General features: G+C 40.0%; 225 protein-coding genes and 8 tRNA genes (1 of these 233 cut by a window edge). 82 read left to right on the top strand and 151 right to left on the bottom strand.

Features of this window, described 5'->3' with window-relative positions:
- Together AAEU30_RS06265 and AAEU30_RS06260 are read right to left on the bottom strand one after the other, a co-directional pair.
- A protein-coding gene (locus tag AAEU30_RS06265; protein WP_421959775.1) for a Lon protease family protein crosses the window boundary here: on the bottom strand, positions 1-225 show its 5' portion. The gene continues 2,196 nt to the left of window position 1, outside the view; the window shows 225 of its 2,421 coding nt (coding positions 1-225); it begins with the start codon at positions 223-225; its stop codon lies beyond the left edge, outside the window.
- 72 nt (positions 226-297) lie between these two features.
- Positions 298-756, bottom strand: a complete 459-nt coding sequence (locus AAEU30_RS06260) for a zinc ribbon-containing protein (protein WP_421959774.1) — start codon at positions 754-756, stop codon at positions 298-300.
- Between the two features lie 185 nt (positions 757-941).
- Between AAEU30_RS06260 and leuS the strand changes: the two genes are divergently transcribed.
- From leuS to lipA, 13 genes are all read left to right on the top strand, one after another.
- Positions 942-3,530, top strand: coding sequence for a leucine--tRNA ligase (leuS, locus tag AAEU30_RS06255; RefSeq protein WP_421959773.1), 2,589 nt, complete (start codon positions 942-944; stop codon positions 3,528-3,530).
- Position 3,531: 1 nt separating this feature from the next.
- On the top strand, positions 3,532-4,026 hold the full coding sequence (locus AAEU30_RS06250; RefSeq protein ID WP_421959772.1) for an LPS-assembly lipoprotein LptE: 495 nt from the start codon (positions 3,532-3,534) through the stop codon (positions 4,024-4,026).
- Positions 4,026-5,066, top strand: a complete 1,041-nt coding sequence (holA, locus tag AAEU30_RS06245; RefSeq protein WP_421959771.1) for a DNA polymerase III subunit delta — start codon at positions 4,026-4,028, stop codon at positions 5,064-5,066. The genes AAEU30_RS06250 and holA overlap by 1 nt, the downstream gene beginning before the upstream one ends.
- A 13-nt stretch (positions 5,067-5,079) precedes the next feature.
- Positions 5,080-5,715 carry a nicotinate-nucleotide adenylyltransferase gene (nadD, locus tag AAEU30_RS06240; protein WP_421959770.1) on the top strand — a complete coding sequence of 212 codons (636 nt, stop codon included), beginning with the start codon at positions 5,080-5,082 and terminating at the stop codon, positions 5,713-5,715.
- Positions 5,716-5,769: 54 nt separating this feature from the next.
- Positions 5,770-6,087: a ribosome silencing factor gene (gene rsfS / locus AAEU30_RS06235; RefSeq protein WP_087530738.1), complete on the top strand. Its 318-nt coding sequence runs from the start codon at positions 5,770-5,772 to the stop codon at positions 6,085-6,087.
- 36 nt (positions 6,088-6,123) lie between these two features.
- Complete coding sequence (gene rlmH, locus AAEU30_RS06230; RefSeq protein ID WP_087530739.1) at positions 6,124-6,594, top strand: 23S rRNA (pseudouridine(1915)-N(3))-methyltransferase RlmH; 471 nt, start codon at positions 6,124-6,126, stop codon at positions 6,592-6,594.
- A gap of 6 nt (positions 6,595-6,600) precedes the next feature.
- Positions 6,601-8,481: a penicillin-binding protein 2 gene (gene mrdA, locus AAEU30_RS06225; protein ID WP_421959769.1), complete on the top strand. Its 1,881-nt coding sequence runs from the start codon at positions 6,601-6,603 to the stop codon at positions 8,479-8,481.
- Positions 8,478-9,584 carry a rod shape-determining protein RodA gene (rodA, locus tag AAEU30_RS06220; RefSeq protein ID WP_421959880.1) on the top strand — a complete coding sequence of 369 codons (1,107 nt, stop codon included), beginning with the start codon at positions 8,478-8,480 and terminating at the stop codon, positions 9,582-9,584. The genes mrdA and rodA overlap by 4 nt, the downstream gene beginning before the upstream one ends.
- Positions 9,584-10,363 carry a septal ring lytic transglycosylase RlpA family protein gene (locus tag AAEU30_RS06215; RefSeq protein ID WP_421959768.1) on the top strand — a complete coding sequence of 260 codons (780 nt, stop codon included), beginning with the start codon at positions 9,584-9,586 and terminating at the stop codon, positions 10,361-10,363. Before rodA ends, AAEU30_RS06215 begins: the two co-directional genes overlap by 1 nt.
- 52 nt (positions 10,364-10,415) lie before the next feature.
- On the top strand, positions 10,416-11,576 hold the full coding sequence (locus tag AAEU30_RS06210) for a serine hydrolase (RefSeq protein WP_421959879.1): 1,161 nt from the start codon (positions 10,416-10,418) through the stop codon (positions 11,574-11,576).
- Between the two features lie 407 nt (positions 11,577-11,983).
- On the top strand, positions 11,984-12,262 hold the full coding sequence (gene ybeD, locus AAEU30_RS06205) for a DUF493 family protein YbeD (RefSeq protein WP_087530743.1): 279 nt from the start codon (positions 11,984-11,986) through the stop codon (positions 12,260-12,262).
- A gap of 19 nt (positions 12,263-12,281) precedes the next feature.
- Positions 12,282-12,935, top strand: coding sequence for a lipoyl(octanoyl) transferase LipB (gene lipB, locus AAEU30_RS06200; protein ID WP_087530744.1), 654 nt, complete (start codon positions 12,282-12,284; stop codon positions 12,933-12,935).
- Complete coding sequence (gene lipA, locus AAEU30_RS06195) at positions 12,932-13,897, top strand: lipoyl synthase (protein ID WP_256826986.1); 966 nt, start codon at positions 12,932-12,934, stop codon at positions 13,895-13,897. Before lipB ends, lipA begins: the two co-directional genes overlap by 4 nt.
- Before the next feature lie 114 nt (positions 13,898-14,011).
- On the opposite strand, the gene AAEU30_RS06190 is transcribed toward lipA, so the two are convergent.
- Both AAEU30_RS06190 and AAEU30_RS06185 read right to left on the bottom strand, forming a co-directional pair.
- On the bottom strand, positions 14,012-14,731 hold the full coding sequence (locus tag AAEU30_RS06190) for a hypothetical protein (protein ID WP_421959767.1): 720 nt from the start codon (positions 14,729-14,731) through the stop codon (positions 14,012-14,014).
- Positions 14,732-14,801: 70 nt separating this feature from the next.
- Positions 14,802-16,082, bottom strand: a complete 1,281-nt coding sequence (locus tag AAEU30_RS06185; RefSeq protein ID WP_421959766.1) for a VCBS domain-containing protein — start codon at positions 16,080-16,082, stop codon at positions 14,802-14,804.
- A gap of 211 nt (positions 16,083-16,293) precedes the next feature.
- Between AAEU30_RS06185 and AAEU30_RS06180 the strand changes: the two genes are divergently transcribed.
- Positions 16,294-16,533, top strand: a complete 240-nt coding sequence (locus AAEU30_RS06180; RefSeq protein ID WP_087530749.1) for an RNA recognition motif domain-containing protein — start codon at positions 16,294-16,296, stop codon at positions 16,531-16,533.
- Between the two features lie 179 nt (positions 16,534-16,712).
- On the opposite strand, the gene AAEU30_RS06175 is transcribed toward AAEU30_RS06180, so the two are convergent.
- From AAEU30_RS06175 to AAEU30_RS06160, 4 genes are all read right to left on the bottom strand, one after another.
- On the bottom strand, positions 16,713-17,657 hold the full coding sequence (locus tag AAEU30_RS06175; protein WP_421959765.1) for a PDC sensor domain-containing protein: 945 nt from the start codon (positions 17,655-17,657) through the stop codon (positions 16,713-16,715).
- 154 nt (positions 17,658-17,811) lie between these two features.
- Positions 17,812-18,402, bottom strand: a complete 591-nt coding sequence (locus tag AAEU30_RS06170) for a hypothetical protein (protein WP_421959764.1) — start codon at positions 18,400-18,402, stop codon at positions 17,812-17,814.
- Between the two features lie 108 nt (positions 18,403-18,510).
- A complete protein-coding gene (locus AAEU30_RS06165) occupies positions 18,511-18,819 on the bottom strand; it encodes a DUF6172 family protein (protein ID WP_421959763.1) in 309 nt (102 codons plus the stop codon).
- A gap of 146 nt (positions 18,820-18,965) precedes the next feature.
- The gene (locus AAEU30_RS06160) at positions 18,966-19,487 is read right to left on the bottom strand and encodes a VC2046/SO_2500 family protein (protein ID WP_421959762.1); all 522 of its coding nucleotides are present in this window, start codon (positions 19,485-19,487) and stop codon (positions 18,966-18,968) included.
- A gap of 112 nt (positions 19,488-19,599) precedes the next feature.
- Here AAEU30_RS06160 and AAEU30_RS06155 point away from each other — a divergent pair.
- Positions 19,600-19,684, top strand: a tRNA-Tyr gene (locus tag AAEU30_RS06155).
- Between the two features lie 49 nt (positions 19,685-19,733).
- Positions 19,734-19,818 (top strand) — tRNA-Tyr (locus tag AAEU30_RS06150).
- Between the two features lie 567 nt (positions 19,819-20,385).
- Here AAEU30_RS06150 and rplS read toward each other — a convergent pair.
- From rplS to ffh, 5 genes are all read right to left on the bottom strand, one after another.
- Entirely contained in the window at positions 20,386-20,745 is a 360-nt protein-coding gene (gene rplS, locus AAEU30_RS06145; RefSeq protein ID WP_099297365.1) for a 50S ribosomal protein L19, read from the bottom strand.
- Between the two features lie 33 nt (positions 20,746-20,778).
- Complete coding sequence (gene trmD, locus AAEU30_RS06140; protein WP_087530755.1) at positions 20,779-21,546, bottom strand: tRNA (guanosine(37)-N1)-methyltransferase TrmD; 768 nt, start codon at positions 21,544-21,546, stop codon at positions 20,779-20,781.
- The gene (gene rimM, locus AAEU30_RS06135) at positions 21,546-22,082 is read right to left on the bottom strand and encodes a ribosome maturation factor RimM (protein ID WP_421959761.1); all 537 of its coding nucleotides are present in this window, start codon (positions 22,080-22,082) and stop codon (positions 21,546-21,548) included. Before rimM ends, trmD begins: the two co-directional genes overlap by 1 nt.
- Positions 22,083-22,099: 17 nt before the next feature.
- Positions 22,100-22,348, bottom strand: a complete 249-nt coding sequence (gene rpsP / locus AAEU30_RS06130) for a 30S ribosomal protein S16 (protein ID WP_058561214.1) — start codon at positions 22,346-22,348, stop codon at positions 22,100-22,102.
- A gap of 259 nt (positions 22,349-22,607) precedes the next feature.
- The gene (gene ffh / locus AAEU30_RS06125) at positions 22,608-23,984 is read right to left on the bottom strand and encodes a signal recognition particle protein (RefSeq protein WP_421959760.1); all 1,377 of its coding nucleotides are present in this window, start codon (positions 23,982-23,984) and stop codon (positions 22,608-22,610) included.
- A 256-nt stretch (positions 23,985-24,240) separates the two neighbouring features.
- On the opposite strand from ffh, the gene AAEU30_RS06120 reads away from it, so the two are divergent.
- From AAEU30_RS06120 to AAEU30_RS06110, 3 genes are all read left to right on the top strand, one after another.
- On the top strand, positions 24,241-25,047 hold the full coding sequence (locus AAEU30_RS06120; RefSeq protein ID WP_421959759.1) for a cytochrome C assembly family protein: 807 nt from the start codon (positions 24,241-24,243) through the stop codon (positions 25,045-25,047).
- Between the two features lie 61 nt (positions 25,048-25,108).
- Positions 25,109-26,377: an HlyC/CorC family transporter gene (locus AAEU30_RS06115; RefSeq protein WP_421959758.1), complete on the top strand. Its 1,269-nt coding sequence runs from the start codon at positions 25,109-25,111 to the stop codon at positions 26,375-26,377.
- Positions 26,378-26,522: 145 nt separating this feature from the next.
- On the top strand, positions 26,523-27,359 hold the full coding sequence (locus AAEU30_RS06110; RefSeq protein WP_421959757.1) for a mechanosensitive ion channel family protein: 837 nt from the start codon (positions 26,523-26,525) through the stop codon (positions 27,357-27,359).
- Positions 27,360-27,424: 65 nt separating this feature from the next.
- Here the strand turns inward: AAEU30_RS06110 and AAEU30_RS06105 are convergent, their stop codons facing one another.
- Together AAEU30_RS06105 and gshA are read right to left on the bottom strand one after the other, a co-directional pair.
- Positions 27,425-28,033: a transglycosylase SLT domain-containing protein gene (locus AAEU30_RS06105; protein WP_421959756.1), complete on the bottom strand. Its 609-nt coding sequence runs from the start codon at positions 28,031-28,033 to the stop codon at positions 27,425-27,427.
- 125 nt (positions 28,034-28,158) lie between these two features.
- Entirely contained in the window at positions 28,159-29,736 is a 1,578-nt protein-coding gene (gene gshA / locus AAEU30_RS06100; RefSeq protein WP_421959755.1) for a glutamate--cysteine ligase, read from the bottom strand.
- Positions 29,737-30,197: 461 nt separating this feature from the next.
- On the opposite strand from gshA, the gene AAEU30_RS06095 reads away from it, so the two are divergent.
- Positions 30,198-31,745: a methyl-accepting chemotaxis protein gene (locus tag AAEU30_RS06095; RefSeq protein WP_421959754.1), complete on the top strand. Its 1,548-nt coding sequence runs from the start codon at positions 30,198-30,200 to the stop codon at positions 31,743-31,745.
- Positions 31,746-31,814: 69 nt separating this feature from the next.
- Here the strand turns inward: AAEU30_RS06095 and tyrA are convergent, their stop codons facing one another.
- From tyrA to AAEU30_RS06080, 3 genes are all read right to left on the bottom strand, one after another.
- Positions 31,815-32,948, bottom strand: a complete 1,134-nt coding sequence (gene tyrA / locus AAEU30_RS06090) for a bifunctional chorismate mutase/prephenate dehydrogenase (RefSeq protein WP_421959753.1) — start codon at positions 32,946-32,948, stop codon at positions 31,815-31,817.
- 217 nt (positions 32,949-33,165) lie between these two features.
- The gene (locus AAEU30_RS06085) at positions 33,166-34,035 is read right to left on the bottom strand and encodes an MYG1 family protein (protein ID WP_421959752.1); all 870 of its coding nucleotides are present in this window, start codon (positions 34,033-34,035) and stop codon (positions 33,166-33,168) included.
- A 99-nt stretch (positions 34,036-34,134) separates the two neighbouring features.
- The gene (locus tag AAEU30_RS06080; protein ID WP_421959878.1) at positions 34,135-34,833 is read right to left on the bottom strand and encodes a M48 family metallopeptidase; all 699 of its coding nucleotides are present in this window, start codon (positions 34,831-34,833) and stop codon (positions 34,135-34,137) included.
- 352 nt (positions 34,834-35,185) lie between these two features.
- Between AAEU30_RS06080 and AAEU30_RS06075 the strand changes: the two genes are divergently transcribed.
- Together AAEU30_RS06075 and AAEU30_RS06070 are read left to right on the top strand one after the other, a co-directional pair.
- Positions 35,186-38,530 (top strand): MHYT domain-containing protein, encoded by a 3,345-nt coding sequence (locus AAEU30_RS06075; protein WP_421959751.1) that lies wholly within the window; start codon positions 35,186-35,188, stop codon positions 38,528-38,530.
- On the top strand, positions 38,530-39,519 hold the full coding sequence (locus AAEU30_RS06070; RefSeq protein WP_421959750.1) for a response regulator: 990 nt from the start codon (positions 38,530-38,532) through the stop codon (positions 39,517-39,519). Before AAEU30_RS06075 ends, AAEU30_RS06070 begins: the two co-directional genes overlap by 1 nt.
- Here the strand turns inward: AAEU30_RS06070 and AAEU30_RS06065 are convergent.
- Together AAEU30_RS06065 and AAEU30_RS06060 are read right to left on the bottom strand one after the other, a co-directional pair.
- Positions 39,502-39,912 carry a VOC family protein gene (locus AAEU30_RS06065; protein WP_421959749.1) on the bottom strand — a complete coding sequence of 137 codons (411 nt, stop codon included), beginning with the start codon at positions 39,910-39,912 and terminating at the stop codon, positions 39,502-39,504. The genes AAEU30_RS06070 and AAEU30_RS06065 overlap by 18 nt on opposite strands.
- Before the next feature lies 1 nt (position 39,913).
- On the bottom strand, positions 39,914-40,573 hold the full coding sequence (locus tag AAEU30_RS06060) for an HD domain-containing protein (protein WP_421959748.1): 660 nt from the start codon (positions 40,571-40,573) through the stop codon (positions 39,914-39,916).
- A 137-nt stretch (positions 40,574-40,710) separates the two neighbouring features.
- On the opposite strand from AAEU30_RS06060, the gene AAEU30_RS06055 reads away from it, so the two are divergent.
- Positions 40,711-41,901, top strand: a complete 1,191-nt coding sequence (locus tag AAEU30_RS06055) for a class I SAM-dependent methyltransferase (protein WP_421959747.1) — start codon at positions 40,711-40,713, stop codon at positions 41,899-41,901.
- On the opposite strand, the gene AAEU30_RS06050 is transcribed toward AAEU30_RS06055, so the two are convergent.
- Genes AAEU30_RS06050 through hrpA form a run of 3 tightly spaced genes read right to left on the bottom strand, consistent with a single transcriptional unit; the run spans position 41,902 to position 46,545 of the window.
- The gene (locus AAEU30_RS06050) at positions 41,902-42,198 is read right to left on the bottom strand and encodes a PilZ domain-containing protein (protein WP_421959746.1); all 297 of its coding nucleotides are present in this window, start codon (positions 42,196-42,198) and stop codon (positions 41,902-41,904) included.
- A 48-nt stretch (positions 42,199-42,246) separates the two neighbouring features.
- Entirely contained in the window at positions 42,247-42,624 is a 378-nt protein-coding gene (locus AAEU30_RS06045; RefSeq protein ID WP_421959745.1) for a response regulator, read from the bottom strand.
- A gap of 33 nt (positions 42,625-42,657) precedes the next feature.
- The gene (gene hrpA, locus AAEU30_RS06040; RefSeq protein WP_421959744.1) at positions 42,658-46,545 is read right to left on the bottom strand and encodes an ATP-dependent RNA helicase HrpA; all 3,888 of its coding nucleotides are present in this window, start codon (positions 46,543-46,545) and stop codon (positions 42,658-42,660) included.
- A gap of 148 nt (positions 46,546-46,693) precedes the next feature.
- On the opposite strand from hrpA, the gene AAEU30_RS06035 reads away from it, so the two are divergent.
- Positions 46,694-47,599, top strand: coding sequence for a DMT family transporter (locus AAEU30_RS06035; RefSeq protein ID WP_421959743.1), 906 nt, complete (start codon positions 46,694-46,696; stop codon positions 47,597-47,599).
- A 52-nt stretch (positions 47,600-47,651) separates the two neighbouring features.
- Here the strand turns inward: AAEU30_RS06035 and AAEU30_RS06030 are convergent, their stop codons facing one another.
- From AAEU30_RS06030 to pspA, 8 genes are all read right to left on the bottom strand, one after another.
- The gene (locus tag AAEU30_RS06030) at positions 47,652-47,996 is read right to left on the bottom strand and encodes a 4a-hydroxytetrahydrobiopterin dehydratase (RefSeq protein ID WP_087530773.1); all 345 of its coding nucleotides are present in this window, start codon (positions 47,994-47,996) and stop codon (positions 47,652-47,654) included.
- Between the two features lie 9 nt (positions 47,997-48,005).
- Entirely contained in the window at positions 48,006-48,803 is a 798-nt protein-coding gene (phhA, locus tag AAEU30_RS06025) for a phenylalanine 4-monooxygenase (RefSeq protein ID WP_421959742.1), read from the bottom strand.
- 213 nt (positions 48,804-49,016) lie between these two features.
- Entirely contained in the window at positions 49,017-50,198 is a 1,182-nt protein-coding gene (gene megL / locus AAEU30_RS06020; protein ID WP_421959741.1) for a methionine gamma-lyase, read from the bottom strand.
- Positions 50,199-50,341: 143 nt separating this feature from the next.
- Complete coding sequence (locus AAEU30_RS06015) at positions 50,342-51,367, bottom strand: TIGR01620 family protein (protein ID WP_421959740.1); 1,026 nt, start codon at positions 51,365-51,367, stop codon at positions 50,342-50,344.
- Positions 51,364-52,779, bottom strand: a complete 1,416-nt coding sequence (locus AAEU30_RS06010; protein ID WP_421959739.1) for a YcjX family GTP-binding protein — start codon at positions 52,777-52,779, stop codon at positions 51,364-51,366. Before AAEU30_RS06010 ends, AAEU30_RS06015 begins: the two co-directional genes overlap by 4 nt.
- A gap of 58 nt (positions 52,780-52,837) precedes the next feature.
- Positions 52,838-53,239 carry an envelope stress response membrane protein PspC gene (gene pspC / locus AAEU30_RS06005; protein ID WP_087530777.1) on the bottom strand — a complete coding sequence of 134 codons (402 nt, stop codon included), beginning with the start codon at positions 53,237-53,239 and terminating at the stop codon, positions 52,838-52,840.
- A complete protein-coding gene (pspB, locus tag AAEU30_RS06000) occupies positions 53,236-53,469 on the bottom strand; it encodes an envelope stress response membrane protein PspB (protein ID WP_099296101.1) in 234 nt (77 codons plus the stop codon). Before pspB ends, pspC begins: the two co-directional genes overlap by 4 nt.
- Before the next feature lie 69 nt (positions 53,470-53,538).
- Positions 53,539-54,198, bottom strand: coding sequence for a phage shock protein PspA (gene pspA / locus AAEU30_RS05995; protein ID WP_087530779.1), 660 nt, complete (start codon positions 54,196-54,198; stop codon positions 53,539-53,541).
- Between the two features lie 187 nt (positions 54,199-54,385).
- Here pspA and pspF point away from each other — a divergent pair, with 187 nt between their 5' ends.
- From pspF to AAEU30_RS05925, 14 genes are all read left to right on the top strand, one after another.
- A complete protein-coding gene (pspF, locus tag AAEU30_RS05990) occupies positions 54,386-55,444 on the top strand; it encodes a phage shock protein operon transcriptional activator (RefSeq protein WP_421959738.1) in 1,059 nt (352 codons plus the stop codon).
- A 15-nt stretch (positions 55,445-55,459) separates the two neighbouring features.
- Complete coding sequence (locus tag AAEU30_RS05985; protein ID WP_421959737.1) at positions 55,460-57,067, top strand: ABC transporter substrate-binding protein; 1,608 nt, start codon at positions 55,460-55,462, stop codon at positions 57,065-57,067.
- Entirely contained in the window at positions 57,067-58,101 is a 1,035-nt protein-coding gene (locus tag AAEU30_RS05980; RefSeq protein WP_421959736.1) for an ABC transporter permease, read from the top strand. Before AAEU30_RS05985 ends, AAEU30_RS05980 begins: the two co-directional genes overlap by 1 nt.
- On the top strand, positions 58,088-58,981 hold the full coding sequence (locus AAEU30_RS05975; protein ID WP_421959735.1) for an ABC transporter permease subunit: 894 nt from the start codon (positions 58,088-58,090) through the stop codon (positions 58,979-58,981). Before AAEU30_RS05980 ends, AAEU30_RS05975 begins: the two co-directional genes overlap by 14 nt.
- A complete protein-coding gene (locus AAEU30_RS05970; protein WP_421959734.1) occupies positions 58,982-59,974 on the top strand; it encodes a peptide ABC transporter ATP-binding protein in 993 nt (330 codons plus the stop codon).
- On the top strand, positions 59,974-60,735 hold the full coding sequence (locus AAEU30_RS05965) for an ATP-binding cassette domain-containing protein (protein ID WP_421959733.1): 762 nt from the start codon (positions 59,974-59,976) through the stop codon (positions 60,733-60,735). Before AAEU30_RS05970 ends, AAEU30_RS05965 begins: the two co-directional genes overlap by 1 nt.
- A 455-nt stretch (positions 60,736-61,190) precedes the next feature.
- On the top strand, positions 61,191-61,487 hold the full coding sequence (locus AAEU30_RS05960; protein WP_421959732.1) for a hypothetical protein: 297 nt from the start codon (positions 61,191-61,193) through the stop codon (positions 61,485-61,487).
- A gap of 54 nt (positions 61,488-61,541) precedes the next feature.
- Positions 61,542-62,033 carry a hypothetical protein gene (locus AAEU30_RS05955; protein ID WP_421959731.1) on the top strand — a complete coding sequence of 164 codons (492 nt, stop codon included), beginning with the start codon at positions 61,542-61,544 and terminating at the stop codon, positions 62,031-62,033.
- A gap of 660 nt (positions 62,034-62,693) precedes the next feature.
- Positions 62,694-63,716, top strand: coding sequence for a sensor histidine kinase (locus AAEU30_RS05950; RefSeq protein WP_421959730.1), 1,023 nt, complete (start codon positions 62,694-62,696; stop codon positions 63,714-63,716).
- Positions 63,710-64,420 (top strand): LytR/AlgR family response regulator transcription factor, encoded by a 711-nt coding sequence (locus AAEU30_RS05945; protein ID WP_421959729.1) that lies wholly within the window; start codon positions 63,710-63,712, stop codon positions 64,418-64,420. The genes AAEU30_RS05950 and AAEU30_RS05945 overlap by 7 nt, the downstream gene beginning before the upstream one ends.
- Positions 64,421-64,436: 16 nt before the next feature.
- Positions 64,437-65,294: an acyl-CoA thioester hydrolase/BAAT C-terminal domain-containing protein gene (locus tag AAEU30_RS05940; RefSeq protein ID WP_421959728.1), complete on the top strand. Its 858-nt coding sequence runs from the start codon at positions 64,437-64,439 to the stop codon at positions 65,292-65,294.
- A 610-nt stretch (positions 65,295-65,904) separates the two neighbouring features.
- Positions 65,905-67,275, top strand: a complete 1,371-nt coding sequence (locus AAEU30_RS05935; protein WP_421959727.1) for a serine hydrolase domain-containing protein — start codon at positions 65,905-65,907, stop codon at positions 67,273-67,275.
- A 191-nt stretch (positions 67,276-67,466) separates the two neighbouring features.
- The gene (locus AAEU30_RS05930) at positions 67,467-68,258 is read left to right on the top strand and encodes a trypsin-like serine protease (RefSeq protein WP_421959726.1); all 792 of its coding nucleotides are present in this window, start codon (positions 67,467-67,469) and stop codon (positions 68,256-68,258) included.
- Positions 68,259-68,401: 143 nt separating this feature from the next.
- Positions 68,402-69,295, top strand: a complete 894-nt coding sequence (locus AAEU30_RS05925; protein WP_421959725.1) for an alpha/beta hydrolase — start codon at positions 68,402-68,404, stop codon at positions 69,293-69,295.
- A 352-nt stretch (positions 69,296-69,647) separates the two neighbouring features.
- On the opposite strand, the gene ppiD is transcribed toward AAEU30_RS05925, so the two are convergent.
- The 11 genes from ppiD to AAEU30_RS05870 all read right to left on the bottom strand — a co-directional run bounded on the left by ppiD (position 69,648) and on the right by AAEU30_RS05870 (position 79,325).
- Positions 69,648-71,552 carry a peptidylprolyl isomerase gene (gene ppiD, locus AAEU30_RS05920; RefSeq protein WP_421959724.1) on the bottom strand — a complete coding sequence of 635 codons (1,905 nt, stop codon included), beginning with the start codon at positions 71,550-71,552 and terminating at the stop codon, positions 69,648-69,650.
- A 170-nt stretch (positions 71,553-71,722) separates the two neighbouring features.
- Entirely contained in the window at positions 71,723-72,025 is a 303-nt protein-coding gene (locus AAEU30_RS05915; protein WP_290209683.1) for an HU family DNA-binding protein, read from the bottom strand.
- Positions 72,026-72,210: 185 nt separating this feature from the next.
- Positions 72,211-74,571, bottom strand: coding sequence for an endopeptidase La (lon, locus tag AAEU30_RS05910; RefSeq protein WP_421959723.1), 2,361 nt, complete (start codon positions 74,569-74,571; stop codon positions 72,211-72,213).
- A gap of 150 nt (positions 74,572-74,721) precedes the next feature.
- Positions 74,722-76,005 carry an ATP-dependent protease ATP-binding subunit ClpX gene (gene clpX / locus AAEU30_RS05905; RefSeq protein WP_087530792.1) on the bottom strand — a complete coding sequence of 428 codons (1,284 nt, stop codon included), beginning with the start codon at positions 76,003-76,005 and terminating at the stop codon, positions 74,722-74,724.
- 134 nt (positions 76,006-76,139) lie between these two features.
- Positions 76,140-76,760 (bottom strand): ATP-dependent Clp endopeptidase proteolytic subunit ClpP, encoded by a 621-nt coding sequence (clpP, locus tag AAEU30_RS05900; protein WP_087530793.1) that lies wholly within the window; start codon positions 76,758-76,760, stop codon positions 76,140-76,142.
- 166 nt (positions 76,761-76,926) lie between these two features.
- Complete coding sequence (gene tig / locus AAEU30_RS05895) at positions 76,927-78,231, bottom strand: trigger factor (RefSeq protein ID WP_421959722.1); 1,305 nt, start codon at positions 78,229-78,231, stop codon at positions 76,927-76,929.
- A gap of 537 nt (positions 78,232-78,768) precedes the next feature.
- Positions 78,769-78,845, bottom strand: a tRNA-Pro gene (locus AAEU30_RS05890).
- 72 nt (positions 78,846-78,917) lie between these two features.
- A tRNA-Pro gene (locus AAEU30_RS05885) sits at positions 78,918-78,994 on the bottom strand.
- 17 nt (positions 78,995-79,011) lie between these two features.
- Positions 79,012-79,087 (bottom strand) — tRNA-His (locus tag AAEU30_RS05880).
- A gap of 24 nt (positions 79,088-79,111) precedes the next feature.
- Positions 79,112-79,188, bottom strand: a tRNA-Arg gene (locus AAEU30_RS05875).
- Positions 79,189-79,248: 60 nt separating this feature from the next.
- Positions 79,249-79,325, bottom strand: a tRNA-Pro gene (locus tag AAEU30_RS05870).
- A gap of 345 nt (positions 79,326-79,670) precedes the next feature.
- Between AAEU30_RS05870 and folD the strand changes: the two genes are divergently transcribed.
- Positions 79,671-80,525 carry a bifunctional methylenetetrahydrofolate dehydrogenase/methenyltetrahydrofolate cyclohydrolase FolD gene (gene folD, locus AAEU30_RS05865; protein ID WP_087530795.1) on the top strand — a complete coding sequence of 285 codons (855 nt, stop codon included), beginning with the start codon at positions 79,671-79,673 and terminating at the stop codon, positions 80,523-80,525.
- A gap of 71 nt (positions 80,526-80,596) precedes the next feature.
- Here folD and AAEU30_RS05860 read toward each other — a convergent pair whose 3' ends face one another.
- The 4 genes from AAEU30_RS05860 to AAEU30_RS05845 form a co-directional block, all read right to left on the bottom strand.
- A complete protein-coding gene (locus AAEU30_RS05860) occupies positions 80,597-81,787 on the bottom strand; it encodes an amino acid aminotransferase (RefSeq protein WP_421959721.1) in 1,191 nt (396 codons plus the stop codon).
- Positions 81,788-81,867: 80 nt separating this feature from the next.
- Complete coding sequence (locus tag AAEU30_RS05855) at positions 81,868-82,527, bottom strand: GAF domain-containing protein (protein WP_421959720.1); 660 nt, start codon at positions 82,525-82,527, stop codon at positions 81,868-81,870.
- Between the two features lie 68 nt (positions 82,528-82,595).
- On the bottom strand, positions 82,596-84,242 hold the full coding sequence (locus tag AAEU30_RS05850) for a fused response regulator/phosphatase (RefSeq protein WP_421959719.1): 1,647 nt from the start codon (positions 84,240-84,242) through the stop codon (positions 82,596-82,598).
- The gene (locus AAEU30_RS05845) at positions 84,242-84,547 is read right to left on the bottom strand and encodes an STAS domain-containing protein (protein ID WP_421959718.1); all 306 of its coding nucleotides are present in this window, start codon (positions 84,545-84,547) and stop codon (positions 84,242-84,244) included. Before AAEU30_RS05845 ends, AAEU30_RS05850 begins: the two co-directional genes overlap by 1 nt.
- Before the next feature lie 142 nt (positions 84,548-84,689).
- Between AAEU30_RS05845 and AAEU30_RS05840 the strand changes: the two genes are divergently transcribed.
- Both AAEU30_RS05840 and AAEU30_RS05835 read left to right on the top strand, forming a co-directional pair.
- Positions 84,690-85,019, top strand: coding sequence for an SUI1 family translation initiation factor (locus AAEU30_RS05840; protein WP_087530800.1), 330 nt, complete (start codon positions 84,690-84,692; stop codon positions 85,017-85,019).
- A 285-nt stretch (positions 85,020-85,304) separates the two neighbouring features.
- Positions 85,305-86,177, top strand: coding sequence for an FRG domain-containing protein (locus tag AAEU30_RS05835; protein WP_421959717.1), 873 nt, complete (start codon positions 85,305-85,307; stop codon positions 86,175-86,177).
- 329 nt (positions 86,178-86,506) lie between these two features.
- Here AAEU30_RS05835 and ggt read toward each other — a convergent pair whose 3' ends face one another.
- Both ggt and AAEU30_RS05825 read right to left on the bottom strand, forming a co-directional pair.
- Positions 86,507-88,135: a gamma-glutamyltransferase gene (gene ggt, locus AAEU30_RS05830; RefSeq protein WP_421959877.1), complete on the bottom strand. Its 1,629-nt coding sequence runs from the start codon at positions 88,133-88,135 to the stop codon at positions 86,507-86,509.
- Between the two features lie 121 nt (positions 88,136-88,256).
- The gene (locus AAEU30_RS05825) at positions 88,257-88,793 is read right to left on the bottom strand and encodes a GNAT family N-acetyltransferase (RefSeq protein WP_421959716.1); all 537 of its coding nucleotides are present in this window, start codon (positions 88,791-88,793) and stop codon (positions 88,257-88,259) included.
- 99 nt (positions 88,794-88,892) lie between these two features.
- Between AAEU30_RS05825 and AAEU30_RS05820 the strand changes: the two genes are divergently transcribed.
- The 5 genes from AAEU30_RS05820 (at position 88,893) to sdhD (ending at position 90,785) form a co-directional block, all read left to right on the top strand.
- The gene (locus tag AAEU30_RS05820; protein ID WP_421959715.1) at positions 88,893-89,261 is read left to right on the top strand and encodes a hypothetical protein; all 369 of its coding nucleotides are present in this window, start codon (positions 88,893-88,895) and stop codon (positions 89,259-89,261) included.
- Positions 89,262-89,359: 98 nt separating this feature from the next.
- Positions 89,360-89,548 (top strand): alpha/beta hydrolase family protein, encoded by a 189-nt coding sequence (locus AAEU30_RS05815; protein ID WP_421959876.1) that lies wholly within the window; start codon positions 89,360-89,362, stop codon positions 89,546-89,548.
- A 186-nt stretch (positions 89,549-89,734) separates the two neighbouring features.
- Positions 89,735-90,037 (top strand): hypothetical protein, encoded by a 303-nt coding sequence (locus tag AAEU30_RS05810; RefSeq protein ID WP_421959714.1) that lies wholly within the window; start codon positions 89,735-89,737, stop codon positions 90,035-90,037.
- A gap of 38 nt (positions 90,038-90,075) precedes the next feature.
- Positions 90,076-90,456 carry a succinate dehydrogenase, cytochrome b556 subunit gene (gene sdhC / locus AAEU30_RS05805; RefSeq protein WP_421959713.1) on the top strand — a complete coding sequence of 127 codons (381 nt, stop codon included), beginning with the start codon at positions 90,076-90,078 and terminating at the stop codon, positions 90,454-90,456.
- Entirely contained in the window at positions 90,453-90,785 is a 333-nt protein-coding gene (gene sdhD, locus AAEU30_RS05800; RefSeq protein WP_421959712.1) for a succinate dehydrogenase, hydrophobic membrane anchor protein, read from the top strand. The genes sdhC and sdhD overlap by 4 nt, the downstream gene beginning before the upstream one ends.
- Before the next feature lie 459 nt (positions 90,786-91,244).
- Here the strand turns inward: sdhD and AAEU30_RS05795 are convergent.
- The 7 genes from AAEU30_RS05795 to rlmE all read right to left on the bottom strand — a co-directional run bounded on the left by AAEU30_RS05795 (position 91,245) and on the right by rlmE (position 97,517).
- Positions 91,245-91,329 (bottom strand) — tRNA-Leu (locus tag AAEU30_RS05795).
- A gap of 79 nt (positions 91,330-91,408) precedes the next feature.
- Entirely contained in the window at positions 91,409-91,759 is a 351-nt protein-coding gene (secG, locus tag AAEU30_RS05790; protein ID WP_421959711.1) for a preprotein translocase subunit SecG, read from the bottom strand.
- 1 nt (position 91,760) lies between these two features.
- Positions 91,761-92,510 (bottom strand): triose-phosphate isomerase, encoded by a 750-nt coding sequence (gene tpiA / locus AAEU30_RS05785; RefSeq protein WP_421959710.1) that lies wholly within the window; start codon positions 92,508-92,510, stop codon positions 91,761-91,763.
- A 72-nt stretch (positions 92,511-92,582) separates the two neighbouring features.
- Positions 92,583-93,932, bottom strand: coding sequence for a phosphoglucosamine mutase (gene glmM, locus AAEU30_RS05780; RefSeq protein ID WP_421959709.1), 1,350 nt, complete (start codon positions 93,930-93,932; stop codon positions 92,583-92,585).
- Entirely contained in the window at positions 93,922-94,788 is an 867-nt protein-coding gene (gene folP / locus AAEU30_RS05775) for a dihydropteroate synthase (RefSeq protein ID WP_421959708.1), read from the bottom strand. The genes glmM and folP overlap by 11 nt, the downstream gene beginning before the upstream one ends.
- Positions 94,789-94,880: 92 nt before the next feature.
- Positions 94,881-96,821: an ATP-dependent zinc metalloprotease FtsH gene (gene ftsH, locus AAEU30_RS05770; RefSeq protein ID WP_421959707.1), complete on the bottom strand. Its 1,941-nt coding sequence runs from the start codon at positions 96,819-96,821 to the stop codon at positions 94,881-94,883.
- A 66-nt stretch (positions 96,822-96,887) separates the two neighbouring features.
- On the bottom strand, positions 96,888-97,517 hold the full coding sequence (gene rlmE, locus AAEU30_RS05765; RefSeq protein WP_087530813.1) for a 23S rRNA (uridine(2552)-2'-O)-methyltransferase RlmE: 630 nt from the start codon (positions 97,515-97,517) through the stop codon (positions 96,888-96,890).
- Between the two features lie 88 nt (positions 97,518-97,605).
- Here rlmE and yhbY point away from each other — a divergent pair, with 88 nt between their 5' ends.
- Positions 97,606-97,902 carry a ribosome assembly RNA-binding protein YhbY gene (yhbY, locus tag AAEU30_RS05760; protein ID WP_058559834.1) on the top strand — a complete coding sequence of 99 codons (297 nt, stop codon included), beginning with the start codon at positions 97,606-97,608 and terminating at the stop codon, positions 97,900-97,902.
- Between the two features lie 91 nt (positions 97,903-97,993).
- Here the strand turns inward: yhbY and AAEU30_RS05755 are convergent, their stop codons facing one another.
- Complete coding sequence (locus AAEU30_RS05755; protein ID WP_421959706.1) at positions 97,994-98,470, bottom strand: histidine phosphatase family protein; 477 nt, start codon at positions 98,468-98,470, stop codon at positions 97,994-97,996.
- A gap of 14 nt (positions 98,471-98,484) precedes the next feature.
- Positions 98,485-99,630: a serine hydrolase domain-containing protein gene (locus tag AAEU30_RS05750; protein ID WP_421959705.1), complete on the bottom strand. Its 1,146-nt coding sequence runs from the start codon at positions 99,628-99,630 to the stop codon at positions 98,485-98,487.
- A 115-nt stretch (positions 99,631-99,745) separates the two neighbouring features.
- On the opposite strand from AAEU30_RS05750, the gene AAEU30_RS05745 reads away from it, so the two are divergent.
- The 6 genes from AAEU30_RS05745 (at position 99,746) to AAEU30_RS05720 (ending at position 105,475) form a co-directional block, all read left to right on the top strand.
- Complete coding sequence (locus tag AAEU30_RS05745) at positions 99,746-100,552, top strand: hypothetical protein (protein ID WP_421959875.1); 807 nt, start codon at positions 99,746-99,748, stop codon at positions 100,550-100,552.
- A 142-nt stretch (positions 100,553-100,694) separates the two neighbouring features.
- Complete coding sequence (locus tag AAEU30_RS05740) at positions 100,695-101,501, top strand: MipA/OmpV family protein (RefSeq protein WP_421959874.1); 807 nt, start codon at positions 100,695-100,697, stop codon at positions 101,499-101,501.
- Positions 101,491-101,883, top strand: coding sequence for a DUF3019 domain-containing protein (locus tag AAEU30_RS05735; RefSeq protein ID WP_421959704.1), 393 nt, complete (start codon positions 101,491-101,493; stop codon positions 101,881-101,883). The genes AAEU30_RS05740 and AAEU30_RS05735 overlap by 11 nt, the downstream gene beginning before the upstream one ends.
- A 10-nt stretch (positions 101,884-101,893) precedes the next feature.
- Positions 101,894-102,598 (top strand): response regulator, encoded by a 705-nt coding sequence (locus AAEU30_RS05730; RefSeq protein WP_421959703.1) that lies wholly within the window; start codon positions 101,894-101,896, stop codon positions 102,596-102,598.
- A 31-nt stretch (positions 102,599-102,629) separates the two neighbouring features.
- Complete coding sequence (locus AAEU30_RS05725; RefSeq protein ID WP_421959702.1) at positions 102,630-103,922, top strand: sensor histidine kinase; 1,293 nt, start codon at positions 102,630-102,632, stop codon at positions 103,920-103,922.
- Positions 103,923-104,122: 200 nt separating this feature from the next.
- Entirely contained in the window at positions 104,123-105,475 is a 1,353-nt protein-coding gene (locus AAEU30_RS05720; protein WP_421959701.1) for a sodium-dependent transporter, read from the top strand.
- A 16-nt stretch (positions 105,476-105,491) separates the two neighbouring features.
- Here AAEU30_RS05720 and AAEU30_RS05715 read toward each other — a convergent pair whose 3' ends face one another.
- Both AAEU30_RS05715 and AAEU30_RS05710 read right to left on the bottom strand, forming a co-directional pair.
- Positions 105,492-105,944 (bottom strand): GNAT family N-acetyltransferase, encoded by a 453-nt coding sequence (locus AAEU30_RS05715; RefSeq protein ID WP_421959700.1) that lies wholly within the window; start codon positions 105,942-105,944, stop codon positions 105,492-105,494.
- 62 nt (positions 105,945-106,006) lie between these two features.
- A complete protein-coding gene (locus AAEU30_RS05710) occupies positions 106,007-106,750 on the bottom strand; it encodes a sporulation protein (RefSeq protein ID WP_087530822.1) in 744 nt (247 codons plus the stop codon).
- Between the two features lie 266 nt (positions 106,751-107,016).
- Between AAEU30_RS05710 and AAEU30_RS05705 the strand changes: the two genes are divergently transcribed.
- The 3 genes from AAEU30_RS05705 to AAEU30_RS05695 all read left to right on the top strand — a co-directional run bounded on the left by AAEU30_RS05705 (position 107,017) and on the right by AAEU30_RS05695 (position 109,507).
- Complete coding sequence (locus AAEU30_RS05705; protein WP_421959699.1) at positions 107,017-108,588, top strand: cation:proton antiporter domain-containing protein; 1,572 nt, start codon at positions 107,017-107,019, stop codon at positions 108,586-108,588.
- A 298-nt stretch (positions 108,589-108,886) separates the two neighbouring features.
- On the top strand, positions 108,887-109,168 hold the full coding sequence (locus AAEU30_RS05700) for a hypothetical protein (protein WP_421959698.1): 282 nt from the start codon (positions 108,887-108,889) through the stop codon (positions 109,166-109,168).
- Between the two features lie 117 nt (positions 109,169-109,285).
- Complete coding sequence (locus AAEU30_RS05695; RefSeq protein ID WP_421959697.1) at positions 109,286-109,507, top strand: DUF3820 family protein; 222 nt, start codon at positions 109,286-109,288, stop codon at positions 109,505-109,507.
- A gap of 102 nt (positions 109,508-109,609) precedes the next feature.
- Here AAEU30_RS05695 and AAEU30_RS05690 read toward each other — a convergent pair whose 3' ends face one another.
- From AAEU30_RS05690 to ilvY, 5 genes are all read right to left on the bottom strand, one after another.
- Positions 109,610-110,845, bottom strand: a complete 1,236-nt coding sequence (locus AAEU30_RS05690; protein ID WP_421959696.1) for an ATP-binding protein — start codon at positions 110,843-110,845, stop codon at positions 109,610-109,612.
- 6 nt (positions 110,846-110,851) lie between these two features.
- A complete protein-coding gene (locus AAEU30_RS05685) occupies positions 110,852-111,544 on the bottom strand; it encodes a response regulator (RefSeq protein ID WP_421959695.1) in 693 nt (230 codons plus the stop codon).
- 14 nt (positions 111,545-111,558) lie between these two features.
- Positions 111,559-111,945, bottom strand: a complete 387-nt coding sequence (locus AAEU30_RS05680) for a DUF3019 domain-containing protein (protein ID WP_087530827.1) — start codon at positions 111,943-111,945, stop codon at positions 111,559-111,561.
- Between the two features lies 1 nt (position 111,946).
- Entirely contained in the window at positions 111,947-112,804 is an 858-nt protein-coding gene (locus AAEU30_RS05675) for a MipA/OmpV family protein (protein ID WP_421959694.1), read from the bottom strand.
- Positions 112,805-112,910: 106 nt separating this feature from the next.
- Positions 112,911-113,834 carry an HTH-type transcriptional activator IlvY gene (gene ilvY, locus AAEU30_RS05670; RefSeq protein ID WP_421959693.1) on the bottom strand — a complete coding sequence of 308 codons (924 nt, stop codon included), beginning with the start codon at positions 113,832-113,834 and terminating at the stop codon, positions 112,911-112,913.
- 149 nt (positions 113,835-113,983) lie between these two features.
- Here ilvY and ilvC point away from each other — a divergent pair, with 149 nt between their 5' ends.
- From ilvC to AAEU30_RS05650, 4 genes are all read left to right on the top strand, one after another.
- Positions 113,984-115,456, top strand: coding sequence for a ketol-acid reductoisomerase (gene ilvC / locus AAEU30_RS05665; protein WP_421959692.1), 1,473 nt, complete (start codon positions 113,984-113,986; stop codon positions 115,454-115,456).
- Positions 115,457-115,675: 219 nt separating this feature from the next.
- Positions 115,676-117,589, top strand: a complete 1,914-nt coding sequence (locus AAEU30_RS05660; protein ID WP_421959691.1) for a methyl-accepting chemotaxis protein — start codon at positions 115,676-115,678, stop codon at positions 117,587-117,589.
- Positions 117,590-117,675: 86 nt separating this feature from the next.
- A complete protein-coding gene (locus AAEU30_RS05655; RefSeq protein WP_421959690.1) occupies positions 117,676-118,869 on the top strand; it encodes a tetratricopeptide repeat protein in 1,194 nt (397 codons plus the stop codon).
- A complete protein-coding gene (locus tag AAEU30_RS05650) occupies positions 118,859-119,761 on the top strand; it encodes a M28 family peptidase (RefSeq protein ID WP_421959689.1) in 903 nt (300 codons plus the stop codon). The genes AAEU30_RS05655 and AAEU30_RS05650 overlap by 11 nt, the downstream gene beginning before the upstream one ends.
- On the opposite strand, the gene AAEU30_RS05645 is transcribed toward AAEU30_RS05650, so the two are convergent.
- The gene (locus tag AAEU30_RS05645; RefSeq protein WP_421959688.1) at positions 119,748-120,074 is read right to left on the bottom strand and encodes a GIY-YIG nuclease family protein; all 327 of its coding nucleotides are present in this window, start codon (positions 120,072-120,074) and stop codon (positions 119,748-119,750) included. The genes AAEU30_RS05650 and AAEU30_RS05645 overlap by 14 nt on opposite strands.
- A gap of 119 nt (positions 120,075-120,193) precedes the next feature.
- On the opposite strand from AAEU30_RS05645, the gene AAEU30_RS05640 reads away from it, so the two are divergent.
- Positions 120,194-120,553, top strand: coding sequence for an outer membrane protein assembly factor BamE (locus tag AAEU30_RS05640; protein WP_421959687.1), 360 nt, complete (start codon positions 120,194-120,196; stop codon positions 120,551-120,553).
- 58 nt (positions 120,554-120,611) lie between these two features.
- On the opposite strand, the gene AAEU30_RS05635 is transcribed toward AAEU30_RS05640, so the two are convergent.
- Positions 120,612-120,941 carry an RnfH family protein gene (locus tag AAEU30_RS05635; protein ID WP_421959686.1) on the bottom strand — a complete coding sequence of 110 codons (330 nt, stop codon included), beginning with the start codon at positions 120,939-120,941 and terminating at the stop codon, positions 120,612-120,614.
- Entirely contained in the window at positions 120,938-121,378 is a 441-nt protein-coding gene (locus tag AAEU30_RS05630) for a type II toxin-antitoxin system RatA family toxin (protein ID WP_421959685.1), read from the bottom strand. Before AAEU30_RS05630 ends, AAEU30_RS05635 begins: the two co-directional genes overlap by 4 nt.
- Before the next feature lie 143 nt (positions 121,379-121,521).
- On the opposite strand from AAEU30_RS05630, the gene smpB reads away from it, so the two are divergent.
- Together smpB and AAEU30_RS05620 are read left to right on the top strand one after the other, a co-directional pair.
- Entirely contained in the window at positions 121,522-122,001 is a 480-nt protein-coding gene (gene smpB / locus AAEU30_RS05625) for an SsrA-binding protein SmpB (RefSeq protein ID WP_087530942.1), read from the top strand.
- 178 nt (positions 122,002-122,179) lie between these two features.
- Positions 122,180-124,771, top strand: a complete 2,592-nt coding sequence (locus AAEU30_RS05620) for a TonB-dependent receptor (protein ID WP_421959684.1) — start codon at positions 122,180-122,182, stop codon at positions 124,769-124,771.
- A 64-nt stretch (positions 124,772-124,835) separates the two neighbouring features.
- On the opposite strand, the gene AAEU30_RS05615 is transcribed toward AAEU30_RS05620, so the two are convergent.
- Positions 124,836-125,441, bottom strand: coding sequence for a peroxiredoxin (locus AAEU30_RS05615; RefSeq protein ID WP_058559809.1), 606 nt, complete (start codon positions 125,439-125,441; stop codon positions 124,836-124,838).
- A 245-nt stretch (positions 125,442-125,686) separates the two neighbouring features.
- On the bottom strand, positions 125,687-126,400 hold the full coding sequence (gene fadR, locus AAEU30_RS05610) for a fatty acid metabolism transcriptional regulator FadR (RefSeq protein WP_087530838.1): 714 nt from the start codon (positions 126,398-126,400) through the stop codon (positions 125,687-125,689).
- 310 nt (positions 126,401-126,710) lie between these two features.
- Here fadR and dsbB point away from each other — a divergent pair, with 310 nt between their 5' ends.
- Positions 126,711-127,223, top strand: a complete 513-nt coding sequence (dsbB, locus tag AAEU30_RS05605; RefSeq protein WP_421959683.1) for a disulfide bond formation protein DsbB — start codon at positions 126,711-126,713, stop codon at positions 127,221-127,223.
- Positions 127,223-127,531, top strand: a complete 309-nt coding sequence (locus AAEU30_RS05600) for a DUF6170 family protein (RefSeq protein ID WP_421959682.1) — start codon at positions 127,223-127,225, stop codon at positions 127,529-127,531. The genes dsbB and AAEU30_RS05600 overlap by 1 nt, the downstream gene beginning before the upstream one ends.
- Before the next feature lie 46 nt (positions 127,532-127,577).
- On the opposite strand, the gene AAEU30_RS05595 is transcribed toward AAEU30_RS05600, so the two are convergent.
- Positions 127,578-127,877, bottom strand: coding sequence for a ComEA family DNA-binding protein (locus AAEU30_RS05595; RefSeq protein WP_421959681.1), 300 nt, complete (start codon positions 127,875-127,877; stop codon positions 127,578-127,580).
- A 260-nt stretch (positions 127,878-128,137) separates the two neighbouring features.
- On the opposite strand from AAEU30_RS05595, the gene AAEU30_RS05590 reads away from it, so the two are divergent.
- Entirely contained in the window at positions 128,138-128,446 is a 309-nt protein-coding gene (locus AAEU30_RS05590; RefSeq protein ID WP_421959680.1) for a YebG family protein, read from the top strand.
- Positions 128,447-128,541: 95 nt separating this feature from the next.
- Here AAEU30_RS05590 and putP read toward each other — a convergent pair whose 3' ends face one another.
- Positions 128,542-130,020, bottom strand: a complete 1,479-nt coding sequence (putP, locus tag AAEU30_RS05585; RefSeq protein WP_421959679.1) for a sodium/proline symporter PutP — start codon at positions 130,018-130,020, stop codon at positions 128,542-128,544.
- Positions 130,021-130,387: 367 nt separating this feature from the next.
- Here putP and AAEU30_RS05580 point away from each other — a divergent pair, with 367 nt between their 5' ends.
- Entirely contained in the window at positions 130,388-131,611 is a 1,224-nt protein-coding gene (locus AAEU30_RS05580; RefSeq protein ID WP_421959678.1) for an EAL and HDOD domain-containing protein, read from the top strand.
- 78 nt (positions 131,612-131,689) lie between these two features.
- Here AAEU30_RS05580 and AAEU30_RS05575 read toward each other — a convergent pair whose 3' ends face one another.
- Genes AAEU30_RS05575 through ccmA form a run of 10 tightly spaced genes read right to left on the bottom strand, consistent with a single transcriptional unit; the run spans position 131,690 to position 139,432 of the window.
- Positions 131,690-132,421, bottom strand: coding sequence for an MlaA family lipoprotein (locus tag AAEU30_RS05575; RefSeq protein WP_421959677.1), 732 nt, complete (start codon positions 132,419-132,421; stop codon positions 131,690-131,692).
- A 9-nt stretch (positions 132,422-132,430) separates the two neighbouring features.
- Positions 132,431-133,720 carry a c-type cytochrome biogenesis protein CcmI gene (gene ccmI / locus AAEU30_RS05570; protein WP_421959676.1) on the bottom strand — a complete coding sequence of 430 codons (1,290 nt, stop codon included), beginning with the start codon at positions 133,718-133,720 and terminating at the stop codon, positions 132,431-132,433.
- The gene (locus AAEU30_RS05565; RefSeq protein WP_421959675.1) at positions 133,721-134,182 is read right to left on the bottom strand and encodes a cytochrome c-type biogenesis protein; all 462 of its coding nucleotides are present in this window, start codon (positions 134,180-134,182) and stop codon (positions 133,721-133,723) included.
- Positions 134,179-134,751, bottom strand: a complete 573-nt coding sequence (locus tag AAEU30_RS05560) for a redoxin family protein (RefSeq protein WP_421959674.1) — start codon at positions 134,749-134,751, stop codon at positions 134,179-134,181. Before AAEU30_RS05560 ends, AAEU30_RS05565 begins: the two co-directional genes overlap by 4 nt.
- Complete coding sequence (locus AAEU30_RS05555; RefSeq protein ID WP_421959673.1) at positions 134,748-136,703, bottom strand: heme lyase CcmF/NrfE family subunit; 1,956 nt, start codon at positions 136,701-136,703, stop codon at positions 134,748-134,750. The genes AAEU30_RS05560 and AAEU30_RS05555 overlap by 4 nt, the downstream gene beginning before the upstream one ends.
- Before the next feature lies 1 nt (position 136,704).
- Entirely contained in the window at positions 136,705-137,184 is a 480-nt protein-coding gene (gene ccmE, locus AAEU30_RS05550; RefSeq protein WP_421959672.1) for a cytochrome c maturation protein CcmE, read from the bottom strand.
- 5 nt (positions 137,185-137,189) lie between these two features.
- The gene (gene ccmD / locus AAEU30_RS05545) at positions 137,190-137,384 is read right to left on the bottom strand and encodes a heme exporter protein CcmD (protein WP_421959671.1); all 195 of its coding nucleotides are present in this window, start codon (positions 137,382-137,384) and stop codon (positions 137,190-137,192) included.
- Positions 137,385-137,386: 2 nt separating this feature from the next.
- Entirely contained in the window at positions 137,387-138,124 is a 738-nt protein-coding gene (locus AAEU30_RS05540; protein ID WP_421959670.1) for a heme ABC transporter permease, read from the bottom strand.
- Position 138,125: 1 nt separating this feature from the next.
- Positions 138,126-138,812 (bottom strand): heme exporter protein CcmB, encoded by a 687-nt coding sequence (gene ccmB, locus AAEU30_RS05535; RefSeq protein ID WP_421959669.1) that lies wholly within the window; start codon positions 138,810-138,812, stop codon positions 138,126-138,128.
- The gene (gene ccmA / locus AAEU30_RS05530) at positions 138,812-139,432 is read right to left on the bottom strand and encodes a cytochrome c biogenesis heme-transporting ATPase CcmA (protein ID WP_421959668.1); all 621 of its coding nucleotides are present in this window, start codon (positions 139,430-139,432) and stop codon (positions 138,812-138,814) included. The genes ccmB and ccmA overlap by 1 nt, the downstream gene beginning before the upstream one ends.
- 103 nt (positions 139,433-139,535) lie before the next feature.
- Between ccmA and fliK the strand changes: the two genes are divergently transcribed.
- Together fliK and AAEU30_RS05520 are read left to right on the top strand one after the other, a co-directional pair.
- Complete coding sequence (gene fliK, locus AAEU30_RS05525; protein WP_421959667.1) at positions 139,536-142,286, top strand: flagellar hook-length control protein FliK; 2,751 nt, start codon at positions 139,536-139,538, stop codon at positions 142,284-142,286.
- A 2-nt stretch (positions 142,287-142,288) separates the two neighbouring features.
- Positions 142,289-142,594, top strand: a complete 306-nt coding sequence (locus tag AAEU30_RS05520) for an EscU/YscU/HrcU family type III secretion system export apparatus switch protein (protein ID WP_087530856.1) — start codon at positions 142,289-142,291, stop codon at positions 142,592-142,594.
- A gap of 39 nt (positions 142,595-142,633) precedes the next feature.
- Here the strand turns inward: AAEU30_RS05520 and AAEU30_RS05515 are convergent, their stop codons facing one another.
- The 31 genes from AAEU30_RS05515 to AAEU30_RS05365 form a co-directional block, all read right to left on the bottom strand.
- Positions 142,634-143,035, bottom strand: coding sequence for a DUF2802 domain-containing protein (locus tag AAEU30_RS05515; protein ID WP_421959666.1), 402 nt, complete (start codon positions 143,033-143,035; stop codon positions 142,634-142,636).
- A 16-nt stretch (positions 143,036-143,051) separates the two neighbouring features.
- Positions 143,052-143,549 (bottom strand): chemotaxis protein CheW, encoded by a 498-nt coding sequence (locus tag AAEU30_RS05510; protein ID WP_290209672.1) that lies wholly within the window; start codon positions 143,547-143,549, stop codon positions 143,052-143,054.
- A gap of 19 nt (positions 143,550-143,568) precedes the next feature.
- Positions 143,569-144,351, bottom strand: coding sequence for a chemotaxis protein CheW (locus AAEU30_RS05505; protein WP_421959665.1), 783 nt, complete (start codon positions 144,349-144,351; stop codon positions 143,569-143,571).
- Positions 144,352-144,354: 3 nt separating this feature from the next.
- Positions 144,355-145,125 (bottom strand): ParA family protein, encoded by a 771-nt coding sequence (locus AAEU30_RS05500; RefSeq protein ID WP_087530860.1) that lies wholly within the window; start codon positions 145,123-145,125, stop codon positions 144,355-144,357.
- An 11-nt stretch (positions 145,126-145,136) separates the two neighbouring features.
- Positions 145,137-146,093 (bottom strand): flagellar motor protein MotB, encoded by a 957-nt coding sequence (locus tag AAEU30_RS05495; RefSeq protein ID WP_421959664.1) that lies wholly within the window; start codon positions 146,091-146,093, stop codon positions 145,137-145,139.
- Positions 146,094-146,096: 3 nt separating this feature from the next.
- Positions 146,097-146,861 carry a flagellar motor protein gene (locus tag AAEU30_RS05490; protein ID WP_421959663.1) on the bottom strand — a complete coding sequence of 255 codons (765 nt, stop codon included), beginning with the start codon at positions 146,859-146,861 and terminating at the stop codon, positions 146,097-146,099.
- Entirely contained in the window at positions 146,854-147,987 is a 1,134-nt protein-coding gene (locus tag AAEU30_RS05485; protein ID WP_421959872.1) for a protein-glutamate methylesterase/protein-glutamine glutaminase, read from the bottom strand. The genes AAEU30_RS05490 and AAEU30_RS05485 overlap by 8 nt, the downstream gene beginning before the upstream one ends.
- 65 nt (positions 147,988-148,052) lie before the next feature.
- Positions 148,053-150,275: a chemotaxis protein CheW gene (locus tag AAEU30_RS05480; RefSeq protein ID WP_421959662.1), complete on the bottom strand. Its 2,223-nt coding sequence runs from the start codon at positions 150,273-150,275 to the stop codon at positions 148,053-148,055.
- A gap of 14 nt (positions 150,276-150,289) precedes the next feature.
- Positions 150,290-151,057, bottom strand: a complete 768-nt coding sequence (locus tag AAEU30_RS05475; RefSeq protein ID WP_421959661.1) for a protein phosphatase CheZ — start codon at positions 151,055-151,057, stop codon at positions 150,290-150,292.
- 16 nt (positions 151,058-151,073) lie between these two features.
- Positions 151,074-151,457, bottom strand: a complete 384-nt coding sequence (gene cheY, locus AAEU30_RS05470; protein WP_054203298.1) for a chemotaxis response regulator CheY — start codon at positions 151,455-151,457, stop codon at positions 151,074-151,076.
- A 40-nt stretch (positions 151,458-151,497) separates the two neighbouring features.
- Positions 151,498-152,208: an RNA polymerase sigma factor FliA gene (locus AAEU30_RS05465; RefSeq protein ID WP_421959871.1), complete on the bottom strand. Its 711-nt coding sequence runs from the start codon at positions 152,206-152,208 to the stop codon at positions 151,498-151,500.
- A gap of 26 nt (positions 152,209-152,234) precedes the next feature.
- Positions 152,235-153,095 (bottom strand): MinD/ParA family ATP-binding protein, encoded by an 861-nt coding sequence (locus AAEU30_RS05460; RefSeq protein ID WP_087530867.1) that lies wholly within the window; start codon positions 153,093-153,095, stop codon positions 152,235-152,237.
- On the bottom strand, positions 153,088-154,590 hold the full coding sequence (flhF, locus tag AAEU30_RS05455) for a flagellar biosynthesis GTPase FlhF (RefSeq protein WP_421959660.1): 1,503 nt from the start codon (positions 154,588-154,590) through the stop codon (positions 153,088-153,090). The genes AAEU30_RS05460 and flhF overlap by 8 nt, the downstream gene beginning before the upstream one ends.
- 25 nt (positions 154,591-154,615) lie before the next feature.
- Positions 154,616-156,724: a flagellar biosynthesis protein FlhA gene (flhA, locus tag AAEU30_RS05450; RefSeq protein ID WP_421959659.1), complete on the bottom strand. Its 2,109-nt coding sequence runs from the start codon at positions 156,722-156,724 to the stop codon at positions 154,616-154,618.
- An 82-nt stretch (positions 156,725-156,806) separates the two neighbouring features.
- Positions 156,807-157,937 carry a flagellar biosynthesis protein FlhB gene (flhB, locus tag AAEU30_RS05445; RefSeq protein ID WP_087530870.1) on the bottom strand — a complete coding sequence of 377 codons (1,131 nt, stop codon included), beginning with the start codon at positions 157,935-157,937 and terminating at the stop codon, positions 156,807-156,809.
- Between the two features lie 9 nt (positions 157,938-157,946).
- Positions 157,947-158,726 carry a flagellar biosynthetic protein FliR gene (gene fliR, locus AAEU30_RS05440; protein WP_421959658.1) on the bottom strand — a complete coding sequence of 260 codons (780 nt, stop codon included), beginning with the start codon at positions 158,724-158,726 and terminating at the stop codon, positions 157,947-157,949.
- Position 158,727: 1 nt separating this feature from the next.
- Entirely contained in the window at positions 158,728-158,997 is a 270-nt protein-coding gene (gene fliQ / locus AAEU30_RS05435; RefSeq protein ID WP_087530872.1) for a flagellar biosynthesis protein FliQ, read from the bottom strand.
- A gap of 45 nt (positions 158,998-159,042) precedes the next feature.
- Positions 159,043-159,783, bottom strand: coding sequence for a flagellar type III secretion system pore protein FliP (gene fliP, locus AAEU30_RS05430; protein ID WP_421959657.1), 741 nt, complete (start codon positions 159,781-159,783; stop codon positions 159,043-159,045).
- 1 nt (position 159,784) lies between these two features.
- Positions 159,785-160,171, bottom strand: coding sequence for a flagellar biosynthetic protein FliO (gene fliO, locus AAEU30_RS05425; protein ID WP_421959656.1), 387 nt, complete (start codon positions 160,169-160,171; stop codon positions 159,785-159,787).
- Positions 160,168-160,566 (bottom strand): flagellar motor switch protein FliN, encoded by a 399-nt coding sequence (fliN, locus tag AAEU30_RS05420; RefSeq protein ID WP_087530875.1) that lies wholly within the window; start codon positions 160,564-160,566, stop codon positions 160,168-160,170. The genes fliO and fliN overlap by 4 nt, the downstream gene beginning before the upstream one ends.
- A gap of 18 nt (positions 160,567-160,584) precedes the next feature.
- On the bottom strand, positions 160,585-161,679 hold the full coding sequence (gene fliM, locus AAEU30_RS05415) for a flagellar motor switch protein FliM (RefSeq protein WP_087530876.1): 1,095 nt from the start codon (positions 161,677-161,679) through the stop codon (positions 160,585-160,587).
- A gap of 9 nt (positions 161,680-161,688) precedes the next feature.
- Complete coding sequence (fliL, locus tag AAEU30_RS05410; protein ID WP_421959655.1) at positions 161,689-162,210, bottom strand: flagellar basal body-associated protein FliL; 522 nt, start codon at positions 162,208-162,210, stop codon at positions 161,689-161,691.
- Positions 162,211-162,303: 93 nt separating this feature from the next.
- A complete protein-coding gene (locus AAEU30_RS05405) occupies positions 162,304-164,727 on the bottom strand; it encodes a flagellar hook-length control protein FliK (RefSeq protein ID WP_421959654.1) in 2,424 nt (807 codons plus the stop codon).
- Positions 164,728-164,827: 100 nt separating this feature from the next.
- Positions 164,828-165,274, bottom strand: a complete 447-nt coding sequence (gene fliJ, locus AAEU30_RS05400) for a flagellar export protein FliJ (protein WP_421959653.1) — start codon at positions 165,272-165,274, stop codon at positions 164,828-164,830.
- Positions 165,274-166,608, bottom strand: a complete 1,335-nt coding sequence (gene fliI / locus AAEU30_RS05395; protein WP_421959652.1) for a flagellar protein export ATPase FliI — start codon at positions 166,606-166,608, stop codon at positions 165,274-165,276. Before fliI ends, fliJ begins: the two co-directional genes overlap by 1 nt.
- 18 nt (positions 166,609-166,626) lie before the next feature.
- The gene (gene fliH / locus AAEU30_RS05390) at positions 166,627-167,442 is read right to left on the bottom strand and encodes a flagellar assembly protein FliH (RefSeq protein ID WP_421959651.1); all 816 of its coding nucleotides are present in this window, start codon (positions 167,440-167,442) and stop codon (positions 166,627-166,629) included.
- A gap of 3 nt (positions 167,443-167,445) precedes the next feature.
- On the bottom strand, positions 167,446-168,492 hold the full coding sequence (fliG, locus tag AAEU30_RS05385) for a flagellar motor switch protein FliG (RefSeq protein ID WP_087530882.1): 1,047 nt from the start codon (positions 168,490-168,492) through the stop codon (positions 167,446-167,448).
- The gene (gene fliF, locus AAEU30_RS05380; protein WP_421959650.1) at positions 168,485-170,200 is read right to left on the bottom strand and encodes a flagellar basal-body MS-ring/collar protein FliF; all 1,716 of its coding nucleotides are present in this window, start codon (positions 170,198-170,200) and stop codon (positions 168,485-168,487) included. The genes fliG and fliF overlap by 8 nt, the downstream gene beginning before the upstream one ends.
- A gap of 20 nt (positions 170,201-170,220) precedes the next feature.
- Positions 170,221-170,553 carry a flagellar hook-basal body complex protein FliE gene (fliE, locus tag AAEU30_RS05375; protein ID WP_087530884.1) on the bottom strand — a complete coding sequence of 111 codons (333 nt, stop codon included), beginning with the start codon at positions 170,551-170,553 and terminating at the stop codon, positions 170,221-170,223.
- 169 nt (positions 170,554-170,722) lie between these two features.
- Positions 170,723-172,144 carry a sigma-54-dependent transcriptional regulator gene (locus tag AAEU30_RS05370; protein ID WP_421959649.1) on the bottom strand — a complete coding sequence of 474 codons (1,422 nt, stop codon included), beginning with the start codon at positions 172,142-172,144 and terminating at the stop codon, positions 170,723-170,725.
- The gene (locus tag AAEU30_RS05365; protein ID WP_421959648.1) at positions 172,141-173,253 is read right to left on the bottom strand and encodes a sensor histidine kinase; all 1,113 of its coding nucleotides are present in this window, start codon (positions 173,251-173,253) and stop codon (positions 172,141-172,143) included. Before AAEU30_RS05365 ends, AAEU30_RS05370 begins: the two co-directional genes overlap by 4 nt.
- Before the next feature lie 126 nt (positions 173,254-173,379).
- Between AAEU30_RS05365 and AAEU30_RS05360 the strand changes: the two genes are divergently transcribed.
- Positions 173,380-173,967 (top strand): DNA-3-methyladenine glycosylase I, encoded by a 588-nt coding sequence (locus AAEU30_RS05360; RefSeq protein ID WP_421959647.1) that lies wholly within the window; start codon positions 173,380-173,382, stop codon positions 173,965-173,967.
- A 60-nt stretch (positions 173,968-174,027) separates the two neighbouring features.
- Here the strand turns inward: AAEU30_RS05360 and AAEU30_RS05355 are convergent, their stop codons facing one another.
- The 3 genes from AAEU30_RS05355 to AAEU30_RS05345 form a co-directional block, all read right to left on the bottom strand.
- Positions 174,028-175,464 carry a sigma-54 dependent transcriptional regulator gene (locus tag AAEU30_RS05355; RefSeq protein WP_421959646.1) on the bottom strand — a complete coding sequence of 479 codons (1,437 nt, stop codon included), beginning with the start codon at positions 175,462-175,464 and terminating at the stop codon, positions 174,028-174,030.
- Between the two features lie 149 nt (positions 175,465-175,613).
- Positions 175,614-176,888 carry an MBL fold metallo-hydrolase gene (locus tag AAEU30_RS05350; protein WP_421959645.1) on the bottom strand — a complete coding sequence of 425 codons (1,275 nt, stop codon included), beginning with the start codon at positions 176,886-176,888 and terminating at the stop codon, positions 175,614-175,616.
- Positions 176,889-176,935: 47 nt separating this feature from the next.
- Entirely contained in the window at positions 176,936-177,721 is a 786-nt protein-coding gene (locus tag AAEU30_RS05345; protein WP_421959644.1) for a flagellin N-terminal helical domain-containing protein, read from the bottom strand.
- Between the two features lie 209 nt (positions 177,722-177,930).
- Between AAEU30_RS05345 and pseB the strand changes: the two genes are divergently transcribed.
- The gene (pseB, locus tag AAEU30_RS05340; protein ID WP_087530891.1) at positions 177,931-178,932 is read left to right on the top strand and encodes a UDP-N-acetylglucosamine 4,6-dehydratase (inverting); all 1,002 of its coding nucleotides are present in this window, start codon (positions 177,931-177,933) and stop codon (positions 178,930-178,932) included.
- A gap of 8 nt (positions 178,933-178,940) precedes the next feature.
- Complete coding sequence (gene pseC, locus AAEU30_RS05335; RefSeq protein ID WP_421959643.1) at positions 178,941-180,143, top strand: UDP-4-amino-4,6-dideoxy-N-acetyl-beta-L-altrosamine transaminase; 1,203 nt, start codon at positions 178,941-178,943, stop codon at positions 180,141-180,143.
- Here pseC and AAEU30_RS05330 read toward each other — a convergent pair.
- The 9 genes from AAEU30_RS05330 to AAEU30_RS05290 are packed head-to-tail and all read right to left on the bottom strand — an operon-like array spanning position 180,101 to position 187,953.
- The gene (locus AAEU30_RS05330) at positions 180,101-181,234 is read right to left on the bottom strand and encodes an aldehyde dehydrogenase family protein (protein WP_421959642.1); all 1,134 of its coding nucleotides are present in this window, start codon (positions 181,232-181,234) and stop codon (positions 180,101-180,103) included. The two genes, pseC and AAEU30_RS05330, sit on opposite strands and share 43 nt — an antisense overlap.
- On the bottom strand, positions 181,218-182,261 hold the full coding sequence (locus AAEU30_RS05325; RefSeq protein ID WP_421959641.1) for a LuxE/PaaK family acyltransferase: 1,044 nt from the start codon (positions 182,259-182,261) through the stop codon (positions 181,218-181,220). Before AAEU30_RS05325 ends, AAEU30_RS05330 begins: the two co-directional genes overlap by 17 nt.
- Positions 182,248-183,591 (bottom strand): AMP-binding protein, encoded by a 1,344-nt coding sequence (locus AAEU30_RS05320; RefSeq protein WP_421959640.1) that lies wholly within the window; start codon positions 183,589-183,591, stop codon positions 182,248-182,250. The genes AAEU30_RS05325 and AAEU30_RS05320 overlap by 14 nt, the downstream gene beginning before the upstream one ends.
- Position 183,592: 1 nt before the next feature.
- Positions 183,593-184,339: an SDR family NAD(P)-dependent oxidoreductase gene (locus tag AAEU30_RS05315; RefSeq protein ID WP_421959639.1), complete on the bottom strand. Its 747-nt coding sequence runs from the start codon at positions 184,337-184,339 to the stop codon at positions 183,593-183,595.
- On the bottom strand, positions 184,332-184,571 hold the full coding sequence (locus AAEU30_RS05310; protein ID WP_087530897.1) for an acyl carrier protein: 240 nt from the start codon (positions 184,569-184,571) through the stop codon (positions 184,332-184,334). The genes AAEU30_RS05315 and AAEU30_RS05310 overlap by 8 nt, the downstream gene beginning before the upstream one ends.
- Before the next feature lies 1 nt (position 184,572).
- On the bottom strand, positions 184,573-185,121 hold the full coding sequence (locus AAEU30_RS05305; protein WP_421959638.1) for a GNAT family N-acetyltransferase: 549 nt from the start codon (positions 185,119-185,121) through the stop codon (positions 184,573-184,575).
- 1 nt (position 185,122) lies between these two features.
- Positions 185,123-185,863, bottom strand: a complete 741-nt coding sequence (locus tag AAEU30_RS05300; protein ID WP_421959637.1) for a cytidylyltransferase domain-containing protein — start codon at positions 185,861-185,863, stop codon at positions 185,123-185,125.
- Complete coding sequence (gene pseI, locus AAEU30_RS05295; RefSeq protein ID WP_421959636.1) at positions 185,860-186,936, bottom strand: pseudaminic acid synthase; 1,077 nt, start codon at positions 186,934-186,936, stop codon at positions 185,860-185,862. The genes AAEU30_RS05300 and pseI overlap by 4 nt, the downstream gene beginning before the upstream one ends.
- Positions 186,937-186,960: 24 nt before the next feature.
- Positions 186,961-187,953: a hypothetical protein gene (locus tag AAEU30_RS05290; RefSeq protein WP_421959635.1), complete on the bottom strand. Its 993-nt coding sequence runs from the start codon at positions 187,951-187,953 to the stop codon at positions 186,961-186,963.
- 518 nt (positions 187,954-188,471) lie between these two features.
- Between AAEU30_RS05290 and AAEU30_RS05285 the strand changes: the two genes are divergently transcribed.
- Genes AAEU30_RS05285 through AAEU30_RS05255 form a run of 7 tightly spaced genes read left to right on the top strand, consistent with a single transcriptional unit; the run spans position 188,472 to position 195,455 of the window.
- Positions 188,472-189,329 carry a radical SAM/SPASM domain-containing protein gene (locus tag AAEU30_RS05285; RefSeq protein WP_421959634.1) on the top strand — a complete coding sequence of 286 codons (858 nt, stop codon included), beginning with the start codon at positions 188,472-188,474 and terminating at the stop codon, positions 189,327-189,329.
- Positions 189,326-190,324: a class I SAM-dependent methyltransferase gene (locus AAEU30_RS05280; RefSeq protein ID WP_421959633.1), complete on the top strand. Its 999-nt coding sequence runs from the start codon at positions 189,326-189,328 to the stop codon at positions 190,322-190,324. Before AAEU30_RS05285 ends, AAEU30_RS05280 begins: the two co-directional genes overlap by 4 nt.
- Positions 190,325-190,326: 2 nt before the next feature.
- On the top strand, positions 190,327-191,565 hold the full coding sequence (locus tag AAEU30_RS05275; RefSeq protein WP_421959632.1) for an aminotransferase class III-fold pyridoxal phosphate-dependent enzyme: 1,239 nt from the start codon (positions 190,327-190,329) through the stop codon (positions 191,563-191,565).
- 2 nt (positions 191,566-191,567) lie between these two features.
- The gene (locus AAEU30_RS05270) at positions 191,568-192,557 is read left to right on the top strand and encodes a hypothetical protein (protein WP_421959631.1); all 990 of its coding nucleotides are present in this window, start codon (positions 191,568-191,570) and stop codon (positions 192,555-192,557) included.
- 7 nt (positions 192,558-192,564) lie between these two features.
- Entirely contained in the window at positions 192,565-193,224 is a 660-nt protein-coding gene (locus AAEU30_RS05265; RefSeq protein WP_421959630.1) for a class I SAM-dependent methyltransferase, read from the top strand.
- Positions 193,217-194,569, top strand: coding sequence for a sulfotransferase (locus tag AAEU30_RS05260; protein WP_421959629.1), 1,353 nt, complete (start codon positions 193,217-193,219; stop codon positions 194,567-194,569). The genes AAEU30_RS05265 and AAEU30_RS05260 overlap by 8 nt, the downstream gene beginning before the upstream one ends.
- Entirely contained in the window at positions 194,541-195,455 is a 915-nt protein-coding gene (locus AAEU30_RS05255) for a glycosyltransferase (RefSeq protein ID WP_421959628.1), read from the top strand. The genes AAEU30_RS05260 and AAEU30_RS05255 overlap by 29 nt, the downstream gene beginning before the upstream one ends.
- A gap of 14 nt (positions 195,456-195,469) precedes the next feature.
- Here AAEU30_RS05255 and AAEU30_RS05250 read toward each other — a convergent pair whose 3' ends face one another.
- The 26 genes from AAEU30_RS05250 to AAEU30_RS05125 all read right to left on the bottom strand — a co-directional run bounded on the left by AAEU30_RS05250 (position 195,470) and on the right by AAEU30_RS05125 (position 222,784).
- Positions 195,470-196,654 carry a glycosyltransferase family A protein gene (locus AAEU30_RS05250; RefSeq protein WP_421959627.1) on the bottom strand — a complete coding sequence of 395 codons (1,185 nt, stop codon included), beginning with the start codon at positions 196,652-196,654 and terminating at the stop codon, positions 195,470-195,472.
- Positions 196,655-196,660: 6 nt separating this feature from the next.
- Positions 196,661-197,803: a class I SAM-dependent methyltransferase gene (locus tag AAEU30_RS05245; RefSeq protein WP_421959626.1), complete on the bottom strand. Its 1,143-nt coding sequence runs from the start codon at positions 197,801-197,803 to the stop codon at positions 196,661-196,663.
- Positions 197,804-197,810: 7 nt separating this feature from the next.
- Positions 197,811-199,019 carry a capsular polysaccharide export protein, LipB/KpsS family gene (locus AAEU30_RS05240; RefSeq protein ID WP_421959625.1) on the bottom strand — a complete coding sequence of 403 codons (1,209 nt, stop codon included), beginning with the start codon at positions 199,017-199,019 and terminating at the stop codon, positions 197,811-197,813.
- Positions 199,019-200,215: a UDP-galactopyranose mutase gene (gene glf, locus AAEU30_RS05235; RefSeq protein ID WP_421959624.1), complete on the bottom strand. Its 1,197-nt coding sequence runs from the start codon at positions 200,213-200,215 to the stop codon at positions 199,019-199,021. Before glf ends, AAEU30_RS05240 begins: the two co-directional genes overlap by 1 nt.
- Positions 200,208-201,176: a glycosyltransferase family 2 protein gene (locus AAEU30_RS05230; protein ID WP_421959623.1), complete on the bottom strand. Its 969-nt coding sequence runs from the start codon at positions 201,174-201,176 to the stop codon at positions 200,208-200,210. Before AAEU30_RS05230 ends, glf begins: the two co-directional genes overlap by 8 nt.
- Positions 201,177-201,344: 168 nt before the next feature.
- Positions 201,345-203,441, bottom strand: coding sequence for a motility associated factor glycosyltransferase family protein (locus tag AAEU30_RS05225; RefSeq protein WP_421959622.1), 2,097 nt, complete (start codon positions 203,439-203,441; stop codon positions 201,345-201,347).
- A 7-nt stretch (positions 203,442-203,448) separates the two neighbouring features.
- On the bottom strand, positions 203,449-203,745 hold the full coding sequence (locus AAEU30_RS05220; RefSeq protein WP_421959621.1) for a hypothetical protein: 297 nt from the start codon (positions 203,743-203,745) through the stop codon (positions 203,449-203,451).
- On the bottom strand, positions 203,735-204,157 hold the full coding sequence (gene fliS / locus AAEU30_RS05215; protein ID WP_002959405.1) for a flagellar export chaperone FliS: 423 nt from the start codon (positions 204,155-204,157) through the stop codon (positions 203,735-203,737). The genes AAEU30_RS05220 and fliS overlap by 11 nt, the downstream gene beginning before the upstream one ends.
- Before the next feature lie 43 nt (positions 204,158-204,200).
- The gene (gene fliD, locus AAEU30_RS05210; protein ID WP_421959620.1) at positions 204,201-205,601 is read right to left on the bottom strand and encodes a flagellar filament capping protein FliD; all 1,401 of its coding nucleotides are present in this window, start codon (positions 205,599-205,601) and stop codon (positions 204,201-204,203) included.
- A 27-nt stretch (positions 205,602-205,628) separates the two neighbouring features.
- Positions 205,629-206,048, bottom strand: a complete 420-nt coding sequence (locus AAEU30_RS05205; RefSeq protein WP_421959619.1) for a flagellar protein FlaG — start codon at positions 206,046-206,048, stop codon at positions 205,629-205,631.
- 86 nt (positions 206,049-206,134) lie between these two features.
- Positions 206,135-207,100, bottom strand: coding sequence for a flagellin N-terminal helical domain-containing protein (locus tag AAEU30_RS05200; protein ID WP_421959618.1), 966 nt, complete (start codon positions 207,098-207,100; stop codon positions 206,135-206,137).
- Between the two features lie 164 nt (positions 207,101-207,264).
- A complete protein-coding gene (locus AAEU30_RS05195) occupies positions 207,265-208,251 on the bottom strand; it encodes a flagellin N-terminal helical domain-containing protein (protein ID WP_421959617.1) in 987 nt (328 codons plus the stop codon).
- Positions 208,252-208,686: 435 nt separating this feature from the next.
- Complete coding sequence (locus AAEU30_RS05190; RefSeq protein WP_421959616.1) at positions 208,687-209,652, bottom strand: flagellin N-terminal helical domain-containing protein; 966 nt, start codon at positions 209,650-209,652, stop codon at positions 208,687-208,689.
- A gap of 349 nt (positions 209,653-210,001) precedes the next feature.
- Positions 210,002-211,234: a flagellar hook-associated protein FlgL gene (gene flgL / locus AAEU30_RS05185; RefSeq protein ID WP_421959615.1), complete on the bottom strand. Its 1,233-nt coding sequence runs from the start codon at positions 211,232-211,234 to the stop codon at positions 210,002-210,004.
- A 2-nt stretch (positions 211,235-211,236) separates the two neighbouring features.
- Positions 211,237-213,249 carry a flagellar hook-associated protein FlgK gene (gene flgK / locus AAEU30_RS05180; protein WP_421959614.1) on the bottom strand — a complete coding sequence of 671 codons (2,013 nt, stop codon included), beginning with the start codon at positions 213,247-213,249 and terminating at the stop codon, positions 211,237-211,239.
- Position 213,250: 1 nt separating this feature from the next.
- On the bottom strand, positions 213,251-214,225 hold the full coding sequence (gene flgJ, locus AAEU30_RS05175) for a flagellar assembly peptidoglycan hydrolase FlgJ (protein ID WP_421959613.1): 975 nt from the start codon (positions 214,223-214,225) through the stop codon (positions 213,251-213,253).
- A gap of 127 nt (positions 214,226-214,352) precedes the next feature.
- Complete coding sequence (locus AAEU30_RS05170; protein ID WP_421959612.1) at positions 214,353-215,447, bottom strand: flagellar basal body P-ring protein FlgI; 1,095 nt, start codon at positions 215,445-215,447, stop codon at positions 214,353-214,355.
- 12 nt (positions 215,448-215,459) lie between these two features.
- Positions 215,460-216,143, bottom strand: a complete 684-nt coding sequence (gene flgH, locus AAEU30_RS05165; protein ID WP_421959611.1) for a flagellar basal body L-ring protein FlgH — start codon at positions 216,141-216,143, stop codon at positions 215,460-215,462.
- Positions 216,144-216,160: 17 nt separating this feature from the next.
- A complete protein-coding gene (gene flgG / locus AAEU30_RS05160; protein ID WP_256826572.1) occupies positions 216,161-216,949 on the bottom strand; it encodes a flagellar basal-body rod protein FlgG in 789 nt (262 codons plus the stop codon).
- Between the two features lie 21 nt (positions 216,950-216,970).
- Entirely contained in the window at positions 216,971-217,735 is a 765-nt protein-coding gene (locus AAEU30_RS05155) for a flagellar basal body rod protein FlgF (protein ID WP_087530920.1), read from the bottom strand.
- A gap of 146 nt (positions 217,736-217,881) precedes the next feature.
- The gene (gene flgE, locus AAEU30_RS05150) at positions 217,882-219,249 is read right to left on the bottom strand and encodes a flagellar hook protein FlgE (protein ID WP_421959610.1); all 1,368 of its coding nucleotides are present in this window, start codon (positions 219,247-219,249) and stop codon (positions 217,882-217,884) included.
- Positions 219,250-219,304: 55 nt separating this feature from the next.
- Positions 219,305-219,985, bottom strand: coding sequence for a flagellar hook assembly protein FlgD (locus AAEU30_RS05145; protein ID WP_421959609.1), 681 nt, complete (start codon positions 219,983-219,985; stop codon positions 219,305-219,307).
- A 13-nt stretch (positions 219,986-219,998) separates the two neighbouring features.
- Positions 219,999-220,430: a flagellar basal body rod protein FlgC gene (flgC, locus tag AAEU30_RS05140; protein ID WP_036970207.1), complete on the bottom strand. Its 432-nt coding sequence runs from the start codon at positions 220,428-220,430 to the stop codon at positions 219,999-220,001.
- Between the two features lie 2 nt (positions 220,431-220,432).
- Positions 220,433-220,843 (bottom strand): flagellar basal body rod protein FlgB, encoded by a 411-nt coding sequence (gene flgB / locus AAEU30_RS05135; protein ID WP_421959608.1) that lies wholly within the window; start codon positions 220,841-220,843, stop codon positions 220,433-220,435.
- Between the two features lie 157 nt (positions 220,844-221,000).
- The gene (locus AAEU30_RS05130) at positions 221,001-221,831 is read right to left on the bottom strand and encodes a CheR family methyltransferase (protein ID WP_421959607.1); all 831 of its coding nucleotides are present in this window, start codon (positions 221,829-221,831) and stop codon (positions 221,001-221,003) included.
- A gap of 20 nt (positions 221,832-221,851) precedes the next feature.
- Positions 221,852-222,784: a chemotaxis protein gene (locus AAEU30_RS05125; RefSeq protein ID WP_087530926.1), complete on the bottom strand. Its 933-nt coding sequence runs from the start codon at positions 222,782-222,784 to the stop codon at positions 221,852-221,854.
- Between the two features lie 140 nt (positions 222,785-222,924).
- Here AAEU30_RS05125 and flgA point away from each other — a divergent pair, with 140 nt between their 5' ends.
- The 3 genes from flgA (at position 222,925) to flgN (ending at position 224,449) form a co-directional block, all read left to right on the top strand.
- Positions 222,925-223,632: a flagellar basal body P-ring formation chaperone FlgA gene (gene flgA / locus AAEU30_RS05120; RefSeq protein WP_421959606.1), complete on the top strand. Its 708-nt coding sequence runs from the start codon at positions 222,925-222,927 to the stop codon at positions 223,630-223,632.
- A gap of 78 nt (positions 223,633-223,710) precedes the next feature.
- Positions 223,711-224,025 carry a flagellar biosynthesis anti-sigma factor FlgM gene (flgM, locus tag AAEU30_RS05115; protein ID WP_421959605.1) on the top strand — a complete coding sequence of 105 codons (315 nt, stop codon included), beginning with the start codon at positions 223,711-223,713 and terminating at the stop codon, positions 224,023-224,025.
- Complete coding sequence (gene flgN / locus AAEU30_RS05110) at positions 224,018-224,449, top strand: flagellar export chaperone FlgN (RefSeq protein ID WP_421959604.1); 432 nt, start codon at positions 224,018-224,020, stop codon at positions 224,447-224,449. The genes flgM and flgN overlap by 8 nt, the downstream gene beginning before the upstream one ends.
- Positions 224,450-224,691: 242 nt before the next feature.
- On the opposite strand, the gene AAEU30_RS05105 is transcribed toward flgN, so the two are convergent.
- The gene (locus AAEU30_RS05105; RefSeq protein WP_421959870.1) at positions 224,692-230,649 is read right to left on the bottom strand and encodes an Ig-like domain-containing protein; all 5,958 of its coding nucleotides are present in this window, start codon (positions 230,647-230,649) and stop codon (positions 224,692-224,694) included.
- Between the last annotated feature and the right edge of the window lie 37 nt (positions 230,650-230,686).

Raw genomic sequence — 230,686 nt, 5'->3', positions numbered from 1 at the left:
GTCTTTTACTAAAGTAAAACGACCATGCGCAGCTTCACCCATAACATAAACATTATAACCAGGAAGTTCCATGCCTAAGGAAAAATCTAGCGCGCTTTGTGCGCGCTGTTGACCAATAAAAGTCAGTGTTTCAGGGTAAGGGTTACTCATGCAAGTTTGCACGTGATTGAGTGAGATCGTCGGCGCAAGGGCAGACACAGGTAATGGCAGCAATTTTTTCGTCATTCTAACTTCTTTTTGTATCAGCTAATTGGCTGATTTATTTAAATGTGTTCAACATATCTGTTGCACACTATTTTACGGTTGTAATGCCCTGCGAGTAAAATAGATGCCGTTACATTCTGAACAAGCTCTAATTTGCGCGGCATGATAAATATCATAACTATGGCTGCAATTCTTACACACTAATGTGCCCATGGCTATCCATTCACCTTGGTGATAAATACCATTGTGTTTAAAATCTTGATTTAATGCGTGCCATTCTAACTGGGTTTTATCCTCTATATGTGACAATTCAAACCACAAAGACTCTTTAAGCTCTTGCCATGCAAGAGAATCGTAATGTTTATCGTGCTCTTGAATATGCTCAATATCACGCTTTAAATAGCTGCGATATAATTCCAGTTTTTCTTGGCCAAGGTTTTTCAGTGCTTGCTCAGATTCCACAAATTTGTCCATTGCATCTTTAAGCTCGTGATCTTTTACATCTTTAAGCCAGTCAGTTAAATCGGTTAACCAAGTTTTATAATCAGCCATTTTATACTCCTTCAAAACTGCGTTAAATCAGTAATCAACATACTTGAGTATAGGTTAACCTGCCCTGAAAACTAATTTAGTAACGAATTTATAAAATCCGCTTATTTGCTGCTGTGATTAGCGTTTATTTTGGGTTATCCTATTCGACAATTTTTTATTAGTTTGCAAGAAGTCTGGAATCGTTGATGCAAGAGCAATATAACCCGCAAGACATAGAGTCAAAAGTCCAAGCCTACTGGGAAGAAAACCAAGTATTTAAAGCCACCGAAGACGAGAGCAAAGAAAAGTATTATTGCCTTTCTATGTTTCCATACCCAAGTGGCCGACTGCATATGGGTCATGTGCGTAACTACACCATTGGTGATGTTGTTTCTCGCTTCCAACGCTTACAAGGTAAAAATGTAATGCAGCCTATGGGCTGGGATGCGTTTGGTCTTCCTGCTGAAAATGCGGCAATTAAAAATAAAACAGCCCCTGCAAAATGGACCTACGAAAACATCGATTACATGCGTACCCAGCTTAAGCAATTAGGTTTTGGTTATGATTGGGATCGTGAAATCGCAACGTGCCACCCTGACTACTACAAGTGGGAACAATGGTTTTTCACCAAGCTTTACGAAAAAGGCTTAGTGTATAAAAAAATGTCGACGGTAAACTGGGATCCAGTTGACCAAACAGTACTTGCAAACGAACAAGTTATTGATGGTCGCGGTTGGCGTTCAGGTGCAGTGGTTGAACAAAAAGAAATCCCGCAGTGGTTTATTAAAATTACTGACTATGCACAAGAGCTACTTGACGACTTAGATAAACTCGAAGATTGGCCTGAGCAAGTAAAAACCATGCAGCGCAATTGGATTGGCCGCTCAGAAGGCTTAGATATCGAGTTCACGCGCACTGATAACAACGAAAAATTCAGCGTATACACGACTCGCCCTGATACTTTCATGGGTGTCACTTATCTTGCGGTTGCAGGTGCGCACCCTATTGCTCAAGAAGCGGCTAAAAATAGCGACGCTGTGGCAATGTTTGTTGAAGAATGTAAAAACACCAAAGTTGCTGAAGCAGACATGGCAACCATGGAAAAGAAAGGCATCGCTACAGGCTTTTATGCAACCCACCCACTAACGGGTGAGCAAGTACCAATTTGGGTTGCCAACTTTGTATTAATGCATTACGGCTCTGGCGCTGTAATGGCAGTACCTGCACACGATCAACGTGATTATGAATTCGCGACAGCGTATGGCCTAGATATAAAACAAGTTATCGCACCTGTTGCGGGTTCTGAACTTGAAGTAAATCTTGATCAAGAAGCTTACACAGAAAAAGGCGTATTAGTTAACTCAGGTGAGTTTGATGGCCTTGACTTTGACGGTGCATTTAACGCGGTTGCAGATAAACTTGAAGCACTAGGTGTAGGCGAGCGTAAAGTAAACTTCCGCTTACGTGACTGGGGGGTAAGCCGCCAGCGTTATTGGGGTTCACCAATCCCAATGCTTAGCGATGAAGATGGTAAAGAACTTGCCGCTACTGAAGACATGCTACCTGTTCGTTTACCAGAAGACGTGGTAATGAACGGTGTAACATCGCCAATCAAAGCTGATCCACAGTGGGCTAAAACCACGGTTAATGGACAACCTGCGTTTCATGAAACAGATACCTTTGACACCTTTATGGAGTCGTCTTGGTATTACGCGCGCTACTGTAGCCCACGTCATGATGAAGGCATGTTAGACCCAGCGGCGGCTAATTACTGGCTACCAGTTAACCAATATATTGGTGGTATTGAACACGCAATTTTACATTTATTGTACTCGCGATTTTTCCATAAATTATTACGTGACTTTGGCTTAGTAAACTCAGATGAACCGTTTGATCGCCTACTTTGCCAAGGCATGGTACTGGCTGAAACTTTCTATCGTAAAGATGAGAAAGGCGGCGATGTGTGGATTTCACCAAGCGATGTTGAAACCGAAACAGACGACAAAGGCCGTGTAACAAAAGCATGGCACAAAGACGACGGCGAACCGGTGTTTTCATCAGGCATGAGCAAAATGTCAAAGTCGAAAAACAACGGTATCGACCCACAACAAGTTATCGCTCAATATGGCGCTGATACTGTTCGTTTGTTTATGATGTTTACCGCACCACCGGAGCAAACACTTGAATGGTCTGACTCGGGTGTTGAAGGCGCACACCGTTTCATTAAACGTGTATGGAAATACGCGGTTGATGTAAACACTGTTGGTTACCAAGCACTTGATAAATCAGCGCTAACAAACCCACAAAAAGTACTTCGTCGTGAGCTACACAAAGCAATTGCAAAAGTGACTGATGATGTTGAGCGTCGTCAAACATTTAATACTGCGATTGCCGCTATCATGGAAATCTCAAACAAATTGTTAAAAGCCCCACTGGCTGATAAACAAGATGTTGCGATTGCTAACGAAGCACTTGAAGCACTATTAATAATGCTTGCACCAATCACACCGCATTTGTCACATCAATTATGGCAAGAGCTTGGTAAAGAAGGCGACATTCTTGACGCCGCTTGGCCAACAGTTGACGAGTCTGCTTTGGTTGAAGATGAGAAGCTTATTATCGTGCAAGTAAACGGTAAGTTACGTGCAAAATTAACTGTGTCGGCTGATGCAACTAAAGAGCAAGTTGAAGCACTTGCGTTTGCTGAATCAAACGTAACTAAATTTACTGATGGTGTAACTATTCGTAAAGTTATTTACGTACCGGGTAAACTACTTAATGTGGTTGCTAACTAATATGGCATCATTCAATGCCTTTAAAAACGGACTAGCCTTAGTGCTAGTCTGTTTTTTACTTACCAGCTGTGGCTTTCACTTAAAGAAAGCATCGAGCTTGCCGGACGATCTAAAAATTATTACCCTCAGTGGTGATGATGAAAAATCGGCACTATTCGCCATGCTTGAAAAAGAACTCACTCTCAGTAAAGTGGAGTTACTCTCAGCCCCGGAAAAAAATGTCGCACAACTGTATTTATCAAAAGACCGTTTAGAGCGCCAAATTTTATCGCTATTTAAAAACGGGCAAGTGGCCGAATACGAACTTGCATACAGTGTTGCTTACACACTAAAACGCCCAGGCCTTGATCCTATCAATCAAAGTTTTGAGCTGTATCGTAATTATCAAGACGACCCTGATAACGCTTTGGCAAAAGCAAAAGAGCTTGATTTGCTGCTAAATGAAATTCGTATGCAGGCAAGTCGTCGTATAGTACGAGAGCTTTCGCAACTATAATGCGCTGTTACGCTAATCAACTACCTAATGAGTTAAAAAAAGCGCTACAGCCTTTTTATCTAGTGTTTGGTGAAGAACCTTTTCAAATAGCACAATGTGCCCAACAAATTCGTACATGCGCAAAACAGCACGGTTTTGACGAAGTAATAAAGTTTACTTTAATGCCCGGCTTTGATTGGCAAGAGCTGATCGCGCAATATCAAAGCATGTCACTCTTTAGTGCCCGTACTTTAATTGAACTTGATCTCAATGGCCAAAAACCGGGCACCGTTGGCAGTCAAACATTTAAAAGACTCGTTGAACTAACAAATCCAGATACTCTATTAATTGTCACAGGCGCTAAAGCCAGCCAAGATATTCAACGCAGTGCTTGGTTTAAAGCACTTGATAAGCAGGGGGTATTTGTTCCTTGCTACCCGCTTAGCGGTAATCATTTGCAGCGTTGGTTAGATGAGCAATGTGCACGGTTAGATATTAATATGCAACCTGATGCAAAGCGCACTTTAATTGACGCCACTGAAGGTAACTTGTTAGCGTGTTTTCAAGAGCTCGAAAAACTGTCTTTACTGCATGGCAATGCGTTAATTGACCAACAACGAGTGTTACAAGGCTTACTTAATCAAGCTAAGTTCGATATCTTTGATTTAAGCGATGCTCTGCTTCAGGGGAATAGCCGCCAAGCGATTAAAGTGTTGACCAAACTCGCTGGTGATAATACCGAGGCTGTCAGCATTCTATGGACTATTAATAAAGAAGCTAACACCCTATTAAGTCTTCAGTTAGGATTGCAACAAGGCGAGAACTTAACAGCCTTATTTAAACAAAAAGCAATTTGGAAAAACCAGCAAGGGCCTATTAGCCAAGCGCTTAACCGTTTAACAGTGCACACCCTTGAGCATATTATGAGTTTATTAGCGCAATTTGATGCAAGCTATAAGCAGGGCAATTTAATTAAACCTTATCAAGCCTTGGCTCATATATGTTTAGTTTTTTGCCAACCAGTTGCTGTTTCACTCCCTGCTCACCCACTAGATTCATAACTAGGAGCTGAAGATGATTGCACTATTTGGTGGCACTTTTGATCCCGTACATTTAGGCCACCTTAATATGGCGCAGCAATGTGTAGAGCATTTAATGCTTTCACAATTGCGCTTTATGCCCTGCGCTATTCCCGCTCATAAAGCCCAGCCGGGCATTAGTAATGCGCACCGTATTGCCATGTTAGAAGCCGCTATAGCCCCTTTTCCTAGTTTCTCATTGGACTTACGCGAACTAAAGCGCACTGGCCCTTCTTATTCATTGTTAAGTTTACAAGAACTGCGCAGTGAATACCCTAATGAACCTATTCTATTTTTAATTGGTCTTGATTCATTTAATACCTTAGATAAGTGGTTTGAATGGCAAGCCATTACACAACTGTGTCACATTGTGGTGTATCAACGGCCAAACCAAACAACTCACTTAAGTGCACAACTGCAACATTACCAAACTAACGCACAAACCACCTCGTTAGATACCTTACACAGTGAACTTGCTGGCAAGCTGTATTTTTTACCTGGTCAAGTTATGGATGTTGCATCGAGTGATATTCGCCAAAAAATAAAAAAAGGCCAACTTTGTCGGGAACTTCTGCCAAGTACTGTGAGTCACTATATTCATAGCCATGAACTTTATCTAAGTGATGAATAAAACTCATCGGCGTGATAAAATGGTAACTATTCCCTTTATTAATGAGATAACACTTTGGATTCGAAACAACTACTCGCCTTTGCCTTAGACAAAATTGACGATATGAAAGCCCGTGATGTGGTTCAGCTTGATGTACGAGGCAACTCTGACATTACTGACTATATGCTTGTGTGCTCTGGTAATTCTAAACGCCATGTGCAATCTATTGCTGACCATGTTGCTAAAGAAGCTCGCCACTCAGGTGAAGAGCCACTAGGCTATGAAGGTCAAAACGAAGGCGAATGGGTACTGGTTGATTTAGGTGATGTAGTTGTGCATGTTATGCAAGATCAAGCACGTAGCTACTACGATCTAGAAAAGCTTTGGAGCTAACGGCAGCTATTTTAATCTGAGTTTGGAAGTACACGCGTGAAAATACAAATGATTGCCGTTGGTACCAAAATGCCAGCATGGGTTGAAACAGGTTTTGCTGAATATCAGCGCCGTTTTCCAAAAGATATGGCGTTGGAGTTAATTGAAATCCCAGCAGGTAAGCGTGGTAAAAATGCCGATATAAAGCGGATTCTACATATCGAAGGTGAAAAAACCCTTGCTGCGATACCGAAAGGCAATCGGATTGTTACTTTAGAGGTAACAGGTAAAGCTCTTGATACTCATCAATTAGCAAAAAACATGGAAAAGTGGCAGTTAGATGGCCGCGATGTCAGTTTGCTTATTGGTGGCCCAGAAGGACTGGCACCAGAATGTATCGCTGCTTCTGAGCAAAAGTGGTCGTTATCAAACTTAACCCTACCACACCCTTTAGTACGCATCATAGTGGCTGAAAGCTTGTATAGAGGATGGAGTGTAAACAACAACCATCCTTATCATCGCGAGTAATCATCTATGCTCAAAAGAAGACCCACAATTCGAGACCATTCAGCAGAAGCTAATCTGTTTGCTCGTCGCGCGTTTGTGGGTTTTGTTTTTGTTACTATTCTAGTCGCTGTATTGTTGTCTAATTTATACACTATACAGGTTGACGATCATCAAGATTACCAAACTCGTTCCAACGACAACCGCATCAAGGTCATTCCTATCGCGCCAAACCGTGGGCTTATTTATGACCGTAATGGTGTATTACTGGCAGAGAACAAACCGGTTTATAACCTTGAAGTAATACCCGAAGACGTTGATGATCTTGACACTTCTCTTAGCGAAATGAGTAAGCTAATTGATATTTCAGAGCAACAACGTAATGACTTTATAAAGGATATAAAGCACAACCGTCGTTTTAAAAGCCAAGTATTAAAAGCTCGCTTAAACGAGCAAGAAGTCGCAAAGTTTTCGGTTAATCAACATAAGTTCCCTGGTTTTAGTATCGAGGCACGGTTAGCTCGTTATTACCCTTATGCCGATACCCTCACCCATGCTTTAGGCTATGTGGCTAAACTAAACCGTAAAGAGCTCACTAAACTTGAATCACAAGACCAAGCAACTAATTACCGTGCCACCCACGATATTGGTAAACTAGGTATCGAAAAATACTACGAGCAATTGCTGCATGGTCAAGTGGGTTCGCAACGTGTTGAAGTAAATAACCGTGGGCGCGTAATTCGCACCTTGAGTATGACCCCACCTGAGCCTGGTCACGATCTCGTGCTCACTCTAGATATTGGCTTACAGCAAATAGCCCAGCACGCGCTAAAAGATATGCGCGGTGCAATTGTGGTTATGGATGCAAAAGATGGCGGAGTACTCGCTTTGTATTCAAACCCAAGTTATGACCCAAATTTATTTGTGCACGGTATTAGTAGTAAAAATTATAAAGCCTTACTCAATCCAGATCGCCCATTAATAAATCGTACTACACAGGGGCGATATGCCCCAGCATCAACAGTTAAACCGCATATGGCCATTCTTGCTTTAGAAGAAGGCTTAGTTACTGAGCATACCAAAATGTGGGATCCTGGCTTTTTCCAAATTCCTAATGTTGAACATAAATGGCGTGATTGGAAACGATGGGGACATGGCCATGTGGATGTTTATAAAGCGATTGAAGAATCCTGCGATACTTACTTTTACGATGTCTCTTATCGATTAGGGATTACTAAAATCAGTGACTTTATGGCGCAATTTGGTTTTGGTGATTTAACGGGCATTGACATACACGAAGAAACAACAGCAATCTTGCCTTCGAAAGAGTGGAAAGAAGGCCGCTTTCGCGAGTCTTGGTGGCGTGGCGATACGATATCTGTGGGCATAGGCCAAGGCTATTGGACAGCCACACCAATGCAAATAGCCAATGCCACCAACATTTTAGTTAATAAAGGGCTTAATCACCCCCCTCATTTAGTGCAAGTTGCGAAAAAAGAAAACGAAGTAACGCAAATTAACAATGACGAAAAACCCCCTGTTGTATTAAAAAATCCAGATCACTGGCGTATTTCATTAGACGCAATGCATAACACGGTAAAAAAAGTAACCGGTACCGCCCACAAAGCATTTAAGGGCGCAGACTATGACCCTGCAGGAAAAACCGGCACAGCTCAAGTAGTGAGTATTGCCCAGGGTGAGCGCTATGATGCTAAATCTCTCAAGGAGCGCCAACGTGACAACGCTATTTATATTGGTTTTGCGCCATTTGACGACCCACAAATTGTGGTATCTGTAGTGGTAGAAAACACCGGTGGTGGTAGCTCTGTCGGTGCACCCATTGCACGCCAATTAATGGATTACTATTTTTCAGCGAACCCTGTTACCGTTGCTGGGAGTGCAAAACAATAATGCAATTAAACGATAAGCGCTCAATTTGGGACAAACTTCATTTAGATCTGCCATTGCTCATCGCCTTACTTGCCATGATGGGGGCAAGCCTTGCCATTGTTTATAGCGCTAGTGGGCAAAACTCCGCCATGATGGTTCGTCACGCAACACGAATGGCCAGCGCAATTATTGGCATGTTTGTTTTAGCTCAATTTAGCCCCGCGACCCTAAAGCGACTCGTCATTCCATTATACTGCGCAGGTTTACTGATGCTCGTTGGCGTCTTGTTATTTGGTGTAAGCTCAAAAGGAGCACAGCGTTGGTTAGATTTAGGGGTGACGCGTTTTCAGCCGTCTGAGCTGATGAAAATCGCCGTACCAATGATGGTGGCATGGTACATAGGACGTAATCACTTACCCCCAAGAGCGTTACATTTGGTGGTTGGCTTTACCATTGTAATGTTACCAACCCTACTCATTAAAGAACAACCTGACTTGGGCACATCAATATTAATTGCTAGCTCTGGCGTATTTGTTTTGTTTTTATCTGGCTTGAGTTGGCGGCTAATCGGCTTTTTAACTGGCTTAGTTGCCCTTGCAGCATGGCCATTTTGGCACTACGGCATGCATGCCTATCAAAAACAACGTGTACTCACTTTGTTCAACCCTGAAAGCGATCCACTTGGTTCTGGTTATCATATTATTCAATCTAAAATAGCGATAGGCTCTGGTGGCATCGAAGGTAAGGGTTGGCTACAAGGTACCCAATCACAATTAGAATTTTTACCTGAGCGCCACACTGATTTCATTTTCTCCGTACTCAGCGAAGAGTTTGGTCTGTTTGGAGTATGTTTACTGCTGTGTATGTATTTGTTTATCATTGGTCGCGGCTTATACATTGCTGTGAATGCCCAAGACGCCTTTGGCAAATTACTGGCTGGCGCACTCACGCTAACATTTTTCGTTTACGTATTCGTCAACATTGGCATGGTATCAGGGCTCTTACCGGTTGTCGGTGTGCCTTTACCACTCATTAGTTATGGTGGTACGTCAATGGTTACACTCATGGCTGGCTTTGGCATAATCATGTCTATCGCGACCGATAAAAGGATGCTTTTAAAATAATGAAGTGGATGTTGAAGTATATTAGTTTAGTGCTCTTTTGCATTGTTTTAAGTGGCTGTAGTAGTTCAGGCAGTAAAACGGATCACAGCAGCCGTTACAGCATGAAACATGATGCTGCACCTTTACGTGCGCCAACCGTGTTAGAGATGCAAGATGCTGTTGTAACTGAAGTAATAAAAAGTGCCAGCGCAGGCCGCCCTTATACTGTACTTGGTAAAAATTATACCCCCATGCTGGATGAAACTGGTTACAAAGAAGAAGGTATAGCCTCTTGGTATGGGCGCAAATTTCATGGCTACCACACATCAAATGGTGAGACCTATGATATGTTTGCCATGACTGCAGCGCATAAAACACTGCCCCTACCGAGTTTTGTTCGGGTAACCAATACAGCCAACGGTAAATCAGCAATTGTACGAGTGAATGATCGCGGTCCATTTCATGATGATAGAATCATAGATTTATCATACGCAGCGGCTTACAAACTAGGCTATTACAATCATGGTACAGCCAAGGTTAAGCTTGAGGCTATTACACTAGCGCATTCGCCCACACGTCCAAGTTATATCCAAGTTGCAGCGGGCAGTACATTAGCAAATATTGAAGCCCTCGCCTCAACCTTGCGTCAACAATACCATCTACCTACAAGTATTGTAGAAAAAGATGCCATTTATAGGTTGCGACTTGGACCAATTAAAGACGCTGAACAAGCTCAGCAAGTGCTCGAAAAATTAAAACAAAACCAATTTCAAAACGCGTTCTTGATTTACAGTCAATAACCCCTTTAGAATGAGTAACGCGAATCTTTAACTTTAACCATTAATGAGTATGATGAAATCATTTAAATACAAAATTCTCAACGGTGTGTGCGGCTTAGTATGTTCTGCTGCCATTTTCTCTGCAACTGCACAAATCATCCCTGCGCCTCCGCAAATTAATGCAAAAGGTTATTTCCTTGTTGATTTTACCACTGGTAAAGTCATTGCTGAAGGTAAGCCAGATACTCGTCTAGCACCTGCTAGCTTAACAAAAATGATGACCAGCTACGTAATCGGTACAGAAATTGAGGCAGGTAACATTGCCCCTACTGACATGGTTACCGTGAGTGAAAAAGCATGGGCTAAAAACTTCCCTGATTCTTCTAAAATGTTTATCGAAGTAGGTAAACAAATTAGTGTTGAAGATTTGAACCGTGGCATTATCATTCAATCAGGTAACGATGCTTGTGTGGCTATGGCGGAGCACATAGCGGGTAGCGAAAGTGCTTTTTCTGATTTAATGAATGCCCACGCTGAAAAATTAGGCATGAGTAATTCTCATTTTATTAATAGCCACGGCTTAGATACTAACGAGCACTTTACTACACCACGTGATATGGCAACGTTAGGAGCGGCGCTAATTCGTGATGTACCTGAAGAGTATGCACTTTACGCTGAGAAATCATTTACCTTCAATGGCATTAAGCAATACAACCGTAATTCACTATTATGGGATGAAAGCTTAAATGTTGATGGTATTAAAACGGGTCACACATCAGAAGCAGGCTACAGCTTAGTTACCTCAGCAACGAAAGACGACATGCGTTTAATCGCTGTTGTTATGGGCACTTCAAGTGAGCGTGCACGTAAAGTTGAAAGTAAAAAATTACTAAATTACGGTTTCCGCTTTTTTGAAACAACCACACCTTATAAAGCGGGTGATAGCTTTGCCGAGCAACGTATTTGGATGGGTAACAAAGAAAATGTGTCGCTGGGTATTTTAGAAGATACACCTATTACAATACCACGTGGTCAACGTAAAAACTTAAAGGCTAACTTCGAATTAGACAAAACGCTAGAGGCACCTCTAGCTAAAGGCACGAAGGTAGGTACTTTGTTCTTACAGCTAGAAGGCGAAGAAATAGCTCAGTATCCGCTTGTAACGCTTGAAGAAGTTGAAGAAGGTAGTTTCTTTAGCAAAATTTATGATTACTTACGTTTACAAATAATGTAATACCCAAACAACCTCAAGACGCGAGTTTCAGTTGGAATTAAAAGCGATTTAGGCAAGGCATTGATTGCAAGTAATAGTGGTTCTATTATTAAAATCAATAACGCAGTATAAATCGCTTTTAAACCAACCCGTTGGGCGTTTCACAGGCACTTATTCTCATCGTTATTACTTCTTAAAAGGGATGGCCATTCTTGCAAAGTAACGCCTTGATATTAAGCACCTGTGAAACGCTGAATTCTGTATCTTTAGGTGGCTTGGGTATTCATATCTAAACAATCTAAGCGCCTTGCACTGCAAGGCGTTTTTTTTTGCCTGAAAAATGCTAGAATGCGCACCATATCTAACCTACAAGGTCGAGTGTAGGTTTATTAGTCAGTTATTAGAGCATTAAGTGAGGAGTCATCGTCGTGGCTACACCTGTAGAAAATACTAAATTTGATGAGTACTTAGAGTACCCTTGCCCATTTACATTTAAAATCATGGGCTTAGCAAACGTTAATTTAACTGACCAAATTCTTGAAAAGTTACAGCCGCTTGCGCCGGGTGATTATGCACCTAAAGTAAAACCAAGTAGCAAAGGCAATTACGAATCAGTAACCCTCGTTGCAACGGTAACAAGTGGCAAGCACATCGAAGAAATCTACAACGTGATCAGCAATATCGATGACGTCCGTCACATGCTTTAAGCCATAATTGGAGTTTGCTGTGAGCGAAAATACGCTAATCGTACGCCAACTAGGCCGCCAGCGTTACATGCCGATATGGCAAAAAATGCAAGAGTTTACCGACACTCGCGATGACGCAATTGCCGATGAAATTTGGCTAGTTGAGCACGAGCCTGTATTTACCCAAGGCCAAGCAGGTAAAGAAGAACACTTACTTGCCCCAGGCGATATTGAAGTGATCAAAGTTGATCGTGGTGGTCAAGTAACCTATCACGGTCCAGGTCAGCAAATGATGTACGTATTATTTAATTTACGCCGCTTAAAAATTGGTGTGCGTGAATTAGTAACTTGGCTTGAAGAATGTATCATTGATACATTAAAAGAATATGACATCGATGCATACGCAAAAGCCGATGCGCCTGGCGTGTACGTAAACGATAGTAAAATAGCATCGCTGGGTCTTCGCGTTCGTCGCGGCTGCTCATTTCATGGCCTCGCCTTAAATGTAAGTATGGATTTAAGCCCATTCTTACGTATTAACCCATGCGGTTATGCAGGTATGAACATGGTGCAAACAACTGATTTAAACGGTCCACAAAGCCTAGAGCAAGCGGGCAATGGATTAGTTAAACATATGATCAAAAAGCTTAACGCAACACAGGTTAAGCATACTGAAGGGTTTGAAAACGAATGAATAAACCAGTCAAGATGGAACCAGGGGTAAAACTACGCGACGCAGAAAAAATGGCGTTGATCCCAGTAAAAGTATTACCGACTGAAAAAACTGAAATGTTGCGCAAGCCAGAGTGGCTAAAAATACGTTTACCAAAATCAACTGAACGTATCGACGGCATTAAGCAAGCAATGCGTAAGCACGGTTTACACTCAGTCTGTGAAGAGGCGTCATGCCCTAACCTGTCTGAGTGTTTTAACCACGGTACCGCAACATTTATGATCTTAGGGGCAATATGTACTCGTCGTTGTCCGTTTTGTGATGTAGCACACGGTCGCCCTTTGAAACCTGATGCAGCTGAACCTGAAAAGCTTGCCCTGACTATCAAAGATATGAAGCTAAGCTATGTCGTTATCACCTCGGTTGACCGCGATGATTTACGTGATGGTGGTGCACAACATTTTGCTGATTGTATCCGTGAAATTCGTAAGCATAATCCAACTATTACCATCGAAATATTAGTGCCTGATTTTCGTGGTCGTATGGACCGAGCACTAGAGATCTTGATTGAAACGCCACCTGACGTATTTAACCACAACCTTGAAACTGCGCCGCGTTTATACAAACTTGCGCGCCCAGGTGCGGATTATAAATGGTCATTAGAATTACTGCGTCGCTTTAAAGAAGCGCACCCAGAAGTGAAAACTAAATCGGGTCTAATGGTAGGCCTAGGTGAAGAGATTAGCGAAATCGAAGAAGTATTACGTGATTTACGTGAGCACAACGTCGACATGCTAACAGTAGGCCAATACCTACAGCCTTCTAAACATCACTTGCCAGTAAAGCGTTACGTGCCACCTGCAGAGTTTGACGCGCTTAAAGAATACGCTGATGAAATTGGCTTTACCCATGCAGCCTCTGGCCCGTTTGTTCGTTCAAGCTATCACGCTGATCAACAAGCCGCCGGTAAAGAAGTAAAATAATTACTTTTTAAAACGCATAAAAAAGCCCTTAGTAATTGCTAAGGGCTTTTTTGTTTCGAACTAATTTCCAATGGCCACTAGAAAGCCCTTATTAGGATTTGTATTGCCCAAGTTCTAAAACTTTGTAGCATTCCTTCTCAATTGTGCAGAAATACTATCGTTTAACTCGAGCCAACTAAAGTCCTTATTCCAAGCCTGTGTAAAGCTTTCTTTGCCTTGTGAATTATCCAGAATTTCTTTTAAATCAAATATTTTTGAGAAATTATCTTCGTTTACGTTGTAACTTGACCACCCCCGAACGCCCAAGTCAATGTGCTCTAGAAAGCTCGATTTAAACTTGTTAGCTGCGGCCACAAAATCCCCGTTGTTATTTAATATTTCAGATATAAGACTTTTCTCTTTATCACTAATGGAACCTGTAACTTCTAGCTCGCCCGATTGACTGATAGATAACCCCCAATCTTTATTCGCTAATGATGGCTGTTCGGCCGCTATTTCAGCCATAATATTGTCATACTGAGTAAACATTTTTTCAACCGAGTTAGAAACGTCACCACCAGGCAGGTAGAGATTCACAGTAGCGAATCGAATATTAGTTAATGCTTTTTCTTCTGCTGCTCTAGATGTTAGAACGTAATTTGTTGCAATAATCATTGGCTTATCATAGGTCGCTTCAGGCTCTTTAGGCTGATCTTTATGATATGTATCCTTCGTTAGGCGCTCCATTTCACTATTTAGCTGCTCTTTACTATTGACAGATTTATTGGCTTTCACTTCTGAACTAGTCGATATAAACTGAGATGCTAAATTGGTATTATTTGAATTAATTTCCATATTATTTTCCTTGTTAATATCGCTATTAGCTTATATCGGCTTACAGCGCATTTTATTTAGCAAGCTATCACTATTGTGCCAAGGTACCTTTTTTAATCGAAAAGTCAGCGAACCTTACTTGCTCTTCTTCTGCTCTGAGGCTATCTGTTTCAACAATAGAGCGATAGATACCCCACTTAGGGCGAGCAAAGTCTTGCGCTAAAACACCACGCCACATATCAATATGCTGCTCACTGATATTAAATATTTCTTCATTATCACTTAGCCGGGTTAACGTCATATCAAACTTACCATCTTCACTGAAAGTCGCTTGTACGAAAACGTGTACCCACTCGTCTGTAATAAGTGACCAGTCAGTTTCAATGAGGTTTTTATCAAGCCCAGTACTGTTACCGTTTTCATCAAAGCCAGCACTGTAACGGACCTGCAGTTGATTACCTGTACTGTTTTTTTGTGCACCAGAGAGTGTGATGATAGGCTGGTCATCATTTCCGTTGCTGTTGTCATTATTGTCATTACGGGCTTTTAGTTGAAAAAAATGACTAAATTTACTCGTCAGTTCAAGCTCACTACTTACTTTAAACTTCCAACTATACTGAAAAATATCTCCTTTATAAGCCAAGGTCTCTTGGGGGGATTTATCGTACGCTTTTATTTCATTACGTTGTCTGTCACTTAGCTCTTTATCTTTGTCTTGATCTGTATCTCTGTGAGCTAAAAATACAAAGTGATTGCCAATTACATCATCTGTATCTTCAATAATGTGCAGCACACCTTGATGATTGCCTTCATACATATCAGGGGCTTCTATCGCGCCTTGTGAAAATACATTCTCGATAAGCGTGTATGCATCAAGCCCAGTATTAGCCCCATCGGAATTAAGCGTCACTTCTGATGACATTACAAACCCCGTTGCTGATAGTTGTTTACTACCATTAATAGTAATTAATACTGTTGCCGTTGTGCCATCAAGGGAGCTAACGAGTATGGTATCTTGTAATGTATCCCCCTCGAGTAACTGTACAATACGGCTATCATTAACATTTAAGTTGTATGACCAATTACCTGAGCTATCAAGACTAAATAGCCCATACTCAGTAGTTGAATTAGATTGCTCTATAAAAAGTGCTTCATCGTTTTGCTCATCGCTCACCTGTAATGTACCGTTAGTAGTGTGCTCAGCCTGTGTGGTAATACTTGAGCTCAAATCACCTGTAATGATCGCAGGTGTTTGCTCCGAGTCTGCAACTTTAGCTGATGTTGAGGAGCCAGAGCTGCCACAACCTAGTAAAACGCTCGCTATAAACAATGCGCTGGTAGCGGTTTGTAATTTAGATTTATAGTTAGTCATAAGCAACCTTAACGTGATATTGGTAAACACAAAACCAAAAACACAAGTTACCAATCCGTGATTCAAATAACCACAAATAATTAACCAATTTATCGTATTTTTTACAAAATTGAGTTTTCAGTAAAGTATTTAGTTGGTTTTTAATTAATCACTAGGTCAATTACGTTTTCCTTGAGATAATTAGGGCAATTATTTTAAAACATGGTTTATTATGAAACTATTAGTTAGAAACCTTGCCCGCACAACAACTGAACAAGATATTCGTACTTTATTCACCGCTTATGGAAAAGTAGCGGAGTGCACACTAGTACTTGATAAAGAAACGGGTAAATCAAAAGGCTTTGCGTTCGTTGAAATGCCAAATGAAGCCGAGGCTTCAGGTGCTATAAAAGCACTAAATCAGAGTAATGTTGATAAAAACAAAATCCGCGTAAAGTTAGCCGACTCTTAATAGATTAGAAACGATAAAAACCAGCACTAAGCTGGTTTTTTTATCTCTTCGATTTGATAGCGCACTGAAAAAATGAGAGCAGTTTGTTGAACTCTTTTATCCCCATCGACTATATTTGGCTCATCCAGCTATGACTCCACTTTGAACGTCAACAACGTTTGCTGGAAAAGTTAACTTCTTTAATTAGCTTTACTTTGGCGCTGAGAGTTAAGCAGTAATGTCTCAGCCTTAGCGCCAAGGTAAACGTAAACGGCTAGAGCAACGAGTAAACCGACCACTGCAAGCATCATATAAATAGCAGGCAACAAATACTGAGATTGACCCAACGCTGCTTTAAACATCGTCAGTAATGCCTCTATGGAGACGGCGATTAAAATAGTCGAAATAAATCGTGTGATAGTTCGCCGTGTTGAGCTATGCCTAAAGATATCTTTATGCATCAAAATTTCTTCTTCAAGTATGGTTTTACCTAAATCAAAAATAGCCAAAGCCAGTGTTATAAAAATTATTATACTAAACGCCTCTAGTGGGTCATCCTCCATAGAGCTATAAAATAAGAGGGTATATATATCACCAAATACTTTATAAAGTAAAAACAGCACTAAGCAAAACAAACAACTAACGATAATACCGTAACCAGCCTTAAAAAATGGAGTCATATTGGCACGCGTACGATCCCCCATTATAAATTCAATTAATTGCGTTAAGCACACATCCACCACCAAATAACCTTGCTCGCTCTGAGGTGCACGCAGTGGCTTTATTGCAGAAATACATAAATGTTGTGTGGCAATGGAAATATAAGGCGCAGTAAAGCAGGTTTGCTGATGTGCGAGAATTTCTTGAAAGTAAGGACGATCACTTAAATCCTGCGCGTTCCCTTTGTTATTAAGCACTTTCATATACTCACGTTTAAAACAAACGTTATCACCTTGCTGTAAACCATCTTTATCTAAGCAATATTGTAATTCTAAAAACGGATATTGAGCTACCAACAAACGGTTATCTTGCTGCTTTTTAATGCCATCTTCTAAGGTTGCGAGAATCGAGTTTAGTAAATCATGGATCACTGTTTGATATTCTTGATAACGCTCAACACTACTTATATAGCTCATTCTTGCCATAGTTGCTTCTCCAAACCGCTGTACAGATGGAAAAGCAATAACAGAACCAACTTTTTAAAGTTCATATATATCAATGTATTAACTTTATAAAAGTGAATGTATTTAGTCATATTGCACCGTATCTGTGCGGCTATGGTGCATTTTCGCAGATAGGTTAAGGTCTAATACTGATATTTTTAACTGCAACTACCGCTTTGCCACCCACTGCATCCTTTAAATCTGGCACTAAATAAACTGCGCCAACATGCTCTTTTATTATACCTTTATCTACTGAACTGGTAGGCGTCCAGTTTGGGCGAGAGAAGTCGCTTAGATTAATACATTTAGTTTGCCAATGAGTTTGTGCCGGCAATATATATTGATAGTGAGCATAACTTTTATCACCTTGAGCACCATAATCTTGTTGCGACAGTTTAACTACGAGATCTGTACTGCTTTTATATTCAAGCATAATACTTGATTGTCCTGCGAGCGTTTTATTCACCAAGTCATAGATCAATTCAACCCAGGAGTTATTTTTAGCGTCGACTCGCGGTACCCTATTAAAAGCAATCCATACCTGTTCTTCGTGTAGTAATGCTGTTTTAATTGATGCTGTACTACCATGAGGGTCTGTCGCATAGCGCCAGTTATTGTCATTCAAGGGGGTGGTGTTGTTTTTAGTAAACCCACAGCTTGGTTCGGCCATTACTGAGAATGGAATCAGCGAGCTCAAAACTAACACAGGTAAAATTCTAATTAGCATATCAATTCCTTTTTTATTTTTAGCAAGCTTACCCTAAACTCGGTTTTATTTCAGGCACAAAAAATGGGCACTTAAGCCCACTCTTTTAGCAATGAAAGCTGTTATTGCTTAATCATCTGCTTCGTCATCAAAATCATGTGACTGGCGCTGTGCAGGCCTTGCAATGATTTCAACGTAAAAAGACGATAAACCCTGCTTTTCAATTTCGCTGATACAATTATTAATTTCGGCAACATGCACAATTTGTGCTTCTTCGGCAGTGTTACCAAATTTACAATCAAATGCCCAATAATCAGCATCGAACGGTAACGTTTTGTTACGTTCTCTTTTCAAATATTTTTTCACTTCATGCTTTGCAGCGTCGACCATGCGAGGGTATTTGATTTTCTCGTGATTCAGCGTGAATGTTTTCTTCATTACTTTCCTAAATTACCTTGGTTTAATGATAATGGCATTTTTGAATCCCATTTAAGGGCATTATAGCAACTGCATTTAAATTTTGGGTGCTTTTTTTACACTTAACGAAATAAAATACTTTATCGCTTAATTATTGCAATACGGTGTCACACTTGTGCTAAGTGTAGTGGCTGATGCAAGGCATCATTATTGAGGCTATCATAAAAGGCTGCAGCATCGATCTGAGGGTTATCCAGTTGCGTTTCTTTATCAAGGTGGCGCTTACGAACGACTGGCTCACAGTTATCAATAATATGAAGTGGGATGTGATTTTTATCATCACGAATAGCAAGTGGCTCTGGTGATAAACAACTACGTAAGCGTATGTCACTCATGCCTGCTTGTTGCAATCGTTGCGCGTTATGTTCACCAATGAGCATATCAAACTCATCTGGGGCAAGTGGTTGTTTAGGTCCGGCACCTAATTCAGCGCGCAGCTGGGATTCATCATATTCTTTTGCATCAGCACCAAATGGGGTTTTTGGTAAATGAAACTGACTAAAATCTAGGGCATCATGAGATAGCATTGCTAAAAGTAACGCAAACTCGCCACGACGCGATTCACTCACGCTTTTCGCGAGGCGATTGTCGAGTTGACTCTCTGTGATTAACAATCCATCGATTTGCATAGACTTTAGCCGATTATGTTCATGAATAAATATTTATCGGCATTATTTGATATTTCTTTAGCTTTTTTCTTTACTTAAATAATAAGTTTGCTATTATCGGCGCCGTTGCATTGGAGGGGTTCCCGAGCGGCCAAAGGGATCAGACTGTAAATCTGACGGCTCAGCCTTCGCTGGTTCGAATCCAGCTCCCTCCACCACTTTTCTTACCGCTAAGTTAAGTGGGGCCAAATGTAACAAAAATAGTGTGGAGGGGTTCCCGAGCGGCCAAAGGGATCAGACTGTAAATCTGACGGCTCAGCCTTCGCTGGTTCGAATCCAGCTCCCTCCACCACTTTTCTACTAAGTATTATCTACTGTCATTCACTTCTTCTATTTTATATCTCGAAAAAATTAATTAACTATTTAGTACATCCCTCACTCAGTTCTCTAAGCCAGTCCATATTAAGTCACATTGCAGCTAAACAATTGAAACACTTTGTTAAGCGCATATGTTTTAACTCGCTCAAATAGCACCACCAAAACCACTCTAAGCCTTTACATACCTAATTGGCTATATTCACTTTTACGATTGTTTTAATGTGCCTCACACGGCCTCTGAAGCTGATTTTACATTTGAGACGCTGGTTGGTTCTAATTTAAAAATGAACGGGGATAAAATACGACTTAAAAGCGTATTACATATTTAGTGGATATTAATTGACGGAATAAATATGGTTTACTGACTAACTTTACTCTTGCTAACTGCTTTAAACAATCACAGCTAAAGCTTGTTCCTACGAGGCTATTTCTACTCGCTAACTTTACTCTCGCTAACTCTCCCTCACGTACCCCAAAAACCAAAACAGGTTGTAACCCGAGGGCTACAACCTGTTTTATCTGCGTTGATAAACAGCGCGTATTAGTTAAGTTTTTCTCTAATACGTGCAGATTTACCAGAACGCTCACGTAGATAGTAAAGCTTAGCACGGCGAACTGCACCGCGACGCTTAACTGTTACGCTATCGATAAGAGGGCTGTGCGTTTGGAATACACGCTCAACACCTTCACCGCTCGAGATTTTACGAACTGTGAATGCTGAGTGAAGACCACGATTACGCTTAGCGATTACAACACCTTCAAAGGCCTGTAGACGCTCTTTAGCACCTTCTTTTACACGTACCTGTACAACTACTGTATCACCAGGGCCGAATGCTGGTACGTCTGTTTTAAGCTGCTCATTTTCAAGCGCTTTAATAATATTTTGGTTTACTTTTGCCATTATGTTTCTCACTTTCCTAGGTGTAACTGTCTTCTAGCCACAAGCTTTTTGGTACTCTTGCTGAAATTTTGCGAGTAATACCGCTTGCTCCTCAGTCAGAGCTAGGTTATGCAACAAGTCAGGACGTCGTAACCAAGTTCTACCTAATGACTGCATTTGCCGCCATTTAGCTATCTCTTGGTGGTTTCCACTGAGTAATACAGCAGGAACCTGTTTGTCGTCCAATGTTTCTGGCCGTGTATAGTGAGGACAATCTAGCAAGCCATCCGAAAATGAATCTTGCTCCGCTGACTGGTTATGACCTAACACGCCTGGCACTAATCGCGCTACTGCGTCAATTAATGTCATGGCAGGTAATTCACCACCACTCAAAATAAAATCACCAATTGACCATTCTTCGTCAACGTATGATTCTATTATTCTCTCATCTATACCTTCATAGCGACCGGCAATCAAAATCAGTTTTTCGGAGTTTGCGAGTTCGCTCGCCCCTTGCTGATCTAATTTGCGCCCTTGCGGGGACATATAAATTACTTTTGCACCATCACCTGCCGCTTTTTTTGCGTCAAGAATGGCTTGTTTCAATGGTTCAACCATCATTAACATACCTGGTCCGCCCCCGTAAGGACGGTCATCTACGGTTCTATGCTTATCAGTTGCATAGTCTCGCGGATTCCAGCAGTTAAAGTCGATTAAACCACTTTTTACTGCGCGACCTGTTACACCTTGCTGTGTAATGGCATCAAACATGTCCGGGAAAAGGCTGATAACCCCTACCCACAACGAACTCGTTTGACTCATTAAAAGCCAGGATCCCAGTCTACGGTAATTTCTCTCGCTTCGTGTTTAATTTCTTTAATAACTGAATCAGTTAAAAATGGAATTAAACGCTCAGCTTGGCCAAATGCATCTTTATTATTTGCTTTCACAACTAATACGTCATTTGAGCCTGTCTCCATCAGGTCATCAACAGTGCCTAAGTTATAACCTTTATCAGTTACAACCGACATGCCGATGAGATCTCGCCAATAGAACTCACCTTGCGGTAGTTCTGGTAGCTGCGCTGAATCCACAGAGATTTCAACATTGGTATAAGCCATTGCTTGGTCTCTGTCGTTTACTTGCGCAAACTTAGCGATAAAGCCTTTGTTGTGGCGACGCCAGTCGACCACTTCTAAGGTCTGCCATTTACCTTGCTGCCCTATCAACCACGGGCTGAAATCGAAGATCCCTTGGGGATCATCAGTAAATGAATGTACCTTAAGCCAGCCCTTTATACCATACGGGGCACCGAGCTTTCCTACGACAATTATTGATGAGGTGTTCTCTTGACTCATGGTTACACTTACGCCTATTAAGCCGCTTTACGAGCGTCTTTAACTAACTTAGCTACACGATCTGAAAGACCTGCGCCTTGACCTACCCAGTGATCAACACGAGATAAATCTAAACGAACTTTTTCTTCCTGACCTGAAGCAATTGGGTTAAAGAAACCTACTTTCTCGATGAAGCGACCGTCACGCGAGAAACGGCTATCCGCAACCACAATTTGATAGAAAGGGCGTTTTTTAGCGCCACCACGTTGCAAACGAATAGTTACCATACCGTCCTCTAAATAGATTGACTGTTTTCATTAATAAGATTTACTCCCCAGTATGGGGAGCTGGGGAATTGTACGAGTTTTTAGCAACAATGCAAGTAAGAAGTGATCTAAAATCTCAGTTTAGTAGATTAAACACTGATCTGTGCGTGAAATAAGGTATCGTAAGCAATTGAATGCATAAATTATCCACAAAAAAAGAGGCGTTTTGCCTCTTTTTAAAATTAATTTGACTATTTAATATGCAAAATTGATTGCGATATTAAAATTTAGGGCCGCCGCCCATCATACCTGGTGGCATCATGCCCTTCATACCGCGCATCATTTTTTGCATGCCGCCTTTACCTTTCATCTTTTTCATCATTTTTTGCATTTGGGTAAACTGTTTTAGCAATTTATTGATTTCTTGTACCTGCGTACCAGAACCTGCCGCAATACGTTTTTTACGCGACCCTTTGATGATTTCTGGACGCGCACGCTCTTGTTTTGTCATTGAGCTAATGATTGCTTCCATTTGAATAAAGGTTTTATCACCCATTTGGCCTTTTACAGCATCAGGTAAATTTGACATACCAGGCAACTTATCAAGCATCGACATCATGCCACCCATGTTTTTCATCTGCTTTAATTGCTCTGCAAAATCATCCAAGGTGAAACCATTACCTTTAAATACTTTTTCTGCAACCTTGGCAGCCTTTTCCTTATCAACTTTCATTTCGACTTCTTCGATTAATGAAAGTACGTCACCCATTCCTAATATACGCGACGCGATACGGTCTGGGTGGAAAGGTTCAAGTGCATCAGTGCGCTCGCCCACACCCATAAACTTAATTGGCTTGCCGGTAATGTGACGAATAGATAAAGCAGCACCACCACGTGCATCACCATCTGTTTTTGTTAAAATCACACCCGTCAGTGGCAATGCTTCATCAAATGCTTTAGCTGTATTTGCTGCATCTTGACCAGTCATTGCATCTACAACGAATAAGGTCTCGATAGGATTAATCGCACTGTGCAGCGCTTTAATTTCATCCATCATGTCGCTATCAACGTGTAAACGACCCGCGGTATCGACTAATACAACATCAATGAATTTCTTTTTCGCATGAGAAATTGCAGCATTGGCAATGTCGACCGGTTTTTGCGAAATATCACTGGGAAAGAAGTCAACATCCACTTCAGTCGCTAACGTTTCAAGCTGTTTAATCGCCGCAGGACGATACACATCGGCACTCACAACTAAGACTGACTTCTTCTTACGCTCTTTTAAAAACTTCGCAAGTTTACCGACGCTGGTTGTTTTACCCGCACCTTGAAGACCAGCCATCATTACAACTGCTGGCGGTTGAGCATTTAAACTTAACTCTTCATTCGCTTCGCCCATGGCTTTTTCAAGCTCTTCTCGTACAATTTTTACGAAAACTTGGCCTGGGCTTAAGCTTTTGGTGACTTCAACACCAACAGCACGTTCTTTTACTTGTTTTACAAACTCACGAACAACAGGTAACGCAACATCCGCTTCTAAAAAAGCCATGCGCACTTCACGCAGCGTGTCTTTGATATTGTCTTCTGTTAGGCGTCCGCGGCCGCTAATATTTTTTAAGGTTTTACCTAGTCGTTCTTGGAGATTCTCAAACATATAAAGGGTCCGATAAAACGTGATACCGATAGCATACATACTCATCAGCTCTATAAAATGAGCCTAAATTACACTTACCAGTATTAATTTAAATTTTAATTAAAAACAGTATACCGTAAATTTAGGCGCACAATACAGTATTCAAGTACTCTGTTTGAGTTTCTTTTTACAAAGTCTAGGCTTTTGCCTTGCTATAAAATACAATGGACTAACTTTAACAAGGATTATTTGACTCAAATTGAGTGGCCAAAGCACTATGCTGATTATTAGTTTAACTATTATTGCCAGTTTATTTTACGTATTAGCGACATCTCATGTGTTGTCTCGGCTGTTTCATCAACAGGGGCCGAGCCAAAAGCTCACTGTCATACTCAGTACAGTGGCAATCTTAGCGCATATGCTGTTGTTAGTTAATTCGGTGTTTCGTGCTGATGGGCAAGATTTAAGTATTGTTAATGTTGCTCTGCTTACATGTTGGGTCATTGTGGTTTCGGTCACAACTGTATCACTTAAATTCCCTGCAACACTTTTACTCCCCGTTGTTTATGGCTTTGCGGCAATTCTGACCTTTGCTAGTTTGTTTATTCCTCACCACATTTTACTGCAAAGCATTGAAGTAGAAGTCGCTCTAGTCACCCATATATCACTGTCCTTATTAGCCTATTGCGTCCTGATCATCGCGACTTTATACGGTGTGCAATTTTACTTTATTGATAAGCGCTTAAAACGCAAAGACCTAGCGATTGTTCACAGCCACTTGCCGCCTTTAATGGTGGTTGAACGCCAGCTCTATCATTTGCTAACATTGGGCACTGTTTTATTAAGCGCAGCACTGCTTTCTGGCTTTTTATTTTTAGATGGCATGTTCGCTAGTGAGTTTATCCATAAGACTATTTTGTCATTAATTGCATGGGCAATATTTGCTATTGTAACGCTAGGACATATAGTTAAAGGCTGGCGTGGAAAACCAGTTGTACTGGCTATTATGGTCGCGGCATTTGTCCTGACCCTCGCTTATTTTGGCAGCCGTTTTATACAAGAAGTTATTCTGAATAAGTTTTAACTTGACTCAGGCTGCTCACTACCGCTTAATACGCATTGATTTATAATAAAAGGATCCTTCTTTGGACAGCATATCTACGAGTGTTTTATTTATAATACTCGGTATTCTAATTTTATGTTCTGCATACTTTTCTGGCTCTGAAACGGGCATAATGTCAATAAACAGAATTCGTCTGCGCCACCTCGCTAAAGAAAACCATCGCGCTGCCAAACGCGTTAATAAGCTGCTGAGCCGTCCTGACCGACTCATCGGTTTGATCCTAATTGGTAATAACCTCGTTAATATCGCTGCCGCTCAGGTAGCTACTATCATTGGTATTCGCTTATACGGTGATTTAGGTATTGCTATTGCAACTGGTGTTCTGACACTTGTTGTACTTATTTTTGCTGAAGTAACGCCTAAAACTCTAGCTGCCCTTTACCCAGAAAAAGTTGCTTTTCCAAGCTCAGTAATACTAAAAGGGTTACTTAAAATTCTATTCCCATTTGTTGTTGTAGTTAACTGGATGACCAACGGAATGTTGCGTTTATTTGGTATTAGCGCTGAACAAATAGACGAACACAGCATGAGTAAAGAAGAGTTAAAGTCTGTACTAAATGAGTCTGGTGCATTAATCCCCGCTCGCCATCAAAGCATGTTGACCTCTATTTTAGATTTAGAACAAGTTACTGTTGAAGATATCATGATCCCGCGCAATGAAATTATTGCTATCGATATCAATGACGACTGGAAACTTATTAGTAAACAGCTAACACACGCCCAGCATACCCGCGTGCTGTTATACCGTGACCAAATAGATGATGCTGTAGGCTTTATTCATTCACGTGACGCGCTTCGTCTACTGACTAAAGAACAATTCGATAAACCCTCTTTACTGCGGGCTGTTCGTGAAATTTATTTTATTCCTGAAGGAACATCACTCAATACACAGCTGTTTAAGTTTCAACAATCGAAAGAGCGTATTGGCTTAGTGGTAGATGAATATGGTGATATCCAAGGCCTCGTTACCCTTGAAGACATTCTAGAGGAAGTTGTGGGTGATTTTACTACAACACAAACACGCACCCCTAGCGAAGAAGTTGTGCCACAAGAAGACGGTTCATTCTTAGTGGATGGCAGTGCCAATGTGCGTGATCTGAATAAAGAAATGGATTGGGAATTCCCACTTGATGGGCCTAAAACTCTCAGTGGTTTAATTATTGAATACTTAGAAGACATTCCAGATACTAACTTAAGTTTACGTATTTCAGGCTACCCTATTGAAGTCGTTGAAGTTAAAGAAAACATGATCAAGTTAGTACGTATTCAAGCCAATAAACGTAACGTATAAGTCTCTAAAGTAGAGTAGTGAAATACTACTCTACTCCTTCTTCACTTTAAAATTTCTGAATTTTCCGAGCCAATTACTCATTTAAGTCATAAATATTAGACTATTATATAAATGCTAATTTTATACTTAACGGAGAAAATCCTTAGTGGAAAACATTTCTATCGAAGCCATTTATACTCAAGCAGTCGAAATGCTGATGTTATATGGCCCTAAATTTTTACTTGCAATACTCGTTTTACTAATTGGTTGGTGGTTTATAGGCCGCATTTCAAATATGGCTGAAAAATCAATGGCGCGAGTTAAATTTGAAGCTGGACTGACGCACTTTTTAGTGTCGTTTATCTCTGTTATCTTAAAAGTATTATTACTGATCTCAGTTGCCTCTATGATTGGCATAGAAACTACCTCATTTATAGCGATGCTCGGTGCTGCTGGACTTGCGGTCGGTATGGCGCTACAAGGTAGCTTGGCTAACTTTGCCGGTGGTGTTCTTATATTGTTCTTTAAACCATTTAAAGTCGGCGACGTTATTGAAGCGCAAGGTCATATGGGTAAAGTGGTTGAAATACAAATATTTGTTACTGTGTTACTAACTTATGATAACGAAAAAATCATCATTCCAAATGGAGCACTATCAAATGGCTGCGTTAAAAACAAGTTTGCAGAGCCTACCCGCCGCATTGATATTGAGTTTGGTATCAGTTATGGCGACGATATTATAAGAGCTCGTGAAGTACTTATGAGCGTATTAAATGACTATGATTTAGTACTAAAGGAAGAGAATAAACAACCTGTGGTGCACGTTAGCCAACATGGCGACAGTCATATAGGTATGTTGGTGTGGGCCTGGGTTGATTCTGATAACTTTTGGCCAGTCTATTTTGGTTTATACGAGCGCGTTAAAATGGCCTTCGATAAAGAAAATATCACCATCCCATTCCCACAAAGAGATGTGCATATTCACCAGTTCCCTGGTAAGTGATTTTACTAGGGTAACAATAATTAAGCCCGCAAATGCGGGCTTATCGTTAACTTAAACTTGATAAATCAGCTAAATAAACGCTCTAACCAGCTTTTATCTAAATCATCTTCACATTTTTGTAGTTGCGCACCGTAGCGGCTTGCACGGTTTTTGACTTTGTTAGCCACACTCATCAGCCACTTTTTCTTTTTATAAGTGCCACGCTTATAACCCCCCCAGCCTTCGTGGTAGTTAAGGTATTGGGCGTAGGCGTCCCATTTTGATACGCCATTCACTTTATTGGTTTTATAAACAAACCACGCCATAAAGTCGATAGCGTCATCAAAATCATCGCGATCAGCCCCACTATTCCCCGTCTCGCGAATATAATCAGACCACGTCGGTGTTTTGGCTTGTGAATAACCATAAGCAGAACTTGCGCGGCCTGTTGGAATTATCCACAAGAAATACTCCATCGGTGGTGCAGCATCATGACGAAACGAACTTTCTTGATACATCATGCTCATAAGTACATGTTTTGGCGACCCCCACTTATCTTGGGCATCGCGAGCATCATAATACCAGTCGTTTTTTTCTTCAAAAATCTTACAAATATCATTAGGTTGTTTGGGGGGAGCTGTTGCGCAACCGGTTAAAATGGCTCCCAGCGATAAAATAATTAAGTTTCTTTTCATTTTTTTGAGTTCTCGCTGAACTTTTTATAAAAGTATGAGTCTTATTTATTGAATGCGCAGTTTAGCATTGTTTCATCCCTGAAGAATTTTTACGCAGCCACCTTGGGCTGCGTTTTTTTTGCCTGTTAATTACCTTTAAAGTAATCCGCTAAAAATGACTTAAACGATAAGCTATCAGCTGCGGTAATCGCCTGTTCATCCGTCACTGATTGCATAGCTTGTTGCTGCAAATAAGTATCTGAATAAACATGATAAGGCGTTGCTTGATGACTTTGTTTATACTTTTGGGCAAGCGCTAATGCAAAGTGTCCATTATCAATGTTTGCATCTTTTAGCTGATCAACGTATTGGCCTGAATAGGTTAAAGACGAATCATGTAACCATGTTTTTAAACGGTTTACGGTTGCTACATAATGCTCGGTACCATATGCATTATCCATATATGCAGCAACGTCAGCTAACTGGCTGAATATTTCTTCACCCCAGTGTACTAAACTCGTTGCAACACCTGATTTATTTAACTCTAATGAGCTATCACGCCCATTATTTACAACGGAGTCAAGGTTTTCAGTGCTTCGAGTTTGCGAATCCCAATCCATATCTGGAGAGTCTTTTAACAAGCAATAGGTTAAAAACACATCTAAAAAATGAATCTGCTCTAATGAAATACCCGTTTCACTAAATGGGTTAACATCCAGTGCTCGGATTTCAATATATTCGATACCACCGCGTAGTAATGCATCTGTTGGTGTTTCACCACTTTTTGCATTGCGCTTAGGACGAATTGGCGAGTAAAATTCGTTTTCTATTTGCAAAATATTTTTATTTAATTGCTTGGGTTGCTCGCTTTTATAGTCATCAATACTTTCGTAGATATCAGACGGTGTATTGATTGCACGTTTAAGCCCTGCGACATACTCTTCTAAAGAGTTATACATAACCTTTAACGACGATTGTGCGCTATTGGTATAACCTAAGTCTCCCAAACGCAAAGCAGTGCCTGTTTCTAAGTATAAAGTACCTTTACCTAATTTCTTAAAAGGTAAGTTGGTTTTACGCCCTTGTAAAAAGGAATTACACAACGCAGGAGATGCACCAAATAAATAACTTATCAGCCAAAGCTCTCGTTTGAAGTTACGAATAAGGCCTAAGTAACCAGCTGAGATAAAATCATCTAAAGAACCGTTATCACCTTTAACTGTTTGCAAACTTTGCCAAAAGGTCGATGGAAATGAAATATTAAAGTGTACCCCAGCAATAGCCTGCATCATGCTGCCATAACGATTTTTTAAACCTTCACGGTATAAGGTTTTCATTCGACCTATATTTGAATCGCCAAATTGAGCTAAAACTATATCGTCTTGATGCTCAATAAAGCATGGCATGCTAATCGGCCATAGCAGTTCATCACCCATTTGCGATAAGGTGAATTTTTGCAAGTCTTGCAACTGCGCTAATGTTTCTTGGGCTGATTCACTAACAGGGGTAATAAACTCTAATAACGCTTCTGAAAAATCTGTGGTTATATGGCCATTTGTTAATGCACATCCTACGCCTTTGGGATGACCTTGTTGCGAAATAACTCCATTAGGCTTAATCCTTAGAGCTTCTCTTTCAATGCCACGTTGAATACCTTTAATTGCGTATTTATGTTGTTCTGGAGATAACGCTGTTAACGTTGAAGTTAGATCATGTGTTGTCAAAAAATATTTCCTCGAGCCACGTGGCTTAATCCTAAATCTATGGGGGCAAAATGATAATACTCAAGGCTTAATAGTTAAGATCACACTCATTCCCACTATTTAGCATAATAACTATAATGCGCATTACAGCAAAAATACTGACATTGCCAACACAATACCCAAAACCATTCATAGCAGTTTGCTTTATTGTAGTAATCTTGCCATTGAAAAGGTGATTATACAATTGCTTTAATTGCACCACTACTGTGCGTTAAAATTATGTAGATAAGACTGACCGGGTAATAACCTATAACTGTTCAAAGTATTATTACGAGAGCTAAATAAATTTACCCATTTATTGTTTCAGATCAGTAAAAATACAATTAGTTACTTGAAAGTATTATATTTAGGTATTTTTACTTTATAAACTAAGTATTAACTTTATAATTGGCGTTAATAAAAAGTATGCTTAAGGAAAGCCCATGCGTCGGGGTCACGAATTAATAAATGAAGAAGTTTCTTTTTCACAACAGCAAGAGCTAGTTTCCACAACGGATTTGCGTGGTGTAATCACCTACGCTAATGAGGCTTTTTGTGACATTGCAGGTTACACATTAGAAGAGTTAGTAGGTAAAAACCATAACATTGTCCGTCACCCTGATATGCCCAAAGATGCATTTAAAGAAATGTGGGAAAAACTAAAAGCAGGTCATTCATGGCGTGGTATGGTGAAAAACCGCTGCAAAGATGGCCGTTATTATTGGGTTGATGCTTTTGTAACGCCTATTTTCGAAAACGGCCAACTTGTTGGCTACCAATCAGTACGAACAAAACCTTCAGAGCAACTAAAACAGCGAGCCATTGGGCTATACAAAAAAATAAATGAAGGTAAATCCGTCAGCTCATTCAGAGAGCAAGTTGGAGTCAGACAGCTACTTTGCGTTATTTTAGCCATCGTAGGTTTGCTAGCACTCGCTGTTTACACATCTATAGCTGTAGCACTTTTTGCGACAGTTTTTTTAGGTTTAATTGTATTACTCAATTACGACGAGCTAATTGTGACTCCGTTGGCTTTAAAGCAACAAAAAGCAGAGTTTGACTCGGTCTCTCGCTATATTTACGTTGGTGCTCACCCTTTTAGTATTAGTGAGTACAACCGTGAAATGCTCAACGCCAAATTACGTACCGTACTTGGTCGTGTCAAAGACGCCACGGTAACCTTTAATACGATAGCCCAAAACTTAGATAATCAATCATCGCTTACAGAGCAAGGTATCTCAGCACAAGGTCAACGTTTAAGCCAAATAGCTACTGCGATGTCGCAGATGAGTGCCACCATTGGTGAAATATCTAATAGTACTCAAGACACCGCTGAGAAAGTAAATGTAACTTACCAAAGTTGCTCTGATATAAAAGCCCACATAGCTGATAATAGTTCAATGGTCTCAGATCTGGCTTCTCAAGTGGAGCAAGCTGCGAGTACGGCAAATGCGCTGGCCACGGAAGCGGATAAAATTGGTCAAGTAATGACTGAAATTGAAGGTATCGCTGAACAAACGAATTTATTAGCTCTCAATGCAGCCATTGAAGCCGCAAGAGCGGGGGAACATGGCCGCGGTTTTGCTGTTGTTGCTGATGAAGTTCGTGCATTATCGTCTCGTACCCAACGCGCTACTTCACAAATCCACAGTTCAATTAAAGAGATTCAAGATACCTTATTTAATTGGTCTACGGTGATGAAAAACACCAAGGCACAAGCTGATGAATGTGTTAATACCACTGGACACACTCAAGTTGAGTTAGATAGCATTTTTGCGCAAATCAGTGAAATTTCACAACTAGCAACACAAATATCCACTGCCGCAGAGCAGCAACAAACTGTGAGTAGTGATATTGGTATTAATGTAGAGCAAATTAAAGGCTTTAGTGATGAAAACTTAAACTTGAGTTTTAATGTCGCTAAAGATGCCGCTCATTTGGTGGAAGGTTCACGTAAGGTGAAAGACATTTTACTTACTTTTAAAGTATAAAATGTGTTATTAATCAATTAGCTCAGTTGTAGTAGGCTGATAAAAAAATCAGCCTACTCATCCTTTATATTAATCGAGTACTTTTGCGTCATTTGCTTTATTAAGTAAGCTGCGGCTTTGAGTTAAAAAGTGCGCCGTTGAATCTGAGAAATACGCTTTTGCTTGTGCAAATGCATTCATCAATGCTTCTTTATCTCCTGCTTTTAACTTCTCTAAAGTTTGTGCGAAGGTATCTTGGTATTGAGCTAATAACTCCTCCACATTATCAAACTGCGCCAGCATAATATCTGAATACAACTCTGGTGATTGAGCAAATAAACGCCCGACCATCATTAATTCCAATTGGTAAATAGGCGACGAACAACTGCGAAGCTCCTCAAGTGTATGGCCTTGTTTTGCTAAAAACTGTCCATAAACAAATGTAGTTAAGTGACGCATAACTTGAATTATCTGCATCGCTTCATCATGTTTCTTTGCGTTAAGTTCTACTAATTGACAGCCCCACACTTGTAACTGCTCGAGTAAGCCTTTCGCTATGTGATGCTCTCGCCCTTCACACACCACGACTGTTTGCTTCACCCAATGCGATATATCAGGGCCAAACATTGGGTGTAATCCAACAACGGGGCCATTATGGGCGGCTTTTAAAACTGCTAGCGGTGCCTGTTTCACTGACGTGATATCAACTAACAGACAATCTTCATCAAGCTTAGGTAATGCCTTTACTACGGTCTCTAATGCATTGATTGGCACACTGACTATAACCAATTTAGCACCACGCAAGAGCTCCGTAGCATTATGTTGCTGTGACTTATCCAGTATTTTCACTTCATAGCCAGAGCGCTGAAATTGCTTAGCAAATAATTGCCCCATAGCGCCTTCGCCACCCACAATTACGATCGGTGATAAATTAGGTGCGGCGCAAGCAAGTTTAGCCTGTTGATTTTGATATGCTTCGCGCATCATGCGTCTTAATATATCTTCAACTAACTCGGGGTTTACACCTTGGTTAATAGCTTCTTCACGTCGAGCAGCAAGCAGTGCCGCTTCGCGGTCTGGGGCATGTAAAGGCGCGCCAGTTTGCTGCTTAATTGCACCTATTTTGCCAGTTATGCTGTTACGCTTAGCAAGCAGTGCCACTAACTGAGCATCGCATTCATCAATACCCGCTCTTAACTGATCTAAATCTCTTATATCTGCCACGTACCCTACCACCTATAAAACACCAAAACGCAAACTTAAGTTTACACAACAGTAAACTAATCAATACGATAAATACTAACAGGATAGCCTATCTGATAAAAGTGAAAATAATTAAAAATGTATCTGAGACTATAGATCGGTTTATGGCAAATACAGAGGAGGTGCTGAAACTAACAATAAAGCTGCGCAATGAAAACTGCGCAGCGGTATAATCAAATTAACTTTGTAATGCGATTGATGCCATAACCATGACACTGGCAAATGACTCTGCACCTGCGATAAATAAACCGTTATGGCAAAAAGTTGCATCATCTAAGCCCGTCACAGCTTGAAATTCATCCCCAGATAAACCAGCCCACGGCTGTGGTAACGGTTTTCTGTCTTCGAAAGAACCGGGTTCTACAGGAACGGTTTGAATAATCCACTTACCCGAATGAGATGGGTAAACCATATACAGGGCTTCACTTGATAAACTGTGGACTGTTTTTTTCCATGGCGTATATTGTTCAAGTACAATGACACGAGGGTCATCAGCATCAGCAATAGCCTTAGCGACTATTTTTTTAGCATCTGCACTGCCATTTGCAGAAGCGATAAACCGCTTAAGTAAACGCACTGCAAATTCTACAGCTTCATTAAAGCAACTATCAAAATCGCTACTTTCTTGCCAAGTAGGGTTAAACATTGAAATAGTTTGGCTTAAGCTGATCCCTTGCTCTACACCTTGAACATACCCACAATCTATAGCATCAATAGTAGATACCAATCCAGCATCAACTGAATCTGCAACTGTTTTATTTCCTTCACACAGCTCTAAACCATACTTTTGCCAGATTAAGCCAAACGATGAAAAAGGAATACCGTTTTCGCGTGCCCCAGCTCCGCCACGTTGGTGATGATCAAAACGCCCTTTGTCTGGGTCATACTCATTACCTACATCAATGACAATATCAGCTTGGCTAATTACTTTGGCATCCCGGGTACGAATTAAGTTAAAAGAAGGGAAAATAAGTTTAAGTGCAGCGACGCTAAATACGTCATCGGCATGAAAATTACCATCGTGCGTAACTATTGTAATATCAGTCATTAATTCATCATTATAGAAGAGAAAAGAATTTTACTTATTTAAGTAAATGGACGCAGACAGTATACCCAAGCTAAAAGATAAAAACAGCTTTGTGTATAGTTACTCAAACACCCACTGCAAACTAGCACCATGTCGCTTTAACCACTGGGTTGCATGTTTATAATCGGGATAAAACTCACTAACACGGTGCCAAAACTGGTGACTGTGATTCAAATATTTTAAATGAGCGAGCTCATGCACAACAACGTAATCAATAACCCAATGTGGCGCACCGACCAATAGTAAATTAAAGGTCAATTCACGACGTTGGTTACAACTGCCCCATCGACGCTTGTAAGTTTTTATTTTTAAATTGCTCGGTAGCTCTTCGCCCATCCTCGAACAATAATGCCGTATTCGCATTTCAATATAGCTTCCTAACTGCTCGCGCATAAAGTCTTCAAACTGTGTTTGATACATTGCGGTATTATTTTTAACACGTCCAGAGCAACTAACCTGCAACTGTGGTGGATTCATATTAGCAAAAAACTGCCAGCAGCTTGTTTTGTTTATTTCAAAGTGCAGTGTCAATAGCTCATCAAACAAACGAATTTGTAAACTATCCAGTGGAAACTGACGGATATCCTGGTGCTGACTTTGCTTATATACTTGCTGATTAATCCACGCTTGTTTAGTCGCCAACCACTGCTCAATATATGCTATAGCAACGCCGTATGGCGCATAAACGGTTAATAATTGTTGATGAACCTTTATTGCCACGGTTTTACGGCGGCGACTGCGCTTTAATGTGTATTCGATCAATGCCAACTCTTAAACTGATTAATATAAGAAATTTACTACTTGTTATAATACCTTGCTCAATAACTGCTAATCTATAAATTTGTGGTTGTTTTTGTTAAGCAGATGACACGATAATTATTAAAATAAATAAAATAATTATTAAAAAACAAACTGTAATTTTAGTTATTAATAGTGCTACAATTGTAACCGATAACACTTAGTAACCTGCTCCCATTGATATTTTACTTTTGTTAACCTATGGTTATCTTAAAGATAACAAAAGCCTACATAAATATGTAATTAATTATTCCTATGAATACACTTCACAGTCATTACTTTAACTGATTGTAAAGTCTTGAGATGAGCCGCTATGCTGTCAGCTTTTTTTATCACCGATCAAGATCCAAGCCTCATAATCAATGGGGTTTATGACCCATATCTTGTTACTTTATCTGTCATGACAGCTATCTTTGCGGCTTATTTTGCAGCGTTATTAATCGATCTTGCAAAAGCAACTCGATTTCACAGCTACCAAAAACTAGCAAACTCAACAGCAGCATTAGTTCTTTCTGGCGGTATTTGGAGTATGCACTTTATTGGTATGCTAGCGTTCTCATTATGCACAAATATTAGCTATGATCCGACACTGACTTTTTTATCTTTTATTCCTGCATTTTTAGCTTGTTGGACTGCAATATCTATGTTGGTCAGAAGTGACAAAACGACGTTGCAGCTCATTGTTCCATCCATCTTGCTTGGGGCTGGAATTGGAACGATGCACTACAGTGGCATGGCAGCCATGGAATTAAGCCCATTACTACGTTATGACCCGTTAACTTTTGCTCTATCAATCCTTGTAGCAGTCGCGTTGGCTTATATATCATTGTATATGCGCTTTAATGTTAATAAGTTTTTCTCAAGGCTAAGTGAAGTACAAACTCGGTTTATTAGCGCAATAGTACTAGGCTTTGCAGTTGCAGGCATGCATTACATGGGCATGCTAGCGACGCGTTTTGTTGCCGTAACGCCGATTCTCAATGACAGTCAAGACTCTGAACTAACCCTGATCGCTATTAGCGTTGTATTTTCAACAATTATTCTTACCGCAATTGTGGCGATTATAAATGGCATCGTTCGTTACCGTATGTTGCTTGAGGATAAGACAAGTAACGAATCTCGCTTACAGGCCATTCTTTCAACAGCCATCGACGGTATTATCACCATTGATCACAAAGGCCATATTTTAAGCTTTAACAACGCTGCTGAACTCATTTTTGGCTGGAATAAGCAAGATGTTAAAGGTAACAATGTCAAAATGCTCATGGCCGATGATATTGCAGAGCAACATGATGGTTATCTATCAAAAGCAGAACATATTGATTTTGGTACTGTCATTGGTGTTAACCGTGATGTCTTGGCAAAGCACAAAGATGGCCACTTATTCCCTATTCGCCTTGGCGTTGGTGAAGTTGATCAACCGGGCCAAGAACCACTCTATGTTGGGTTCATCACCGACTTAACCGAACAAAGAAAACTACAACAAAACCTAATAACTAAAGAGCAACAGTACCGCTCACTCATGGATAACATGCCTGGTGTTGTATTTCGTTGTGAGATTAATGAAAAGTGGAGCATGATGTTTATCAGCCCTAACATCTTTGAAATGACCGGTTATATCCCTAATGAGTTTATTAATAAAAATATCGAATACGGCGATTTACTATTCAAAGATGATGTACCGCATATAAACAAAGCTGTTGAGCAAGCTATTGCTAAAAAAGAGCACTACTCTATTGAATACAGAGTGCGTCACCGTAACGGTAAACTCGTGTGGATACTTGAAAAAGGCAGCTTTGAGTTTAATAAACAAGGCGAAGCAATTTGGATTGATGGCGTTTTAGTTGATATAAGTGAACGACGCGAGTACGAAGACAAACTTAAACTTGCCAAGGTTGCAGCAGAGGAAGCAGCTCAAGCTAAACAATCATTTATGGCCAACATGAGTCATGAGATTCGCACTCCGATGAACTCAATCATTGGTTTTAGTGACCTGCTGATGGATACCCCCCTCGATCAAGAACAACAAAAGCATTTAGTGACTGTTAATAATGCAGCACGGTCTTTATTAAGATTATTAAATGAAATTCTCGACTCAGCAAAGCTTGAAAAAGGCAAACTCACAATCGAGCCAGTTCACTTTAATTTGCAACCTGTGCTCGACAGTATCATTTCAACCTTTTGGTTAGAGGCCAAGAAAAAGGACCTTGAAGTAACGTTAACAATTAAAGAGTCCGTCCATAAAGCCTATTATGGCGACCCCGATAGAATTCGCCAAGTACTAACAAACTTGATTGGCAATGCGATTAAATTTACTGAGCAAGGTTCAATCCAGGTCACAGTGAGTACAACACAAAATAATCATCTGTTTTTTGAAGTGCAAGATTCAGGTATTGGTATTGCACCAGAGCGGATCAAAGCTATCTTCCAACCCTTTGAGCAAGCTGATGGCACGACGACTCGCCGCTTTGGTGGCACAGGCCTTGGTACAACAATCAGTAAGCAATTAGTTGAACTAATGGGCGGTACTATCAGCCTAGTAAGTGAAGAAAATAAAGGTAGCTGCTTCTTTTTCGCGCTTCCGTTAGAGCCTGGTGATGAAAACCTAATTAACTACTTTGACGGTTTACATACGCAATTACCAGCTCTGCGTATATTAGTTGTTGATGATATTGAACAAAATGTAGAGCTACTTCGTTTATTACTTTCTCGTGACGAACATAAAGTCAGTACGGCGAGTAATGGCTTTGAAGCTTTAGAGATTTTTGAGCAGCAAGACTTTGATGTCATTTTAATGGACATTCACATGCCTGAATGTGACGGTATCACAGCAACCCAAAAGATTAGAGAAATTGAACAGCATAGACAGTTGAAAAACACTCCTATCATCGCACTCACCGCAAGTGTACTACAGCAAGATAAGCTGACAGCTAAGAAAGCTGGAATGAATGGTTTTGCTAATAAGCCTGTAGATATTAATCAATTAAATCAAGAAATTTCTCAAGTTCTCGGCTATGGCCTGAAAAAAGAAGTGCTTATTGAACAAAGTGATCCTCAAGCGAAACATATCGACTTTAAAAAAGGCAAACAGCTTTGGGGTAGTAAGTGTAAGCAAATAAACGAGATACAGCGCTTTATTGATGAGCAGCACACCTTATGTACGGCACTATTTGCTCATGGCCTTAGCGCATTAAATGACGCGCAAGGCAAGCTACACACACTTAAAGGGCTTGCTGGGAATTTAGGCCTACCAACTATGATGTCGTTATTTTCAGAGCTTGAAAAAGCAAGCTCTCAAGAACAGCAAGAAAAAGTTATTGCACAATTAGAAGTAGAGTTAACCGCTGTATCTTTATTGTTAGCTGAAAAAACTTTAACGTGTGTGCCAAGTGTTAATAAGCACGAATCTCAAGATGCACCGGCAATGTCGGCAACTGAATTTAAAGCGCTTTGTGAACAGTTATATATAGACGCTGAAAACGCTGAGCTTAATGATGAACTGCTTGCGACAATTGTAACAAATGCGCCTACAAATTATAAAAATGATATCGATAATGTTGTTGAATGTTTCGAACAATTTGATTTTGATACCGCCCAATCAAACCTAGAGTCGTTAATATCTTTACTCAAACAAGCACAAAAAATGGAGGCAAATTAATGGATTTAAATATCGAGCGCCCACGAATTTTAATCGTTGATGATGAGCCTGCTAATCTTAAGGTTATGCGTGAAGTATTGAGTAACCAATACCGATTATCGTTTGCAAAATCAGGCGAAGCTGCCCTTGCCTTAATTGAAAAAGAGCCACCTAAACTCATTTTGCTCGACATTATGATGCCAGATATGAACGGCTTTGAAGTTTGCCAACGATTAAAAGAAAACCCGCAAACTCAGCATATACCTATAATTTTTGTTACAGCCCTTGCTGACGAAAGCGATGAATTTAAAGGGTTTGAGATAGGTGCTGTTGACTATATAACCAAACCTATCAGTCCTGCAATTGTGCGTGCTAGAGTAAAAACACATTTATCATTAGTTCAAGCTGAGCAACTTAAATTAGCTCACGTCGATTTAGTACATCGGCTTGGCCGAGCGGCTGAATATAAAGACACGGATACTGGCGAACATATAATCCGAATGAGCAAGTACAGTAAAATTTTAGCTCTCGCTTATGGTATGGATGAGCAACATGCTGAACTGCTCAAACAAGCAGCCCCGATGCATGACATTGGTAAAATTGGTATTCCTGATGCGATTTTATTAAAGCCAGGAAAACTCACATCTGATGAGTTTGACTACATGAAACAACACGCTCAAATTGGAGCACAAATATTAGAAAACTCTTCATCTCCATTGTTACAACTGGCTTATGTGCTTGCTATGGAGCACCATGAAAAATGGGATGGAACTGGTTATCCTAATGGTATTAAAGGTGAAAATATTTCAATTGAAGGGCGTATCGTAGCCATTGCGGATGTGTTTGATGCCCTTACCTCTAAGCGCCCTTATAAAAAAGCATGGAGTGTAGATGAAGCGCTTGAACACATGAAAGAGCAAGCGGGTAAGCACTTTGACCCACAGCTTATTGCTCTTTTTGAAGGGCAGTTTGATGCAATTATGAAAGTCTACTCAACCTACCAAGATTGATTTATCGATAGCTCGACTGATATGGCTGTAATCATGGGAGGTAATCTCATGATTATTGCCGCTGTTATCTTTAAAATACATAGAAAAGGTCACACCATGATCAGCAACAATCGTTTTGATTTTATGTGATTCAAAGTGACTCAACCAAGTAATAAATTGCTCACCTGTTGCACCAAACGCAATCCCTTTACTGACACCAGCGCGTTCAAACAATGCTAACCGTGTTGTTGCAGCAGCATCCTCAAGCGTGAGCGGGCCTTTGCCTTCATCCCAAAAGGCAAGCTCAGACACAATATGAAAACCGAGCACCTCTTTATACCACACAACAGCCTCGGCCAAGTTTTCCACATTAAGATGACAATGATCTATACCTGATAATAATGGCGTGGCCATATTACTCACCTATTTCTGATTTTAACTGCTCGATAAATGCAAGCATATATTCAGTGCGCCGTTGTGCTTCAGCTTTAGCTGACGGTGTATTCATACTGTTGGCGACATGAAGTAGCTTGATAAAAAAATGATCAAGCGTATAGAGTTTGTCGTCTGCTTCGCGGTTTTGGCAAAATGGGTCTTGTGGGTGATATAAATGACGGCTTATTGAGCCCCCTACCTTCATACAACGGCTCACACCAATTGCGCCTAATGCATCCATTCTATCTGCATCTTGAACAATTTGTGCTTCAACTGATTGTACTTTTATATTAGCACTAAAGCTATGAGCTGCAATTGCATGATGAATTGCATCGAAGTAACTCTCGTCATAGCCGATAGAAGTTAAAAAGGTAATTGCTTTATCTGCGGCCATGGTTGAAGCTTTTGCACGATCAGGGTGATTTTTTGCCACTGCAACACAATCGTGTAACCATGCAGCAGGAAGTACCACGGCCATCTCGGCCTGCTCTGCAATACATAATTGTTTGGCTACTCTCACAACTCGCTCAATATGCGTTATATCATGCGCTACATCGGCGCAAATAAGTGACGAGATAAAGCCACGACATTCATTTTCAAGTGCTTGTAGTGATGCTGATAACGCTATTTGCTGTTCCATAAATTTCGCTGTTTCAATGTAAAACAATATATTACGGCTACTTTACCGCGGTTATAGGTCGTTGTGCAAAACATTCATTGTATGTTCGACCTTGCTTTACTAAAATAGCCGCTAATTAATCTGTCATGAGTATGCAAATGTCATCTGCTATTTACCTGCAAGCTGGTCGCGAAAAGTCGTTAAAAAGAAAACATCCGTGGTTATTTTCTAAAGCCATAAAAAAAATGAAGGGCAAACCGGGTCTAGGTGACACCGTTACTATTCACGATAGCGAAGGTAAGTTTTTAGCAACTGCGGCATATAGCCCACATTCACAAATTCGTGCACGTGTATGGAGCTTTGATGAAAAAGAGGTTATCGACCAAAACTTTTTTGAGCGTCGTTTGCGTCGCGCTTTGCAAGCCCGAGCCCAAGTTATTGAAGAAGGTGGTTTAACAGGGTTTCGTTTATGTGCCGCTGAATCTGACTTTTTACCAGGCGTAACCATTGATAAGTTTGACAATGTATTAGTCTGTCAGCTACTAAGTGCCGGTGCCGAGCGCCACAAGGGCGAAATTGTAGCTGCTCTTATTAGTATTTTCCCAGGTTGTGATGTGTATGAACGCTCTGACGTTGACGTACGAAACAAAGAAGGGCTAGAGCCAACAACCGGAGTACTTTGGGGCAATAAACCCGCGCAACCAGTATTAATAGAAGAAAATGGCTTAAAGCTCGAGGTTGATATTATCGAAGGCCATAAAACTGGCTTTTACCTTGATCAACGTGATAGTCGCGCTGCGCTAGAGCGCTTCTCTAAAGATAAAAAAGTCCTTAACTGCTTTAGTTATACTGGTACTTTTTCACTTTACGCATTACGTGGAGGCTGTGAGCATGTTACTAATGTTGACGTTTCTCAACCAGCGCTTGATACAGCGAAACGCAACGTTGAACATAACAACCTTGATCTAAATAAAGTCGACTTTGTAAAACAAGATGTGTTTAAGCTATTGCGCCAATACCGTGAAGAAGGTGTGTTATTCGACACCATCGTGATGGACCCGCCAAAGTTTGCAGATAACAAAGCACAACTTACTGGCGCGTGTCGTGGTTACAAAGATATCAACATGATTGCTATGCAAATACTTAAACCTGGCGGCACTTTACTGACTTTTTCGTGCTCAGGTTTGATGGAGCAAAACCTCTTTCAAAAAGTAGTAGCCGATGCGGCCCTTGATGCGGGTAAAGATTTATTGATTATGGAACGTTTAAATCAAGCAGCAGATCACCCTATCGCAGGTAGTTATCCTGAAGGATTTTACTTAAAAGGTCTTATCTGCAAAGTATTCTAGCTAGTTAAACTGCATAATCTCAAGCCCTGCGGTGATCGTGCCATCATCTTCTTTAGAAGCGCGTATCACTTTAGCAGTGGCATCTAACGGTGCAATCGCAGGGCTTGTTGAGTCAATATTTACTTTTACTATCGTACCGACTTCTAATAAATCATCTAAATGCAACGATAGGCCTGTTGCACTTAAATCAACACACAGTGCTTCGTACTGCTGATTAGGTACCGGCTCGAGCGTAATTAGCGTCGCCTTTGCATTAATTTGCATGCGTCTGAAATTGCGTTGGTCTTCATTAAACATATCAGCTCCTATGACATTTCCAGTTTATCCGCAAAGGTTCATTAAACCCTAAACAACTGTATTTATTTTATCAAGTAACCCAACCACTGAAAACGGCTTGATAACATAGGCATCACACCCTGCTTCAAATCCAGCTTGTTGTTCTTGCTCTGATTCTAACCCTGACACCATAACAACAGGAATGTTATTCGTCTCTGGGGTATTTTTTAGCATTCTACATGTATCGTAACCATCTAGCCCTGGCATGCACACATCCAGCAAAATAACATCCGGTGGGTTAGCAATGGCTGATGCTAAACAACTCTGCCCTGAATCGGCATAGCTTAACTCAAAGCTACCCGTTAGAGCCGCTTTGAGCATTTCAAAGTTAAAGTACTCATCATCTACAATAAGTAGGCTTAACTGTTTATTTGCGGTTGTACGCATGGTGAGTGTCAGTTCCTTCTTTATTATTCCAGTTTAGTCACATTCTTTTAATGCATTTAAAACTCGTTTCGCTGAAATTGGATAAGGCGTACCTAGGGTTTGCGCAAAAAGTGATACACGAAGCTCCTGCTGCATCCAAAAGATATCAATCAATGCTTGAGGTACTGGCAATCCCGGCGCCACCTTTTTAAGCTGTTTCTGATACTCTTGTGCGACCTTGTCTAATTCTAGTACACATAATCTGTCACGATTTGGGTCTACTGGCAACTTTTCTAAGCGTTTTTCTATCGCTTTTAGGTAACGAATTAAGTCACCCAGTTTTTCAGCGCCATGAGAAGAGACAAAACCTTTAAACACCAGTGACTCTAGCTGGCTTTTTATATCGCCATGCGCCGTGATCATGGTTAAGTCCACTCGCCCTTTCATTTTTTTATGTAAAGCGTGCGCAATACTTAGCACCTGCTCGACTTGTGTTGCTATCGCAACAACGGTATCACCTAGTTCACCGCGTACCTGCTCTTTTACTTGCTCAAATGCTTGCTCGGTTCTCACATCACCTAAGTTTTTAAGTAAGCTGTCTACGCCTGCGGCAATACAATCATCGATTAAATCAGCAATTTTACCAAATGGGTTAAAATAAAGGCCGAGTTTGGCTTTATTCGGCAGATTCTGTTGTAAATATTTGATTGGCGAAGGCACATTTAATAGCACCAAACGACGCAACCCTTGCTGATGCGCTGCGTGTGCTTTGATTTCATTGTCAAATAACTCAACTGCGGTAGATGATTTTTTATCCACCAGCGCAGGATACGCTTTAATTTCGTACTGTCCTTGTTTTTTAACATAGGAAGCGGGAAGCTTACCAAAATCCCACTGCGTTAAATCTGCTTTTTCAATTCCTTTATCAGCTACTTTAGACAGTGTTTGCGTTACTTTACCTTGCAGTTGCGCTTTTAGCTTAGCTAAGTCCATACCGCGAGCGAGCAGTGCATTTTTGTCATCACGCACTTCAAACTGAAACCGTAAATGGGTGGCTAGTGTTGTTAAATCCCATGCATCAGGTTCAACGCGTACCCCGGTCATACGTAACAGCTGATGACTAAGCGCTTCAATGAAGTTGCCTTGCATTGGTGTAATAGCGCCAAGTACAGCATCAGCATAGTTTGGTGCAGGCACAAAATTACGACGCAATGATTTCGGCAACGATTTTATTAAACCAGTAATAAGCTCATGGCGAAACGCCGGAATATGCCAATCAAAACCTGTTTCTTCAATCTGGTTCAATAATGCCACCGGTATTTGCACTGCTACCCCATCGACGGCTTGGCCTGGATCAAAATGATAGCTCAGTGGCAACATTAAATTATTTTGCTGCCACACATCAGGGTAGTCAAACTCGGTAACACTGTCAGCACCGTGTTGCATTAAATCGTCACGGGTCATATGTAAAAAACGTTTGTCTTGCTGCTTTTTAGTTTTATACCACTTAGTAAATGCCGCACGGTTATTTATATCTTGCGGGATTTTTTTATCGTAAAACTCATAAAGGGTTTGCTCATCAACGAGTATGTCGCGGCGGCGGCTTTTATTCTCAAGCGTTTGAATATCTTCAATCAGCTCACGATTGAACTGTAAAAACCCTTCATTTTGACCCAGTTCTTGTTCAACCAGAGCGCTTCGAATAAATAGCTCGCGGCTCACTTTTGGGTCAATGTTGCTATACACACAACGGCGTTTAGAGACAATGATCAACCCGTAAAGCACTTGTTGCTCAAATGCGATAACAGCGCCCGGCTTTTTCTCCCAGTGGGGTTCACTGTAACTACGTTTAACTAAATGCTGTGCAAGCGGCTCAACCCAATCAAGGTTTATTTTGGCATTGATGCGCGCATACAACTTACTGGTTTCAACCAGCTCCGCCGACATAATCCATTTAGGGCTCTTTTTAAATAATCCTGAACCTGGAAAGATATGAAACTGACTATTGCGTGCACCTTTGTACAACTGCTTTTCGTCTTTAAAACCAATATGGCTCAGCATACCGCTCAATAATGCTTGGTGGATTTTATCGCCGTCAGCTACATTGGTAGTGGCTTTCATACCCATCTCGTTACAAACCGTGCTTAGTTGATAAACAATATCTTGCCACTCACGAATACGCATATACGCCAGCATGTCTTTTTGGCAAAGCTTTCTAAATTGGCTGTTACTGAGCTCGCTTTGCTGCTCTTCTAAGTAATTCCATAAATTTAAAAATGCAATGAAATCTGAATCTGGGTCGTCAAAACGGCCATGGTTTTCATTGGCTGCGGCACGTTTTTCTTGTGGTCGTTCACGAGGGTCTTGAATCGACAGTGCAGCAACAATAATAATAACTTCTCGCAGTGCCCCAAGTTTTTGTGCAGTTAATACCATTTTAGCTAAACGCGGGTCTACCGGGAGTCTACTTAAGTCCATACCCGATTTTGTTAAGCGAGTTTCTTGATGGCGTTTACTTGGTTTAACCGCTTCAAGTTCTTCCAGCAAAGTTAAACCATCGTTAATATTACGACTATCAGGCGCTTGTACAAATGGAAAGTTAGCCATGTCGCCTAGGCCTAAACCAAGCATTTTTAAAATAACCGAGGCTAAGTTGGTACGCAGTATTTCAGGGTCGGTAAACTCAGGTCGCGAATTAAAGTCTTCTTCTGCATATAAACGAATGCATATCCCCGCCTCAACACGGCCACAGCGCCCTTTACGCTGATTGGCACTTGCCTGTGAAATTGGTTCAATAGGCAAGCGCTGTACTTTGGTTCGGTAGCTGTAGCGGCTAATACGCGCAGTACCAGGGTCAATAACATAACGAATTCCCGGTACCGTTAAAGACGTTTCAGCCACGTTGGTCGACAAAATAATATGGCGGCGACTATGTGGGGCAAAAATGCGGTTTTGCTCTGCATTTGATAGTCGCGAATACAGCGGCAGTACATCAGCTCCTTTAAGGTTACGCTTACTGAGTGCATCGGCGGTATCACGTATTTCCCGTTCACCATTTAAAAAGATTAAAATATCGCCTGGGCCTTCTTGGCACAGTTCATCAACTGCATCAAAAATACCTTGTAGTTGATCGCCCTCTGCTTCCATGTCGTCTTTATCAATTTCAACTAACGGTCTGTAACGGACATCCACCGGGAAAGTACGCCCTGATACTTCAATAATCGGTGCTTCATTAAAATGTTTTGAGAAACGCTCAGGGTCAATCGTTGCAGAGGTAATAATGACTTTTAAATCGGGGCGTTTTGGTAATAGGTTTTTTAAATAACCTAAAATAAAATCGATATTAAGGCTACGCTCGTGGGCTTCATCAATAATGATGGTGTCGTATTGATTTAAAAAACGGTCTTGCTGAATTTCAGCTAGCAAAATACCGTCGGTCATCAATTTAATGTAACTATTATTTGATACTTGGTCGCTAAAACGAATTTTAAAACCCACCTGCTGGCCAAGTTCGCATTGCATCTCACTAGCAATACGATCTGCAACACTGCGTGCCGCTAAACGTCTCGGTTGTGTGTGACCAATATAGCCATCAACGCCACGGCCAAGCTCTAAACACATTTTAGGTATTTGAGTTGTTTTACCTGAACCTGTTTCGCCAGCGATGATAACTACTTGGTTATTAGCAATAGCGTCTTTGATGTCGTCTTTTTTCTGACTAACTGGGAGCTGCTCAGGGTATGTTACCTTTGGTAACTGGGCTAAGCGGACCTCTCGTAATTGTTGACTACGTGTTATATCCGCGGTTATTTTTTCTATAACAGCGGCTTGTTTTGCTTCATCGGATATTTTTTTTATGCCATGAAGGCGCTTTTTAAAGATGAATTGATCTTTTCTTAAACACGTTTTGAGTTCACCAAACAATTGACCTAGGTTTACCACCCGCGACTTCCTTAATAATTTTTGAATAAAGACACCCAATTGTATCAAACTTTGCAGCAATATAAATTTTATCTGTGAGTGCCGATTTTGGCTGAGCCTGTAAACTGTCAATGCTATGCTTAGCGCTTAATCATTTAAGGTGTTAACTATGAGCTTGAAAAGTTTGATCCAACTATTTGCGCTTGCGGCTATTTGGGGCGCATCATTTTTATTTATGCGAATGGCAGCAGCTAGTTTAGGTCCAGCTGTACTGATTGAATTTAGAGTCGGCTTTGCAGCTCTTACATTGTTTTTAGTAGCACTGTACATTAAACGCCAATCTGTTTTTAAGAGCTTAGCGTTTAAAGCCCATCGTAAACATTTTTTTATTATTGGCGCACTTAATTCCGCACTGCCCTTTTTACTCTTTGCGTATGCAGCCCAAACAATCAGCGCATCAACGTTATCTATATTAAATTCAACAACCCCTATTTGGGCAGCTGTAGTAGGTGTAATATGGGCTAAAACAAAACCCACAAAGAGTATGGTTTGTGGTTTAGTGCTTGGTTTAATTGGTGTTGTACTGCTTGTAGGGCAAGATAACTTTAGCCCAGATTCAGACTCTCTGATAGCTATTATTGCGGCGCTTTGCGCCTCATTAAGCTACGCCATTGCATCTCATTACACTAAGCATGCACCTAAGTTAACGCCTTTTAATAATGCTCATGGCTCGATGTGGGCAGCAAGCATATTGGTACTCCCGCTCGTTTTTGTCATGCCGATTCGAGCAGTCCCAACCACAGACATCATATTAGGGGTTGTTGCTTTAGGCGTGATTTGTACTGGTATTGCCTATATTTTATTTTTTAATTTAATTGAAGAAATAGGCCCAACGTCGGCACTGACCGTGACGTTCTTAATTCCGCTTTTTGGTATTCTTTGGGGTCATATAGTGCTTGATGAACAGATTGGTTCAAACACCCTGCTTGGTGCATTGTGTGTCATAAGTGGCACCATGTTAGTCACTGGCTTTTTACCTAAAAAACGGTCACTAGGCTCACCAAAAAACACGTAAAAAAAGGTGCATTTATAATGCACCTTTTATCCTATGGGTAAAACAGGATTAGTTATAAAGCAGCAAAAACCTCGTCAGTTTTTGCAGCACAGATAAAGTCATTTTTATGAAGACCTTTAATTGAATGGCTCCACCACGTTACCGTCACTTTGCCCCATTCAGTTAATAAACCTGGGTGATGGCCTTCGTCTTCAGCCATATCACCCACTTTGTTAGTAAAAGCAATAGCTTGTTTAAAGTTTTTAAATTTATAAACACGCTCTAACTGCATAATGCCATCGCGTACTTCTGGCACCCAGTCTGGGATCATTTTAATTAGTTCTGCTAGCTCTTCGTCTGATACTTTTGGAGCATCAACATGACAGGCTTCACACTTTTGTGCGCTTAATGATGACATTTTAAATCCTTAACTTGCTAATTTTTCTTTAGGAGGAAATTTTGGGTCGTGTAACCCTAACTCTTTTGCTTGCTCAACTATCGCCATAATATCCAACTGTGAAATATCAAATAAATCATGGATAGAGTTTATGGTGTAGTACAAAGGCTGCATTATATCAATGCGGTACGGTGTGCGTAATACATCAAGCACATTCATTGGGTTAATTTCTGGCGTGTCAGAGTACACGTATTGTGTCTCGCCAGGGCTTGATAAAATACCACCGCCGTAAATACGTAGGCCGTCTTCGGTTTGCATCAAACCAAACTCAACAGTAAACCAATACATACGCGCTAAGTAAACGCGATCTTTTTTCTCTGCTGCGTACCCTAGCTGACCATACTTATGAGTAAACTCAGCAAAATCAGGGTTAGTGAGCATGGCACAATGGCCAAATATTTCATGGAAAATATCTGGCTCTTGTAAATAATCAAACTCTTCACGTGTTCTTATAAAAGTAGCTACAGGGAACTGCTTGTTCGCCAATAAACGAAAGAACTCATCAAAGTCAATCAATGCAGGCACTGGGGCGACTTGCCAACCTGTAGTTGCTAGCAACACTTCGTTTAACTCGCTTAGTTGCGGGATGCGATCATGAGGAAGGTTTATTTTTTTTAGCCCTTCCATGTATTCATTACACGCTTTGCCTTCGATGCACTTTAATTGACGGGCAACGAGTTCTGACCATATTTTATTTTCTTCATCGCTCCAATGAATCACCCCATTTTCATCGGGTGTTCTAGAGGTGTACTTGCTTGCTTTAGCCATAATTACCTTCTTGCTGTTAAACCGAATATCGGTATCAACGTGTTACCCAGATACTAAGCAAATGTAAGGCAAAGTTTAATAGCTGGGTTCACATCAGCCAATGGCCACAACACCTAGATCGTAAAGTTAAAATTACGACTTTAAAGAAAAATATTTACACCCTTAATTATAAAGGCCCTAAGACCAACTTAAACGTACACTTAAAGTTACACTCTACATAATTTGAGTAAATGCATGGTTGAGATCGTTAATTATGTCGTTAACATCTTCAAGCCCAACAGATAGTCGAATTAAGCCATCGCTTATACCCGCAGCCGTTCTTTCCTCTGGTGTATAGGGCGAGTGAGTCATAGAAGCAGGGTGTTGTATCAAGGTTTCAGCATCACCTAAGCTCACCGCTAATGTGCAAAGCTTGGTGCTATTAATAAACTGCTCGCCATCTTTTAAGCTGCCTTTTAACTCAAATGCGATAACCCCACCAGCCGCTTTCATTTGCGTGCCAATAAACTTATTACCCGGGTGTGACTTCAAACCTGGGTAATAAACGGTGTTGACATGTGGGTGTTGCTCTAAAAATTCAGCAACAGTTTGCGCGCTTTCACAATGGCGTTGCATTCGTATTGCTAATGTTTTTAAACCACGGTTTATTAGCCAAGCATCATGGGGGCTAATGGTTGCCCCAATGTCTTTAAGTACCGTCATTTTGATTAAGTTGATATGCTCATCGGAGCCACACACTAAACCCGCCACTACATCGCCATGGCCGTTTAAGTATTTTGTTGCGCTGTGTACGATTAAATCAATGCCATAGTCAGTTGGTTTTTGCAGCAGCGGGGTTAAAAAGGTATTGTCGATAACACTAATAAGCTGATGCTGTTTGGCAACGTCGCTGATCAAATTTAAATCCATCACCGCCATTGTTGGGTTAATCGGGGTTTCAGCAAAAATCATTTTTGAGTTTGGTTTTATCGCCTCACGTAATGCTTGCTCATTGGTCATATCAACAAAGCTTACCTCAATTCCCCAGCGCGGTAGCATATGAGCAAAAAAAGCAAATGTGCAGCCATACAAAGCACTTGATGCAACAAGGTGATCCCCCTGTGAAAGAAAGCTCAACACCGATGCTGACACAGCCCCCATTCCGGTTGCTGTGGCCGCAGCGGCTTCGCAGTTTTCTAGTTGAGCAACCTTTTGCTCAAGCTCAGTGGTTGTTGGGTTACCTAAACGAGTATAAATATAACCGGGCTCTTCTCCTGCAAATCGAGCTGCACCTTGTGCTGCATCAGTAAAGTGAAAAGTAGAGGTTTGATATAAAGGCGATGTTAAAGCGCCATGCGGATCGTTCGCTTTTTTTGGCCCATGAATACATTGACTGTCGATGTGGAGTTTATTCATTGTTTGATCTTTTTTGATTATTATTAATATAATAATCAAAGCGTATCAGCTGGTAGATAACAAGCATGCCGGATGCACAGATGGCTATTTAGTGTTAAGCACCTAATAGCCACTGTACAGATATGTTGTCAGATCTATGGGGGCTATTGATCTTGGCTTGTCTTTATACGAGACACAATTTTACTGGCAATAAGCTGGGCGGTGCCTTTGAGCAAGCTGCGTTTATGCTCTAGACGAGGTAACGGACGGCTCAACTCCATCGCTTTATAACCAATACGCGCGGTAAATATGCCAGCACTTAAACCTTGCGCCGCGCGACCAGACAGCTTACCAAGTAACTCAGCGCTAAGTGCGGTTGCCGCTAAATCAGAGACCAGCTCTGCACTACCGACAAACATCACCTGCTTTATCAACATTCTATAAAGCTTAATACGGCTTGCATATCCAAAGCCAATGCCATAAATGCGCCCTATTTGCTCTATTAATTTAGTGCCTCGCCAAAGCACGGCCATCATATCAACTAATGCAAGCGGGCTAAGTGCCACCAGCAAGCCTGACTCTGTCGCAAAACGGTTAATTAATTTTTTTGCTTGAGTATCTTGCGTAACTAATAAGCTATCAGCGTACAAGGTCATGATTTCTTTATCGGTATGGTGCGTTGCAACACTTGCTTTAAATTCAGCAAACCCTGTTAACTGCTGATGCTTATTGAGTTTTTCAAGCCAAGGTAATGCACCACCTAGCTGTTCAGAATTAAGTAACCTATCGGCTTCGTGACGGTGTAATTGATTGCGCTTTAAACTGCGCAACATACGGTATTCACGCCATAACAAGCGGCCAATTAGCAAAAAGCCAGTAACAACGGCTATCGAATAAACAGTGCCTAATATAATCGATTGTTGAAATGCAACCACTAACGAAAATGCAAATTCCATCAACACTAACGTTAAAAAGCTGACAACGAATAAGCCCTTTAAGGTCTGCCATTTTGATTTTTTATAAACCGGTTCTAAGTCAATACCCTCTTCTAACTCAGGCTCTTGCTCTTCTTGGTGCTCAAATTCACCGTGTTCAACGATTTTTGCAGTAACCAAGTTTAATTCAGGATCGCCAATCGGCTGCTCTGACTCAATACGCCTTCCCGCTTGAAATGAAGTTGATTCACTCATGTAAGTTTATCTCCTAATAGGTACTGCATAACATGATCTAATCGAATATGCTTTAACTGTTTATCCGGGCAAGGCATAGGTGAGAATGACAAAAACTCAAATCCGTTTGCAGGCCACTCTGCTTTAGTCAACATGCGTGATGGTGGCTGTGGCGGTAAGTAAGTTAGCCATTGCTGCTCATTTAATGGTTTGCCATAAATACAATTAAGGGGCTGTCCCTGCTCAGTAATTTTTCGAGGTTGCGTCGCCGCGATAGAAGACATCGCGATGGTCTCTATTTTCACTCCGTCAAACTTTAGATGATTTGCTTGCTCATGCACCAATGAATCCAGTAATAAGGCTAAATCTTTATGGTGTTCACCACTGATATGATCTGATTTATTAGCCGCAAACAATAATTTGTCTATATTGGGTTTGAACAAACGCTTTATAAAGCTATTTTCACCATAGCTAAAATGCGCCATTAATTGCCCAATAACAGCGCTTTGCTCATGCAGCGTTTCAGGGCCTTCATTTAATGCACTCAGTACATCCACCAGCACTATCTGACGGTCAAAATGACGAAAGTGCTGGGTATAAAATGGTTTCACCACTTCTTTTACATAGGCGTTAAAACGCTTATTTAAATGTGCTAAATTTGAGCCGGGTATTACTTCAGAGTCATAGTCAGCCACAGGGAAAAACAACAAAAGGGGCGCCCCTTGCAGTTCACCTGGCATCAACATGCGACCAGGTTGCAACATCGCAAGTTTAGTGTCTTTTTTTAATCCGACTAACAAGCTTTGGTAGAGTTTGGCAAGTTCACTCAATGCCTGCTCATCAACAGGCGCATTCAAGTCGAGATTATTGAGTGCGGATAAAAAATCTTGCGCTTTATCAACACGAGGCTGCTGCTCTAATAACGCGTATTGTTGCTCGCACCACTGCTGAAAGCTTTGTTCAAGCATTGGTAAATCGAGCAACCATTCACCCGGGTAATCGATAATATCAAGGTATAATGTTGATTGTGGTGCAATGTGTGAGCGTAAGCCTGAGCCACTTTGGTATTTAATAGCCAAGCGTAAGGTATTTATGCGCTCAGTTGAGGCAGGCCACATAGGTTCACCATCGTGAGGCAGTAATGCCCCTAACGCATTTTGATAAGCAAACGTTGGAATAGTCAGCGCTTGTTGCGGCACCACTTTGGTGGCGATATGGCGCTTTTGCTGCATAACATCAAAAAAAGGTAAGTTTTTATCGTCAGCTTGGCTGGTCAAATGTTTAACAAGCGCAGTTATAAATGCTGTTTTACCGCTACCACTTAAGCCTGTTACGGCAAGCTTTACATGTTGGTCTAAACTTCGGTGGACCGCTTTTTCAGCTTTCCCTTTGAGTTTATTTAACGCTTTTTTAGCAGATGAAGTGTTTATCATAATGAGTGAGCACTTTATCTACTTACTTTACGAGTCTGATAAAGTGCTATTAAATCCTTTAAAGCTTATTGATTTCACGGCTAACCGTAAACTCTGTTGAAGTAACGTAACGTTCCATCTCTTGTAAGCGAGAATCTACACGGCCTAAACGATCTTTGAGATCTTGTAATGCCCGACGTGGTGGCTCACCTTTTTGCCATACTTTAAATTTTACTTCAAGTGGATCTTCATGCTGTGTTGCATAAGAGCTTGCCGGTGAATTTGCAGGTTTTTTATCTAAGATAAACCATGCTGCAATATACGCGACCACAAATAAGGGGCCGCCGGCTAATAAAACTGCGGTGACAAAAATGATTCTGACTAACCACAATTCCATATTAAAATAATCACTGAGTCCTGCACATACACCGGCAATTTTGCCGCGTACTGGGTCTCTTAACAGTTCGCGTTTAGTATTCATACCTTACGTCTCCACTGTGGGGCCTCTTGATCAAGTAGTGCTTCTAGTGTTTCTACTCGGTCTGCCATTTTATCTGCTTTTTGAGCAAGCTCTAATAACTGGCGGTGTTCATGTTCACTCAAGCCTTGGCTTACCTGCTTTTTGCTACGATAATGTAAAATTAACCAAAGTGGCGCCACCACAATCATAAAAATGATAATTGGGGCAACCAACACATCTGCGTCAATCATAACCTTCTCCTGCACAATCCGTTTATTTGTTTAAGCATAGGGGGAATACACCCCCTTAATTATTATATTTTATTTGTCTGCAAGCTTCTTTTTAAGCGCTGCTAATTCATCATCAATCTTCTCATTTTGCTGTAAATCAGCAATTTCATCAGACAATGATTTTTTACCTAAGTCGTACGATTCTACTTGAGATTCTAGACCATCAATTTTAGTTTCGTAACGTTCAAAGCGATTTAATGCATCTTCAACTTTTGAGCTATCTAATGCTTTTTTCACTTCTAGGCGCGACTCAGCCGAGCGTTGACGTAAGATAATTGCTTTTTGACGTGCTTTAGCGTCAGCTAGTTTATCTTGTAATGTGCTCACTTCTTGTTGCAGTTTCTCGATGTGAGACTCAACATGAGTAAGTTCATCTTCAACGGCGGCTACAGCATCTGCTGATTTTTGCTTTTCAAGCAATGCTGCACGCGCTAGGTCGTCACGATCTTTGCTCAGTGCCAGCTCTGCTTTTTCTTGCCACTGCGATACTTGTGCTTTTAATGTATCAACGCGACGTACTAACTCTTTTTTCTCAGCGAGTGTTTTAGCTGATGTTGAACGAACTTCAACTAACGTGTCTTCCATTTCTTGAATGATAAGACGAACCATTTTTTCAGGATCTTCTGCTTTATCCAAAATGGCATTGATATTAGAATTAACAATGTCTGCAAAACGTGAAAAAATTCCCATAACATTTACCTCTGTGATGTTTAACTTAATTGGTCTGCACTCACTGTTACAATATGCTTGCCAACTTTATAAAACATAAAATACAGTAATATTTTCATAAAGTTAAACTAAAAATACAAATTCCTTTAGTTCTCCCGAGTTATGAAATACACTAACTGTTAGTAAAAATGACTAAGAGTTAGGGAATATGAGCCAATTTCGTCAACAGGATAACTTACTCGGCCAATCAGACAGCTTTTTAGCTGTACTGGATCAAGTATCGCAGCTGGCAAGTTTAGATAAACCGGTACTAATTATTGGTGAGCGCGGTACGGGTAAAGAGTTAATTGCTGCTCGTTTACATTTTTTGTCAAAACGCTGGGAGCAAAACTATATAAAGCTCAATTGCGCAGCATTAAACGAGAACTTACTTGAAAGCGAATTATTTGGTCATGAAAGTGGCGCATTTACCGGTGCCAGTAAACGCCATGAAGGCCGTTTTGAGCGTGCCAACTCCGGTACTCTGTTTTTAGATGAATTAGCAAATACCTCAGCCATGGTGCAAGAAAAGCTGCTACGAGTCATTGAATACGGTGAGTTTGAACGGGTTGGGGGCAAACAAACAGTTAAAGTGGATACCCGTTTAGTCTGTGCTACCAATGAAGATTTGCCCTATTTGGCCGAGCAAGGCGAATTTAGAAGTGATTTACTCGACCGGCTTGCCTTTGATGTAATCACCCTGCCGCCACTTCGTGAGCGTCAAGACGATATTATGCTATTGGCTGAACAGTTCGCCATTAATATGGCTCGTGATTTAGAGTGGGAACTGTTCAGTGGCTTTACCCGCAGCGCCGTTGAAATACTGCAAACCTATGACTGGCCAGGTAACATTCGTGAACTAAAAAATGTCGTGGAGCGTAGTTTATATCGTCATGGCAATGAACATATCCCCGTTCACCAGATTATTTTAGACCCATTTGAAAGTCGCTTTAGACCAAAACAACGCATTAAAGCCCCTATTAAAGCTGAACAAACAGCACCTGATATGCCGGTTATTAAAGAAGTTACACCGGTGAGCGAACCTACGGTTCATAGCTTTCCATGTAATTTAAAAGATCTGTCTAATGAATTTGAAATTGATTTAATAAAAAAAGCACTGGAATTCAGTCAATTTAATCAAAAGAAGACTGCAGAAGTACTTGGTTTGACGTATCATCAACTTAGAGGCTATTTGAAAAAATATAATTTACTAGATCAACAACAATAGTCAGAGGTTGAACCGGTGTATAAATTATTACTTGGGTTATTTTCGCTGTGCTTAACAGGCTGCTTAGATACGAAAAAACCAACGCTAGAAGAAAAAAACCAAGGCTTAGTTTATTGCGCTGAGGCTAACCCTGTGTCGTTTAACCCACAAGTAACGACCACGGGCTCAACAATTGATATTATTGCCAATCAGCTTTATGACCGCTTGATCAGTATTGACCCTGTTACTGCTGAGTTTCAAAGTGAACTCGCCACTGATTGGGAAATTAGCCCCGATGGCAAAGCCGTCACCTTTACTTTGCGTGAAGGGGTCAAATTTCATAGTACTAACTACTTTACACCCACTCGCGATTTTAATGCCGATGATGTGATATTTACTTTTAGCCGTTTATTTGACGTCTACAACCCTTACCACTTTGTTGGTGATGCAAACTACCCCTACTTTCAAAGTGTTGGCATTGACCAACTTATTCGTCGCATAGTTCGAGTGTCTGACTACCAAGTGCGGTTTGAACTATTCAATGCTGAAAGCAGTTTTTTAGCCAATATGGCAACAGATTTTGCTGTGGTATTGTCTCGTGAATACGCAATGCAATTAAAAGCACAAGAGCAACTTAATTTATTTGATCAATACCCTATAGGCACCGGCCCGTATATTTATAAAGAATATCGCCGTGATCATTTAGTGCGCTATTATCGCAACACCGAATACTGGAAACACAAAGTCGACCTTGAACAATTGGTTTACGATATCACACCAAATGGCACAACCCGTATCGCAAAAATGCTCACCAAAGAATGTGATGTCACCGCCCACCCAAGCAGTGCACAGTTAAGTATTTTAGCGAACCGCGCCGATATAAACGTACAAAAAGAAACTAATCTAAACGTCGGTTATTGGGCGTTTAACACTGAGCGCCCCCCATTTAATGACATCAGAGTACGTCAAGCGCTTGCTCATGCCATCGATATTGAAAAAATAATGCAGGCAGTGTTTTACGGTAATGGCATACGGGCACAATCTATTTTGCCGCCTACCTCGTGGGCTTATCAGTCTCAAGCGACGATGCCAGCGTTTAACCCTGAACTTGCCAAAAAATTGCTTAACGAAGCAGGCTTAGAAAACGGTTTTGATATGACCATTTGGGCTATGCCAGTCAGCCGTATCTATAACCCTAACGCTCGAAAAATGGCAGAGCTGATGCAAAGTGATTTACGTAAAATCGGGGTCAATGTCAGTATTGTAGAATATGAGTGGAATACCTTTATTCAACGCATTGGTGAGCACCGCCACGACAGCGTATTATTAGGCTGGGCGGCCGACACCCCTGATCCTGATAACTTTTTTAGCCCCTTATTAAGTTGCTCAGCAACATTTAGCGGTAAAAACCCTGCAAACTGGTGTGACCCAGCGTTTGATTTATTACTTACTCAAGCTCTTGATACCACCGATTTAGCAATGAGAAAACGCTATTACCAACAAGCACAAGCAATGTTAGTAAAAGAGCTTCCCTTACTGCCGCTTGCGCATGGCATGCGCTTTCAAGCCAGTAGCAGTGATGTTGAAGGTATTCCACTTGGGCCATTTGGCGCAATCTCACTGGCTAATGCGAGGAAAAAATAATGGTGTTAGATTATTTTTTACGCCGCCTAGGTTTATTGCTGTTTATGATGCTCACCTTGAGTATATTTACCTTCGCATTGAGTTATTTGTTTCCCGGTGATGCGCTCAGTAATTTAAGTGGCATAACCAATACCAGCTTTTCACAAACCAGCGAACTACAAGAAAAATATCACTTTAATGATAATTACGTGACCCAGTACTTTGCATTTTTAGAGCGTATTGTTATGGGTGATTGGGGCTTATCGTTTGCCTCAGGTGACAACGTATTTAATCATATTATTGGTTTATTCCCTGCGACATTAGAATTAAGCTTATACGCGCTCATTATTTCAGTGGTCATTGGTGTGCCCGCAGGTATTTTTGCCGCGGCTTATCATAAAAAACTGCCTGATAAGCTCATTAACTCAACCACATTAGTGGGCTACTCAATACCGGTTTTTTGGTTGGCGTTATTATTAATAATGGTGTTTTCACTGCAATTGGGTTGGTTTCCTATGTCGGGTCGAATGGGGTTACTTTATGAAATCCCCCCGCAAACGGGATTTATTTTGATTGATATTGCACTCGCTGAGTTTCCTTATTCTGGCATAGCGATGCTTGATGCCCTACACCACCTAACTCTGCCTACCATCGTACTTGCAATGTACCCTACTACGGTATTAATTCGATTCACCCGTGAATCAATGCTGCATGTACTTGATCAAAACTTTATTAAAACGGCGCGAGCTAAAGGCCTCAACCGCGCGCAATTAATTGTGCATCATGCATTGCGAAATGCCTTATTACCCGTGATAAAACAAATCGGCTTACAGTTTAGTACCTTGATCACACTTGCGATGATCACCGAAGTCATCTTTTCATGGCCTGGCGTTGGCCGCTGGCTCATTGATAGTATTTATCAACGTGATTACCCAGCTATTCAAGGTGGTTTATTAGCGGTCTCTATGTTTGTTATTTTAGCCACGATTATTGCTGAACTGACCTACACCCTGTTCGATCCGCTCTCTCGGAACCAAGCACATGGCAAAGTTTAATTTATTTTCAGAAGAGTCAAATAAAGCGCCACTGGCGCGATTTTGGCGTAAATTTAAATCAAACCACCCTGCGTTGGTTGGTTTATGGGTGTTTATAGCCTTTGCGATACTAGCCGCTGCAGCACCTTTTATTGCCCCTTATGGTGTAAACCAACAACATAGCGATGCCCTACTGCTTCCCCCTTCATGGCATGAAATGGGCGATGTGCGATTTTTACTCGGCACTGATGATCTCGGTCGTGATGTGCTCTCGCGGTTAATGAATGGCGCAACCTATACATTTGGTTTATCTGTAATTGCTGCACTTATTACCACAGTCATTGGCGTATTAGTTGGTACTTTTGCCGGTATTAGCCGCGGCTTACGCTCAAGTTTTTTAAATCATTTACTCGATATAACCTTATCGATTCCTTCTTTGTTGTTGGCAATTATAATAATCGCGATTTTAGGCCCCGGCTTAATGAATACCGTGTGGGCGATTATTTTAGCGCTACTGCCGCAATTTATTCACTCCGTACGTAATTTGATTGTGACTGAGCTAGGCAAAGATTATATTACCGCTTTTAAGCTTGATGGAGCCTCTAATTGGCATATCCTTTCACGAGGGATTTTTCCTAATATTTATGAACATATTGTGGTTATTTTTACCATGGCGCTTTCAACCGCTATATTAGATATATCAGCCCTTGGCTTTTTAAAACTCGGTGCACAGCCCCCAACTACAGAATGGGGCGCTATTTTGGCTGAGAACCTAGGCTTGATATACTTAGCACCGTGGACGGTAGGATTACCTGGGGTGCTACTCTTCTTAGCTGTGCTATCAACTAATTTAGTTGGCGATGGTCTTCGCCAAGTGTTAAAAGCACGTAAGGCAGATTAAATGCAATTACTCGATATTCGAAACCTAACTATAGAGCTGCGTACTCCCGATACAGTAATACGTGCAGTAGATAGAGTGAGCTTGAGTTTAAAAGAAGGTGAAGTGCATGCCCTTGTAGGTGAGTCTGGCTCAGGCAAAAGCCTAATCGCTAAAGCAATTGTTGGAGTATTAAATAAACGCTGGCATATCACCGCCGACCGCATGCACTGGCGCGGTGTCGACCTTATGCGTTTATCGAACGAGCAACGCCGTAAGATTGTAGGCCAAGATATTGCCATGATTTATCAAGATCCTAGTCGCTGCTTAGACCCCACTGCGAAAATTTTCGATCAAATAGCCGAGACACTTCCCGAAATTCAAGAAAAAGGGTTTTTCTTAAAACGTAACCGCCAACGCAAAGACCGGGTAAAAGCACTGATCCATAAAGTGGGTATTAAAGATCACGAAAAGGTATTAACCAGCTACCCGCATGAGCTCTCAGAAGGCGTGTGCCAAAAAGTAATGATAGCTATGGCCATTGCCCGTACGCCAAAGCTATTAATCGCTGATGAGCCCACCACCGCACTTGAAAGCACTACCCGGGCACAAGTTTTTAGATTACTAAAAAGCTTAAACCAGTTAAAAAACATGTCGGTATTAATGATCTCCCATGAGCTTGAAGAGATTATTAATTGGTCCCATGGCATGCACGTATTATATTGCGGGCAAATGGTAGAAGCAGGCCCTACAGCTAAAATATTTAGCCAGCCACGTCACCCATATACGCAAGCACTACTGAAAAGCTTGCCCGATTATGAGCAAGGGCTTGCTCATAAAGAACCTTTTTATGCCCTCAAAGGCACAATTCCAACGTTGCAGCATTTACCAATAGGGTGTCGTCTTGGCCCTCGCTGCCCACAAGCACAAAGAGCTTGCGTGGTCACCCCAAAGTTAACTAAACAGCATGGTCACAGTTATGCGTGTCATTTCCCTTTGATTAAGGCGATGAAATAATGCAACCTCTATTGAAAGTACAAGCCTTATCAAAAAGCTTTAACCTTCGTGCAGGGATCTTTTCACGTAAACGCTTTGCAGTATTAAAAAATATTTCGTTTTGCTTAGAACAAGGAGAAACCCTTGCTATTATCGGTGAAACCGGTTCAGGTAAAAGTACCCTTGCAAAATTATTAGCAGGAGCAGATAGCGCCGATAGCGGGCAAATTCTACTCGATGGCAACATTATCGAAAACAATGGCATTCGCAATCAGCAATGCCGCCATATTCGAATGATTTTTCAAGACTCAGAAGCCTCACTAAACCCAGGCCTGACTATTGGCGACATGCTCGACGACTGCCTGCAATATAATACCTCATTAGATAAACAAACCCGCGGCGAAAAAATCACTGCGACTTTATCTAAAGTTGGTTTGCTTAACGACCATCAACATTATTACCCACACATGTTCAGCGGCGGTCAATTACAACGTATTGCCCTTGCCCGTGCATTAATTCTTGATCCAAAAGTAGTAGTACTCGACGAAGCGCTATCATCACTAGACCCATCAGTACGCGCACAAACAGTAAACTTATTACTCAAACTTCAACAAGAAACTGGCCTAAGCTATATCTTGATCACTCATCACCTAAGCCTAGTACGCCACATCAGCGACCAGCTAGTGGTACTTGATCACGGTGAAATAGTTGAATACGGCAAAACCGAAGACGTCTTTCAAAATCCACAATCTAAAGTCACCCAGAAATTGTTGAGTTGTTGAATATAGTTACGAGGTGCTAGGTGAAAGGTTCTAGGAAAAGCCAGAGCAGCCCGGCGTTAAATTTATCACCGTAGGTTGTGGTTGAGAGCGACGAAACCCAACATTTAGTGTGTGAGCTGGTAGGCGGCTTTAAATGAGAAGTGGCTATTGATAAAACTAGTATCAACACGAAAATACGAGAGTTTACCATATTTATGCATACAAATTTTTTTACTGCTTGATTGATCGCGTATATTATCCTTACGTGAGTTGTCATGTTGTTACGTTTTACTCGAGTTTCGTAAGTGTGGTAACCTTCGAGAATCAAAGGATTAACTCAATAAAATTAAAAAGTGAAGCTTTTCTCACCTATAAATGCAGCCATTGCTGTATTATTATTAATTTAATTGTTTCTTTAGTCTCCAATGAATTAGGGACGATTCAGTTAGCTTCTAAGGAAAGTTTTGGATAAACAAGTGAAAACTGTAATTAATCGTTTAGCAATACTACATGCATTGGTGTTTGGGAAAATGGTATTGCTAGGTGTATTTTTCAAAAATGAAATACTGTTACTCGAGGCTGAGTTAGGTAATAGTATAGCTTTATATGCATTCCCAATCGTCCTCGCAATTGGCGTTGCAGTACTATTTATTTCCAAACCGTTGCGTGAAAGAGAGTTAAGTTCGAGTTTTATTTATCAAGCTCTACTAAAACATCCGTTAACTCACATCACTATAATGGCGTTAATAATATTTAGTATTTTTAACAGCTAACAAACTATTGAGAACTGGATAAGTGCGTTATATATTTTAAGGAGTAATAGTGTAATGTTATATTGGGTTTTAATATTAACTTCTTTGTTTTCAGTTCACGCAAAAACTGGCGAAATTGAAGATTATAGTTTCATGGATGGAAATTGGAGCTGTAATATAAAAATGGAAATATCAAATAACGCAATATTGGAAGTTGATACTTTAACAACTACATCGATTAAAAATCTAGAATCAACTTCTAAAAGTAAATTTAAACTTTATTACAAACATAACTCTAATGTTGTTTCTATTATATTTGTGGAGTCTTCCGAGAAATTTGATTTTAATGGGAATATTATGAGAAGTTATGGCTCAAAGACTCATCAAACAACTTTAGTTAAAGATGACCTTAATATTCTTACACCAGAATTTGTCCAAGGTTTTACTAGAGGGCCAGAGGCACCTGAAGTAAAGTCAAAAGTTAGTAAAATAGATAACGATAATATCGCACTTACTGCTTTGGCTAGTAAAGATGTTATACATTGCTCTAGAGTGAAAAATATATAAACAGCCAAACGGTGGTCTCTAATCTCTTGTTCCTACACCATCCATTATACGTTTTTATTAGCTAGAAGTGCAATAGGCGGTTCCCCACGTAATGAAAATGTATCCGAATATCACTATCTGGCGCTAAAGCTAAAAAGTCCATATATATCAAAGCAACTTCTATTACTTATTGTTTTTAATATCTTCTCATAAGCGCAGCGCCTCTTAATCTCTTTGTGAATAAATCACTTAAAGGGTTTTGCCAAAATTCAGAATACATCGAAGAAATAAAACACTCGATAATGCAGTGTATTGGTGCAGACTGACAGGGTGTTTTTCCGTTGGGTTTTCGTTTCACTCTACCCAATCTACGAGTGTTACATAAAAGCAGCGCGAGATAGACTCAAGCCTACAAGCTACACTCCCCTAAAACCTAGTTACCTAGCAACATTAACCTTGAAGAGAACGTGGGGCCACCCATTAGAAAACTCCAGTCAATCAGGCTGCTGTGCTTACGATTTAAAGTGAGTGACCTCTTTTTTTAGCGCTTACTTGGATGTAATAGTGCGACTAAAGCAAATAACCACTGAGCATTGAAAAGCGACCATTCAGCAATATTCAGGGTGCTTTTCGAAGCTAAATGCGTACCATGAACATATTCATTAACTACTTGTACTGATCATGGCCAATCTCACATTGCAGCGAAATGAACAATTCGCAATTTTAGCTATCGTTGCCGCCATAAGCTTTGCTATTAGCCTTACTGACTGGGTGCAGCGGGGCATGTTGTTGTCGGCGAATATCGCGCTTTCTTCTATTTTGGCTGTTGTGCTGCTCTACTGGCTACCTATGATGATAAGTTACGTACTCATCATCCATTTCAAGATAGGCAATTGGCCGTTGCAATATATCGGTTTTTACGGGTTGATGGTCATGGGCTGCTTATGTTGGGGTGTACTTAGAAGTGAAATGTTAAATACCCATGCATTTTCACTGTTTGAGGCGCTAACCATCGCACTTCCCTGGTCTATCGGCATTTTTGTGGTGATTAAGTTCTACCTTTCCCAAAAGTTACTAAAACAAGAAAAACAACTTCGCCAACTTGCTGAAATTAAGTTATTACACAGTCAGTTAAACCCGCATTTTATGTTCAATAGCCTCAACACAATCGCAGCCTTTGTACCAAAGCAACCAGAAGCAGCACAGTCTTTGGTTCATAACCTCGCTGCGGTATTAAGGTATTCATTAACGCATTCAGTGACAAGCGGAAAAATACCGAGCAAAGTATCCGTTGCTGATGAGCTTATCGCACTAAATCAATGGTGTGAGATAGAGCAAAGCCGATTTGGAGATGCGCTTATCATCGACTTTAATATCGACGACGCACTGTTGAGCGAAGTAATACCGCCAATGATTTTACAGCCAATTTTGGAAAATGCAGTAAAACATGGTAACAGCAGGCCGCTTCACATTGATGTATTAATCAAAAGGGTTGCTAACCAGTTAGTGTTTAAAATCAGTGACAACGGGATGGGCTTTAAGGGGCAGGACATAGTGGGTTCGTCAAACGCGGGGCTCGGTCTTTCGATCACGCGCTCACGGTTAAAGTTGGAAGAAAATGCCGAACTTAGGCTTTGTAACGACATACACACTGGCGGTGCAGTTGTCAGCTTTTCACTCACACGAGGAACTAAGGAATGTTGAACATTGCGATAGTGGAAGATGAGCAACCTGCCATTGATAAGTTAATTGAACAACTTGGCCAGATCACCAAGCACAATCTAGTACTGACTTGTAACACCTCATTAGCATTTCTTGATTCACATAAAGAACTTGCGATAGATATTGTGTTTGTCGATATTAACTTGCCCGAATGCAGCGGTGTCACTTTGGTCGAAGAACTACAAGGGGTGGGGTTTTCAGGTGCGATAATTTTTACCACAGCTTACAGTGAGTTTGCGGTTGAAGCCTTTACGCTCGGCGCGGTTGACTATCTGCTCAAACCCTATAGTACTGAGCGCCTAGCGTTAGCTTTATCAAGAGTCAATCGTGAAATAACGACTGGGTCAGTCGCAACTTTAACGAGTAAGGTGGCGGGGAAAACATCGCTAATTGAGGTCAGTAGTATCGAACTTATAAAGCTGGAATACGGTCAAGCCATCGCGTTTAGCAATGGACAGCAATATCCCATTGACGGCTCTCTTGAGGAGATCCAGCACCAATTGCCAACACATTTCTTAAGGGTTCACCGTCATGCCATCGTAAACCGAAATGCGATAACTGCGTTTGAACGCTGGGTTACTGGGGGTTATCTTGTCAAATTGCGTGATAGCAATTTACAAGTTGTGACCAGCCGGGGCGGTGCAAAACTACTCAAACAACAACTGAGCAACACAGAGCTCAGCTAACTCAAAAGGTAATAAAATGATGAAAACTATGATGCCATTTTTTTTGGTAGGGCTTCTTGCGGCCTGTTCAAACGCGACTATTCCTGATGTTAAGCGCCAGTTTATCGACGACGGTCAGACTCACCCACTGGTTGTGGTGTTAGGTGGCAGCGAAGGAGGAAATACACTCGCTAAACCTCAGTCGCAACCATTTTTAAATGGGTTTAATGATATTGGTATATCAGTCGCGGCACTTGGTTATTATGGCACTGAAAATACATCAAACAGTGCTGCTGAATTATCTTTGGATGGCATAGCCAAACGGATACAAGCATTGAGTGCAGAGCCAAAGATAAACCAAAACTGCGTGGCGGTATATGGCTTTTCTAAAGGGGCAGAGCTGGCATTATTACTCGGTACGCACTTTGATGAGATAAATCATGTTGTGGCTGTTATGCCTAGTCACGTAAGCTGGAATGCTGTTAAGACCTTGTCTTCTCGCTCGAGTTGGACGCTCAGCGATAATGCTCTGGACTACATTGATGCACCACTACTGTCATGGAAAATGCAAAAGGGGAATGTAACGGGTGAGTTTACACCTGCCTTTGAGGCTGCATTGACTGAGGCAACTCCTGAAGCAATTGCAGCCGCCCGTATCCCGGTTGAAAAAACCAATGGGCCAGTACTACTGGTCTCTGCCAAACACGATGAAATTTGGCCATCGTACACAATGGCCGAATATATAGAAGCTGGTTTACACGAAACTAATTTCTCTTATCCATTTAAACATATCGCACTTAACGCGGGTCACTACAGTTTTAACAAAAAAGTGCAAACTGAGGTAAATCAATTTTTAAGCGAAACCTTGGTAGCACGTTGCGCAAATAAGGAGTAATGAATTAACCCATCTATTATATTCTTTGTCGTTACAAAGTTTATTGAGCTGCAGGTAGCGTTGTGTCTGCAGCATTTAGTTGCTTTTTGTATTTTACCGGTGTGACCTGAAGGTTAGCATTAAACTCTCTAATATGATGAGATTGATCAGCGTAGTCACAATCGAGTGATAATGACCGAGGTCAGGTCGTTCCTTTTCCCTTTTTGTCCTTATTGACTTGTATTCCGTCGAATGGTTAGAAACTGGACTGCCCCCGATAAAGTAGACATTGAGTGGCTAGTTGATTTAACCCGTACCATCTAAGTAACATGATAAAAGAAGCTTTTCTAGTTTTTATAGAAAAATAACCTCTCCTTCTAATAATACTTATAATCAGCAATAACTTACCCTTTTACTATTAATAGAAAATGTTCTGATAAAGCTGTTACGTTCACTTGGCCATTATGAGCAAATATACCTTCATCAAAATATAAAATAAACCATTGAATAAGATTGGCTTTCTTTATTAAATTGCAAACACCAGTGATATATGCAATATTAATGACTACAAATGTAATCTATACGTATTTTTTATTTACAGCTTTGCTAGATGATTAAGGGAACATAGTTTATGGGAAAAAATATATTTTTTTGTCTTTGTATAGGATTGTATGGAATAAAAGCAATTGCACAACAACACAACTTTACTGAATTAATGCAGTGCCATAACTCTTCAGAAGCTCCTGGCATGGTTGTTAGGTTAGAACAATCAGGTAAGCATGTTTATAGTGGTGCGGTTGGTTTGGCAAATATTAATACACAGAGGCCTCTCAATGTAGATGATATATTTCAAATAGGTTCTGTCACGAAAACATTTACTGCTGCAGCAATCTTGAAACTATCGGAAGAAAAAAAACTATCGTTGCAAGATACATTAGCGAAATTTATTCCTGATATTAACCCTGAATTTAAGTATTTAACGATTGATAGAATTTTAAGCCATACTTCTGGTCTACCAGATTACTTAGGGGACCCTTCAGTAAGTAAAATTTATGATAAATATGCTTCTATTGATCAAGTTATACAAAGTATAAGTAAACAACCTCTTAACTCAGAACCCGGTAAAAAATATAGTTATTCAAATTTGGGTTATGTCTTTCTGGGAAAAGTAATTGAAGTTGCTTCGGGTACTCCGTATGACCAGTTTATGTTAAACACATTTTTTAAACCTCTGAAAATGGATAATACGTTTGTTATTACTAAAGGAACATCTGCTGGAAAAGTAAACGGCTACACAACTAGTCGTAAAGAGCCTAAAAAGTATATTAACCCGGAAGATTCAACTGAAAGACGATGGAATGTTGATCGTAGTTGGATCTATTCTGCGGGCGCTATTGCATCTACACTTGCTGATATGCACCTTTGGCAAAATGCATTAAAGTCAGGGCAGATAATTTCAAAAGAAAACTATAATCTAATGACCTCCAAGGCATTATTAAATAATAATGCGCATGTGGATTATGGATATGGCTTAGATATATACAAAATAAGTGGATTAGATAGCTTTAGCCACCAAGGTCAGGTTCCCGGGTTTTTTGCTTGGCATGTCTATTTCCCAAATGAAGATTTAACCGCTACAGCGTTAACCAACATAGACACAAAACACCCTGGCCCCGCTTTATTAGACATGATAGCACTGCAGCTAAATATATCTCCTAAGCCAGTAAATACTCAAAAAGCAAAGGTTATAGCAGCATCTTTAGTTGGCCGTTATCGTTCTTCTGATTCGAAAATTTTAACCATTTCGTTCAAAGAAGATACTCTTTACTCTCAATATGAAGGTGAGAATAAACTAAAAATCATACCCCGGGAAAACAACTCGTATTCTTATGAATGTACTGAAAATTACTTTCAGCTTAGAGAAAACAATGGGAAGCATGAAATCGTCCCAGTGTATTTATATCAAGGTGAGCAAGATGCACTTGTTAAATTAGAGTTATGAAAATTGGCTAAGGTTCTCAACGGTACCTCACAACACTATTAGGTCTAATTTTCATCTCAATTATTGATGTTTTCTTATTAGCGAAGCGTCTCTTAATCTCTTTGTGAATTATCACTACATCTTAATCGAGTTGCTTTTAGTGCGACTGGAAGATAGCATTAAGCTCAACCCTAAATAATCATGGACGAATTTTGAAAGCTTGGCTTCTCTTCTTGTTGTGTATTTTTTCTATTGCTAGTCATGCTGTTATCAAAAGGCATGATGTTCCCGCTGAAAGCTACTTATTAAATGATGCACCAGAATATCTTATTGATTTGCCTCACGAGGGACACGGAGTATTAATTCATGAGCAATGGGTTGTCACTGTGGCACACACTATTTTTTATGACTATAGAGGTATAGAGTTAAAAATTGGTTTAAACCACTATCAAATAGAAAACGTGTTTATTCACCCTGAATTTAAAAAACCGAGTAAAAGTCTATTAACCGGTGATTTAGCACCTTTAATGAGCTTTTTAAAAGCCAGAAGCGATATCGCATTAATCAAGTTATCGAGCCCAATAAGCAGTGTTCAACCTGTTAGTCTATATAAAAATACAAATGAGATAGGCAAAGTCATCACTGTTTTTGGTAAAGGCGCTACTGGTGATGGACTCAAAGGCGAAGTGCTTGAAACTAAATCATCAAAACAATTAAATCAATTTCAGAATATTGTAGATGGCGCAGAAGCTAATTGGCTGACATTCAAGTTTGACAAACCACCCAATGTTTTGCCTTTAGAAGGAATGCATGGCTCCGGGGATAGTGGCGGACCTTCTATAACCTATCGAGAAAACAAAGCTTTTTTAGTTGGGCTTTCTAGCTGGCAATTTGCATATGGTGACATTTCCGATTTTAAAGCTGGATTGTATGACACTACAGCTTACCAAGTCAGGGTTTCAAGTTATGTAAATTGGATAATGGAAATAATGCATCATGAATAGCATTCCCCATTATTTGCTTTTAGCTCGATGCTATTTCGATATTTAAACTCAAATTTAAAATAATGAAAAATTTAACACACCTATTTATGCTAGTGCTTTGTATTTTCTTTTTGTCAGGATGCACTTCTATCGGGAGTTACGTCATGTCTAACCCTGACGTGTACCTTTCTGAGACTGAACTTATAAAAGTAAAGCCAAGTGAAATTGGTTTTAAAAAACATACTTTTTGCTCCGCTAATTCGTCGCAGTGCATTACATACTTGGCTGCTTCAGCTTATCAAGCTGCTGATTTTCCAACTGGAAGTGCACCCTATTACAACCTTCATGCGACAGGTAATGGTGTTGAAAATACTATTTCACATAGAATGCCACCTGCTACATTTAATCGGTTTAAAGGCACCGCATTGCTACTACATGGTTATGGTGGTAGCAAAGAGGTAATGATGGCTACGGCTATCTATTTTAGAGCTCTTGGCATGGACGTTGTGATCCCAGACCTATTTGGCCATGGGGAATCAACAGAAGCTTTTGCCTTCGCTGCAAAAGAACATACTATTTTAAACGAACTACTTACACAGCTATCTTTAAAACAAACAGATAAACGTACTATTGCAGTAGGTCATTCTATGGGGGCGCTTACAGCTACAAACCTGTTATCTTCAAAATACATTAACGCAGCTATTTTACTGGCACCCATGATGAGCTTTGAGCTGGCCGCCAGAGAATACTTACCTTACAAATCTCCTCTACTGAACAAACTGTTTCAAAATAAGCTAGGTGATATTGTTAATCAAACGATGACTAACGCGAAAGTAACGGTTCAAGAAACTGACTTACTTTATAAGATAAAAAACACTGAGAAGCCTGTACTGCTAATAAACTCAAATTTAGATACCCTTTCACCCCCAGCTTATTTTTCGTCAATTCAAAATAAACTTGTAGAGAAAATAGTATTTAAAAATCGATCACACTCAAGCTTAATGGTGTTTGATAGTAATGATATAAATGAAGTTGAACGCTGGTTGATGAAGTTATAAAAGCAATTTCGTTGGGTTTCGTTGCTCTTAATCTCTTTGTGAATAAATCACTTAAAGGGTTTTGCCAAAATTCAGAATACATCGGAGAAATAAAACACTCGATAATGCAGTTATTGGTGCAGACTGACAGGATATTTTTCCGTTGGGTTTTCGTTTCACTCTACCCAATCTACGTGTGTTACATAAAAGCAGCGAGAGGTAAACTCAAGCTTACAAGCTACACTCATCTAGAACCTAGTTACCTAGTTACCTAGCACCTTTAACTTTTAACTTTTAACTTTTATCTTTGTACTTATACCTTCCACTCACAAAAAAAGCGCCATTAGGCGCTTTTTAGTTTGCTTAATTAAGCTTACTCAGCAGGTGTTGCTTGTGCTGGTAAGTTTAACTCTGCTTTGGCTTTTAATGCATCGATGAACACCATATAGTTTTTATTTACTTGGGCCATTGTGATGTTTTGTTTTTGCTGTGCTTCAAGCTCGCCTTCAACTGATGCGTTAGTAACAGACTTAAGTGCGACGATTGCTGCGTCACCATTGCTCAGCTCTACTTTATCAACCACTGGCGTGTCAGTAGGGTGAGCCATTTTAAACACTTGCTGTACGATTGCAGGAGACACCGCATACGCTTGGCGCGTTAATGATGCTTCTTGACGTAGCTCTAGGCCTTGCTCTGATGCAACTTCAGTTAAGCTCTTACCCGCTGAAATATCAGCAAATAAGGTTGTCGCTTTTTCTTTTGCAAGTTCAGATGCTTTTTGGCTCACTAAACGTGTTTTGATTTCATCTGATACATCGGCAAGTGCTTTAGTGCTTGCTGGCTTATGCTCGCTAATGCGAACGATAACAACATGCTCGTCACCTACTTCAACAACTTCTGAATTCATGCCATCTTCAAGTACATCTGGTGAGAAGATAGCACTTACAACAGCTGGCGTATTTAACGGCGCTGGTAATTCATTGCGGGCAACAAGTGGCGTGGTCGTTACTTCAACGCCTACGGTCTCTGCTGCATCAACTAAGTTGTCAGACATTTCAAATGCGACTTCGCTCATTTGTGTTTGCTTTTCATAAAAAGCATTCACTTTTTCAGTACGTTCAAGTTCAGCACGTAAGTCAGCTTTAACATCATCGTATGGTTTTGTTTGCTGGCTTTGAACATCAGTTAGCTGAATGATGTGATAACCAAACTCAGACTCAACAACGTCAGAAAAGTCACCTTTTGCATTAAGTGCAAATGCGGCTTCTTCAAAAGCTGGATCCATCATGTCGCGTTCAATCCAATCTAGATCACCGCCCATTTCAGCACTGACGATATCATCTGATGATGACTCAGCTAATGCTGCAAAGTCACTACCTTGTTGCAATTGCGCTAACAAGTCTTCAGCTTTGCTTTTCGCTGCATCGTCGTCTTCGCTATTATCAATTAAGATATGCGATACACGGCGCTTCTCAGGCTCTATATACTGTGCACTATTTTGCTCATAGTAAGCTTTTACTTCTTCTTCGCTTACATTGCTCTGTAAGTCTAGGTTTGCTGCATTTAAATCAATGTAACTTACAGATACTTGCTCAGGTGCTAAAAACTGTGACGTGTTTAGGTCGTAATAATCAGCAATTTCTTGCTCAGTTACTTCGATACCTTCTTGTAACGACTCTTTACTTACCACCACGTAATCAATGCTACGCGTTTGTTGCTGTAAAGCCACTGCACTTGTTAACTCGTTATCAAGGGCAAAGTCAGTGCCTGCAACTGCTGAGATTAGCTGGCTGCGAGTCATTTCTTCACGTAAGTATTCACGAAATGCATCCGGTTGGAAGTTCATTTGACGAATAACTTGTAAGTAACGGTCGTTATTAAATTGCCCACCGATTTGAAAGTATGGCAATTCTAAAATTGCTTTTTTAACACTTTCATCGCTTACGCGTAAACCAAGTTCGTGTGCTAGTTGAGTTTGCAGTTCTTGTTGTACTAGACGGTCAACGACACCTTGGCGAATTTGTGCCATGTAATTTGGATCTGCAGTAATTTGTGCGAAGTATTCACCAAATTGTTGTTCTAAGCGGTTACGCTCATTTTGGTACGCGCGGTTAAATTCGGTTTGGCTAATTTTAACTCCATTTACTTCAGCAACAGGCTGCTCTGTGGTTTGACCTAAGTAACCACCGATCCCTGCTAAAGCAAAAGATAAAATCACCGCGCCTAAAATAACTTTGGCTACCGGTCCTTGCGAACCTTCTCTGATTTTCTCAAGCATTTATATATCTCTATTCTATTCTGAGGCAGAAATCGCCTTGCTAATGTAAAAAAAGCGTATCTTACCAGATACGCTTTTTTTGTTGAAGCAATTGGCGATAAAGATAGCTATTTGTGCTAAAAAGCAACGAGCTTCTTACACTGCCAAAACTAATTCACATAAAACAGTGATTAGCTATTACATGCATCTTTAAGCGCTTTACCAGCTTTGAAAGCAGGAATGGTCGCTGCAGCGATTTGAATTGTTTCGCCAGTTTGTGGGTTACGGCCTGAACGTGCTGCACGCTCGCGTACTGAGAAAGTACCGAAACCTACTAGTGCAACTGAATCGCCGTCTTTAAGAGCGCCCGATACAGACTCGATGAATGAATCTAGTGCACGACCTGCAGCCGCTTTAGAAATGTCAGCGTCAGCTGCGATTTGATCGATTAATTGAGATTTATTCACAATATCATCCTCTTTCATTGTTATTATCAAGAGCGATTGTTTTTTAAACTAACATCACTATTTTGAAAATTTTAGAGCAAACTATTTCATGCTCGTACGATTGTAATTTTTCTTCAGCCTAGGCCACATAAGGCCTAGGCTTGAAAACCAGTGCTTAACTTATCATACCATCTAGATTTGAAAAGCCCTTTAAAGCACTTTTTTTCGGTTTTTTAGTGCTTTTTAGCCGTTTCGACTGAAAAACTCTCAACTGGGTGTACTAACGCCAGCTCTAAAACCTCATCAATCCAAGTAACTGGGTGAATATCAAGGCCTGCTAATACATTGTCAGGGATCTCTTTTAAGTCACGTTCGTTAATTTTTGGAATAATAACGGTTTTAATGCCACCACGATGTGCAGCTAATAGCTTTTCTTTTAAACCACCAATTGGCAATACTTCACCACGTAGCGTAATTTCACCTGTCATGGCAACATCTGCGCGTACAGGATTACCTGTTAAACTAGACACTAAGCCCGTTACCATCGCCGCACCTGCACTTGGGCCATCTTTTGGCGTAGCACCTTCTGGCACGTGCACGTGAATATCACGTTTTTCGTAAAAATCATTATTAATACGGAACGTGTCAGCACGGTTACGTACTACCGTCATCGCCGCTTGAATCGACTCTTGCATTACATCGCCCAATGATCCTGTGTAGCTTAACTTGCCTTTACCTGGTACAGCTGCGCACTCGATTGTTAATAAATCGCCGCCCACTTCTGTCCATGCTAAACCGGTCACTTGGCCAATGCGATCACCATCCTCAGCTTTGCCGTAATCAAAACGCTGCACACCCAAGAACTCTTCTAGGTTTTGCTCATCGATTGTGACTACTTTGGTTTCTTTCTCAAGCAAGATGTTTTTCACCGCTTTGCGGCATAACTTAGACACTTCACGCTCTAGGTTACGTACACCGGCCTCGCGGGTGTAATAACGAATAATACCGACAATAGCACTGTCTTCGATAACCACTTCGCCATCTTTTAAGCCATTACGCTTAACTTGCTTAGGAATTAAATGCTCTTTTGCAATATTGAGTTTTTCATCTTCGGTGTAACCCGATAAACGAATTACTTCCATTCGGTCTAATAATGGACCTGGAATATTAAAGCTGTTAGATGTTGCAACAAACATTACATCAGATAAGTCATAATCAACTTCTAAGTAATGATCTGCAAAGTGGCTGTTTTGCTCAGGGTCAAGTACTTCAAGTAATGCTGATGCAGGATCGCCACGCATATCTGATGACATTTTATCGATTTCATCTAACAAGAATAATGGGTTTTTAACGCCCACTTTGCTCATGTTTTGAATCAATTTACCTGGCATAGAGCCAATGTAAGTACGACGATGACCGCGGATTTCAGCCTCATCACGTACGCCACCTAGTGCCATACGAATATACTTACGACCCGTTGAGCGAGCAATCGATTGCCCTAATGAGGTTTTACCAACACCAGGAGGACCGACTAAACATAAGATTGGGCCTTTAAGCTTATTAGTACGTTGTTGAACCGCGAGGTATTCAATAATGCGCTCTTTCACCTTATCTAAGCCGTGGTGATCGCTATCTAAAATCTTTTGCGCACCGGCTAAGTCTTTTTTCACTTTAGAGCGTTTTTTCCACGGGACATTAATTAGCGTATCTATATATGAGCGAACAACAGTGGCTTCAGCCGACATCGGCGACATCATTTTTAATTTGGCTAATTCTGAATTGGCTTTTTCTTGTGCATCGCTGCTCATGCCTGATTCTTCAATGCGCTTTTTCAGCGCTTCGAATTCGTCAGGTACGTCGTCAAGTTCGCCTAATTCTTTTTGAATGGCTTTCATTTGCTCGTTGAGGTAATACTCACGCTGCGATTTTTCCATCTGCTTTTTAACGCGGGTACGAATCTTTTTCTCAACTTGCAGTAAATCGATTTCGCCTTCCATTAACGCCATTAGGTATTCAAGACGTTCGGTTACGTTTGCGATCTCAAGTACTTTTTGTTTCTCGGGCACTTTTAATGGCATGTGAGCTGCCATGGTATCTGCTAGACGCGGTGCTTCATCAATGCCACTGACCGAGGTGAGTACCTCAGGTGGAATTTTTTTATTAAGCTTTACATAGCCTTCAAACTGGCTAACAGCGCTACGGATGAAGATATCTTGCTCTTGCTCATCAATTTCTTCAGAACTAATAAACTCGGCATTCGCAACAAAAAAGTCATCGTTATCAACAAAGCTTTCAAGCTTCGCACGTTGAATACCTTCGACTAACACTTTTACAGTGCCATCAGGAAGTTTTAATAGTTGCAGCACAGTGGCGATAGTACCTACGCGGTAAATATCGTCTTGCTCTGGCTCATCGACTGTCGCGTCTTTTTGCGCAACAAGAAAAATTTGTTTGTCTTTATCCATCGCCGCTTCAAGGCATTTAATAGATTTTTCGCGGCCTACAAAAAGCGGGATCACCATGTGCGGATACACCACCACATCGCGCAATGCCAGCACGGGGATTTCGACTCGATCTGTTCTCTCAAGCGTCATTATATTTCTCTTCGCTCTTCATTTATTTTAAAGATTACTCAAGTATATGGGGATAACCTAAGTAAAGTTCAACAATTTATGTCATTTGTAAGAAATAAATTATAAAAAAAGGAGCCATTGGCTCCTCTTTGTAATATCAGTGATTAAAATTTATTCTGATGCTGCTTTATCTTGGCTGGCACTTTGATAAATCAAAATTGGGTCTGATTCACCTTTGATCACTGTTTCATCGATAACCACTTTGCTGACTTCTTCCATTGATGGAAGTTCATACATGGTATCAAGTAATACGGCTTCAACAATTGAGCGTAAGCCACGTGCACCTGTTTTACGCTCCATTGCTTTGTGGGCAATTGCACGTAATGCATCTTCACGGAATTCAAGCTCAACGTCTTCCATACCAAATAATGCGCTGTACTGCTTAGTCAGTGCGTTTTTAGGCTCATCTAAAATTTGCACTAACGCAGCTTCGTCTAGCTCAGTTAACGTAGCAACAACGGGTAAACGACCAATAAACTCAGGGATCAGGCCGTATTTTACTAAATCTTCTGGCTCTACATCTTTAAATGTTTCACTTAAAGAGCGGCTTGATGCAGATTCTTTAACGCTAACACCAAAACCAATACCGGTATTTTTATGGCTGCGTTGCTCAATCACTTTATCAAGCCCTGCGAATGCACCACCACAGATAAATAAGATTTTAGAGGTATCAACCTGCAAAAACTCTTGTTGTGGGTGTTTACGACCACCTTGTGGTGGTACTGATGCAACGGTGCCTTCGATAAGTTTTAGTAAGGCTTGCTGTACGCCTTCGCCTGATACGTCGCGGGTGATTGATGGATTGTCTGATTTACGTGAAATTTTGTCAATTTCATCAATATAAACAATACCACGTTGTGCTTTTTCTACGTCGTAGTCACACTTTTGCAGCAGCTTTTGAATGATGTTTTCAACATCTTCACCTACATAACCGGCTTCGGTTAGTGTGGTTGCATCAGCCATTGTAAATGGTACATCAAGTAAACGTGCAAGCGTCTCTGCAAGTAATGTTTTACCACTACCCGTTGGACCAATTAACAAGATATTACTTTTACCAAGTTCAATATCAACTTTAGTGCTTTGATTACGTAGGCGCTTATAGTGGTTATAAACCGCTACCGACAATACTTTTTTGGCGTGATCTTGGCCAATTACATAATCATCTAAATGGTTACGAATTTCTTTAGGTGCAGGCAGTTTATCAGACGTATTGTGCTTTGGCGCAATGTCTTTGATCTCTTCCCTGATAATGTCGTTACACAGCTCAACACATTCATCACAAATGTATACTGAAGGCCCTGCAATGAGTTTACGAACTTCATGCTGGCTTTTGCCACAAAAAGAGCAGTATAACAATTTATTACTTTTGTCGCCGTCTGTAGGAGTGTCAGACATTCAGCTACCTCATCTTATACGTTGGCTGCTAAACTTCTTAGCAGCTATTTCAATACGCTTAACTATACCAAAAATTATTGGCTTTCACAGTGTAAACAATTCAAGTGAGTGCCGTTAGCACTCACTTAGTCTTTTTACTTACTGTCGCGATTAGTAAATACCGAGTCAACTAGGCCGTAATCAACGGCTTGGCTTGCGCTCATAAAGTTGTCGCGGTCTGTATCGCGTGAAATCACATCTAATGGTTGGCCAGTATGCTCCGCCATTAAACGATTAAGCTTGTCTTTAATAGACAGGATTTCTTTAGCATGAATTTCAAAATCAGATGCTTGACCTTGGAAACCACCTAAAGGTTGGTGAATCATCACGCGTGAATTAGGCAAACAGTAACGCTTACCTTTTGCACCAGCTGTTAGTAAGAATGCACCCATGCTCGCCGCTTGGCCAACACAAATAGTACTCACATCTGGTTTAATAAAGTTCATGGTATCGTAAATTGCCATACCCGCTGTTACAGAACCACCTGGTGAATTGATATATAAAAAGATATCTTTTTCTGGGTTTTCTGATTCTAAAAATAGCATTTGCGCTAAAATTAGGTTCGCCATGTTGTCTTCAACTTGACCAGTTAAAAAAATGATTCTCTCTTTTAATAGTCTCGAATATATATCATACGAGCGCTCGCCTTTCGCTGTTTGTTCAACAACCATTGGGACTAATGCATTTAGAGGATCTGTCATACCAGTGTTGTTCATACTTATTTTATTCCTTATGCGCTTATACTTATCCTGAATATAAGAAAAGCATAGTTATCTTTTTGGCAAAATTGAAGGCCACAAACTAAAATGGCTCGGGCACACTGCAAAATACAGAGTAACACGAGCCATTTAATCGTTAGCGAGGACTTAAGTCAATGACTTATTAAGCACCTTGCTGTGGATTCATGATGTCATCAAATGCTTTTTCAACATCAGAAACGTCTGCTTTAGCTAAAATAGCTTCTACAGCTTGCTCTTCCATTGCAACATTACGCATTTGCTGCATAAGTTGATCATTTGCTTTGTAGTATTCTACTACTTCAGTTGGATCTTCGTATGCAGAAGCAACTGTAGCAATTAATGCTTCAACTTTAGCGTCATCAACTTTGATCTCGTTCGCTTTAATTACTTCACCTAGTAATAGGCCAGTTTTAACGCGAGTTACTGCTTGCTCGTGGAACAACTCAGCTGGAAGCTCAGGCATGTTTTTAGCGTCGCCACCAAAACGTTGTGCAGCTTGCTGACGTAGTGCATCAATTTCTTGATCTACTAGCGCTTTAGGCACCTCGATTTCGTTGTTAGCTAAAAGACCTTTGATTGCTTGGTCTTTCACGTTAGCTTTAACCGCTTGGTCAAGCTCGCGTGTCATGTTCTTTTTCACTTCTTCTTTAAGTGCGTCAACGCCACCTTCAGTTACACCGAACTTAGTTGCGAATTCTTCGCTTAGTTCAGGTAGCTCTTGTGCTTCAACTTTCTTCACAGAGATAGTGAATTGAGCAGCTTTACCTTTAAGGTTTTCAGCGTGGTAATCGTCAGGGAACGTTACATCTGCAACTACTTCTTCGCCTGCTTTTTTACCTACGATGTTATCTTCAAAACCTGGGATCATACGACCTTGGCCAAGTTCTAATGGGAAGTCTTCAGCTTTACCGCCTTCAAATACTTCGCCGTCGATAGTGCCTTCGAAGTCAACTGTTACGCGATCGTTCTCGCCAGCAGCAGCGTCTACTTCTGCCCATGATGCATGTTGCTTACGTAGCGTTTCTAGCATGTTAGCTAGATCTTCGTCAGTAACTGTTACAGCAGGCTTTTCTACAGTGATTTTGTCTAAACCTTGAACTTCAACTTCAGGGTAAACTTCAAATGTTGCAGAGAATTCTAAATCTTTACCAGCTTCAAGCGCTTTAGGAGCGAAAGTTGGTGTACCCGCTGGGTTGATTTTTTCAGCTACGATTGCTTCGTAGAAGTTACGTTGCATTAATTCGCCAGCAACTTCTTGACGAACTGCGCCACCGTAACGTTTGTTGATTACAGACGTTGGTACTTTACCAGGACGGAAACCATCAATACGCTGGGTTTTAGACAGTTGTTGTAAGCGTTTTTTTACTTCGGTCTCAACGTTCTCTGCAGGAACGGTGATAGTCAGACGGCGCTCAAGGCCTTGAGTCGTCTCAACAGAAACTTGCATGATATACCTCAATCTTCAATTTTGGCGACTGTTCGCCTTCCTTACAAACACGGTGATCACTATACGCTTGATATGTTAAAAGCCACTTAGGGACGTTTAAACTCCATCTTCACTATACGATACCAATGCTGCTCTGCCCTTCGGGCACTATGTTAAACAATAGACGCGGCATTATAACCTAATATTTATGATAGTCGAGTCATGGGGGCAATTATTTGGTTAGATCACGGATTATAGAAGGTAAATGAGTGAAAAGTAGGCGGTTCAACTGCAAGTTAGCAAGTTAGCAAGTTAGCAAGTTAGCAAGTTAGCAAGTTAGCAAGTTAGCAAGTTAGCAAGTTAGCAAGTTAGCAAGTTAGCAAGTTAGCAAGTTAGCAAGTTAGCAAGTTAGCAATATTTTAGCTTTAGGATTTAGTTGTGCAATATGAATTTTGAATTATTTTTATTGAGAAAGTGGTCGGCGATGCAGAATTTGAATCTGCGACTGCATGGGATATACCCAAACCAAATTACGCTATTGTTTATTAATTTAGAAAGTGGTCGGCGATGCAGGATTTGAACCTGCGACCCCTTGGACCCAAACCAAGTGCGCTACCAAACTGCGCTAATCGCCGATATTGAAGTATGAAACTTCGTTTTCTATTTTGAACACTTAAACGGTGAGTTTAAGACCACGTTAGAGAAAGTGGTCGGCGATGCAGGATTTGAACCTGCGACCCCTTGGACCCAAACCAAGTGCGCTACCAAACTGCGCTAATCGCCGATATTCTTTTTGTAAATTGGGGTGACTGATGGGGCTCGAACCCACGACAACCGGAATCACAATCCGGGGCTCTACCAACTGAGCTACAATCACCACGGCATTTACATGTTTTCGAAATGGCGCACCCAGAAGGATTCGAACCTTCGACCGACGCCTTAGAAGGGCGTTGCTCTATCCAGCTGAGCTATGGGCGCATCGAAAACTTCATAGTTTACCAATAAGCCAATCTATTATAAAAAAATTATAAATGAAAGTGGTCGGCGATGCAGGATTTGAACCTGCGACCCCTTGGACCCAAACCAAGTGCGCTACCAAACTGCGCTAATCGCCGATGCTTACTATTGTCTTCGAGTGACCTCGTTGACAACGGGGTGCATAATAGTGATTTGACTGGATTAGGTCAAACCTTTTTTTAAGAAAATAAATCAATCGGTCATTTTTAGTTCACAATGTCTAAATATTGTAAATATAAGCTAAAATTCGACCGTTTTTTATAATAGTGTGGTTTATATAAAAAAAGCAACTTGGCGCTTTGGCGCTTTTCTGCGAAAATAGCACAACTATATAGCAAGGCAAAATTAGGCTGCGTAAAATCAGTCACGTTTACCCCTTTTAAAACGATAGGCTCTTGCTAAGTATCAGTTTCAAGTTAACTAACCCCAATTAAAGGTCACCCATGACGGCAAACATCATCGATGGTAAGGCAATAGCTAAACAAGTACGAAGTGCTGTAGCAGAAAAAGTAAGTGAACGCGTAGCCAAGGGCTTACGTGCACCAGGACTTGCAGTTGTGCTTGTAGGACAAGACCCTGCAAGCCAAGTTTATGTTGGTTCGAAGCGTAAAGCCTGCGAGGAAGTTGGTTTTGTATCAAAATCATTTGATTTACCCGCAGATACCTCAGAGCAAGCACTACTCGATTTAGTCGATGAACTGAATAACGACCAGACAGTCGATGGTATTTTAGTTCAGTTACCATTACCTGAGGGGCTTGATGCAGAAAAAATTCTTGAGCGTATTACGCCACTAAAAGATGTCGATGGTTTCCACCCTTATAATATCGGCCGTTTAGCACAGCGTATGCCTGCCCTTCGCCCTTGCACACCAAAAGGTATTATCACCCTACTAAATTCAACCGGCGTTAAATACAAAGGCATGCATGCTGTAGTGGTCGGTGCATCAAATATCGTTGGTCGCCCTATGGCGCTAGAGTTACTCCTTGCTGGTTGCACTACAACAGTGTGCCATAAGTTTACCCAAGATTTGGAAACTCACGTACGCCGAGCTGATTTACTGGTTGTTGCGGTAGGTAAACCTGAGTTTATACCGGGCGACTGGGTGAAAGAAGGTGCGATGGTTATCGATGTAGGTATCAACCGTTTAGATACGGGTAAATTAGTGGGCGATGTACAATATGACATTGCTGAGCAAAAAGCACATTTCATTACACCTGTCCCTGGCGGTGTTGGCCCAATGACGGTAGCAAGCTTAATTGAAAATACACTAGAAGCGTGTGAGAAATACCACAGTTAGTTACTTTATTTAAAGTATTAAAAAAACCGCACAACTTACGTTAGTGCGGTTTTTTTATCTACGCTATCTGATTACTTACAAACGTCTGCAACAGCGTTTGAGAAGTATTCGATATTTGCTTGGCTAATACCAGCTACGTTTACACGGCTAGAACCAACAATATAAATACCATACTCTTTTTGTAAGCGCGCGATTTGCTCTTTATTAATGCCAAGGAATGAGAACATACCATTTTGACGGTCAATAAATGAGAAGTCTTGTGCAATGTCTTTCGCTGCTAAGCTGTCTTTAATTAACGTACGAAGACCATTAATACGATTACGCATTTCATCAAGCTCACTGTGCCACTCTTGCGTAAGTTCTGCGCTGCCTAAAATAGTGTTTACGATATCGGCACCATGTGCTGGCGGCATAGAGTAAATACTACGTACTACGCTTAACATTACTGAGTTAGAGATATCAGCAGTCGCGCTATCTTTGGCAATAATTGAACATGCACCAATACGCTCACGGTATAAGCCAAAGTTTTTAGAGCATGAAGAACAAATGATCAGCTCTTCAACTGCGTTAGCTAAAATACGCAAGCCGTTAGCATCTTGCTCAAGGCTTGAACCAAAACCTTGGTAAGCAATATCAACAAGTGGTGTAAAACCAACTTCTTTTGCAAGCTCTGCTACTGTGTTCCACTGTGTTTCGTTTAAGTCCATACCGCTTGGGTTATGACAACACGCATGAACAAGAACAACATCACCTTTTGGTACTTGCTTGAGTGTATTGATCATGTCATCAAATAACAGATCTTTGTTTTCGTAATCGTAATACGGGTATTCTTTTACTGTTAGGCCTGCCGCTTCAAATAAGCTGATGTGGTTTGCCCATGTTGGGTTTGTTACCCAAATAGTTGCACTTGGGTTACAGCGAGCTATAAATTCAGCCGCTACACGAAGCGCGCCTGTACCACCTGGAGCCTGCGCGGTACGAACACGGTTTGCAAGTAGTGCTTGGTGCTCACCTAATAAAAGGTTTTCCATTTTTTGACAAAAGTCTAAGTTACCCGCTAAACCAATATATGATTTGCTGGTTTCATTTTCGAGGCGAAATGCTTCTGCCTTTTTAACGGCGCTTAATACCGGCGTATTACCTTGTTCGTCTTTATAAACACCAACCCCTAAGTCAATCTTATTTGGGTTAGTATCTTGCTTATAGGCCGCCATAAGGCCAAGAATAGGATCTGTTGGTAATGGTTTTAATTCTGAGAACATTGACTATCTCTTATCATTATTTAGGGGTTAGCTGTTGCACTTAGCTTAACATAAAATGTGACTAGCGTGGCTAGTGTTATTTACACTAAAAAGTGAGGAATTTTAATACAGCATGCAATTAGTAGTGCTAGCGTTTGCTGATCAAAAAAATCATTATTGAACGCCTCGCCATCGACTATGCCAACACAATTGTTTTGCTCATCAAATAAAGGTAAACATGCCTCTGCTTTTACTTTAGGATCGCAAGTATAATACTCGCCACCAGCTGCCAAGTATTGCTCAACATTGTTAATCACTCGACCCTTTGCACTCAATGCCACTTGAACATTATTACTTCCTGCAGCAAATTCTTTGGTTAATGGAAATAAAGGCCTGCTAGGTGCGCCAAAGTAGGCTAATTTTAACAACTGTGCACCTTCATCTGTGGCAGTATTTTGATAAATACCATACCAATCCACTCCAGTTTGCTCTACCACATAATTTACGATGCGTTGTAACTGTGTCAGTTTTTCAGTGGTGTGTGAGTCTTGCTTTAAATAATCGGTTAACTTAAATGGTGCTTCTTGTAGGTAACCAAATAAACTGCAAGCGCCGCCTTCACCTAACTCAGGTATTTGATATTCCCAGTTTATTGCTGGGCGATCATTGTTTGATAAATAACTCTCAAGCTTGGTAAGCTCTGAAGACACTAACTGCTGTGGCACATCAAGTTGTGCAAGTGATAAATAAGAAGAAACCATCTAGCCGTCCAAACATCCAAATAAAGCGAGATAATAGCATGTCATTAATCACTGTACTAGTGCTGAATCTAAGTTAGCTTATAACACATTTCAATTTGGTTACCTGAAGCGTTATAACCTACGTGTTCGGCTATTTCCTCTAGCAATGACAGCCCTCTGCCATGTTCACGCGCTAAGCTTTGGGCGCGATGATTGTTGCAAGTAAAGCCATTGCCTGAATCACAAATAGTAAAATATAAGCACAAAGATTCAGGACAATAGCGAATATCAATAATGATCATTGCTCCTTGTAAGCTCGCCAGGGCCGCTTCTCTTTGCTGGTAAAACTCAAAAAAGCCATCGTCATGATTTTTTATATCGGAATCAAGCCCAAGTAAGCCATGATCAACGGCATTATTATACGCTTCTGATAAAAGTAAAAAGATATCCGAGCGATGTGCTTTTAAACCACTGACCCTGGTAATAACATCAACAACTTCAAGTACAGGATCTGTTTGTTTGATTTGCGCAGAGTTTAAGCTCAGTGAGAAATTAAAAGGGAGCGGCGAGTAAGTTTCAGCTTCGGCTTTACTTGATGGAACGGGTAAACAATTAAAAAGCACCAAACTTAAATCATCTTGTTGCTTAGAGCCTTTAGCAAACTTAGTAACTTGTTCAATTATATCATGACAGCTTACTTGCGTTTTGCTGCCTAGCACTTGAATAAATCGTTGTTCACCAAAGTATTCATCTTCGTCATTAGCGGTTTCAATTATGCCGTCTGTCGCTAAAACAATTCGCGTTGTATTATCCACTTCAAAATGAATTAACTCTCGCTCGAATTCATCAGCATCCAAAACCCCTAGGGCCATATGTTGTGATTCTAATGTTTTTAACACCTTACCTTGCTGATCAATCACATACGCATCGGGTAAACCGCCAAGCCAAGCTGAGATGCTTTTTCCTGAGCTACTTAATTCAATGATGGTCGCCGCGCAAAACATATGACCAGGCAGTAACTTGGCTAATACCGTGTTGACTTCATGAGCGATATCGTTAACCGCCATGCCTTTGTTGACCATGGTGTAAAAGACTTTGGAAGCAGGCAGCGCACCAACTGCAGCAGCAAGGCCATGGCCAGTAAAGTCACCAAGCATGCAGTACAAACTACCAATTGGGCTTTGCGCAACTAATAACATATCCCCATTAAACATAGAGGCAGGAGAAAGATGAAAATCAATATTGTTGCTAAATTCATTTTGGTTTTCTAATGCATTATTAAAAATGTGCTCAACAATCTCGTGTTCTCGTTCGGTTTGATTGTAATGGTATTCTAATAAGGCGTTTTGCTCATGGGCTTTTAAGCTAAGCTCGCGGGTTCTGGCATGTGCATTGATTTTGGCAGTAAGAATGACCTTATCAAAGGGTTTATGAATAAAGTCATCACCGCCAACGGCTAAGCAATGCTCTAAACTATCTTTGTCTTCTAACGAGGTGATAAAAATAATAGGTAAGTAAACATCTTTACTGCGTTGCTTTATTTTTGGGGCTGTTTCATAGCCATCCATCTGTGGCATTAATACATCTAGTAACACCATATCAATTGAGTGGTTATCAAGCACAGCAAGTGCTTCAATACCATTGTTTGCTGTTGTCACCTCATGACCTTGTTGCTCTAACATAATACTGAGCAATGAGCGATTTAGGGGCTGATCATCAACAACAAGTACATGCATCAGTCGATATCAAATTTCTTGTCAAAGCGCGAAATCTGCAATATTTTTTTTAACTGAGGCTGACAATTACTAATATGGATTGCATCAACTGAGGTACCTAATGTTTTCTTCATATTAAGTAACATACCCAGCGCAGAACTATCCATATAATCAGTTTCGCGAAGATCTATAACCACTTTTGCCGTTTTATCCCCGATTTCAGCATAAGCTTGTCGAAACGATTGCACCAAATTAAAATCAAATTTGCCTCTAATTTGGATTGTTAGTGTTGTGCCATCTGCCGATGCTGTCTTACTTAAACTCATACTTAATTCCTGATAAGATTATCCATTCTTTAAAGTTAATATAACCTTTTAAGACTAAATTCGCCAAAAATAAAAGCGTCTTAGTGTAAATTTGTTATCATAGAAGCCATTGTTTATATAACTTTTTCATTACAGGTTTAGTATGAGTGACAATAATCTCGTTTATTCAACAGAAACTGGTCGTATTAGCCAACCAAAAGCAACTAAAGAAGTCGCTGGTAAAGTATTTAAAGACGGTGCTTTGCGAATTGAACGTCAAACTAAAGGCCGTAAAGGCAAAGGTGTCATGCTAGTAACCGGTATTGATAGCGAACAACATGACCTAAAAAAATTAGCTAAAACAATCAAAAGTAAAATGGGCCAAGGTGGCGCAGTTAAAGACGGCATCATCGAAGTGCAAGGCGACGACCGCGATAAACTCAAAGCCATACTTGAAGCACTTAAATTCAAAGTGAAAATTGCCGGCGGCTAAGCCCCTATTTTATGGCGTTTAGTAGTATTTAATGAGTGATTCATGACAATCTGAGCAACGAGTTTGAGCGATAACCGAACATTGAGGTGAGCCGTCATTAGCCTAGTAAGAATATGAGTAACTACCCCTTTACCACATATTTAAATAAGCTAAAGTAGGTATAATATATAGCTGGCAATAACTTATAGTATTTTCTATTAATGTAAGTTCATAAAATAAGGACGTTTTCGCGCTAAAATAGGGAGGGTCTGATCTGATAAAATTGTTAGAACTATGAGGTGAATTGTGCCAATCATTGAAGAGGAACTATCGAGAGTTGATGAGCTTTGGGATCTGTTGTCACCAATTGGAACATTTTCTAATAAACTAAAGAATCCAATTTTTCGCGGGCATGCAAACGCCTTATGGAATTTGACTCCAACTGTTTTTAGAGATGATATTATCTTAAAATTTCATCGAAAAAGAATGGAGTATTTGAGAACCTCGCAGGTAATTGAATTCGAGTTTAGTTTACTTCACGGTTTCCTATTTGGCTGTGATGAGCAAGGAATATCGATTCCGCATGATAGCCATGATTTCAGAAGTTCAATGGATTATTCGACAGCGATGGCTCGATATGCTGATTCAACGGCAGGATGGCCACATAAAGAATTCCATTCTATATTAGCAATGGCACAACATCATGGAATACCTACTCGATTATTAGACTGGAGTCGCAGCTCTCTTGTTGCTATGTATTTCGCTGCTTCTCAAGTGTTGAATTCAAAAGTTGAAACTGAACAACGCTTAGCTGTTTGGGTATTAGATGCAGATAGCACTACTCTGGCTAATATCGGTTTGGAAACAGTTTCACCTGCAGGCAGTGTAAGTGGGAACTTGGCAGCACAAAAAGGTTTATTTTTATTATATAAGGAGCCGAGCAGCACTTTCTACACAGATGAGTTTTGCCCAGAAACCGAAAAAAGTTTAATTGATAATTTATTGGCTAATAACGCAAAGGTATATAAGTTTACACTTCCTGCAAACACTGCCGGTGAATTATTACTAAGGTGTATGAAGTTCAACGTATCGGCTACAACTCTATTTCCTGGTGTTGACGGCGTAGCTAAAGGAGTCATGGAATTTAAGTTAGCTAAACGTCAAGCTGGTATACTCTAGAATAGCTCTAACAAGTGACTATGATGCCACCGTCCGTTTATGGCGCTTTAAAGGCAATTGATAATACTAATTCCTAGTTTAAGTCAGGCACTGTTATTAATTAATAGCTGTCAGCGTATGTTTTTACAATGCCCAAAACGCGAGATAAACTCGCGCTTACAAGATACTCCCCCCTAGCCCCTAGTTACCTAGTGACCTAGCACCTAAAATCTAGTTACCTAGCTCCTAAAACCTTTTAACTGGACTTCGCTATGCTCAACTCAACTACAATCGCTTAATTTAACACAGTGCAAACTGACAGCTTACGGCTAACCACTTACAGCTCAAGATCAAAACACCATTGCTTTACCGCGACCGGAAGCTTCTGATCCTGCATCAAGTTTGCCATCACGTTCAATAATCACATGCATATCACCAAAGCGGCGCTCATCTAATGTGTAACCCATTTTTTCTAGTGCGCTGATAACATCAGAAGCTAAACCGCTGTGATGGCGAATCACATTTTTCGGCCATAACTGGTGATGAAAACGTGGGCTGTTCACCACTTCTTCAGCACTCATATTAAATTCAACCGCGTTTAAAATAGACTCATATACTGAGCTAATAATCGTCGTGCCGCCCGGTGAGCCTGTGACCATTTTGACTTTATTGTCTTTGAGTAAGATAGTTGGCGTCATTGAACTCAGCATACGTTTATGTGGCTGTATTTCGTTGGCTTTGCCACCAAGCGCGCCAAAAACGTTCATCACGCCTGGTTTTGCACTAAAGTCATCCATCTCATCATTAAGTAAAAAGCCTGCGCCTGCCACCACTACGCCACTGCCGTAACCTAAGTTAATCGTTGTGGTGTTCGATACTGCATTCCCCCATTTATCTACAATTGAAAAGTGAGTCGTTTGTTCGCTTTCATACAAACCTGGTTTAATGTCTTCAGTGGTTGATATTTTATCAAGTGTAATGGTGCTACTGCGCTTTTTAAGGTATTCACTGGCAATCAGCTCTGTTTGTGGTACGTCAAAAAAGTCTGGGTCACCTAAGTACTCTGCCCTATCGGCAAAAACGCGTTTGCCTATTTCAGATAATAAATGAATATAGGCCGTTGAATTATGCTCAAAGCCTGCGCTTGGCTTAGTTAATTCATACATTCTTAGCCATTGTAAAATAGCAATGCCGCCTGAGCTTGGAGGAGGTGATGTTAAAACTTCATAACCGTTCCAACTGGCTTTAATAGGAGTCCGTGATTTTGCTTGATAGCTTTTTAAATCGGCTTGCGTGATTATGCCGCCATGTAACGCCATAAAATCAGCGATAATTTTAGCGGTTTCGCCTTCATAGAACCCTGCTTTACCATTATCACGAATGCGCTTAAGTGTCGCGGCAAGCTCTAACTGCTTAAAGTTTTGCTTTGCTTTAGCGCTGGCAAAATACTCAGCAAAATTAATCGAAACGTCTTTTTTAGCCATACGAGCTATGTAACGTTCGATGCTGCGGGCAAGCTTTGGATGTACAATAAAGCCATGTTCGGCAAGTTTTACAGCGGGTTCAACTAAGGTTTTCCAATCAAGAGTCCCGTGTTTTTTATGAGCAAGCCACATACCTGCAACACTGCCAGGCACACCGCTGGCATGAATACCATACACAGAGCGATGCTTAATAACATTGCCCTGCTCATCTAAATACATATCGCGATGTGCCGCACTCGGTGCTGTTTCACGATAATCAATAAAGTCACTTTCGCCGTCTTTTTGGATCAGCATAAAACCACCGCCACCAATATTCCCAGCTTCAGGTAGGGTTACAGCCAATACAAATTGTGCCGCGATAGCCGCATCAACGGCATTACCGCCTTGCTCTAGAATAGCCCTTGCGGTATCACTACTATAACTGTCTGGCATGGCAACCGCAGCTTGGCTCGTTTTTTCTGCAGCACTCAGCATTAGATTTAGCTGAATTACCATGAAGCTCAATAGAAGCAAAATCTTGCCACGAGAAAACATAGTTCATTCCTTTTTAATTTTATTTTTTAACTAAATTATTTCACCATTAATGCATATTGTACCGCGCTAGGTCAAACGACAATTAAACTAACTTTCGATATAGCACAGCAGGTAGCTCACCTTCGTCATCTATATGAGTGTAATTTTTAATAAATTTCATGGCTAATTTTTCCATGACTTTAATAGAAGCTAGATTGTCTTGTAACGCTGTCGCACTAATAGCATGCACTTGAGGCTGCTGAGCAATACAATCAGCTATTGCTCTAGCCGCTTCACTAGCAAACCCTTTGCCCCAGCTTGAGCGTTTAAAACGCCAACCAATTTCAATATCATTGTAGTTAGGCGATTTAGTAAAGAAGTCCATCGGCCTGATAAGCACCCAGCCTATAAACTCATTTGTTTGCGTAATATTCACCTGCCATAATCCCCAGCCCTTTTCGGTATTGCGATACGCTTGCATACGCGGAATAAAGACCTCTTGAATTGTCTGCATGCTACTCACTTTGCCTCGTGTTAAGTGCTGCATTACAAGAGGATCACTATCAAGCTCATGCAGTAACGGGGCATCATGTTCATCCATTAGTTTAAAGGTGAGTCTTGCTGTTCTAGGTATGTTCATATTTTTACCTGTATATTGCATGTTTTTAAATTATTACTAAAATTACTTTACCTAAGAATGACAGTCTTAGGAACACTCCCTTTTTAATAGAGAACAAATATGAAAAAATTTGCGAGTTTAGTTTTGTTAAGTTGCGTTATTCTCAGCGGATGTGAAGATGCTAATGAGGTAAAAGAAGATGCTGCAGAAGCCAAAGCAGAGATGCAAAAAGCATTAGGTGATGCGTGGGATGAGGTAAAAGATACCACGAATGAATTCAAGGGTGAATCACTTGACGAGCTATTAGATGAGAGTAAAAAGCTTGGCTTAGACATGTACGATGATGGTAAAGAAGTTGCCCTTGATGCATGGCTCGAAAGTAAAGAAGCTGCAGGTGAATTAACTGAAAAAACCAAGCAAAAAGCGCAAGAGCTCGCCCAAGAATTACGTGAAGCCCGCGAACAGCGCGAGCAAGATAACGATAATTAAAACTCAAGCTTGGTAACCTGCCTGTTTTACAACCGTGCCTGTAAAGCTTTCAAATAAGCTTTGCGGGCGCTCAACTCTTCAAGTTTGCCCTGATATGAATACATTTACTAATATCAGCAAATGATAGCCGGATTTCTGTTAATAACTCAATTGAGTTTGCAAAAGCGCTTGATAGCACCAAGATCTCCCATAAGCTCGTTATATACCCTGATGATAATCACGGATTACAGAAAAACCATTCAGCCGCAAACCAAGAAATAATCAACTGGTTTAATAAATACTTATAAATTTAAGCTACAGCCTTATTGTTATGTTATGGGCCAGTCATGAAGCTGGCCTAACCTTACATTACTAAAAATTAAAGTCAGAACGAAACTTCACTGTGCCTAGTGTAAGATTAACTATAAAAAACGCTTTTAATTAATGGCTACTTAGATTAATCTAAATGAGAATTATTAGTAACGGCCTTTTTTATGTTTAAGCTACTCTGGCAACGCCAATGCCCTTGCTGTAAAAAACCAATCAATTTATCTGATCGGCTATGCTTATTACAACGCGAGCTAGTAACCTGTAAATATTGCGCTAAGCCATTACAGCCCAACTTTAAAACAATGCTGTTTAATGCATTCTGGCTCAGTATGAGTGCATCTTGGATAATAAAACTAAGTACTCAACTCAATTATGAGTGGGCGCTCATTGTCGCTTTATTCTGTTTAGCGTCTATCCTTCCGGCATTAGATTTATTATTTGGTCTTGAAGAACATAAATTTAATTAAATTTAGACCGACTTTATAAACGTCACCTAAGGACAATTATGAGAAAACAAAGGCCGACTAACTTGGCCATAAACACGATTGCACTGCCAGTCACAGCTTATGCATCTATTTTACACCGTGTCAGTGGTGTGATTGTGTGGTTTGCAATGATTTCATTGCTGCTAGTTTTATGCTGTGCATTGCAGTCAAAACAAAGTTTTAACGATATTAAAGCAGCTGTTAATGATTACTTTATATTGCAGTTTGTCATCTGGGGCTATTTAACAGCATTGAGCTACTACTGCTTAGGTACTTTAAAGCATATAGTTCAAGAGTTTGGTTATTGCGAAGAGCTTGACAGCGGCAAAGCAATTTCATGGCTAGTGATCGTTTTAGCGCTAGTATTAAGTATTATCTGTGCAGGATGGGTTTGGCTATGACCAGTATTGTAAAATCAGGCGTAAAACAGTGGCTGTTACAACGCATATGTAATTGTTTTATTGTACTTTACAGTATTATGCTGATTGGATTAATCATTGCGACACCTCTTGATAACTTTACTGCGGTTGAGTCATTACTGGCGCAAAGCTGGTTCAAATTAGTCAGTACGGTGTGTATTTTTATATTTGCCATTAATAGCATACTTGCTGGTTGGCAAATAGCGGGGGATTATGTCAAAGGCGCTGTTATTAATAAAGTATTCAATGGGCTGTGTATTTTATTTACTGTTGCTGGTTTATTAGTTGCTCTGATGATTTTGTGGCGATAAATAGAAAGAGCTAAGTTGTAAAACTTAGCTCTTTTGACTTGAGTTCAAAGCATCACTTCTTTTTTATCTTTTGAGTAACGTAAGCAAACCACCAATTCTTAAAGCATTCGTTAGATCATAGCTGGCATTAATGTAAACAGCATAGCAACAGTCACTGGTTAGTTTTCACCCTATATAGCCAAGCCACTTCAAGATACAAAATTCAGCGTTTTACAGGAGCTTAATATCAAGACGTTACTTTGCAAAAATGGGGGTCCCTTTTAATAAGTAATAACGATGAAAGTAAGTCCCTGTGAAACGTCCAAAGGGTTGGTTTTGGTATAAACACTGTAAAAAATACGATTGAGAAAACGTGTCAATCCGGTACTGACATTGATAATATCTGTAAATTACACCTAACTAACTGAATGTTTGAGTATAAAAAAACCGGTAACATCGCTGTTACCGGTTTCTTTGATATGGTGCGGTTGGGGGGACTTGAACCCCCACGCCCGAAAGCACTACCCCCTCAAGGTAGCGTGTCTACCAATTCCACCACAACCGCATTTTTAAAGCTTTCACTTTAACTGTTAAGCTTGTTAGTTTACTTGAGGAATGCAAACCACTTAACATTATTCTATAAATTAATTTGGTACGTCAGATTTCTCTTTCGTAGATGTTACTGGAACATCGCTATCAGCAGGTGTTACTGTTTCAACAGCAGATGCTGCTTCTAGGTTTTCCCACTCATCACTTTGCTTAATTTGATTCGCGGTTAAGTTACCTAGCACAATACTTAGCACAAAAAAGATTGTCGCTAATATTGTGGTTGTTTTTGTCATGAAGTTACCCGCACCTGATGAACCGAACACAGTTCCTGATGCGCCAGCGCCAAATGACGAGCCCATGTCTGCGCCTTTACCCTGTTGGATTAAAACCATACCAACAAGTGCAAGCGCGACAACTAAATAAACTACTAATAAAATTTCGTACATCTTATACGGTCCTTTTTGCACTATTACAGATTGCAGTGAATGAATCTGCTTTTAGACTAGCGCCACCAATCAGGCCACCATCTATATCTGGCTGTGCAAATAATAATTCGCTATTTTTTTCATTAACGCTGCCACCATAAAGAATGGTCAGCCCTTGTGCTAAATCGCTGCTTAAAGTAGCAATTTTATCACGGATAAATTTGTGCACGCTTTGTGCTTGTTCAGGCGATGCAGTCTTACCTGTGCCAATGGCCCAAACGGGCTCGTATGCTATCACAGAATCTTTCAGTGCTGCTAGACCTAATTTATCAATTACTGCATCAATTTGTGCAGCAACCACTAATTCAGTTTGTTCTTTTTCACGTTGTTGCTCACTTTCACCTACACATAATATAGGGGTTAAGCCTACTTGCTGTGCACGCGCAAATTTATTCGCAACTGTGTTATTGCTTTCGCCGTAAATACTACGGCGCTCTGAGTGACCAACTAATGTGTACTTAGCACCTAAGTCTTTAATTAGTTGTGCGTCTACTTCACCGGTGAAAGCACCTGGCTCATTTTCCGATACAGTTTGCGCACCTGTTGTTACACCTTGTTCAATTAACGAAGATAACAACGGGTAAGGAGGAAATACTACAACATCTAAATCAGCTGATTTGATGTTATTTACTGCAACAGATAACTGATTAACAAGCTCTAACGAGCCATTCATTTTCCAGTTCCCTGCTACCATTGGCTTGCGTGTTGCCATTTTTCCACTCCAGATTAGAAAGCGGGCGAGATAGTAACTCGACTCGCCCAAAGTTACAAGAGGTTATTGTTATCAATCAGTTTGTTTGCTCATAGATTCGACAACTGCAGCAATTTTTCTTGCGCTATCAAGGACTATTTTTTCTTCTTCAGCTTCAACCATGACTCGTACTACCGGCTCAGTGCCTGATTTACGCAGTAATACTCGGCCTTTGTCGGCTAATTTAGTTTCAACTTCCGTAACTGCAGCAATTACTTCTGGTGCTTGCGTTGGATCCGTGCCCGCTTTGTAGCGCACATTAATCATTTTCATTGGGTATTTAGTAAAACCGGCACCTAAATCTTTCAACGTGCGGTTTTGTGCAACCATTGCGGCTAATACTTGTAAGCTTGAGATGATACCATCGCCCGTGCTAATAAGGTCTAGATTCAATACATGCCCAGAGCTTTCACCACCAATTTTCCAGCCTTTTTCCTGCAATAGTTCCATTACATAACGGTCGCCAACTTTACTACGTTCAAATGCGATACCTTTGGCTTTTAATGCGTTTTCTAGGCCCATATTAGACATAACCGTACCAACAACACCACCACCTAAAATATCATCTTGGGCAGCCTGACAGGCTATAATATAAACGATATCATCGCCATCAAATACACGGCCATTGTGATCAACCATCATGACGCGGTCACCATCACCATCATAGGCAATACCCACATCGGCGTTATGCTCGAGTACTTTACGTTTGAGTGCATCAACGTGGGTTGCGCCACACTCTAAGTTGATATTTACACCATTTGGTTCACATGCATGACAAATAATCTCAGCACCTAGCTCACGCATAACTGATGGTGCTATATGGTAAGTGGCTCCATTAGCGCAATCTAATACAATTTTTAGCCCTTCAAGTGATAAACCTTGTGGGAATTGGCTCTTACAGAACTCAATATAACGCCCATCTGCACTTTCTAAACGGCGTGCTTTGCCTAGCTTATCAGAAGCAACACAGGTCATAGGCTCGTCAAGCATCGCTTCGATTTGCAGCTCAACATCATCACCGAGTTTTAATCCTCGGCCACAGAAAAACTTAATACCATTATCGTGATAAGGATTATGTGAAGCGCTGATCACAATACCCGCTTCAGCGCGAAATGTTTGTGCTAGGTAGGCAACAGCCGGTGTTGGCATTGGTCCGAGTAAAACGACATCGATGCCTGCGGCGATCAAGCCTGCTTCGAGTGATGTCTCAAGCATATAGCCCGATATCCGCGTATCTTTACCAATAATGACTTTTTTAGTGCCGTTTTGTGACAATACACGGCCAGCAGCCCAGCCAAGTTTAAGTGCAAATTCAGGAGTGATTGGAAACTCTCCAACCATGCCACGTACACCATCAGTGCCAAAATATTTTCTATTGCTCATTTGATATTCCTTGTTCGCAAGCTTGCCAAACAGCAAGCACATCTGCGGTTTCTTTTACATCATGTACTCGAATAATTTTTGCGCCTCGTTGCGCAGCTATGAGTGCACCAGCTAAACTGCCGGCAAGGCGCTCATCAGTTGTTCTATTTAGTAAATTACCAATCATTGATTTACGTGAAAGCCCTGCCAACACCGGTAAATTAAATCGATTAAATTCATCAAATCGTGCTAACAATTGATAATTGTGAGTCAAACTTTTTCCAAAGCCAAAGCCTGGATCTAGAATAAGTTGCTGTGGCTTAATGCCCGCTGTTTTACACGCATCAATACGTTGCTGGAAAAAATGATTAATATCTGCAAATAAATCATTGTACTGCGGGTTACTTTGCATGGTGCGAGGCTGGCCTTGCATATGCATCAAGCAAATAGCGACATCTTTAAACTGGGCTGCTACGTTAAGCGCATCAGGCTCTTGCAGAGCCCGCACATCATTTATAATATCAGCACCAGCAAGTACTGCCTGGCGCATAACTTCGCTTTTGCTGGTATCAATTGAAATGATACATTCATTAACAGTTAAATCTGAGTGAGCTCTTATCGCTTTTATTGCGGGAATTACACGGTTTAACTCTTCTTCTAACGTGACATCAGGTGCGCCAGGGCGTGTCGATTCACCACCAATATCTATTATGGTTGCACCATCGTTTAAGAGTGTTTGAGCTTGAGTGACAGCGCTGTCTGTTTGGTAGTATGAACCACCATCTGAAAAGGAGTCAGGTGTAACATTTAAGATCCCCATAATGATTGGGGTGTCGAGGTGCAACTTACGACCCCGCGGTAAATTAACTGTGGTCATTTTTCACCTTCAATACATCCATTGCATTGATTATTCTTTTTGATACAAAAAACCCCGGTAGCCCGGGGTTTTTAGGTAAGCTATTTTAACTATTATTCAGCTTTGTCATCAAGGTTTGATTCATCTTTTTGCGATGATTCTTGATCTTTACTCTCAGGTTCAGCTTTTACTTGAGCTGGTTCTGGCTTTTTATCGTCTGAATCACGTCTGTCATGGGCATCGCGAGGCTCGCGCACTGGTTGACGTGCCATTAAGTCATCAATTTGTTTTGCATCAATTGTTTCATACTTCATTAATGCATCTTTCATCGAATGTAAGATATCGATATTCTCTTTAAGAATATCTTCCGCACGTTGGTAGTTTCTATCAGAAAACAAACGTACTTCAGTATCTATTACTTTTGCAGTTTCATCCGACATGCTCATGGCACGGCCACCGCCGCCACCCATATACATTTCATTCTGATCTTCTGCATAAAGTAACGGCCCAAGTTTTTCACTCAAACCCCACTGCGTAACCATTTTTCGTGCAATATCAGTAGCACGTTCAATATCGTTACTCGCACCTGTGGTTACTTTATCTTCACCATAGATAAGTGCTTCGGCAATACGTCCACCATAAAGACTTGAAATCATTGACTCAAGCAATTCTTTAGAATGACTAACACGGTCTTGCTCTGGTAAGTACATAGTTACACCAAGGGCGCGGCCACGAGGAATAATAGATACTTTATAAACAGGATCGTGCTCTGGCACTAAACGACCAACAATCGCGTGACCCGCTTCGTGGTACGCTGTCATTTCTTTTTCTTGCTCACTCATCACCATGGTCTTGCGCTCAGCACCCATCATGATTTTGTCTTTAGCAGCGTCAAACTCAGCCATGCTAACTACACGCTTATTACCACGAGCAGCGTATAAAGCAGCTTCGTTTACAAGGTTTGCTAAATCAGCACCTGAGAAACCTGGCGTCCCACGGGCAATAACAGCCGCTTCTACGTTATCGCCTAGAGGCACTTTACGCATATGAACTTTTAATATTTGCTCACGACCACGAATATCAGGTAAACCAACCACGACTTGACGGTCAAAACGACCAGGACGAAGTAACGCTGGATCAAGTACATCAGGGCGGTTAGTTGCGGCAATAACGATAATACCTTCGTTGCCTTCAAAACCATCCATTTCTACTAACATTTGGTTTAGGGTTTGCTCACGCTCATCGTGACCACCGCCCATTCCTGCACCACGCTTACGACCAACGGCATCAATCTCATCGATGAAAATGATACATGGCGCTGCTTTTTTAGCTTGTTCAAACATATCACGAACACGTGACGCACCAACACCCACAAACATTTCTACAAAGTCAGAACCTGAAATAGTAAAAAACGGTACTTTTGCTTCACCGGCAACCGCTTTGGCAAGCAATGTTTTACCCGTTCCAGGAGGACCTACCATCAGTACCCCTTTAGGAATACTACCACCTAGCTTTTGGAACTTAGACGGATCACGTAAGAAATCCACTAATTCGGTCACATCATCTTTCGCTTCGTCACACCCGGCAACATCAGCGAACGTTGTTTTAACTTGGTCTTCGCTCATCAAGCGTGCCTTGCTCTTACCGAACGACATAGCACCTTTACCGCCACCGCCTTGCATTTGACGCATGAAGAAAATCCATATACCAATAAGCAGCAACATCGGGAACCATGAAATGAGTATGCTTGCTAAGAACGACTGTTCTTCAGGTTTAACACCTTTAACATTCACATCACTTTTTAATAAGTCATTTAAAATGTCTTTGTCATAAATAGGCATAATGGTTTGAAAACGCTCACCATTACTTTTAGTGCCAGTGATTGTGCCACTGGTACTTTCAATTGCCACTTCTTGTATAGCGCCATTACGGGCGTCTTTAACAAACTGACTGTAACTAGTTTGACGATCGATTTGATCGCCACCATTAAAGCTCTGAAAGACTGACATTAGCACAACTGCAATTACCAGCCAGAGTATTAGATTTTTCGCCATATCGCTCAAGGGGTTAACCTCTTGTATCCAATTAATTTAAATTCAACTACACGCCTGACAACTGTACTACAGTTTGTAGCCTGTCGCTACTATATATACTTCACGAGAACGAGCACGCGAGGCGTCGGGTTTGCGTATCTTCACTGTTTTAAAGCTATTACGTACATCTTGTAAATATTGATCAAAACCTTCACCTTGGAAAACTTTAACAATAAATGCACCATTTTTCTTCAATACTTGGTGACACATATCCAGTGCAAGTTCCACTAAATACATACTGCCTGCTTGGTCAACAGAGCTATTACCACTCATATTCGGTGCCATATCTGAAAGCACCACATCGACGTTTTTACCCCCGATACGATTTAATAACGCATCGAGTACAGCTTCTTCTCGAAAATCTCCTTGTAAAAAATCAACACCTGCCAGTGAATCCATTGGCAATATATCACACGCAACAACTTGGCCTTTGGCGCCAACTTTTTCTGCTAAATACTGGGACCAACTACCGGGTGCTGCACCTAAATCTACCACGGTCATTGCTGGGCGTAGTAATTTATCTTTATTTTGAATTTCATCAAGTTTAAAAATCGCACGAGAGCGCCAACCTTTCTTTTGGGCTTCGTGAACGTAAGGATCATCAAAATGTTCCTTCAACCAACGCTGTGAACTGGCTGAATGTTTTTTATTTGTCATAAATTAACACGCAACTAATTAGTAATATTCTCTAGATGGCGTTAGAATACCCTTAATTCAAGCCATATTCAGCAAAATTTGTAACAACATGAAATTATCGAACAAACAAAAGCAGTTTTTAAAAGGTCAAGCACACTCTCTAAAACCAGTTGTATTACTTGGTTCAAACGGTTTAACCGAAGGTGTTGTGGTTGAAATACAAAGTGCATTAGAGATTCACGAACTTATTAAAGTTAAAGTACCCACTGACGATCGTGAAACTAAAGCCTTGATATTTGAAGCAATTGTACGTGAAACTGGTGCAGAGAAATTGCAAACAATCGGTCACACGATTGTGCTTTATCGTCAAAGTGAAGAGAAGAAGATTCAATTGCCGCGCAATTAATTTTTTCAGTTTCTTAAAAAAACCAGCGAAAGCTGGTTTTTTTATAATTAAATTTTACGACGAAGAAAAATGTAAAAGAATCTGCAATCGACTAAAAATTCATTCTTAAATCACTCAAATGATAATTTTTCCCTGTCCGCTGTAGTAAGAAGTAGCGTGAAAATTCTGATTCAAGCATTTTACTAACCGTTAATTCAGAAATTAAAGCCGCTAGTTCAACACTCGTATTGCTATGACCAATGACAATTACGGTGCCTTGTTGTTGCAAAACCTGCTCTTTAAACGCTACCAAATCTCGCGGATCATAAATATTAATCTTAACAGCAAAGTGCTTAGCTAATTCACTTGCGCTCTCAACTGTACGATTATAATTAGTGCTATATAACGTAACCGTTTCAGTATCGGGAATTAAGGCTGGTAATTGCAGCGCCCTTTGCTTTCCAGCGGTTGTTAAATGCGGGTTTTTGCCTTCGCCTTTTTCACTATGACGAAATAAGAAAATATTTTCAGGTGTGGCATAAACCACGCTTGTATAAAAAATAATTAAAAAACTCAGTAAGTACTTCATTAATGATCCTAGCGTTATTTCTGCCGGCGTTTATAAGCAAGGGCTCGATCAATAAACTCTGTGGTAAGCTCATTGATCAAACCTGTTTCCGCATTTAAAATCAAGCTAAAACCAATGTTTAAATGCGGCATAACAACGATATCACTACGATAGCCTTGCACCCAGCCACTGTGGTAATAAAGAGTTTCATTATCATAATTATAAACCCGCCAACCTAAACCATAGTAAGCCTCTTTAAGGTGTTTTTTCCACACTCTACGACGTAGCTCTTTTTTAGTATGGGTATAAGGGCGAGTTTGATCTGCTAGTACTTCAGGCGACAACACACTTGGGTAGTAACCCAGTTGTGCTTTAAGCCATATAGCCATATCACTGGCACTGGCGTTAACACCTGCGGCAGGAAGCACTTTATAGTAATTTTGTTTTAATCTTGCCGTATGCCAACGCTTACGCCCCCTAACATGTGGGTGGGCGTAGTTATTATCGGTTATCATTTTTTCATAGCCTAAACTAGCATCATTCATTTGCAATGGTGCAAAAACAAATTCATTTAACCAGCGAGCATAGCCCATTTTAGTGCTTGCTTTAATTACCTCATCAACCAAACTAAACATCACATTTTGATAGCCATAACATTGTCCAGGTTTACAAATGGGCTCTACACTTAAAAGCTTAGCGACAATATCAGGGTAACTCATTCTAGACTCAATCAAGTTATCATATGCATTGGGCACTAAACCTCCTGAATGGCTCAATAAGTGATAAACCTTCAAGTTGTTTTTATAACTCGTATTACTGAATTCAGGAATAAATTTACTAACAGGATCTTCGAGAGAAAAGCGCCCTTCACTGGCGAGTTTTGCTGTAAGCGAGCCTGCAAATGTTTTCGATACTGAGGCTAAGCGAAAGCGGGTATGGGCATCAACCTTGCGCCCCTTAGAAAGCTTTGTAACACCCATCCCTTTTACAAAAATATTATCAGGGCCGTTTACTATAGATAATGCTCCTCCGGGGATCCCTTTGCTTTTTAATTTTAAAGCTAAATGCTTTTCGTAATCAATGACAAGTGATTGCCACTGTTTATCTGTTGCATAACTAAGCCTAGAAAACAACAAGGTAAGGAGAAAAAGGGTATAAACCCAGGGCACAAAATACTTCATTTTTTATTATTATTATCTACATTGAGAAGATTCTGAGTCCATAATACCATGAACTTTTATTAAGACTAACGTACAATATCTAGATTCATGAATTTTTAAAGGGTTTATTGTGATTATTCGTATTCTTATTATTGCTGTTTTTATCTTAACAACTACAGCGTGTGTTACCGCCCCACCGCCAATAGCAGCACCATTAGCAATGCCAGCAAAGCCATCTTTGAAAAGCCAAAGCTACCAAGTTGAATACGCAACTAAACATGCTTCCCCTAAAGTGAAGTCGGTGCAGCTACCGGCCCATAAAGTAACTCGTAATCAAACAGTAAGAATAGTTGCAGATAAAGCCAGTGTTACAGATACGTTATTCACACAAATACGCGATGCAATAACAGCTATTGATTTACGTGTTGCTGATCAAGGCGTGACTGATTACACCCTATCAATTCATCAGCTTGAACTTAATTTTATTGATGACACCAAATATCAAATACAAACTCCTAGTGAAACAACGACTACATTTGAAAAAGTCGCGATGCTTTACCCGACACAACAATGTGCCACAATTAATGCACAAGTAAGTATGCGTCTAACCCACAGAGCTTCAGGTGATGTTGTGTGGTTTGGTAAATCATCTATTGATAGTGCCAGTTTCCACAGAGAGCCTCTTATATATAGCTTTGTACAAGAGCAATTAATCAGCAATGAATTAGAAGTTGCATCTTTTATTCACGAACAAAATACAGAGCAAGCGCGTATGGCTCGCGCAAATCAAGATGTCAGTATTCCTGAATATAAAACCATCAGTAAAATGAGCAACTTAAATAAGCTACAAGGCCCCTGTAATCGTACTGAGATAAGCGCTTTGACACCAATGATGCAGTATTATTTAACCAGTATTTTGATTGATAAAATTAAAGTGCTGTAAATTAAATACGATTTCATACATTTTTTTACAGATAAAAGGAACTCTTTGACAATATAATACACTTACTTACTCCATTTACGCTGCTGGAAAACAGATGCTGCATAATCAATTAACACCATATTTGAAACTTATATTTATCAGTATGTGTTTATGGTGCAACACCACGACAGCAAGCAACCGCTACTATGCAGATAACACCCTTGAGCCCACCAGCGGATTTGCATGGGACTGGAGTGCTGGAGCGGGTTATTATATTGAAGACTCCTTCTTGGTTGGCATGGACTCATACAACGATGGCTTAGAGCTTGACCTTAACCTTGCGTTATCTTATGACCGCTTTTACCTCGATATAGATCACAGCCAGCTCAGTGGTGGTGTGATCGTAGGCTATAGTATAATTGAACAGTTTAATTGGGAACTGGATATAATTGGTACTAATGTTCAAGCAGGCTTTGATGATACTGGCCTCGACTTTTATAACACCGGCACCATAGAAGAACTTGCCGGTATTCATACTCGCAAATATGATTTTAATACCGGGCTTCGCTTAGCCCGTCGTTTTGAAAACTCACAAATATCATTTGAATACCTCCATGATATTTCAAATGCCCACAACGGCTGGGTAATGAATTCGTTTTTTAGTCATATTCTACCTTGGCGAAATTGGGAGTTTCGAACGGGCGTAGGTATCAGCGCATTTTCAGCTGATTTTACCAATTATTATTTTGGTATCACGGCAGATGAAGCCACACCAACAAGACCAATATACAGCACGGGCACATCAGGTAGCTTGATCTTTGAATTTCATGCCGAATACCCAATTAACCAACATTGGGTATTTTTAAGCGGTTGGCTATCAACGTGGTTCTCTGACGAAATAGCTAATAGCCCCATTGTCTCGCAAAGCTATCAACATAAAGCCATGGTAGGCGTGCGATATGTATTCTAAAACTCTTACAATCATGTTTTGTTTACTGGGGGCTAAATCGCTTTTAGCCCACGGCGAACAAACGCAAGAGAATAACCTTCTCGCTGTGCCAGACACTTGTGTTGCGCTTCGCGAAGGACGGAACTGTTACGCTGATGTTGCACTGAATTGGCAGCAGCCTGAAATTGGTAATTACTGCCTACGCGATGCGACTTCAAAACATATAATGCAATGTTGGTTAAGACAAAAATCAGGTCAATTCAATTACGCTTTTGATTCTGTTGAAACGATTGCCTTTGAGCTAATCAATAGTGATAACGGTAAAATAATCGCAACGACTCAAGTTCAACTACAATGGGTTTATCAAAACCGTCAAAAGAAACGTCGCTGGCGACTTTTTTAAAGAGAATTTTATGGATAATTACGGCACCATTTTACTAGTAGAAGATGACAGCTCCCTTGCACAATGGGTGGCTGAGTATTTAACTGAGCAAGGTTACACCACGCAGATTTGCGCTCGTGGCGATCAAGTTGTAGCGCACGTAAAACAATTAAACCCCGATTTAATTTTACTTGATGTCATGTTACCTGGCCAAGATGGTATTAGTGTATGCAGAGAGCTTCGTCAATTCTATCAACGCCCTATTATTATGCTGACCGCACGCGATGATGAAATGGATGAAGTGATAGGCTTAGAAGTTGGCGCCAGTGACTACATAATGAAACCTGTCAGACCCAGAGCATTACTTGCACGTATTAAAGCTGCGCTGCGTCTAAATAATGATGCATCAGATAACAAACAAGACGACACGATTATCGAAGTCGGCTCATTAAAAATTGATACCCAAGCTCGAAATGTATTTATTAATAATGTAGAGCAACCAATTTCGAGTGCGGAATACTTGTTACTACAATACTTAGCAGCTAATGCAGGGCAAGTTGTTTCGCGCGATGCGGTATTTAAAGCAACCAAAGGACGCGAATATGATGGCCTAGACCGCAGCGTAGATGTGCTTATTTCTGCACTGCGTAAAAAGTTTAATGATGACTCACAACACCCAGAAAAGATAAAAACTATTTGGGGCCGAGGTTACCTACTTGTTGCCAGTGCATGGTAAAGATAAAAGCGAGCCGAGGTTGTAGCAAGCAATGAAAAAGTTTTATATTTCATTACTAGGCAGTGCCCTACTTTCAATTGTGGTACTTGGCTGGCTTATCGATGCATTTAGCCAACAAACCTACAGTAGTAAAGATGAGTTTGAACTGCAAAGCAAACTCCTAATGGGCTTTAGCCAACAAGTAACAACTGTTGCTGCACAGCAACGGGCTGCTTTTACCCAGCAACTCGCAGCTCAGTTTTCTTTACCTCTAACATACAGAGCTACTCAAGCACTCGCATTACCAACTTCTTTAGTCAATGAAATGAATAAAGATGGCGGTCTTATCCTCGAAGATCAACAAGGTTTTTACTTGCTCTACAGTAACAGTCAACTTGCGCCTTTTCATTTAAAGCTACGATTAGAAAAACGCCAAGAACTTACACAGCAAAATGATATGTTACTCACTTTACTCTTTTATGCGGGTTTATGTGTCTTTATGGGCTTTATTATTGCGCCGCTTGCTAAACGCTTAAGTGTAGTGAATGAAGCTGCTAAACAGTTCGCCAGTGGTAATTTACAAGCACGGATCACGGTCTCCCATTTTACTTATATTAAAGACGTCGAAATGACATTTAATCGCATGGCTAGCCAGATTGAAAAGCTGCTTGATGAAAACAAACTCATGGCGTCCAGTTTATCGCATGATATTCGCACGCCAATTGCATGCTTGCGATTTGGTTTAGACGCTGCACTTGATTGTACTGACGAACAAAAAAAACAAAATTACTTATCAAGAATGGAGTCAGATTTAGATCAAATGGAGTCAATGCTTAAAAGCTACTTAGCATTTGCCACTTTAGAGCAAAAAGCGACACAACTGACTTATACACACACCCAGTTAAATGCATATTTAACCACTGTAGTACAACAGCTTGAGCCTAAAATTATTAAGCAGCAGCTCGATTTGGAACTAAACTGTAGCGACATTAGTATTTATGCCGACTTACATTGGCTTGCGCGAGCAATCAGTAACTTACTCAGTAATGCCTGTGATTTTGCTAACGAAAAAATAATTCTATCTGCCTATAAACAAAACCGCACAATCATCTTCACTGTCGAGGATGATGGTCCAGGCATTGATGAAAACAACTGGCATAAGGTGTTTAGTCCCTTTTTTCAAGAGCAAAGTCACCGTAATCGAGGCGATCAAAGTTATGGCTTAGGGCTAGCAATTGTTGCCAAAGTTGCTGATTGGCATCATGGTTCTGTTATTGTGGGGCGAAGTAAACGGCTTTCTGGTGCGTGTTTTACTCTAAAAATACACGACCCGACTAAAATGTAATAATTATGTTACAGTTTACATTTAAGCTTTAACTAGGATACTGTTTCTATACAGTAACTTAGCCATTAATTTCAGGTTTGCATGGATTAAAATTAATCAAACGATAGCTTGTCATAATTGAATGCCTAAATAAGTGCTTTTTATTTTTTAGCATTTACAGTAGATTGTCACCGCCGTCACACAATAGAGAAGTAATAATAATGAGCGCAGTTAGAGGGGAGTTCAGCTCCCGATTTGGATTCATCATGGCCGCCGCAGGCTCAGCGGTGGGTCTGGGAAATATTTGGGGATTCCCCACCCAAACGGCCAGTAATGGCGGTGCAGCATTTTTGGTTGCTTATCTTATCCTTGCTTTTTGTTTAGCCTATCCAGCATTGATGGCTGAACTGACAATTGGCCGCCATGGCCAAGCAAATGCAGTTTCCTCTTTACGTAAAATTTCGAATTCTGACACACAAAAGCGGTTTGCCTTTGTTGTTGGCTTTGGTGGGATTATTTGTGCCGGACTAATTCTAAGCTTTTATGCCATAGTGGCAGGTTGGATGATAAGTGCGACTTTTGCTCCCATCGCAACACTTAGCGGTAGTGATAGCGCTGCCAGTTGGTTAAGTGAACAATCACTATCAAGAAACCTATTATTTACCGCAGGTTTCATAGTATTAACCGTTGCTATTATTAGTCGTGGCGTTGAGAATGGCATTGAAAAATGGTCAAAACGCTTAATGCCTGCACTATTATCTATTTTATTTGCGCTGATTGTTTATGTAATGATGCAAGAAGGTGCAATGACAGGTCTTAAAGCCTACTTAGTGCCTGATTTTAGCTCAATTCTAAACCCAGAATTATTAGTTAATGCTTTGGGCCAAGCATTCTTTTCATTGTCACTTGGGACCAGTGTGATGATCATTTATGGCTCTTATATCAGTAAAAAAGAAAATCTTGTGTCACTGGGTGCTTATGTAACCCTAATTGATGTATTCATCGCCTTTGTTGCGGGGTTACTGATTATCCCGGCCATGTATGTAGCGCAAGCACAAGGCGTTGAGATTTTCAGTGATACAGGTAAATTGCTATCAGAGGACACGCTAGTGTTTCAGGTATTACCGGCGCTATTTGATGGTATGGGCACAATAGGCCTATTTGTGGGTTTTGCTTTTTTTGCGTTAATGAGTATAGCTGCACTCACCTCTTCAATTTCTATGCTTGAAGCTCCTGTATCATATGCTGTTGAGCGCTTTTCACTAGATAGGGTAAAAGCAACCTGGCTAATCGGTGCAATAATTACCTTGGTAAGTTCAATCATTGTAATTAACTTTGGCGCTTTATTTGGTTTAGTAATCACTATAACCACCAAATTTGGTCAGCCGCTACTGGGCTTGATGTGCTGCCTGTTTGTTGGCTGGATTTGGTATAGAAACTCACTACTGAACGAAATAAAACAAGGCTGCCCAGATGTAGCTAACAGCTTATTTTGGAAAATATGGCCTTGGTACATAAAGTTTATTTGCCCAATTGCAATCGGACTTGTATTCATTAACTCTATATTTGGTTAATAATTAAATCCATCAGCTAAGCTGATGGATTTTTTAAAATCATATCTTGATGTTCAATACCGTCTTCTAAATAGGGTTGTGCAATGGCTGTAAATCCAAAACCACGATAGAAATCCAGTAAGTAGGTTTGCGCACCTATATACACATCCTTACTGGGCCATTGCTCAATGCAAACAGCGATAGCCTGCTTCACTAATTTATGCGCAAGTCCACTACCACGCTGTGATTCATTGATCAGTACCCGCCCAATAGCACTGTACTGTTCATTTTTAACATAGCAACGGGCATAAGCACCCAGTCGCTCTACATCAAACCAATACAGGTGTTGTGTTGCACTGTGGCAATCGACTTCATCTAGCTCTGGGTATGCACAGGCTTGCTCCACTACAAATACATCAATTCTCCCTTTAGCAATAATAAACAACTCTTTGGTTGTGAGTGCAGAAAATGGCTTAACTGTTAAATTCATAAAAAACCCTGATAAAAAAGCCCAGGCTATGCTGGGCTGTGTAAGCTATGGTTAGTAGTGGTTTAAGCAAATAAGCGCTCAAGTTGGTCGCACAATTGCGAAAGGTTAACATGGTCATGCTCTATAGTAAGATCAACATAACCATCACCACGAAACGCCCTGTCTAACTCAATTAAGACGTGAGTTTTATGCGCTTCAGGTACAAAAGATAGCTCAACTTCTTGCAGACCAAACAAGCTACGACTGTTAGGCTTATATTCTAGCTCTTGATAACAACCCGATACCGAACTAAATGTTGAAGCGCGTAAAAAGCCCTTTTCAACATCAGCTTTAACCAAACTAAAACCCAGTTTATCCATTGCTTGCATAAATGTATTAACAGCGTCATTAGGGTAAATATGCAGATGATCTTTATCACTTGGATCAAGCGCTAAATCAATATCTAACCCCGTTTCAAGCCAAACATGAGATTGATTATAGCCAGCGTTAATTTCTGTAATAGGTGTTTCTGAGTGCAAGCGTGCTTCAAACGGAATATGCTTTTCTTGACCTGGCTCTATTGTACCAATGTCTGTGATGCGCCACTTATCAATCACGTGATTAGTAAAATAGCTGCCATCCTCGCCTTCTACTTTGACACGAGTCATAAGGGCAAGATCAAGACCTGAAATCTCTTGGCTAACATCGCCTGCGGTTATGACGATCTGAGCATTAAACTTTTGTCCTGGTTGCAGGTGTTCAGTTTCTAAAATGGTATCAACTTTTGCTGCACCAATACCAACTGATGCAAGAATCTTTTTAAACATCTATTTCTCCTTAAGTACAGCTTACTCGCTACTAAAGTTGCACTTAAAATCCTTTGTTACTGCATCTTAACCACATTTAAAAGCGTATGTCAGCGAAAAAGTAGTGATTTCTTTATATTTTCAGCTAAAAAATGTGAAAGAGAGTGTTTTTCATACAAAGCAAACCTGAATTATGTTGTTTTCATAATCACATTACATACTATTTAATTTCAAAAATGCTGATCTTTCGATACACTGTTATACCAAATGAAGTCACACTAAGTATTATGGAACTATTATATTTTGCAGCAGCCTTTGTCTGCGGTTTTGTCGTTTACCAACTTAAGCTTCCACCATTAATTGGTTTTTTAGTTGCAGGTTTTGCGTTAAATTTAGCAGGATTTAAAACCACTGAGTTACTCAACTCAATTGCTAACCTAGGTGTAACTTTACTGCTTTTTAGTATTGGCTTAAAACTTCGGGTCGCAAACTTAATTAAGCCACAAGTCTGGGCTCCCGCTTCATTACATATCATTTTTAGTAGCTTACTCTTTTGTGGCTTGATGCTTTTACTTGGCTCGCTTGCACTCCCTTTATTTAAAGAGCTGAGTTGGCAAAGTGCCTTATTAGTCGGGTTTGCGTTTAGTTTCTCTAGTACCGTATTTGCAGTGAAAGTGCTTGAAGAGCGTGGTGAAATGGCCAGCCTCCACGGTAAAATTGCTATTGGTATCTTAGTTATGCAAGATATTTTTGCCGTCATCTTTTTAGCCATTAGTACAGGTAAAATACCTAACGGCTGGGCATTAGCGCTGTTTGTATTATTGCCTTTGCTTCGCCCTATCATGTTTTGGATATTGAATCGCTCTAAACATGGTGAGCTCTTACCCTTGTTTGGCTTCTTTTTTGCTTTAGTTGTTGGCTATCATGCTTTTGAGTTTGCAGGCCTGAAAGGTGACTTAGGAGCGCTCATTATCGGCATGATTTTCGCACCACACAGAAAAGCCAGTGAGCTTGCTAAATCACTCCTCAACTTAAAAGAAATTCTCTTAGTTGGATTTTTCTTAACCATTGGCTTAGGCGCTGAGCTGACAATTAACTCACTATTTATCGCTTTAGTTATCGTATGTGTATTGCCATTAAAAGTGGTAGTTTATTACATGCTAACCAATGTATTTAAATTACGTGCCCGTACATCTTTATTAAGTGCGTTTACGTTAACAAATTACAGTGAGTTTGGTTTAATTGTATGCATGGTCGCAACAACGAGTGGTATGATTACTCCAGAGTGGTTGGCGGTTGTGGCCATTGCCGTGTCGCTTACATTTGTTATTGCCTCACCACTGAATAAACGCTCCAACGAAATTTACGTTAAAATTGAAAAATGGCTGCTACGGTTTGAAAGCCCAACCCGTTTAGCAGAAGAGTTACCTGTTAACCTAAACAACACAAAAATCGTTATTTTTGGTATGGGTCGTATTGGAACCGGTGCATATGAAACAATCAATGTTACTCATCCAGGGGTTGTTGCTGGTGTTGATATTAAACCTGAAGTAGTCGATAAGCACATTAGCCGTGGACGTAAAGCCCTACTCGCTGATGCGACCGATCCTGACTTTTGGCAACGAGTTAATCACTCCCATGTCGAAATGATCATGTTGGCTATGCCAAAGCACATGCAAAATATTTTTGCTCTTGAACAACTCAAAGCTTCTGGCTATCAAGGACAGGTGACTGCTATTGCAAACTACCCCGATCAGCAAAAAGAACTAGAAGAAATGGGTGTTGATTCGACCTACAACTTCTACCTAGAAGCAGGTAGTGGCTTTGCTGAGCATGTTAAACAAAAATTATTTTCTTAATGGTAAACACTAAGAAAAAATAGTTATCAGTACCAAACAAGGAACTGATAACTATTTTTATTTAATATTCATTGAGTTATATCTAGACAGCTAAAGCGGCCTTATTTTAAGTACCCATTATAAAGTCAAGTACATTTACAAAGCTTTACATCCAAATTGGCTTTCCCCCCGTAAAACAGAGTAAACTGCGGTCATTGATAATTCGTAAGTATCTATTTTTAACACAGAAATTAATTTTTTATGTGCACATAAACATAGTCAATTATTTTTTAATTTTTGCAATGTTAAAGGTTTTTCTATGAAATATAAGTTGAGTTTACAGTTTACAGCAGTGGCTGATGATTCCAAAACCTCTAAACTAGTCGAGCTGCAAAATCGCCTAGACGAAATGCAAAATAATGGAATGACAGCGATGACTATGCGTGATGTGCTTTTCCATAAAATGCTTGATGTGTATCAGGTACCAAGTGATCACTTTTTACGGAAAAGTGAAACACCGCATCGTATTGACGATCCATCAATCATTAATCGCTTAAAGCAATTAGGCTTTGTAAAAAAACCAAGTTATCAAATTCATTAAGCAAACAGCGAGGCCTACTCCCTCGCTTAAATAGGCTGTTTCTTGCCCGTCACAGCCTATTTTCTTTTCTTATAATGTTATAAGCTAATCAGCTAACTATATTTGCCTAAGTTGAAAATGGACCCCGAACTACTTAAAAGTGCCATCAATACAAAAATGCCATTTGGTAAATACGCTGGCCGCCCTTTACTATTACTACCCGAACCCTATCTAGTATGGTTTAAACAACAAGGCTTTCCAGCAGGACAACTTGGTAGCCAATTAGCCATGATGTATGAAGTCAAACTTAATGGCTTGGAAGAAATGTTAATGCCACTTTTAAAAAATAAAAAATATTAATTTTAAAATGAACTTACTTACAAGGCTGTAGTCTATTACTTTGCTACTTGTTGATTTTGGTTTAAACCATGAAAAAGCGCCTAATTGGCGCTTTTTTTATTGCTACTTATTCAATCGAACTGTTAGTTTCGCGCCACCAAAAGAAGAGTTGCTAACTTCACAGCTTCCTTGGTGCCAAGAAACAATTTTAGCCACAATTGCTAGACCTAAACCAAAGCCGCCGGTTTTTTTATCTCGACTTTTATCCAACCGTGCGAAGGGTTTGAATACAGTTTCCCATTGTGATTGTTCTATACCTGGGCCATCATCTTCTACTATCAGCAATATACTCTGAGGCTCATCCACAAGGCTAACTTTAACTTGATGCTGTGCATACTTAAGCGCATTACCTATCAAATTTTGAATGCAACGTGCAATAAAGTGACTATCGCATACATAAACATAATGTTGTGGTAAGTTTGTCACTAATTTTACTTCGGTAGCAAAATTGAGTTTAGTGATGACACTTTGTACTAGTTGCACTAAGTCATATTGCTGCAATGTCATGTTTGGCTGTTGACTATCAAGACGAGCATAATCTAACATCTCTTTTACTAAAGACTCCAATTCGATAATATCTAGCTGCATAGTATCGATGTAATCGAACGATTTTTCATCGGTTATGCGCTCCTCAAGCATGGCCAGAGCAAACTTTAGTCGCGCTAAAGGTGTTCTAAATTCATGTGAAACTGATGACGTAAGCTCTTGATGAGCATTCAATAAGTGCTGAATACGAAGCTGCATCGCGCTTAACGTGTCTGTAATAGGCAGAAAGAACGACTTTGATGATTCACTTAATTCAAAATCTTGTGAGCCATCAACCGCTTCACAAGCTTGTCGCAATTTGGAAAAGTCCCGCCACAGTAGGAAGCTCCACAAACCAACTGGGATACCGACGACACACAACAATAATAAATATGGCCAAACAGAAGAAAACGCAGGTGCTGAGACGTCTATAGGCCCAATTTGCAATAACCGCTCACTATCGAGTGCGACATACCAAATGGCGCGCTGTTGCTGATCAAATAGATAGATATACTGCTTATTTTGTAATGTCTGTTGTTGAACTTCTGGCAGGACTAAATCTTGCTTTGGTACTATATTGCTGCCGAAATTTGCCGATATATGGGCAACACCTTGTTCTGTTTGAGCTAGTAGCCAAAGGGATTGACCAAACTCATCATCGAGAGATAATTGTTGTTGCGAGTCTTCATAGGGCCAAAGCTGTTCAATAACCCCGCTAACTAGAAACAGGGAAACTATAATATACAAATATAAACTTGCAAACAGTTTCCCCATTAAGGATTACATCCCCCACGCATCTGAGACAAATAAGTAACCCTGTCCCCAGACTGTTTTGATACGATAAGGCTTATCGCTATTATCACCTAGCTTTTTGCGAATACGAGATACTCGTACGTCTACGGTGCGGTCTAAGCCATCGTACTGGCGCCCTATCATGTGCTGATGTACATGCTCACGACTTAACACTTCACCTGCATTTGATGCTAATAACCAAAGTAACTCAAATTCATGAGAAGTCAGTGTAATTTCACTGTTTTTTAAGCGTACAATTCGGCTCGTTTTATCAATATTCAAATCACCAAATTGAAGCTCTTCAGGCACTTTAATTGTTGCTTGACCACGTCTAAGTAAAGCACTTATACGGGCTAACAAAACACGAGGCTCAACAGGCTTAATTACGTAATCATCCGCGCCTAACTCTAACCCTATTACTTGGTCAAAATCCTCACCTTTTGCAGTAAGCATTAAAATAGGCAAACTAAATTTATCTCGCACTTGGCGACACACGCTAAAGCCGTCTTTGCCCGGCAACATAACATCTAGAATCATTAAATCTATTTGGTTGTTTTCAAGGTAGTCAAATACCTCATCACCACGGTCAAGTACCGCAACTTCAAGGCCATTACTTTCTAAGTAATCTCGTGTTAATTGCTGTAATCCTAAATCATCTTCAACGAGTAAAATTTTTGCCATTTGCAGCTCCAGAATTAAAAAAAGCTCCACGGAGAACGTAACCTGCGCCGAGTAGTTTTAGCATGAGTGCTTTGTACTTCAATGCTTGCGGCCGCTATAGGTTTTTCCGTGTGAGAATTGATCAAGGAGTATATGGTTTCAACCTGAACATGCGCTTTATATTCAAAGTGAGTAAATTGCATTTTTTGCCAGCATTTTAACTGTTGCTTTTGCTGATACAAACACACGTCCATTGCCTGCGGCAATGTGATTGTAAACTTTAAATCAAGATCACAAAAATCTTGTTGTTCTGAAACCACACAGACTTTGGGTGATACGCTAAGCTTACCTTTTTTTGCAACTGCATTACTTGGCCAAAAAACCAAAAATACAGTGTACACAGCACAATGTAGATACTTCATATTAAAAAATATGATCAATTCCTATAAAAGCAGTCATTGAATACGTTTGCTCGAACAGCGGACTGTCATCTAAAGCAGAATAATCATAATATGCCAAATGAAAACGCACTGAATTGGCCTCACTTAATGGCCAGCGGGCGTCTATTTTAGCATAAGGCTGCCAGCTACTACCAACAGCAATTGCACCATATGAGCTTTCTTTTTTTGCTACCCCATAAAAATAGTCATTCAGTTTGGCTGATTTATACCAAATACCTAGACTTGGCTTTATTTGTAGTTCACCTAGTTTACGGTGCATCTGCCATTGTAAGGCTGTGCGCCAACCTTCATATACACCAGATACATCAGCTAAAGCCTGCATAGAAAACACATGTTGATGGTGAATATAATGGTAGCTTAACCCCGCATCCAATGCCCACTTTCGTTTATCTAATTCATTTATGGCTATTTTAGGCTGTTGTTCTAGTTGCTCATTCTGTACTGAACTTAATGAGTTCGATGTCGATAAAGCGAATATGTTGCTTGGGTGCCAATCAACAAAAAAGCGCGTTTCGGGATTTAATTCAGCAACGAGGTTAAATACATGGGGTGAGTCAGGTTTTAAACTGTAACCAATACGGCCGTTATCAAAAAAGAATTGTTCGGCGTAATAAGCAACTTCAGGGAGCAATACTAAAGGTAAATCATCACCACCTTGCAATGGGTTAGTCATAACACCTAGCCCAGTATTTAAACTGAGGTGCCACTGCCCTGTGGTAATATTCTGGCTAGGATCAACTTCGGATTGTTGTGCAAAAGATGCAGTCACAAGGCCAAAAGAGATACTAACTACTCCCAGAATATAAGTTATCAACTTCATTGTTTTTCTTATATAGATTAGAACTACTGATAACGCCATAATAGCAAGGTATTAATCACTTATCCCTAACTGATTACAATCATTCACACTTTTGATACATATGTACTTAAATCATATTTAGCGAAGTACTATTTATTTCCTTCAACTCTTGCGCAATATCCCACAATGCTGTTAAGGCTGGATCACTGAGCTCTTTTCTTAGTACAGCAAGTCCTATTTCAAAACCTGCTGGTGCTTCACATTGATCGTTAATTATTTGAACTTTATCTTTTAGTGGGGAATTATCTAATACGATCTTTGGCACCATGGCTATACCCAAGCCCAAGCTCACCATGGAGACCATGGCTTCATGACCAGCCACCTGAGCATAAATTTTCGCGTTAATATTGTTTTTACTCCACCAATGTTCTAATCGCTGTCGAGTAAAGCCTTGCTCAGGAACAATAAACTCTAACTGTGACCAGTTGATAGTATTGCTAAAATTGGCCAGTTTTTCAGTAATGCTACATGGGCTTCTAGGCGCTATAAAAACCAATGAAGAATAACCAATACTGGCAAAAGCGATTTGTGCAGGTAGCCTATCTGGTTTGGCAGCAATGGCCATTGCTTCGTGAGAATCTAACACACGATTAATAGCTAAAGCAGGATCACCTGTGTTGAGCTTTATTTCAATATGTTGATGCTTCAGCCGCAGCTGCTCTAATATTTGATGTAGAAAGCTATAAGAAGCCGTTACAGAGCAATAGATACTCACTTTACCATAAATTAATTGTTCAGGATCTTGCATATTGGTACGAAAACGTTGCCAATTAGCCAGTGTCGCATTGGCATAATCAATAAATGACTCCCCTTCTCGTGTTAATTTAACACTACGGTTATCTCGACTAAATAAAGCAACACCTACTTCCTCTTCAAGCTGTTTAATATTGCGACTTAATGTCGGCGCACTAATATGGCAAAGCTCACTAGCACGAGCAAAATGTAGCGTTTTAGCTAACACCAAAAAATAATCTAAACGTTTATGGTCCATTTTATAAAGCTCTATAACAACATTTCATTTTATGAAACACTTTAATGCAAATATATCATTTTACGCAAGGATGAATTTTACTTATGGTAGCTACAAGCAAGACCAAATGAGCTTGCATCTAACAAATATGAATATATAGGATACTAACAATGGCGAATTATTTTAATACTCTACCTTTACGCGAGCAATTAGCTCAATTAGCACAGTGTGAATTTATGGACCCTGCTGAGTTTGCTGATGGTGTACAAGCACTAAAAGGTAAAAAGCTGGTTATTGTTGGTTGTGGTGCACAAGGTTTAAATCAAGGCCTTAACTTACGTGACTCAGGCCTTGATGTTTCTTATACATTACGTGATTCAGCAATCAGTGAGCGCCGCCAATCATTTTTAAATGCTTCTGAAAATGGCTTTACAGTAGGAACTTATGAGGAATTAATTCCTACTGCTGATGTAGTACTTAATTTAACACCAGATAAGCAGCACACAGCAGTTGTCAGTGCAATTATGCCAATGATGAAACAAGGCTCTACACTTGCTTATTCACATGGTTTCAACATTGTTGAAGAAGGCATGCAAGTCCGTGACGATATTACCGTTATCATGGTTGCCCCGAAATGCCCAGGCTCTGAAGTACGTGAAGAATATAAACGTGGTTTTGGTGTTCCAACACTTATTGCCGTACACCCAGAAAACGATCCTCAAGGCCATGGTTTAGCGCAAGCAAAAGCCTATGCGGCAGGCACTGGTGGTCACAGAGCTGGTGTACTAAAGTCATCATTCATTGCTGAAGTAAAGTCTGACTTAATGGGCGAGCAAACTATCCTTTGCGGTATGTTACAAACTGGCTCGATCTTATGCTTCGATAAAATGATCGAAAACGATATTGAGCCAGGCTATGCATCTAAGTTAATTCAATACGGTTGGGAAGTGATCACTGAAGCACTTAAGTATGGTGGCGTAACAAATATGCTTGACCGCTTATCAAACCCAGCAAAAGTAAAAGCGTTTGAATTAAGTGAGCAGCTCAAAGAGATCATGCGCCCACTTTATAATAAACATCAAGATGACATCATCGACGGAACTTTCTCTCGCGTTATGATGGAAGATTGGGAAAATGATGATGCAAACCTATTAAAATGGCGCGCAGAAACAGCTGAAACTAACTTTGAAAAAACCCCAGCTGGTGATGTGGAGATTACTGAGCAAGAGTTTTTTGATCACGGTATCTTAATGGTTGCTATGGTTAAAGCCGGCGTTGAACTTGCTTTTGAAACCATGACTGCAGCGGGCATTATTGAAGAGTCAGCGTATTATGAGTCTCTGCATGAAACGCCATTGATTGCAAATACCATTGCGCGTAAAAAACTATTTGAAATGAACCGTACTATTTCTGATACAGCAGAATACGGTTGTTACTTATATAACCATGCCTGTTTACCATTATTAGCTGATTTTATGAAAGGAATCTCTACAGATGTAATAGGTAAAGGCCTTGGTGAGCAAAGCAACCACGTGGATAACCAAACATTAATCGAGATAAATAAAGTATTACGTGAGCATCCAGTAGAAATCGTAGGTGCAAAACTACGCGGCTATATGTCTGCGATGAAAAAGATTGTTTAATTAACCCTGGACAATAAAAGTTTCGCTTGTTAGAAACCAAGCCCACACGCTTATGCTGTGGGCTTTTTCGTTATCTTTCATACTTTTTACATTTAGCTTTAACTGATTAACCTAATATAAGTTAAAATCATCATTTTCCTCTTTCAAAAACTATCAACATCGTGCTGTTATAATAGTGTGCTAAAATAACTATCCAAAGTAGTAAATAAACACAAAATTATGTTCTTACAACGCACCCCTATTCCGCAAAAGATTACACTTTTAGGTATCTGCATTGCCCTGCTAGTGGCAGCTTTAATTGGACTTACATCCATTTATAGTGCCAAAAAAATCATTGAACAACGTATGATTGGCTCAGAGCTGCCCAGCAAAGTACAGGCTATTAACAACTATATCAGTATTGAAATAAATCAATTAAAAAGTGCTGCTCAGCAAATTTCTAGCAATCGATTCATTCTCAATTGGGCGGCTAGCAATGACACTAATGATGAAGTTTTAATCGAAGAATTAAAACGCGTCCAACGTCAATACAACTTAGCCACAGCATCTTGGGCAAACCGTGAAAGTGCACAATATTGGAATCAAGATGGCTTTTTACGAATACTAAATAATCAACAAGATGCATGGTTTTATAACTTTAAGCAGAGTAAACAAGCATTTTCTATCAGCATTTTTCAAGAAAGCGAAAATGACGTAAAAATGTTTATTAACCACCAACAACCTAACGGTATCGGCTTAGCAGGACTTGCAAAAAGTATTTCAGCCATGCAGGCACTACTTAATCAGTTCAAAATAGAACAAACTGGGTTTGTATTTATTGCCGATAATGAAGGATTAGTAAAACTGCATGCTGATGCAGATAAGGTAGCTAAAGCCCGTTTAGATAACCTATACGGACAAGGTGTATCAAGCAAGCTGTTACAAAGCGCTGAATTTAACTTATTAGAAGTAACCTTAAACGATGAAGCTTATTTTCTTGCAGCTAGCCCCATCAAAGGAACCCAATTATTTGTGGTGGCCCAAGTACCTAAAGATGAAGTATTTTCTGGGATCAGTGACTTGCAATGGCAAATTATCAGCTTCGCTATTTTAATTGCATTTATCGCCTCGGTAGTTAGCTTGTTACTTGCACGTTCACTGTCGTCCCCTCTTTTAAACATGGCTGAACTCTTTACTCGCTTAGGCTCAGGCGATGCTAACTTAGGCTACCGCTTACCTGAATCAACACAGCCTGAATTAGCAAAGCTAAGTGATGGTTTTAATTTATTTATTACTAAAATTGAAACAGCCATAGCAAAAGTTGCCAGTGAAAGTCATGAAATACGCCAAAGTTCACAACATGTGTTTGATCAAACACAGCGTAATTCACAAGCGATGGATACGCAAAAAGCTCAAACGATATCAGTAGCCGCTGCGATAAATGAAATGGGTGCAACAGTACAAGAAATAGCAAGCAGTGCAGCAACAGCTGCAAAGTTAACCGAAGATAGCAAAGCGAGCACAGAGCAAAGTCATCATCAAGTTACCCAAAGCCAAATAACCATTTCTGCGTTAGCTGATGATATTGATGTGATCACGCAGCAGGTTGAGCAACTGGCACAAAAAACCATCGCGATTGCTACCATAGTCGATTCTATACGTGGGATTTCAGAGCAAACAAATTTATTGGCCTTGAATGCGGCTATTGAATCGGCTCGCGCGGGTGAACACGGTAGAGGTTTTGCAGTGGTCGCTGACGAAGTGCGTGCGCTTGCGAGTAGAACATCACAATCAACCACCGAAATACAAACGATGATAGAGGAGTTAACAACAACCTCAAGCCAAGTTGTTAATAACATTAGTCTATCGAAAAACAAAGCACAAGATAGTGTATCTGCGATGCAAAATTCAGTGCAATTACTAACAACAATCACCAATACCGCTAATGAAATTAACGATATGGCGACTTTAATTGCTACCGCAACTGAAGAGCAAAGCAGCGTGGTCGCTGATGTAGGGCGAACCATAGAACAAATAAGTGAAATTAGTGATAAAGCAATGCAAGAACAAATCAGTACAGAGCAAGCAATTAGTGATTTAGCTAATAGCGCTCAAACACTTGATAAACTGGTCGCAACCTTTGACAAGCGCTAAGTAAACACGCTTTGTAACAATTGAATTCTGCTCCGAGCAAAAAACAAACTATACTTGTAAAGTGTAAGATTGATTGGGGCAGAATTATGACAACATCAAACAGATTTACATACCTAGTAATACCGTTATTCATTGGCTTTATCACGTCTTGCCAAAGTACACCTAATAAGCAATTAGATGCCCCACCAAACATTAGCCAAAATCAAAAATTCACTGTTATTTCTGTCGAAACTGAAACTGAAATATTTGAACTCAATGACGACATAAAACAGCAATTAACTACCGCATTTCCAGCCAATAAACGCAACTTGCGCTCAACTCGCAAGCTACTGCAATTTTTACTCGATAATGGCGACGCGTCACTGTCATATCAATCAGGTGCAACGCTTATTGCGAATCAGGCTTACAATGATTTGAATGCTAATTGTCTATCTCTGTCTATTTTAGCTTACAGTATGGCCGACTTTTTAGGTATGCACAGTCAATTTCAACAAGTGCATATTCCTGAGTATTGGGCACTAAATAAAGGGTATAATTTACTCACGGGGCATATCAATCTACGCGTCTCGCCACCTCGTAATAGTGGTTCAAATATTAGTTATGTTTATACCGCTGAAAATTCATTAGTCGTTGACTTTGATCCTAACTCTCGCTCTGAAAAGTTTAAAACGAGTGCAATTTCAAAAACACGAATTACGGCTATGTTTTATAACAATAAAGGGGTAGCCGCTATGCTAAAGAAACAGCATAATACTGCGTACAGTTACTTTTTAGCAGCGACTAAAGCCGACCCTTTATATTCGGGTGCATGGGGAAACTTGGCTGTTTTTTTAAGAATTCACAACCAATTGAATAATGCAGAGCTTGCTTATAATCACGCGTTGGCAATTGATGAAAATAACAATACTGCGCTGGGGAATTTAGCATTGCTTTACCGAATTACCGAACGGCACGATCAAGCCGATAAAATTTTGACTATGCTTGATAAAAAACGCCAAGCAAACCCTTATTATCATATATCTTTAGGGCATACTGCCTATCATAATAAAGCTTATCAAGACGCAATTAAGCATTACAGCAAAGCTAAGCGTCTTGATAATCAAATTCATGATAGCTACTTTGGCTTGGCCAGAACATATTTTCAGTTAGGCGACCTTAAACATGCCAATAAGCAACTACGTTTAGCTAATAAGCATGCTAACTTTGCACATGATAAAAAGCGTTACCAGTTGAAATTAACAACATTAAGCAATATGACGGCAAAAGTGGATGGTTATTAGAGTAATAATTTACATCTTACTTTACTTAAGTACCACAGCACCTGCTTATGCCGATAGAGCATCACAGCAATTAATAGCTGACTTAACTTTTTTAAGTTCTCCAACATTGCAAGGCAGACAAACAAACACCCTAGGAGCCATCAAGAGCGCTGAGTTTATAACACGCCGATTTACCGAGTTAGGGTATACGGCTAAATCTCAGAAGTTTGAATATACTCGTGGCTTCTTTTCTAGCGCGACAGGTAACAACATCATAGCTGATCTTAAAACTCACACTCATACGACTCCATTGCTGGTTATTACAGCTCATTATGATCACTTAGGTATGAAAGGCAGAAAGCTATTCCCAGGCGCCAATGATAATGCCAGCGGCGTAAGCGCACTACTGTATTTAGCGATGACACTACAAGCTACCCCACCTGAGTTTAATGTTATATTTGTTGCAACCGATGCCGAGGAGAACGGCTTACACGGTAGTGAGTTTTTAGTTAACCAGTTACCAACTGATGTGACAGTGCTCAACATAAACCTCGATATGCTCGCAGTAAAAGCCAGTAAGCCAATTTTATACGCTTTTACTCCGCATAAGCACAAGCAGCACGTAAAAAGTTTATCTAAACAAGCTAAAAAAAATACAATTAAAGTACGTGTTAGTAGTTCTAACAAACAGATGCATCGCTATATAAACGATAACCGAATTGATTGGCGCAAAGCCAGTGATCATTATTCATTTGCTAAAGCAAAAATACCATTTGTTTATTTTGGTATGGGTGCTGATAGAAACCATCACAAAGCGACAGATACCATAGAAAATATCGACCAAGCACGCTACATTGACACAGTAGTTTATATTGAAAGCTTTATTCGTCAGCTTGATTTTATTGCGTTTTGATTCCAGTCTGAGAACTGTTTACATACTCTCGCTTTTGCGCTTTGGTGAGTCGTTTTATTTTAATTTCTAACTTTGTTGCTGCACTACGGCTACCGACTTGTTGTTGAAAAATTAATGTTAGCGGCCCCTTACCGCGTAAATTTTTAGCCCCTGTACCAGCTTGATGTTCTGCAAATCGCCTAGATACATTCGTTGAAATACCAGTATACCAATGTCCAAACCGGGTTTGCACTACATACAAAGACCACATTATTTCGTCGTCAGTTTGAGTATTTTTTAAAGCGGTTAAACTTTTAGCGTCCTTTATGGTCAAATTGTTACTCCAAACATAGATAATAAAAATTAACTGCCAAACAATTGCGCAAAAAGGTTTTACCTTAGGTGACTAATCGGTATTATGCAGTTTATAAAAAATAAGGATCCACACTAACAATGCAGTCGTTAAAATCTTTTTCTCTTTGGTTTATTGTCGCACTTACTTTAAGCGCAACCGCAGGTTGTTCTAGCTGGGTTTACCGTATCAACATTCCCCAAGGTAACTTTTTAGAGCAAACCGATGTTGATAAACTTCGTATAAATATGACACGAGAACAAGTTGTTTATGTCCTAGGTAAGCCTGTCGCTGAAGACGCTTTTGATAAAAATACATGGCACTATTTGTATTCATTCAATCTAGGCCGTGAGAATGAACAGCGTAAATCACTCACACTTAATTTTGAAAATGAAAAGCTAGTATCTTTATCTGGCGATTACAAACAACCGGAAGAGTTTAATACGCCTTTAGAACAATAAACTAACTTTTATTTATTATAGTAAAAGGTTAGCAGCTGCTAACCTTTTTTGTTTAATGCTATTTAGCTTTATCTATTGGGCGCCCGCCAGTAATTTTGTTAGCTCGACCTTCATCTTTGGCTTTTTCTGCTCGTTTACGCCTTGCATCTTTTGGATCAGCAATTAAAGGTCGATAGATTTCAATTCTATCGCCCTGCTCTAGCACTTGAGTTAATTTACACGTTCGATTCCAAACACCAAGAGTTAATTTTGATGCATCAATTTCAGGACACTTCTCTAGTATACCTGACTTAATAACAGCTTCTTCTGCGGTACTGCCAACAGGCATAGATACCTGCAAACTCGTCGCTGTAGTTGGTAGTGCAAATACGACTTCTACATTAATCATATTCTTGGCCCATAAACATCTTTTGCTCTTTGCGTAAACGCATTGACCATATTTTTGGCAACATCATTAAAAATTTTTCCAAACGCTAACTCGATTAATTTACTTGAAAATTCAAACTCTAAGCGCAACTCTACTTTGCACGCACTTTCATCCAACGCACGAAAATGCCATTGCCCCTGAAGCGATTTAAATGGACCATCAACTAAACGTAAAGTTACGGTATTCTCATCAACAAACGTGTTTTGTGTAGTAAACCATTTTTTTATTCCTGCTTTTGAAATTTCTAAGCTGGCGGTCATGGTGTTAGCTTGCTGAGTAACTATTTTTGCATCAGAACAATGTGGTAAAAATTCAGGATACGCATCCACATCATTTACTAAGTCAAACATCTCTTTGCTGCTATACATTACTAGCGCACTTTTTTCTATTTGTGGCATACTCACTCCCAACTGTGTGGGCGAATTTTAGCAAGCTTTACGTTTTTCCCCAAACTTTCAAGACGCTTTATTTACATCAAATTTTATCTTCAAATTTAAAAAATCGATGTAAAAAGCAGAGCTTTACGTATAATATGGGCACTATGGCTAAGAAAAAATCATCTAAATCGACAACGAATACCATCGCGTTGAATAAAAAGGCGCGTCATGAGTATTTTTTACACGACAAGTTTGAAGCAGGTGTCGAACTGCAGGGCTGGGAAGTAAAAAGCATCCGAGCTGGCAAAGTAAATATCTCTGAAACTTATATTCACCTTAAAAATGGCGAAGCATTTTTACTTGGCAGTCAAATACAGCCACTTAACAGTGCCTCTACCCATGTAATTTGTGACCCTATGCGCTATCGAAAGCTGCTTTTAAGCAGACGAGAGCTAGACCGATTGGTAGGTGCTACCGAGCGAGACGGGTATTCATTAATTGCCACTGCCATGTATTGGAAAAAATGCTGGGTTAAACTTGAGTTTCACCTAGGCAAGGGTAAAAAAATGCATGACAAACGCGAAGACGGTAAGAACAAAGACTGGTCACGCGAAAAAGAACGATTAATGAAGCACAAAGTTTAATATATCGAAACAACCTCAAAAACGCCTAACTCAGTTAGGCGTTTTTTTTGCCTATTCAAATTCCAGTCATTGCTTTAAAACCCGCCCAAAAACAATTTGATAACAACTGGTTTACATGATACTAATATTACCGGTTATAGTACCAAATATAATTATCATGACAACAAGGACTTAAAGGATGAAGCAATTACTACCATTTACACCTACCCTACTGGCAAGCATAACACTCGCTTTTACAACTGGTTATTCTGTACATGCAAACGCAGCAGACGATGCAAAGAAAGTGGAGCGCATTGAAGTAACTGGTTCCAGAATAAAGCGCACTGATATAGAAGGCCCTTCGCCTGTCCAATCAATTAGCCGCGCAGATATCGATAACATGGGTTATGACAATCTTCAGCAGCTATTAGAGCGAATGCCCGTTGCTGGTAATGGCACTTTTTCTACCCGAGGTAATAATCAAGATTCAACAGCGAATGGAGCAGCCGCAGTCTCTCTTCGCGGCCTTGGTGCAGATGCAACACTTATTTTGATCAATGGTCGCCGAGTAGCAATAAGTGCTTTTGCCGAGAGCATTACTAATTCATTCGTTGACATCAACAGCATTCCAGTCTCAGCGATTGAACGCATTGATATCTTAAAAGATGGTGCCTCTGCGATTTATGGTTCAGACGCTGTGGCTGGTGTCGTTAATATTATTTTGAAAAAAGATATTGATGGTATTGAAGTTAATTTAGGCTACGGTGGCACTGATGGCCCTAATTATGAAGAAACCTCAGCGAGTATTGTTTGGGGTACTTCAAATGAGAAAAGCAGTGCTTCAGTGATCGTTGATTATTTTAAAAATACCTCTTTATCGTCAAGTGAAATGGGCAGTTTAGGCACCGCAAACCAAGCCCCATATGGTGGCATGGATTTTCGCTCATCTCGAGGTTTCCCTGGAACATTTGATGTAAATGGCACCCAAACCCCCGACCCGAGTTGCCCTACAGATCAATTAAGTAGCAGCAATAGCTGTGTATTTGATTATGGTCCTTTTGGGTATATTTCTCCAGCTTCAGAGCGTGTTGGTGCTATTTCGCAGTTTGAATATAACTTTGATAATGGCATAACAGCTTTTATGGAACTGGCAGTACAACACAACAGCTCTATCGCAATGGGTGCACCAACGCCACTGGATAAGGATGCAGGCTTAACTGTGCCAGCTAACCACCCTAATAACCCATTCGGTCAGCAAGTGGGTATCAACTTCTTTAGAACTGTAGATGCTGGTGCACGCCAATGGGATATTGAGTCTGATACCTTACGCTTTGTGGCTGGTTTAAAAGGCGAAATAAATGACTGGGGTTGGGAAGCTGCTGTACAAAAAGGCCGCAGTAAATCATTGCAAACAGGTGACCGTACTCAAGGCTGGGTAAGAACAGATTTTTTACAACAAGAAATTGACGCAGGAACTTATAACCCTTTTGGTGGCACTTATAATGATCCAGCGGTAATTGACCGTATTACCACCAGTTTAGTTCGCCAAGGTGAGTCACACATGACCTCATTTGATGCCAATATTACAGGTGAAGCGTTTAGCTTTGGTGATAGCGCCGTAATGATGGCCGCGGGGATTGAGTATCGTGAAGAGGATGTCAGTGATATCCCCGATGACCAATTTCAACGCGGCTTGATTTTTGGTACGGAATCCGTTTCGGCAGCGGCTGAGCGCGACCAGTACGCAGCTTATGTTGAGTTCTCAATTCCTTTAGCTGATAGCTTAGAATTACAACTAGCTGGGCGTTATGATGATTACAGCGATTTTGGCACCACGACAAACCCTAAAGTAGCATTGCGCTGGGCACCTACGGACGAAATAACGGTTCGTGGCTCTTGGGCGCAAGGATTTAGGGCCCCATCATTAGCACAAATAGGGTTAGGGCCATCAGAGAAAAGCCAATTCTTTATTGATACCTATCGCTGTCAGGCTACTGGTCTTGACTGTGATGCCCTTGATTACAATATTCAATTTGCAGGTAATCCTGATTTACAAGCCGAAGAGTCTGAGTCATGGAATGTTGGCTTTATTTGGGCTCCTACAGCAGAGCTTGGTTTAAGTATCGATGTGTGGAGTATAACTCAAGACAATAAAATTGATGAGCAAGGATTTGGCCCTATCTATGATGCAGAATGTGATAATCAAAACAGTACTATCTGTGTTCGTTTGGCCCCATCTGGAAGCGAAACCCTTGGAGTGATACAAAAAATTCACAGTACTTTTGAGAATGTTTCTTCACAAGAAGTATCTGGTATCGACTTCTCGGCAAACTATAATCATTCATTGGATGAGTTAGGGTTACTTAAATTCAATTTAGAATGGGCGTACCAAAATAAATTTGAAAAAGATGGCCGTGATTATACAGGCGAGTATGGCTACCCAGAGCACCGTGGAATTTTTTCAACTAATTGGGAACTCGGTGAATTTAACACCAATATAAATATCAGTTATGTTGGGGAGTTTGAAGATACCCCTGATATTGATTTTGATGGCACGCTCGATTTCGATAGCAACACATCGAGAATGGTTGACTCACAAGTGCTGGTTGATTTACAAACTGCTTATCGCATTACTGAATCAACCAAAGTATCAATTGGGGTTAACAACTTATTTGATGAAGAACCACCATTTGCCATTGGCGATGGTGATAGCGACTTGTATGGCTACGCATCAGCAGTGCACAACCCTCGAGGACGTTACATTTACACAAAAGTGTCGTTCTCATTCTAAAAGTAAAGATAACAAAAAACCCGCCTAATTGGCGGGTTTTTTATAGTCAAAATAAAGGTCTAAATTATAGATCGCCTTCGTTTTCAGATAGGAATTTTGCAACGCCTGCAGGGCTTGCGTCCATACCTTTTTTACCTTCAGTCCAACCAGCAGGACATACTTCGCCGTGCTCGCTATGGAATGCTAGTGCGTCAACCATACGTAGCATTTCATCGATATTACGGCCAAGCGGTAAATCGTTAACTACTTGGTGACGTACATTACCTTCTTCGTCGATTAGGAATGAACCACGAAATGCAACGCCAGCTTCTGGGTGCTCAACGTCATACGCTTTACAGATCTCGTGCTTAACGTCTGCAACTAGTGCATATTTAACTTCACCAATACCGCCGTCTGCAACAGCAGTCTTACGCCATGCGTTGTGCGAGAATTGTGAATCGATAGAAACACCGATTACCTCAACGCCACGCTTTTGAAATTCTTCATAACGCTTGTCAAAAGCAATTAGTTCAGAAGGACATACGAAAGTGAAATCTAGTGGGTAAAAGAAGATAACTGCTTTTTTACCTTTGATTGTTTCGTGAAGATTGTAGCTATCTACGATCTCGCCGTTACCTAGTACTGCTGCAGCGGTAAAGTCTGGTGCCTGGCGGCCTACTAATACACCCATTTTATTCTCCAAATATTTGAGTTTATTTCTAATTGCTTACGCAATGCTTGCTTTATTATGGGATCTAAAAATTAAATACCAAGGGCAAGCACGCATAATTGTTGAAATATTTTAGGGGTAATCAGAACAAATAGACAATCAGATTTTCAAATCACGGCAATCGAAAATACAGAACGCTTGTATACATGGCTATCACGCACAAAAAAAACTGTAAAAACAGGCTTTTTTAGTTAATGCTTTACTGGTTAATCCATAATATCTTCTGGCATATCACCACGAATTTCTTGCCAGATTTCACCTGTTTGGTGGCCATACTTACGCATCATAGAAATAGCGCCATCATGCTCTCGGTTTTCAGCTAAAGTCGTCAAGTCTTTGTAAAATTGACGTGCTAACTGGCGAGTGCCTGGATCTGAAAAATAATGGCAACCAATTTTTGAATAAAAACCTTTAAAGCCATTTAAAATTAACACGTATATTCGATTATTACCTGCAACAGCTAGTTCGTGATGAACTTTATAATCATAATCGGCAAAAGCTTGCGCGCTATCTTCAAGTTCATCACTTTGTGAAAGAATTTCAATGACACGCTCTGGCGCTAACTTGATTGCAGCACGTGTATAGATTGCACTAATATTAGTACGTGCAGAAAGTAACTGGTCGGTAAGTTCTGGCATTTTGTCTTCATCAAGACGAGCGAGTGTTTCAAGAATATTTAAGCCAGATGTTTCCCAAAAATTATTTACTCGTGTGGGTTTACCATGTTGAATTGTTAACCAACCATCACGTGCTAAACGCTGCAGCACTTCACGTAATGTAGTACGCGTCACACCTATTAGCTCTGATAACTCGCGTTCAGCAGGAAGTATAGAGCCTGGAGGGAAATCACCATTCCAAATTGATTCAACAATATACTCTTCTGCAAATCCAGCTGGACTTTTCGCTTTAAAAATTCTCATTCAATTCCCACTCGAGTTATCAATATTACTTCACTTAAACACTATTAACTGACTGATTGTACCAGACGAAGCAAAACTAACAAGTAAAGTAATTCACAACCCTGCTATTTTTCAGGTTTGTGCAATGCAGATAATAAATAGCCAATGAATTAGAACATAACAAAACCTAAACAAACGCATACCCCCACATTTAATAAAGCAAATTTAGTAAACATTTACATGATTTTAAGCACTCTAGTAAGGTTTATCCTTGCACCTTGATTAATGACTAAGCCATAATCTCACTATAAAATAGTTAAACGGAACTCTTATGAATTGGTTAGCAAATTTAGCACACAAACGTACGCCTTGGGTTTTATTAGCATTGACTGCTTTTACATTTGAAGTTATTGCTTTATTTTTCCAATATCAAATGGGCTTAGAGCCTTGTATCATGTGTATATATCAACGCACAGCGATGCTCGGGCTATTAATCGCGGGTATTATTGGAGCGATTAATCCTAGTAACATACTAATACGTATTACTGCATTCGCTAGCTGGGCTGTTGCGAGTATTTGGGGATTTTTATTAGCCCGTGAACATATTGATATGCAAACAACAACCGACCCATTCGCATTTAGCTGTGAATTTGAGCCTAACTTTCCCGTGCCATTACATGAATGGATCCCGCAATTTTTTGCTGCAACAGGTGATTGCGGTAATATTGATTGGCAATTTTTAGGTTTAAGTATGCCCGCGTGGATGGAAATTATTTTTGGCTTGATCAGCCTAGTGCTAATTGCGGTTGTTTTTTCACGTCTAATGATTAAGAAGAGCCTATAATGTTTGCGTTTTTTTCAAGCCAAGTTAAGCAATTGCAACACCTTAAAGTACGTCAACGCCAACACATAATTGCAGTAGCCTTATCAATGCTTTCCCCGCTGCAAAAGATCAGCCTACGTATTGTCAAATTGCTGTTACTTACGCCTGTATTCGCCTCTCTAATTTATATTGAAGGTTGGTTAATGTTAGCAGCTTTATTAGTAGCAGGTTTAAGCTACCCGTTATTAACCACACCCGTTGAAATTGCATTTGCCAGGCCTTTTATAGCAGATGCATTAACACAAGAAGAGAAACAAGGCGAAAATTAATTCGCCTTATATTCTAAAGTAATTAACCTGTAACCTAGCTATAAGCTTAGATTTTAATTTTGCCGTCTAACTTTGCCAGCAATTTATCACCGATGCCCTTCACGTTCGCTAAATCAGCAACTGATTTAAATTCTCCTTGTTTTTTTCGATAGTCAATAATAGCGCGCGCCTTTGACTTACCAATACCAGGTAACTGCATCAGTTGCTCTACACTGGCTTTATTTACATTGATACTCTCAAGCTTTTTTACCGCCTGACTAGCTGGTGTAGACTTAGTATCACTCGCATAACTTGGGCTTATAAAACCTAAACAGGCTAGTACAACTACTAAACTTAGTAACTTCATGTTTTCCTCCGTGATATCCATACATGGACTCAATTAATAGTAAATGTTTACGACACCCTTTTAACTAACATAAAAACCATTAGGTACTAAAAAAGTGTGACTCTATAAATAAAGTAAAGAGCAATTACTTTGTCAACTGTACCTATAATAAAAAATAAAAAAGTTAACTTGCAAATACGCCCGCAAACAATTACTGTACATAAAAACAGTAATCAATATCAGTGTGTTAATTCACACTAAGCAAATTGGCAGGAGAGATCATGGCTGTTGTTGTTAAATATGTTGTAGAAAGAAACGGAGTCGAGCGAATGACGTTTACTACTAAAAAAGAAGCTGATGCGTATGACAAAATGCTCGATATTGCAGAGTCGCTTGAAGTCATGCTTGAAAAAGTGGATGTCCCCTTAAGCGAGCAACAAATTGAATCTCTAGCGCTTGAAATCGCAAAAAGCAAAGATGATTTCATTAATGTGTTAAAAGGTGCGAAAGAACCCGTAAGCAAACCTGCTGCAAAAAAGAAAGACACAGCTAATGCAGCTGATTTAAAAAGCGCAGAAGATAAAGCGTAATAGAACTTAATTCAGGTAATAAAAAAAGGAGCTATTAAGCTCCTTTTTTTATTACCCCAAACCACCTCAGAATGATTTGGGAATAAACCTTATTTTTACAATGACTTTTCTACATCATCAAATAAAGTGGTAATTTCTTTACTTGGAGCAGGTGTCGTTAAGCTTACAACCACAATAGCAATACTTGAAAGAATAAAACCAGGTACAATCTCGTAAATAAGACTACTGAGTTTTTCACCATCAATTGTTATAGGCGCGTAAATCCAAACCAATACAGTGATTGCCCCCACTAGCATACCAGCAAGTGCACCAGCAAAGTTCATTCGTTTCCAGTACAGACTAAACAATACCAGTGGACCAAATGCGGCACCAAAACCAGCCCATGCATTACTGACTAAGTCTAAGATTGAACTATCGCGATCATACGCTAAGTAGATTGCACATAGCGCCACTACGGCAACGCTAATACGCCCTACTGTTACCAGCTCGGTGTCACTTGCCTCTTTACGTAAGAAGGTTTTATAAAAATCTTCAGTCAGTGAACTTGAACTAACCAATAACTGAGACGAAATGGTACTCATGATAGCAGCCAAAATTGCTGCTAATAAAAAGCCTGCAATTAATGGGTGGAATAGTAGCTCTGATAAAATCAAGAAAATAGTCTCAGGATCATCTACTACAATATTATTTTCGTAGGTATAAGCTGCACCAAATAAACCAGTGCCGACAGCACCAATGGCGGCTATTATCATCCAGCTCATACCAATGCGACGAGCAGTCGGCATATCTTTTACACTACGTACCGACATAAAACGTACAATAATATGTGGTTGACCAAAATAACCCAAGCCCCACGCCATCGCCGAAATAATTCCCAGAGCTGAGCCTGCACCAATCCAGTTAAGCATATCTGGATTAACACTGTTCAATGTAGACTCTAATGGTTGCTCCAATAATGAATACGCGACTGTCGGTACCAATATTAATGCAACAAACATAATACAGCCTTGTACAAAGTCGGTTAAGCTTACTGCTAAGAAACCACCAAACAAGGTGTATAAAACAACCACGCCTGTTGTTATGTAAAGACCCATTTCATAGCTCAAGCCAAACGAGCTTTCGAATAACTTACCGCCAGCAACTACGCCCGAAGAAGTGTAGAGTGTAAAGAACACAATGATCACTACCGCTGATACCACACGGAGTAAGTTTGATTTATCGGTGAAACGATTTGAGAAATAGTCTGGAATGGTGATTGAGTCATTTGCTTTCTCAGTGTATACCCTAAGCCGTGGTGCAACTAAGAAGTAGTTTGCCCAAGCCCCAAGTACCAAACCGATAGCAATCCAAGTACTACTAAAACCCGTTACGAACATAGCACCAGGTAAACCCATTAATATCCAGCCGCTCATATCTGACGCGCCAGCTGAAAGTGCAGCTACTGAAGGTGACAAACTACGCCCACCAAGCATATAACCAGATACATCACTGGTTGACTGTTTATACGCATATAGGCCAATCCCTAACATAACGATAAAATACGCAGCTAAAGAAATAATCATTCCTGTTTCCAAACTTGCCTCCGCTTAAGAAGTTTAAATCTGGCTTTTAATCCTAATAATGACTCATTAATCAATATAATACGAAAGACATTATTGGTGTAAAAACCAACTTAGAACCTGACTATATCATGGCTGGGGCAAATAACTCCACTCTCTGCGTTAATCAAATAAGTAACTGAGGTTAATAGGTTTTTAACTATTTTTTTTATTTAAGAGGATATAAATGGAAATTTAATATTAATTGCCTTACGATTAAAACAATATATTTATAAAAAATCAGTACTTTAGCAGTAGGTCTGTAAAATATAATTAATGCTATTTTCTATGTTTTGTCTTATATTGCCTTTGTTAATGTTTAAATCAATCGGATCTGTTGTTTATGTATTTTTACGCTGCGCGTCAACCCATTTTAGATCGTGAAAAAAAACTCGTCGGGTATGAGTTACTTTTTAGAGATGGCGTTGATAATGTTTTTCCTGATATTGATGGTGATGAAGCAACTTCTCGTTTAATTGAAGGCAGCCAATTTAATTTTGGTTTAGAAGATTTAACGGACAATAAACCCGCCTATATTAATTTTACTTTAAAAACATTGCAAAAAGGCTACCCAACTTTACTTGGTAAAGAGCAAATAGTTGTTGAAATTTTAGAGACTATACAACCTGGTAAGCGTCTACTGGCGCTGGTGAAAGATCTTAAAGAAAAAGGCTATACTCTGGCACTTGATGATTACATACACCAACCTGTATGGCGTCACTTTTACCCATATATTGATATTATAAAAATCGACTTTTTAAGCTGTGACACTCAAACTATCAAGCAGATCATCGAAGAAATAAAGCCCCACAAGCACATAAAATTACTGGCAGAAAAAGTAGAAACCTATGAGAAATATCAACTTGCATTAGATTTAGGGTTTAGTTATTTTCAAGGTTTCTTTTTCTCAAAGCCTGAAATGGTACAAAGTAAATCGCTACCTCCTTCACAAATAGCGCTCGCTGAGTTACTTTATGAAACCTCATCAGTTGAGCTTAATTTAAAAAAAATCACAAGCGTATTCGAACGAGATGTCACACTTTCGTATAAATTACTTCGCTATAGTAATTCAGCCGCGTTCAAACGCCGAGCTGAAATCAGCACTATAAAACAGGCGCTGATAGTACTTGGTGCAGAAGAAATTAAAAAATTATTATCCTTGTTATTTACCTCCCAAGTTGCCGCAAATAAACCTGCAGAACTTATTCGTTTATCTTTAACTCGCGCCCGCTTTACCGAATTACTCGCTATTAATCATAACAAACTTAAAGATACTGGCATGGCTTTTTTAACCGGTATGATGTCATTAATGGATGCAATTTTAGATGAGACCATGGAAGGTGTGATGAATAAATTACCACTTTCTAATGATATCAAGGTAGCCCTTGTTGATGAGCAAGGCATTCTCGCGCAGTATTTACGCTTAGTTAAATTATACGAGCAAGCGAATTGGGAAGGAGCAAACGCCATTAAAAATGAATTGGGTTTAGCAGCAGATAAAGTACCTGACTCCTATCATGAAGCACTTAGCTGGGCTAACGAACAAATGAAGGTATTAGGCGAGTAAGCCTACCTTTTCTTACAAGAAAAAACATAAAGCCAGCAGTTTTGCTGGCTTTTTATTTCTAACTTCGCGTCAGGTAAATTATAGACTTTCTAAAAAGTCTTCGTCGAAGTCATCTGGCTCTTCTTCGATTGGTGGGTTTCCATCGTGCAATTCATAGAGCTGACGTTGGAAGTAAATATCTTTCATAAAGATATAAGGATCCAACGACTCATTCAGTAAACTTTCTTGTGGGATTAACGACGCTCTTGCCTCTACTGCTTTCAGTGCGAATACAAGTACCGTTTGCGGCGTTGTTAAAGCAATTTCCGGTAATACAAAGCTATCAACAACATCACCCGTCAGATTACGGGCAGTAGAAGGTCCCATGCCTGGTAGCATTAAATAAGCGCCATCACCAATGCCCCATACACCCAGCGTTTGCCCAAAGTCTTCATCTATGATTTCAAGACCTAATGAACTTGCAACATCAAACAGTCCTAACAAACCTACCGTTGAGTTAACTAAAAATCGGGCAACACTAATGCCTGCATTACCCGCTTTACCTTGTAAAGTGGCATTAATAACATCCGTGGGCGCACTAATATTATCGGTGAAGTTAACTAAACTACGCCTTACAGGCGTTGGCGTGATAGCGACATAACCCACAGCGACTGGCCTAAGAATATAAGCATCTAGCACATCCATATTAAAATCATACATAGGACGGTTAAAAGACTGCAATGGATCTCGCTCATCCACTTTTTCTTCAGGAACTTGTGCACAACCGGCACTAAGCAATAACCCTAGAATTATAAAACTTTGTTTGAACATCTTTTATCCTTAAGGCAAAATTTCATCAATAACTAATGTATGTTGCGTAAAGTTTTCACGCTCTAATATTGGCGAACGGCCTTCTAACTCACCTGTTGAAGGCATCACTGAGGCATCTTTCGAAATTCGTGCCGTGATCACAACTTCCTTAGATGATGATAACGTGAGTCCATCGACCATTGAGTTACTATCACTTAATTGCACTTTAAGAGGAAAACTAAACTGGGTCAACTTTACTACTGCAAGCGGCATCGGTGGGCCATTCGCAGCTTTTGCAAAAACAAATAACGTGCCATTGTCTGGCAAGTTATCGACTAATGTTGATGCTAACTCCACAGTGACCATAATAGCACTTGAATCTGTAGCTACATCTGAATTTGATTGAGTTGCAGCGTTCGCCACTGGAGTTAGAGTGCTCTGTTGCTCAGCAATTTTTTGTTCAATATCAACAATTCGCTGCTCAACCATTGCGTAGCGGCTATCGTTTGTCTCCATTGTACTAAGTAATACTTCAAATGCTGATTTTGCTTGCGCCCAGTCATGGCGTTCATAAGCAATTAATGCAAGCAAAGAAATAGCATCAATGTTAGTTGGTTCATCTTTTAATACGCGCGATAACATACCTGCTGCACGTGTCATATTCGACTCACTGCCCTCAAGTAACAACACTTGGCTATAACTCACTAACACACCTAAATGATCCGGGTTAATTTGCAACACCTTATCAAACGACTGCTGCGCCATATCAAATTCATTCAGTGACATAGCGACACGTCCGAGTAGCATCCAAGCAACTTCATCGTCGCCACTATCTGCAAGCTTTGTACGCAAACCTAAAGCAAATGCTTGTAATTCATTTTGGCTTAGAGGCTCTCCGGTTTGCATCACCGCACGCTCACCATACTCAGGTAAGTTTTCCATCGCTGTATACCAGCTTGCCAGTTGCTGTTGAGAGCCCGTTGCAGAATAAAAGACTAAGCTAAGCACAACTAAAAAAGCACTTCCCGTCAAAGCAAAAATCACATTGTTACCACGGCTATAAAGCGATTTTTCTGGCGAAAGCTCGTTTAATAACCGACGTTTTAATTCAATTACTGATTCATTATAGCTTTGTTGTTCAATTCGTTGCTCGTCTAAATCATTGGCTAACTCTTCTAAACGTTGCTGATAGATAGCAATAAGGTCTGAATTTGCGTTATGTGTAACACTATGTACACGCTCTTTTTTTAAAAAAGGTAAAGCTACAAATACCACAGCTACGAATGTAAGTAGCGCAAAAGAAGCCCACATTAAAATCATTTAGCTTTGCTCCTGTTGTTGGTTTTGAGCAATTAATTTTGTTAATAACGCTTCATCTTGCTCATTCCACGTTTGCTTTACAGCAGCTTTACGTTGACGAATAACTATAAAACCCAAGCCAAAAATAACAATCAACACAGGAAATACCCACAGTACCAAAGTAGCGGGTGTAACAGGTGGGTCGTAATGTACAAAGTAGCCGTATCGGTCAATCATGTAGTCAATGACTTCATCTTTTGATTTACCCTCTTGTACTAAGGTCAGTACCTTATCTCGTAAATCTTTTGCAACCACTGCATCCGAGTCAGCAATATTTTGATTCTGACATTTAGGACAACGTAGCTCTTTTGTAAGCTCACCAAAACGCTGTGCTTGTTCATCATTAGCAAATTCATACCTGTCTTGCTCAGCTGATACAGCAACGCTAATAAGTAAAACCAAGCTAATTAAAAAATACTTCATGGCTGTAATTCCTGCATGATTGGTGCAAATTTCGAACGCCAAACTCGTGGGTTAATATCACCGGTATGATGCAACAAGATAGTGCCTTTACGGTCGACCAAAAATGTCTCTGGTGCACCAGATACGCCTAAATCGAGCGCTAATGTTCGCTCTAAATCAAGAATATTAAATTGATACGGGTCGCCTGCTCGACTTAACATACTACTTACTTCTTCTCGCAGTGCTGCCATATCAAACGCACCATCAAAATCAGCATCGTAGCTTTGCACATAATAAAGGCCGACAATTTTTACACCTTGTTCGCGCAGCTTAGTTAAGTAACCAAGCTCAGCTAAGCACGTTGGGCACCAAGTACCCCACACATTGAGTAAATACACTTCGCCTTCGAGATCCGTTTGCTGCCAGCGTTTATTATCTTGCATTAAATCTGGCAAGTTAAAAGCTGGCATTGTATGGCCAATCCTTCCTGTTTGTAACTCGCGAGGGTTAGCAAATAACCCTTGGTATAAAAACACACACACCAAAATAAACGCCAAAAGTGGCAATAAAGCTAAAAATTTGCGGTTCATGCTACCTCCTGCTCACGTTTTTTATTACTACGATAGCGTTTGTCGCCTAAAATCATAAATCCGGCTAAAGAAATAAGTAAGCCGCCTAGCCACATCCAACGCACAAATGGTTTATGATAAATCCGCAGTGACCAGCCGCCGTTGCTAAGTTGTTCGCCTAGTGCAAGATATAAATCACGAGTGAAACCAGCATCAATGGCCGCTTCAGTCATAAACTGCATGCCAATATCATACTGACGTTTCTCTGCATGTAATTTAGTGACTACATCGTTATTTTTAAGCACAGTTACAACCCCTGCATGGCCACTGTAATTAGGCCCTCGGATGCTTTTAACGCCCTCAAAACGGTAGTCATATTGATTCAGTGAAACGACATCTAATGGTTTCATTGAAACATCGCGCTCAACCGAGTACGCTGATGTCAAAGTAACCCCAGCAATAACAAATGCAATTCCGACGTGACCAAGTACCATAGCCCAGTAACTTAAGCTTAAACGCTTCAAGCCGCTTGCTAAGTTGCCATGTACACGGGTTTTATCAAAGATATCGAGGCCTGTTGTAAATACAATCCACATTGCTAACGTTGTTGCTAGCAGCGTTAAAGGAGCAACAACATCGTAGCTTAAAAACAACCAAGCTGAGGTAACAGCAATGCTGGCAATAGCACAAAGCAGCATTTTATTTTGTAAAAATGCCCACTTATTTTGTTTCCAACGCAGTAAGGGTCCAATGCCCATTAAGATTGCAAATGGCACTAATAAAATAGCAAACATTTTATTAAAAAATGGTTCGCCAATTGAAATGCTGCCTAGACCCATCTCTTTATGAACCATCGGCAGTAAAGTGCCCAGTAATACAATAAACGTCGCAACAACTAAAAATATATTATTCAGCCAAAGTGCCACTTCACGGGAAATTAGTTTATAACGCCCTTCACTTTTCACTTGTGATACGCGAAGTGCATATAGTGCAAGACCGCCACCCACAACAATAGCTAAAAAGGCAAGAATGAATAAACCTCGGTCGGGATCCGTCGCAAACGCATGCACAGAAACAATAATCCCTGAACGAACAATAAAAGTACCCAGAAGACTCAACGAAAAAGCAGCAATGGCCAGCAATACTGTCCATGATTTAAACACGCCACGCTTTTCTGTCACTGACAAGGAATGTAACAACGCAGTCGCAACCAACCAAGGCATTAAGGATGCATTTTCTACCGGATCCCAAAACCACCAACCGCCCCAGCCAAGCTCGGAATAAGCCCACCAGCTACCAATAGTGATACCTAAAGTTAAAAAGCCCCAAGCTGTCATTGTCCATGGGCGCGACCATTTTGCCCATGAGTTATCAAGCTTACCTGTCAATAAGGCTGCAATAGCGAATGAGAACGACACAGATAACCCAACATAACCCATATACAATAATGGCGGGTGGATAATCATTCCAGGGTCTTGTAATAGTGGGTTTAGATCTCGCCCTTCTACAGGGTAGTAAGGTAATAACAGTTCAAATGGGCTCGACATCAACAAGGTATAAAGCATAAAGCCTACACCTAAAAAGCCAAGTACACCCAGTACTCGCGCTCGTAATACCCAAGGCAGTGAACGTGAACGCACCGCAACAACAGCAGTCCAGCCAGCTTGCATAACTAACCACAGTAAAATGGCCCCTTCATGGCCCCCCCATGTTGAGGTTATCTTGTAATACCATGGCAAGGTGCTACTTGAATGGTAGGCTACATAAGCAACAGTAAAATCATCAGTCAAACTTGCATAAATAAGTGCTGCAAACGAAATTAAAACAAAAGCAAACTGCCCGACAGCTAACGACGGTGCTGCGCGCATTAAACGCAAATTACCTGTATGCGCGCCCCACAAAGGAAAAATACATAACAAAACACTTAGCACCATGGCCAGTGTTAAAGAAAAATAACCAATTTCAGGGATCATATTAATTGCCACTATCTAAGTTATATTTAGGTTTTTCGTGTTTAATCCCTTTTACCGCTTCGGCAACTTCTGCTGGCATGTATTCTTCATCATGCTTTGCTAATACCTCGAATGCTTCAATAACATCAGGCTCAACCAGTACACCTTGCGCAACGATGCCTTGTCCTTCACGAAATAAATCAGGCAGAATACCTTGATAACGAATTGTCACTAACGGGCCAGTGTCTATTAATTTAAAGCTAACTTCTAAGCTGCTTTCATTACGCACCACAGAGCCTGGTACTACCATGCCACCAATACGAAGCTTTTGGCCTATATGAGGCTTCTCAAGATTTGGCCCCTTACCGTCAATTAACTCACTTGGGGTATAAAAAAGATTTATATTTTCTTGCAAGGCATATAAAACCAAACCTATCACTGCACCAATACCAAACACGATTGCAGTTACTGCTAATAGCCGTTTTTTACGTCTTGGATTCATACTTGCTACTCCTGTTTAGCTTGCTTAATACGCTGTTCGCGAGCGGCTTGCTGCTGAACAGAAGTTAAAATACGCTTGGTATCGTTCAAAGAACTAAATAAGATACCTAATAAAATCAGCGCGCACGTGCCAAAAGACAACCATACATAAAAGCCATATCCACCCATGGCTATAAAATCAGAAAAAGAATCAAACTGCATAACTAGCCCCTATTTAACAACTGACGAACCCAAAGACGGTGTTTTTCGCGTTGTAAAATTTCATTTTTAAGACGTATCAATGTCACTGTGCCCACAAACGCAGCAAACGCTACAATATTGAGCATCAATGGCCAGAACATACTTGGATCAATCGCCTTGGTATCAAACTTAGTAATGGTTGCCCCTTGGTGAAGGGTGTTCCACCACTCAACTGAGAAATGAATAATTGGTAAGTTAATCACCCCTACAATGGCAAGGATAGAAGCAGCTCGACCCGCTGCTTTTTTATCCTCAAAGGCGTGATACAAAGACAACACACCTAAATATAAAAATAATAAAATAAGCTCAGAAGTAAGACGTGCGTCCCACACCCACCAAGCACCCCACATAGGCTTACCCCACGCAGCACCGGTGATCAACGCAATTGCAGTAACGCATGCGCCCACGGGGGCAATAGCGATAACAGCAAGTTCAGCATTTCGCAGCTGCCAAACTAAGGCAACCACCGCCGCGATAGCCATAGATGAATAAGCGCCCATAGATAAAATAGCTGAAGGAACATGAATAAAAATAATGCGATAGCTGTCTTTTTGTTGGTAGTCTGCAGGCGCATAAGCCAGCCCCCAAACCCAACCAACAACCATGCATACAACCGTTATTACGGCAAAATATGGCAGTAACGTATTACATAATTGATATGCACGATCTGCTTTAGCGTAGGGATGTAACCACTTCCACATATTAACTTACACTCACTTTTAATGCTGACGATATGGCAATTGGTGCGCTTAAAATAGCAACGACAAGCATTGCACCAAGGATGGCAAGCTGTCCACTATAATCCAGTGACATAGTACTGGTATCAATAGCAGACGTTGCAAAAATTAACACAGGGATATACAAAGGCAGAACTAACAGACTCATCAATATTCCGCCTTTTTGTAACCCCACAGTGAGACCCGCGCCAATCGCGCCGATAAAACTCAGTAATGGAGTCCCTAATAATAAAGTAATGACTGTCGCAACAAGCGCTTGGCTATCTAAATTAAGCAGTAGCGCAAAAAACGGTGTCATTAACACCAAAGGCAGCCCAGTAATAACCCAATGAGCAAGCACTTTTGCCAGTACAGTTAACGGCAATGGATACGATGATGCAATTAATTGCTCTAGGCTGCCGTCATGAAAATCATCACGAAAAATTTTATCAAGACCAAGCATGGTCGATAAAAGCGCCGCAACCCAAATAATACCAGGAGCCATACGAGCAAGTAGACCGGGCTCTGGACCAATAGCTAACGGGAATAAGGTAATAACAATTAAGAAAAATAATAATGGATTAACAATTTCTGCACGCTGGCGAAACGCTAACTGTAAATCTTTTTTACATACGGCACTAAAGAGCTGTAAATAAGAGTGTTGTCGTTGCATCAGTGACGGTACTCCAAGGTAACTGTTTGCAAATCATTAAAGTGCGTTGTTAAATCTTGGTGGGTCGTTAATAAAATAGCACCACCGGTTTCTAAATGGCTAACAAAGCGCGCCTGTAAGAATGCCACTCCCGCTTTATCCAAAGCAGTAAATGGCTCATCGAGGATCCAAAGCTTGGCATCATTAAGCCATAATCGAAGTAATGCAACACGTCGTTGTTGTCCTGCGGATAAAGTGCGTACTGGCACATCTTCAAGACCAACTAAACCAATTTTAGCCAACAAAGCATACAAGTCTTGATTATCATCATACCCTTGGATCTGTAACCAAAAACGCACATTTTCCAGCGCAGTAAGCTGAGCATTTACACCGGTCTTGTGACCAATAAATAATAATTCACGGGCAAACTCGTCATAGTTTTTTGTTATTGAAGTATCGTGCCAAAAGATATCGCCTTCATCAGGAGCAGCAAAACCTGCAATAATGCGCAATAATGATGTTTTACCAGCCCCATTAGGGCCTGCTAATTGCATAATTTGTCCCGATTCCAAACTGAAATTAAGATCCTCAAACAAACAGCGCTCTTGTTTAATGCAAGTGACGGACTTAATGTGTAGCAAGATGACGATTCTCTATACCCAAAATTAGGCGTTAGTCTACCATAATGATAGGGTAATACGAATAACGCAATGAAACCGATTAGTGAAAACTTGATTTAAAATAATGAATGAACCTACGCAGATTTCTTTAGCTAACTCATTGACGATTAAACAGTCAACGAGTAATGCTGGGCAACAAAGTGTGAACCTAAATGGGGAAACACTTAACGCTAAAAACATCACATTTGCCAAAGGCTCTGTGCAAATGGATATTTTAGTGAATAACCATTGGCAAACACTGCGTTTAGCGACCAGCCACTCACCAAGCAATATGCAAAAAATTCCTGCCGCTGAAATACAATTAAGTACTGATGGTAAACAACTTACTATTTTGCCAACACAAACATCATTAGCGCTTAATCAAGCAAAGCAATTACAGAGTTTACTTAATTTCATTCATTCCGGCAGCCAACTGAGCAATCAACCTTTCGCCGTTACTGTAGCCACTAAACCGACACCTAAAATACAAATAGCGCAGTTGAATGCGAGCTTACCGATAAATGCAGAAGTGGCACAACTTCTACAGAGTGAGCAACCTTTAAAAGCAATCATCAATATGGATCAAAAGGGGCTATTAAAGCTTGTGGTTATTAACCGTTTTGCTGATAACCTGCACCAACAGCCCATCACAAAAGCTAAATTGGCGACATGGCTAGCAAAGCTCGCCCCGCAAGGACAACTACAAAGGACGAATAACGCAGCGCAATTAACAATCCCGCAGCAAAAAAGCGCTTTTAATATTCCTATTAAGCATACACAGGCGCAACAGCTAAGTGCAGAGCCTCAAGCTGTCAAAATAATAGCAACGAAAGACCAACTTACATTGAAAACCCTCACCAATGAGGTTGCTGTTGTACTTAAAAATTCGTTGACTCAAACCTTTCATAATTTAGTGAAAGCACAACAAAGTACCGCAATAACAAAAATAACAACCGACGACGTAAAACCTGTTCAAAGCCCCTTAATAAATGCCAGCAGCCCAATAAAGTCGTGGTTACAAGCCAGTTTTGCCGATTTGAAAACTCGGGTGAACGATGCTGTTCGTTACTTTGAAAATAAACCATTTAATCAATTAACTGACAAAAATGATAACCCACTTAAAGCACCTATTTCCTCAACGAGTAACGAAAAAGCGCCGCAACAATTAAGTTTGATCCCAAAATCAGTGTCGCAAATAAACTTAGCAGCTTTAGCTCGTGAGAATGTAGCCCCACTTTTGGCAGATATAAGTAAAGGCACAGCGTTACCTAAGCACTTCCATAGCGCTCCACCGCTAGTACAACTATTTCAACAAGTTAAAGCGACTTTGGCTAGTATCACTACACCAACAGCCGCTCCTGTTGTAAGTAATAACAACCTATCAATCAGTAGCGGCAAAGCATCAATAACTCAGGCTGAAATAGCGACTAAAGCTGATACAGCTAAAACGCCCGCTGTCGACAAACAAATATCTTTTTCAACCACAGAGAAAGAGACTGCAAAAACACACAGTACAATAAACAAAGACATAACAAACACAAATACAGCAAAAGTGGATAGCCAATTCACCAACCAAAAAAACAGCTCAACGATTAACTCCCCTCTAATTGCTAAAAATAGCAATGCGCCATTAATTGAAATTAAGAATCCTAATACGGTGAGTCAATCAGTTAGTGAAACAGCAAACAAGTTAAAACAAGTATCGACAATCAATAAAGAGCTAGCAAGCAACCCTAGTCTTACAAAGGACAAAGATAAAGTAAGCATTCACTTTAGCAGCGTAAATGAAACGAGCAAAACTCAAAAACTAGCTTCGATACCACCTACACTTATGGTGCAAACTCAAAAGGAAAACATCAAAGCACCTTTAACAGCTACACCAGTGCGCAGCCAAGTTACCCTCCCGATAGAGGCTAAACTGACGGCTCCATTACTAAACATAGCAAAGCCACAATTGCAGTCCTCATCGAATGCAGCTACTGGCAGTGAAAATAATTCAACAAAAGTAGATTTAAGCCAAAAAATAGAACAGCTAGCGCAGGGGAAAGTAAGCGATAATGTGGATCTAAATCGACTTGTTAACCAGGCATTTAATCGGATGATAAACAGCCAATCCGCTCACCCTTCAATTGTACAACGAGAAATATTGAGCCTTATTTCACCGAATAGTCTCTCAACAAGCGCGATGCAACAAAGCTTTAGCCAAGCAATCGAAAATTTGAGTGTCGCAATTTTGGCAGCCCCGGCACTGAATAATATTAGTGCATTGAACTTTACTGGCCAAAGCTCAGTTGATGCTTTACTACAAGTGTTAGTGCCGAATTTTAAAGCTGTGAACAGCGAAAAACTTCAAGAGCAATTACAACAAGCCAGCAGCCAAACTCTAGCAGCAGAGCTTGGGCAAATTAAAAATAATATTAGCCAAGTTGCCACCACAGCTGTTAATCAACAAACGGATAGTAATGCGCTTGTGCAGTTTTTTTTACCTATGCGACTTCCGCCGGACGCTGCGCAAACTGAAATATCACTTGGCCAATATAAAAAACCAAGTAAAGATAAACCCGAAGGAAAAGACGTTTGGTTTGTGCGTTTAAATTTTGATTATGCAGCTCTTGGCCAGCTACAAATCACCGCCGAGCTGATGGATAAAGCCTTAGATTGTAAACTGCTCGCCTCAAGCCAAGAGGTAACAGCAATAGCCCATCCACATTTAGAAAGCTTGCGTCATAAATTGTCAGCACATGGCTTACAAGTGGGCGAATTAAATTTAAGCCAAGGTGCGCCACAACACCAAGCTTTTTATCAATCCCATGCAATTATCAATATTAAGGTTTGATCATGAGTGATTCACAACATAAGTCAGCCATAGGTTTATTATATGAAGCAGGTAGAGCGCCTACCGTTTCCAGTAAAGGGTTTGGTGAGTTAGCACAACAGATAATCAAAACAGCGAAAGAAAAAGGCATATTAATTCATCAGGATGAAGCACTTGCTAAAACGCTTTCGCATTTAGAACTTGGCGAAGAGATACCTAAAGAACTCTACTACGTAATTGCTGAGCTTATTGCATTTTCATATGTACTTCGGGGTAAGTTTCCACCTGGCTGGGAAGATTTTCAGGGTAAGTTAAATATTAAGGCTTAAACGCAGCAAGTAAAAATTGAATTAACAAAAAGGCGCTATTTAGCGCCCTTTTTGATTATGTAACGACATAAGTAATTCAGCCTCTGCACGAGGTAATTCGCATTCACGAATTATCTCTTCAATATCAGCGCCTAATTCCACCATTTTCACAGCCCGTGAATAAATTTTAGCATCAGGATCATCGTATTTCTGTGCATCTTGCTGTTGCGCTAGTTCTTGATTTCGCTGTTCAACAGCGACTAACCTTTTACCAATACTCAGCATGCCCGCACGCATTTCAGCAACTTCGCTGCGTAAAATACTGTTCTGTTGCAGCGCATCTGTCAGCTGTTTTTGGCTTTTAGCCTCACCATGCGATATTTTTGTATTCAAACTATATAAAATAACAAAGCACACTAGTATTAAACCAAGTGCGCTTATAACTAAAGAGAGTAACAACATAGTTTATCCGTCAGTATTAGATATTGCTTAACTCATCCCACTCTTCATCGTTTAATAGCTTATTTAAATCAACCAAGATCAATAGCTCACCATCACGGTTACTCACACCTTGGATAAACTTAGCACTTTCTTCTGTGCCAATGTTAGGTGCACTATCAATTTCTGAGCTACGTAAATAAACAACTTCAGCCACACTATCAGCCAGAATACCAATTACCTGCTCTTCAGCTTCAATAATTAATACTCTTGAGTTATCTGTAGTTTCAGCAGACATTAAACCAAAACGAGCACGAGTGTCGATCACGGTAACCACATTACCACGTAAGTTGATAATACCAAGTACATAGCTTGGCGCACCTGGTACAGGGGCTATTTCTGTATAACGCAAAATCTCTTGAACTTGCATCACATTGACGCCGTATGTTTCTGATTCCAGTTTAAATGTTACCCATTGCAATACTTCATCATTGCTATCGGCATTTTTACTGTTTGATACTAGTCTTTCTTCACTCATGCTATTACTCCGAATATCGTTACTGCTCACGGCTATCTAAGCCCTGCTCCAGTAATTGATTTAAATTTTCTACATCAATTAGGGCACACATTTTTTCTTTAATGACGCCAGCCAACCAAGGGCGTTTACCGGTTTTAGCTCGCCATTTAACATCTTCTGTACGCAGGGTTATGTTATTAACAAGCTTCTCAGCTAATAACCCCCACTGACTATCACCAAGTGTTATTAAATATTGATAGTTTAGTTTCTCTTCTAATTCTTGAGTGTATTTCTCTGGCATTACCCAACGAGCGGTATCAACCACATTGAGGTTTTCATCACGGTTAAGCATAACCCCTTTGAACCACTTGGGCTTACCAAACAATTGATTCACATCGCCCAATTGATGAATGCCGCCCAATGCCTTAAGGGGCACAGCTAATGTAAGCCCTGCCACTTCAAAAAATAACGCCTGGAATTCACCGTCAAAATAATCCTGCTGTCGCTCAATCGGGGTTTTAGCATGTGTAGCTAGAGCATCACTGGCAATATTATCTATATCTTTGATTTTAGCTTGAATTTGCGGTTTCTCAAGCGCTGTTTTGGTATCTTGTGGTATTTCTTGGGGTTCTTCAAGGGCGTGCTCTTGAACAATTACCTGCTTAGCAGCTTTTGCTGGCATCTGAGTCTGCTTTTGAACAGACCCAACTTGTTCAAGTAATTTTGCGACAGGTTCTAAGTCTGTATTCTCATCTTCCTCGCACAGCAAAGCGCCCAAGTACTGGGTCATCACTTTTTCATTAGCAAACAATTGTTTACTCATTAATTAACCTTGCTCAATCAAATAATCTAATAACGCACGATAGGCAAATACACCACGTGAACGAGGGCAAAATTGAATTGGCACTTGTTGTGCTAAGCTTGCATCTCGAAATTTGGTATCGACAGGTATAACACCTGGCCAAACTTTATCATTATACGTTTTTTGCAATGTTTTATATGCCTCTAACGACGCATTTGTGCGCTTATCGTACATTGTTGGGATGATGGTATATTGATACTGCTTTGATTGCGAGCTTTGCATCAATTCCATTGTACGCATCATACGATCTAAGCCCTTTAAGGCTAAAAATTCAGTTTGTACTGGCACTAAAATGCGTTCACTCGCCGCAAGTGCATTAACCATTAACACCCCTAAAACAGGTGGGCAATCCAAAATTGCATAATCATAATGCTCACTGATTTTGGCTAACGCTTTTTTTAAAATAAGCCCCATACCAGTTTTATTGCCCATACTGCGATCAAGGGTAGCAATGGCCATTGTCGCGGGCATTATATCTAAATTAGCAATATTTGACGGGCACAGTGATTGCAGTATTTCTTCGCTTTGCATGGTATTACCGCGAGCAAATATATCATAAACACTGACTTCTAAATCTTCAGAATCGATACCAAAATAGTAAGTCAAAGAGGCATGCGGATCAGTGTCTATCAATAACACACGCTTTCCCTGCAATGCTAATGTACCAGCAAGGCTTACCGCAGTTGTTGTTTTACCTACGCCACCTTTTTGATTCGCCACCGTCCAAATTTTCACATCACACCTTATTATTGTTCATTGCGCGTTGTAATTCGTATACCGCCATGTGGTAATTGAATCACTTTAATCGTGTTATCGTCCGAAGGCAATTCAATTACTTCAGGTTCAACTTTTTCTGCTTCAAGCTCCCCTTCTCGAGGCGCTTCTTGCTCTGGTAAGCCATACTTGGATAATGCAACCACTACTTTTCTATTCTCAGCGCGACCTTGCTCTGTACTATTATCTGCAAATGGTGAATATTGTCCATAGCCTTCAATAGCCATTCTAGCTGGGTTAATTCCCAGTGATTCAAGTTCAACTAAAATTGAGGTTGCCCGCGCAACAGAAAGCTCCCAATTAGAGCGAAATATTTCGTTTCGAATTGTTTCGTTATCTGTGTACCCACGCACTCTGACATAATTATCAACCGGTGCGATAATATCGTTAACCATACCAATCACGGTTTTAGCGCGACTATGCGCAACCGCACTGCCGCTTGAAAATAACATGCCAGAGCTCAGCTCTATGATCAGCCAATCTTGGTGCAATTCTAAGCTCGCTTCACCATCACGAATCTCGTCAATCAGCGCTGATTGTAGTTTGGTTAATAAGCTATCTAAAGGCTTGCCTAAATGCTTTTGTTTTATATTACTGGTATCACTTTGCCCATCAAGTAACTCAGGACCGGCTTCTTGCTTTTGGATACTTTCACCATATAACAGCTCTTTTTCTGGGCTGACTCTATCAGTTAATAAACCTGTCCCCGTCACACCGGTGCCCTCTTGACTATTCTGACGCGCAGATTGATCGAAAACCTGCTCTAATGAGTCTGATAAAATTTGAAAGCTTTCTTCTTTATTAATAGCAATTGCATACATCACCACAAAAAACGCAAACATGATAGTCATGTAATCTGCATAGGAGACTAACCAACGCTCTGTGTGCTGATTATTACTAGTTTGATGACGAAGCCGACGACGGATCATAAGTTAATTAGCTATTAGATTAGGTCGTTCAACTCGGTAAGCTTCTAATTTAAGCTCTATGTTTGCAGGGCTATCGCCTTGGCTTATAGCAATAATTCCCTCGGCAAGTAGCTCATGAAACAACATTTTTTGCTCAACTTGTTGTTTTAATTTATTAGCCATCGGTAAAAATAATAAGTTTGCTAAACCAACACCATAAATAGTCGCAATAAACGCAGTGGCCACGCCAGCACCAAGCTTTTGCGGCTCGGTAATAAATGACATGGCCTGAATAAGTCCAAGTACAGCGCCCAAAATTCCTATAGTCGGACTATAGCCGCCTAAAGCTTCATAAACACGGCTTGCTTCAAGCAGTCGCTCGCGCTCTAGCAACAAATCAATTTCAAGCGTATCTCGCAGCTTTTTCTCACTCACTCCATCGATAAGTAAACTAAGGCCTTTTGCTGCATAACTATCAGGGTGAGTGAGCGCCGTATCTTCAAGGGCTAAGTACCCTTCTTGGCGTGCTTTGTGGGACCAACTTTTAACCTCTTCAATGGCTGCGTCAATATCATGACGAGGGGGGAAGAAAACCCAGTAACTAATTTTTAAGGCTTTGATAAACGTGCTAACCGGAGACTGTAACATCACAGCCCCCAAGGTGCCGCCTAGTACAATGATCAGTGCAGGGCCGTTAAATAAAGCAGCAACAGCACCGCCTTCTAATGTATAGCCAAGAGCTATTGCACCTAACGCAGTTACTAGCCCTAAGATTGATAGCTTATCCACAACCAATCTCACGTACTAATCGAGTAGCCACATCATTTAATGCAATACTAGCACTAGAAAGCCCTGCAGCAGCAACAGCTTGTGGCATACCATAAACCACACTGGTGCTCTCATCTTGTGCCCAAATCGTTGCACCGACTTGTTTGAGCATTCGCGCACCATCACGGCCATCTGCGCCCATTCCAGTGAGCACTACTGCCAAAACATCACCTTGGAAAGACTTTGCAGTACTAGCAAATGTCACATCAACACTGGGTTTATATGTGATACGTGCACTGTCGTCTTCAAATACTCTTAACGTTCGATTACCACCACGTCCTTCAATTAGCATTTGTTGGCCACCAGGAGCTAAGTAAGCCGTACCGGGCATTAACTTATCACCTTGTTGCGCTTCTTTAACTTTGATTTTACACAGGCCATTTAATCGTGCTGCGAATGCTGGCGTAAATGCAGCTGGCATATGCTGAATGAGTAAGATGGGATGCGGAAAATTCGCTGGTAATTGAGTCAAAATAGTTTGTAATGCTACGGGCCCACCAGTAGACGTACCTATCGCTACAATTTGATACTTTTTACCCGAAGCTCGTACTGATGCAGCGTTCGTATCAACAGGTATCACGGGTCGACTAAAACTGCGATCAGGCTGCGCAATACTGGTCTTTGGCGCTGTTTCTTTATTTACCGAGGGCTTATTAATACTCGTCGCTGGGCGGCTAAATCTCGATAAACGTCTACGCCCGATTTCTTTTACTTTATTTTGTAAAAGCTTAATCGCATCTTCGTTATTACGCGCAATATCTTCAAATTTCTTCGGTAAGAAATCTAACGCGCCAGCATCAAGCGCATCCAGTGTCGCGGTTGCTCCATCACGAGTCAGCGACGAAAACATCAAAATAGGAGTTGGGTTTGCTGCCATGATTTCTTTCACGGCGCTGATTCCATCAAGCACCGGCATCTCGACATCCATCGTGATGACATCAGGGCGAAGTTGGCGCGCTTTATCGACTGCTTCACGGCCATTTACCGCAAAATCAATTACATCAATGTCCTTATCTTGCTCTAGAATTTCACTCACTCTACGGCGAAAAAAACTAGAATCATCAACAACTAATACTTTAACTGCCATTGGCGTACTCATGTTAAATTTCATCTACAGGAGCCTGTGGCTCCCATAAAAAGATAAAGATTACTCTAACCTGCGTAGTATTTTAGCAAGCTTGGGACATCCAAAATCAAGGCGATACCGCCATCTGAAGTAATTGTCGCACCAGCCATACCTGGCGTCCCTTGTAAAAGGGCATCCAGTGGTTTAATAACAACTTCTTCTTGGCCGATTAATGAATCCACAACAAAACCAACCTGCTGAGTACCGATTTGTACGATAACAACATGCCCTTGAGCTTTACGTTGCGAGGTATCGGCACCTTTTACAAGCCAGTGTTCTAAATAGAATAGTGGAATTGCTTTTTTACGCACTATGATAGTTAATTGCCCATCAACTACATTTGTACGAGTCAGATCTAGATGGAAAATTTCATTTACGCCAGCCAACGGTAAGGCAAAGGTTTGCTGACCAACAACAACCATCAAGGTTGGTAGTATGGCTAATGTCAGTGGTACTTTGATTTCTAATATAGTACCAACACCTAACTCAGATTGAATACTTACCGAGCCATTCAATTGGGTTATTTTAGTTTTTACTACATCCATGCCAACGCCGCGGCCGGAAATATCTGAAATCTGTTCTTTGGTTGAAAAGCCTGGCGCAAAAATTAGATTATATGCTTCAGTATCAGATAAACGACTCGCTTGATCGTGATCAAGCACACCTTTGCTAATAGCTATTTTTTTCAGCTTCTCAGCATCCATACCTGCACCATCATCTCGTATAGTCAGCAAAATATGGTCACCTTCTTGCGAAGCAGATAAAGTAACCGTACCTGTTCTTGGTTTACCTGCGGCCTCACGTACATCAGGCATTTCAATACCATGGTCAACCGAGTTACGCACTAAGTGAACCAGTGGATCGGCAAGTGCTTCAACTAGGTTTTTATCTAAATCTGTTTCTTCACCCACTAATAATAGGTTAATGTCTTTTTTCAAGCTACGCGCTAAATCACGGACTACACGTGGAAAGCGACCAAACACTTTTTTGATTGGTTGCATGCGGGTTTTCATTACCGCACCTTGTAAATCGGCAGTCACAACATCTAAATTAGAGATTGCTTTGCCCATCACTTCATTATTTGTATTAGTCGCTAAACTTACTAATCGATTACGCACTAATACAAGTTCACCAACCATATTCATGATTTGATCTAAGCGCTTCGTATCAACCCTCACGGTTGTTTCAGCTTGAGGTGGAGCAGGTTTTTTAGCTGTACTTGCAGCTGGCGCAGGAGCTTTACTCTCAACGGGCTTTTGCGCAATAGGTTGAGGCTTGCTTACTTGTGCTGGTTTTTCAACCTTCGCTTCAGGTTTCGGTGTATCTGTAGCTGGCTTAGGGGTATCAGCCTCTACATTGCTGGTAGCAAGCGCTTTAGGTGCAGTCCCCTTGCCATGTAATTCATCTAGTAGTGCTTCAAATTCGTCATCGCTGATTTCATCGTCTGATGCTGAGCTTGCCGCTACACTTTTCACTTCAGCTGTTGTAGCTGCTTCAATAGGTTCTTCTTGAGCTGGAGCAGGATTTACCGCACCAAAGTTACCTACCCCATGTAGTTCATCAAGTAAACTGTCAAATTCATCATCGGTAATATCGCTGCTACTGGCATTATCTTGAGGCGCAGCGCTTGTATTCGCTATCGGACTCTGACCTTTACCGTGGAGTTCATCTAATAAGCTTTCAAACTCATCTTCGGTGATCTCATCAATTTGTGCATCTTCTGGCTTGTCGTCAACTTGGCCATTGAACAACATATCAAAAGCAAAAGGGTCATCTTCATCGATTGTTGAGTCTGGCTCTTCTTCGACCGCTACAGACTCTGGTGTTGGTGCGCTTTGAGCTTGCTCCTCATCGGCACTAGGCGGTTGACTTAACTTATGTAAAATAGCGAGTAATTCTGGGTCGGCGGGCTCTGGCTGTTCGCGGTTTTGTATCGTCGCAAACATTTCATTTATTGTATCGAGCGCTTGTAATATAACATCCATGAGCTCTGAGTTTACTTTACGAACGCCCTGACGCAGTAAATCAAATACGTTTTCTGCACCATGACAAGCATCAACCAGCTCTGTCATACTTAAGAAACCCGCACCACCTTTTACGGTATGAAAACCACGGAAAATAGCATTTAGTAACTCGGTATCATCTGGATTATTTTCAAGTTCTACTAGCTGTTCTGATAAAAGCTCAAGAATTTCCCCAGCTTCAACTAGAAAATCTTGTAAAATATCTTCATCGACTTCAAAGCTCATGCAGTGCTCTCCTCTTAGAAGCCCAAACTTGACAGTAAATCGTCAACATCATCTTGCCCATTGACAACATCATCTCGCGACTCTTTATCAATAATTGGCCCTTCTGGACCTGCTAATGTCGTTTTTGCAGGCGGTATTTCTTCTATAGCTGCTATTCTAGTTTTAGCTTCGCCAATTTCATGACTACCAAATGCAGTCAATAAATGTATTAAACTATCTTCAACTTCTCTAACTAAATCAATTACGCGGCGGATCACTTGCCCTGTTAAGTCTTGGTAATCTTGCGCCATTAACACATTAGTCATTAGACCTTGCAGTTCGTCGGTCTTAGTGTGGGAGTGGTTCATGAATTTATCTAAACTATGACACAGTGTTTTAAATTCACCGAGCTCAATTTCACGACTCATTAAACGGTCCCAAGTCGGCTTTATCTGGGCGATTTCATCGGCTAACCCTTGTGCTATAGGCAAACTAGCTTCAACTGCATCCATGGTTTTATTAGCAGCATTTTCTGTCATTTCCATAACATAATTTAAACGCTGCTTTGCGTCAGGAATTGCATCAGTTGTTAAGTCTGAGAGCCGTGTATCGAGTTCAAAATTCTTCAGCGCGTCATGAAGTTGGCGGGTTAATTTACCAACTTCAGCAAAAAGTTCTGATTGCTCTTTTGTCGCCGCATCAAGGATGAGCTGATCAGCTTTATCTTGCTCACCGTTTTCAAGGTGAACAACAAGCTGACGGGCTTGTTCTAAAGTGATCTGAGGCGCAGCAGGTGCTGACATAAGCCTCTCCTATTAATTAGCCTAGGCGCTCAAACACTTTTTCCAATTTGGTTTTAAGTGTTGCAGCAGTAAAAGGTTTTACGATGTAGCCATTAACGCCAGCTTGAGCAGCAGCAACAATTTGTTCTTTTTTAGCTTCTGCTGTTACCATCAGCACAGGGATATGTTTAAGCGTGTCATCAGCTCTGATTGCACGTAATAAATCAATACCTTGCATACCTGGCATATTCCAATCTGTTACTACGAAATCAAACTCTTGATTTTGTAGCATTGGTAAAGCTGTTGAACCATCATCAGCTTCTTGCACATTAGTAAAACCTAAATCTCTTAACAGATTTTTGATAATACGTCTCATCGTCGAAAAATCATCAACAACAAGAATTTTCATGTTTTTATCCAAAACATCCTCCGGTGAGGTCTGAACCTATATTTACTTACTACTAATTTATCCAGTCATTGATTTTTGCTTTTAGCTTAATCATCGCCTGACCATGTATCTGGCTCACACGCGACTCGCTAACATCGAGTATGTGCCCAATTTCTTTTAAATTCATTTCATCGTTGTAATAGAGCGAAAGAACAAGGCCGTCACGCTCTGGTAGCGACTTAATTGCTGCTAACAAGGATTCATTAAAACGTTCATTCTTAACGTTATTAAAGGGCTTGTCCAGTGCTAAGTCTTGCCCAACTGGGGTTATTACATCTTCATCAACCCCTAAGTCTTCGATACCCAGAACTTTGCTTGAGTTTACATCACTTAGAATATGATGGTACTCATCTAGCGTAATATCAAGTTTTTCAGCAACTTCACTATCTTTAGGCTCACGATTATATTGACTTTCTAGTTCTGTAATTGCTTCTGCAACCATACGGCTATTGCGGTGTACTGAACGAGGGGCCCAATCACCACGGCGCATTTCATCAAGCATTGCACCACGAATGCGAATACCTGCAAAGGTCTCAAAACTGGCACCTTTTGCAGCATCAAAGTTTTTCGACGCTTCAATTAAACCTATCATGCCTGATTGAATTAAATCATCTAGCTGTACACTCGGTGGTAAACGTGCAATTAAATGGCACGCCACTTTTTTTACCAGCGACGCGTGCCTTTCTACTATTGCATTTAAATTTGCTGTGGATTGATAGCCCATCGCTTTGCTCACCGATGCAGTCATAGTTAGCCGTTTACTAATTTTTCTATAAAGAACTCTAAATGGCCTGAAGGTTGATTAGGTATTGGCCATTTAACTGCTTTTGTCGCCAAAGTTTTAAAGGCAACTGCCGCTGGAGAGTTTGGAAATAATTCCACAATTACTTTTTGGCGGCGGGTAGATTTACGCATATTTTCATCGTATGGAACGGTAGCAACCAACTCCATAGAGACATCTAAAAATCGGTCGGTTACTTTTGATAACTTTGCAAATAGTTCATGGCCTTCACGCATGCTACGCACCATATTGGCAACTATTTTAAATTTGTAAACACCATGCTCACGGCTAAGTACTTTGATAAGAGCATAAGCATCGGTGATTGAAGTAGGTTCGTCACATACAACAACCATAACATCTTGTGCTGCACGAGAAAAACTCAGCACCATGTCAGAAATACCTGCGGCGGTATCAACAATTAATATATCGAATTCAGTATTTAGTTCACTGAAAGCGCGAATAAGGCCTGCGTGCTCAGACGGTGATAGTTCAACCATGCTTTGTGAGCCAGAGGTTGCAGGTACTATTTTAATACCTGCGGGGCCTTCTACTAAAATTTCATCTAACTCGCATTCACCCGATAAAACATGGGATAAGTTACGCTCTACACGTAAACCTAGCATCACATCACAATTTGCTAAACCTAAATCGGCATCCAGTACTAAAACTCTATTGCCTAGCTGGCCAAGCGCGATTGCAGTGTTTAATGACACGTTGGTTTTACCAACGCCGCCTTTACCACCGGTAACAGCGATAACTTTTACACCGTTATTATTGTTTTGACTCATTTTTCGCAGGCCACTTGCTTGATCTAATACTGTGTTAATCATACATCCCTACTGTGCTTGACGCCACTGCTTGACGTCGTGAATGTTGTGCTTTTGTTCTTTTTAAATACAATTGTTCAGCTTTTTTTACTAATTTTTCTGAATTAGCAACACGAATGTCCTCAGGAACACGCTGGCCGTTAGTAAGATACCCTATTGGAAGGCGATTTTGAATCGCTACGCTAATAATCTCACCTAAACTTAGCGACTCATCCAATTTGGTGAAAATACAGCCACTTAATTGTACTTTCTTAAAGTGTCTTACCGTTTCCTGTAACACGTTAATTTGCGCCGTTGCACTTAACACTAAATAATTACGAATATCCACACGTTGATTACGCATTAGCGTGTTTAATTGCTCTGTTAAACGTAAATCACGTTGGCTCATTCCCGCAGTATCAATTAATACTAGTCGTTTATTTCGTAAATGGTATAACACTTCTGCTAATTCGTTAGCATCTTTAACTTGTTTTACGCCACAGCCAATTATACGACCATACGTCGCAAGCTGTTCATAAGCACCTATACGGTAAGTATCGGTTGTGATCAACGCAACTTTATCTGCGCCATATTTTTGCGCACCAAGTGCGGCTAACTTGGCAACCGTGGTTGTTTTACCAACGCCGGTAGGCCCCACTAATGCATATACGCCACCTTGGCGAAGTATCTCGTTATTCGTTGTATGCATTTGGTTTTCAACCATTTGCAATAGCGCCTGCCATGCTTGTTGGCGAGAAACATCATCAGGAATAAAACACGCCATTTGCTCGGCTACATCATGCTCTATGCCCATACCAACTAAACGGTCAATCATACAAGCTCGTGTTGGATCACGCCGAGCCATATCTTGTTGCATTAAACCTGACACTTGGTGTTCAAGCAGTTGACGAATCGCATTCATTTCATCACGCATTGACGAAATTTCTTCACCTTTACTATTGCCTGCAACAGCTTGAGAGTGTAAAGGAGTGTCTAAATCATCAAAGCCACTTTCTAACTCATCATCAAAACCTAAGCTATGTGCTTGTGTATGAGCTTTGCTCAGCGCTTCACGGCGAGCAAAATCTGGATGTGCTTGCGGTTCACTTGTTCTATATTGCGCTTGAGCTGGTTGTGACTGTTGCTGTGCTTTACCCTGGTATTGAGTTGAAGTATCAATACCCGATTGGCTAAACATAGACGCAAGCTCTGGTGATTTAGGTTGTGGTGACTGACGTTCCAATAAAGCTTGTAGGCTATCAGCAACCGCAGCCTGTGGCTCTTGCTGAGCACGTTGCGGTGCAGGTTTTACAAAGTTCGGATTCCTTTGCGCTTGGGCAACAGCGGGTTGTGGTGCTGATTCTTTCGGTGCTGCCTTGTCATAATCGACAGCAGCAACAATTTCAACGCCATTAGCTAGCTTTTTATTTGACATAATAACGGCATCTACACCAAGTTCATCTTTAACTTCTTTTAGTGCGGTACGCATATCTTTAGCAAAAAAACGTTTTATTTTCATGGTTCACAACCCTTTTAAAATCCGATTATTGGCCTACTGAGCTAACAATCTTGATCTGTCTTTCATCTGGTACCTCTTGATAAGACATCACTCTCAAACCTGGAATGGTGTACTTAACAAATCGAGATAACACAGTGCGTAACATTCCTGATGTTAGCAATATCGAAGGTTCACCGGCCATTTCTTGATTTTGATGCGCTTCGTTTAATGATTGTTGAAGTCGCTCTGCAAGTCCTGGCTCTATTCCGGCACCTTCGTCGCCTGCATTCTGAAGTGACTGATGCAACATCTGTTCCAACTCAGGCGCCAAGGTTATGACAGGTATTTCAGACGACATACCAACCGCATCTTGAACGATTAATCTACGCAATGAAATTCGCACTGCAGCCGTTAATACATCAGGGTCTTGGCTACGAGGACCATACTCAACTAGGGTCTGTACAATAGAGCGCATATCGCGAATTGCTACGCCTTCATTTAATAAATTTTGCAAAACTTTAACCACGGTTGTGAGTGGTAATACATCTGGCACTAATCCTTCAACTAAACGAGGATGGCTTTTAGCTAACATATCTAATAGATTTTGTACTTCTTCGTGGCCAAGTAGTAATGCTGCACTGTTAGTAAGTAATTGACTGATATGAGTAGCCACGACAGTCGCTGAATCGACCACTGTGTAGCCTAATGATTGGGCTTCATCTTTTTGATTTGGCTTGATCCAAACTGCATCTAAACCAAACGCCGGATCTTTAGTTTCAATGCCTTTAATTGGGCCGAACACTTGGCCTGGATTAATCGCAAGCTCATCCCCGTGTTTAAGTTCACCTTCACCACTGGATACACCCATCATGGTGATTCTGTAAGCATTTGGGTCTAATTCGAGGTTATCGCGAATATGCACCGGTGGTACTAAAAAGCCCAGCTCTTGTGATAACTTTTTACGTACCCCTTTAATTCGGTTTAGTAACTCGCCACCTTGAGATTGATCAACAAGCGGGATCAACCTGTAACCGACCTCTAAACCAATTACATCAACTTGCTGTACGTCATCCCAGCCAAGTTCTTTTTGTTCTTGTTTATTTGCAACGCCGGTACCTGCTGCACCACCATTTGCCGCTTCTTCTTCTTTAGCAGCAGCTGCTTTAATTTTGTTTTGTTGTGTGTAATAAGCAAGGTAACCAAGCAGTGCACCTAAACTTAAAAATGCAAAATGCGGCATGCCGGGTACTAAGCCCATAACTATGAGGATACCTGATGCGATAAACAGAGATTTTTCGTTACCAAGTTGGCTTTTGAATTGGTCGCCCATATTCAGCGATTCATTTTGGCGTGTTACAACAATTGCTGTACCAATTGATAACAGTAATGAAGGCAATTGTGCAACCAAGCCATCACCAATCGTCAGTAATGTATACACCTCCATCGCTCGGCCGAAACTAAGGTCATGTTGGATCATACCTACGAATAAACCACCAATGATATTGATGATCAAAATCACGATACCTGCGATGGCATCCCCTTTTACAAACTTACTGGCACCATCCATTGAACCATAAAAATCTGCTTCACGGGTGACTTCTTCACGGCGGTCTCGTGCTTGCTCTGCGCTGATAAAACCGGCGTTTAAATCAGCATCAATGGCCATTTGTTTACCTGGCATAGCGTCTAAGGTAAAACGTGCTGATACTTCTGAAATCCGCCCAGCACCTTTGGTGATTACGACAAAATTAATGATGATCAAAATTAAGAACACCACTAAACCAACGGCATAATTGCCACCAATAACCACCGAGCCAAATGCTTCAATAACTTTACCCGCGGCATCCCCGCCATTGTGGCCTTCAAGTAAAACTACTCGGGTACTGGCAACATTGAGCGCTAAGCGCATTATGGTTGCGATAAGCAGTACTGCGGGGAACATACCAAACTCAACAGGTTTCATGGTGTAAACAGTCACCAACAAAACCACTAAGGCAAGGGCTATATTAAACGAAAAAAGAATATCGAGTAAAAACGGCGGCAGCGGTAAAATCACCATACCTAGCGCAGCTAGTACGAGTAAAGGCGTTCCAACTCCTTTGGCATACTCTTTTTTATCTTTATTAAGTTGTTGTAATACAGCTTTAAATTCCATAACTCACAATTTCAAAAAATTGACACTGCACGGAATTTGCAATAACTATTCCAAGTTATTGCAAAGCTAAAATTAAGCAGGACTAGTATTTATAAGCGTCTGGAATAGGAAGCTTTTTATTGAGCTCAGTTGGGCGCTTACCACGGCCTTTTTGAAAGCGCTTAAGTTGAAATACATAAGCTAGTACTTGTGCAACCGCTGTAAACAGCTGATCTGGTATTTGGTCGCCAACCTCTGCAGTGTGATACAGCGCACGAGTCAACATAGGGGATTCAACTACAGGGACTTCGTTCCCTTTTGCAATTTTTCGAATTTGCATTGCCATCTCATCAATCCCTTTAGCAAGTACAATTGGCGCACCTGCACGCTCTGTATCATATTTAAGTGCCACGGAATAATGGGTTGGGTTGGTTACAACTACATCTGCATCAGGCACGTCTTGCATCATCCTGCGCTGCGACATCTGTCGTTGGGTTTGCCTAATGCGAGCTTTTATTTGCGGATCACCTTCTGAATTCTTATATTCATCTTTTACTTCTTGCAAAGTCATTTTAAGTTCTTTGTGGTGTTTATGACTTTGATACGGTGCATCAATCGCTGCAATAATCGTTAATGTGCAGGTTAAACCTAAAAACATCCACGCCAGAATCTCTAAAGCATGAATAATATTACCCGGAGCACTTTCAATGCTCAGATGAAGAATCTCATCAAAAAAGGTATTAATTAAAAATATGGCAAACCCAGCCACCACCGCAAACTTTAATATCGACTTAACCAGCTCCACACCAGCTTGCGGGCCAAACATACGTTTGATACCTTTAGCGGGTGACATTTTACTTGCCTTAGGTGCAGCGGCTTGCCAACTAAAGTTAAACCCACCGAGTAATGTATTTCCTATAATACCTGCAAGAGCAATAATAAATACAAACATGGCCATTGGAAAAACAAGCGCGTCAGCTACAGATCCCCACACCGAAAACATCTTAGTTGTGTCATAGGTTTCGTTGCGATTCAAACTCAGCATTCGGCCCATAATATTATACAGGCCTTTACCAATTTCAGGACCATACAATAATAGTGAAATAGCAGAAAAAATAAGCACAAACATAGTACCGAGCTCTTTTGAACGCGCTACTTGGCCCTTTTTCTTAGACTCTTCAATTTTTTTACCGGTGGGTTCTTCGGTTTTTTCTTGACCTGAATCTTCAGCCATATTGCGCTCCTAGGGTGAACAACCAACTAAAGTACACATCAATTCAACCATTTTTAGCCACTGAAATTCAAACTGAGTGACAAAGTTTCCTAGTGTAGCCCAAATAATAACTAGCCCGGCGACAAGGGTAAATGGAAAACCTATAGAGAAAATATTTAACTGCGGCGCAGCACGAGTCATTACTCCAAACGACATATTAATGACCAGCATTGCGGTTAACGGTGCTAAAGATAACACCAATGCAGTAGTAAACATCCAACCGCCCCATGTCACGATATCCCAATAGTGATCAACTGCCCACCAGCTACCATCAATAGGGAGAACATTAAAACTATGCACCACCATTTGGATCATCATTAAATGACCGTTAAAAACAAAAAATAATAAAGTAGCTAGGATTAAGTAAAATTGACCAACCGCAGGTACGCTCATACCATTAGACGGGTCAACAACAGAGGCAAAACCTAAACCCGTTTGCATTGCCAATATTTGCCCCGCTAACACGAAGGTATTAAGCATGAGTAATGATGCAAACCCGATAGCGACGCCTATCAGTATTTGCTGGATCACCACTAATATCATTTGAAAAGAAAATAGGTTATTGAAACTTGCAGGAGGAAGCACAGGTACGACTAAAAACGTAATAACCACCGCCAAACCCATTTTGATTCGGGTAGGGACATTTTTGGCCCCAAGACCTGCCATAACCATGATCATCGAACTAATCCGCACTAATGGCAATAAAAAATCACTGAGCCATTGAATAATAACTGAAAATGGAAACTCCATATTAGCCTGCGATTTCAGGAATGATCATTATTAAACGAGTAAAAAAGTCCATTAACTCCTGAGTTAGCCAATGACCACCAAAAATAAGTGCACTGATGGTAATTAATAAACGCGGTAAAAAGCTTAATGTTTGCTCATTGATAGACGTTGCAGCCTGAAATACCGCAACAACTAAACCGACAAGTAATCCTGGTACAACAATAGCGGAAACTAACTTAATTACTAAAAATAATGCATCGCTGAGTATATCAACAAAAATTTCCGGTTCCATGGCTCCCTCCTAGTTTTGCTTAAGCGTCAATAAAAACAACATAGCCTAAGCCCCGAGTCCGAAACTTTTTGCTAAGGAGCCCATTACAAGACCCCAGCCATCAACTAAAACAAACAGCATGATTTTAAAGGGTAAAGATACGATCATCGGCGATAGCATCATCATACCCATTGCCATTAATACAGAGGCCACCACTAAATCCACGATTAAAAACGGAATGAAAAACATAAAACCGATAATAAAAGCAGTTTGCAACTCACTAGTCACAAAAGCAGGAATAAGCACAATCATTGGCGTATCTTCAGGTGAATTAAGCTGATCATAGCCTGCTATTTTAGCGAATGTTTCTAAATCTTTTATTCGTACCTGTGACAGCATAAACGCTTTCATCGGCTCTTTAGCCAGCTCTAACGCTTGTAACGATGTAACTTGCTCATTCATGTAAGGCTCTATAGCTTGCTCATTCACTTTTTGATAAACAGGCGCCATAATAAAGATACTTAAAAACAATGACATGCCAAGTAGTATTTGATTTGACGGAGTTTGCTGCAAGCCAATCGCTTGGCGTAAAATAGCCAACACCACAATTATTCGCGTAAAAGAAGTCATCATGATCACGGCCGCAGGAATAAAGCTCAGCGCGGTCATGATAGCAAGGACTTGTAGCGTTACGGAGTAGTCTTGTGAGCCATCAGGATTGGTGGTGATATTAAGCGCTTCAATCCCTTCAGCGCTAACACTTGGAATAAACACTAAGGTAAAAATTACCAGCAGCCACTTCATCATATTATGTATTCTTTTTATTGTGGTTAGTCTTCGGGTTTAATAGCTTGCCAAAACGCTGAGCCAAAGCGGGTAACTCTTTTTCAGTTAAGGGGGTTTCTAATTTATGCAAATAATTAATACTGTGCGGGGTCACGCCAAGTAAATGTTGGCAATTATCAATTTCAACAACCATTAAACGTTCACGGGTACTTAAAGGAAGGCTTCGCACCACTTTAAATTCTTCGCTATTAGCCAAGTTTGGGTTTAACTTTTTAACAAAAAATGCCAGTACCACAATCAGTACCAGCACCATAATCAACGACATCGCCATTGACACTATATCTCCCATTGGCGTCGCCGTGGGAGTTACAGTACTTACAGCTGCAGAAAGTAAAAACCAGCCACTCATCGTAATTTTTTGATCCGCTCTACTTGGCTAATAACATCAGTTAAGCGAATACCAAACTTGTCATTAACGACGACCACTTCCCCATGAGCGATAAGCGTACCATTGACCAATACATCTAGCGGTTCACCTGCGACACGGTCAAGTTCAACTACCGAGCCTTGGTTTAATTGCAGTAAGTTACGAATATTAATTTTAGAACGGCCAACTTCCATCGAAATAGTAACTGGTATGTCTAAAATAGTATCGAGCTTACGCTTTTCTTCATTGCTCATTTCGTGCTTAGCATCACTTAACTCATCCAGTTCAGCAACCTTTGCATCGCCACCTTCGTCTGCACCTTCAGCTTCGGCTAAGGCTGCAGCCCATTCGTCCATTGTATCTTGGTCATCACTCATACTTAAAAACCTTAATCTTTACCAGTCTAAATCCACACCTTCCGAAAGGTGTAAATCGTCTTCTAATTCTGCTAATTCTGCATCTGAATCGAGTTTTTTACCGCCTTTTGTAAAGACGTGTAATTCTGATTTAACTGATTCAGGACGTTTAATTTTTTCACTAATTTGCAGTGCGACATTATCCCGTGAGCGGCCCATTTTAGCTCTAAATGTAGGCAGCTCTTCTACAAAAACAGTTATATGCTCTGGCATCTCAACTGGAATGATATCACCGGCTTTAAGCTCCATAATTTGTTCTAAGCTTAAATCCACTTCTAATAATTGCGTTGAAAGCTCAACCTCTACATCCATGATTTCGTCACGTAATGCTTTACTCCAACGTAAATCAGTATCTTCGGTGTCAGATTGCACACCAGCATCAAGCAACTCGCGAATAGGTTCCAACATAGAGTAAGGTAAGGCAATATGAAAATCGCCGCCACCGCCATCAAGTTCAATATGAAATGAACTGATCACCACAACTTCTGTTGGGCTAACAATATTTGCCATGGCAGGGTTTACCTCAGAGTCGAGGTATTCAAAAGACACGTCCATTACCGGTGCCCATGCTTCTTTATAATCTTCAAAGATTATTTTTAATAGCATTTGCACAATACGGCGCTCTGTTGGCGTAAATTCACGGCCTTCAATTTTGGCATGATATCGGCCGTCGCCACCAAAGAAATTATCAACCAAAATAAACACTAAACGTGCTTCCATGGTGATTAAGCCTGTGCCTTTTAATGGGCGAAAGCGCACCATATTTAAACTAGTCGGTACAAATAGAGTATGAATATACTCCCCGAACTTTATCATTTGCACGCCGTTGATTGATACTTCGGCGGTGCGGCGCATCATATTAAATAAGCTGATCCGCATGTGGCGAGCAAACCGTTCATTAACGATTTCCAGCGTCGGCATTCTACCGCGAACAATACGGTCTTGTGATGAGAAGTCATATTGTAGCGTATTGCCACCATCCCCTTCATCACCGTCTTGTATATCTTCCTCTTCAACCTCATCAACACCGTGTAATAGCGCATCAATTTCGTCTTGGGATAATAAATCGCTCACGCAGACCCCTTATTGCATTACAAAGCCGGTAAATAGCACCCGCTCAATTACTTTGCTGCCTTCAACATCATTCAATGCTGTTTGTACTTTTTCAAGCGCTGCTACGCGCAAGGTTTCTTTACCTTCACTGGTGCCAAGTTCATCGGCTGTGGTGGTAGAAAACACACTTAATATTGTACCTTCAATCAGTGGGATATGCTTTTTAGCTATTTCTTCATTTACGTCACCACGCACCAATAATTGCACTTTAATTTGTACTACTCGGTCTCGGCTAGCACCTGGTACATTAAACACAAACGGGCGAGGCATGGCTACATATAAAGCACTGCCTATTTGTGCTGCATCGGAGTTACCTGCATCTTCACTAATAACTGTTTCATCTGATAACGTTTCAGCTGGTTCATCTGAGCCTGATAGGAAAAAATAACCAGCACCTGCAGCAATAACTAGCACTACCACAGCTATAATGATAATGAGCTTTTTTTTACTTTTTCCACCATCTTCGATTTCTAAATTTGTTTCTTCAGCCATGAGAATTCCTTTGCGTTTTAATGACTCAAGATATTACGAGTGTCATTGTGACCCAGCAAGTTATTTATTTTTATATCATTATAATAGCAGGTGTTAGGCATAGTAATCTATTGATGATGAAGATTGTTGCTTGATATTGTTAGTAGATGCTTGAATATCTGCCGATTCATCATCATTTTCAGCATTATTTGCAAGTTGACCTTGAGCATTTTGCTGCTCTTGTTCTGCCATATTTTCTTGACTATCACCTTGTTGAATACTACTTTCTCCAAGTTCAATACCCTGCTCTGCAAGCATTTCTCGTAATTTGGGCATAGATTGCTCAAGCGCTTCTTTTGCTTGTTGGTTTTGAACCACGAAGTTTATTTGCGCTTGTTCCGCATCACTGCGAATACGGATTTGCATACTCCCCATCTCAGGTGGATCTAAACGAATTTCAGCTTCCTTATTATTAATATTTAATAACGCACTCACTCGCTCTTGCAGTAATTTCGCGGCATCACTTTTAACAATATTCAAAGCCTGTAGTAAAGTAGGATCTAAGCTTACTTGTTTAGTTTGTGTTGTTGCACTTGTTTGCTGAGCGTTTAGCACTTGCATATCGGCAATCTCTTGCTGATAACGCTGATCGATTATTTCATTCATCCCCGTTACAGCAGAGCTTGTAATTTGATTAGTTACAGTCGTAATTTGAGTGAATAACTGATTTGTTCGCGTTACAGCTGTATCGCGAGGAGTTAATGCCTCTGCCTTATCTTTATCAACGATGACTTGCTCTTTAACAATACTTTGCACAGCAGACTGCTTATTAGCTTGCTCTTGGCTCAATGCATTGCCCGCAGCACTTGGTACAGGTGCTGCTTTGCTTGATTCAAGAAGTGCATTATTTGCTGCTTGCGTCGAAGTTTGTGTGTTTAGTTGTGGCTCTTTTATTGTTGTAACTGACTTGCCTTCAAGTTCAGCCAAAGCGGCATTAACTTGATTTAATACCGCGCCTTGAGGTTTTTCAGTCGCGAGAAATTGATTTAACTGTTTTGTTAGTACTTGTTTTTCTGATGTTGAAAGACTCGCTATTTCATCGCTTAATTGCGGCGCATCAATAGTTGCAGTTGTATTGGCGGTTGTATTTTTTAACACTGAGCTATGGCTAGCGTCGCTGTTAGTCACTACAAATTGTGCAATGGTCTGTTTTAACTCAGATATATGTTGTAATGTCGGCCCTTGCGCTGGAAAGCTTGCTACTTGCGTTTGTAATGCTTTACGCTGCTCAGTAGTTAGGCTAGCAAGTAGTTTATCATCAACTAGAGACTTATTTTCATCTGCATTTAATAATGTTTGCGCAGCTTGAGTTACGTCAGGACTTTTAGCAATCGCTGGAGTCATTGCTAAGGATTTATCTGGCGTTGCAGAAACGGCGTCTTTTAACACTTTTACTGTATCAGCCGTTTGCGTCATAGTTTTGTCAACTGCTGGGTTTTCAGTTGTATTCTCCACTCTAGTTGCTTTTGCAGTATTGCTAGCATCATCAAATTCAGTTGTTGTACTTTGATCTGTTGATGGGGACAATGCAACGTCAGTTAAAACTTTAGCCTCACCATTGTGTGATGATTTCCCCCCCCCACTCTGAGCAGATTCATTCTCGCTATTAGTTGCAGTATCAACTAACTTTCCTTCAAGTGATTTAGGGTTTACAGGCTCTTTATTCAAAATAGTAGATTCAGCTGTACCTTTTACTTGGTCTGAATCCTGTGCCGTTGTAACAGAATTAAATAAAGCCTCTTTGTCTGAGTTAACCTTATCAACAATAGGTGTAACAGCATCACCTGGGTCGCCTTTATAATTAACTTCTTTACCAATCGCTTCAGCAATGACTGTTTTATCACTTGTTACAGCAAGCTTATTCTCACTGCTATCATCTTCGAGTGGTGAATCAATAATTGGGGTGACCGCATCAATTGGGCGTGGTGTATTCACTTTTACCAACCCAGGTTCTAGCTGCTCTTCTGAGTATTTGTCCAGTAAATCACTGACAGAGTTTCTCTTCGTATCTTGACTGTCATCTTCAAGTGGTGGGTCAATAATTGGGGTTACAGCATCAATAGGACGTGGTGCGTTTGCTTTTACGAGCCCTGGATCTAATTTTTCTTGAGCATACTTATCTAATAGGTCAATTACAGAAGTTGCCGGTTTATCAGTTGATGTGGTCTTTACACTGGTATCTAGATTATTTGCAGCATTAATTTGTGCAAGCATGTCGTCACCTGATATTTCAGGTTTACCTTGCTCTTTGTTTATTTCTTCTTGGCTTGGTTTGACCTTTTGAGGATCCTCTTGCTCTGCTGCATTTGATTTTTTACTAGGTGTTTCAACAGCATAATTAGCACTTTGCAATTGGGTTAAAAAATCACTACCCGCACTCTGCGCATCTTCTGTTCTGCCTTGCTGCGCTTGATCTTTGTTCGCTAATTTAGCATCTGGCTCTGCTGAAATGAGTACTGATAATTCGCTAATCGACATAATTCACCTACATTAAACGTGGCAATTTGCCGCCGCAGTTTGCCAATATAAAGACTTCATAAATGAATAAAGCAATTTATATGCCTAAATTGTTATTAGATCACAAGGCTTGGCGTTTTTGAAAGAATTGATTGGCAGAAAACTCATCAAGCATTTTTTGCTCATTCTTTAAAATCAACGCATTCGCTTTTTGCTGCTGCTTCTCGATGAGCTTAGCAACTGCTTTGGCCTTAATTTGCTGCTTTAACCACAAACTTTGTCGTTGGGTAACAACTTGCTTTGCTGTATTAACAGTGCTCGCTTGTTGACGAATCGCCTCTTCGATTTTAGCTATAAAAGCGTGGTACTGACTAAACCCTGCACTACTCAAGCCCGACTGGCCTTTAACGTGAAGTTGCTGTGTATACTCCATGCGAAAATCATTTAACCCTTGCAGCTTTTGTTGATTAGCTTGAAAATGTTGTTGCGCTTGCAAATAGTTCATTCGCAACGACTCTTCTTTGTCTTTTTCTAATTTCAGCAGTAGATCGAGTTTATTCTTTGCCATTATGCTTGTCCTAATAATTGAGCAAGCCCTTGTAAACCGTCATCATAACTGATCACATCTTTCATACCTTGCTGCAAAAATGCATTGACTCGTGGCATCATATTTATAGCCTGATCAAGCATTTGGTCTGTGCCCTTTTGGTAGGCGCCTAAAGTAATCATATCTTTGTTTTGCTGATACATGGAGTAAACTTGTTTTAATACTCTCGCTTGCTGCATATGAGGCTCTGAAACAACTTGCGGCATAACCCGTGAGATAGACTTTTCAATATCAATTGCAGGGTAATGCCCGCTATCGGCTAAATCTCGTGATAACACAATGTGACCGTCTAAAATCGCGCGGGCAGCATCGGCTATTGGGTCTTGCATATCATCCCCTTCGCTTAGCACGGTAAAAAATGCCGTTATCGAGCCTTGTCCTTCACCACCATTCCCTGCGCGCTCCACCAGCGCGGGCAGTTTAGCAAACACTGAAGGAGGGTAACCTTTGGTTGCAGGCGGCTCACCAACAGCTAACGCTATTTCACGTTGCGCCATGGCATAACGCGTCACTGAATCCAGTAGCAATAGAACGTTTAATCCTTGATCGCGAAAATACTCTGCAATAGTCACTGCACTTTCGCACCCTTTAAGGCGCATAAGCGGTGAGGCATCTGCGGGAGCTGCAACCACTACGGATCGTTTGCGCCCTTCAACGCCTAAAATCTCTTCAATAAATTCTTTAACTTCACGGCCACGTTCGCCCACTAAACCTACGACGATAACATCAGCTTCTGAGCCTCGGGTCATCATACCTAGTAAAACAGATTTACCCACACCAGAACCTGCAAACAAGCCCATTCGTTGGCCCTGACCTACGGTAATAACTGAATTAATAGCACGCACGCCAACATCCATAGGTTGACTGATTGGCCTACGAGACAAAGGATTAATAGTGTTTTGGGCAAATTTTAAATGGTGCTCTGCGTTTATTGGCCCTAAGCCATCCAACGGGCGCCCTAACCCATCAACGACACGACCAAGCAAACACATACCAACCGGCAAACCAGTTTCATTTACTTGCGGTATAACTCGTGCACCTGGCAACACCCCTGATATATGATCATTGGGCATTAAGTAGAGGGTTTGGTCATTAAAACCAACTATTTCAGCATCAACAAAGCCATGCATGGTTTCGATTTTACATTGGCTGCCTACGGGAGCTCTAAGCCCCTTAGCTTCCAAAGTAAGGCCCACAACGCGTGTAAGAATACCCGCGACAGCCGGTGTTGGGCTATGAATATGCTTTTGATAATTTTGTAAGCGTTCGCTTAATGGCCGAAGTTGAGAACTCATTGCAAACCAATTATTGGGTTAGATACCACTACTATGCAAAAAACTATCCAACGTTTCTTTGACGCGGGTTTTCATCGTCATATCAATGGATGATTGAGGTGTTTTAACTTGGCAACCACCACGCTCAAGTGTCGGCTCTGGCACAAGTTGCCAATTACTTTGCGATAGCGCTTGTTCACCATAGCTACTTTTAACTAATTCGATATCGTCAGGGTTTAGGTGAATACGTACACTTTGTTGTTGCTCACCGAGCGCATCAATAGCGTGTTTTAAGCTATGTAAGAGCACATCCGGCGAGGCTTTAACTTCTTGATAAATTAATGCTTCAGCCAGCATCACCGCCAGTTGAATTAATTGCTTTTCCGCATCTTCGTCAACTTTATCAAGGGGGGCTGTTAAGCTATCAAGCAGTGTTTTTAAGCCCGTTAACTGCTCTTCAATTAATGGCTTAACCTCTTCATGGCCTTGAGTTTTACCCAGCTCCACACCTTCTTTGTAACCTGCTTCTTTGCCTTCTGATACCCCTTTTTCAAAGCCATCAATATAACCTTGTTCATGGCCTTGCTTTAAACCTTCTTCATACGCATCTTGGCGAATACGCTCCAGTTCAGCCATCGTTAAATTGGGTAATTCTTCTTCGGCTTCAGGCTCTTCAATCGGTTCTTTAACTTCTTTTTTGTAAAGCTCCGCGAGTGGCGTACCAAATGCCGTTGAACGACCATCGTATTTACGTGTATCTTGGGTTACATCTGGGATAGGCCAGTTTTCTAATAACTCATCAACCGCCTCATTTGCATGCAATGGCCGACCTTGAGTTGAGCGAGGTTTATTCATGGTTTACAAGAACTCCTCGCCACCGCCGCCACCAAGCATAATTTCACCTGAATCAGCTAAACGGCGAGCTGTTGATAGTATTTCTTTTTGTGCAGCTTCTACTTCACTGATCCGCACTGGCGCCATCGCTTCTAAGTCATCCGCGAGCATGTCGGCAGCACGTTTTGACATATTACCCAATATTTTATCTTTTAATGCTTCATCAGTGCCTTTAATCGCTTTCATCAGTACATCTTGTTGTACTTCACGTAAGATAGCTTGTATGCCTCTATCTTCAACATCCATTAAGTTTTCAAATACAAACATTAAATCTTGAATTTGTTGTGACATTTCTTCGTCATGCTCACGGATAGAGTCCATGAGTTGACCTTCAACATTGGTATCTAGATAGTTCATTATATCAGCAGCAGCTTTCAGGCCGCCCATTTTCGCAGCTTGTGCACCGGCTTGACCTGCGAATTGTTTTTCCATGATCTCGTTAAGTTCTTGCAGTGCTGCAGGTTGAACTTCTTCAAGGTTAGCAATACGCATGGTTAAATCTAAGCGCACTTTTTCTGGAAATTGCGCTAAGATTTCAGCAGATTGCTCTGGTTCCAAGTATGACAGAACAATGGTTTGAATTTGCGGATGCTCATTACGAATAATATTAGCTACTTGTTTTGAGTCCATCCACTTTAATGAATCCAAGCCTTTCGCGCCTGAACCCATGACTATTTGGTCTATTAAACTGGCGGCTTTGTCTTCACCTAATGCAGCAGTAAGTGCTTTTTTGATGAAGTCTTCTGATTGGAAGCCAATAGTACTGAAGCTCTGTATTTGTTCAATAAACAAGTTGTGTACAGCGCTTATTTTAGCCTGCGACAAATCATCTATTGCCGCCATTGCCATACCTACTTTTTGCACTTGCTTCGGCTCTAAGTGCTTAAGTATTTGCGCTGCATCTTCTTCCGATAAGCTCAACAGTAAGATGGCCGCTTTGTCTACACCATCTAGTTTATCAACATCAAATGCAGCGGGTAGTTGTTTTTGTTCTAAATCTTGATCAGTCATCTTCGCTTAACCACGCTTTCACAACCTGTGAGGATAGTTCTGGTTCATTTGCTACAAGGGCACGAACAGCTTTAAGTAAGTCTTCGTCGCCATGTAAGTCTGGTAACTGTAGTGTACCATCACTTGAGAAGCCAACCGAAGCAGAATCAAAGTCTTTATTTAGCATATCTAGCGTATTATCGCCAATATCAACACCTGAGCTTAATGCATCATCATCATATTCTTCAAGCGTGTCATCTGGGTAAATTAAGCGTTTCAGCATAGGTTTAACCACGGCCATAATTAGCACTATAATTACTAAAGCACCTAAGACTAATCGCACAACCTTCATAAACCAGCTTTGCTCCCAAAGCGGTACTTCTTCAAGAACATCGAGTTGTTCACGAACAAATGGGACAGTGACAACTTCTAATGCATCACCACGTTGTAAATCAAAACCAACACCACCTTGTAATAAACGACGGATATTTGACAACGCTTCAACTGAACGCGGCACCATAGTCGTTTCACCGTTTTCGCCCACTGTGGGTAAGTAATCCACTGCAACTGATACACTAATTCGACGTATTACACCGGTTTGCTGACGCTTATGTGAAATTGTAGTATCAAGCTCATAGTTACGAGTTGCTTCTTTATGACTTCGGCTCGGGGATGTGGCCGTACCCGCGCCCCCTTGCCCTGCTATTTCTGGAATATCAGAGTTGACTGGTGGCTGGTTGGTCAATGCACCAGGGATACCTACCGCAAGGCCACCAATGTTATTTTCTTCAAAGGTTGTTTCGCTGCGTACTGCTGGTAAGTCTGGGTTATAACGTTTTTGTGTTTCTTCGACTGCACTAAAATCCATACTTAAATCAACTTGTGCAGTATAGTTACCCATACCCACAACTGGCATTAAAATACTGTCGATTTTTTGTAGATACTCTTGTTCACGCTTGCGTTCAATATCGTATTCTTTACGTGAACGTGCTGCTAACGAACTTTGTGAGCCTGAATTTAGTAAGCGACCATTTTGATCCGTTACCGTTACTCGCGCTGGTGAAAGCCCTTGTACCGCTGATGCGATAATATCAACAATAGAATCAACTTCTTCACTATCCAGCATTCTTCCACGTTTTAGTGTTAAAACCACGGTAGCTGAGGGCTCTTTTTCACGACGAGCAAATACATTTTCTTTTGGAATGGCGAGTAATACCTTAGCACGTGTAACATTTTTTAATTCTTCGATAGTACGTGCTAACTGCTGTTCACGGCCATGCTTTAAGCGCTCACGCTCTAAGCGTTGACTCACACCAAAACCCATGTCTTGCATTATAATATCAGTGCCAGAACTGGGTGCTTGGTCTAACCCTTCACGGGTCATTAGCAGTTTTATATTCTGGTACTCACCTTCTGCAACTGAGATGACATTGCCATCTAGTTCATATTCAATTTTTTGTGCATCTAAAAAATCCAGAGTTTGGATTAATTCTTCCGTGGGCATTTTACCTAGCGGACGCATATCTGGCTGACGAGCCCAAATAATCACAAAAATTGCGATAGCTAAGCAAATAGCAAGGGCGATGATCAAAGTGACTTGGCGCAGTACATCAACACCATTTAATGCACTTAAATAACCTGACTTTTGCTCTTGTTGATCGTCGTTATCGCTTTGGTCGATACCGCCACCTGCTAATGCAAGGTCTGTTGATTGATTAGATTGCGCCACAATAATTCTCCACTACCTAATTAAACAGGCATGTTCATGATTTCTTTGTAAGACTCAACAAGCTTATTACGCACTTGCACTGTCGCCTCAAAAGCAACCGATGACTTTTGTGATGCAATCATCACTTCAGCAAGAGAGACATTTCGGTCGCCCATTTCAAGCGCGGTTACTTTTTGTTTTGCTTCTTGCTGATGATTATTAACTGTATCGAGTGCATTCGTTAATAAGTCACCAAATTGTGCAGACGAAGTGGGTTGTGCTTGCGTTGGAATTACATTGCTGGTGTTACTACGGCCTGCTTCTAGAGCCATAGACTGCATTTCTTGGAATAACGCGCTATTTTGAATTTTCATAATTATCTCTGACGTTGCACTTTACTAATAACTTAATAAAGCACAAAACGTGCCAGAAAATAAAAATATAAAATTCAATAGGTTATCGTTTATTTTCAATGTCAGAGTTTTGACATTATAACGCTCAGCACCGCTGAGCGTTATAATTGTTGTGAAGCTCTTTGAGGGGTTAGGCTGGCAATGCAATTCCTAAGTCGCGCATTTGTGCTAATTTATAACGTAGTGTTCGAGGACTTATGCCAAGAGTTTCGGCTACGTCTTTACGCTTACCTTGGCAACGGGTAAGGGTTTCCAAAATAATACGATGCTCTTTGTCTTTGAGTTCATCTTTATAAGTACCAGAGTCTAGGCTTGGTAACTCACCCACAGGCTCTACCGACTCAGTTTTTGCAGCAATCGCTGGAGCAACGGCATCATAGTATGCTTCATTCGTTGTAGCTGGTTTACCTACAAACGGGGTGGCAGTTAAATTCTCAATGAAAATAGCACTTTCATCGATGACTTCACCTTGGCGTAAGATCAACGCCCGTTGAATCACATTATCGAGCTCACGCACATTGCCCGGCCATGCATGAGAGAGTAATTTTTGTTGTGCTTTTTCACTAAGCTGCGCGAGTGATTCTTTACTTTTAGTTAAATGACGTTCAATTAAATGCTTTGCTAACACTATAATGTCACCAGGACGCTCACATAATGGTCGCCACATTAACGGAAATACATTGAGTCTGTAATATAAATCTTCTCTAAACTTATGCTCGCTTACAGCATCTTTTAAATCTCTATTACTAGTTGCAAGTACTCGCACATCAAGCTTAATTGTTTTACGCCCACCTAAACGTTCTACTTCACGCTCTTGCAATACACGTAGCAGCTTTGCTTGAAGACTTAAGTCCATCTCGGTGATTTCATCTAATAGTATGGTACCACCTTGGGCTTGTTCAAACTTACCTGGGCATGCCTGAATAGCCCCTGTAAATGCGCCTTTTTCATAACCAAATAAAGTAGCTTCGAGCATATTTTCAGGTATGGCAGCACAGTTAATTGCCACAAATGGTTCATTTGAACGCTCTGATTTATCATGAATATAACGAGCCAATACCTCTTTACCTGAACCACTTGGGCCTAACACCATGACGCTGGCATCAGATTTTGCCACTTTACTGGCAAGCTCTAATAATTGAATACTTGATGGGTCTGCAACAATGGGACCGTCAGTTTCTTTTTCTGGCTCTGGCAAGTAACGACTCACCATATTTAATAGTACTTCAGGTGCAAATGGTTTTGCCATGTAATCAATGGCACCTAAGCGCATAGCTTCTACGGCATCATCTATTGTTGCATATGCTGTCATCATTAAAACAGGTAAATCAGGGTGATTTAAATTAATGCTACGTAATAAATCGAGTCCGCTCATTGCGCCCATTTGTACGTCACTCACCACTAAAGAAAAACTGTCTTTTTTTAGCAGCAACATAGCTTGCTCTGCACTATCGGCCGCAACACAAGCAATGCCCGACATTTCTAAAGTATCGATTAATGCTTCACGAAGACCTGCGTCATCCTCAACAACTAAAATAGTGTTATTACTCATAATGCCTCCACCGGTTTAGAATCAGTACAAATAGGCAGTAATATGCTAAAACATGCTCCGCCTTGAGTTTTATTGGCAACTTCAACCCTGCCCTGATGGGCACTAGCTACAGAGCTGACTACAGCTAAACCAAGACCCGTGCCTTGGCTTTTAGTGGTAAAGAACGGTTCAAATAGTTTTTCAGCTTGGGCCATATCTATTCCGGGGCCGTTATCACACACACTAATACGCACATGGTCGTCTAAATGGCTATCTCTAATTGCATTTACACGCACTAAGGCACCTGAGCCAATAACTTGAATACTGTTATGAATTAAGTTTTGTATCGCACTGGCTAACGCGGTTTTATTGCCCATAATCGTAATATCAGGCTCAGGTAAATTGACATCAAGCTCACTATTATTAAGTACAACCATCGCATCAGAACCCGCTTTTACTTCGCTAAGAAGCTGCTGCATAGACACTTGCTCGACAACTTGTTGATCGCCACTTTTTGCAAACAGCAGCATGTCATTCACTTGCGTTTCAAGATCTTTTAAGCGCGACATTAACTTTGTATGAAAATTACCACGTGAAGCCTCAGGTAAACGTTTAGAGCCCAAATTAGCCGCGTATAACATAGCTGCAGATAACGGGGTGCGAACTTGATGTGCTAATGAAGCCACCATTTTACCTAACGCACTTAAGCGCTGCATGTGAGCCACACGCGTTTGTAAGCGCCGTGTTTCGGTTAAATCAGTCATGAGTATTAGCTGGCCAGGCTCTGGTGCCAATGCCGTAATATCTAACTTGATTAATCGACCATCTTTTAATGAAACTTCATGGCCATCATCTTGTTGAGGACGAAAAGAGCGCTGGATAATACTAAACCATTTCTCGCCTTCGAGCGGTTCACCTAGCATATCAATTGCAATTTGATTAGCTTTAGCAATCATGCCACGACCATCGAGCACTATAACACCAGCAGGCATGGTATCAACCAAATGGCTCAGCCAACTCGCTTGTTGACGAAGCTCACTAAGCTCTCCCACATACTCTTCTTGTTGAAGACATGGGTTATATTGATTAGCTGTGATAAATTGTGGTTTCAACACGTTTGCAAGTGCCATAGTAAACTCTCATAAAGGTTCTCTACGGTGTTAAATGCACGATCTATACCAAAATTATATTAACTAAAATTCATGAACTTAGCTTTAAATTAAGGCGACAATAAACTGACACAAGGAAAACACACAATGACTAAAAATGTACGGTGTCGCTGCCCATGGCTTGATACTTCAAAACAAGATTATGTAACCTACCACGATGAAGAATGGGGAGTCCCTTTGTATGACGACCAAAAGTTATTTGAGTTTATAACGCTCGAATCAGCCCAAGCGGGGCTTAGTTGGTACACCATATTAAAAAAGCGTGATGGCTATCGCCGCGCGTTTGCAAATTTTGATGTTAAAACCGTAGCCTCATTTAGTGAAACCGATATAGAGCGCTTAATGCTCGATGAGAGTATTGTGCGTAACCGGCTAAAAATCAGTGCAACAATCAACAATGCAAAGCGCTTTTTAGAAATTCAACAAGAGTTTGGTAGTTTTAGTAATTACCAATGGCAGTTTGTCGGCAATAAGCCACAAGTTAGTAATCTAAATGAATTAAGTGATTATCCCGCCATAACTGAAGCATCAACAGCTTTCGCAAAAGATTTGAAAAAACGAGGCTTTAAGTTTTTAGGCCCAACGACGGTTTACGCGCACATGCAGGCATGCGGTATGGTTAACGATCACAGTAATGATTGTTTTAGAAAAGCTGAGATTATTGAAAAATATTAAGGGGTAGGTGTTAGGCACTAGGCTAAAGGTACTAGGTTAAAGATTTTAACCTATCGCGAATTAATCTCGTGATAGGTTATATTTTTTCATTTTTTCAACAAGGGTTGTGCGTCTTACCCCTAGTATCTCAGCGGCGCGAGCAACTACGTAATCATAACGCTCTAGTGCTTGAGTAATAAGGCTTATTTCAAGCTCAGCTAAGTAGTCTTTTAATTCAATACCTTCGTCAGGTAATAACCCAGAATCAGACGAAGCTAATTCAATCTCAGGCTCTTCATCGTAATCACTAAAGCCCGTACTAAAAATATCATTAAACGCGTCACGTTCCATCAGTTCTTCAGGGTATTGAGGTTCATAGGCATCAACTTCAATATAACGATATTTTGCAGGAAGATCGGGCACATCCACGACCTTCTCTGGAAACATAATCACCATACGCTCGACTAGATTTGCAAGCTCACGGATATTACCCGGCCATGCGTGCTCTTTAAGGCTTTCAATGGCACGCTCAGTAAATTTAGCTGTGGTACCACTTTGCTCATTTACACGGCGCATTAATTCTTTTAATAAAAGCGGTATGTCATCAGCCCGCTGTGAAAGAGATGGGTTTTCAATAGGGAAAACATTTAAGCGATAATATAAATCTTCGCGGAATGAGCCTTGCTCAATCATATCTTCAAGGTTTCGGTGAGTCGCCGCAATAATACGCACATCAGCTTGTATCGCTTTCGTGCCACCAACACGTTCGTAGCTGCGCTCTTGTAATACGCGTAAAAGTTTTACCTGCATTTGCAATGGCATATCGCCGATTTCATCTAAAAACAGCGTACCACCTTGAGCAAGTTCGAAACGGCCTTTACGGGCTGAAATAGCTCCTGTAAAAGCGCCTTTTTCATGCCCAAACAATTCACTTTCTAGCAGCTCACCAGGGATAGCTCCACAGTTTACTGGCACGAATGGCCCTGAATTACGTTTAGACAATAAATGTACGTTACGAGCAACCACTTCTTTACCTGTGCCGGATTCACCTAATATAAGCACGTTTGCGTCAGTTTTAGCTACTTGCTCAATTAAAAAGCGGACATCTTTAACTGCTTCTGTTTCACCAACTAAACCATCAAATGATTTATGTGGTTTAGGGTGTTTATGATCGCTTGGCAACATGCGTTGATATTGCTGACAATCATGCAAAAGTTGCGTGGTGACGTCGTGGTTAAATGGCTCAGAAATCAAACCAACCACATTGGCAATACTCAGTAAAGGTTTTAAAGTCTCGCCAATTAATAAAAAAGGAACTGCAGGATAGCGCTTAATTAAGCTCTCATGATCAAACTCTTGTAACGCTCCCAAGATAACCATGCATTCTTGTTTTTGATAGTTATTGCACTCTTGTTCGAAATTTTGCTCGTCAAGGCTTAAAACAGCTTCACCAATAAATGTCAGTGAAGCATGTAAACCAATCGCACGATTATTATTATTATCTAGAATCAAGATCATTAGTCAGCGAACCACAGTTACAACAAGCTATTAGTATTTAAATTGTAAGCGAGTTTGAGAGGGATGCAAGCACTAAGCGACAGTTTTTTGACATCATTGCCAAAAAACTGCCATTAGATTAACTTTAAGTAATACTTAAGAATTATCTGTTAACAAATCGAGAGAAAGTTTAAAAATGCTTGTGCTTTAGGACTATGGATATTTGGGGTTCTTCGTACATTACAAAAGCTTGCAACTTCAGCATTATTCCAATGATAAACACCGGTTAAACAACCAAAAAAATGCCTGTAGTCTACATAATATTCACTTCTTGGTATTAAATTGTCAGAATGAGATAACAAGATTGCGGCACTTGATTTACGAGTATTAATAACAAATTTTTCTCTTATTTTGTCATCAATCATAATATTAAAAACAAAATAATAATCTTCTAAATTTTCGGACTTCCTAAGCGCGTTAACAAGACTACTCTGAACAAGTTTTGAGAATTTTATCTTCTCATATGAGATACATATTTCACTTTCATAATCGAGTAACTCTTCTTGAAGTACTAACTTTCGCGCTTCATAATCTTCTTTCGAATAACACTGCTTTCTCTCCTTTGATAGCACACCAGTTTGTAAGTCTATCTCGCCCTCACCTTTATCAGCTAGAATAATAGCTTTAGGATCAAATGCTTTTACTTCATATGCATCTGCAACCCCTCTAAAATCATTCAATTTAGCTAATTTACCACCTAACAAATATTTACCAGCAAATGGTAGATGATTTTTAGCAGGAAATAACTTTGTGTAATCTAGGTAACGTTTAAAGAATTGTTGCTTTTTCTGTTCTGCTTTAAATTCTAATTCAGGATCAGCAAAATCATAATAGGTTTGTGGGTAAGGTCCAGCTCCAGTGTAGCCTAAAGCTAACAAATCTAATTCTGAGCAATGCCTTGAAATAATCGAATGTAATCTTGTTGTATGCTTAGCTGATTCTATACAGTCATTCAAGTTTAAAATATTTACACCATCACAACTTACAAATAAAGCAGAGTCTATATCTGAAGCAGAACCGTGTATATTTGGCACCACATATAAATGCGTATCTCCGTATAAGCCATACTCTATAGGGGTTACTTCAATCCCATCAGCCCTTGCTTTATATAAGAGATAATTATTTTCAAAAACAGGTATTATCACTGGTTTTTTGCCATATTTATCAAATAGTTTATGCAAAAAAATCGGATCATAATGATCTGGGTGAATATGTGAAATATAAATAACATCCGGTTCCTTTATAATCTCAAGTGGATTATCTATCAAAGGAAACTGATGCCAAGCTCCATCATATGCTCCAGGTGTAAACCAAGGATCTGTTAGTATCCTAATATCTTTTGTCTCGATTTCTATACAAGCACTATAAATATAACGAACCTTCATAAAGACTTCTTCCTGCTTTAATAACTAAGAAAGAAGTCTACATGATATTATAATAAACCTAAAATTGACTCAGCAGATTGATTTGCTTGACCGCGCAGTGCAATGGATGCTTGAGACAAAATATCATTAGAGGCTTGCTGAGATATTGCCTGTGCATAATCAGTATCTTCAATACGGCTTTGGCTCGCTGCAATATTTTCTTTCTGAGTACCCAGCCCCTTAATAGTACTCGCTAAAGTATTTTGAAAAGCCCCTAGCTCTGCACGTTGGGCGTTAATTTCTTCCGCTGCTTGGTCGCTAATATCAATTGCGGCTTGTGCCCCCGCTTGCGTAGAGATATTAATAGTTGAGATTACTGATGCAAAACTACCATCTGAAAGCGTGGTTGTTTGTGTGGTATTGGCATCAGGCCCTACTTGAAACGACACCGGCTGACCATCAAATAAAGGCTTACCGCCAAAAGACGCGTTTTCAAACGTCTCTGTGATTTGACTTTGTAGCTGAACTACCTCTTCTTGCAATGCTGCACGGTCACTATCATTAAGGGCTCCGTTGCCCGCTTGAATAGAAAGCTCACGGATACGTGATACCGCATCATTGACACCGGACAAACTTGAATCAGTGACTTGAGAGTATGAAATACCATCGTAAGCATTTCGTACAGCTTGGCCATAACCATCTTGTTGTGAGGTTAAACGGTCTATAATTTGCAAAGCTGCGGCATCATCCGCCGCAGAATTAACTTTTTTACCTGTCGCAAGTTGCTCAGCAAGCTTATTGGACGTTTGTTGATTTTGACTAAGTAAACTAGTGTTTGGTGATTGAATTTTCATGGCAGCCTCCGACAAACTGATCGTATAAATTATAGCTTAATTTGCCAATTTTTACACTTTGTACCATGTTTAAGCTAAATTAACTTGGCATCGAGCTTGCTAACATACTTAATAAGTATGTAAAGTATTGAGAATTGTGTCAAAATTCTCACAATGCGTACTTCATTTTATATACAGCTACGCCAATGATAAATAGCTTGGATAATCTTATGTTCGATAACAAAACAATTTTAATCACCGGTGGTACCGGATCATTCGGTAAAAAGTACGTAAAGACATTGCTTGAGCGATATAACCCTAAAAAAATCATTATATTTTCTCGGGATGAACTAAAGCAATTTGAAATGCAACAGGAGTTCGATCAACCCTGTATGCGCTATTTTATCGGTGATGTACGCGATAAAGACAGGTTACGGCGTGCAATGCGTGAGGTTAACTATGTAATTCATGCAGCTGCTTTAAAGCAAGTGCCTGCGGCTGAATACAACCCTATGGAATGTATAAAAACCAATATTAATGGTGCAGAAAACGTGATTGATGCAGCACTGGACAACAATGTTGAAAAAGTCATTGCACTATCAACTGACAAAGCGGCAAACCCTATTAATTTGTATGGTGCTACTAAGTTAGCATCTGACAAACTCTTTGTTGCGGCTAACAATATTGCCGGTGGTAATCGCACCACATTTTCAGTTGTTCGTTACGGTAATGTAGTGTGCTCACGCGGTTCAGTAGTGCCCATTTTCCAAAAATTTATTGACCAAGGCCGCGACCATATCCCTATTACCCATGAAGAAATGACCCGCTTTTGGATAAGCCTCCAGCAAGGTGTTGATTTTGTTCTAACAAACTTTGAGCGTATGCTTGGTGGTGAAATTTTTGTTCCTAAAATCCCCTCAATCCGTATTACAGATTTAGCCAAAGCAATGGCTCCTGATTTACCTATCAAAGTTATTGGTATTCGCCCTGGAGAAAAGCTTCATGAAGTAATGTGTCCGCAAGATTTATGCTTTGAAACTTATGAATATCAAGATCATTTTTTGATAGCTCCTGGAATTAAATTTAGTAGCCGCAGTAATGATTTCACTGTTAATGCATTGGGTGAAAAAGGCAAAAAAGTAAAACAAGGTTTTGAATATAACTCTTTAAGCAACCCACAGTATATGACGCTTGAAGAAATAAAAGACTTTAATGTGCAAGCATTGTTGTAAATACTGCTATGAAAAATAAAGTAATTCCTTACGGTAAGCAAAGTATTTCACAAGATGATATAGATGCCGTTGTTAATGTATTAAAATCTGACTGGCTTACACAAGGCCCTAAAGTACCCGCTTTTGAGCACGCAACTGCTAATTACTGTGGTGCAAAATTTGCCTGTGCAACCAATAGCGCTACATCAGCATTGCATATTGCTTGCTTAGCGTTAGGCGTTGGCGAGGGTGACACCGTTTGGACATCCCCAATTTCATTTGTTGCCTCTGCTAATTGTGCTTTGTATTGTGGGGCAAAAGTAGATTTTGTCGATATAGACCTCGAAACAGGGAATATGTCTCCATTGGCTTTGGAGCAGAAATTATTCGAAGCAGAAAAAACAAACTCTTTACCGAAAGTTGTAATTCCTGTTCACCTTGCGGGTCAATCATGTGATATGCAGGCCATTGCAAATCTAGCCAAAAAGTACAACTTCAAAATAATTGAAGACGCATCTCATGCTATTGGTGCTAAATATCACAATAAACCTGTTGGCTGTTGCGACTACTCAGATATCACTGTATTTAGCTTTCACCCAGTTAAAATTATTACCTCAGCTGAAGGTGGTATGGCAGTATCCAACAGCGAAGAAATCGATAACAAGTTGAAGCGCTTGCGCAGTCATGGAATTACTAATAATCCTGATGAAATGACAGAACCAAGCCACGGACCTTGGTATTATCAACAAATTGAACTTGGCTTTAATTATCGAATGACAGAATTACAAGCCGCACTTGGGTTAAGCCAGCTAAATCAACTCGACAACTTTGTTAAGGTACGAAATCTAATTGCAAAACAATTCGATGTATTTTTTACTGAGCAAAGCATGCAATCGCTGTTAGTCACTGAAGAATGTTACAGTAGTTATCATTTGTATATTTTGCGCTTAGAGTTTAGCAATCAAGCGCTGCAAGCTATGATGATCAAACAACTTAGAGCTCAGGGCATACAAGCTCATTTGCACTATATTCCAATCTTTTTGCAGCCTTTCTATCAACAGCTGGGCTTTGCTAAATCAACCTTCCCAAATGCGATGAAATACTATTCTCAAGCTATTACTATACCTTTACACCCTGCACTTACAGAGCAAGAAATTAGCACGGTTAAAAGTACAGTTAAGAGTCTTTATCAACAACTTAGTTCTTCGAGTAAATCCACACCATCCCAATAATGATCAAATGTGAGCGCTTGCCCTAAAGCAATCGTTCTGATTGCAGCTGTGGCAAGTTGATTTTGCTCACTGGCGTTTAATCCAAAACAACTAATAGTTTGTAATTTATCCGTTTTATTTAATTCTAAACGCTGCAGTTGATAAGACAAAATCAAACCATCACCTTGGTGATGTAATAGCATATCTGGTAAAAATGTCAGTAATTCACAACGCATAAATTCAGAGTATTTATCAATAGCTTGTATATTAATATTCGCAAGTAGAATTAACTGCTGTAAATGATATAAACGATTGGCTTTTGCGGTTTGGCTAAACTGTGATTCATCTTTACTAAGAGCTAAGCGAAGTGCCTGCCAAAATAACTGCTGTAACTCTAAGGATGTCTGATACCACAAGATAGCTTTGGGTGAAGAACAAGCTTGTTGAGAGAAAGCATTAAAGTCACGAATAAAACGTGTCACAGCAAGGTCAACATCGAGATTTGTCGAAAGACGAATGACAGCTAACGAGTATCGATCAGGGAAGCATACTTGGTGTTGAACATTGGCTTGTTGATTGATTTTTTCTATTGCATCATCGCCACCCCAGATGATCCGCATATCGCAATGCTCACTAAAATGCTCGGTGATAACCTGCGAATTACTTGGATAAGATACAATGGCACACAATGAGTTTAATACCGAGTATGGATGCAAGGATAAAAATTCATTCAGTAAAGCTATCAACTGATAAGTTTGCTCGCCACTGCGATCACTGATCCTCACAATATTACAGTTACCGCAGAGCATACTCAGTAGTAAACTATAAAAATACACTGTATCTACATTAGCCGGAGTAATATGAAACACCAATCCTCTTGGCTGACTATGATTTAGCGCCATGTAGTGTTTTTTCATAGCAAGTATATTTGCCTTTCGACACCAAAACCCCAGTGCTGATATTGCATTCGATTGCTGCTTTTTCAACAAGAACTGTGAGAAAGCAGCAATATCAGCAACAGTATCATCTTGAAACGGCGCTGCCTGCGGTGATAACTGCGTAAAATTCCCCTGCAATTGCTGTAATGAGGTATGTTTAAATAAAGGTGTCACTACAGCCCCTAACTTGTGATTTAGCTAACCGCCCTTGTACCGTAAAGTATTTACCCAGTCGCCCGCATTGGCAATTATCTTCACCATGCAAAGTGCCTAAATCCTCGGTTAATAAACGGTGTCCTGGGTAGCTTTTAGCAAGCACTGACTCAACTTGGATCACCCCTTGCATATTAGTAGGTAAAGGCTGCTGTGTGGCTGCATCAACAATACTAATATCAGACCAAGCTGGTGTATGTAAAAAACCATGCTCACATTCAATGTAAATTGTGCCCGTCTGCTCTACCATGCCATAGTAATCATGCACATCAATAGCACCTAGTTGCTCAGCTACGGCTTGTTTAAATGCCTTATTGCTCACTGCGTGTTGTTGCATTTTTTTCCAGCCACCACCATGCAATAAGACCCCTTTTTCAAATTTCATGTTTTTATCGCATTTAGTCAATGCCTGAATAAATTGCTGCCAAACAATAAAAGTAAAACCAAACATAAACACCGGCGTTGCCCTGTACTTTTCAAAAAAAGCATCAATGACAGGCATGTTTAAAGTCATATCATCATTTAGGGCAAAATGCGGATCACGACCAAAAAACAACATGCCTTGTATGCCTGCTGCACGTGCTGACATTGTTGTTTTTTTTCGTATCGTCTGTTTCGCATCAATAATCAACATAGGTAAACGTTGTTTACCTAACCAATGCTGCAATGTTTTTGTCAGAATTTTACTTTGTAACTGCGCAGTCTGTGCATCTAATGATATCTTAGATACCGCGCCGCTGGTACCCGACGAAGTTAACAAACGATGTTGTTGATCTGCATTTATGCTGGATAATAAAAATTGCTTAAATAATGGTACAGCTAATGGCATTGTGTCTGCAAATGATTGCTGCAAACGCTGATAAGGCGCACAATGTTTCTTATGATGACTATCTAAAAAGGTAAGTTGGCTATGTAAAAAAGCTTGCTTTTCATTATTCGCTAAACCATATACGGGTAATTCTAGTAACTGTTCATCAGTTAAGTGCATGATAGTCTACCTTGCCGTTGCTAAGCCTAGGGATAGTTTGCAAGTAAATGACACTAATTAAACGACTGTGACATTTGAGCTTGTCGGCGAGCATTTTTTTTACATCAACATCCGTACGTTCAGTGACATATACATTAAACGCATCTTCACTTCCTGTACAAATAACTTCTGATGCAAGCTCTGTGCTGATCCAGGCTTGTACTTCATCAAGATTAATACGCTTACCCGTAAGTTTACAAATACGTTTAGAGCGCCCTACTATTTGATAAAAACCATTCTCTATACGCTGTGCAATATCGCCTGTTTTTAAGGGTAAATTTTGCGTAAATGTATTCAGTTCAGCCACAGAGGTGGCATAACCACCAAATACGTTATCGCCAACCACACACAACTCTCCAGGCGTATTACAGGCAGTAATTTCTTGCTCAACTCCATCAATGAGATGCAGGGTTGTATTAGGGATCGCCTGGCCAATCACCCCTATATTTTCAGTAAAATTCTCGGCGGGCAAATAAGCAATTCGTGCAGTGGCTTCTGTTTGTCCATACATAGTATAAAACTCGACATCAGTAGCCTCTGTGAAATTAGCGAGGGCCTGCCACTGTTTCTCAAGCAGCTTTCCACCAGCTTGCGCCATGTAGCGAATTTGCTGTAAAGGTAGTTTGTCTAAACCCAGTCGCACCAACAATTGAAAACTAAATGGCACACCGTAAAAGCTATTTACTTTAAATTTTTGGAACTGCTGCCAAAAACTTGCTGACATTGGGCTCTCATTTTGTATAACTATCGAGGCGCCACACGCCAAGTGACTGTGCAAAATAGACAACCCGAATGAATATGAAAGCGGCAAAAATGTCATTGTTACATCGCTACTTTTTATCGGTAAAAACTCACAGATTGAAGCACAATTAGCCGCAATATTTGCTTTACTTAACTTCACCAGCTTTGGCGAACCAGTTGAACCGCTGGTAGATAAAAGCACACTGAGTTCAGCTGCAAGTTTATGTTTTATCTTGCTAAATGGCTGAATAGTTTGCTCTATAATTATAGAGTTAACTTGATAATGTTCGTATAAAACGTGTTTTTCGGTGTCACTTAATGATGGGTCAATTAAAAGGATAGCATGTTGCGTTCTTAATAATGCTAAATAATAAACTATAAAATTAAGAGAAGAATTTGCAACAAGAGCGATTAATTCGCGCTCAATTGGTAATACACTTTGGACACTGCTTACTTCCTGTTCAAGTTCTATGTAATCAATTGACTGAGTACCATAAAAAAGCCGTCCTTGAGAATTTTTTGCTGTTAGTTGCCAGAACATTCCAGCCATATTACAACCTTAATCCGCCATCAACCGCAATTGTTTGACCCGTAATATAAGCCGCTTGACTGCTTAACAAAAATGCCGCTACATTAGCGATATCTTCACCTTGTCCTAAACGTTTAAGTGCGGTTCGTTGACTGAGTTGCTGTTTCTTTACATCATCAAAATGAGCGACTAACGGTGTTTCAATCACTCCTGGGGCAAGAGCATTAACACGAATATTATAACTTCCTAGTTCCTGCGCTAAACTTGTCACCAACCCTTTAATAGCGGCTTTCATACTTGCATAGACAACTTGACCGCTACTACCTTGCTCTGCAACAACAGAACTAACTAACACGATACTACCGCACTTTTTACGAAGCATCAGTTTACTAGCGCCTTGACAAAGTAATAGAGCTGCTTTTAAATGTATTTGATATTGTTGATCAATCTGCACATCACGGCTCATCATCAAGGGAGCTTCAAGCATGTCACCAGCGCAATGCACGACCCCTTCAAGATTAATTTTCTGCTGAGAAATAGAGCTAAAAAGTTGTTTTATATCTGCACTATCGCCTAAATCAGTAATCTCTGTGAGTATATTTGCCATGGAATGACTTAATAGTAATTGCTCGCGCGCCATGTTTAGCTTTTCAGCATTTCGAGCAACCAGAATTACAGCTTTATGTTGCGCCACAAGATTGTTTGCAATGGCAAACCCTATGCCACTGTTAGCACCTGTGATCAACGTGTAAGTAGCGCTCTTATTCAAATGACACTCCGTACTTAGCTAAAATTTGCTGGGCTTTTAAAAATGAGCTCATATCTATAATATCATCCGTATCAAGCATAATATCAAATTCGCCTTCGAGCTCTGCAATCAACATCATATGGCTCATTGAATCCCATTTAGGATGCTCAGAATAACTAAGTTCATTGCACACCTCTTCTGGTGTGATCTCTAATACGTTAACAAATGCAGTGGTGAGCTTTTCTAATGACACATTAACCTCGATTTAAAAAGTGCTTTATTTTAGTTGTTGCTTGCTCAAACTCTGATTGGTTGAGTGAAATGCTGAGCATATGATTATCACTTGGGTGTTCTTTGAGCTGATAGCCAAGTTGTTGATTATAGCGAATTGCAGCCTGATTTTCCCGCCTTACTTCTGAGTGTAAATATAACATATTCAAATCATTAAACGCATAATCCAGCATAACTAAAGACGGCGCAAAGGCCAGTATATTATTTAGGTATTGTGTATCAGAAATATAAATACCGATACTCGCCGACTCGGCAATTTCAAGGTTGTGCTCTGCGTGAATATTAATTACACCAATTGCTGTGGCTTTATAATGAATAATAAAGTGCTGCTGCTTATCATCTACAAGCATCGAATTAAACCATTGTTGATGATGCTGCCACTCTATAGCACCCCTATTCTTCATTTGGGTTCGAACATGCTCAAGGTTTCGCCATTGCCAAACGCGCTCACAATCACTTTCTTTAACTTCCCTTAGCTGTACCGCATAACTTGCTAATCGAGAAAGACGCACGTTATTCTCCTAACTTTTTTTGTTTTACATCTTGATTGAGTAAAGCTATTTCAGGGTGTGATTTAAAAAAATCTAAAATATCAATGTACTTAGCTACGCTAATATCACTGGGGTAAGCCGCCACTAACTGTGTAAACATCTGCAAATCTCTTGGCTCATCAATACATAATCGCGCATAGCCTTGATAATCACATGGTGCTTTATATTGACTAACTTTAAATTGCTTTGGATGCTGATACAAATAAGGCGTTACATGCTCTTTTTGATAATCTTCCACAGCATTTTTTGCTGCCATTTTTAACGCCTTAACTGACATTATCTCTGCATCAAAACCACGGATATGCTCGCCGATGTACAGGCTCGAATAATCGTCGCCTCGCTCAAGATGATAAGCGATTAATTGATCAACAAGTTGAGCATCTACTAACGGGCAATCAGCAGTCAAACGTACAATACGATCATCATCATCCAAACCAAGCACCCGCACAACATCAGAAAAGCGTTGCAACACATTAAGCTTACTCCCGCGAAAAACCCTGACTCCTAGTTTTAAACAATGCACAGCAACATCATCGTCATTATTATGATCACTCGTTGCAATTACATGTTCGGTAATATTTTTTGCCGATTTAAGACGTGTTATATGGTATTGCAACAACGATTGATCATTAACAGTTTGTAGCACTTTTCCTGGTAGCCTTTTGGAATCATACCGAGCTTGTGAGCAAGCAATCACTTTCATTTCTGAACATACTCCAGCTTCATCGCGCTACCTTTATTCAATGCTTTACTAGCAGGCTTACCTAGCATTGAGTTTAAATAACGTGGATGTAAACCAAGGCCGGGTCTAACTGAGCGTAAATTTGTTTCAGTAAATAACTCACCCTGTTTAATATCTTGCGCTATATACAAAGAACGTCTAAATGCGACATTATCTTGCTCGCTTTTCGCTAAGCGAAAGCTAGGCTCACCAAGCGCACAATACGCTGCAGTTGTTGCATCAACCATCGCTTTAAAACCACTAGGGCTTAATGAAAACGCAGCATCAACACTTGTTGTATCATCTTCTAATTTAAAATGTTTTTCTATAATACTCGCCCCCAGTGCAACTGATGCTATCGCAGCGGTATCGGCTAGACTATGGTCACTTAAACCAACAGGAAGTGTTAAGTGTTGTTTTAAATAAGCAAGGGTTGATAAATTACAATCATTGATTGGTGTCGGGTAACCGCTGACACAGTGTAAAACTGCCAACTGTTTACCACCCGCTTCTTTTACCGCTGTTACAGCTTCTTCAATTTCATCAAGGGTGGCCATGCCAGTAGACATAATGATTGGCTTACCTGTTTGAGCCGCGTATTGAATCAAACCTATATCTGTAATTTCGAACGAAGCAACTTTATATGCAGGGCAATTTAAGTCTTCTAACAGATCAATTGCAGTTTTGTCGAATGGCGAAGAAAAAAGTGTAATGCCATGTTGCTTTGCTCGTGCGAATAACGCTTCATGCCAATCCCACGGAGTATGTGCTTCTTCATATAAATCATATAAAGTACGGCCTTTCCAAAGTTTATCTTTAACAACAAACTCTGGCCCATCATGGTTAAGTGTAATCGTATCTGGGCGGTAAGTTTGTATTTTAATTGCACTTGCCCCCGTTTTCGCAGCAGCATCGATCAACGCGAGTGCATTATCAATATTACCGCCATGATTACCTGAGAGTTCTGCAATAGTGTAAGGCTGGCAACCTTCACCAATTTTAATACCATCAATAGTAATGTGCTTTTGTAGTTGCCCTACATCAAATTTCTTCATTATATTACTTCGACCATTATTTAATTAATTCAGCGCTTCAATAATGCGCTCTGCTGCCAAACCATCAATTGCCTGTTGGCCATGAAGTGACAGCTGTTTCTTTGTATCGGCTGATTTAAGCAAAAATAAAGCCTTTTTTACCACATTAGCTAAGTCAGCTTGCTCATTTCTAAAATCAATGCATTGATAAGCCGTATTATTTAATGGTGAGTCTAATGCTTGAGATTGATTATCAACCAAAGCTAAAGCAATCGTTGGTACGCCTAAATACATTAATTCGTACAAACTCCCCCCAGCTGACGTAATAGCAATATCAGCTCCAATCATTAATCTAGCTAGATTTGGATGGTTAATGTGTAATTCAAATTTATCATTTTGCTGTAAACTGTTCAGCAAAGTCAGCGTTTTTTCTGAACAACCGCTACTTACTGCAACAACGAGCTTAGTAATATCACTGCTAGTAACAAATTGCTTGCACAGCTCTGGAGTCAACATTTTGACATCCGTACCACCTAAACTAATGAAGACACTCTTTTCAATAACGCTTTCGCGAGTTCTATGCGATTTAAACTCACTTCTTATTAGCCGATAATCTAAACCTTGTAACACCTTAGGCGCTTTATGAATTGTATCGACTACATCGCTAGGATTCACGATTAAATCAAATTCTAATGGCTCCTGATACGTGCCATCATCAAATATAACAATTTGTTTTACGGTATTTTTTAACTTAATTATTGTTTCGTTTGATAGAGCATAATCATCGACAATTAAAATATCGGCTTTTGATAGCATGGTTACAAGAGCGACTTCATCTATAACACACTTTAGAAGCACTCCCATCCCGATGAGTTTTCCATGCAACTGAGGGGCTAAATCACGGTAAAAAAGTGTGACCTTATGCTGTTTGTTAAGCAGCACTTCGATCAACGCTATTTGGCGCATTACATGCCCATAGCCAATTTGCTGGCTTGCATTTGCATAGATTGCTATATTTAAAACTGCACTTACCTTCACTCAATCCGCCCATTAAATAGTCATAATATTTAGTTTAGGTTCACAAAACACCTTTCTTTAATAAAAATCACAACACATTGAAAATAAAACAAAAAACCATGATACAATCACATTCTGAAACGACCGCTACTATATGATAAACTGAAATTTAGGCTTAAAATAGTTTAAGGTGAATTTTGTCGTTCAAATAAATAATCATTAGAAGCAGTCTTTATGGTAACAAAATAGCCTAGGTCATTTAGAAAATTAAACTATTGCCGATAAATATTAACTGAGACTCAAATTGATATTCAATTGAAAGTTTAGCAATTAAAAACAACACTGTAACTTCTTGTTCTTTCTTAACTAGCTTTCAAACTGTGAAGAAATCAATTACTTTTAGAGAACAAAGCGTGATTTAACTTTTACTCTAAAAGTGTGTTTACTATCTAACAGTAAAGTTTGGGTCAAACTGACAAAATGGCATCAAACATGCTTGCATGTTTGTATACTGTATAGCGCTAAAAAAAGAGAGAATTATGCTCAACGAAGCGACCAAAAGTAACCTTAGAAGAAAATCTTCTTATATCGACGATGTTCAATTTATTGATGATGTGCCTCTTTTTAGCTGGTTAGATATTAATATTACAGAGCTTTGCAACAGAAAATGTGAATTTTGTCCGAGGATTGATGATTCAATCTATCCGAATCAAAACCTACACATGTCCGTTGAAATAGCAAGAAAAATTGGGCAAGAACTACTAGAATTAAACTATAAAGGTGTTGTTGTATTTTCAGGGTACTCTGAGCCTACTTTATGTCCGCACTTTGAGGAAATCATAGCCGCTTTTCCTAAAGAGATTCGCCTTGAAATGGTTACAAATGGCGATAAGTTAAAGCCTCGCTATATACAAAAGCTAAAAGCAGCTGGGCTAAATTATTTCGTTGTAAGTATGTATGATGGCCCAGGGCAAATTGAACACTTTAAAAGTCTTTTTGCCGAATCAGGGTTATCTGAGAATGAATATATATTGAGAGATAGATGGCATACTGGTGAGGATGACTTTGGTTTAAAGCTAACAAACAGAGCAGGCACGATTCAAACAGGAGAACAACCTGAAATAATCCCCAACCACCCATGCTATTACACGGCTTACTCAATGACAATCGACTGGAATGGAGATGTATTACTCTGCATGCAAGATTGGAATAAGAAAGTTAAATTTGGAAATGTTGCCGGTCAAAGTTTATTAGATGTTTGGCAAGGGCAAGCATTCAATAACTATCGAAAGAAGCTTCTAAAAGGATCAAGAACATGTGACCCATGCCATAAGTGTAATACAGATGGCACTCTTCACGGGTACAAGCATAAAGAGCATTGGGAACTTAAACTATGACAAAAGATCATTCAAATAATATAACTTTTGACCAAGTTCACACCAGAAAAAAGCAAATAAAGCTAAAAGAAATGATGAGTCAGGTTGCTGAGAGGATTTTAAGTCAAACAAAAAATTCAGAGTCTTTGGATTGCTGCCCAGTTTGTAACAGCAATAGTTTAATTCATTTCACTGAGAAATTTGGCTTTAATCTTGATAAGTGCTCAGAGTGCTCTCATATTTTTTGTAACCCTATGCCTAGCGAAGAGCAACTAGAGATTTATTACAATAGTGAAATGAAGGAGTTCGAAAATGAGTTTTTTGAAGAGTCTTTCGAAAATCGAGTTCCGATATTCACCAAACGTATTGAAAAAATTAAAAACTATATCTCATCAGGTAAATTACTAGATGTTGGTAGTGCAATTGGTATTTTTATTGAAGCCCTAAAAAGAGATGCTTCGCCCTTCCATATAACTTGTTGTGATCCCAGCGTAGATGCATGTAATAAATTAAAATATCGCTATCCCGATATTGAGATATACACCACTCTAATAGAGAACTTGAATAACCCTCAGGCTTTTGATTTAGTTACAATGTGGGATACGATTGAGCATATACGTGATCCTATAGCTCTCTCTGAAAGTATCAGTGAAGTACTTAAAGACGATGGCTTTTGGTTTTTCTCAACTCCAAATACCTCAAGTTTCGAGTGGCAAATTGCAGGTACTGAGCATGTACAAATTTTGCCACCAGGACATATAAACCTATTCAATCTTGACTCTATTAATGTCTTACTTGAAAAATCAGGGTTTAAACTAGTCGATTACTTTACATTAAATGGCTCTTTAGATGTTTCATACGTACAAAAATTTCTATTAGAAAACTCCAGTAACTCTATTGGGGAGTTTTTACAAACCCAAATTTATAATGAACAATTTGCGTCAGGCTTTTCTCAGTTACTAAGTGACTGCAAGTTAGCTGGTAATATTTTTGTTATAGCTCAAAAAGTAAGATGATCATGAATTACACCCTTAGACACGCTGGCTATGAGTCAAACGAAGATTCAAATCAAATAGTTAAAGCTAAAGGTGCATACCTTTATACCAAAAGAGGTCAAAAACTACTTGATTTATGTATGGCTGCAGGTTCTCAACTTTTAGGTCATTCTAACCCTGAAATAGTTTCTGCAATACAAAGCCAGGTGAGTAAAGGCACTATTTACCTTTCAAACAATCAATATATACATGAGACTTGTGAACTTCTATCGCAAGTAGTTCCCTCTGAATATTCAGACTATATATTTAGTAATAGTGGAACTGAAGCAACTCAAAAAGCAATAAGAATTTCTAGGTTAGCCTCAGGCAAATCATTAATCGCCTCATTTGAAGGCGGCTGGCATGGTTCAAATGAATGGACATTACATGATTCAGGGTCACGGTTTGATCTAGATAAGCAAGCATTAAACTTTGGTATACCTGCATCAATTAATAGAGATAGATTAATTGTTCCTTATAATTGTGATGAAACTTTCGAAACCTTAGAAAGAAACAAAGAAAAGTTAGCTGCAATTATTATAGAACCGATCCAAGGCTCTAACCCACAAAGAAATATTTCAGGGTTTCTTAAAAAATTAACAGCCTTTTGTGCACAACATAACATCTTAATAATTGCGGATGAGATCATTTCAGGTTTTAGAGTTTCACTCTCTGGGGCATCACCTAAATTAGGCTTGAGACCAGACATTATTACATATGGAAAATCTTTCGCAGGAGGCTTACCGGTTGGGCTTACTGTTATAAATGAAAAAGTATCTCAAATGAGTTTTGGGAATCCTGAAAACGCAGTGATTACAGGTGGAACATATTCTGCAAACCCTTTGATGGCTGTAGCTGCAACTGCAACATTAAAGCAGCTAATACAAAAAAATTATACTTCTTTTAATACTGAATCGGATACCTTCAAAAACACTATAAATTCCGAGTTACTAAACAAAAACTTACCATTCAAAATAATTTCCAATGGCCCATTCTTGAGGCTTGCATTCACAGATAAACCTTTTAAGTCTCGAGCTGAAAGAGATAAGCTTGAAATGCCAGCTACTTTACAAAAAACGTTTAAGGACATAATTAATAAAAAGGAGATTTTCTGGCCAACAAACGGAATTGTTCTTCCTTCTTTTGAGCATAAAGAACCCGAATTCAGGTTAGCTAGAGAGGCCATAATATCAAGTTGTATTGAAACATGTGAGTTTTTGTAAAAATGAAAAGCCTATCTTTCAAAACTAAAACATATCGAAGGTATGCACCTTTTTTATTTAAATCATATGGTATGTTGTCAAGATTAAGCATACTACTTGGTCAATATAAGAATATTAGTCATAAGCAGTTACAAGAAATCAAGTGGGATAGATTTCTTTCGAGAATGTTCTTAAAGGAGTCTAATATTTTAAAAGGCGAAGAATTTAAGGATTTTGATCATATTACAACCAAAGGTGATATTGCATATATCCTTGGGTGTGGCGCAAGCATAAATGAGTTATCGGATAAAAATTGGTCACAAATAAAAGAAAACTATTCAATCGGTGTAAATTATTTCTATAACCACCATTTTAGTCCTGACATACATATTGTAGAACTAGGTAAATCTAGTGAAGCTTTCCGCTTAATTGAAAGCAAACTAATAAATAATTCTACAAGGCATAATGAATCTGTGCTTGTCCATATACGCCACCTGCTACAGAACCAAAATAGCTTAGAGCCTAATAATGCCTCTAGGATTAAGTTCTATTCCCCTTTGGTACTCAAATCTAGAGAAGAAAAATTTATAGAATCCTATTTAAAAAGACACTTCTTAGATAATAATCACCCGTTGATTCATCATGCTTCTAATTTAGACTGCGCTATACATTTTGCTTGTAAATTGGGATATAAAGACATTCGACTTTTGGGTGTAGATCTTGGGAATAGCGACTATTTTTGGAATCAACAAGATGACGAAGAGGGCATATACTCCGGAGTAAGAGAGGCTGTTCGCAGAGACTATGAAATAGCTCAATGGAATCAAAATATAACAAAAATCCATGCCAGTGCCGATAGAAAGATCACTGAGAAGTTAAATTGCTTAGATATAGTTACATATATCAATCTTATCGATAGAGTGGTGTTAAAGCCAAATGGGATAAAATTAAGTGTTTGTAATGAACAATCACTTTTATCAGATTACATCGCTACATCTTCAATTGAAAGTTAGGAAAATTATGGCAGATTCAAAGGATTACATTTTCAAAAATACTAATGGCAAACTAGACTTTATTGGTAATTTTGAAGGCTTTTATCAAGCAGATGAAGACCCTTGGTGCCAAAGTGGCCAAGGTGATATGGCAAGATACTATCAAAAATCAAGACAGAGAATTCTCAATAAAATTGATAATAAAGAAGAAAAAAGCTTAATTATAGAAGTTGGCTGTGGTTTAGGACATTTTACAAACCAAATAAAAGTTCACCACCCGACATCAGAAGTCTTTGGTGTAGACTTAAGTCAAACAGCTATAACTAAAGCTCAAAAGTTATTTTCTGACCCTAACTTTTTCGTTTGCAACGCAAAGGAATTGTCTTCACAGTTTTCTAGAAAAACTGTGGATGTTGTAATTTTGAACCAGTTATTGTGGTATATAGTCGACGATATAGAAGAAACTCTTGCTTCTATTAGAGCTGTTCTTAAGCAAAATGGCTTACTTATTATCTCAAACGCCTTCGCTAGAGAACAAAAGTATGGGCTCGAAAAATTACCATATTTTGATGGAACTCAGCGCTTCTTAGCAAATATGAATGAATGGCAACTTATAAGCGCAGAGTATTATGATGATAATGAAACTCATACTGATGGTCACTTCCAAATGAGACCTTTGCATGAATAAAATTAATGAGCCTCATTTTTTATTTTTTAGCTTAGGCCGCTGTGGTACTACCTTGTTCCAATCTATTGTTAACAGTCATCCTAGCCTCCATTTAAGTGATGAAGTTCACTGGTTTCCACATATGAAAAGTGCAGGACTTCAATACCACCGTTTTTTTGAGGTTGATGATATTTCAGCCCAACACTTACCAGCACTTTCATTGTGGTGGCAAGCTATAAAAGCATCCCACTCAATATTGTTTGATGATGTTAAAAGTAAAAAGTGGGGGCTTCAATTTATCGGCACAAGGAATATACCATACATAAAGGATTTAATAGCTCTCTACCCAAAAGCTAGAGTAATCTTGCTTTTGAGAGATCCCAGAGATCTTCATTTATCCCTATTGAGTACAGGTATTGGTCATTACAACTCTGGAAAAGATTTACTTAACATTACTAAAGTTGTAGAGGAAAGTGGAAATCCGTACACAACAATACAATATGAGCAGCTTTGCTCAATTCCTGAGCAAACCTTAAGAAAGTTATCAAATTTTTTAAATGTTAGTTATTTCCAGAGTATGTTGATCCCACTTTCGAAACGAATATCACATGCTCAAGATACTGCTATGAGTGAAGAGCAAGGAGTACATAAAAAAAATACATCTGTACTCTCTAAATGGAAAACTAAAATTCCATCCATAGATCTAGCATTACAAAACTACCAATTTAATTATGTTAAAGAACTTGGCTATGAAGTATATGAAGATACCGCTTATCTGAGACTTCCCACAAGTATAGCTGAAATACACTTTATTTGTTGTGGTGCCGAAATAGAAAAAAAATCTACAACGCATACTTTAAGATTAAAATCTCTTGGTTGTATTTGCCTTATTTTTGACAAAAGTATTCAAGGCCTATCAAAAAACGAAGCAACATTAGAGTACAAAGGAAAAGAAATAAAAGGCAAAGTATTTGAAAATATAATAACTTTTGATCTAAGGGTAGAAAGTAATGATCTTAGAGTTAATAAAGTAGAACATTCAAACAACAAAGGAGCTCATAGCTTTCTAGACCTAATCCCCTTTAAAAAAGATAAAAGCTACTATTTATATAGTGCTGGTAGTGAAACTCTTCATTGTTTAAATGATTACTATCTAAAGGAAACACTTCCATTAAAAGGAGTTATTGATTTATCTCCTACTAAGAAAAATGATTCAAGGTTTGAACTACCAATTTTATCACCGCACCTTCTCACCCCTGACAGTGATATAGTATTAATAACAACAACATACCATTACTTCTTTGCACGTAAAATGTTGGAAGAATTAGGCTTTACCTATGACAAAAACATCTTCTATATCCCATAAGTATACAATTGTAATATGTACAAGAAATAGGGTTAAGTATCTATCAAAAACGGTAGAGCAGTTACTAACATTAATTAACCAATCTAATGAATCAAAACTATTAATAGTCAATAATAACTCAACAGATAACACGGCTTCATATATAAAGTTTATTAGTGAAAAAAATGAAAAAATTGATTCTATAAATTGTACTGAGGTTGGTTTAGGCAATGCAAGAAATGCAGCTATAAGTCATTGTGACACAGAATGGATTGTCTACCTCGATGATGATGCTCTGGTAGCTGATGATTGGCTTATTCAACTTAATCGCATTGCAAGTTCTTATCCGTTTGATGCTTTTGGGGGCTTATACACTCCTTGGTATGCCGAAGGAAAAAAAGCATGGTTTTATGATGAATTTGAAACCAACGTACACATGTTTCCAAAAGATGAGTCTGAAGGTATATTAAAAACTTCATATTTTTCTGGAGGTATTGCAGCTTACAAACTTTTACCTTTGAAGTCTGTTGGTGGCTTTCCTACTGACATAGGTATGAGTAATAATAAAATTAGCTATGGTGAAGAAATACATACTCAAAGAAACTTAGCTATGGCTGGATATAAACTTGGGTTTAGTAAACTATGGAAAATGATACATCTTACACCTTTGAAAAAACAGTCTATAGTATGGTCATGGAAAAAACAGTTTGCCTTGGGAAGAGATTTCTGGGAAATATACAATAAGAAAAAAGATTATGAAAACTTAAAGAGATATTCTATTCAAAAATTACATAAACTCTCTCCTTACGAGGATTTTAAAAAGTTTAGAAGCTGTAATGCATGTGTTTATAAAATGGCAAGTATTTCATTTGTATTTGGGTTATTTTTTGGCTACATGAGGAAATAATATATTTATTAGATTTAGAAATACTCTAATCTAGTTTTTGGCTGATAACTGCGAACATCAGCCGCCATACTTTCATGGTGAAGATCAGTTACAGTAATAACACATTTAACATCTTTGGTTAAGTCAGTATTTAAAACATCATACCCTAATACATTTACTGAATTATGTGAGGATATGCGCTTATATTTATCAATAACACACACGACTTCTATCCCACTTTTTACCATCTGCTGTTCAATGTACCGGCTATAGCTATTCCAACCAACTAAAATTACTTTATTAAAATCATTCTTTTTACAAAGCCTTAGTATTCTAGTGTATCTTTTCCTAAACAAATAATGAGCTCTAAACTCAGACATAAATTCAAATGGATAAAAAACAAAAGCCAACACTTCATATTTATTAATGTAAATCAATGATTTATTTGAAAATAATTTTTTAGGCAAAAGAATATTAAGCGCATATGCAGCCATAGCCTTAATACTAAAATAATTTTCTAGTTTTTTAATAAGTGAGCAGGAGAAATCATAAGCTAGACTTGTAGACACCTTCCCTTCTTCAGAACCATCTACATGCCTTAGAGTAAGGGCTTCTTCTATGAATAAAACGTCATCACAGTTGCTTAAAGCGCGAATGGCAAAATCCCAATCTTGATGTCCTGTTAGGCTATCATCGAATCTTATAAGCTTTGCTAAATTACTTTTGATACAAATACAGCTAGATTGAATGCCTGACTTTCCTTGATTACTAATGAAAGTATATTCAGCTACAGACTGATCCTTACAAATTCCTTTAACTGGCAAAGGTTCTCGAGCTTTGCCTGCTATGACATTTCGATATTGGTTATAAAAAAATTGACATTGAGGATTATTTACATGTAATGACCTTATTCTATCGAGTTTATCTATTTCCCACTCATCATCAGAGTCCAAAAAGCAAATAAATTCAGCCTTAGCGTTATTAATACCTACGTTGCGCGCATATGCACCATTAACATTGTTTGGGTAAGTTATCAGTCTAACATTTATCTCAGCATAGTTTTTTATTAAACACTGTATCTTTTTAGTATATTGCAGTTCAGAGCCATCATTTATGATTATTACCTCTTCAGGTTTATATGTTTGAGAAGCAACTGAATTTAAGGCCCTCTCAAGCTCTAACACCCTATTAAATACTGGAATTACAACAGAGAATAGCATACTTGCCTATAATTCCTTTTTTCTACCAAGTAATAAAGAGAATACACCACTATTACCTCTTTCTATTTTTCCGGTCTTGTTATCCAGCTGCATAAACTCATCGATAACTTCAAAACCACAAGATGTTAAAAGGCCACAGATTTCTTCGCTTGTGTAATGCTTTACATGGAAAGGAAACATATGTTTATCAAAAGGCATATATGTCTCATTAGGTGTTGAAACAATTAATAGCCCACCCGGCCTTAAAAGTTGAAAGTATCTATTTAATAACCATTTATCAAAAGTGATATGTTCAATTGTTTCAAAAGATACAATTACATCAAAACTTTCATTGTCTACTTCTGACCACGTTTTGACATCTTCACATAAATACTTAATTTTCTCATGCTGATAATATTCTTTTGCATAGTCAATAGCTCCAGAATCTACATCTACAGATGTTACACTGGCATCTAGCGAGTTTGCCAAAATCCAAGAGCCGTAACCAATTCCGCATGCTAAATCAAGAATATTTAGCGTTGCATTTTTTTTAAGCGACAACTTGTTCTTCAGAAAGTCAGCTGCAAATTCATATCTATTGAGGTGGTCAGGTCTAATATTATCCAATGAGGTTGATATTTGACGTTCACCTTTATTCATTGTTTTATTAGCAATAGCGTTCAAGCAGCCAGCATTAGAAGTAACTTGCACATCAGTAAAGCCAACTCTCTCTAACAAAAACTTCAATCTTGCTTTAGAATAGCAAGAGTGAAAGCTATCCAACAATTTGTTGTCATAATTTTCTAGCATAGGATTAGTGTTAGGCTGCTCTCCAAAAATCCCTTTAATGCTGCTACTTGCTGCAGAATGTGGATTACGGATTTCGGCTTCCTTCCAAGTAGCCTCCTGCCATAAGCTGACTACATAATTAAAATCAGGGACATTTAACTCTAAAGTACCACCAATATTCAGTGCATTATGGAGATCATTTAGACACGAATCAGCTTCCATGTTAGTTAAATATTGTAAATGATTATCACTTATTATTTCCCCACAATTTGAGATACTTTTCGACACATGCCATGCTAGTGTTGTGAACAATTCAGTAGATTCATTTTTTATAATTGTAACCTTACTTCTTGAAGCATATTGTATAGTGATTGAATTCATTTTTAGCTCAACGTATTCCAGTAAAATTTGTAAACCTATCTAAATACTCAGCAGTGAATCGAGCATCTTTTATGTTTTTTTGTCTGCTTAGCATAGCAGCTACAACATCCTCCATCGTTGCAGATTTATGATTTAATAAACACTCGCCCTCAACAATTACCTTCTTTCCAAAAAGCACTGCTTCGAATAAGACCCCTGAGTTAATTCCATGTACAAAAGAAGAGTTTACGATTAATTCCTTTGTATCTAAATTAGAAAGGGTTCCATGGTTAAAACGATACTTATTTTTATACATATCTCTTGGGTGAGCTTTAAAAATCAATTTTTTTTGTGGATAAAGCTTTTCTATAAAATCTATAAATTCTTGCATTCCTGATTTAAATCTAGAGTAATTTTGTAGGTTAGAGTCTGACTCGATTTGCAATGGCACAAAAACATAGTCTTCATTATTGCCTTTATAACCCTTAAAAAAATGTTCACGCACAGTTTTCATAACTTTATAATCATGCTTATCAACCCAACTTAAATCATCATTTAATAATTGTGAGTTATAGTTAACGCCTCTTTTATCAAAATAGTAATTTTCATGTTGAGGAAAGTGACCGCATTCTGAATATGTAATCAATAAGCCTAGGCTGCTAATTTTAGACTTTAAACTTAAAAAATGAGGAGTTTCACCATTCCATAGAATAATAGCCTTAGCACTTTTTAATTCTTCTTCAGAAACGTACTCCATTGGATGCCTTGAAACTAAATGCACACCCTGAATATTTAACCATTGATAAAAGTTTCCCAGCCACTTTGTTAAAGGAAATTTAGAACCAACCGAAAAAAACAAAGCATAATCAGATGTAATTTTTCTCTCATGATTAAAACAATGTGTTTTGTTATTGAAAACCTGAACATCATTAGAAACATCTATAAAACTAACAAGAGTATTAAAGTGTGCATTAAATTTATCTATTAACTGAATCTGATAAACGTCAGATCCTAAAACTATATTTTCTGAAAGGTTGGAATCAAACTGCTCAAAACCTAAAACAGAAACACCATACTGTTTATCATGACGATGAGGTGTATTGAGGTCTAAAATTACATGTGGGCGAGGTAACGTAGTATTTTCTAATAACTTTAAAAAACACTCAGTAAACCCTCCAGTACCTACAAGTACATAGCTATCTGGAAGGTCATTAATACTAATTGATGTTAAGTACATCAGAGCCTCTCCTTCAGTATACTAAATGTATCTAGAGAGTTCTTTACCGCATCATCCATATTAAAATATTTGTACTGAGCTAAGCGCCCTACTAACGTTAAATTTTTATACTTTTTTAATTTTTTCAAATACTTTTTATGCAAAAGCTCATTTTCGTCATTAAAAATAGGGTAATAAGGAATATTTTTACTAGGATTTTCTCTGTTATAGTCTTGCGGGTATTCTTTGACAATTGTGCTGCCAACGCTCAGATTCGATTGCTCTTCTGGCATTATATGCTTAAATTCAGTTATTCTGGTAAACGCCTCGTCATTAGGGTAGTTTACGGTAGTAGTTGGTTGAAATTTTTCACAACTATGATGTTCAAACTTAAATTTGAGAGAGCGATAAGGAAGCTCCCCTAAAGTAAAATCAAAAAGCTCATCTAACATTCCAGTATAAATAATTGGGTCATTAAAGGGCTTACCATCAAATATAATAGTATTTTCACTAAATTTTAGCGAGAGAAGGTTTGTAGCATCTACACTGTTATCTACTTTAATATTTCCATGTGCCAATAGATTTTCAACTAATCCAGTATAACCATTTAAAGGGACTGCTTGGTATTTATCGTGAAAGTACCTATTATCTCTTGAAATTACAACAGGCACTCTAGCTGTTACTTCTGGAGAGATTTCGTCAGGATTACAGCCCCATTGTTTACATGTATAATTTAAAAATAGCTTGTTATATATAAATTCAGATAGTTTTTTTAATTCTAAGTCATCTGTCCTTAATAACTCTAAAATTGGTACTTTTGCTCCAAACTCATACCTTTCGAGCAAACGGCTAATAAGCTCTTTAGCATGACTTTCTGGAAAGAAGGCATCTATTGAGTTTAGGTTAAATGGAACGGGAGCTAATTTTCCATCAATAAAACCTAGAACTTGATGCTCATATGGGTGCCATTCAGTAAATTTATTTAAGTAGCTCCAAACATCTTCATGGCTAGTATGAAATAAATGTGGTCCATATTGGTGAATTCTAATGCCATTTTCATCTAATTTATCGTAACAATTCCCACCAATATGAGCTCTTTTTTCAAGAACTAAAACACGAAACCCTTTTTGTGAAGCGAACCTTTCAGCCATTACAGCACCAGAAAAGCCAGCGCCAATAACTAATACATCATACTCTCTGCCTTTCCAACTAAACATTACTATCACACACCAGTTCGGGGAATAATTTTTGTAAAACTAGTTCAGGATACTCTCTGTTAGCGAAAGCAAAAATATGTCTTTCATCAAAAAATATTGCTTGCTGACCTACTGGTCCTACATATTGTTGAAAACACACAAAATCATGAAGCTTTAAAAAATACAACGCTGCTGCAAACTGATGATGTGCAATACCTTTATCAATTACTTCTTGAGCAACTCCAAATTTTCTCGCGTTTTTGACGGCTAAGATTTGATCATTCATAGATTGAACCCTTCTCTCTGGGTTTCTTCTTGTTTGACCACCAAAACTTTGGTTGTGAATTCTATATCGCCCATAAACTTTATCTATAAAGTCAACTGAGCCACCGATATATAGTACGTTTAATATATGCCATGGATAATCTAAGATAATTTTACAGCTCTCTTCAATAGCATTTAACAAGCTTCCATGCCGGCGGAAAATAATTGAGCTTGCATTTGCAAAACAACCAAACTTTATGAAGTGCTCCACCGTCGCACGTTGAGGCACGTATTTAGCATTGTAAAAGCCTTTTGAATATAAGCCTAGTGTATCACCAGTATCTGAATCAAATACCTCAGCTTCATGGTATGCCAATGCACATGAAGTGTTATCATCCATATAGTCAACTAATCCTTGTAGTTTCCCTGGTAATGCAACATCGTCACCATCTAGGTAAGCTATATATTCACCAGTTACAAGTTGAAGTAGCTCTTTTTGAGTTTTTGCTAACCCCAAATTTGAGCTATTTTTTATGACTTTTAAGTTTGTGTATTCTTTAGAATGCTTTTCTAATAGTCCCCATGTCCCATCACTTGAACAGTCATCTATACAAATAACTTCAAATGAAAATGAAGTAACCTGTTCTAGCACTCCAAACAAACACTCACTTATATATTTTTCAAGATTATACGCAGGTATAATAACACTTAATTTCAAAAAGCTATTCTCCAATAAACCTTACCATTATAAGCTTTAAATTTAAAAAATTTACTTTATAAAAAATAGCAAGGTATGACTTAAAAGATAAAAATATCTTTATGATTACTATAGTAAAGTTATCAACATTTCAAAAAGGCATATTAATAATATCAGATTTTCACTGATTTATTTCCTCATATGATCATAAAAAGCCCAGTCACACTTCGCCATAGGTTCACTCTTTAAATGCTCAATGATTTCGGATAAATACGCTTTCCAAAGCTCATTAACTTGCGCATAAACACTTAGGCAATCAACTTCACTTTTGTACTTATACAATACAGTAACCATCGGGCAGTGATAATAAAGTAAACTACCTTTAAATATTTGAAAAATATGGCTGTATATGCTTCCTCTAAAAGAGTAAAGATATCTCTGTTGCCTTTTAATTAATTCGTTAGCTTCTTCGATTGTTGAAAAATCAGATTTTGCCAACCCAAGAAGCTCTTCCCCAACTTCTATGGCTTTATCGATAAGTACATCACTCTCTTTAATATTTTTTATAGGCAGTAACTTAAAATTTTCCTTGATTTCATTGATGTACTTCTCTTTCTCTAAATCACCGTGTAGCTCCATAAGATCTTCGACATATGTTTCATTAGCCCCTTTGATAACAGCTCCATTACCAACATTGTATATGGAAGCACCTGGTTTATACTCTATAAGATCTTCGAGTTGCTTCACTGAAGTAGCGTAAATGCTGTTACTTTTAACTGTTTTATTAAAATTACCTGGAAGAAGGTGTTCACCTACTTTTGTTGGAAAGTATCTAAACTCAGTCTTTTTTTCGTAATTGTAGATACTGTATTTCGAATGATGCTCAGTTTCTACAACACCATTATCAACACCAAAGAGATATATATCTTTGAAGCCAAAGCATAAGGCAAAAGATAGTCCTGCATTTGCAACATTTGGATTCGAAAATGGAGCCGTCATATAGCTACCTAATCCATGTAATGCTAGCATTATATTTATAAAATCAGTTGCAGCCTCATTCCCTTTCAATGCAAGACCAGCCCATTTATACAAATCGACTGTATCAGGGTATACAGTATTCAGTGCCAATAAGTTTAGTTCTTTGAAAACATTTAAGCTAGCCATATCAAGTACAGCTTGATAGTTTCTATATGGGCGTTCAACTAATATATGAAAATCAGCTTTAATACCCATACTGGTTAATGAGCCAAGAGCCGTACCACAGGCAAAAATAATTGCCTTTTTATGATTGTTTTTTAAAAACTCTTCTGCTTCATCAAGTGAAGGTCCATTACCTACAATAAACACGGGGATTTTTTTTAATGAATCAATTTTTGTTGCTTGAGCATCAAAGAATGATGTATTTTTTTTCAATAACTGAAATGAATGCGCTAAACCAGTAATTGCGTCGTTGTAGAAACCGAATCCAAATTGGAAGCGGAAATAATCTGAATAAAACTTCGCCATTAAAGCTGATAAAGTTTCATCCTTGTAATGTTGGAAACAAAAACTACGTACGATAGAATACGCACCAACATCTTCGACAATTGAATTTAAATCATTTATTAGCTCTTGTTCTGTAGAGCCTATATGCAAAAACAAACAATTTCGATTTTCATCAACTTTTTGAATAATAGAAAACCAATCTATGCAATAAAGGCTAGCATAAAAGACTTCAAAATCAGGCTCTACAATGAACATATAATCAAACGTCGTATGCTCCATTAGCAACTCAATTTGATAACCTAAACCAAGCCCAAATAGTAATGCTGTTGGAAATGTATTCGGTAAACTTTCCAATAATTCAGGCTCGCCTTCAACCTTCATCTCGTGCATAAGCTTTCCTAAGCTTTGCATATATCTAATATGCAACCTCAAGTCTGTATTATTTGGGTTGTACTTAGTGTACTCAGTCAAAGTAAAAACTGGATTCTTGATTTCTTCTGACACCTGCTTCCGAACCTGCTCGATTGGGTCATCCCCATACAAAGGAGCTTCTTTATCCCGCGGCACAAAATTGCCGTGTCCAGACTTGGTGACATGAATACAAAAATCTTCGCGAGGTTGAAACTCTTGAAGAGCTTTAAAAACGTCTGGGTAATAATGTTCAAATGCAGCTAAGTTTTTTGTAAAGCGCTCATTCGCCTCTATAGCAAATTGCTGTTCTCTCAATTCATGGGCTTGCGCCTCAGAAAGCTTTTGTTCTATATCGTTTATTTGCTCTTGAAAATTCGGAGGAAGAGTCATTGATAGCCTACTTAAGCTGGTTATATAATCCAACTTTCTTTTTGTTTTTCATTAGATTAGAAAGGTTACTTTTACTTGAGTCTTTTGCGCCTTGAAGCTGTTGACACAGTGTAATAAGTTGTTGGTTCATCTCTTGTAATCGCACTTGCTCTAGCTGATTAAGTTTATGAGGCTGACTAAATACATCTTTTAATGAATTAAGAAAAAGCTCAAGCTGAGCCGTTGACTTTTCTATTTTCTGTTCAGCTACTTGTCGCTTTAATAAATTTAATTGGCCTTCTAATTGCTCTAGCTTAGCTTGCATGAGCACTGTTTTCAGCAAATGTTTGGTTGCGTACTTCGGCAGGAATGGCATCCCACGCTGATTTGATTTCTTTCAACAGATTAGATACTTCATCTACAATTTTCACATCATTGTGAATACTAGCATCAATTAAGCGCTCAATCATGTAAGAATATAGTGAAAATAAGTTTTCGGTTACTTCACCACCAACTTCAAAATCTAAACAATCACGTAATGCAGCAAGAATTGCAGATGCCTTTGATAGATGTTCACTTTTGGCCTCTAGATGTTTTTTATCAATCGCCACTTTTGCAAGTACCATTTTTTCAATAGCTCCCGCCATCAACATTTGAATAATTTCATAGCGATCAGCCCCTGCTACACGTGTTTTGAGGGCTTCTTTTTGGTAATTTTTTACTCTCGCGTTATACATGAGTCACCTATTTTGCGTGTTAAATATAATTAAAAAAGGTAAGTTAAGAGGATTTAGTAAATCCTGGCAAACTTGATAATTGTGCACTTAAATAGCTTTGTGTTGATTGCATTTGAGCTAGCAGTACATCTAAGCCCGCATACTGCTCACGTAAACGAGCTTCAAGTGATTCCATTCGATACTCATGATTAATCACATCATCTTCTAATTCATCTAATTGCTCGTTTAAACTATTTTCACGCTGCTTCATAATCCCATCTGAATCAACATAATTACTCAGCAAAGCTTCAAACTTAGTTGCTAGACCATTTTCACCCGCAAAAGCCTTACCAATATCATCGAAGTTTTCATCCATAGCTTCACTTAGACTACGAACTAAAGATGATTTTTCTAAGTATCCATCTTTATCAATACCTAAGCCAATATCAAAGATACTTGAAAAAGGACCAGCATCTGTTAATTCGGTAGAAAGAGTTCCTACTAATTGAGCATCAAATGAACGTATCGTTGAATCTCCATTGAGAGGTTTATCAACACGGGTCTGCAAACCTATTTGCCCTATTAGGTTATTGTAATTTGTAACTAACTCATCAACTAGTTTAGTCACACTACTTTTATCGTATTCAACTGACAATTTTGCTGTTTCATTATCCACACTTTTGCGCTTAGCAACAATTGTCATGTCCTGAACTGCATCTTTAAATGTATTGGTATCATTTGTAATAGATAAGCCATCGACTTTAATAACTGCACTGGTTGCTTCATCACCTGTTGCAATTGCGATTCCACCAGCCCCGCCGCCATTTGCAACTGTGGAAATATTATCGAGTTCAGCGTTATCATTAGTGATAACTAAATCGTTCCCTGCGCCACTTACGTTTGAGGTAAGTACAAGCTTTGCTTCAGTACCTGTATTAATGATATTCGCTGTAACACCAAAGTTATCATCAGAATCATTAATTGCATCACGTAAATCAGCAAGTGTTGCTCCTGCATCTAGGGTCAAGTCAAAACTATCATCTCCTGCTGCAAAGGATAATGTACCACCTGAAGCCGAAACCACATCATCTGTAGAAGAAAATAAACTGTCATTAGAAACTGCTCGACTTCCTTGAGCCAAAGCAACTACTTCGACATTGAAGTTTCCTGGTGTTATTTTTGATGTCGGAGTTACAGATATCAGGTCACCGTTATCACCAGTGGGTTGAGTGATATTCGCAATTCGCTTATCAAAGTTGTCTGGGTCTGCTAACTTCTCAATCGTTTCTTGAAGTTTTGACATAGCTGATTTTACTTCACCCAAAGACGATAATTCAACATTTAGCGACTCTTCTTTTGTGGCAAAAGCATTCATTTTAGGGGTATTTTCTGCAGCAACTGACGCCGAAATAATACTTTCTAAATCTAAACCAGAACCTATACCTGCAGATGTAATAAGTGGCATAACAATACTCCTAGTATATTAAAAACTTTAAGCCGTTTTATTAAACAATAAACCTTTATTGGTAAGTTTATCGGCAAATTCATCTAAAGCTTTAGCTACTTCACGAAACTCTTTAGTAGGGATCTCACGTATTACTTCATTACTTTGTTTATCTAGTACTTTAATAATTGGCGGATCACCCAACTCATCAAATTCAAATATCAAATTTGTTGCAGTAACTGGAATAAAGTCACTGAGTTTTTCTAAGTTATCTTTAACTTCAGCAATTAAGTCATTTTTATCCTGCTGCTCTTCTTTTCTAGTCTTATCGACATCTACCGTCTCCCTACCAGCAATTTCCGTGCCTTTATTCCGTTTATCTTCTTCTATTAGAGCTTTTACTTGGCCGGGTGTACTAGAAGAAGTAATGCCATCATTAGCCTTTTGCGTAGAATTAAAATCAATCATCACAATCCCCTTGGTTATAAGCTTAAGTATAAGCCACTATGAGAAAATTTGCTGCTTCGCTTAGTGGCTTATAAAACATTACTAAATTACCCTAGTAATGATAACGCAACTTGAGGACGTTGATTCGCTTGACTCAAGATTGACTGACTCGCTTGTTGCAAGATTTGCATCTTTGTTAAGTTTGCAGTTTCTTGAGCAAAATCAGTATCCTGAATACGTGAACGAGCTGCTGATAAGTTTTCAGAGATATTCGATTGATTACGGATCGTTGATTGGAAGCGGTTTTGAATTGCACCTAACTCCGCACGTTTTTTATCAACCACTGCTATCAACGAATCCATGCCCGCTAATACAGCTTGAGCTTTAGCTTGAGTTGATACACTGATATCACCGGCTGTAAACGTGGTGGCAAAATCTAACGACGCGGCTGTCGTTGTGCCATCGATAGCACTGATACCTTCAGCTAATTCTGCTAGTGTATTACCAGTAACACCCGCAGCTACACCTGCAATACCTGATAACGTAAAACCACCATTCGCTTCTACAGAATTCGTAGTTTCACCAACCGTTTGCATGCTGAAGTTAATTGTTTGTACTGCATCAGCACCTACTTGAAACTTAGCATCATAGGTACCGTCTAATAGATTTTGACCACCAAAGGTAGTATCCGCAGCAACTCGATTAACTTCTTCAGATAACGAACGAATTTCTTCTTGAACCGCTAATCGATCTTCATCCGTATTAGAACCATTTGAAGCTTGTTGAGCAAGAGTACGAATACGTTGAAACATTGATGTTACTTCATCAAGAGCGCCTTCAGCAGTTTGCGCTAATGAAATGCCATCGTTTGCATTTCGGTTACCCTGATTCAAGCCATTAACTTGGCTGGTTAAACGGTTTGCGATTTGCATACCTGCTGCATCATCTTTCGCACTATTAATACGAAAACCTGATGATAGGCGCTGGAATGAAGTATCGAGTGAATTACTCGATTTGCTTAGCTGTCTTTGTGCGTTCAATGAACTCACATTGGTATTTACATATAAAGCCATATTAGCCTCCGCTTTATCATTTTAATAGTAATACGGCGGGATACCCCTACCCTGCCATACTACCTGACTTAGAGTCCTAGATTTGTAGTTCTCTAAGTCTGTTATCGCCCGATAAAGTGAAAGCTTTAGTTTTATTTGTAAAATGTTTAACTTTTATTTAATTTTTAACCTTGTAATAAACTCAACGCTGCTTGTGGCCGTTGATTTGCTTGCCCTAAAATCGTTTGGCTCGCCTGTTGCAAAATTTGATTTTTAGTTAAAGCAGCTGTTTCTGCCGCGAAATCAGCATCTTTAATACGCGATTTAGCAGCTGATAGATTTTCAGAAATATTCGCTTGGTTACGAATTGTAGATTGAAAACGGTTTTGTACCGCACCTAGTTCTGCACGCTTTTTATCGACTACAGCGATAAGCGAATCCATTCCAGCCAATACTTTTTGTGCATTTACTTGTGTTGAAACACTAATTCCACCTGCTGTGAATACACTTGCAAAGCTAATTGAAGAACTAGATATACCAACTGAACCCGCAGTAGCTATAGTACTTATACCTGCTGCTAACACATCATAGTCTTTACCACCAACAGCAGCAGCAACTCCAGCAATACCTGAAAGAGTAAAGCCACCTGCTAAAGAGTTAGGAGTGCCAGCACTGTCAGCTCCAACTGTCTGCATACTAAAACTAATTGTTTGCACAGCGTCAGCACCGACCTGAAAACTAGCCGAATAGCTACCATCTAGTAAGTTCTGACCACCAAATGTAGTGTCGCTGGCAATACGGTTCACTTCTGCTGATAGTTGACGGATTTCTTCTTGAATTGCCAGTCTATCTTCATCTGTATTTGAACCGTTCGCAGCCTGTTGTGATAATGTACGAATTCGCTGAAATGAATTTGTAATTTCTTCTAATGCGCCCTCTGCAGTCTGCGCAAGAGAAATACCGTCGTTCGCATTACGATTACCTTGGTTCAAACCAAGTATTTGCGATTGAAGTCGATCAGAGATCTGTAAACCTGCAGCATCATCAGCTGCGCTATTTATACGTAGTCCTGACGACAAACGCTTAAATGACGTATCTAAGTCATTACCCGTATTTGTTAGCTGACGTTGTGCATTTAGTGCACTCACATTAGTATTTACATATAAAGCCATAAAAAACTCTCTTATTATCTGTCAAAATTAAGTCACCAGCTTAGCTAGTGATATTTGACAAAGTGACTCATTACAACGGCAAACTTTTATTGCCTGGGGCAAAAAACTGCCACTTTGCAGGTTATTTAAAAACTTAATAAGAGTAAGGCAAACTTTAGGCCAACTTTTTACGATCACGCATAAGAGCTGTATGTTGAAGATATACAATAAGAAAAGGCTCTAAATAAGAGCCTTTATAAAGATAAGTTTGAGAGCAGGTTTTTCAAAGCTAAAAATGGCATACTTTATGCTTTAAGCTTTGTGTTCTTACAAATGTTAGAACACTACCGGATTTTAAGCGCCTCCGCTTTATAATCCTTCAATAGCGCCTTTGTTAATACCCCATTAGACAAAGGCGCTTTCATTATCAGTCAATAAATTGACTCTTCCTAAAGATTAACCTAAAAGACTTAATGCAGCCTGTGGACGCTGATTTGCCTGGCTAAGAATTGTTTGGCTTGCCTGTTGTAAAATCTGCATCTTAGTTAAGTTAGCCGTTTCTTGAGCAAAGTCAGTGTCTTTAATACGAGATTGCGCAGCACTTAAGTTCTCTGAGATATTCGATTGGTTACGAATGGTAGATTGAAAACGATTTTGTACCGCACCTAGCTCTGCACGTTTTTTATCAACAACCGCTATCAAAGAATCCATGCCTGCTAGCACAGCTTGTGCATTAGCCTGTGTTGAAACGCTAATTTCACCCGCAGTAAACGTAGTAGCAAAATCTAACGATGCAGCTGTCGTTGTGCCGTCGATAGCACTAATACCTTCAGCAAGCTCTGCTAGTGTATTCCCTGTTACACCCGCAGCAACACCAGCAATACCTGATAACGTAAAACCACCATTAGCTTCTAAAGAATTCGTGGTCGCCCCCACTGTTTGCATGCTGAAGTCGATTGTTTGTACCGCATCAGCACCTACTTGGAATTTCGCATCGTAAGTTCCATCAAGTAAATTTTGACCACCGAAAGTCGTATCACCCGCAACACGGTTTACTTCAGCCGATAGTGAACGCATTTCTTCTTGAATTGCTAGACGATCTTCATCCGTATTAGAACCATTTGATGCTTGTTGAGCAAGTGTACGCATACGTTGGAACATTGATGTTACTTCATCAAGTGCGCCCTCAGCCGTTTGAGCTAATGAAATACCATCATTAGCGTTACGGTTACCTTGATCAAGGCCATTAATTTGTGACGTTAAACGGTCTGAAATTTGTAGACCCGCTGCGTCATCTTTCGCACTATTAATACGAAAACCTGACGATAAACGTTGGAATGATGTATCTAGTGAATTACCTGAATTCATTAATTGTCTTTGCGCGTTTAATGAACTAACATTTGTATTTACATATAAAGCCATGATTATCTCTCCCGAAGTAAACTTATCATTTACTCTCAAACTTACTTAAATTAAGCAGTGGCTGTTATTTACAACGCTTTGCTTGGTTAATTAAGTTATCGGTCTAACCCAAAAATCCTTTAGCTTTTTTTTAAAAAAAACAACTAAACTTAGCTAAACCATTGAAAATAAGACTCTTAAATTTAAAGAACTATTGTTTTTCACAAAATATAAAAGCTAATGAGCTACTTGTTAACACGTAAATCATTATTAATTTTTTTAGAGCAAGTTTATTTAAATCAGTGAGGTAGGTATAAAAAAGGTAAGTATAAGCAGAGTAAGGCAAGGTTTTGCCTTACTCTGAGGTTATTTATAAGTAATCAAATAAGGAAAGATTAGCCAGTCGACCAAAAGTTGCCTGTGATGCCTGTAAGGCCGTTTCTTGCTTTGTTAGCTCTGTAATCGCTTCGGCCATATCTAGTTCAACTAAATCGGCGCGAGACGCTTTATTGTTTATATCTAAATCGGCGTTTGATTGAGTAACTTTCTCAGTGGTATTTAACCTTCCGCCTAGGCCGGCTTGAGTTAAAGATACTTGATTTTTACTATTATCAATTTGTGTCATAGCATCTGCGAGAACTTGGTCGTAATCATCTTGGCTTATTGTTGAGTCTGTTAAACCAGCAATTAAGTCGTTCAAGGTATTTAATATATTCTCTTTTTTCGGTGCTTCTAGGGTAAAGTCTACTTGGCCAGTTGCTACAGGGCTGATATCTATTTCCATTCCCGCAAATTTGATTTGTGAGCCATCAAAACTGCCTGACTCAATCACTGTACCACCTTGCTCTACTTGGTAAGTATTTGGTGTACCTGCCGTTGTTACTATGTTGAATGTATTAGCCCCCGCAGCAGCACTAGGATCTGCATTGTAGTTTTCTTTATGAAAGTTATCAAATTCGCCTTGTTCACGCACATAAACTTTAGCACTAGTGATACCACCAGAAACTGTGGCGTCATTTGACTCTACATTTAAACGGGCATCAACTTTTTCAAAAACCTCAAAGCCATTATCACTTGATTTAACGTCAACACTGGCCGCTATCTTTATTTGATGCTGACCCTGATCGCCGTTATAAGTATATTTACCTGTTGAGGAATCAAATGAATAAGTTTGAGTATTATCTTGATAGCCCGAGAATATATACTTTCCATCTTCTGTTTTAGCATTCATTAAATCAAGTACGCTACTTTGGATGGCCTTTATCTCTTCAGCGATACCTTCACGGTCAATATCAGAATACGCACCATTCCCCGCCTGAATGGCAAGAGTATGCGCTTTTTCTAAAGAGCCTTTAATATTCTCAAGTACACTATCTTGAGTCGTAAGCCTACTAGTTAGCATAGTGATATTCTTGCTATACTGCTCGTTTGATTCAATACGGTCCGTATAAAGCAAAGCCCTTGCAGTTGCTGCTGGGTCGTCAGATGCACTGAGCACTTTTTTTTGCGTATTAACTTGCTCTTGTGCTTTGCTGACAGCTGACTGACTATTTAAAATTGAACTTAAGCCATTTTGATACATTAAATTATTTGATAAACGCATAATTACCTCGCAGCACTCAGAAGTGTGTCAAAAATTGTTCGGGCTGTTGAAAGCACTTGTGCAGATGCAGCATATGATTGTTGAAAACGCAGTAAATTAGCCGCTTCTTCATCTAAATTAACACCAGATAAAGATTCATACCAAGCTTCTGATTGTTGAGCGAGGGCATCAAATGCCGCCCCATTTGTCATTGCTTGATTGGTAACGACCCCAATGTCTGTTACTAACCCTGCGTACGCTTCATTAAAAGTTTTATGATTATCAGCAGTTGTTGAACTCACTACATTTTGACGGACCAACTCATCACTTTGTAATCCTGCAAGCATTAAACCATTACGATTATCATCAAAACCACCTTGATTAAATTCAAGTGTGAAAGTGTCCCCGACAGCAGGAGTCCCTTCTATATTAAAGTCAAATCCATAAGCATCATAAGGTGCGCCAGCTTGTGAAAGTAAACCTTCAGCTGGTGGTGTAATAGTAAATGTGGTCGAGCCATTGCTATCTGTTAGGGTGTACTCGTTGGTATTCGCGGTTTTAACTATACTCATTTCACCATTAGCAAGGCTTGGCGGTGATACAATAAAGCCACCTGACGTAACACTACTCACAGTCCCTAAAGATATATTTGCACTGCCCGTGTTATTAATATCATCTGCAGTTCTGATTGGTGACGCTAATGCTAATGCATCTGGGCGGTTAGTTGCTAATTCTAAACTAGAAGCTGCTTGTGAATTTAGTTTTAGTTGAAATTGGTCACCAGCATTAGGAGTACCATTGACATTAATCTGTAAGCCAAACAAATCAATAGGTGGAGTCAAAGTGTTGGTTGTTGAGTCAATTACACCACCCGAAATAGTCGCTGTAGTTGCACTACCTAGTGGCTCACCTTTATTATCCACTGGCTGAATTTCAACTGTATTAGCCGCCGTATAGGTAATAATAAAGTCACTGGCTGGCAACTCACTACCTTTGCCAGGTTCAACTGTAGCTGACATTGTTGCATTACCAGTATTAGCTTGGTAATTAAATGCATCAACTGTAGGAATTGTAAAAATATCACCTCCTAGATCACCATTGCCATCCATGCCTAGTTTATTTTGCTCATTAAAGGCATCAGCTAAGGCCAGGCCCATTTGGCCAAGCTGGTTTTGTGCAGGAACTAAAATGTCATCTCGAAAAGCTAGCAAACCACCGATTTTACCTTTCAAAGAACTCACGTCCACTTCAAGCGGCACAGCTTTGCCGCCATTAACATCCAAGTGAAGCTCTTTAAAATTTGGATCTGGGTCACCGGTCATTGAAAACAGATTAAATGTGCCATCTTGCATAACTAATGACTCCCCCGTACCCATAAACAGTAATTTTTCACCATTAGGGCCATCTAACGTTTCAATATCAACCAGCTCGGATAATTCACGAATAGCCAAGTCCCGTTGATTATATATAGCACTAGACTCACCTTCACTACTTGTTCCATGTACGGCTGCAACTTGCTTATTTAGCGAACTAATATTTTGCACTAAAGTATTTGCCTCATCAGCAAAAATTTCTAGCTGCTCATTAACAACGTTTTTTTGGTCAAATACAATGCCTGATAACCTGTCCATCTGCTCAATAAGATTTTGTGCATCAGTCATCACCAGTGAACGTGTAACAGAAGATGAGGGCTGATTAAGGCTTTCTTGTACATTATTAAATAACGAATTAATACTACTCGACAAGCTATTCGATTCTTCTGAAAAAAGTGTATCTACACGACTAGCTTCTGTAACAAATTGATCAAAAAAAGCTTTATTTGAGGTATCTCTATTTAATTGTTTTTGTGCAAACTCGTTGAGCAATCGATATGTTTCACCACGACCGACTTGATTATCGATCATAGTTGTAAATTCTGTTCGCTCTCTTACATAACCTTCTGTATTTACATTGGCAATATTTTTACTGGTTGTTTGCAGCAATTCAGAGTTAGCACGAACCCCTGAGCTTGCAATGTCAAATAGATTAAACGACATCTTAGTTTACTCCTTGGCGAACCAATGTTGCAGCCAATGTTTTAAGCTCAGTACGATTAAGTACTTGCTTGATCTTGTCGGCATAATTGGGATCTGTTGCATAGCCTGCTTTTTGTAATGAATCTAAAAAGGCGGCAGGTTTTGCTGTATTTTCGAGGGCTTCTTGATAGCGTGGGTTTTCATTTAAAAAATCAACAAAATCGTTCACACTATCTTTAATGGATTCGTACGCTCTGAAGCTCGCTTGCTTTTTAACTGGCATACCTTGTTCAAATTCCAGCGTTACTTTACTGGCTTTATCACCTTGCCAACTGCGGTCAGATTTAATATTGAAGAGGTTATTACTGCTGCTGCCATCTGCTTTATTAATAATATGCTTACCCCAACCGGTCTCAAGCGCAGCTTGTGCAACCATTACTGCTGGGTTCAAGCCAATTTTTTCAGCGGCCGTTTTAGCATGTTCCCATACAGTGCTAATAAATGACTCAACATCATCAAAGTTATTACTTTGTTTTGCTGTATTATCTGCTTTTGTTGTAGGCACAACCTCTGCTGACTCTGTATTTTTTATGGTGCCGTTAGCACGTTTATCACTGGTGAAATCATCAACTGAACGCAGCACAGAGCCTGGCATAAACTCTTTACCATCAGGCGATAATTGTTGCACAATTAAATCCGCAAGCCCTAATGACCCATTAGATGACAACTCCACAGAGAGCTGTTGGTCATGCATTTCTTCAAAAAACTTTACTCCGCTTGAATTAAACGGGCTGTCTTTGTCTTCAAACGCTTCATTGGCTTTACGCATACTTTTTAACAGCATTTGTGTGAAAATAGATTCAAATTGTGCCGCGGCTTTTTGTAAGGCTTCTTTTGACGCGTCACTTGAGGCATCACTTTTTAAAGCACTTTGACGTAGAGAGTCTAAGTTGCCTAAATCAAAAAAGTTTTGCTTATCGAGGTGATTGGTATCCATCAGCTTTTTGACACAATAATTAATAATAAAATTAACAATGCAATAATTAAGCCAAATAAATTATAACAAGGAAGTAGCAATGAGAGGAGCTAGACTCTAGTTATCCAGAGCCTAGTAAATTAAAAAACTAAATGACCACCAACTGGCCGTTAATTGCGCCTGCTTCTTTAAGGGCTTCAAGTATCGCCATTAAGTCACCCGGGGCTGCGCCCACTTCGTTAATTGCACGTACTAAGTCATCTAAGCTGACACCCGGGTTAAACACAAAGGCACGAGAATCATCTTCATCAACATCGATAATGCTTTGGTTGGTGACTACGGTCTCGCCTTCGCTAAATGCATTTGGCTGAGACACATTTTGTTGCTCAGCAATTGTAACTGTTAGGCCACCATGGGTTATTGCTGCTGGTTGTAGCTTCACATTCTTACCTATTACTATGGTACCTGTTCGAGAATTGACAATAATTTTTGCAGAAGTATCTGCTGGTTTAAATTCTAGATTCTCAAGGGTTGATAAATAAGAAACACGCTGTGAAGCATCCCGCGGGGCTATTACACGAATTGATGCCGCATCAATTGCTTGGGCGCTATCCGGGCCAACTAAATTATTGATTGTTTGCTCTAAACGTTTTGCCGTTGTGAAATCAGGACGGTTTAAATTAAAGGTAATGTAATCACCTTGCATAAATGGGCTTTTAATTGCTCGCTCAATTATTGCGCCATTTGGAATACGGCCAACCGTGGGTGTGTTGATCACAACCCGACTGCCATCAGCGCCTTCTGCGCCTAAACCGCCTACAATCAAACTACCTTGTGCTATTGCATAGGTATTACCATCAACCCCTTTGAGGAAGGTTTGTAATAAGGTACCACCGCGTAAACTGCCCGCACTACCGATTGATGATACCGTGATATCGATCATTTGCCCTGGCTTTCTAAAAGGCGGGAGCTCTGCATGCACAGCAACGGCAGCCACATTTTTAATTTTTGGCTTTAAACTACTATCCATTGTGATGCCAAAACTATTAAGCATGGCTTTAAAACTTTGTTCAGTGTATCGACTTTGCTCACCGGTGCCAGGCAAACCAACGACCAAACCATAACCAACAAGCTGATTTGAACGAACACCTTCGACCATAGAAACATCTTTAATACGCTCAGCAGCGGCAGTTAAGTGCCAGCCAAGCAAACAAATACCAATAAATACCTTAAAACCATTCATATTCAATGTCCTTTAAAAAGGGAATAACGCGCTACTAAAGAATCGTGTTAGCCAACCTGCACTTTGCGACTCTTGCATTTGCCCTTTACCTGAATATTGAATACGCGCATTCGCTATTCGATTCGAGGTAACTGTATTATCTGCTGTTACATCTTGTGGACGCACCAGCCCTTCTAAGCGAATAAACTCTTCACCGGTATTAAGGGTTAGCCATTTTTCACCGCGGATCACTAAATTACCATTAGGCAAAACGCGCATCACGTTAACGGAAATATCACCAAACAAACTGTTCGACTGGTTAGATTTCGAGTCACCAGTAAAAGATGAGTCAGAGCCAATACCAAATTGAATGCTATCGCCACCAATATTAACGGGTAAACCACCTAAACCAACAACTGGATCAAGACTGGCATTACTCTCTTTATCCGTCTCGGTTTTTGCTGCTTTTGAAGCTTGTGTTGACTCTTGTAGTTTTACAGTAATGATATCGCCTGTTCGTAGTGCTTTTTTATCAGAGTACAAGTCATTAGCAGAGTAACTGTCAAATAATGAACCTGTAGGCACAACTTGCTCAGTCACGGGCTCCGGGTACATTGGCGCATAATATGGGTCATCCTGAACCACATGGGTATTTTGAGTTGTCATACAACCACTTAATATACATGCCCCGCTTAAGACGATGATTAAATTACGCATAATGCTGCCCTTATTCATTATAATTGCTGATTAATGTAACTAAGCATTTCATCAACAGCTGAGATTACTTTTGAATTCATTTCATAAATACGTTGTGTTTCAATTAGATTCACAAGCTCTTCAGTCACATTCACATTAGAAGTTTCAAGTGAACCTTGCACAATCGAGCCTAAGCCATCAATACCCGGATTACCTTGAACCGGCGCGCCACTTACTGCTGTTTCGGTGTAAAGGTTTTGCCCAATAGGCTCAAGACCCGATGGGTTAATAAAATCACTAATGGTTAACTGCCCGATCACGACATTATCAGCCTCACCGGCAATACGTACCGATACTTCACCATCTTGCGATACAGTAATTGATTGTGCATCATCAGGTACGTTCATTTCTGGTTGAATAGGAAAACCTGCACCTGCTGTAACAATACGGCCGTCTTCATCGGTGGTAAATTGTCCGTTACGTGAGTACGCAATATTACCGTCAGGTTGTAGTACTTCAAAAAAGCCTGAACCAGATATCATCCAATCCAATGAGTTTTCAGTGGTAAGCATATTACCTTGAGAAAAATTCTTTTGGTTAGCAACCACTTTAGCACCGGCGCCTAACATCAAGCCCGATGGCATTTCAGTGTCTTGTGAAGAACGACCACCTGGCTGATTGATATTCTGATAGAGTAAATCTTCAAATACAGCACGGCTTTTTTTATACCCAACAGTACTGGCATTGGCTAAGTTATTTGAGATAACCGATATATCGGTTTGTTGGGCATCTAAGCCTGTTTTACTGATCCATAATGCAGGATTCATATTAATGTCCTCTCAATTAGGTTAAACAATGCGCAGCAATTGGGTATGACGCTCGTCAATTTCTTCTGCTGTTTTCATTAACTTAACTTGTAATTCAAATTGGCGTTGATGGCTTATCATATCCACCATTTCATGTACTGGATTCACGTTTGACATTTCAAGCGTACCGCTCATTACTTTTACGTTTTGCGATATATCACAAAAGCCACATAAATCATCTTCTAGTTTATCGGCTTTAGGGCGAAACAAGCCGTCATTACCTTTTTCAAGCTGGGTGTTATCCGCTTCAATCACCTTTAGGCGATCTACCACTTCCAAAAAATTAGCAGGCGCACCTTGAGGGCGTACTTGAATTGATCCGTCTTCACTAAACTCCACTTTTTCAATCGGTAGAGGTAAAATGATAGGCCCACCCGCGCCAACAACTTGACGACCATGACTGGTAATTAACGCACCATCGGGAGTAATATTTAAAGTACCCGTTTTTGTATAAGCTTCATTACCTTGGGCATCTTGAACGGTTAGCCAGCCTTTATCGCTCATAGCGATATCTAAATCACGACCCGTTTCAACGATGCCACCAGAGGTCATATTCGAACCAGGGCGTTCTTGCATGGAAAAGACGCGCGTAGGTAAGCCTTCACCAAACGCTTGCATCGACCTTGCCTGCGCAAAATCAGCTTTAAAGCCAGTGGTGTTAGCATTTGCTAAGTTATTTGCTTTGAGCGCAAGGCCCCGCATACTCTGCTTAGCCCCTGACGCTGCAATGTAAACCATCTTATCCATAACATCGACTCACGTTAAAAATCTATATTAGAGATAAATGCAAAATAAGTGCCACAATAAATTGACGGTATGAAATACACTGAAAAGAAACAAAAAAGGCTGCCTGAATTGGCAGCCTTGGTGTCGGATTATTATGAGGTGCGCTATTAACGAATCTGCAGAATACTTTGCTGAATTGTTGAATTCACTTCAAGTGCACGCGAGTTAGCTTGGAAATTCCGCTGTGCGCTAATCAAATCGACCAGCTCATTAGTTAAGTTCACATTTGATTGCTCAAGCGCTGAAGAATTAATAGAACCTAAAGTACCTGAACCTGGCTCACCAGCAATTGGTTCACCAGAGGTTAAACTTTTTTTCCATGACGTGTCACCAGCTTGTTGTAAACCTTGAGAGTTTGAAAAACGCACCATGGCAACTTGCCCTAAGAACGAGGTATCACCATTACTGTAAGAGGCAACCACCTTGCCATCTGTGCCAATATCAATACCCGCTAAACGCCCCACTGTGGCACCATCTTGATCCAGTGCTTTAACTTCAAAATTACTCGCATATTGTGTAGGAATTTTGTTCGCTGTTCCTGCTTCATCGCGCCAGTTCACTTGGACATCATCAGGAAAGCTTGCACCATTGGTTAGTAAGTCAGAAAGACCAGCAACACCAGCACCACCACCAGGTATGGCAATAGGATTAAAAGTGGTATCTGTATTTGCAGCGCCATCAGTATTTAAAGGTAAACCACTTGCATCAAATTGAAATGTTGAAAGTGGTGTATATGGAGTAGCCGTCTCTTCAGCACCTGCAGGACTAAATGGCTTTTCGTCCAGTGTCGCAAATACTTGCCATTCATTCTCATTGCCAGTAACCGTTGCATCTGTTTTCACGAAAAAAAACTGTAAAACATGCGGCTCACCTAAAGAGTCGTACATAGTTGTCGATGTAGAGCTGTTATAAGAAGCACTGACCGTTGGATCAAACGATGTAATCGACGGTGTGCTTGAACGAGAATCTAAATTAAATGAACTATATACATTAGTCGTCGCGCGTGGAGAACCAGATGAATCAGGAATTTGTAATGCCGATGATGTACTTAAACTTACTGAAGTAGTATCGCCTGTCGATTCGTTAACAGGAAAGCCTTGTAAAAAATTGCCTTTTGCATCAACAATAAAGTTATCCTGATTTAGTTTAAATGCACCAGCTCGTGTATAAGTGAAATCTTGAGCACCTAAGTCTTCACTCATTGCAAAGTAACCTTCACCCGTAATGGCTAGATCTAAAGAGTTTTGCGTAAACTGCAATGAGCCTTGATGAAATTGCTGGGCAACCATGGTGGTTTGCACACCATCGCCATTTTTTGTTTTACCTGAACTAAATACCGATGATGCGTAAACATCAGCAAATTCAGCGCGAGATTCTTTGAAACCAGTAGTATTTACGTTAGCAATGTTATTTGCTGTTACATCTAAATCTTTCTGTGCGGCGGCAAGGCCTGTTAATGCAATATTGAAGCTCATAATTCACCTCTAATCTTTGAATTTTAGCCGAAGGCTAACTTAAATTTAAAATTGTTTACGCGATTTCTGCTATATCAGTTAGCCTAACCGCACCTTCTTTTGTGTTAATAATGATCCCACTAGAACCATTAACATTGACGCTCTCAATATTCTTAAAGGTTGCAATAGGTAGGCTTGTAAACTCGCCCCCCATTTGACCTTCAGCCTTAACACTGTATTCCCCTTCGGGTAAATCATCACCGTCAGAGTTTTTACCATCCCATTCAAAACGGATTGCACCGGCTGATTGGGCTCCAAAATCAATTGTACGTACTAGTTGTCCAGATGAATCCTCTATACGCAAGGTCAAATTCTCAACAGGTTCTTGAGCAACGATAGTCCCCTTTGCATCACTACCAGCATTCAAATCTAATGTATCTGACTCTAGCAATGCTTGCTTACCCACAAGAGTAGAAGCTTGTAATGCTGAGTTTGAGGTCATAGATGAAGCGAGTGACTCAAAGTTACTGTTTAGGTTTGAAATACCTTCAGCCATAGTGAAACTTGTCATCTGTGCAATCATCTGATCATTATCAGCGGGGTTGCTTGGGTCTTGAAACGACAACTGTTGCGTCAGCAAGGAAAAGAAATCTTCTTGCGTTAACGCATCACTTTTTTCTTCCGTCGATACTTGGTTCTCTTGCCACTTAAGCGAATCTAAATAAGTCGACGATGTTGTAGTTATATCGTTACTCATAACTTTTCCTCAATTACCGCTGCCCGAGCAACAGTGTTTTACTTAACATTTGCTTTGCTGCATCAGCAACTTGCACATTTGTTTGATAAGAGCGTGAGGCTGAAATCATATTCGCCATTTCTTCTACAACATTAACGTTAGGTTTGTATATATACCCATTTTCATCCGCACTAGGATGGTTAGGGTTATATTCTATTTGTAGGGGTTTATCGCTCTCTACAATGCCTAGTACTTTAACGCCTACAGACGACCCCTGCGGATTGCTTTGTGATGCTGAGGCTTTAGTTAGTTCAGCTGCAAAAACAGGGTGGCGAGCTCGATAAGTCTGGTCTTGGCTTGAGCTAATGGTATTCGCATTAGATATGTTACTGGCCGTAGTATTTAAACGCACATTTTGCGCACTCATACCGGTACCTGAAATATCAAAAACGTTATATAAACTCATGCTTAGGCTCCTTGACTACCGAGGGCTTTTTTAAGGCCTTTAATTTTACTGCTCATAAATTGCAGGCTTGCCTGATACTCTAATGAGTTCTGTGTATACAAGTTTCGTTCCACCTGTATATCTACTGAGTTACCATCACCTGTATCTGCTTGATTTGGCGAACGAAACATTTCACTATTACCGACATAACGGCTACCACCGGCAATGTGTTTTGCATCAGTTGTTACCATGTTATTGCCGCCCTGTTGGTGGCTTTTTGCCGCTTTTAGAGCTGAGGCAAAATCGACATCTTTCGCTTTATAGCCAGGCGTATCAGCATTGGCAATATTGGTTGCTAATAATTCGGCCCGTTGTGAACGGATCAACATTGCGTGAGGATGCACCCCAAAAGCTTTATCAAAACTGATAGCCATAACCATCTCCAAAAAATTGACTTAAGCTGATTAATGCAAAAGGTGAGCCAATATAAATTATAAATATTAACGTCGGTAAGTTATTAAATACAAAAGAAAAAGCGATGACATAAGGCCATCGCTTTTATTAATCATTAATTAAAAATAGCTGAGGATACTATTTTTTTTGATAAATAATACCAGGGTTACACCGTACCATATCAAACTCAGTACTGAGTCCCGACATAGACTCTGATGCACCTAAAAACAAATACCCTTTAGGGTTTAGTGCTTGGGCAAATTGAGCAATGATTTTGGCTTTTACTTCAGGTGAAAAGTAAATCAATACATTACGACAAAATATAATATCGAATTTTCCCATCAAGGCATAAGAATCAAGTAAGTTCAAATGCCTAAAGCTGGTAAGCTTTTTAATCGGATCAATCACTTGAGCCATGCCATTACCACTGTCCTTGAAAAACTTTTTCCGTCGCTCAACAGATAGGCCGCGCGCGAGTGCTAACGAGTCGTACTCTGCATGTTTACACATATCAAGCATTGTATTGGAAATATCAGTGCCGACAATTTGAGCACCCATTTTTAAAACACCAGGAGATTTTGCCTGAAATTCAGCCACAGACATAGCAATAGAGTAAGGTTCTTGACCTGAAGAGCTTGCCGCAGACCAAATTTTAAGAGGCCTGCGTAGTTCTTTATGCTCTGGAAATAGCTTAGTTTGTAATAACTCAAACGGGTATTGATCTCTAAACCACAAAGTTTCGTTGGTGGTCATGGCATCAACTACGGCGGCGCGAAGTTGCCGTTCGTGAGGGCTGAGTGTTTTACTCACTAATTGTGATAACGATTCAACATTGAAACGAGCCATTAAAGGCGCAAGTCTACTTTTTACTAAATAAAGCTTGTTATCGCCTAACACAATACCGCACTGCTGTTCTAAAAAGGTACGGAATTGATCGTACTCGCCTTGCTGTAAATGTTTATTTTCCAAAGTAACACCACCTATCAAAATTAGTCACAATGAACCCATTTTTTTACTGCTGTAGCTAATTCATCCGGGTTGAATTTTGCGATAAAGTCATCTGCGCCTACTTTTTCAATCATAGCCTGATTAAACACACCGCTCAAAGAAGTGTGTAAAATTACATGCAAAGGGGCAAGCTTAGGATCTGCTTTTATTTCTGCTGTCAAAGTGTAGCCATCCATTTCAGGCATCTCAACATCCGAAATCAATAAGCCGACTCTTTCTGTAATATCGTTTTTACAATCAAGCTCTGCGATTTCACGAAGGCGGATTAGCGCCTCTTTACCATTTTTTGCAAGTTCCGTTTGTACGCCAAGTGGCTCAAGTGCACGTTTCACTTGATTACGAGCAACAGCTGAGTCATCGGCTATAAATACAATACGTTCACCCAAGTCTTTTTGAATTTCGCCATCACTAGCAATTTCCGCACTAACCTCGGTGTTTACTGGGCAAATTTCATTTAAGATTTTTTCTACATCAAGAATTTCAACTAACTCATTTTCAATTTCAGTGACTGCGGTTAAATACGAGTATCGACCAGCACCTGATGGAGGGGGCATGATCTTTTCCCAGTTCATATTGACGATGCGCTCAACACCTCCAACCAAAAAGCCCTGAACTGAGCGATTATATTCAGCAATAATAATAAAGCTGTCTTGAATGTTCTCGATAGCAGGGCCACCAACGGCCATGGACAAATCGATAACAGAAATAGTTTGCCCGCGTATATGGGCAACGCCCCGAATATACGCATTTGATTTTGGCATGTTAGTTAAAGGAGGGCATTGCAGTACTTCTCTCACTTTAAACACATTAATACCAAAGCGCTGCCGCCCTCTTAATTTGAATAATAATAATTCAAGGCGGTTTTGCCCAACCAACTGAGTACGTTGGTTCACTGAGTCTAAAATGCCTGCCATTTCAATCTCCTAAGAAAGCTAAAAAAAACGGAACAATTATTGCTTTCTCTATTTAAAGCTACATTACATCGTGGGAGCGTCTAATAATTGACGCTAAATATTTATACCCTGTTTTCAACCATAAGCATAGTCGAAACATTATGAGTTTGTTAAAAAAAAGCCGAAGATACAGTGTTTTTTATTTTCTTGCTAGCCTATGCCTAGTTTCACCGGTATATGGTCAAATATATAGCAAAGAAAACTTACAAACACTTGCGATTTCGTACATAAGAAATCAATTAAAACCGATTAACGATGAGCAAACACAAATTAAGGCGCTTACTTTAGATAGCCGCATTCCTGATCGCAGCTGTGCAACTTCACCGTCTTTAAGCGTACCAACGGACCCTCCTTTTAATCGACAAGTAACGGTACAAATTAACTGTGAAGATATACAAGGTTGGAGTCAATACGTACATGTTCGTATTACAGAACTTGAACCTATTGTGGTTGCCACCGAACACTTAACCAGAGGCGAAGTTATAGAAGCCCACCACTTAAGTGTTGAAATGAGGCCTAAGCACTTTGTTCGAGTACAACATTTACAAGATGAGTCGGTCCTCATCGGCAGTCGTAGTAAGCGCAATATTCGTAGTGGCTTACCTGTTGTGTTAAGTCAAATTTGTATGGTGTGCAAAGGCGACAATGTCACTATTTTTGCTACAATTCGGGGTTTAAAAATAAAAACTTCCGGGTTAGCCTTAGAAGATGGTACTTTAGGTGAGCAAGTAAGAGTAAAAAATGCAAAATCAGGGAAAGTTTTAAATGCCCGCGTAGACGGCGTTGAGTCTGTGCAGGTAAATATTTAAATTTTCAAATTTATGCTAAAGTATCTATCATGCATGCCGATAAATAGGCATATGTTGGATTATGTATAGGTTAAAATCATGGTAAGCCAAGTAAATAAAGGTCAGCAACAGGCTAATGTGTTGGCCAATGCTAAGCAACAGAAAGTTGATTTGCAAAACAATAATACACAGTCGGCGCAAACAGCTGCACCAAAAGCGGCTACCGATTCTGTAAGCTTAACGCCACAAGCACAACAACTTAAATCATTACAAGATAAAGCTCAACAGTCTTCTGGTTTTGATAGTAATAAAGTTGCAGAGCTTAAAAAAGCAATCAGTGAAGGTAAATACCAAATTGATGCTGAAAAGTTAGCTAAAAATATAGCTGCATTTGAGTTTGACGTTTATGGCTGATCATAATAGTTTAATTGCTTCAAAACTGACTATGCAGTTAAATTGCTTAACTTCATTAGTTGAGGTTTTAGATAGCGAGCTTACAGCGATTGCATCGCGTCGAGGCGAAGGGCTTAAAGAGATAGCACAGCAAAAGCTGTCTTTTCTCAGCAAGATCCAAACCCTTGATAAAGAGCTAAGCACTCTACTTGCAAGTAATGATTCGAAATCAGAAGAAGTCTCTGATTTAATTTCTGCTGTTCGTAAACATTTAGAAACGTGTAAAAAGAAAAACGAAGTTAACGCACATGCAGCTCATCAAGCGCAACTGAGCGTAAAACAGCTCAAAGATATTCTAATTGGCGCCCCCACTTCGATGACCTATGACCAAGGCGGTAGTGTTGTGCATGGTAATAGCAAAATCGTTCATAATTTAAAAGCATAGTTCTAACATCTAGAAAATGCCCTTTAGCAACACCTTTTCTTTTTTGCCAATACGATTTATTTAATGAACAACTTTACTTGTGGGCATTAACCCCCCCTGTTTCTAATCAAGACTGCTTTACAGTAATTCACTGTGATTTGATAAAATCAATCCTGCATAATACTTAAATCGCTCGAAATTAATATGATAAAGCGCGGGAAGTGTGAAACTACCCGCGCTTTATATTTGTATTAGTTAACTCATTAACTATCTATTTGATTATTACCGCTTTCAATTAATTTCTTAATCATCTCTTCTGACTGGTTTTGCACATCGATCGCGGACTCAGCAGATTTAGATGTATCTCCACTGAAAGCAATACTACTAGCTTCACTGTCTAAGTCTAAGGCTAGCAAATCCGTTTGTTCAGCATCGCTCAGTACATCATTGATTGTTAAATCCAATGGCTCTGACTCACTACTAACGGTATTGTCAGCAACTAAGATACGGCTTAAGTCAATGCTTTCATTTTGTGATACTTCATTACTGAAGGTAACACTTGATTCTGGTATCCCTGTCTGAGCTATGCTCTGATCTGCCTCTACACTGATTGATGCTGGATCATCATTAATATTGCCAGAGGAAAAATCCTGATTGTCTGTATCTTTAACAAGGTAATTTCCTGCTTGATCAATTGTTAAGAAATAATAATCTTCACCACTTAACAGGTCCAAGTCCAATAAGGATAATGTATAACTCCACTCACCGTTGGCGTCAGTTGTGGTACTTGGGTAACCTTCTAATACATTAAGGTCAATTCCCAATAAGCCTACGCCAATTAAGCTAGCTCCGATGATATATATTTCAGTTCCTGATGGTGCTTCTCCTTCTACAGATGGAAGTAGCAGACCCAATATACCAGGATTATAGTCCGTCACATTAAACTCAATAGGAGTGGTATCAACTATTAAGCCATTGCCTGATGCAGTACCCATGTTACCCGCAGCATCTTTGATACTAACACTTACTGTATATGCGCCATCCAATAACCCTGCAGGGAAATCACTGATACTATCTCCTAATGAAACTGACCAGTTGCCGTCATTATCAGTTGTAACTGTTTGCTGATAGCCGCTGCCAAAGCTTATTATCACTTCTGAATTCGCTTCACTTGACGTTCCTGTGATCAGTGGGCTCGTATCATAAGTTAAAACTAAGCCACTGGTAATTGCGATTTCTGGCGCTACCGTATCTATGATGCCTGTACTTAGCGCTGACGATTCATTTCCTAACTCATCAGCAGCACTGACACTAACAGTGTAAGTGCCATCTGCTAAACCATTAATTACTTCAACATCCCAGCTACCATCGGCATTAGATGATGTGGTCAGCTTTTGAGTATTACCAGCACGGTCAGTGACCAACACGGTCACCAAAGTGCCTGCCGGTGCGCCACTGATAGAACCATTTATGGTCGGTGTCCAATCATTAGTAATCTCTGGTGCAGTAACTAAAATGACAGGCCCAGTATAATCGATATTGAGTGTAATTGTATCATTACTACTATTCCCTGCGGTGTCAGTTATCACTGCGGTTATCAGGGCGTCACCTTGCGCAAGTGCAGTGGTTGCAGTAACACTCCAGTTTCCATTAGCAAGTACTTGAGTTGATACAACCTGAGAGGCACCGCTGCTGTCGAGTATGGTTACTTCGACAATAGACCCTAACGGTGCATCAAGGCTAGTACCTGAAATAAGCGGGGTTGAATCTGTTGAAGGTTGCGTAGATATTATTTCAAGTGTTGGTGAGGTTAAATCAATCACAAGTGAAGTTGAAGCTGACGACGTTAAACCTACTTCGGTGACACTTGCTGAAACCGTGTAGCTACCCTCTAGCAACGCTTGAGGAACCCCTACACTCCATACACCACTATTCAAAGTGGCGGTAAAGTTTTGCACATCACCACCGGCATTTCTAATCACTAAATTAATAGCACTGCCATTTGGCGCGTCACTCGTACCACTTATAACTGGGGTGGTATCATTTGTAGCCGCTAAAGGCGTAATGCCTATACTTGGGGCACTAGTATTGAGCACACCAGTTACATTATCAGATATACTTGTATTGCCTGCTAAATCGGTGACCGAGGCAATAACACTGATAGCACCGTCAGCTAAGCTATCAGGAACATCAACAACCCAACTACCGTCAGCAAGGACTTGGGTTGTATAACTATAAGCTTGTGAGCTATCCGTTACTGTAACATTGATCAAAGTACCAACAGGTTCATCGCTGCTACCTGTTATTGTTGGAGTTGCAATATTTATTGTGCCTACAGCATCCACAGTCACAACTGGCGCAACGGTATCTATTTCACCACCAGTTGTAACACTTGAAGTGAGCCCTGCTGCATCGGTAATTGATGCTGTAACATTGTACTCCCCCTCAGGAAGGGCATCGGATTCAACTTGCCAATCTCCATTAATATCAACTACTGCCGTCAAATTATGCGTATCGCCATTACCATCAACTATTACGACCGAAACAGTACTGCCTTGCTCTTCATCACTCGTTCCTGAGATTATTGGTGTAGCATCATTGGCTAAGCCTTGACTGGCCACTGTAATGTTTGGAGCGACTGTATCTACGGTGATATTACCTGTACGAGTTGTACTATTTCCTGCTTGATCGGTAACCGTTGCAGTGACGGTATAGGTCCCATCGGTGAGTGTACTAGCCGACACTTGCCACTGGCCAGTTTGTGCCACCGTCGCTGTTAAGCTTTGTCCATCAATAGTGACGGTAACCTCGCCGTCAGTTAAATTACTGGTGCCACTGATGAGTGGTGAATCATCACTGGTGAGCGCAGTTGTATTAAGAACTAAGCTTGGTGCAGTAGTATCAATTACACCACTGGCCGTCTGCTCCATTAAATTACCAACGCCATCGCGCACACTCGCTTTAACCGTATATTGTCCATCTCCTAAATTTTGTGGCACATTGACTGACCAACTGCCATTCGCTTGCACTGTCGCATTAAAGGTCTGTGTTGCAACTCCTTGCCCTGTGACCACAAGTGTTACTTGCGCACCTTCACCTAAATCAGTGGTTCCGCTAATAGTTGGCGTGCTATCCATAGTCAGTGCAGGGGTAAATAACGTAAGTTCAGGCGCCGTATTATCAAAATCTAAGGTACTGATGGTGGTGGTGTTACCCGCCGCATCAGTTGCAGAGGCTTCAACATACGCAAGTGCTAGTAATGATACTGAGAGGTTCAATACACTCCAATCACCATTTGCATCAACAGTGGCTGTATAAGGTAAACCCACTGCGCCTCCCACTAAGTGATTTGTAATTGTGACTACGCTACCCTCAGGTAAATCAGAGGTTCCTGACAAGGAAACCAAACTACCCAATAAGAATGACGGAACAATTGCCAGTTCTGGCGGTGTAATATCTATTTCTCCTCCAGTCTTACTGTCTTCCCCCTGATTACCTGCTATATCGGTGGTTGTTGCTTTCACAGAGTAGACGCCTTCAGCTAATGCGGTGTTTGCTGCTGCTTGCCAATCACCTTGCTCATCAGTAGTAACGGTTACAATATGCTCAGTACCATTTGCATCAGTAAAGGTAACCTCGACAGTGGCATTCGCTTCATTTGATGTACCACTAATAAATGGTGTTGTATCTTGGGTTAATACCAAGCTGCTTTGGTCAATGGTGATCTCAGGGTTAATACTGTCTATAACAGCATTTGCAATCTGTTGCCCAGCATTACCCGCAGTATCGGTGACCACTGCAGTGACTGTGTAAACACCTTCGGCAAGAGTTTGGGATGCCTCAACTTGCCATGTTAAATCTGCTGCCAATGTTGTATTAACGGTATGGCTTGCACCTTGCGCATCAGTAAAAGTAACAGCAACAGTGTTCCCTGCAACAGCATTTAAAGCCGCCCCTGTCACGAGAGGTGTTTTGTCTGCTGTGCTGCTTAATAAATCAATCAACACTGTCGGTGGAGTTAAATCTATTTCACCTGTTGTTTGAGCCGAATTGCTATTTCCGGCAATGTCAATAATAGTTGCAGCAACGCTATAACTTCCTTCAGCAAGCTCACTTGCAAGCGCAACAGACCATGTACCATTTGCTTTGACCGTTGCCTGCGCCGATTGCTCAGTGCCAGCACTGTCTGTGACCAACAATGTAACGATAGTGCCTTGTGCTGCATCTGATGTGCCACTAATTACTGGCGTGGTATCATTGTTAATAGTCGGTGTATTAACAGCTAATGTTGGGGCTGTTAAATCTATTGCTAAATCAGTACTAGACGATCCAATTAAACCGTCTTCACTGACACTAGCTCTTACCGTGTAGCTGCCTTCAACAAGTGCTTCATTGACCTCAATAGTCCATTGCCCAGCCGCAGCTTGCGTAATTAGTGTTTGTATAACAACACCTGCCGCTATTATTTCAATCGTTACGTCAGTGCCATCTCTTGCATCTGTAGTACCTGAAATGCTCGGTGTTGTATCTATTGTCGGCTGTAAATTTGCAATCGAGATGGTCGGTGCATTAGTATCTAATGTTACGGTATCAGTAGCCAATGCTTGATTACCAGCAGCATCGCTCACATTAGCTGTAATAGTAATTGCGCCATCATTTAATCCATCAATAACTTGTACCGACCAGCTGCCATCGGCTTGTACAACTGCAGTTAATTGATAACTGTTAAAGTCATCACTGACATTGACCATCACCGTTGCGCCTATTTCATCACTACTGCCTGAAATAACCGGTGTATCATCATTAAATGTACCCAATCCATCCAAAGTTAAAGTGGGATCTAAGGTATCAACGGTACCAGTACTCTGTGCTGTACCACTATTATTTGCTGCATCCGTGATGGTAGCTGTAACAGTGTAAGCACCATCGGCCACCACTGCGCTTGGACTTGCAGAGTAACTGCCATCGCCTTGCACTTGGGTTGTAAATTGCTGCCTGTCACCATTAGAATCAACCAAAACAATGACCACTTCAGTACCTTGTGGCTCAGTTGAAGTACCTGAAATTGTCGGGGTTGCATCATTAGTTACACCCGGATCCGTCATCGTCAATACTGGCGTGATAGTATCGATCGACAGAATGGAAGATGCCGTTTGTTGATTACCAGCAGTGTCGGTAATAGTCACTTCTACTGGATATTCACCATCGCCCAATGCTGTTGGAATTGTTACCTGCCATGTTCCATCATTAGCAACTGCTGCTAGCAGAGTTTGCCCATTAACCACAACAGATACTTCACCACCAGTTTCATTACTACTGCCTGTTATTGTTGGTGTTGTATTAGCGGTTGGTTGTAAAGTATCGATAACTAAACTTGGTGCAATACTATCAACCACGCCACTGGTTTGTTCCGTAGTTAAGTTACCAACGCCATCGCGCACAGATGCAGTAACAGTATAAGCCCCCTCCGCGAGTGCTTGTGGCACAGACACCGACCAAGTTTGATCAGCTTGAACGGTTGCGCTAAATGTTTGAGTGACATTATCACTATCAACTACGGTCAAATTAATCACAGTGCCTTGGCCCATATCAGTGTCACCTGAAATGACAGGTGTTGTGTCATTACTCAACGCGTCAACACTGACATTCAAATCAGGAGCTGTATTATCAAAATCAAGCGTGCTAACTGCCGTTGTATTTCCTGCTGCATCAGTAGCACTTGCAGTCACATACGCTAAGCTCAGTAACGGCACCGTTAAATTTAGTACTTGCCAGTTGCCATTTTCATCTGTAACTGCGGTATAAGGCAGCCCAACGAGACCTCCGACTAAATGATTCGTGATAGTTATTATACTTCCTTGCGGAAGATCCGACTCACCTGATAGTGACACTAAATTACCGAGTAAGAAGGATGGAATAACTCTAAGCTCAGGTGCCACGGTATCAACAACCCCACTATCACTGGCGGTACCGGTATTCCCTGCGGCATCACTGAGACTGACACTGACACTGTAGTTGCCATCTGCTAATGCTTGGCTGGCTTCTGCCTGCCATTGACCACTGCCATCCGTTTGCACCGTGACACTGTGACTGCCATTGCTGTCAGTGAAGGTCACGATAATGTCGCTGTTGGCTAAGTCTGATGTGCCCGTTACCAGCGGCGTGTTGTCGTTTGTTAGTTCTGGTGCGCTGATACTCACACTCGGTGCGGTGGTATCAATCTCGCCGGTGGCTGTGCTACTTCCAGTGTTCCCCGCC

The organism is Pseudoalteromonas mucoides, from assembly GCF_049257175.1.
In the GTDB taxonomy this organism is placed as follows: Bacteria; Pseudomonadota; Gammaproteobacteria; order Enterobacterales; family Alteromonadaceae; genus Pseudoalteromonas.
Note: the sequence above shows the minus strand (reverse complement) of the source record. Positions and strands in the feature narration are given on the sequence as shown.

Excerpts from the sequence above, each read along its gene's own strand:
- AAEU30_RS06260 (WP_421959774.1), bottom strand. The coding sequence starts at position 756 with ATGGCTGATTATAAAACTTGGTTAACCGATTTAACTGACTGGCTTAAA.
- leuS (WP_421959773.1), top strand. The coding sequence starts at position 942 with ATGCAAGAGCAATATAACCCGCAAGACATAGAGTCAAAAGTCCAAGCC.
- AAEU30_RS06250 (WP_421959772.1), top strand. The coding sequence starts at position 3,532 with ATGGCATCATTCAATGCCTTTAAAAACGGACTAGCCTTAGTGCTAGTC.
- holA (WP_421959771.1), top strand. The coding sequence starts at position 4,026 with ATGCGCTGTTACGCTAATCAACTACCTAATGAGTTAAAAAAAGCGCTA.
- nadD (WP_421959770.1), top strand. The coding sequence starts at position 5,080 with ATGATTGCACTATTTGGTGGCACTTTTGATCCCGTACATTTAGGCCAC.
- mrdA (WP_421959769.1), top strand. The coding sequence starts at position 6,601 with ATGCTCAAAAGAAGACCCACAATTCGAGACCATTCAGCAGAAGCTAAT.
- AAEU30_RS06215 (WP_421959768.1), top strand. The coding sequence starts at position 9,584 with ATGAAGTGGATGTTGAAGTATATTAGTTTAGTGCTCTTTTGCATTGTT.
- AAEU30_RS06210 (WP_421959879.1), top strand. The coding sequence starts at position 10,416 with ATGAAATCATTTAAATACAAAATTCTCAACGGTGTGTGCGGCTTAGTA.
- lipA (WP_256826986.1), top strand. The coding sequence starts at position 12,932 with ATGAATAAACCAGTCAAGATGGAACCAGGGGTAAAACTACGCGACGCA.
- AAEU30_RS06190 (WP_421959767.1), bottom strand. The coding sequence starts at position 14,731 with ATGGAAATTAATTCAAATAATACCAATTTAGCATCTCAGTTTATATCG.
- AAEU30_RS06185 (WP_421959766.1), bottom strand. The coding sequence starts at position 16,082 with ATGACTAACTATAAATCTAAATTACAAACCGCTACCAGCGCATTGTTT.
- AAEU30_RS06180 (WP_087530749.1), top strand. The coding sequence starts at position 16,294 with ATGAAACTATTAGTTAGAAACCTTGCCCGCACAACAACTGAACAAGAT.
- AAEU30_RS06175 (WP_421959765.1), bottom strand. The coding sequence starts at position 17,657 with ATGGCAAGAATGAGCTATATAAGTAGTGTTGAGCGTTATCAAGAATAT.
- AAEU30_RS06170 (WP_421959764.1), bottom strand. The coding sequence starts at position 18,402 with ATGCTAATTAGAATTTTACCTGTGTTAGTTTTGAGCTCGCTGATTCCA.
- AAEU30_RS06165 (WP_421959763.1), bottom strand. The coding sequence starts at position 18,819 with ATGAAGAAAACATTCACGCTGAATCACGAGAAAATCAAATACCCTCGC.
- AAEU30_RS06160 (WP_421959762.1), bottom strand. The coding sequence starts at position 19,487 with ATGCAAATCGATGGATTGTTAATCACAGAGAGTCAACTCGACAATCGC.
- rplS (WP_099297365.1), bottom strand. The coding sequence starts at position 20,745 with ATGGCAAAAGTAAACCAAAATATTATTAAAGCGCTTGAAAATGAGCAG.
- trmD (WP_087530755.1), bottom strand. The coding sequence starts at position 21,546 with ATGAGTCAAACGAGTTCGTTGTGGGTAGGGGTTATCAGCCTTTTCCCG.
- rimM (WP_421959761.1), bottom strand. The coding sequence starts at position 22,082 with ATGAGTCAAGAGAACACCTCATCAATAATTGTCGTAGGAAAGCTCGGT.
- rpsP (WP_058561214.1), bottom strand. The coding sequence starts at position 22,348 with ATGGTAACTATTCGTTTGCAACGTGGTGGCGCTAAAAAACGCCCTTTC.
- ffh (WP_421959760.1), bottom strand. The coding sequence starts at position 23,984 with ATGTTTGAGAATCTCCAAGAACGACTAGGTAAAACCTTAAAAAATATT.
- AAEU30_RS06120 (WP_421959759.1), top strand. The coding sequence starts at position 24,241 with ATGCTGATTATTAGTTTAACTATTATTGCCAGTTTATTTTACGTATTA.
- AAEU30_RS06105 (WP_421959756.1), bottom strand. The coding sequence starts at position 28,033 with ATGAAAAGAAACTTAATTATTTTATCGCTGGGAGCCATTTTAACCGGT.
- AAEU30_RS06095 (WP_421959754.1), top strand. The coding sequence starts at position 30,198 with ATGCGTCGGGGTCACGAATTAATAAATGAAGAAGTTTCTTTTTCACAA.
- AAEU30_RS06085 (WP_421959752.1), bottom strand. The coding sequence starts at position 34,035 with ATGACTGATATTACAATAGTTACGCACGATGGTAATTTTCATGCCGAT.
- AAEU30_RS06075 (WP_421959751.1), top strand. The coding sequence starts at position 35,186 with ATGCTGTCAGCTTTTTTTATCACCGATCAAGATCCAAGCCTCATAATC.
- AAEU30_RS06070 (WP_421959750.1), top strand. The coding sequence starts at position 38,530 with ATGGATTTAAATATCGAGCGCCCACGAATTTTAATCGTTGATGATGAG.
- AAEU30_RS06065 (WP_421959749.1), bottom strand. The coding sequence starts at position 39,912 with ATGGCCACGCCATTATTATCAGGTATAGATCATTGTCATCTTAATGTG.
- AAEU30_RS06060 (WP_421959748.1), bottom strand. The coding sequence starts at position 40,573 with ATGGAACAGCAAATAGCGTTATCAGCATCACTACAAGCACTTGAAAAT.
- AAEU30_RS06055 (WP_421959747.1), top strand. The coding sequence starts at position 40,711 with ATGTCATCTGCTATTTACCTGCAAGCTGGTCGCGAAAAGTCGTTAAAA.
- AAEU30_RS06050 (WP_421959746.1), bottom strand. The coding sequence starts at position 42,198 with ATGTTTAATGAAGACCAACGCAATTTCAGACGCATGCAAATTAATGCA.
- AAEU30_RS06045 (WP_421959745.1), bottom strand. The coding sequence starts at position 42,624 with ATGCGTACAACCGCAAATAAACAGTTAAGCCTACTTATTGTAGATGAT.
- AAEU30_RS06035 (WP_421959743.1), top strand. The coding sequence starts at position 46,694 with ATGAGCTTGAAAAGTTTGATCCAACTATTTGCGCTTGCGGCTATTTGG.
- AAEU30_RS06030 (WP_087530773.1), bottom strand. The coding sequence starts at position 47,996 with ATGTCATCATTAAGCGCACAAAAGTGTGAAGCCTGTCATGTTGATGCT.
- phhA (WP_421959742.1), bottom strand. The coding sequence starts at position 48,803 with ATGGCTAAAGCAAGCAAGTACACCTCTAGAACACCCGATGAAAATGGG.
- megL (WP_421959741.1), bottom strand. The coding sequence starts at position 50,198 with ATGAATAAACTCCACATCGACAGTCAATGTATTCATGGGCCAAAAAAA.
- AAEU30_RS06015 (WP_421959740.1), bottom strand. The coding sequence starts at position 51,367 with ATGAGTGAATCAACTTCATTTCAAGCGGGAAGGCGTATTGAGTCAGAG.
- AAEU30_RS06010 (WP_421959739.1), bottom strand. The coding sequence starts at position 52,779 with ATGATAAACACTTCATCTGCTAAAAAAGCGTTAAATAAACTCAAAGGG.
- pspC (WP_087530777.1), bottom strand. The coding sequence starts at position 53,239 with ATGAATACTAAACGCGAACTGTTAAGAGACCCAGTACGCGGCAAAATT.
- pspB (WP_099296101.1), bottom strand. The coding sequence starts at position 53,469 with ATGATTGACGCAGATGTGTTGGTTGCCCCAATTATCATTTTTATGATT.
- pspA (WP_087530779.1), bottom strand. The coding sequence starts at position 54,198 with ATGGGAATTTTTTCACGTTTTGCAGACATTGTTAATTCTAATATCAAT.
- pspF (WP_421959738.1), top strand. The coding sequence starts at position 54,386 with ATGAGCCAATTTCGTCAACAGGATAACTTACTCGGCCAATCAGACAGC.
- AAEU30_RS05980 (WP_421959736.1), top strand. The coding sequence starts at position 57,067 with ATGGTGTTAGATTATTTTTTACGCCGCCTAGGTTTATTGCTGTTTATG.
- AAEU30_RS05975 (WP_421959735.1), top strand. The coding sequence starts at position 58,088 with ATGGCAAAGTTTAATTTATTTTCAGAAGAGTCAAATAAAGCGCCACTG.
- AAEU30_RS05970 (WP_421959734.1), top strand. The coding sequence starts at position 58,982 with ATGCAATTACTCGATATTCGAAACCTAACTATAGAGCTGCGTACTCCC.
- AAEU30_RS05965 (WP_421959733.1), top strand. The coding sequence starts at position 59,974 with ATGCAACCTCTATTGAAAGTACAAGCCTTATCAAAAAGCTTTAACCTT.
- AAEU30_RS05955 (WP_421959731.1), top strand. The coding sequence starts at position 61,542 with ATGTTATATTGGGTTTTAATATTAACTTCTTTGTTTTCAGTTCACGCA.
- AAEU30_RS05950 (WP_421959730.1), top strand. The coding sequence starts at position 62,694 with ATGGCCAATCTCACATTGCAGCGAAATGAACAATTCGCAATTTTAGCT.
- AAEU30_RS05945 (WP_421959729.1), top strand. The coding sequence starts at position 63,710 with ATGTTGAACATTGCGATAGTGGAAGATGAGCAACCTGCCATTGATAAG.
- AAEU30_RS05940 (WP_421959728.1), top strand. The coding sequence starts at position 64,437 with ATGATGAAAACTATGATGCCATTTTTTTTGGTAGGGCTTCTTGCGGCC.
- AAEU30_RS05935 (WP_421959727.1), top strand. The coding sequence starts at position 65,905 with ATGGGAAAAAATATATTTTTTTGTCTTTGTATAGGATTGTATGGAATA.
- AAEU30_RS05925 (WP_421959725.1), top strand. The coding sequence starts at position 68,402 with ATGTCTAACCCTGACGTGTACCTTTCTGAGACTGAACTTATAAAAGTA.
- ppiD (WP_421959724.1), bottom strand. The coding sequence starts at position 71,552 with ATGCTTGAGAAAATCAGAGAAGGTTCGCAAGGACCGGTAGCCAAAGTT.
- lon (WP_421959723.1), bottom strand. The coding sequence starts at position 74,571 with ATGACGCTTGAGAGAACAGATCGAGTCGAAATCCCCGTGCTGGCATTG.
- clpX (WP_087530792.1), bottom strand. The coding sequence starts at position 76,005 with ATGTCTGACACTCCTACAGACGGCGACAAAAGTAATAAATTGTTATAC.
- clpP (WP_087530793.1), bottom strand. The coding sequence starts at position 76,760 with ATGAACAACACTGGTATGACAGATCCTCTAAATGCATTAGTCCCAATG.
- tig (WP_421959722.1), bottom strand. The coding sequence starts at position 78,231 with ATGCAAGTTTCTGTTGAGACGACTCAAGGCCTTGAGCGCCGTCTGACT.
- folD (WP_087530795.1), top strand. The coding sequence starts at position 79,671 with ATGACGGCAAACATCATCGATGGTAAGGCAATAGCTAAACAAGTACGA.
- AAEU30_RS05860 (WP_421959721.1), bottom strand. The coding sequence starts at position 81,787 with ATGTTCTCAGAATTAAAACCATTACCAACAGATCCTATTCTTGGCCTT.
- AAEU30_RS05855 (WP_421959720.1), bottom strand. The coding sequence starts at position 82,527 with ATGGTTTCTTCTTATTTATCACTTGCACAACTTGATGTGCCACAGCAG.
- AAEU30_RS05850 (WP_421959719.1), bottom strand. The coding sequence starts at position 84,242 with ATGCATGTACTTGTTGTTGATGATCAGCCCCTAAATCGCTCATTGCTC.
- AAEU30_RS05845 (WP_421959718.1), bottom strand. The coding sequence starts at position 84,547 with ATGAGTTTAAGTAAGACAGCATCGGCAGATGGCACAACACTAACAATC.
- AAEU30_RS05840 (WP_087530800.1), top strand. The coding sequence starts at position 84,690 with ATGAGTGACAATAATCTCGTTTATTCAACAGAAACTGGTCGTATTAGC.
- ggt (WP_421959877.1), bottom strand. The coding sequence starts at position 88,135 with ATGGTAATTCAGCTAAATCTAATGCTGAGTGCTGCAGAAAAAACGAGC.
- AAEU30_RS05825 (WP_421959716.1), bottom strand. The coding sequence starts at position 88,793 with ATGAACATACCTAGAACAGCAAGACTCACCTTTAAACTAATGGATGAA.
- AAEU30_RS05820 (WP_421959715.1), top strand. The coding sequence starts at position 88,893 with ATGAAAAAATTTGCGAGTTTAGTTTTGTTAAGTTGCGTTATTCTCAGC.
- AAEU30_RS05810 (WP_421959714.1), top strand. The coding sequence starts at position 89,735 with ATGTTTAAGCTACTCTGGCAACGCCAATGCCCTTGCTGTAAAAAACCA.
- sdhC (WP_421959713.1), top strand. The coding sequence starts at position 90,076 with ATGAGAAAACAAAGGCCGACTAACTTGGCCATAAACACGATTGCACTG.
- sdhD (WP_421959712.1), top strand. The coding sequence starts at position 90,453 with ATGACCAGTATTGTAAAATCAGGCGTAAAACAGTGGCTGTTACAACGC.
- secG (WP_421959711.1), bottom strand. The coding sequence starts at position 91,759 with ATGTACGAAATTTTATTAGTAGTTTATTTAGTTGTCGCGCTTGCACTT.
- tpiA (WP_421959710.1), bottom strand. The coding sequence starts at position 92,510 with ATGGCAACACGCAAGCCAATGGTAGCAGGGAACTGGAAAATGAATGGC.
- glmM (WP_421959709.1), bottom strand. The coding sequence starts at position 93,932 with ATGAGCAATAGAAAATATTTTGGCACTGATGGTGTACGTGGCATGGTT.
- folP (WP_421959708.1), bottom strand. The coding sequence starts at position 94,788 with ATGACCACAGTTAATTTACCGCGGGGTCGTAAGTTGCACCTCGACACC.
- ftsH (WP_421959707.1), bottom strand. The coding sequence starts at position 96,821 with ATGGCGAAAAATCTAATACTCTGGCTGGTAATTGCAGTTGTGCTAATG.
- rlmE (WP_087530813.1), bottom strand. The coding sequence starts at position 97,517 with ATGACAAATAAAAAACATTCAGCCAGTTCACAGCGTTGGTTGAAGGAA.
- yhbY (WP_058559834.1), top strand. The coding sequence starts at position 97,606 with ATGAAATTATCGAACAAACAAAAGCAGTTTTTAAAAGGTCAAGCACAC.
- AAEU30_RS05755 (WP_421959706.1), bottom strand. The coding sequence starts at position 98,470 with ATGAAGTACTTACTGAGTTTTTTAATTATTTTTTATACAAGCGTGGTT.
- AAEU30_RS05750 (WP_421959705.1), bottom strand. The coding sequence starts at position 99,630 with ATGAAGTATTTTGTGCCCTGGGTTTATACCCTTTTTCTCCTTACCTTG.
- AAEU30_RS05740 (WP_421959874.1), top strand. The coding sequence starts at position 100,695 with ATGTGTTTATGGTGCAACACCACGACAGCAAGCAACCGCTACTATGCA.
- AAEU30_RS05735 (WP_421959704.1), top strand. The coding sequence starts at position 101,491 with ATGTATTCTAAAACTCTTACAATCATGTTTTGTTTACTGGGGGCTAAA.
- AAEU30_RS05730 (WP_421959703.1), top strand. The coding sequence starts at position 101,894 with ATGGATAATTACGGCACCATTTTACTAGTAGAAGATGACAGCTCCCTT.
- AAEU30_RS05725 (WP_421959702.1), top strand. The coding sequence starts at position 102,630 with ATGAAAAAGTTTTATATTTCATTACTAGGCAGTGCCCTACTTTCAATT.
- AAEU30_RS05720 (WP_421959701.1), top strand. The coding sequence starts at position 104,123 with ATGAGCGCAGTTAGAGGGGAGTTCAGCTCCCGATTTGGATTCATCATG.
- AAEU30_RS05715 (WP_421959700.1), bottom strand. The coding sequence starts at position 105,944 with ATGAATTTAACAGTTAAGCCATTTTCTGCACTCACAACCAAAGAGTTG.
- AAEU30_RS05710 (WP_087530822.1), bottom strand. The coding sequence starts at position 106,750 with ATGTTTAAAAAGATTCTTGCATCAGTTGGTATTGGTGCAGCAAAAGTT.
- AAEU30_RS05705 (WP_421959699.1), top strand. The coding sequence starts at position 107,017 with ATGGAACTATTATATTTTGCAGCAGCCTTTGTCTGCGGTTTTGTCGTT.
- AAEU30_RS05700 (WP_421959698.1), top strand. The coding sequence starts at position 108,887 with ATGAAATATAAGTTGAGTTTACAGTTTACAGCAGTGGCTGATGATTCC.
- AAEU30_RS05695 (WP_421959697.1), top strand. The coding sequence starts at position 109,286 with ATGGACCCCGAACTACTTAAAAGTGCCATCAATACAAAAATGCCATTT.
- AAEU30_RS05690 (WP_421959696.1), bottom strand. The coding sequence starts at position 110,845 with ATGGGGAAACTGTTTGCAAGTTTATATTTGTATATTATAGTTTCCCTG.
- AAEU30_RS05685 (WP_421959695.1), bottom strand. The coding sequence starts at position 111,544 with ATGGCAAAAATTTTACTCGTTGAAGATGATTTAGGATTACAGCAATTA.
- AAEU30_RS05680 (WP_087530827.1), bottom strand. The coding sequence starts at position 111,945 with ATGAAGTATCTACATTGTGCTGTGTACACTGTATTTTTGGTTTTTTGG.
- AAEU30_RS05675 (WP_421959694.1), bottom strand. The coding sequence starts at position 112,804 with ATGAAGTTGATAACTTATATTCTGGGAGTAGTTAGTATCTCTTTTGGC.
- ilvY (WP_421959693.1), bottom strand. The coding sequence starts at position 113,834 with ATGGACCATAAACGTTTAGATTATTTTTTGGTGTTAGCTAAAACGCTA.
- ilvC (WP_421959692.1), top strand. The coding sequence starts at position 113,984 with ATGGCGAATTATTTTAATACTCTACCTTTACGCGAGCAATTAGCTCAA.
- AAEU30_RS05660 (WP_421959691.1), top strand. The coding sequence starts at position 115,676 with ATGTTCTTACAACGCACCCCTATTCCGCAAAAGATTACACTTTTAGGT.
- AAEU30_RS05655 (WP_421959690.1), top strand. The coding sequence starts at position 117,676 with ATGACAACATCAAACAGATTTACATACCTAGTAATACCGTTATTCATT.
- AAEU30_RS05650 (WP_421959689.1), top strand. The coding sequence starts at position 118,859 with ATGGTTATTAGAGTAATAATTTACATCTTACTTTACTTAAGTACCACA.
- AAEU30_RS05640 (WP_421959687.1), top strand. The coding sequence starts at position 120,194 with ATGCAGTCGTTAAAATCTTTTTCTCTTTGGTTTATTGTCGCACTTACT.
- AAEU30_RS05635 (WP_421959686.1), bottom strand. The coding sequence starts at position 120,941 with ATGATTAATGTAGAAGTCGTATTTGCACTACCAACTACAGCGACGAGT.
- AAEU30_RS05630 (WP_421959685.1), bottom strand. The coding sequence starts at position 121,378 with ATGCCACAAATAGAAAAAAGTGCGCTAGTAATGTATAGCAGCAAAGAG.
- smpB (WP_087530942.1), top strand. The coding sequence starts at position 121,522 with ATGGCTAAGAAAAAATCATCTAAATCGACAACGAATACCATCGCGTTG.
- AAEU30_RS05620 (WP_421959684.1), top strand. The coding sequence starts at position 122,180 with ATGAAGCAATTACTACCATTTACACCTACCCTACTGGCAAGCATAACA.
- AAEU30_RS05615 (WP_058559809.1), bottom strand. The coding sequence starts at position 125,441 with ATGGGTGTATTAGTAGGCCGCCAGGCACCAGACTTTACCGCTGCAGCA.
- fadR (WP_087530838.1), bottom strand. The coding sequence starts at position 126,400 with ATGAGAATTTTTAAAGCGAAAAGTCCAGCTGGATTTGCAGAAGAGTAT.
- dsbB (WP_421959683.1), top strand. The coding sequence starts at position 126,711 with ATGAATTGGTTAGCAAATTTAGCACACAAACGTACGCCTTGGGTTTTA.
- AAEU30_RS05600 (WP_421959682.1), top strand. The coding sequence starts at position 127,223 with ATGTTTGCGTTTTTTTCAAGCCAAGTTAAGCAATTGCAACACCTTAAA.
- AAEU30_RS05595 (WP_421959681.1), bottom strand. The coding sequence starts at position 127,877 with ATGAAGTTACTAAGTTTAGTAGTTGTACTAGCCTGTTTAGGTTTTATA.
- AAEU30_RS05590 (WP_421959680.1), top strand. The coding sequence starts at position 128,138 with ATGGCTGTTGTTGTTAAATATGTTGTAGAAAGAAACGGAGTCGAGCGA.
- AAEU30_RS05580 (WP_421959678.1), top strand. The coding sequence starts at position 130,388 with ATGTATTTTTACGCTGCGCGTCAACCCATTTTAGATCGTGAAAAAAAA.
- AAEU30_RS05575 (WP_421959677.1), bottom strand. The coding sequence starts at position 132,421 with ATGTTCAAACAAAGTTTTATAATTCTAGGGTTATTGCTTAGTGCCGGT.
- ccmI (WP_421959676.1), bottom strand. The coding sequence starts at position 133,720 with ATGATTTTAATGTGGGCTTCTTTTGCGCTACTTACATTCGTAGCTGTG.
- AAEU30_RS05565 (WP_421959675.1), bottom strand. The coding sequence starts at position 134,182 with ATGAAGTATTTTTTAATTAGCTTGGTTTTACTTATTAGCGTTGCTGTA.
- AAEU30_RS05560 (WP_421959674.1), bottom strand. The coding sequence starts at position 134,751 with ATGAACCGCAAATTTTTAGCTTTATTGCCACTTTTGGCGTTTATTTTG.
- AAEU30_RS05555 (WP_421959673.1), bottom strand. The coding sequence starts at position 136,703 with ATGATCCCTGAAATTGGTTATTTTTCTTTAACACTGGCCATGGTGCTA.
- ccmE (WP_421959672.1), bottom strand. The coding sequence starts at position 137,184 with ATGAATCCAAGACGTAAAAAACGGCTATTAGCAGTAACTGCAATCGTG.
- ccmD (WP_421959671.1), bottom strand. The coding sequence starts at position 137,384 with ATGCAGTTTGATTCTTTTTCTGATTTTATAGCCATGGGTGGATATGGC.
- AAEU30_RS05540 (WP_421959670.1), bottom strand. The coding sequence starts at position 138,124 with ATGTGGAAGTGGTTACATCCCTACGCTAAAGCAGATCGTGCATATCAA.
- ccmB (WP_421959669.1), bottom strand. The coding sequence starts at position 138,812 with ATGCAACGACAACACTCTTATTTACAGCTCTTTAGTGCCGTATGTAAA.
- fliK (WP_421959667.1), top strand. The coding sequence starts at position 139,536 with ATGAATGAACCTACGCAGATTTCTTTAGCTAACTCATTGACGATTAAA.
- AAEU30_RS05520 (WP_087530856.1), top strand. The coding sequence starts at position 142,289 with ATGAGTGATTCACAACATAAGTCAGCCATAGGTTTATTATATGAAGCA.
- AAEU30_RS05515 (WP_421959666.1), bottom strand. The coding sequence starts at position 143,035 with ATGTTGTTACTCTCTTTAGTTATAAGCGCACTTGGTTTAATACTAGTG.
- AAEU30_RS05510 (WP_290209672.1), bottom strand. The coding sequence starts at position 143,549 with ATGAGTGAAGAAAGACTAGTATCAAACAGTAAAAATGCCGATAGCAAT.
- AAEU30_RS05505 (WP_421959665.1), bottom strand. The coding sequence starts at position 144,351 with ATGAGTAAACAATTGTTTGCTAATGAAAAAGTGATGACCCAGTACTTG.
- AAEU30_RS05495 (WP_421959664.1), bottom strand. The coding sequence starts at position 146,093 with ATGATCCGTCGTCGGCTTCGTCATCAAACTAGTAATAATCAGCACACA.
- AAEU30_RS05485 (WP_421959872.1), bottom strand. The coding sequence starts at position 147,987 with ATGGCAGTTAAAGTATTAGTTGTTGATGATTCTAGTTTTTTTCGCCGT.
- AAEU30_RS05480 (WP_421959662.1), bottom strand. The coding sequence starts at position 150,275 with ATGAGCTTTGAAGTCGATGAAGATATTTTACAAGATTTTCTAGTTGAA.
- AAEU30_RS05475 (WP_421959661.1), bottom strand. The coding sequence starts at position 151,057 with ATGTCAGCACCTGCTGCGCCTCAGATCACTTTAGAACAAGCCCGTCAG.
- AAEU30_RS05465 (WP_421959871.1), bottom strand. The coding sequence starts at position 152,208 with ATGGGCTATCAATCCACAGCAAATTTAAATGCAATAGTAGAAAGGCAC.
- AAEU30_RS05460 (WP_087530867.1), bottom strand. The coding sequence starts at position 153,095 with ATGATTAACACAGTATTAGATCAAGCAAGTGGCCTGCGAAAAATGAGT.
- flhF (WP_421959660.1), bottom strand. The coding sequence starts at position 154,590 with ATGAAAATAAAACGTTTTTTTGCTAAAGATATGCGTACCGCACTAAAA.
- flhA (WP_421959659.1), bottom strand. The coding sequence starts at position 156,724 with ATGGAATTTAAAGCTGTATTACAACAACTTAATAAAGATAAAAAAGAG.
- flhB (WP_087530870.1), bottom strand. The coding sequence starts at position 157,937 with ATGGCTGAAGATTCAGGTCAAGAAAAAACCGAAGAACCCACCGGTAAA.
- fliR (WP_421959658.1), bottom strand. The coding sequence starts at position 158,726 with ATGGAGTTTCCATTTTCAGTTATTATTCAATGGCTCAGTGATTTTTTA.
- fliQ (WP_087530872.1), bottom strand. The coding sequence starts at position 158,997 with ATGGAACCGGAAATTTTTGTTGATATACTCAGCGATGCATTATTTTTA.
- fliP (WP_421959657.1), bottom strand. The coding sequence starts at position 159,783 with ATGATGAAGTGGCTGCTGGTAATTTTTACCTTAGTGTTTATTCCAAGT.
- fliO (WP_421959656.1), bottom strand. The coding sequence starts at position 160,171 with ATGAGTGGCTGGTTTTTACTTTCTGCAGCTGTAAGTACTGTAACTCCC.
- fliN (WP_087530875.1), bottom strand. The coding sequence starts at position 160,566 with ATGAGTGATGACCAAGATACAATGGACGAATGGGCTGCAGCCTTAGCC.
- fliL (WP_421959655.1), bottom strand. The coding sequence starts at position 162,210 with ATGGCTGAAGAAACAAATTTAGAAATCGAAGATGGTGGAAAAAGTAAA.
- AAEU30_RS05405 (WP_421959654.1), bottom strand. The coding sequence starts at position 164,727 with ATGTCGATTAGCGAATTATCAGTACTCATTTCAGCAGAGCCAGATGCT.
- fliJ (WP_421959653.1), bottom strand. The coding sequence starts at position 165,274 with ATGGCAAAGAATAAACTCGATCTACTGCTGAAATTAGAAAAAGACAAA.
- fliI (WP_421959652.1), bottom strand. The coding sequence starts at position 166,608 with ATGAGTTCTCAACTTCGGCCATTAAGCGAACGCTTACAAAATTATCAA.
- fliH (WP_421959651.1), bottom strand. The coding sequence starts at position 167,442 with ATGAATAAACCTCGCTCAACTCAAGGTCGGCCATTGCATGCAAATGAG.
- fliG (WP_087530882.1), bottom strand. The coding sequence starts at position 168,492 with ATGACTGATCAAGATTTAGAACAAAAACAACTACCCGCTGCATTTGAT.
- fliE (WP_087530884.1), bottom strand. The coding sequence starts at position 170,553 with ATGAAAATTCAAAATAGCGCGTTATTCCAAGAAATGCAGTCTATGGCT.
- AAEU30_RS05370 (WP_421959649.1), bottom strand. The coding sequence starts at position 172,144 with ATGAGTAATAACACTATTTTAGTTGTTGAGGATGACGCAGGTCTTCGT.
- AAEU30_RS05365 (WP_421959648.1), bottom strand. The coding sequence starts at position 173,253 with ATGGCACTTGCAAACGTGTTGAAACCACAATTTATCACAGCTAATCAA.
- AAEU30_RS05360 (WP_421959647.1), top strand. The coding sequence starts at position 173,380 with ATGACTAAAAATGTACGGTGTCGCTGCCCATGGCTTGATACTTCAAAA.
- AAEU30_RS05355 (WP_421959646.1), bottom strand. The coding sequence starts at position 175,464 with ATGATCTTGATTCTAGATAATAATAATAATCGTGCGATTGGTTTACAT.
- AAEU30_RS05350 (WP_421959645.1), bottom strand. The coding sequence starts at position 176,888 with ATGAAGGTTCGTTATATTTATAGTGCTTGTATAGAAATCGAGACAAAA.
- AAEU30_RS05345 (WP_421959644.1), bottom strand. The coding sequence starts at position 177,721 with ATGAAAATTCAATCACCAAACACTAGTTTACTTAGTCAAAATCAACAA.
- pseB (WP_087530891.1), top strand. The coding sequence starts at position 177,931 with ATGTTCGATAACAAAACAATTTTAATCACCGGTGGTACCGGATCATTC.
- pseC (WP_421959643.1), top strand. The coding sequence starts at position 178,941 with ATGAAAAATAAAGTAATTCCTTACGGTAAGCAAAGTATTTCACAAGAT.
- AAEU30_RS05325 (WP_421959641.1), bottom strand. The coding sequence starts at position 182,261 with ATGCACTTAACTGATGAACAGTTACTAGAATTACCCGTATATGGTTTA.
- AAEU30_RS05320 (WP_421959640.1), bottom strand. The coding sequence starts at position 183,591 with ATGGCTGGAATGTTCTGGCAACTAACAGCAAAAAATTCTCAAGGACGG.
- AAEU30_RS05300 (WP_421959637.1), bottom strand. The coding sequence starts at position 185,863 with ATGAAAGTGATTGCTTGCTCACAAGCTCGGTATGATTCCAAAAGGCTA.
- pseI (WP_421959636.1), bottom strand. The coding sequence starts at position 186,936 with ATGAAGAAATTTGATGTAGGGCAACTACAAAAGCACATTACTATTGAT.
- AAEU30_RS05285 (WP_421959634.1), top strand. The coding sequence starts at position 188,472 with ATGCTCAACGAAGCGACCAAAAGTAACCTTAGAAGAAAATCTTCTTAT.
- AAEU30_RS05280 (WP_421959633.1), top strand. The coding sequence starts at position 189,326 with ATGACAAAAGATCATTCAAATAATATAACTTTTGACCAAGTTCACACC.
- AAEU30_RS05275 (WP_421959632.1), top strand. The coding sequence starts at position 190,327 with ATGAATTACACCCTTAGACACGCTGGCTATGAGTCAAACGAAGATTCA.
- AAEU30_RS05270 (WP_421959631.1), top strand. The coding sequence starts at position 191,568 with ATGAAAAGCCTATCTTTCAAAACTAAAACATATCGAAGGTATGCACCT.
- AAEU30_RS05265 (WP_421959630.1), top strand. The coding sequence starts at position 192,565 with ATGGCAGATTCAAAGGATTACATTTTCAAAAATACTAATGGCAAACTA.
- AAEU30_RS05260 (WP_421959629.1), top strand. The coding sequence starts at position 193,217 with ATGAATAAAATTAATGAGCCTCATTTTTTATTTTTTAGCTTAGGCCGC.
- AAEU30_RS05255 (WP_421959628.1), top strand. The coding sequence starts at position 194,541 with ATGACAAAAACATCTTCTATATCCCATAAGTATACAATTGTAATATGT.
- AAEU30_RS05250 (WP_421959627.1), bottom strand. The coding sequence starts at position 196,654 with ATGCTATTCTCTGTTGTAATTCCAGTATTTAATAGGGTGTTAGAGCTT.
- AAEU30_RS05245 (WP_421959626.1), bottom strand. The coding sequence starts at position 197,803 with ATGAATTCAATCACTATACAATATGCTTCAAGAAGTAAGGTTACAATT.
- AAEU30_RS05240 (WP_421959625.1), bottom strand. The coding sequence starts at position 199,019 with ATGTACTTAACATCAATTAGTATTAATGACCTTCCAGATAGCTATGTA.
- glf (WP_421959624.1), bottom strand. The coding sequence starts at position 200,215 with ATGTTTAGTTGGAAAGGCAGAGAGTATGATGTATTAGTTATTGGCGCT.
- AAEU30_RS05225 (WP_421959622.1), bottom strand. The coding sequence starts at position 203,441 with ATGACTCTTCCTCCGAATTTTCAAGAGCAAATAAACGATATAGAACAA.
- AAEU30_RS05220 (WP_421959621.1), bottom strand. The coding sequence starts at position 203,745 with ATGCAAGCTAAGCTAGAGCAATTAGAAGGCCAATTAAATTTATTAAAG.
- fliS (WP_002959405.1), bottom strand. The coding sequence starts at position 204,157 with ATGTATAACGCGAGAGTAAAAAATTACCAAAAAGAAGCCCTCAAAACA.
- fliD (WP_421959620.1), bottom strand. The coding sequence starts at position 205,601 with ATGCCACTTATTACATCTGCAGGTATAGGTTCTGGTTTAGATTTAGAA.
- AAEU30_RS05205 (WP_421959619.1), bottom strand. The coding sequence starts at position 206,048 with ATGATTGATTTTAATTCTACGCAAAAGGCTAATGATGGCATTACTTCT.
- AAEU30_RS05200 (WP_421959618.1), bottom strand. The coding sequence starts at position 207,100 with ATGGCTTTATATGTAAATACCAATGTGAGTTCATTGAACGCACAAAGA.
- AAEU30_RS05195 (WP_421959617.1), bottom strand. The coding sequence starts at position 208,251 with ATGGCTTTATATGTAAATACTAATGTGAGTGCACTAAATGCACAACGT.
- AAEU30_RS05190 (WP_421959616.1), bottom strand. The coding sequence starts at position 209,652 with ATGGCTTTATATGTAAATACAAATGTTAGTTCATTAAACGCGCAAAGA.
- flgL (WP_421959615.1), bottom strand. The coding sequence starts at position 211,234 with ATGCGTTTATCAAATAATTTAATGTATCAAAATGGCTTAAGTTCAATT.
- flgK (WP_421959614.1), bottom strand. The coding sequence starts at position 213,249 with ATGTCGTTTAATCTATTTGACATTGCAAGCTCAGGGGTTCGTGCTAAC.
- flgJ (WP_421959613.1), bottom strand. The coding sequence starts at position 214,225 with ATGGATACCAATCACCTCGATAAGCAAAACTTTTTTGATTTAGGCAAC.
- AAEU30_RS05170 (WP_421959612.1), bottom strand. The coding sequence starts at position 215,447 with ATGAATGGTTTTAAGGTATTTATTGGTATTTGTTTGCTTGGCTGGCAC.
- flgH (WP_421959611.1), bottom strand. The coding sequence starts at position 216,143 with ATGCGTAATTTAATCATCGTCTTAAGCGGGGCATGTATATTAAGTGGT.
- flgG (WP_256826572.1), bottom strand. The coding sequence starts at position 216,949 with ATGAATCCTGCATTATGGATCAGTAAAACAGGCTTAGATGCCCAACAA.
- AAEU30_RS05155 (WP_087530920.1), bottom strand. The coding sequence starts at position 217,735 with ATGGATAAGATGGTTTACATTGCAGCGTCAGGGGCTAAGCAGAGTATG.
- flgE (WP_421959610.1), bottom strand. The coding sequence starts at position 219,249 with ATGAGCTTCAATATTGCATTAACAGGCCTTGCCGCCGCACAGAAAGAT.
- AAEU30_RS05145 (WP_421959609.1), bottom strand. The coding sequence starts at position 219,985 with ATGAGTAACGATATAACTACAACATCGTCGACTTATTTAGATTCGCTT.
- flgC (WP_036970207.1), bottom strand. The coding sequence starts at position 220,430 with ATGAGTTTATATAACGTTTTTGATATTTCAGGTACCGGTATGAGTGCG.
- flgB (WP_421959608.1), bottom strand. The coding sequence starts at position 220,843 with ATGGCTATCAGTTTTGATAAAGCTTTTGGGGTGCATCCTCACGCAATG.
- AAEU30_RS05125 (WP_087530926.1), bottom strand. The coding sequence starts at position 222,784 with ATGGCAGGCATTTTAGACTCAGTGAACCAACGTACTCAGTTGGTTGGG.
- flgA (WP_421959606.1), top strand. The coding sequence starts at position 222,925 with ATGAGTTTGTTAAAAAAAAGCCGAAGATACAGTGTTTTTTATTTTCTT.
- flgM (WP_421959605.1), top strand. The coding sequence starts at position 223,711 with ATGGTAAGCCAAGTAAATAAAGGTCAGCAACAGGCTAATGTGTTGGCC.
- flgN (WP_421959604.1), top strand. The coding sequence starts at position 224,018 with ATGGCTGATCATAATAGTTTAATTGCTTCAAAACTGACTATGCAGTTA.